We start from the raw sequence: 230686 nt of genomic DNA, 5'->3' as shown, positions 1-230686 counted from the left end.
TTTTGGTCGGCTTGAACGGCCTTCACGTTTTTGACTTGAACGGCCAAACGGCGCGGAGAAGCGTAGGCAGTGTATTCGGCCTCGCCGTCAATTAGTTGCGCTTTTTCCAAGCCTTCGGCAACGGAAGCGGCAAAATGGTTGCCCAGATTATTGAGGGCCTTTGGCGGGAGTTCTTCAGTGAGAAGTTCGATTAAGAGGGTTTGGGTTGTCATGTGCTTATCGTTAAATAGGAAATTGGTTTGGCATCTGAAAACGGCATCATGCGGTTTTCAGACGCAAGGTTGATTGAATTGACGGCGATTTTATCATTTTCAGACGGCCTGTGGCTGTCTTTCACAAACAATTTGCCCGATTTTCAAGCAACTTCGTCCGCAACGGCTTCAATTCGCAGCGCGGATATACGGCAAACCGCTGGTTTCGTCGCTTTCGGGAATGTCGCTTCCGGCAAACAGCGCACCGGCCAAACGCACGGCTGCGCCGGTCACGGCCGGGGAAATCATAAAGCCGTGGCGGAACAGGCCGTTGACTTCAATCAGGCGGCGTTCGCGGTTGAAGCGGATTTCAGGATTGTGGTGGTTTAACGTCGGGCGCAGGCCGGTGGCCAGTTCCAAAAGGTTTGCCTCGCCAAAGGCCGGATGCACGGCATACAGCGCGGACAAAAGTTCCAAACCGGAACGCACGCTGGCCGGCGCTTGGCTTTCGCTTTCGATTTGGGTCGCACCAATCACAAAAATATGGTTTTCCTTCGGCGCGATATACAAAGGATAGCGCGGATGCAGCAGGCGCACGGGGCGGGACAGCTCGACTTCTGGCGCGTAAACGCGCGCCACTTCGCCGCGTATGCCGCGCAATTGGCTTTCAGACGGCCTGTTCCACGCTGCTTTTGCACCATAACCGCGGCAGTCGATGACCCAATCGTATTGCGCCGCCAAATCTTCGACTTCGCGTTCGCACAACCAATGGCAAGGCACATTCATTGATTCCAAAGCATCGGCAAGCGCATTCAATACCTGCCGTCCGTCCAACTGTCCTTCCACCGGCAGATACAGGCCGTCTGAAAACCGCCCTGCCAGTTGCGGCTCGTTTGCCGCGATTTCATCTGCGTTCCAACGTATGGTTTCATGTTCCGCCACGCCGCCGCGCTTCAAATGACGGGCAAACTCGGCAGAAAGCGGCTTGTCCTGCGTATGCCAAACAATCAGGCTGCCTTTTTCCTGCATCATCACCGGCGTGTTCAGACGGCCTAAAATACCGCGCCACAGCGCGAAACTCTGCCTGCCCAAACGGATGACTTCGGGCGTTGCCTCCACCGCTTCGGCAGACGGCGCCAACATGGCCGCGGCAACATAAGCGGCGGCTTGCGCGCCTTTGCGTTCGCCTTTCTCAAACAACTCGACCGAAATGCCCTGCTCTGCCAGCTGGAACGCCATCAGACGGCCCGACAGACCGCCACCGAGTACCGCAACCTTAGACATCAGTTTCTCCTTGTTTTTAATATATAAATAAGCAGCATATTTTAGAACTTGTTTTGCTGTATCACAATATCGACAGAAAATGAGAAAAGTTTTTGCATATCATGATTGCCCAGATCAAGCCGATAACTTATAAACAAACAGACGGAATCCCTCCCTCTGCAAGCAGTTACCCATCGCCTCAGACTGCCAATCAGCTTTTATAAAAATATCTTCCTTACATAAAACCTACTATAATGCCATCTTTTGACATATTTACATTCACTCAACATCATTGCACCTGCTGATTGGCTTTGATGCACCCATTTGATTTTATAAGGAATAATGATGAAAAGCTTGGGCAGTACTTTATTTATCCTCGGCGTATTGGCATTCGGTTTGAATTATATGAACGCCGTCCCCAAAGTCTTGGCCTGGATTTACGAATGGGGCGAAGATACCGCCCTATGGATTAAAGCAGGCATTACAGGTAGTGGCGCTTTACTGTGGTTGGCAGGCAATTTCCTTGAAAAACCTGCAGAGGTAGAAGCAGAACAGGAAGAAGAATAAATACCATAAAAGGCCGTCTGAAAAGTTCAGACGGCCTTTTTTATATCTTCGGCAAAACAGTATCTACTTTATGTCCGAAAGTATGCTTTATCGGATAAATTGCTTGTTTATTACTCCACGCGTCGAAGTTGACTTTTATGGATATAACCCTGAATCGAAATATGATGACCATACTCGTCTTTTTCTGTGTGAGCTCCCTGATTGCTGTACCACAACCAGTCGCCTTTTCTGAAGGCTGGGGCGATCTGTACACGTGTTCCGTTTGGGAGTGTTTTGATGATTTCGCCTTGCCTGATCGGTTCTTCGGGGTAGCTGTTGTTACGGACGTTTGCCGATTCGTCAGGGCTGGCGACAACATAATTGTGCACGATAAAGCCTTGGCTCTGATGGACGTAGCCTGTACGGTGTCCGTCTAATTGAATATGAAACCATTTACCCTGTTTACTGAGTATTTTATGTTTTTTGCTTTCATAATCCAGTACGGTCATGATTTTGCTGCGTGTATCAGGAGCGGCACGAACGTTTGCAGAGCCATCGCATTCGGTATAAGGCAAAAAGTAATCAGCGGCTTGGGCTGCGGCCGACGACAGTAAAACCGTTAAAAACAGTGCTATTTTCTTCATGGTTGGTTTTCCTTATATGTTTAGAGTGAGTTTGTTGTAGCGGTAAATTATGTTGCCGTGCAGGCTTTGACGCTGAATACGCCCGCCTGCTTATCCGAATTTCACTTCTACCCCGAATACTTCCCGCCATAGTTTTCGCACGTTGTCGTAGTGGGTCAGCAATTCGTCCGTTACTTCGGTTTTTTTGGCATCTCGCAGTTTGGTGTTGTGTTGCTGCTGGCGGTAGAAGCGGTAGGCGGTGCGGCTTTGTTCGGCGAGAGTTTTGTCGATGAGGCCGCAGTCGGCAGCGATGTTCAACAAGGCAATGTTGCCGTAATTATCGAGGAGTTGCGGATACTGGCGGGCATGGGCAAGTATCAGATATTGGACGATAAATTCGACGTCGACCACGCCGCCGCGCGCGTATTTGACGTTGCTGTCAACCGGCGGATGGGTAGGGAACATTTTTTCACGCATTTCGATGATTTCGCCTGACAAGGCGGTTTGGTCGCGTTCGGCGGTGAGGATTTCGGTGCGGATGCGGTCGAAGGCTGTCTGAATTTCGGGTGTGCCACAGATGAAGCGGGCGCGGGTGAGGGACTGGTGTTCCCACGTCCAGGCGTTTTCGCGCTGGTATTTTTCGAAGGCGGCGATGCTGTGGGCGAGGAAGCCGGCGTCGCCGTTGGGGCGCAGGCGCAGGTCGGTTTCGTAGAGGCTGCCTGCTCCGGTGGCGGCGGAAAGCCAGTTGGTCAGGCGGCGGGCAAGGCGGCTGTAAACGTCGCCTGCATCGGAATGCGGGTCGTCGTAAAGATAGACCAAGTCGAGGTCGGAGGAATAGCTGAGCTCTTTACCGCCCAGTTTGCCGTAGCCGATGATGGCAAATTGCGGCGTGTCGCGGTGTTTTTTGGGCATATCCGCCCACGCGCATGGCACAGCGGCGGCGAGGATGGTGTCGGCAAGTGCGGAGAGTTGATCGGAAAGTGATTCTACCGTCCACAATTCGGCAAGGTCTTGAACGGCGAGGCGGAAGACTTGGGCGTGTTGGAAATGGCGCAATGTGTCCATTTGCGCTTCAGTATCGCCGCCGCAGGCTTTGAGGTCGTTTGAAAGTGCGGCGGCAAGGGCCGGCCAGTCAAACGTGGTATCCAAAAGCTGGGCGCTGATGAGTTCGTCCAGCAGAATCGGGTATTTGCTCAGATACGCCGCCACCCATGAGCTTTGGCTCATGATTTGTGCCAGATGCGCCAAGGTTTGCGGATGTTCGTTAAGGAAGGCGAGATAGGCGGAGCGGCGGCTGATGTTTTCGAGGAAATCAAACAGCCGCATCAGCGTATCGGTCGGATTGGGTTGCTCGGCCGCCGCCTGTACGAACAGCGGCACAATGGCGTCAAAACGCGGCTGGGCGTGTGCGGAGAGGTGGCGGTATTTATGACCGTGCCGGATTTGGTCTAGCCTTGCGGCGATGGTTTCGGCATCGAACCCGTGTTCTTTCAGACGGCCTTGCCGCTCTTCTTCGTCGGGCTTTTCCTGCCATACCCACTGCCATTCGCTATTGTCGGGGGTTTGTTCTTCGGGTTCGCTCAAAATTTCGTTGAACAACTGATTGACCTTGGTGCGGTGAATGTTGAGGTCGTCTGAAAAGGCGGCGTAGCTGTCGAAACCCATGCTTTCGGCGAGCAGTTGCTGCTGTTCGGGTGAGGCAGGCAGGGTTTGGGTTTGCTGGTCGTCCCAGTATTGCAGTCGGTGTTCGACGTCGCGCAGGAAGCGGTAGGCGGCAAGCAGGGTTTCGACGTTTTCAGACGGCATGATGCCCAGCTCGGCAAGTTTCTTCAGCGTTTCTTGCGTGCCTTTCAGTTGCAGCGCGCGCATTTGGCCGCCACGTATCATCTGGAAAATCTGGGCGATAAATTCAACTTCACGGATGCCGCCTGCGCCGAGTTTGATGTTGTCCGCCATGCCTTTTTTGCTAACTTCGCTGCGGATTTGGCGGTGCAAGTTGCGCATCGCTTCATACGCGCTGTAATCCAGATATTTGCGGAACACAAAGGGGCGTACCAGCGCTTTGATGTCGTTCGGATACGGCGTAACCACGCGGCCTTTGCACCACGCATAGCGTTCCCATTCGCGCCCTTGCGTAATCAAATATTGTTCCAGCGCGGTTTCACTCAACACCAGCGCGCCCGAATCGCCGTCCGGCCGCAGCCGCATATCGACGCGGAACACCTGCCCGTCGGCGGTGATGTCATTCAGCAGCGCAATCAATTTCTGCCCGACTTTGGTGAAAAACTCCTGATTGCCCCGTTCGCGCCTGCCGTCGGTGTCGCCCGATTCGGGATAGACGAAAATCAAGTCGATGTCGGAAGACACGTTCAACTCATAGCCGCCCGCCTTGCCCATCGCCACCACGCTCAAATACTGCGGCGATTTCGTATAACGCCCGATCGGCGTACCATACATATCCTGATAATAGGCGTAAGAAAAGTCTAACGCAGTATTCACGGCAAAATCGGCAAACAGCGTAATCGTACGGGTTACTTCGTTCAAATCGCTGATGCGGTTGATATCGCGCACGATAATCTGCGACACGACATAACGGCGCAACTCGCGCAACTGCCGCGCTAATTCTTCCTCGTTTTCTTCCGCGCGGATTTTGTCCCAATCGGCAAAAGCTTGAAAATCAGCTTCGGTCAACGCCTTGTCCAGCATAGGCAGGAAAATTTCGGGCTTGAGTTTGCCGGAATCAAGATTACGGGCGAGAAAAAGGGAATAACGGCGGGCAGTATCGAGGCGGTTCATAATCTTTGCCTGAATAAACAGAAAAGACCATCATAGCAAGGTTTCAGGCCGTCTGAAACCCACGCTTTCCCCTATCCGTGCAATCGGCTAAAATACCAACCTTTGCAACCCCCACATAAGGAAACCGCCATGACCCGTATGGTTCACTGCGTCAAACTCGGCAAAGAAGCCGAAGGCATGAAATTTCCGCCGCTGCCCAACGAATTGGGCAAACGCATTTTTGAAAACGTTTCCCAAGAAGCATGGATGGCTTGGACCCGTCACCAAACCATGCTCATTAACGAAAACCGCCTAAGCCTTGCCGATCCGCGCGCACGCGAATACCTCGCCCAGCAGATGGAACAATACTTCTTCGGCGACGGAGCAGATGCCGTACAAGGCTATGTTCCGCAAGAGCCTAAATAAGCATTGAAAAGCCAAGGCCGTCTGAAACCCGATTTTCAGACGGCCTTTAAAATTCCCGATTGCCCCGCATATTAGGCAAATAGAACAGATAAATCATACAAACCCATGATTCTCTGTTAGAATCCAAATTTCATTCATTCTCAATCTATATTGGAGCAAACGCCATGCAAAACGACGTTTACGACTATACCTCGCAAGGCTCGGTTGCCAAAAATACCGTCCTACAAAAAACCTACCGCCTGCTCGGCCTGTCTTTCATTCCTGCCGTTGCCGGCGCATTCTTTTCCGCCAAAACAGGCTTTAACATTTTCTCCATGTTCGGTTCATCTTGGATTGCCCTAGCTGCCTTCTTCGGCTTCTTCTACGGCATGACCTTCCTGATCGAGAAAAACCGTTACAGCAACGTCGGCGTAGCCCTGTTGATGATCTTCACTTTCGGCATGGGCCTTGCCATCAGCCCTATGTTGCAATACGCCCTGGCGATTAACAACGGCGCGCAAATCGTCGGTACGGCCGCCGCCATGACCGCTGGTGTCTTCTTCACCATGTCCGCCATGGCGCGCCGCACCACAATGAATATGAATAAACTCGGCAGCTTCCTCGGTGCCGGCGCCATCGTGCTCATGATTGCCGTTGTGGCCAACATCTTCCTCAACATCCCTGCCCTGAGCCTGACCATCGCGGCCGGCTTCGTTGTCTTCAGTTCCCTGATGATTATGTGGCAGGTGCGTGCCGTTATCGACGGTGGTGAAGACAGCCACATCAGCGCGGCGCTGACCATCTTCATCTCCATCTACAACATTTTCAGCAGCCTCTTGAGAATCCTCATCTCTATTAGCGGTGACGACTGATAAAGCCGCAAAGGCCGTCTGAAATTTCAGACGGCCTTTTTGATTTTTGACATCACCGGCAAACTCCCCTATCCTGAACGTACACAAACCCCATTCCCAACCCAAAATGACCACGACCACTCCGCGCCGTGCAGTGTACGCAGGCAGCTTCGACCCTCCCACCCTCGGCCACCTGTGGATGATACAGGAAGCCCAATCCCTCTTTGACGAACTCATTGTCGCCATCGGCACCAATCCCGAAAAGCGCAGCACCTACACCATAGAAGAACGCCGCGCCATGCTCGATGCCATTACCCACCCCTTCCCCAATGTCCGCATCAGCGTGTTTGAAAACCGCTTTTTGGTCGATTATGCCCGCGAAGCCAAAGCCAATTTTATCGTCCGCGGCATCCGTTCCGCCGCCGACTACGAATACGAACGCTCGATGCGCTACATCAACAGCGACATCGCCCCCGAAATCTCCACCGTCTTCCTGATGCCGCCGCGCGAAATAGCCGAAGTATCCTCCACCATGGTCAAAGGCCTGGTCGGCCCACAAGGCTGGCGCGACATGATAGGCCGCTACCTCCCCGACCCCGTCTATCAAAAAATCCTGCAAGACCACGAAACAAACACATAAAACAAAGGCCGTCCGAACATTTCAGACGGCCTTCCAATTTTCATTGATTATTTACGGGCAGACGTCAACGCCTGCAGGTTTTGATTCAACGTTTCCATGTCCAACCAACCGGCGGCAATAAACAGCATCAAAATCACCGTACCCACACACAGCACGCCGATACCATACAACAGATAGCCCACCAAAACACGGCCTACCGTCGCATTCCCCATCCACATCAAACCGCGTACCTGCACCACAAAAACCCAAGCCTGCCACAGCAGCGCAAACGCAGCCAACGCCGGCACATACAACACCAGCAACAGCGGCAGCAGCAAAGCCTCAGACACCAAAATAAAGCCCCACAAAGGCAACCGGGGCGCACCGTAATAATGCAGCACCTTGCGCATCGAGCGGCTCAACACCAACCATTTCACAATCACCAAAATCACCGACAGGCACACCGCCGCCGCGCCACTGCCAAACAAAGGCGACATGCTGGCCGCATTCACCACACCCAACAGCAGCAACACCGCCGCCATCACCAAAGGCGAATACAAATACGTCTCCGGCGAACGATAGCGCAAACGCAAAACATCCCACATATCACGAACAAACACATACAGCATGGCATAAATCCAAAGCAAAAAAGCCGATTGTATCTTAGGCCGTCTGAAAATCAAACCGGCAAACCTAAAAACCGCCAATTAAAACGAAAAATAATTCAATACAAAACAAAATCTTAATTTACCGCCTCAAAAATAAAGCCTACAACCGCTTGCACAAGGCAACGAAATTTGGTTTAATTCACATCTCGCAACGAAACACGCGAAGGCCAGATAGCTCAGTTGGTAGAGCAACGGATTGAAAATCCGTGTGTCGGCGGTTCGATTCCGCCTCTGGCCACCACCAACCGCCTTGAAGCGGTTATTTTTTTATCTATACGATTTGCACGCCATACTTAGCGCAAATCCCATTCCAGACCATGCGTCCCGATTTCCACACAAGGCCGTCTGAAAATTTTCAGACGGCCGTTGTTCATGTTGGCATGGCATAAAAATCCGCTTTACCGCCCCATTCCGACAGAATACGGCGCTTCCATCCAAATCGGCTGAAACCTTCGCGAACATACTGAATATGAATAAAGTTCAAGGCCGGTCGGTTTACTATATAATACCGTCCAAACCAACCATAACTTACTCATTGCAGGGAAGATAATGAAAAAAGTGCTGATTGTGCATTACTCGCAAACGGGGCAGCTCTCCAGCCTGGCGCGAAATTTTGCCACGCCGTTGCAAACAGCCGGCATACAGGTCGATTGCGTCAATATCGTACCGGAGCAGGCGTTTCCGTTTCCGTGGCCGTTTTGGCGTTTTTTCGATACCTTTCCTGAAACCGTCCATTTAAAACCCGCCCCGATTCTGCCGCCGCACATTCCGTCCGAAAATTACGATGTGGTGGCCATTGCCTACACCGTTTGGTTCCTCTCCCCTTCGCAACCGATGACCGCCTTTTTGCAACGCGAAGAAACGCACCGCCTGCTGGACGGCAAACCGGTCATCACGCTTATCGGCTGCCGCAATATGTGGCTGGGCGCGCAAGAGAAAATGAAATCTTTGCTGAAACAAAACGGCGCCAAACTCATCGGCAACATCGTAAAAATCGATGCCTGCAACAGCGCGGCCAGTTTCATTACCACGCCCGCCTGGATGCTGACCGGCGACAAACGCTATTTCCGCTCCCTGCCCTCCGCCGGCATTGCTGAAGAAGAATTGGCGGATGCGGCGCGGTTTGGTGCGAAATTGCGCGATGCACTGTTAAACCAACAGCCTTTGGACGAAACCCTGTTTCAAAACATGGGCGCGGTGACAGTGAATGAAAAACTGATTTTCAGCGAACGCGCCGCCGGCCGCAGCTTCTTCGTCTGGGGCAAGCTTTTGATGGCGGCAGGCCGTATTTCTCCACTTTTGCGCCGTGCGCTGCTGTGCTTCTACATCGTCTTTTTATTGGCGATGATTTTGGTAGTTTTACCCGTCAGCGTAATTTTGAAAAAACTGCTGCATCCACTGCTCAAAGGCCGTCTGAAAAAGCTGGCGGACTATTATGCGCAACCGTCAGGCAGATAATACTTTTCAGACGGCCTCAAACCAGGAATCCATCATGCCCGAAGTTATCCACTACCCCGAACGCCGTCGCTTTCAAATCGACATTGACGGTTTGGAAGCAGGCTATATCAGCTATACCGAACACAACGGCGGCTGGGACGTAAACCATACCGAGGTTTCGCCCAACTTCCGTCATCGCGGCATTGCCAAACTGCTGGTGGACGCGCTGATGGAATACGCCGAAACACAACACATCCCGTTGACTGCAAGCTGCGACTACGCGGCGCGGTTTATCGGTTGATTATTTTGACAAACACATCATGACATCGAATAACACACTCAAAGACGTTTATCTCAACCGCGTTTCTGCCTTTTTGCCCAACGCCCCTGTCGGCAATGACGAAATGGAAGCCGTCCTCGGCATGGCAGGCGATGTGCCTTCACGCGTGCGCCGTATGATTTTGCGCTCCAACGGCATTTTGTCGCGCCATTACGCCATCGACCCCGAAAGCCGCCGCACGACGCACACCAATGCCGAATTGGCCGCCGAAGCGGTCAACGGCCTGTTTGCCCAAGGCGTTGCGGCAGAAGCCATCGGCAGCCTGGCCTGCGCCACTTCCTATCCCGACCAAACCATGCCCGGACACGGCGTAATGGTGCATGGTTTGCTGGATATGCCGCCTTGCGAAGTGTTCAGCATGGCAGGCGTATGCGCGGCAGGTATGGCGGCGATGAAACACGCCTACAACGCCGTACGCACCGGCGAACACGCACATGCGGTTTCCGTTGCTTCCGAAAACGCTTCGGCGGTCATGCGCGGCGAAGTGTTCCAAAGTGAAACCGACCATAAAAAACTGGAAAACGCGTCCCCCGAAATCGGGTTTGAAAAAGACTTTTTGCGCTGGATGCTGTCTGACGGCGCAGGCGCGGTGTATCTGTCCGACCGCCCCAATTCAGACGGCCTCAGCCTGAAAATCCGCTGGATAGACCTGCTTTCCTACGCCAACGAAATGCCACCTTGTATGTATGCCGGCGCAGAATTCCGCGACGGCGTATTTGAAGGCTGGAAACACGCCGATGCCGATTACGGCCGCCGCCACAGCCTGATGGCGGTCAAACAGGACGTCAAACTGTTGAACGAAAACATCGTCCGCTATACGGTGGAAAAACCCCTCTCCCAAATCGCCGCCAAACACGGCATCCGCGCCGAAGAAATCGATTGGTTCCTGCCCCACTACTCTTCCGGCTTTTTCCGCGACCGCCTTTCAGACGGCCTGAAAAATATCGGCTTCGACATTCCGCAGGGAAAATGGTTTACCAATCTGCATAGCAAGGGCAACACGGGTTCGGCCTCGATTTACATCATCCTTGAAGAATTTATGCGCACTTTCCCCATCGAACACGGCCAAAAAATCCTGTGTTACGTTCCGGAAAGCGGACGCTTTTCAACATGTTTCATGCTTTTGGAAGCAGTAAAGGCCGTCTGAATGAAGATTGACGACATCCCTCAAGACAACAGCGCCAGCTACCACGGCCACCGCAAAGTCATCTACGGCACCCGCGACGGCCACTACGAAGCGGCCACCAGCAACGGTTGGCAGGATGAAGCCTACGCCACCGAAATGGCAGTGTGTGAACTCGATGCCCAAACACAGGCCGCGCGCGAAGCCGTCGAAAAAGGCGAGTATTCTCCGCTGTACTACCATATGTTCCGCTGCCGTTATGATGAAACCGGCTTGGCCATGGCGGCAGGTGTATGGAAATGGCAGCTTCGTCGGCATTTCCGCCCCGAAGTATTCGCCAAACTACCGGCCAAAACCCTGCAAAAATACGCCGATGCCTGCCAAATCAGCATAGACAACCTCAAACAAACCGATATTTAAAGTCCCTCATGATTACCCTACATTCTCTCGAGCAATCCCGCGCCCTGCGCATTGTTTGGCTGCTTGAAATCCTCGGTACGCCCTACCGCCTGCAAACCTACTGCCGTCATCCTGACACTTTGCTCGCCCCTGACGAACTCAAAGCCATCCATCCCTTGGGCAAATCGCCTTTATTGGATGATGACGGCTTTATCTTGGCGGAAAGCGGCGCGATTACTGACTACCTGATTCAAACCTACGGCAACGGTCGTCTGATGCCCGAACGCGGCAGCCGCGAATACTGGCAATATCAACGCTGGCTGCATTATGCCGAAGGTTCGCTGATGCCGTTATTGCTGCTCGGACTGGTGTTCCGCCGGATTGAAAGCGCGCCCATGCCGTTTTTCGTCAAACCGATTGCCCGCAAAATCAGCAGTAGCGTCAAAAGCAGCTTTATCCATCCGCAAGCCGCCCTGCATCTTGCCCACATCAACAGCGAGTTGGAAAACCGCGAATGGTTGGTCGGCAACAGCCTTAGCGGTGCCGACATCATGATGAGCTATCCGCTGCAAGCCGCGGCCGACCGCTTCGATTTTGCCGACTACCCCAATATCCGTGCCTATTTGCAGCGCATCGAAGCGCATGAAGCCTACCGCCGCGCCGTTGAAAAAGCAGGTTCGCCTTTATTGAAACTCGACAAATAAAACAAGGCCGTCTGAAACGTTTTCAAACGGCCTGAAACCTTGGTTCACTTATCGAATAGCTTTGCGGCAAACGGCGTTTTTACCCAAGCGCCGCCCGAATGCTTTGTTCCCCCTCGCCGTTCCACTATAATGGCAATCCATATCCTTCTAAAAAATAACATCATGCCAACCGACAACCGCCCGACTCTTGCTATCGACACCAGCACATCCTTTTTGTCCATCGCATTGGAACATCAAGGCGAAATCCGCCTGTTTCATGAAAACGTCGGCACCAAGCAATCCGAACAAATCCTGCCGCAAATCGAGCGCCTCTTTAAAGAAGCAGGCATCACGGCCGCCGATTTGGGCTGCATCGTTTATGCACAGGGCCCCGGCGCATTTACCGGCCTGCGTATCGGCGCGGCGGTTGCACAAGGTTTGGCCACGCCGTTTGACACGCCCATGATCGGCATTCCCTGCCTCGATGCCGCCGCTTCGCTGTTGCCACCATCAAGCTGTGTACTGGCAGCCACAGATGCGCGTATGGGCGAAGTGTTCTACGCATGGTTTGATACGCAAAACCACGTCCGCTTGAGCGATTACACGGTTGGCAAAGCCTCCGCCATTGCCGCGCCCGAAGGCCAAACGCCTAGCGGCGGCATCGGTAATGCCTTTGCCCTCGCCGACAAACCGCCTTTTGACGGTCAAGCCGATATGCCGACCGCCGCCGACTATCTTAAACTTGCCCGCAGCGGCCGCTATATTGCTACTGACGCGGCACACGCCGAGTTGCTCTACGTCCGCAACAAAATTGCCCTGACCGCGCAAGAGCAAGCCCAACAAAAGGCCAAACCGTGAACCTGCGCCCAGCCGTACTTGCCGACTGCCCCACCCTTGCCGCCATCGACGCACAAGGCAATCCCTCGTCGTGGACGGCGCAACAGTTTGAGTCGGCGGTTCAACACCATCCCGACAGCGTTTGGCTCAGCCAGACCAACCACCAAATTACCGGCTTTATCGTGTGGCAAACCGTGTTTGACGAATCCGAGCTGCACCTGATTGCCGTTGCGCCAGAATACCGCCGACAAGGCATTGCATCCGCCCTGCTACAACACTGGCAAAACGCAGTGCAACAGCAAGACGCAACCCGATTGCTGCTCGAAGTCCGCGCAAGCAATGAAACCGCGCAACAGCTCTACCGCAAACACGGCTTCCAAACCTGCGGTCGCCGCAAAAACTACTACGCCCTGCCCGACGGTGGCAGCGAAGATGCCGTATTGATGGAGAAATCATGTTAAGCAGCCGCTATCTGCACCTGCACGAAGCCTTGGGCTTGGGCCCGATGTGGCTGAACCGAAACGCCAAAATCATCCATGCCGCGCCTCAAACCGCAACATCAGCCGCACCCGTCCGCCCCAAAACCATTGCTGCCGATACCGCGCAAACCGTGCGCACTTTATCCGCAGGTGCCCATCAGGCACGCACTGCCGCCATCGCTACTGCGCAAGCGGCCAAACCGGCTGTCCGCGCTCCCGAAGCAGCACCCAAAGCCATTGCCGAAACACCGACAAAAACAGAAAAAGCCGCGCATTCAGACAATCTGCCCCGCCTTGACGTAACCATCAGGCCGTCTGAAATCATGGTGGTCAGCATTTGCCCGTCCACCGAAGACAGCCTGCACGGTACACTGTTTAGCGGCGATGTCGGCACGCTTCTCGACAACATCCTCGCCGCCATCGGCCTCAAGCCCGAGCAGGCGCACAAAACCGCATGGGTCAAAACCGCGCCCGTATTCACTGCCCTGCCCGATGCCGAACACATCCGCTCCGAGCTTGCCGAAATGCAAAACGAGCTGACCGCTTCGCAAGCGCGCGCAGTATTGTTCCTCGGCAAAATCTTCGACAGCCCCGACATGATCGGGCTGATGAACGAATTGTGCGCAGAGCGGCCGCATTTCGTCATTCCCCACCCCGCCCGCCTGCTGATGCAGCCGCAACTCAAAGCGCAGGCATGGCAAATCTTAAAGCCATTGAAACAGCTTTTGGCCAAGGCCGTCTGAACATTCTGTTCAACCTGAAATCAGGTTTTTCACCAACAAAAAAGGGCGTGTTCGACACGCCCTAATGTTTTTCAATATTCCGCCGAATGCCAGAAAGGCTGACCCACCGTCGGCGTACTGGCGCGCGCTTTCTCACGCGCCTCCACAGGTTCCGCCTCATAAGCCAGACGGCCCGACTCGACCGCAAGCGCAAAAGCGCGTGCCATATTGACCGGATCGCCACTTCGGGAAACGGCGGTATTCAATAACACGCCGTCAAAACCCCATTCCATCACTTGCGCCGCCTGCGAAGGCAAACCCAACCCCGCATCGATAATCAACGGCGTGTTGGGCAGACGTTCGCGCAGGACTTTCAGCGCATAAGCATGAACCGTGCCCAGTCCCGTGCCAATCGGCGCCGCCCACGGCATCAACGCCTGACAGCCTGCGTCGAGCAGTCGGCGGCAGGCAATCAGGTCTTCGGTGCAATAAGGCAGTACTTTGAAGCCGTCTTTAATCAGGATTTCCGCCGCCTCGACCAGTTGGAACACGTCGGGCTGCAACGTGTCATCATCGCCGATAAGTTCGAGCTTAATCCAATCGGTATCAAACACTTCGCGCGCCATTTGCGCAGTGGTCACAGCTTCCTGTACGCTTTGACAGCCTGCGGTATTGGGCAACACAGGCACACCCATTTCTTCCAACAACGACCAAAAACCCTGCCCGTGCGCTTCGCCGCCGCTGCCGGCGCGGCGCAATGAAACGGTAATCATCGCCGGTTGCGCGATTTGAACAGACTGCTTGAGGATTTCCGGCGTCGGATAAGCAGCCGTACCGAGTAGCAGCCGTGAAGGGAAAGTTTCTCCATATAGGGTAAACATGATGGATTCCTTTGTAATATTATTTTTGGGGCGATAGCCTTCTGAAAAATCGGTTCAGATAGTTTCCAAATAGTTTTCAAGTCCTTCCGCGACCTTAGTCGGAATAAACTCGGTAATTGTGTATTTCGCTACGCCTTCTCGGTGAAATGGGTCTTCTGCAATTAACTTTTCCACCTGTTCCCTGCCTGATGCTTTCATCAGGATAATGCCGCCTGTCCGCGGCTGTTTGCGTCCAGACATCACAAATACACCTGCTTGATAATACCGTTCAAGATACGCAATATGCTCGGACAGGTAGGTTTCAACCGCAGCCAAGTCTTTAATATATTCCAACGATACGATAAACATTTCTTTTCCTTTTCTCAGCATTAAACCAATAGCGCAGCTATACACGCAGTAAAACCGCTTATCCGCCGACTACGGGGCGCACAATGTCCACTTTGTCGTTTTCGTTTAAAACCGTTTCCGCATACGCGCCTTTGGCGACAAACTGGGTATTGACGGCAACGGCAAACGGTTTCTGCGGCGCGGTTTGGGCGATAAGGTCGGCAACGGTTGTGCCGTTTAATGTGATGGCTTCATTGTTTAATATAATCTTCATAATGCTGCTCCTCTTGTCAGACTTCTTATTTTCAGACGGCCTTATTCATCCCACAAAGCCTGAAACGCTTTAACCACGGCTTCGGGATTTTCCGCTTCGGTAACGGCGCGGACGACGGCGAGGGAGGAAACGCCGGTGGCAAGTACATCTTCAGCGTTGTTCAAATCGATGCCGCCGATGGCGACGACGGGTATGCCGCGAGCCTGTTTCACATATTCGCGCAGTTTCTCCAAGCCTTGCGGGGCGGTGGGCATTTGTTTGGTCGTGGTCGGAAAAATCGCGCCGCTGGCGACGTAGCTAGGTTGTACGGACAAGGCGCGATCGAGTTCGGCAACAGAGTGCGTACTCAAGCCCAAGCGCAAACCGGCAGCTTCAATCGCGGCTAGGTCGGCAGTGTCCATGTCTTCCTGCCCGAGATGCACGCCGTATGCACCTGCGGCAATCGCTTCGCGCCAGTGGTCGTTGATGAAAAGCTGGGTTGCACTGTTTTGACAGGCTACGACGCAACGTTCGATTTCGCGTTTCAACTCGTCGCCATGCAGGATTTTACAGCGCAGTTGCACCGTGTCGGCACCTGCTTTGACCATGCGCTCGACCCAGTCAGCAGTGGGAACAACGGCGTAAAATTTCAGGGGAGATTTGAGTGGCGGGAAGGTCATAACGGCTCCGAAAGGAATAATTCGTTGTTATATTATCAGAAAAGGCCGTCTGAATAATATTTGTTTTCAGACGGCCTGATTGAAAAAATGAATATTGCCCTATTCGGCTTTGGCTTTATAAAAATATGAACATACTGATGGGTTATCAAAATGAGTGCCATATTGGCGCCCCACATTCGGAGACCCAACCCATGAAAAAAATTTCTCTTGTTAGCCGCCCTTCCCTTACTGTTTACCACTTATTCAAATGCCGCCACGCCTAAAGCGGAAGCTTCAAAACCAGCTTCGGCACACAAACAAACCAAGCAGCGTTTTTCCGGCAAAATCACCGGCTATCAAACCGCCGAGCATTTGTTCTCCGTACGCAAGGGCGACCGCCTGCGCATCAGTAAAACCGGCAGCCCTAACGCCTATTTCAACGTATGGGCACCCAAAGACGATGAAGCCGTATTTAACGGTTCGGCACAAGGCGATAAATTTGACGGTATCGCTACCCAATCGGGCAAATATAAAGTGCAGGTCTATATGATGCGCGCCCAAGCCCGCCGTAACACTACTGCCCATTACGCCGTAAACGTCATCAAAAACTAAGGGGCTGACGTAGATTAGCCCTAAATTCCACACCAATCTCGCAGGATTTTAAGCTGTTGAGACGGTGTGCCGAAGTTAAATCGAAATTCGCATTCTTTCAAGAACAGCGGGAAAGATTTGCGATCGATTCCGTTGTATTTTCGCAAGAAACGTTTTGCCTGATTCCAAAAATTCTCAATGCCGTTAATGTGGTTCTGACGGTCGACAAATTCCTTGGAATGGTTGATGCGGTAATGGATAAAACCGCTCACGTCCAACTTATCATAGCTGCTCAGGCTATCCGTGTAAACAATGCTGTCCGGCATGATTTTCTTTTTGATGACAGGGAATAACGTTTCAGACTTGGCATTATCCACCACAACGGTATAGACCCGTCCGTTGCGTTTCAGAATGCCGAAGACAACCACTTTTCCTGCCGCACCTCGACCACGTCTGCCTTTACGCTGTCCGCCGAAATAGCTTTCGTCCAGCTCGACAGAGCCCTCGAAAACCTCATCGGCAGCCAAGGCCAAATGATGGATGATGACATACATATTTTGCGGTAGAATAGAGTTATTTATCCTGCGACTAGGTAGAAGGCGCGGAAAGTCCGGCAGAACTGGTCAGCCTGATTGAAAGCGGCGACTACGAAGCCCTGCTTGCCGAAGATTCGGACGAACATGGCCAAGGCCACGAACATCATTGCGGCTGCGGCTGTTCCCTCGGCTGAGTCAGCCTGCCCATATTATCTACCGCCTCGATTTTCATATTAAAAGGAGACTTACCAGCATGATAAGCAAAGCAAAATTCAATACCGTTGTCGGCAGCATAGGAGCGGCAATAGGTATTTTCGTATTTGTCGCCTATATCCCCCAAATTATCGCCAATATGCAAGGGGCAAAGGCGCAGCCGTGGCAACCCCTGTTTGCAGCAGTATCCTGTCTGATTTGGGTTTTGTACGGTTGGAGCAAAGAACCCCGGAAAGACTGGATTCTGATTATACCCAACGCAGTCGGCGTGATATTGGGATTTCTGACTTTTCTGACTTCGCTTTAAACAAGGGGCTAATCTACGTCAGCCCCAAAACTAAACGCCCTCATGATGTAAAGCTTTAAAAAACAGCAAAGGCCGTCTGAAAATTGAAATTTCAGACGGCCTTTTAAACGGTTTGAAAAGGACGTATCGAACACGTCTTTTTTTTCCTATTACAACAGGAACATGGTTGCTAATCCCAAGAAAATCAGGAAGCCGCCGGAGTCGGTAACCGCGGTAATCAGCACCGAGCTGCCCAATGCCGGGTCGCGTCCGGCTTTGTCCATCATGACGGGAATGAGGACGCCGACGGTCGCGGCTAGCAAAAGGTTCAAGGTCATCGCGGCCACCATGACCAAACCGATGCCGATGTTGCCGTAGAGCAGCCATGAAATCACGCCCATTACCGTGCCCCAAATAATGCCGTTGACGAGGGCGACGCCGACTTCTTTTTTCAGCAGGCGGCCTGCCTGCGTACTGGTCATTTGTCCCATTGCCATGGCGCGGACGATCATGGTGATGGTTTGGTTGCCGGAGTTGCCGCCGATGCCGGCGACGATGGGCATCAGCGCAGCCAGTGCGACGATTTTCTCGATACTGCCTTCAAATGCGCCAATTACGCGGCTGGCGATAAAGGCGGTACACAGGTTGATGGCAAGCCACATCCAGCGGTTTTTCACCGAGTCCCAAATCGGGGCGAACAAGTCCTCTTCTTCTTGCAAACCGGCCATGTTAAACATGTCGGCTTCGGATTCTTCACGGATCACGTCCACCATTTCGTCAATGGTGATCCTGCCGATCAGCTTTTTGTTTTCATCGACAACCGGCGCGGTGACCAAGTCATAACGTTCAAACGCCTGTGCCGCTTCTTCCACGTCGTCTTCGGGACGGAAGCGCACGACATCGGTGGCCATCACGTCCGCCACCATGTCTTCGGGGTCGGCGACCAAGAGTTTGCGGATGGGCAGCACGCCTTGCAACACGTCGTTTTCATCAACCACGAAAATCTTGTCGGTATGGTCGGGCAGGCTGTCGAAACGGCGCAAGTAGCGCAACACGACTTCACACGCCACATCGGCGCGGATGCTGACCAATTCAAAGTCCATAATCGCGCCGACTTGGTTATCTTCGTAAGACATCGCCGCTTTGACCTGCTCGCGTTCTTCTTCATCACGCGTTTGCAGCGCTTCGTACACCACTTGGTGCGGCAGGTCGTCTGCCAGTTCTGCCAATTCGTCTGCGTCCAAATCATCGACGGCGGCCAACAGCTCGTCTTTGTCCATGGACTCGATCAGCGTTTCGCGTACGGCGTCGGATACTTCCAGCAAGACTTCGCCGTCGTCTTCAGGGGCGACCAAAAGCCAGACGATGTTACGCTCGCGCGGCGGCAGGGATTCCAAGACGGCGGCCACGTCGGCAGGGTGCAACTCGGCCAAGAGGACGGTCAGCTCGGTGAACTTGTCACGCAGGCTTTCGTCTTCAATCGGCACGCCTGCTTCGATTTGTTCAAAGGACGGCTCGAGGATTTCGCATAAGGCGTGGATGCGGTCGATATCGTCAGAGATGCGATCGTCAGAAATGCGGTCTTCCACCGCTTCATTGTCGGGGGTATGGTCGAGATTCGGAGGGGTTTGTTCGATGCTCATAAATGCTCCGCCCGCCGGACGCGGGGAGGCATTTCGGCGGGATGATTATGGTTGTTGTGTGTCTGATGGGAAGTTCAAAGGCGAACTGGGAAGGTCCATAATTCGAGCCTGCTGAGAGGCGCAGAGTTGTAAACGGTGCATATTCTACTCTTTTTTAGGCCGTTTTACCATTTTTAACGGGAAAGGCCGTCTGAAAGCGGGTGATAACGACACCCTTTTTTTTCAGACGGCCTGATGATTTGATTTTATTTGTTTCGCCTGCCGAACGCTTCCCTGACCACGTCCAACCAAGCCCTTAAGGCCGGCGTCGGGCGTTGGTGTTTCTTCCATGCCATGGTGAGCTGCCAGCGGATTTCGGGTTCGACCAAAGGAATGGCGGCAAAGACATCGGGATTGATTTTTCGGGCATAGTATTCGGGTAACAAGGCAATGCCCATATTGTGCGCCACCATGTCGGCGACCAAATTCCATTGTCCGGTACGGCAGACAACGTTGGGCGTAAAACCTTGATTGCGGCAGGCCGTCTGAATGGTTTCGTTGAGGGAAAAGCCTGCACCAAAAAGGATGAAGGGCTCGTGTTGCAGGCTTTTGAGCGTCAGCGCATCGTGTCTCGCCCGATTTTTCGGCATCAAGACCACCAGCGGATAGTCGCACAACGTGATGCTGTCGAAGTCTTCGTGAACCGGCGCGAGCAGCTGCCCGGCATCGAGTTCGTTGTTGCGCAGGGATTGCTCGATGGCGAGCGAACCTTGTTCCAAAAACGACAATTCTATGTCCGGCCATTTTTGGTGGAAATCAAACAGCGCATGACTGAGCAAATCGCTGCCGAACAAGGCCAAACCCAAACGCAGCGTCCCGCTTTTGACATGGCGGTAATCGTCAACGCGGGCCAGCAGCAAATCGCGTTCGTGTAAAAGGTTTAACGCATGGCGATAGACTTCTTCGCCGATTGCGGTCGGCTGCACCTGCCGCTTTTTGCGTCCGTTTTCTCTGCACAAAAGCGGCACGCCCAATTCTTCTTCCAAAGACTGGATGATTTTGCTGACCGTCGGCTGCGTCAAATTCAACGCGGAAGCCGTGGCCGAAAAACTTTGCAGGCGGATGAGTTCGGCAAAACAATGCAGGCTTTTGAAATCCATTATTCCTCTAAGGCATGATTATTCGTTTAATAATTCATATTATGCAGAAATTAGGTTTCTATAATCAAGCCTTTCATTCAACACACACCCATATCATGGATTCCCTCACCAGATTTTTTCAGACGGCCTTGCAGCTTGCCATCATCGGCGCAGTATGGGGCGTCTCCGACCTTATCGTCCGCTTCACGCATCTGCCTGTTTCTTCAGGCGTATTGGGCTTGTTCCTCATGCTCGCCCTTTTAGGGCTCGGCATCATCCGCCCGGGCATGGTTGATCGCGGCGCAAAATGGGCATTGGGCGAACTCGTCTTTTTCTTCATCCCCATCATGGTTTCCGTCTTGCAATATCAAGACCTGCTGATGTCCGAAGGTTGGCAGCTGATTTTGACCATCGCCGTCGGCACCGCGCTCGTGATGATCAGCACCGCCCTGACTCTCGATTTCTGCTACCGCTGGAAACGCCGCCTCTACAAAAAACTCCACTCCTAAAAATAGAGAATAAAAATGGACTACACTGCCCTCGCCTGCTTCATCTGGACTTGCTTTGCCTATGTCGTTGCCAAAAAAATCCACCGCAAAAAACCCTTAATGATTTTCTCCCCCGTCGTTACCGTCTCCGTCAGCACCATCCTCCTGCTGCTGGCATTCGGCGTCAATTACGACACCTACCACAAATATACCCAAGGCATCGTCTTCCTGCTCACTCCGGTTACCGTTGCCTTTGCCGTCCCCATTTATGAAAACCGCGAAGTCATCCGCCGCCAGCTGCCCATCCTCTCCATCGCCATTATGGTGGGCATGTTTGTCGGCGTAGTCAGCGCATTCCTCATGAGCCATATGTTCCACTTCAACAACGAAGTAACCAACAGCCTAATGGCGCGCTCCATCTCCACGCCGTTTGCCGTCGTCCTCGCCAGCGAAATCCACGGTTCAGCCTCGCTCGTTTCCCTGTTCACCATCATCACTGGCTTTGTCGGCATGATATTCGGCGACCTGTTTTTAGCCTTCACCCGTATCCGCTTCCGTACCGCCAACGGCGTGGCATTCGGCAATGCCGCCCACGGCTTCGGCACATCGCGCGCCGGACAACGCCATGAAACTGAAGGCGTAATGGCCAGCCTGACCATGATTTTGGCCGGACTGTTTATGGTATTGTTTGGCCCAACCATGGTGCATTTGGTAATTTGGATGATGAGTTAGGCTTCGTCCCGATGACCATACACAAAAAGGCCGTCTGAAACACATATCGGTTTCAGACGGCCTTTTATATTATGGAACGATTACAGTTTGAAAATAGAAGCCTCTGCTAAATCATGAATGGTATCCAACGCAGATGAACCTGTACCATTGTTTGAATAGGTCGCATTGTCTGAGGAAAGACCAGCAGAAGAATCAAGAGGATCAGCCTCACCAAACTCACGGCTCAAAAGCTCATCTCCATCGAAAGCTTTGGATTCCAATATCGGCTTCGCGGCCGGCTGTGCAGGCTCAAAACCTTCCCACTCACGCGGATCAAGGCGGATGATATGATCATCGTCATAGCCATCATTAGGCCCTTTGCCTTCTCCTGAAAAAGTACCGTCCCACTCGCGCGGATCGAGGCGGATAACAAAATCTTCAGAATCACTTTCTTTACTTGGTTGATGTACTTTAGCCATGAAATTCTCCTTAACAAATAAACGGATACTGTACCTAATGCCTCATAAAAGGCATTGCGGACTCTATTCTAGAACAAAGAAAACAGCGGGCAAAGATTGAAGGGAACAACGGTTTATTAACACGATAATCGTATTTAAATCTTTTTAAAACAAATAGATATAATTTATACATCATACCCGGTCATCCATTATTAAAAATCTCGCACATGCCGTCCACCAAGATGATTCCCCCTCTTCCGTCCCTTGCTATGTAACAAAAAGGCCGTCTGAAAAATGACTTTCAGACGGCCTTTTCATTTGCTCAAACCTTATTCTTTAGGCAGGCGCAGGACGGAGACGATGAATCCGCCCCAAATGACGATCAATGCGACAAGCATCATAATAATGGCTGAAGTACTCATTATTCGTCTCCTTCACGTTCGTGTTCATGTTCGTCTTTGACGTTGAAGCCCTGACCGTGTTCCCACGGCAAGAATGACAGCAAGACCGACAATACGAGGATGGCGCCCACCATGCCCCAACCAAAGATATTGAGGAAGCTGTCAGGATAGCCGCTGTAATTCTCTTTTAGGAGGCCGGCAGTATCCTGATAAAGCATATAGCCGAGCATGGCGACGGTAACCACCACGCTGGCTGTCCACACTTTGCCGACACGGATGGAAGACAGCGCGTTCAAGTGGTTACGCAGTTCCGGCAGCTTGTTCAACAAGACAATCGCCAAAACGTAAACAAAACCGGAAGCCACAATGCCATAAGTATTGATGAATTTGTCCAATACGTCCAACACAGGCAGGCCGGTGGTCGTACCGAACAGCAAGGTGGAAATAATCGCCATGGGAACGCCAGCAATCAACGTTGCGCTGACACGTCCGATGTTCATTTTGTCTTGAATTGCAGCCACAATTACTTCAACGATGGAAATCATAGAAGTTACACCGGCAAACACCAGCGAGCCGAAGAACAACACGCCGATCAACGCGCCCATCGGCGCTTGGTTGATGATGGTCGGGAACGCGATAAACGCCAAGCCGATACCGTTGGATGCCACTTCGCTGACTTCTTTGCCTGCGGCTTGAGCCATAAAGCCCAATGCGGCAAATACGCCGATACCGGCGAGCAACTCAAAGCTGCTGTTGGCAAAGCCGACAACCAAGCCGGTGCCGCCCAAGTCGGTTTTTTTCTTCAGGTAAGAAGAATAAGTAATCATGATGCCGAAGCAGATGGAGAGCGAGAAGAAGATCTGACCATATGCGGCTACCCAGACTTTCGGATCCGCCAAGCGGCTCCAGTCAGGCGTAAACAAAGCGTCCAAACCTTTTGCCGCACCCGGCAGAGTCAGCGCAATGCCCACCATGATGACAAACATTACCACCAACAAAGGCATGAAGAATGTGGACGCACCGGCCACACCTTTTTGCACGCCCAAAGCCATAATCGCCAGCGTAAACACCCACACGGCAATCAACGGACCGGCAACTTTGCCGACAAAATCCAAGCCCAAGTCTTTGGCATCGGCCATTTGCAGGAAGTCTTTGAAGAAGAAGGTCTGCGGATCCGTACCCCATGCCGAAGTCAAAGAATAATAGGCATAGCTTGCCGCCCAGCCGACAATCACGGCGTAGTAGATACAGATGATGACGTTGGTCAGAAAGTTCCACCAACCCACCGGCTCAAACCAACGGCCGAGGCGGCGGAAGGCCAAAGGAGGCGAACCGCGGTAACGGTGGCCGATGGCATAGTCGAGCAGCAACAGTGGAATACCCGCCGTCAACAGCGCAACCAAATAAGGGAGGACGAAAGCACCGCCGCCGTTGTCGAAGGCGATGTAAGGGAAACGCCAAATGTTGCCTAAGCCCACGGCCGAGCCGATGGCGGCAAACATAAAGGCACGGCGACTGCTAAACGTCGCGCGTTCGCTGGATTGAGAATTTGACACGATGAACCTCTTAAAAATCGAGTGTCGTCAAGGCCTCCCGGCCTTGCGCGTATATATTTAGAAATCAGGTCGGACAAACCGGCCGGTTAAAATAGATATTCGGACAAGGATAATATCCGGTATTTAAAGAATGCACCGCTTATGGCCATGCAAACATAATCTGACCTTATCGTAAAAAAATTTAACACTGTTGGCAAGTCAGTATTGCATTAAAATCGCAAGGAAAATCTTCATGCACTACGACTAAAATCTTCATACACTTCTTTATATACAAGCCAAACGCAACACACAAGCCCCGTTTCCCCCTCCCCTTCCCATTGACAACCGCCCTCGTCGCAAACCGCCTTTCCCTTATCCCGTAAGGAAAAGCGGCAACCCAACGCATTCAAACCCCCCGTCATCAAAATGTTTCAGACGGCCTGTTTTCCTTCCGTCCAATCCGGGCCGTCTGAAAATTTCACTGTTGCATGTTGTAATCAAGAAACCACTCCAGAATTCCGTTTAATATAAACAAAAACAATCCGCCTTTTTCTGCGCCCTTCATCACCATCATTTAAAATAAGCATAAAATATCAAAAATAAAATGAATAAAAAATAAAATGACAAAAAATCAAAAATAAGATTAATTTTAAACCCGTATTTCTACTCTAATCATCCACAATCAAAAATAATCAAACCAAAAAATTTCAATAAAACATTAATTACACAGCACTACATTTTTGCTATAATTGCCGCCATTCAATCCACAACCCAAACCCAAAAGAAGAGGAAAAGCCATGGGTATCAAAGTTGCCATCAACGGTTACGGCCGCATCGGCCGCCAAGTAGTGCGCGCTATTTTCGACTACAAACTGCAAGACCAACTCGACATCGTTGCCATCAACGCCAGCGGCAGCATCGAGACCAACGCCCACCTGACCAAATTCGACACTGTTCACGGCCGCTTTGACGCCGATGTTTCCCATGATGAAAAACACCTCATCATCAACGGTAAAAAAATCCCTTACTTCTCCACCCGCAATCCTGCCGAATTGCCATGGGGTGAATTGGGCGTTGACCTGGTCATGGAATGTACCGGCGCGTTCACCAGCAAAGAGAAGGCCAAAATCCACTTGGAAAGCGGCGCGAAAAAAGTGCTAATTTCCGCTCCCGGCGGCGATGACGTTGACGCAACCATCGTTTACGGCGTAAACGACGACGTGATTACCGGCGACATGACCGTTATCTCCAATGCCTCCTGTACCACCAACTGCCTGGCACCCGTAGCCAAAGTGTTGAACGAAAACATCGGCATCGTAAACGGCGTGATGACCACCATCCACGCGCTGACCAACGACCAAACCGTCACCGACGTACGCCACAAAGACCTGCGCCGTGCGCGTAGCGGCGTGGAAAACATGATTCCGACCAAAACCGGCGCGGCAAAAGCCGTCGGCTTGGTATTGCCTGCCCTGAAAGGCAAACTCGACGGCCTCGCCATCCGCGTACCGACCGTCAACGTTTCCCTGGTTGACCTGAGCTTCCAAGCAAGCCGCGAGACTTCTGTCGAAGAAATCAACGCGCTGATGAAAGCCGCTTCCGAAGAAGGCCGTCTGAAAGGCGTTTTGGGTTACAACACCCTGCCGCTGGTCTCTATGGACTTCAACCACACCACCCAAGCCAGCACATTCGACTCTACGCTGACCAAAGTAACCGAAGGCAAAATGGTTAAAGTGTTCGCATGGTACGACAACGAGTGGGGCTTCAGCTGCCAAATGCTGAATACCGCGCGCCGTATGTTCGGTTTGGAAGTACGTCCGTTCTAATCGGCTTCCAACACAAAGGCCGTCTGAAACATCTTTTCAGACGGCCTTTTGTATTTCCTTTAAAATATCGCATTCCCATTTCTTTTCAGACGGCCTCTTCATGTTTCCCAACGAATCCGCCCCCAATCTCCTGCAAGGCTTAAACCCCGAACAACTCTCCGCCGTAACCTGGCCGCCGCAATCCGCCCTCGTTTTGGCAGGCGCAGGCAGCGGCAAAACGCGCGTACTGACCACGCGCATCGCATGGCTTTTGCAAAGCGGACAAGCCAGCGTGCACAGCATTATGGCGGTAACGTTTACCAACAAAGCCGCCAAAGAAATGCAGACCCGTTTGGGCGCGATGATTCCCGTCAACGTCCGCGCCATGTGGCTCGGCACGTTCCACGGCCTCTGCCACCGCTTTTTGCGCCTGCACCACCGCGACGCCGGCCTGCCCTCTTCCTTCCAAATCCTCGACAGCGGCGATCAGCTTTCCCTGATCAAACGCCTGCTCAAAAGCCTCAACATCGCCGAAGAAATCATCGCGCCGCGTTCGCTGCAAGGCTTTATCAACGCGCAAAAAGAATCCGGTTTGCGCGCTTCCGTGTTGAGCGCGCCCGATCCGCACACACGCCGCATGATTGAGTGCTACGCCGAATACGACAAAATCTGCCAACGCGAAGGCGTGGTCGATTTTGCCGAACTCATGCTCCGCAGCTACGAAATGCTGCAAAACAACGAAATCCTGCGCCAGCACTACCAAAACCGCTTCAATCACATTTTGGTCGACGAGTTCCAAGACACCAACAAGCTGCAATACGCGTGGCTGAAACTGATTGCCGGCAACCACGCCGCCGTCTTTGCCGTCGGCGACGACGACCAAAGCATTTACCGATTCCGCGGCGCAAACGTCGGCAACATGACCGCGCTGATGGAAGAATTCCACATCGACGCGCCCGTCAAACTCGAACAAAACTACCGCTCCGTCGGCAACATCCTCGCCGCCGCCAACGCCGTCATCGAAAACAACGACGAACGCCTCGGCAAAAACCTGCGCACCGACGCTGAAGCAGGCGACAAAATCCGCTACTACTCCGCCTTTACCGACCTCGAAGAAGCCCAATTCATTGTGGACGAAACCAAAGCCCTCGAACGCGAAGGCTGGGATTTGGACGAAATTGCTGTCCTCTACCGCAGCAACGCCCAATCGCGCGTCATCGAACAAAACCTGTTCCGCAGCGGCATTCCCTACAAAATCTACGGCGGCCTGCGCTTTTACGAACGCCAAGAAATCAAACACGCCCTCGCCTACCTGCGCCTTGCCGTCAATCCCGACGACGACAACGCCCTCTTGCGTGTGATTAACTTCCCACCGCGCGGCATCGGCGCACGCACCATCGAAAACCTTCAGACGGCCTCAAACGAACAAGGCATCACCCTCTGGCAGGCAGCCTGCAATGCCGGCGCAAAAGCCACCAAAATCGCCGCCTTCGTCCGCCTGATTGAAGCCCTGCGCAACCAAGTCGGACAAATGCCCCTGTCCGAAATCATCGTCGGCATCCTCAAAGACAGCGGCCTGACCGAACACTACCGAACCCAAAAAGGCGACAACCAAGACCGCCTCGACAACCTCGACGAACTCGTCAACGCCGCCATCGAGTTCAAACCCGAAGACAGCAACTTTGAAACCCTGCCCGAAAACATTTCAGACGACCCCGCCTTCCCTATCCTCGCTTTCTTGAGCAACGCCGCCCTCGAATCCGGCGAAAACCAAGCAGGCGCAGGTGAAAAAGCCGTCCAACTGATGACCGTCCACGCCTCCAAAGGCTTGGAATTCAACGCCGTCTTCCTCACCGGCATGGAAGAAGGCCGCTTCCCCAGCGAAATGAGCCTTGCCGAACGCGGCGGCCTCGAAGAAGAACGCCGCCTCATGTACGTCGCCATCACCCGCGCCCGCAAACGCCTCTACATCACCATGGCACAGCAACGCATGCTTCACGGACAAACCCAATTCGGCATCGTCTCCCGCTTTGTCGAAGAAATCCCGCCCGAAGTATTGCACTACCTGTCCGTCAAAAAACCCGCCTACGACAGCTACAGCAACACGCGCCAAACCTCCATGTTCAAAGACAAAATCATCGACGACTACAAACAGCCCCAAACCTACGCAGGCTTCCGCATCGGCCAAAACGTCCGCCACGCCAAATTCGGCACCGGCGTCATCATCGATGCCGTGGACAAAGGCGAATCTGCCCGACTGACCATCAACTTCGGCAAACAGGGCGTAAAAGAGCTGGACACCAAGTTTGCGAAATTGGAAGAGATGTAGAAGGGAGATGGCAGAGGCCGTCTGAAAACGGGAGGAGCAATTTTGCCGAAACCTCCGCCGTCATTCCCTCGCAGGCGGGAATCCAGAAGTAGAAATGTAGGTTGGATACTCGTATCCAACAAAAACATTGACGCGTCTATCGTTTCCGAAAAAAACGCTGTTGGAAAATGTCGGATTCGAGAATCCGACCTACGGCTGCTGCTTTTGGGGTGATGAAAAAGCAGCCTGCACTTTAAATTTCACTCGTTTCCCTGCTCATAAGATTTCAAACAATTGTGCCAACAGCACATCCTGCAGCACCACCCGCGTTTCGGCCTGCCGAAGCAGCCGTGCGAGTAGTGCATCGATTTCTACGCCCGAAACAGTTTGACGCAGGCTGGATAAAGCCTTCATGCGGTTTTTTTGTTCGAATGCATCTTCCATACCAGGTTTGACACAAAAATACCAAAACGGCTCGGTCCTCATGTGGTAGAGCGGCATGCCGAAATTTTCTTGGTGGTATGCGTTTGCCACCCACCGCTGCCATTGCTGTCTGAATATTGCCTGCCATTCTTCCAAAAGCGTATCCGAAAAATCAATTTTTTCTGTGTGCAGGCTGCCTGATTCATACAGCAGGCATAAACTGTATAGAAGGATGAATTTATGCGGGGCACGGTTGTTTGCTTGTGTAAAACTTGTATGCAGGCTGCGGAATTGTTCCGCATATTTTAATAATGCTGCCAAATCTTTCATACCGCTTCCTCCTGCAAACTTTGCAATACCTCCTCCGGTTGCCAATTCAATGCGCGGCAATAATCAATAAACTCAAAGATATCCAGCCGCCTGTCACCTGTTTCCACTTTTCCTACGAACGAATGCACCACATTCATCCGTTCCGCCAATGCACGCTGCGACAACCCCAAATCCAATCTTCTGCGGATAAGGAGTTGTCGCAAATAGGTGTGTTCGGCAGAGTGTACCGACAAACGAATATTTCTCATGCGCTCCGATTTTAGGTACAATCACGCATGCACCTGTTTTAGGTGCAAATAAGAAATATGTATAAAAATGACCGTAATACCCATACACCCTGCCAACCCGTTCGACGCTATACGCCAAAACATCACTGAAGAATATTTGAGCGAAACGCAGCACTACCCTTGGATTGTTACCTTTTCAGGCGGCAAGGACAGCACCCTTGTCGCCCATTTGGTGTTTGACATGCTGCTTTCGCTGCCGCCGATGCTGCGGACGCGGCAGGTGTTCTTCATTTCCAACGACACGCTGGTGGAAAGCCCGCTGGTGGTGAAACACATGCGCCAATCTTTGGCAGAAATCCTGCGCGCCGCCGAAATTTTCAGGCTGCCCGTCAGCGGCGAAATCACCGTGCCGAAATTGCAGGACACGTTTTGGACGCTGCTTATCGGCAAAGGCTACCCCACGCCCAACCGCTCGATGCGCTGGTGTACTGACCGCCTGAAAATCCAACCAACCAGCGGCTACATCCTGCAAAAAGTAAACGAAAACGGCAAAGCCATCATCGTGCTGGGTGTGCGCAAAGACGAATCCGCCACCCGCAAGGCCAGCATAGAAAACCACAAGAACCTGGAAAACAGCAACCTGACCCCGCACGGCGATTTGAAGAACGCGCTGGTGTACCGACCAATTGCCGATTTGAGTACCGACGATGTGTGGGAATTCCTTGCTGCCAACGACCCGCCCTGGGGAGGCACACACAGCGATTTAATCAAGCTCTATCGCGAAGCCGCCGGCGGCGAATGCCCGATTGTGCTGTCGCAGGAAGAAGCCCCCGGCTGCGGCACTAATTCCAGCCGTTTCGGCTGTTGGACGTGTACGGTGGTCAATAAAGATAGAAGCCTGCAAGGATTTGTGGATGCGGGGAAAACCGAATTTGCACCGTTAATTGAATACCGCAACTGGTTGGTGGATATCCGTAACAAACCCGAATACCGCCAGGCCGAACGGCGCAACGGAAAACTCACGTTCAAAGGCGGAAAACACATCCCCGGCCCGTTCACCATCACGGCGCGGCAGGAAATGCTGGCGAAGCTGCTAGACGTGCAGGCTGCTTTCGGCGAAGAACTGATTTCGCAGGACGAAATCGACCTAATCAAGCAGATTTGGACGGAAGATATTTTGAAACAAGGAGACAGACGATGAACCCGGAAACCGAAGCACAAATTGCCGACCTGCTGCTGTGGCGCGACCCTGACGCGCGCCATTTGCTGGAAGCGGCCGCCGAAAAACACAATGTCAAAATGGAAGCGGCGGCAGAACTTCTTGCTTGGGCGCGCCAGGTGCGGCGCAAGGGTGACAAATACGGCGGCATGAAGCAGAAGCTGGACAAAATCTTCGAACAACAGGATTTATGGGGGGAATAAGGTGTATATCAAACGGATAAAACTGAAAAATTTCAAATCCTACGCCGAAGCCGAATTTGAATTTCCCCCACCTGAAAAAGGGCGAAACCTGATTTTGGTCGGGGCGGAAAACGGGCACGGTAAAACCACGCTGCTGGAAGCGATATATCTGTGCCTGTATGACAAAGACGCGATTGACAATTTCCAGCGTGCCGGTTTGGTCGACAGCGGATTCAAATACCGCGATTTCATCAGTCAGTCCTTATATAAGGAAGCCACTGCCGCCTTTGCGCGCTCTTATGAAATAGTGCTGGAAATGGATTTGATGGAAAGCTATGCCTTTGGCGAACAGGGTATCCGTATTGTTCGTAAATGGTATTTCGACCATTTGGGCCTCTATCAGGAAGAAAGCAACCAGCTGCTTTTGTATTACATAGGCAAAGACGGCCTGAAAAAACCTATAGACGGTGAAGAAATCCAAGAATATTTGGAAGATTACGGCCTGCCGTCAGAATATTCTGCTTTTTTCTTTTTTGACGGCGAACAATTGGTCAATATCGCCAAGCAGTTTGGTGCGGGCGGCTGGATGAGCGGCGCGCTGAACAAACTTTTGGGCATCGACCTGCTTAAAGCCTTGCAGGCAGAGGTGAGGGAATACGGGCAGAAGCTATACAGCGAAAAGGCGGGTGGCAGGCAAAAAGAGCTGCTTTCTGAAGCCGAACGCCGTTTTCAGGCTGCCTCTGAAGAGTTGGCGCGTCATACCGAAACCCTGCAACAGTGGCAGCGGCAGAAGCAGGAAACCGAAGCTCGGCAGGACGACTTGCAGATGCGGTTGCGGGGCGCGGGCAGCACGCAGCATTCCAAAGAGCTGATTGCCCAAATCGAACAATGTGAAGCCGAAACCGCCCAACTGAACCAAAACATTCAGGCAGCCTTGTTAGCCTTGCCGCTTGCCCTACTGCCTGAAAGCGATATCACCGCCCTGAAAACACAACTTCACGGTGATTACCGCCGCCTGCTGCACGAGCAGGGCAAAGAGCAGAACGCGCACCGGTTGGAAGAATTCTGGCAAGCGTTTTCCACCAATCCCAACACGCTGGAACTACTGACGCCGAAAATCCTGAAAGACGAACTGCTCAAACGTGCTCTGAACGAATCATGGAACGTTCTGTTCGATAAACTGCCGCCAGATGCATCTGACCCCATGCAGCACAATTACTTGGACGATTCATGCTTTCAGGCTGCCTTCGAAAACATCGCCCGCATCACATCGCCTGACAACGACCTCGGCAGCCTAAACAAAGAGAAAAATCGCCAGGAAACCAAACTGGCCGAGCTGAAACGCTGCTACGAACAGCAGAAAGACAGGCTTGTCGATTCCGACCGCCTGCGCGAAGAATTGGAGCGTGTTCAGAAAGAGCTGGCCGAAGCCAACCAAAAACTCGGCGGCGTGCAAAACAGCATCGAGCGCAGCCAAACCGAAGTCAACCGCCTGAAAACCGAATGGGAAACCCTGCAACAGGAACTGATAGACAGCCTGCCCAAACAGCAAAAGGCCGAGCGTGCCGAGGCCGTGTGCCGCCTGATAGACGACTTGGCCGTGCAACTGCGCCGCAGCAAACTGGATGCATTCCGCAAAACCGTAAGCAGCCTGCACAAGAAAATCGCCCATGACAAACAAATCGGCGACATCGAAATCGGCGAAGACGGCAGCCTGTCTCTGTACAGCCAAAACGGCACGGCTATCGACTTCCAGCCGCTTTCGCACGGTGAAAAGAAAATACTGGTGCTGACCCTGATTGCCGCGCTGGCCGAAATTACCGACTACCAGGTCCCCTTCGTGGTCGATACCCCGCTCACATCTTTGGACACGCGCCATTGCGACAACCTAGTGCGATACTGGATGAATTTAAACCGCCAAGTGATTATTCTGGTGCAGAGTGCCGAAATCGGTTCCGAAACCTATCAAAAGCTCAACGCACAAGGATGCATCGGCAAGAGCTACCTTATCCGTTCTCAAATCCTGCAAGGCGGTGGAAAATGCGCCACCGTTACCCCGCACGCCTATTTTGAATAAAGGGAAACGCCATGTACGAATTGGACGACGACAAAATCTGCAACGACAAATACTGGGTAACGCTGACCGAAAACACCCACATCAAATCCAGCGGCGAAGCAGCCAAAATCCTAAAACAGCTCGAAAGCGACGGCGTGCTGCCTAAAATGCAGAACCATGAATGGGCGCGGCTGTGCATCGCCTTCTGCTTTGCCAAAACCAAAAATATCAAAGATTGGGAACAGAAACCCAGCATGGACGGTGGTTTGGAAATCGCATCGTTCAACACCTGCTTTAATCAAAACGGCAAAAAAGGCGAAGAAAAATTTTGGCTAGCCTACATCAGCCAGCGCATGTTTGACGAAGTGCCAGAACGGAAATTCACCAAAAAACACTTGTTTGCCTATATCCAACTGGCGTGGCACAACGGCGCGAAACTGCTGGAGGAACGTTACCGGAAAGCCTTGGACTACTGTGACAGCAGCATCGTGGAAGCCAAAAAAATATTCTTTGACGAACTGGCCGGCTTGGCGGCGCAACACAGAGACGGTGGTTCGGACGGTGCTACACAGGCCGTTTCAGGCAGCCTGCACCCGGCCGCTTCCGCTATGGAAGAACAAACCTGCATCAAACTCAAAACCGCACTGGACAAAACAGTCGGCAAGGGCGGCACGATACAACCAGAATACGGCGGCGTACGCTACGACTGCCTGCGCGTGCAGTTCGACCGCTATGTGGATTTGGAAAAATACCACAGCCAGATTTGCTCCGAATTAGGCATCGGCGATGATGAAATGCGCTGCGGACGCATACGCGGCGAAGCCAATACATGGCACATCAATATCCTGCGCCCGCAAGACACTTGGCGGCAATACGGGCAAAGTGAGTTTCAGACGGCCTTACAGCAATACCGCGCATCGGCACAGCAATTCAGATTGCCAGTGTGTATCGGTTTAGACGAACGCGGCGAACCCGTGTTTCAAGATTTTGCCACCGCGCCGCATGTGATGGTAGGCGGGGAAACGGGGGCTGGGAAATCGGTACTGGTGCGCTCAATGCTGGCTTCCCTGTTCGAACTCGCTCCTCAGAATGAAACGGAAATCGTCGTGTGTTATTGCAAAGTTTCTGCGGATTTCGCCGCCTTCAAAGACCGTCCGAATTTATGGCAGGGGCGCATAGTCAGCGATGCGGAAGAAGCTGCTGAAATATTGTCGTCTTTTGCTGACGAGATGGATAAACGATACCGCCTGATGGACGAATACGCTGCAAAGGATATTGCAGAAGTCCCACAGCACGCCCGTCCAAAATATGTTGTTATCGTGATTGACGAACTGGCCGACCTTATCGATGTCAGCAGTGACGCAGAAGGGCATTTAGTACGGCTGGCACAAAAAGCGCGCTCCGCAGGAATGTATCTGTTATTGGCAACGCAACGCCCCGATGCGAAAACACTCAGCGGCCGCCTACGTGACAACCTGCCGACCAAAATTGCGTTGAAAACAGGCAAACGCCAGTCTTCCGAGATTATCTTGGGCGAGCGCGGTGCTGAAAACCTGACGGCCAAAGGCGATCATTTGGTCAAATGGAACAATGAAGCAGCACGTTTTCTGCACGGGTATAATGTATAATTTGTTCAACCATCCTTTGCAAAGGTCTCAGGCCGTCTGAAACTTAAATGGGGTTTCAGACGGCCTTTTCCTTTGGGGATTAGTGATTAGGCTTTAGGTTCGCCATCATTCTCTGCTTTGGGCGGAACGGGTGCAAACCAGCCGACCAGAAGCAGCAGCAGGCCGACGATGATGAAGGAGGCGATGCGTTCGATACCGCCGCTGTTGGAAAGCTCGATCAGGAAGAGTTTGACAACTACGATGCCCATCAGCGTCGCGCCTGTCATCCAGTAGGAACGCTGTTTGCGGCGGTTGCCGAGTACCATCAAGATGATGGCGGTTACCGCCCAAACGACGGAGAGGCTAGCTTGCAGGCCGAAGGATTGCAGCATGATGTCGAGACGCCAAGTGATGCCGTCGTAGAAATGCCATACGCGCATCACGCCTGCGCTGATCAGCATAAATGCCAAGGCGGAAACTGTGGTTGCCGTGGTACGGCGAAGGTCGGGCGGTAAGGCTTCGGGCAGAGATTTCAGTGCAAACCAAAGCATGCCGGCGCTGGCGAGTTCCACCGGATTGAGCACGGGAATATACGGCAACGGTGAAGGTTGGAACGGCGTGGAGAAGTTGGTCCACAGCATCCAACAGGCAGCGGCAAGGGCGCACAACGGCATAGCAAAATGCTGATAAATGGCTTGATGCCGTCTGAAAAATTCGCGGTGGCGCTGCGTATGGAAAACAATCCACATCGCCAAAGGCACAACCAGCCATGAGAGCTGCGACCAAACGCCGGAGAGAAGACCACCGACATACAGCGCGGTCCAAAGCGTCCAAAGTACGCCGAGTATCGTGATATTGAGTTTGTGCAACCAAATCAGATCATGGCGCGGATAGTTGTTCAGAATAATGAAGTTCAACACGGTAGCGGCGGCAAGCGGCAAGGCTGCGGCGGCTGTCACCGCATGTTCGGTATGGTAGGAGAGGAAATGCAGGCCAAACAATGGCAAGAATGCCAAATTGGTTTGCAGAAGCTCTTCCCATTTCAGACGTTTGGCAAACAGCAGCAGGCCGGCAAATATCGGCCACAGCCACAACTGGGTAAACAGGGTTTCCTCGCCTGTCCATTGCATATAAAGGGCGTAGCTGCCTGTCGCCAACGCAGTAAGCAGGATGATCCAGCCTGCAACCTTCGCAAAGTAAACCTCGTTTCCTTCCGGCTTTTCGGTGTTAACCGGCACGCGTGGATATTGCAGCGCGTAGGCAGCCGCAAACAGCAAAGGCGTAGCGGCAATAAGGTACAGATGGCTCAGGAAACCTTGGGATTCATAAATAATACCGGCTTGCAGCAACAGGGCGAACAATACATTGCCCAAGGTAAATGTGATAAACACATTCGGCTCGTGTTTGCGCCGACAGAATGCCCACGCCGCCGCCAAAGCGGAAAGAGCGACAATGCAGCCGCGCTCGGCCAAGAAGAGCAAAGGCAAAATAGAGATGTACAGCAAGGCGGCAGACAACACGGCCGTCTGAACAGATTTTTCCCATTGCGCCGAACCTTCGCGACGCGAGAAATACCACAATAAATAAATCGCCGCTCCGCCAAGCAACACCACAACCGTCGTAAACCACTGCCCTTCCAAAACGGTATCGGTGCCGAAGTTCTGATAATTGCCCAACTGAATCAGTGCCGCCAAGAGATAAACCATCAGCGCACCCAAACGGATATGCGGACGCTGTTGACGCAAACCGAAGAAATAAACCAATGCGGATTCGGCACTCCACAAGATAACCGTATTGCTCGGTTCAAAATAAAGCGGAACGGCAATTGTGAGGAACAACACCGCCAACGCAAAAAACGCCTGACGCAAAATATACAAACCCTGCTGACGTTTCAGCAGCAGCGCGGCCAGTCCGTAAACAGCGGCAAAACCCAATGCGGAAAGCGCATCCGCAGACGGCCAATGCTCCACCATGCGGTATTGCAGGCCGAACGCTGCCGCCATCGTGCCAAACAATAAAGTATGGTCGAGGACATGCACGCGCAGGCCGTGTGTATAAATACTCTTGCCGATTTCTTCCAAAGTCGCATTGTCGGCAATCGGCGTAACGCCGTCTTCGCTGTTTTCCGTCAACTTACGGCGTGCGAACAGATACGCGATAAAGGTATAAAGCAGCCAGTGGTAAATCAAGAAAGGCTCGGTAGTGGCGAAATGTTGCGGCGTATAACTTCGCATGCCCCACAGCGCGGCAATGGCAAAAGTAGCGACAAAACCCGTCAGGTTCAGCGGACGCCATGCCTTAAACCACGCAATCGCGACCACACCGCCGTTGAGCAGGGCAAGATAAGAAAACAGCACCAAATAATTGCCGCTGCCGTCTGAAGTCAGCAAAGGCGCGGCCATACCGCCGATTAAAGCAACCTGCGCCATAATCTGCGCATTCTGCCTTACCGCCAGCCACGCCATCAGCACAACCATCGCCACCATCAGCCCGAACACGACCGACACAGGCAGCAGCGGATGTAGTTTCAACGCCGCCAAGGCCGTCAGATACATCACCGCCACGCCGAAACCCTGCAACACCAAGCCATATTCACGCTTACGGCTTTGCAGCTTCCAGCCGCCGACCACCGCCGCCAAACCCGCGCCTGCCACAGTCAGATAACGCAGCTCCACCGGCACATGAACCCGCTCGGAGGCATAGCGCAACAAAAACGCCAAGCCGAGGAACAGCACCACAATACCGGTTTTCAACAGCGGATTACCGCGCAAGAACCAAGCAACAATCGGATTGTCGGAAAACTTATACTCTCCTCCTTCCACCTTATCTTTATGGATAACGAATTGACGCGATGGAGCCTCTTCGTTTTCAGACGGCATCGAAGCAATAACAGCCTCTTCCTTAGGCAGCTCTTCTTGTTCAGCAGCAACCGGAGCAACCGCCTCGACAACTTCTTCCACAACAGGCTCAGACGAAGCAGCAGCCTTGGCAGAAACAGGATTAATAGGTATAGAAAAAGAAGGAGCAAACGCCTCTTCAATTTTCTGCTTAACAGGCGCAGCTTCCGCTTCAGACTCAACCCGAACCTGAAGCGGCTCAGAGGCCGTCTGAACATCTGCAACAGCCCGAGCCTCAAGCCCTTGCCCTACCTTCGCCTCATCACGGACAGCCTCATGCTCCAACACCGACAAACGCCGTTTCAGCAGCTCGATTTCCTGCTCCAGCTTTTGCATCCTATCACCTGCCGTAGCAGATTCAGCCAAACGCTCTTCTTGGCGTTGTTTGGCGATTGACCAAGCAACCAGCCAAAACAACGACCCAATAATGACGCCGGTGAACATCTCATCAGCAAAATAGCCGATAATAATAGGAATAAGCAGGCCAAAAAACTGCATGAAACACCTGTTTGATAACAATAAGAATATGCCGATTGTAACACCGGCAACATTATTCATGAAAAAAAGAGACAAACGGCCGAGAACAAAAGCATACGGCGAATAGAATGTAGAGAATCGGCATAGAAAAAAGGCCGTCTGAAAATGTTTAAGGATTTTCAGACGGCCTGAGATTGATTAATCCTTCTTAATCGGCGGATTAGCATTAATCGGCAACGACGAGCGGGAAACTTTAACGTTTGGATAATATTTCCGCATCAAATGCTGAAACACTTCCGCCTTGCGCTCTTTTCCGCTCTTTTCGTAATTCGTCCCCAAAATCACTTCATCCACAATATCGCGTATATCGGCATAAGGCAGATAGACGGATTTTGTGGTTTTGCAATATTCGATTTTGTCCGAACCGATTTGTTCGATTTTCAGCAGACGGAATTCTTCCTCATCGCGGAAAGCGAAATCTTTAAAAAGATAACGGATATATTCCAAAGCTTTTTTGTCTTCATCGCTGATATTATTAGATTTTTTCATTAACTCTATCAACGCTTCTTCAAGCTTGTTGATACGCAATTGATACAAACTTGGATTTTTTCCTACAGGCTTTAATCGAATGCCGAATTTTTGGTTGTTCTCATTCATCAACCATTTCTTACATTTCTCTTCAGCAACATATTCATCGTAATAAGCGATATAAGCCACCTGATAAAGTGGCAGGCTTTCATCTTCTAAACCCGCTACATCTACCTTCGCTAATTCTTTTAAACCTTCGTTCTGTTTGTTTGTAAAACCTCCGAACGAAGCAGAAATATCAGGCTCTTTCAACCAATCTCCGTTTTTATTAAATACCAAGCAGCAGCCCGATGCTTCTACTCCATTTTCTTTGCCATACAAACGGAACTGGTTCAAATCGTTGACGCGGCTGGAGAAACAGGTAAAGAAAGCATTATGGACAGGGCAGTCAGCCTTGTTTTCCAATTCCAAATCCTGCAGATTCAACAACTCCAACAGCCCTTCCCCTTCGGTCGGGTCGTTCATATAAGTGGAGCTGCCAATTCTCATCGGACTAACCTTATTACTATCAACAGGAACTTTATCATCGGCTTTATCACTAACAATGCCGAATAATCTTTCGCATACTGAGGGCGAAGTATAATGGGCAAGAGGAATTGACCCTAATTCCATAGGCGGGATATTTAAAACTGCCAGAATGGTAGTAATGTCGTCTATTACTGTTTTTTCTTTTTGAGTTCCAAATAAATCTCCCTGTATTTTCTGTTTTTTCCAGTCAAAATATCTTTCCCAGTTTTTTTGAATTATGGCTTGTTCGAAATAACAACGGCCTAACCAAGATTGTGCATTGTTTTGTTTTTGAAGGCTGTTTGGCTTGTCTGCCAGCTGTTTAGCAAATTCCAATGATTGTTGGAAATGCTCAACTGCCCGTCCAAATAACTGTTCTGCCTCCTTGCCTTTGGCTTTTAGTGCCTGCTCAAAATAGCAACGGCCAAGCCAAGATTGGGCATCGATTTGTTCTTGAAGGCTGTTCTGCTTATCTTCCAGCTGTTCGGCAAGACTCAATTGCTGTTGGTGGTGTTCAACTGCCTGCTCAAATAACTGTTCCGATTCCTTGCCTTTGGCTTTCTTCGCCTGCTCTAAATAGCAGCGCCCTAACCAAGATTGTGCATAGATTTGTTCTTGAAGGCTGTTTTGTTTATCTTCCAACTGCTCGGCAAGCCTCAATTGCTGCTGGTGGTGTTCAACTGCATTTCCAAACAACTGTTCCGATTCCTTGCCTTTGGCTTTTAGCGCCTGTTCAAAATAGCAGCTGCCTAACCCAAATTGTGCATTGTTTTGTTCTTGAAGGTTGTTTTGCTTGTCTGCCAGCTGTTTGGCAAATTCCAATGATTGTTGGAAATACTCAACTGCATTTCCAAACAACTGTTCTGACTCCTTGCCTTTGGCTTTCTTCGCCTGCTCTAAATAGCAACGACCAAGCCAATATTGGGCATTGATTTGTTCTTGAAGGCTGTTTTGCTTGTCTGCCAGCTGTTTGGCAAATTCCAATGATTGTTGGAAATGCTCAACTGCATTTCCAAACAACTGTTCTGACTCCTTGCCTTTGGCTTTCTTCGCCTGCTCTAAATAGCAGTGGCTAAGCCAAGATTCGGCATAGATTTGTTCTTGAAGGCTGTTTTGCTTATCTTCCAGCTGTTCGGCAAGCCTCAATTGCTGTTGGTGATGTTTAACTGCCTGCTCAAACAACTGTTCCGAATCCTTGCCTTTGGCTTTCTTCGCCTGCTCTAAATAACAACGGCCAAGCAAAAACTGAATATCGTTTTGCTCCTGAATTTGGCTATTTTTATCTTCAATTTTATCTAAAGCCTGATTCAGCTTCTCAATCGCTTCGTCAAATTTTTTCTTATTGAATAACTCTACACTGTCGTCAATTAAATCTTGAACACTCATTACTTTATTCCTTTCTCAAAACAATCTGTTAACCACCATACTATCTCAATGTGCCTCTTCCCAATTCATACCCACGCCCACTTCTGCCACCAGCGGCACGTTCAACATCCCTTCGTCCACTTTCGCCATAATCTGCGACAGTTTTTCTTTGACTAAATCCAGCTCTGCCTCAGGTACTTCCAACACCAATTCGTCATGCACCTGCATAATCAGTTTGCTTTGCAGGAGGTCGCCTGAAAGCCAGCGGGATACGTCTATCATGGCGCGTTTGATGAGGTCGGACGCGGTGCCTTGCATGGGGGCGTTGATGGCGGCGCGTTCGGCTCCGGCGCGGGCGTTGGCGTTTTTGTTGTGGATGTCGGGCAGGTAGAGGCGGCGGCCGAACAGGGTTTCGACGAAGCCTTGCGCGGCGGCTTGTTCTTTGGTGCGCTGCATGTATTCGGCGACGCCGGGATAGCGGGCGAAGTAGCGGTCGATAAAGTTTTTAGCGGAGATGTTGTCGATGCCCAATGATTTGGCGAGGCCGTATTGGCCCATGCCGTAAATGAGGCCGAAGTTGATGGTTTTGGCGTAGCGGCGTTGTTCGGACGAGACGTTTTCGGGGGCGATGCCGAATACTTCGGCGGCGGTGCGGCGGTGTACGTCTTCGCCGTTTTGGAACGCGGCGATGAGGGTTTTGTCGCCGGAGAGGTGCGCCATGATGCGTAGCTCGATTTGGGAATAGTCGGCGGAAACGATGACGCTGCCTTGCGGTGCGGTGAAGGCGCGGCGCACGCGGCGGCCTTCGGCGGTGCGGATGGGGATGTTTTGCAGGTTGGGGTTGTTGCTCGCGAGGCGGCCGGTAATGGCGACGGCTTGGGCGTAGGTGGTATGCACGCGGCCGTCTTTGGGGGAAATCATTTCGGGCAGTTTGTCGGTGTAGGTGGATTTGAGTTTCGCCAGGCTGCGGTTTTGCAGGATGATTTTGGGCAGGGGGTAGTCGGGCGCGAGCTGTTCGAGCACGGCTTCATTGGTGGAAATGCCGCCTTTGGCGGTTTTTTTCAGGCCTTTGGTGGGGATGCCCATTTTGTCGAACAGGATTTCTTGCAGCTGTTTGGGCGAGTTGAGGTTGAACGGCTGGCCTGCGGCGGCGTATGCTTCTTGTTCGAGCTTCATCAGCTCTGCGCCGAGTTCCGCGCTTTGGCGGGCGAGTTCGGCGCGGTCGATTTGCACGCCGTTGCGTTCCATTTCAAACAATACTTGCGCGACAGGCAGCTCCATTTTTTCATACATTTCAAGCTGTTTGGCGTCCATTTGCGCGCGCAGGTGCGCTTCGAGGCGCAGGGCAAAATCTGCGTCTTGGGCGGCGTATTCAGTTGCCTGTCCGATGGCAACGTCAGCAAAACTGATTTGCTTTGCGCCTTTGCCACACAACGATTCGTAGGTAATGGTTTCCAAGCCGAGCCAGCGTTCGGACAACTCGTCCAAGCCGTGTCCGAGATGGCTCTCAATGATGTAGGAAGCGAGCATGGAATCGCCGGCAATGCCGTTCAGGGCTATGCCGTAGTTGGCGAAAACGTGTTGGTCGTATTTGAGGTTTTGCCCGATTTTTTTCAGGGCAGGATTTTCCAAATGCGGTTTCAGACGGCCTAATACGTCTTGCAAATCAAGCTGTTCGGGCGCGGCAGTAAGGCTGTGTCCTACGGGGATGTAAACCGCTTCGCCTGCTTGGAACGCGATGCTGATGCCGACCAGCGCGGCATTCATCGCGTCTAATGACGTGGTTTCCGTATCGATGCCGATTTTGTCCGCCTGCGCCAGTTTGTCCAACAAGGCGGCAAACTGCGCTTCGGTGGTAATGGCTTGATAATCCAGTTTTTCGGGAGCTGGGGCAAGTTCGGGTTGTTTTTCAGGCTGTGTTTCCATCGCCAATGCGGCCTGTTCGCCAATATGCTCGCTGCCGAACAAATCTGTATTTTGTGCTTCGTGCATACGGCTTTCCGCCTCTTTCAGCCAAGTACGGAAACCCCAGCGTTTGAAATCGACAACCAGCTGCGACCATTTCGGCGAAGTGCGGCGCAGGCTTTCGAGGCCGTCTGAAAGCTCGGTATGCAAGTCCACATCGGTTTTAATCGTTACCAAATCATACGACAGCGGCAGTTGTTCCAAAGCGGCTTGCAGGTTTTCGCCCACCTTGCCTTTGACTTCGCCAGCGTGTTCCATCACACCAGCCAGCGAGCCATAGGCTTCTAGCCACTTCACCGCGGTTTTCGGGCCGCACTTTTCCACGCCCGGCACGTTGTCCACCTTATCGCCCATCAGTGCAAGATAATCGCGGATTTGGTCGGGGCGCACGCCGAATTTCTCCTTCACGCCTTCAATGTCCAGCGTTTCGCCGCTCATCGTGTTCACCAGCGTCACGCGCTCGTTCACCAACTGCGCCATGTCCTTATCGCCGGTAGATACCACTACGCTCCACCCTGCTTCGCTAGCCATCTTAGCCAAAGTGCCGATAACGTCGTCCGCTTCCACTTGCGGAATCACCAACACCGGCCAGCCCATCAGGCGCACCAAATCCGGCAAGGCTTCCGCCTGCGGGCGCAAATCATCCGGCATCGGCGGACGCGTCGCCTTATAGTCGGGGAACATCTCGTGGCGGAAATTCTTACCCTTCGCATCAAACACCACCGCGCAATAGTCATGCACATAATCTGCCCGCAGCCGGCGCAGCATGTTCAACACTCCATACATCGCCCCAGTCGGCGCACCGTCGGGCGCGGACAAATTCTGCCCCATAGCATGATAGGCGCGGTAAAGATAAGAAGAGCCGTCAACGAGAAGGAGTGTGGGTTTGTTGGACATGGGGAACCTGCTGTGTGTATGAAAATAATGTACGGATTATAAAGGAAAAGGCCGTCTGAAAACCGAAAATCAAGTTTCAGACGGCCTGATGTTTACATAAATATACGGTTTCTGGTATTGCGCCTCAGAATCCCATCTTGTATATTTGTATTCAAATGAATACAAACCAAATCAAAAGAATATGAATGCAACGAACCGTATCCCAATTAGTGTGCGCATCACTCAGGAAGATGCTGATTTTATTGCTGAACTAAAAATCGAAGGTGCAAATACGCCGTCTGAAAAAATCCGCGAATTGCTCAAGCTGGCACGCTTGGCGCATACGCAGACACGCGATTACGGCTCTGCACTGACGGCGCAGGAGCAGTTTTTCCAAGCAGCAAAACACGAAATCTTGCACGCTGAAAAACAGGCCGGAGTGCATTCGCATATCGTGGCGAGGTTGTTTGAACAACTGCCCGACTTGGGCGCAACACTCGCCGCCGACCTGCCCGAAGAAGCTGACCTCGACGATTTGAAAAAATACGAGCGCGAACTGATGTGGCGCATCGTCCGCCTCACCGACAGCATCCTGCAACTCGCCGTAACCGGCAAAGGCGCGGCATACGACGACAGCGTTCTGCAACAGCTTGAAAACACTTTGAAACTGGCGAAGATTGTACAACAGGCAAATGAAGTTTAAGACTGCTGCCATACCAAATGAAACAAACACATTTTAGTGAAAGGAAAATCCAAATGAGCGAAACCCTATCCCGCCGAGTAGGTCGTCTGGTAAGCGGCGGTTTTCATGCCCTAATTGATGCGGCGGAAAACCTTGCACCTGAAGCGGTCATGAACGAAAGCATCCGCGAAATTGAGCGCGCAGTAGATGAAGTGCGCGCTGAGTTGGGCAAAGTGTTGGCGCAGAAACATCTTGCCGCCAAGAAAATGGCCGATGAAAGCAACCGCCACGAGGCCATTGATGCCAATCTGCAAGCCGCCGTAGATGCCGGTCGCGATGATCTTGCCGAAGCGGGTATCGCCGAGCAGATGGACATCGAAGCGCGTCTGCCCATCTTAGAAAACACCATTGCCGACTGTGCTGCACAAGAAAAAGAGCTTGAAGGCTTTATCGCCGCCCTGCAGGCGAAAAAACGCGAGATGCAGCAGCAGTTGCAAGACTGGCGTGCCGCACAGCAAAGCATGGGCACAGGCAAAACAGCCGGTGGTAACGGCAGCGACCTCAACCGCATTGCCCGTGATGCCGAAAAAAGCGGCAATGCCTTCGACCGTGTGATGGGTCGCCAAAACTCGGTACACAGCAGCACCGATGCGGCGCAGTTGGCCAAGCTGAAAGAACTGGAAGACTTAAGCCGCAACAACCGCATTGCCGAAAGATTGGCGGCATTGAAAGCGAAATCATAAGCCATATTGAGAAAATCGCAGTTTCAGACGGCCTCTATCTTCACGGAGCCGTCTGAAAAAAGAAAACCATACACACCTCAATAACAAAAAGATGACGGATTGGGAAAAATCCTGTCAGTTACGACAAATTAATAAAAACCCATATCCAATCTGCTTAACTTTAAAATAAAATATATGCTGTCTGAAAATTAAAAAGAATAAGGAAATGCAATATGTGGAATCTAATCAACGCCCCCGAAACTGAAATCTTCGGCATTGCCATTGCGCTGATGGTTTTGCTCGGTGTGTTGGAAGTCATTTCCATGCTGGCAGGCGGTATCAGCGACTGGTTGGACAACCTGTTGCCAGACAGCCTGACCGAAACTGCACACGCCGAGGTAGGATTGGATGTGGCGGATGCAGGCATATTCGTGCGTTTCCTGAGCTGGCTGTATGTCGGACGTATCCCGGTATTGATGTTGATGGTGGTGTTTCTTGCCGTATACGGACTGACGGGTTATCTGTTTCAGACGGCCTTTGCCACTGTATTCGGCAGTTATCTGAATGGCACGCTGGCAGCAGTCATCGTTTGGTTTCTTTCCCTGCCCTTGGTGCGCGTAACAGCTAGCAGTTTGTACAAAATTATGCCGAAAGATGAAACCACGGCCGTTTCTCAGGAAAGTTTAATCGGGCGCGTCGGCACGGTGGTGTTGGGCGAAGCTCGGCTAGGCAATGCGGCGCAGGCGCGCGTAAAAGATGCTTACGGCCAACAGCATTATGTGATGGTAGAGCCTGACTCTGAAGATGTATTGAAACAAGGCGATGCGGTATTGCTGGTGTCGTTGGATGGAAATACATTTAAAGCGATTTTGAATCCGAGCGGCAGCTTGGTAGATTAAGGCCGTCTGAAACCGCTGATTTATCGATACGGTAAAAATAGATACTTTACCGCCCTATCCTCACCATCTAGAAATCCGAAATAACAATATAGAAAAACAACCACTCTATTATTTCAACCCATATTTTTAACCCTTTCAGACGGCTTCCTTCCCTCAAAGCTTTCTGAATCCACCGCCCCCAAAGGCATATTAACAAGAAGAAAGGAAAAACCATGAATTTGGTCTCCATCGGCACTATCGCCGGCGTCATACTCGTCGCGCTGTTTGTACTCGGCCTCATCCTGACCCGTCTGTATCGCCGTGCCAGCAAAGAAGTCTCATTTGTCCGCACCGGTTTTGGTGGCGAAAAAGTCATCATGAACGGCGGTGCGATGGTGCTGCCTGTATTGCACGAAATCATCCCCGTCAACATGAATACACTGCGCCTTGAAGTGCGCCGCGCAGCCCAACAAGCGCTGATTACCCGCGACCGGATGCGCGTTGACGTGATGGCGGAATTTTACGTCCGCGTTAAACCCAGCGCCGAGAGCATTGCGACCGCCGCACAAACACTGGGTATGAAAACCATGTCTCCCGATGAGTTGAAAGACCTCGTCGAAGGTAAATTTGTTGACGCCCTACGCGCCGTTGCCGCCGAAATGGCGATGGAAGAACTGCATGAAAAACGTGTTGATTTCGTTCAGAAAGTACAACAAGTCGTGAGTGAAGACTTGTTCAAAAACGGTCTCGAACTCGAAACCGTTTCCCTGACCGGCCTCGACCAAACCAGCTTCGAATTTTTCAACCCGCAAAACGCCTTTGACGCGGAAGGTTTGACCAAACTGACCGAAACCATCGAAGGCCGCCGCAAAAAACGTAACGAAATCGAACAAGACACCGATTTGGCAATCAAAACCAAAAACCTCGAAGCCGAGCAGCAACGCCTGAAAATCTCGCGCGAAGAAGAATACGCCAAACTCGAACAAGAGCGTGAGATTGCCGTCCGCCGTGCCGAACAAGAGGCCAGCATTGCCGAACAAGAATCTCAGAAAAAACGTGAAGCGGAAGAAGCCAAAATTGCGGCTGAACGCGAAGTGGATTTGAAACGCATTGCCGCCGAACGCGACATTAAAAACGAAGACATTAGAAAAGCCCAAGCCGTTGAGCAGGCCGAGGTTGAACGCCGCAAAGCCATCGAATTGGCCGAGCAAGACCGCGCCATCGCCGTTGCCGAAAAATCGCGTGCTGAATCCGAAGCCAAAGCCGAAGCCGACAAAGCCCGCGCCGCCGCCGTTCGCGAAGAAGAGAGCGTGATTACCGTACGCGAAACCGAACGCGCCGAGCGTGCCAAAGCGGTTGAATTGATTGCCGCAGAAGAAGCCGCGCAAAAAGATGCGATTTCGCTCACTGTTGCTGCCGAAGCCGAAAAACAAGCCGCACAAGACCGCGCAGAAGCCGTGCGTATTGCCGCCGAAGCCGAAGCCGAAAAACACCGCCTGCAAGCCAAAGGTGAGGCAGATGCCAAAATTCTGTTGGCGCAAGCGCAAGAGCAACAATACAAGGTTGATGCAGAAGGTACCCGCGCTGTAAACGAGGCTGCCAACGTCCTGAGCGTTGAACAGGTTGAAATGCAAGTCCGCCTTGCCCTCTTAAAACACCTGCCGGACATCATCCGCGAATCCGTCCGCCCGATGGAAAAAATCGAAGACATCAAAATCTTGCAAGTCAATGGTCTGGGTGGCTTTGCCGGTGGTGCAAACGGTGCGGAAGGTGTTTCAGACGGCCAAACCACACAAGCCAGCCTTGCCGATCAAATGGTCAACAGCGCCCTGCGCTACCGCAGCCAAGCTCCGTTGGTTGACGGTCTATTGAAAGAGTTGGGACTGAATGGTGGCGACATCAACGGTCTGACCCAAGGACTGGATAAAACCATCGACCAATCATAAATGAATACCGTAATAATGGTTTAAAGGCCGTCTGAAAAGTTTCAGACGGCCTTTTGTTTATACAAGGGCTTCCGCAAATTCTAATATTTTCAATACTGATCAATTCAGATCTGTTGCGGTTGCAATAAATTAGGAATTATCCACCCTGCTTTTTGTGGTTAAAAAAGATTGAGTAGGCTATTCTTAGCCAAATAACAAGACTAACTGCTTTGAAAATGATCCGCCAACAATTGAGTCATAAAAACCGGTTCTACCGTTCCGATTTCAAGTTTGCCATCTACTCATCTATCGACATTTCAATACCAAGCTGCTTATCTTCAGGCAAATAAAAAAGCACAACATTTCGTTGTGCTTTTTCTTGATGAACCCACATTACTTGTTTTTTTGCGAACGAAGGTAATCCAAAGTTTTCAGCTGGGCAATGGCTGCTGCCAATGCTTTGTGCGCTTCGGCCAGAGATTTATCATCTTTGGCTGCAGAAACACCTGCCTCGGCTGCTTTTTTAGCTGCTTCAGCACGCGCCTGATCCATTTCGGTACTGCGGACGGCAACGTCTGCCAATACGGTAATCTTATCAGGCTGTACTTCTAAAACGCCACCGGAAACGGCAACCAGCACTTCTTCAGCTTCACCCGGAACAGTCAAACGCAATGCGCCGGGGCGTACCAAACTCATAATCGGCTCGTGTCGTGGATAAATACCAAGCTCACCTTGAACGGTCGGAACCACCACAAAGCTGGCTTCGCCCGAATAGATGTTTTGCTCGCTACTGACCACTTCAACTTGCATGACGCTCATGCCGACCTCCTTAGTTTAAGGTTTTCGCTTTCTCAACTGCTTCTTCGATGCCGCCTACCATGTAGAACGCTTGTTCAGGCAGATGGTCGTATTCGCCGTTCAAGATGGCTTTAAAGCCGGCAATGGTATCGCGCAGGGCGACATATTTGCCTGGAGAACCTGTAAACACTTCTGCAACGTGGAACGGTTGAGACAGGAAGCGTTGAATTTTACGGGCACGCATCACAGTCAGTTTGTCTTCGTCAGACAATTCGTCCATACCCAGAATGGCAATAATGTCGCGCAATTCTTTGTATTTTTGCAGAGTAGACTGTACACCGCGCGCTACGTCGTAATGCTCTTGACCCAATACCATCGGATCCAATTGGCGCGAAGTAGAGTCAAGCGGGTCAACTGCCGGGTAAATACCCAAAGATGCAATGTCACGGCTCAATACGACGGTCGCGTCCAAGTGGGCGAAAGTTGTCGCTGGAGACGGGTCAGTCAAGTCATCCGCAGGTACATATACGGCTTGGATGGAAGTGATGGAACCTGTTTGGGTAGAGGTAATACGCTCTTGCAAACGACCCATTTCTTCAGCCAATGTCGGTTGGTAACCCACTGCAGAAGGCATACGGCCCAACAGTGCAGATACTTCGGTACCGGCCAGAGTGTAACGGTAGATGTTGTCGACGAAGAACAATACGTCGCGACCTTTACCGTTTTCGTCTTTTTCGTCACGGAAGTATTCGGCCATAGTCAAACCGGTCAAAGCAACGCGCAGACGGTTGCCTGGAGGTTCGTTCATTTGGCCATACACCATGGCTACTTTATCCAATACGTTGGAATCTTTCATCTCGTGGTAGAAGTCGTTACCTTCACGGGTACGTTCACCCACACCTGCGAACACGGACAGACCGCTGTGCGCTTTGGCGATGTTGTTGATCAATTCCATCATGTTCACGGTTTTGCCCACACCGGCACCACCGAACAGACCTACTTTACCGCCCTTAGCAAACGGACACAGCAAATCGATCACTTTAATACCGGTTTCCAACAATTCGGTAGTTGAAGACAACTCGTCGAATTTCGGAGCAGTTTGGTGAATAGCACGGCTCTTGTCGGTATCGATCGGACCTGCTTCATCAACAGGCGTACCCAATACGTCGACAATACGACCCAATGTACCTTTACCTACCGGTACAGTGATTGGCGCACCAGTATTGCTTACAGACATACCGCGTTTCAGGCCGTCTGAACTACCCATTGCAATAGTACGGACAACGCCGTCACCCAGAAGCTGTTGAACTTCCAGAGTCAGACCGTTCTCGTCCAATTTCAGGGCATCGTAAACATGCGGGATAGCGTCGCGTGGAAATTCCACGTCAACCACCGCACCAATAACTTGTACGATTTTGCCTTGGCTCATTATCGTATCCTAATTTCCTGTTCAGGCTTCAGACGGCATTAAACTGCCGCTGCACCTGCTACAATTTCTGACAATTCTGTGGTAATCGCGGCTTGACGCGATTTGTTGTACACCAAGCGCAATTCTTTAATGGCATTACCTGCGTTATCGGTTGCGGCTTTCATCGCTACCATACGCGCGGCTTGTTCAGATGCCATGTTGTCGCTCAATGCCTGATAAACCACAGACTCTAAATAGCGGCGAACCAAATATTCCAATACGGCGATAGGACTCGGCTCGTAGAGGTATTCCCAAGTAAATGAAGAATGACCTGTTCCGTCGTCAATAACGTTTTCACCGATAGGCAGCAAAACTTCCATACGCGGCTCTTGGCGCATTGTATTGACGAAACGTGAGTAAACCATATGGATACGGTCTAATTCATGCTTCTCATAACGTTGGAAGATTTCGGTCAGAGGGCCGAGCAGCAATTCCATTTTTGGGGTATCACCCAAATTGGTTGCGCTGGCAATAACATTCAAACCGATGCTTTGGCATGCAGCCAAACCTTTACTACCCAGGCACACGACTTCGACTTCGATGCCTTGTTCCTGATACTCTTGAACTTGCGCCAAAAACTTTTTCAGTACGTTTGCGTTCAAGCCACCGCACAAACCTTTGTCCGAGGTAATCAAAATGAAACCGGCACGACGCACTTCGCGGTGCGGCTCCAACAATTTGATACCATGATCGGCATTAGTTTGTGCAAGATGGCTCATCACTGTACGCACTTTTTCGGCGTACGGACGCGCTAAGCGCATCCGGTCTTGAGTCTTCCGCATTTTAGAGGTCGACACCATTTGCATCGCTTTAGTGATCTTTTGGGTATTTTGAACACTACGGATTTTGGTGAGAATCTCTTTTCCGACTGCCATTTCAGACTCCTTTCATCTCAATACTTATGCTTGGTAAGCGTAAGAAGATTTGAAAGATTTCATGGCTTCGGTCAATGCTTTTTCGCTTTCGTCAGACATTGCGCCTGATGCATTAATCGCTTCCAGAACCTCAGGATGTTGCGTACGTACGAAACTCAAGAATTCTGCTTCGAAAGCCAAGGCTTTGGATACCGGAACATCTGCGTAAGAACCGTTGTTGATCGCCCACAAAGTCAATGCCATTTCGGCAGTGTTCAATGTGCTGAATTGTTTTTGTTTCATCAATTCAGTAACTACTTCACCGTGTTGCAGCTGTTTGCGCGTTGCTTCGTCCAAATCGGAAGCAAATTGCGAGAACGCTGCCAATTCACGGTACTGTGCCAACGCCAAACGGATACCGCCACCCAGTTTTTTGATGACTTTGGTTTGTGCTGCACCACCTACGCGCGATACGGAAATACCGGCATTGATTGCAGGACGGATACCGGCGTTGAACAAGTCGGTCTCCAAGAAGATTTGGCCGTCTGTAATCGAGATTACGTTGGTTGGTACGAATGCTGATACGTCACCGGCTTGGGTTTCAATAATTGGCAACGCAGTCAGAGAACCGGTTTTGCCTTTTACTTCGCCATTGGTCAGTTTTTCAACTTCGTTTTCGCTGACACGGGCTGCACGTTCCAACAGACGGGAGTGCAGATAGAATACGTCGCCAGGATATGCTTCACGGCCAGGAGGACGGCGTAACAGCAGAGAAATTTGACGGTATGCAACGGCTTGTTTAGACAAGTCATCGTATACGATCAACGCATCTTCACCACGGTCACGGAAGAATTCACCCATGGTACAACCGGAGTAAGGAGCGATGTATTGCAGTGCAGCGGCTTCAGAAGCAGTTGCAGCAACCACGATGGTATGCTCCATCGCGCCATGCTCTTCCAATTTGCGTACTACGTTGGCAATAGAAGATGCTTTTTGACCGATAGCCACATAAATACAGATAACGCCTGTACCTTTTTGGTTAACGATGGCATCCAGTGCCACGGCAGTTTTACCGGTTTGACGGTCACCAATGATCAACTCACGTTGACCACGACCAACCGGAACCATAGAGTCAATGGCTTTCAGGCCGGTTTGCATTGGTTGGTCAACCGATTTACGCGCAATCACACCCGGTGCAATTTTCTCGATTGGAGCAGTCAATGTTGTGTTGATTGGACCTTTACCATCGATAGGACGACCCAATGCATCAACCACACGGCCAACCAGTTCGCGACCGATCGGCACTTCCAAAATACGGCCGGTACAGGTAACTGTATCGCCTTCTTTAATGTGTTCGTACTCACCCAACACTACGGCACCGACGGAGTCACGCTCCAAGTTCATGGCCAGACCGAAAGTGTTACCGGGGAATTCGAGCATCTCACCTTGCATCGCGTCTGACAAGCCATGAATGCGCACAATGCCGTCTGTAACAGAAACAACGGTACCACGGGTACGCACTTCTGCATTGACGGACAGATTTTCGATTTTAGCTTTAATCAAATCGCTAATTTCAGCAGGATTAAGCTGCATGAAAACTCTCCTAATTTGTCATAGTCGCATACAAAGCATTCAGTTTGCCTTGTACGGACAAATCCAAGACCTGATCACCCACTTCTACTTTGATGCCGCCGATTAATTCAGGGGCAACTTTAGCTACCACATCCAATTTGCTGTTGAAGCGTTTTGTCAGGATATCGGTAACATCGGCCAGCTGCTGAGAACTGAGCTCATACGCGCTGTAAATTACTGCCGATTTCGTATTGTTGTGTATCAAGGTCAAATCTTGATATTGGGCATAAATTTCCGGCAATACCAGCAAACGCTTTTGCTCGGCCAAAACGGTAATAAAATTTGCCAATTCGACATTTTTGATACCGACAAGACCTTTGAGCGTTTCTGCCTTTTCGGAAGCTCCCGTTTCCGGCTGCTCGATGAAAGCAATGACTTTCTCATCCTGAACAACCGCTGCGAGTTCTTTCAGTTCGCCCAACCAAGACTCGATTTGGTTTTTTTCCTGAGCCAGACTAAACAATGCTTTCGCATAAGGTCTGGCAATCGTTGCGAACTCTGCCATAAGATTACAGCTCCTGTTTTAAGGCACTGAGCAGATCTGCATGTTTGGAAGCATCGACTTCTTTACGCAGGATAGATTCCGCACCTTTAACAGCCAATGAAGCGACCTGTTCGCGCAACACTTCGCGTGCACGGTTAACTTCTTGCTCTACATCAGCTTTTGCTTGGGCTGCAATGCGTGCTGCTTCATGAGAAGCTTGCTCTTTGGCTTCTTCTACAATTTTTGCAGCACGTTTTTCGGCGTTGGCAACCATTTCGGTTACCTGATTACGCCCTTCGGCCATAAGTTCTGCAACTTTTTTCTCTGCCTGCTCAAAATCGCTCTTACCGCGCTCGGCAGCAGCCAAGCCTTCGGCGATTTTTGCGGCACGCTCATCCAATGCTTTGGCGATCGGAGGCCATACGAATTTCATCGTAAACCATACCAAGCCAAAGAAAACTAGGATTTGCGCAAATAAGGTTGCATTAATATTCACGTTACTTAACCTTCGTATCTGGGTTAATCAAACAGACGGCAAGCCTGTATCTGAACGGATCGCTCCGTCTTGATTACGCACCACTAAACGGGTTAACGAAGGCGAACAACAGGGCAATAGCCACACCGATCAAGAAAGCCGCGTCGATCAGACCAGCGATCAAGAACAGTTTGGTTTGCAGAGGACCGATCAGCTCAGGTTGGCGAGCAGAAGATTCCAAGTATTTAGAACCAACCATTGCAATACCGATAGAGGCACCCAATGCGCCCAAGGCAACGATCAAACCACATGCGATAGCAATCAAACCCATTTTTAAACTCCTTAAAATAGTAAAGGTTAAACTACAAAAAACAAACTACAAAAAAACTACTTGATTAGTGTGCATCATGCGCCTGTCCGATATATACGAACGCCAACGCCATGAAAATAAATGCCTGCAAGGTGATGACCAAAATGTGGAAAATCGCCCAAGCCAAACCGGCAATCAGGTGGAACACAAATAAAATCGGATCCAAAGTTTCGACACTGCCGGTTGACGCCCATGCACCGCCCAACAGAGCGATCAACAGGAACACCAGCTCGCCAGCATACATATTACCAAACAACCGCATACCGTGGGATACGGTTTTGGACAAGAACTCTACCAAGTTCAGCAGGAAGTTGGCCGGAGCAAGCCACGGACCGAAAGGTGCGCAGAACAACTCGTGAATCCAACCGCCAAGGCCTTTGATTTTGACATTGTAGTAAATACAGATCAGCAATACGCCAATCGCCAGAGCCAAAGTCGTATTCAAGTCAGCTGTCGGCACGACGCGCAACAGGGCATGATGATTACCGGTAATGCCTTGCCATGCCATCGGCAGCAAATCAACCGGCAGCATATCCATGGCGTTCATCAAGAGAATCCAGACAAATAAGGTCAGACCCAACGGGGCAACGGCTTTACGCGATTGTTCGTTATGGATAATGCTTTTACACATGTCATCCACGAATTCGAACAGAATTTCAACAGCCGCTTGGAAACGACCGGGAACACCGGCCGTCGCTTTTTTGGCACCGCGCCACAAAAGGAAGCTGCCGATTACGCCCAACAGAACGGCAAAAAAGATTGCATCAAGGTTAATGAACGAAAAATCAGCAATGTTTTTCAGTCCTTGACCCTGAGTAACATCCGACATACTGGTCAAGCTTTGCAAGTGGTGCTTGATGTAGTCGGCAGCGGTCATAGTTTCACCTGCCATAGTGTTTCACTCTCAACAATACTAAAAAAACCAAATGACTGACGCCAAGAAACGCCAATAAAAATGGGTAAAATACCAGTGATCGATGCCATATCGCAAAAACGACCAACATAGATACCAGCGACAGCACTACTTTTAAAACCTCTCCGCCGATAAACATCGAACTTTGCAGATCAGGATTTCGTCGGGAAAACTTTAAAAGTAAAACTGCAACTAGGGTAGGCAAAATGTACGAAAATCCTCCCGCAAAAGCAGAGAGGAAGCCGGGCAATCCGGAAAATAACGCACAAACAACTGAAATTATTAACAATACAATCACTTGCAATGGGACTATCTGATTCATTGTACTTCACACCCCAAAACGCAAGGTAAATTAATATAATCAAGAAGTTTATTAACGTCAAGCAATATGTTAATCTTTGTGAACCTTTCACAGATAAATGATTAACACATATAAAACAAATCTTTGCAGGAACGGAGTTTAACACAAATTACATGTTGCTACACAGATTTTACAGAAGATTTTGATTTGTATTGTAAACATTTATACGCTCTACGCTTTTTCAAAAATTGAGGCCGTCTGAAAAGCTTTTTTCAGACGGCCCGTTCTGTTTATAAAGCCGTTAGAACGCTTGATTGATGCCTAACTGCTTCAGCAAATATTCGAATGTTTCCGGCGTATCAAAATGCAGCACGATTTTGCCTTTTTTCTGATTACTGGTTTTGACTTCGGCATTAACGCCCAAATGCTCGGTCAATGCATCATTGATGCGGCGGATATCCGGGTTAATGGTTTTGGTTGCTTCCGGTTTGGCTTTTTGATGTGCCAACTGGCTGCGGCGCTCTACCTCGCGTACCGACCAACCGTTTTTGACGGCTTTTTGTGCCAACTCCAATTGGTCAACCACATGCAAGGTCAGCAACGCGCGGGCATGACCCATTTCCAGACGGCGTTGGTAAAGCATTTCCTGAACCGGCTCAGGCAGGCTCAACAGACGCAGGCTGTTGGAGATGGCACTACGGCTTTTACCGACGGCTTTTGCGATGGTTTCATGAGTCAGGCCGAATTCATCGGCAAGGCGTTTCAAACCTTGCGCTTCTTCAATCGGATTCAGGTTTTCACGTTGTAAGTTTTCAATCAAACCCATGGCCAACGCAGTTTCGTCGCTGATGGTTTTAATGACGACGGGAATTTCGGTCAAACCGGCCAACTGGGAAGCGCGCCAACGGCGTTCTCCGGCAATCAATTCATATTGAGACAAACCACGTTCGCGTACGATAACCGGCTGGATAATGCCTTGCGCTTTAATGGAATCGGCCAATTCCTGCAAAGCTTCGTCATCAATTTGCACACGCGCCTGATAACGGCCGGGCTGAATATCGGCGATGGCAACCGTTGTCAGGCGGTCGCTACTGCTGCTGTCCACTGCATTGGAAATCAGCGAATCCAAACCGCGTCCCAATCCACCTTTTGCTTTTGCCATATTGTTTTCCCTTTCAGACGACCTCATTGTTGAAATGACGTATTCTATCGGATATTGCCGCTTTACGACAATTTGAATCACGATGATTTGACTATTGCCATTTATTTACGGAGCGAAACCGCAAACACGCCCCTTAAAGCGTTACTCAAACGGATTTCTTCCGCATTTTCCAATATAGCGCGCGTGATGTGGGCTTCCTTGATTGTATCTGCACCTAAATATAGCTGAGACTGCTTCAATACCGCTTGGCGCATTACCCCGTTCAAAATATCCAAATCCAAAGACGGCGTGAGCCATTGTCCTTGATATTTGACGAACACATTGCTTCTTCCACCCTCTAACAAAAGGCCGTCTGAATTGAAAAACAGACTGTCAAATGCACCCTGCCCTTCTGCCGTTTTCCATGCTTGGTCAAAAATTTCACGGCGTGTGGTTTTGAAACGGCGTAGATAATCGCGTTGGTTTAATGTGTGTTCACTCAGGATGACGTATTGCTGCCCATCCAATTCAGAAACAGCCCCATGGCTCAATGAAAGGCCGTCTGAAAACAAAGCTGCTTTGACTCTAAATAACCCACTTGGCAACTCATCTATATAATGTTGAATTTGCTCTATTGCATTTTGAGGCCAAGACAGGTTGAGCGCTTGTGCCGATCTGTTCAGACGGCCTAAGTGCAAATCGAGCAAACGGCATTGTTTGTATTCCACGCGCATGGTTTCAAAAATACCGAAATCAGGCCGCAAGTCATTCAGAAAACGCGCCTTCCAACCGCACTCGCGATATTCGGCTTCAGGGTCGCTATCAATCACAATCCCCGAACCCACGCCATAAACACCTTGATAAAGGCCGTCTGAAACGGGCTTCAGGGATAAGGTGCGGATCACAACATTAAACACACCTTCAAACCCCAAACCTGTATCGCACGGATGCAAAAAGCCAATGCTGCCTGTGTACAAACCACGCGGTTCGGACTCAAGAGACTCAATAATGTGCATACTCATGCGTTTGGGCGCACCAGTAATACTGCCGCACGGGAAGGCTGCGCGGAGAATATCGGCAACCGAAACATCAGGCAGCGCCTGCGCTTCGATGGCACTGGTCATCTGCCAAACACTGCCGAAACGGGAAACTTTAAACGGTTCAGGCACGCGTACTTTGCCTGTTTGCGCGATTTTGCCGAGGTCATTGCGCAACAAATCGACAATCATCACATTTTCGGCGCGGTTTTTCGGGTCGTTTTGCAATTCAACGGCGCGGCGTTCATCTTGCCCATCGTGAAGAATCGGCGCAGTGCCCTTCATCGGCTCGGTTGTAATCAGGCCGTTTGAATCGATTTTGAGGAAAAGTTCGGGAGAAAAACACAAAGTCCACGCTTCCTGCCCTGCCCCGTCGGGCAGACAAGACAAAACAGCATACGGCACAGGCTGGCGCAAACGGCGGTAAAGCTGAATCGGATTGCCGTAAGTTTGCAGGTGCAGGCGTGCGGTGTAATTGATTTGATAGGTATCGCCACGGCGGATGGCCTCGTGGATTTGGCGGATATGCTCGAGATAATCGGCTTCGGATATGGAGAATCGGGGAGTGGAGATGCCTGCCGCCAGGCCGTCTAAATGATTGGCCAGCCAGCTTTCGGCATCGATTTCGGAACAATCGGCAAACCAGTGCAAACGCAAATTGCCACTGTGCGCGGATGAAATATCCATCAGTGGCAATCCGAATTCGTAGTCTGCAAACAACACTGCATGCAAACCCTTTTTCCAGCCGGCTTGCAAAATACTTGTTAACGAATCCAGTTCGTTATGATAAAACCGATGGCTTTCTACATGATTTTGATAGAGTTTTGCTCGGCCGCTCACGGCATCGTCAAACAGGGCGAAATAAGGCATGATTGCTGTACAAATAGGCTGATTATACGCTGCTTTTACATAAGTTAGCAGACAAATTCAAAAAAAGCACTCGAATGTAATTTTATGTAGTCGAACGAAGTATAAAAGGGTAGAATCAAACCATACCACACCATATCATTTAAAACTTAATCGATAAGGAGACTTTATGGCAGACCACCAATTAGAACCGTTCGAGAATGTTGAACTGGGCGAGAAACAAGACCAGCTGCAAGTATTCGAAAAGGCTGTTTTGGAACACGAAGGACGCGGCACTGACGAAGATTCCAGCAGCGCACCGCTTCCTGCCAACTACCCATACAAACAACGTATGCGCCGCTCTGTTTACGAAAAAGAAAAACAGAAGCTGCAAATCGAATTGTTGAAAGTACAAAGCTGGGTTAAAGATTCCGGTCAGCGTATTGTCAGCCTGTTTGAAGGCCGCGACGCAGCCGGTAAAGGCGGTACCATCAAACGCTTCATGGAACACCTGAATCCGCGTGGCGCGCGCGTGGTTGCTTTGGAAAAACCAACCACTACCGAACGCGGCCAATGGTATTTCCAACGCTACATCCAAAACCTGCCGACCGCAGGCGAAATGGTATTCTTCGACCGCTCATGGTACAACCGTGCAGGCGTAGAACGCGTAATGGGCTTCTGCGAACCTAACGAATACCTGCTCTTCATGCGTCAAACTCCTGAATTGGAACGTATGCTTGTTGCCAGCGGTATCCATCTGTTCAAATTCTGGTTCTCCGTATCCCGTGAAGAACAACTCCGCCGCTTCATCTCCCGTCGTGACGACCCACTGAAACACTGGAAACTGTCCCCTGTGGATATCCAGTCGCTCGACCGCTGGGACGACTACACCGAAGCCAAAAACGCCATGTTCTTCCACACCCATACCGGCGACGCGCCTTGGGTCATCATCCGCTCCGACGACAAAAAACGTGCACGTTTGAACTGTATCCGCTACTTCCTGCACCAGCTGGACTATCCGGGCAAAGACGTGAAAGCCATCGGCAAAGTGGACGAGAAAATCGTTTTGGTTCCTGATACACGTTACAAAGACAAAACTGTCGAGCTCGGACACGATTAATTTGTAACCTTACCAAAGGCCGTCTGAAATTTCATCTTTCAGACGGCCTTTTCTTAATCCTCGCGATTCCAGTACGTTTTTTGTGCGAATACCAATTTATTGTCAGTGAATTTTACATTATCCAAATTCAACGCCCAGACATCACTTTTCATCACTCGAGCAGCAGGATGCGCTTTGTAAAATAAAGACTGCGCCGCTTTCAAATCCGCTTCATTCTCAATCAAAGCGGCAGTCGCCGCAAACTGAATGCCGCTGATTTTTGTGATACTGTCAGGCTGACCGGCAATGGTACCGGCTACTTTGGCAGAACGGCTCATCATTCCGCCATGTTTCGTTTTCAAAGAAGTCAACACAATCAATCGGGCATTCGCCTCATCAAACACATAAAAACAACAAGCCGCCCAAACTTCGCCGTCTGCCGCAGCGGCAATACTGACGACATGATGATTGCTCAAAAATTTAACGATATTGGTAGGAATCGCTTGCATGATTTTATCCTCTTTCTCAGTGTATTCAATTTATTTTCAGGCCGTCTGAAACATCAGCCCTGCCAGCGCGGCGCATCGGTTTGAAAAATACCGAACAAGTCCAAAGCATGAGAGACACTGTGTGTAATCATATCTTCGATGGATTCTGGCTTCTGATACAGAGCCGGAACGGGAGGAAACACAATGCCGCCCATCTCTGTTACACGGCGCATATTGTCGATGTGTGCCAAGTTTAACGGCGCTTCACGCACCATCAACACCAGCCTGCGCCGCTCTTTCAATGTTACATCCGCCGCACGGCTGAGCAAATTATCGGCAAACCCGTGAGCAACCGAAGCCAAGGTTTTCATTGAACACGGCGCAATCAACATTCCATCCGTCAAAAACGATCCGCTGGCAATACTTGCCCCGACATTACGGACGGAATGCACGACATCCGCCAAAGCATAAACGTCTTCTTTAGTGTAATCCGTTTCCAAAGCACGGGTCATCTCCGCCCCTTGCGAAACCACCAAATGCGTTTCTACCTGATGCTCACGCAAAAGCTGCAAAGCCTTCACGCCATACTGAAAACCGCTGGCACCGCTGATGCCGACAACCAAACGCTTCATTGTATTTCCCTGTCTTGGCCTAAAGATAAATGAAAGGCAGATTCTCAAGACGAAAAAATAACCGCTAAAAAGCGGTTAGATTTCCTAATGTGGTGCCGACAGCGAGATTTGAACTCGCACAGCCTATGGCCACTACCCCCTCAAGATAGCGTGTCTACCAATTCCACCATGTCGGCATAAATTAAATTGTCTTACTGCTGCTGAGGATTCGGAGCAACAGGAGTTGTATTGTTTTGTGCAGGCGTTGCAGGCTTAGGAGCTTGCTGGGTCTGCTTCACATCGCTGAAGTCTAAACCATGCTTACTGGAGTGAGTGTGAATATACACCATCGCCATGCAAGTCGCAAAGAAAAATGTTGCAGCAACGGCAGTCGAGCGGCTGAGGAAGTTGGCATTACCGGCAGAACCGAATACGCCTTGCGCGCTACCGCTGCCGGAACCGAATGTTGCGCCGGCATCCGCGCCTTTACCGTGTTGCAGCAATACTAACACGATTACGAATAGAGCGGAAATAATATTAATAATCCAGATAAGGGTTTTAAAGGCTTCCATATGTTTTCTACGAGGCTTGTGCTGCGTTGATGATGGCGGTAAAGGAGTCATATGATAATGACGCGCCACCAACCAATGCGCCGTCTACATGAGGTACTGCGAAGATGTCGGCCGCGTTATCCGCTTTCACACTTCCGCCGTAAAGAACGCGGATTTTAACATCGCTTCCGCACAAAGACAAGATTTCTTTGTAGATAAATGCGTGCATGTCGGCGATTTGTTCGACGGTGGCGACTTTGCCTGTACCGATCGCCCAAACCGGCTCGTAGGCAACGGCGATGTTTTTGGTGTTCAAACCTTGCAGGATGGAAAGCTGGTGGGCAATGACTTCGTGTTCTTTACCGGCTTCGCGTTCTTCCAAACTTTCGCCGACGCACAACAATGGAATCAGGCCGACGTTGAGGACGTTTTCCATTTTGCGGCGTTGGATTTCGTTTTTCTCGCCAAAATAAAGGCTGCGCTCGGAGTGGCCGATGAGGACGATATCTGTACCGATGTCGGCAAGCATTTCAGCGGACACTTCGCCAGTGTACGCGCCATTATTTGGGAAACGGCTCACGTCTTGCGCACAGGTCAAGATGCGGTTGTTCAAAACAATCTGCATGGCGTTGTGCAGTTGCAACAGATAAACGGTCGGAGCAGCCAGGCCGATTAACACGCGTTCTGCGGTTGGCATGACACGGAAGCGGTGCATAAGTGCATTGTTGTTTTGGAGTCGGCCGTTCATTTTCCAGTTGCCGATAACCCATTTTTGGTCCCACATTCCGATTTGGTGATACATCTTTATTGCTCCGTGTGTTGGTTGTTGCTTGCTGTAGCGTCGTGTAATGTGAAAGTTTAGTGGATATATGTGCGCTTGGCAATTATTAACGGGCCTCCGGGGCCGTCTGAAAGATGGCACACTCTCCGACAAGGATTTATAATGTATGCTTCGATAAAATTAAGAATTGAACGGAGCACAAATATGGACTTTGAAAAAGCGCGTTTCAATATGGTTGAACAGCAGATTCGTCCGTGGGATGTCTTGGACTTCGACATTTTGGATGCTTTAGAGGAGATCGAGCGCGAACATTTTGTCGGCGAGGCTTTTCAAGGTTTGGCCTATGCAGATATGGAGCTGCCGCTGACCAACGGCCATAAGATGTTGGAACCCAAAGTCGTTGCCCGCCTGGCTCAAGGCTTGAAACTGAAAAAAGACGAAACTGTCTTAGAAATCGGTACAGGCTCAGGCTATGCAACCGCCCTGCTGTCCAAACTGGCCGGCAAAGTCGTGACCGACGACATCGACGCCGAGCAGCAGCAACGCGCCAAAAAAGTTTTGGACGAATTGGGCTTTACCAACGTCGATTATGTGCAAAACAACGGCCTGACCGAAGCATCGCAAGGCGCTCCTTTTGATGCGATTTATGTGGGCGGCGCAGTAGACAGCGTACCTGAAATCTTAAAAGAGCAATTGAAAGATGGCGGCCGCATGGTGGTCATTGTCGGTCGCAAACCGGTACAACGCGTGCTTTTGCTGACGCGTAACGGCAATGAGTTTTCCGAAAAAGTATTATTTGACACCGTCGTGGCACACTTGGAAGACAAATCGGCCAATCCGTTTGGCGATTTCGATTTTTAAACAACAGGCCGTCTGAAAATTCAGACGGCCTCATGCTTTTACCCAACCCTATGACCGACATCATCCAACTCTCGCCCACCGAATTGAAACAATGGCAGGACGAAGGCCGCGCATTTCATCTGCTCGACGTCCGCACCGATGAAGAACGCGCCATCTGCACCATGCCCGCCGCCATTCATATCCCGATGAACCTCATCCCCCTGCGCCAAAACGAGCTGCCCGACGATGATTTACCCATTGTTGTCTATTGCCACCACGGCATCCGCAGCCTGCACACGGCAATGTATTTGGAAGACGCCGGATTTGAAAACCTCTACAACCTGCAAGGCGGTATTGATGCTTGGGCAATGCAGGTAGACAGCAAAATGATGCGATATTGAATCGGTTTTATCAATAAAAGGCCGTCTGAAACTGGATTTCAGACGGCCTTTTTCAAACCTTTCTGCTTACACTTGTAAGCTAGCGACAAACTGCTGTACGGCCGGCACAGCCAAAATCAACAGCAATACCAATACGGCTTTTTCCATACGGTTGAACTGACAATTTCCGTAGTGTTTCTTTTGCGAATAGAAAAACAGTAATACGCCGGGCAAATAGAGCAAGACTGAAAGCAGCAAATATTCCGTGCCTGCCGCATAGACAATCCAAGCCGCATAAAGCGTTGCTGCCGCGCCGATAAGACGGTATTTCGCCGCGGCCTTTTGTGTCAGCGATAATTTGAGCAGATATGCACCAATTAACAAATATGGTATCAAAATCATGGAAGTCGATACCATCAGCAAGGCAGAATAATCCTCGCCTTTTAACCACACCAGCAATAGGCAAAACTGCACGGTCAAGGTGGTAAACATCAATGAACCCTGCGGCACTTCGTTTTTATTCAACGGGATAAACGATTTTGGAAATGCGCCGTTTCTCGCACCCATGTGCGGAATCTCGGTCGCATACAGCGTCCAGCTTAAATAAGACGACAGCACAGACACAATCAGGCAGGAAGAAATCAACACTTTACCCCAAGAGCCGACCATGTGCGCCAACACGCCCGCCATAGACGGATTAGCCATTGCTGCAATATCCGCACGAGGCAAAATGCCTTGAGCCAAGACGGTAATTGCCACATACATGGCCAGCGTCAAGCTGACGCCGATAATGGTTGCTCGACCGACATCAGCACGACTTCGCGCATGCTTGGACAAAACCGCCGCACCCTCAATACCGGTAAACACCCACAGCGTAATCAGCATTGTGTTTTTCACCTGCGTCATCAGGCTGACATCAGGATTTTCAGGCGTAGCAAGGCTCGCCCCTGTCCAATCGGACATAAACACTTCGGTTTGAAAGAAATAGGCTGCCATACCAATAAATAAAATCAGCGGAAATACTTTGACTGCCATCGCAATCAGGTTCACTCCTGCCGCTTCTTTAATACCGCGCACCACCAACCAGTAAATCAGCCACACAATTACTGATTCTCCAACAAAAGCAGCAAATGTGTTGCCTTTGCCGAAAATCACGTTGTCCGGCGTATCGACAAATCCGCCTACTGCTTCAAACGCAACCACCAAATAGCCGACAATACCGACCGTGGTGCAAAGCCAATAGCCCCACGCCGAGAAAAAACCCATCAAATCGCCGAAGCCGTCGCGGGCGTACGTATAAATACCGCCATCCAATTCGGGCTTAAGTTTGGACAAGGCCGAAAATGACAGGCCGAGGAAGATAATGCCCACACCGGTAATCAGCCAACCCAACAGCAAAGCCTGCGAACCTGCAACGGCAGCCATATTCTGCGGCAGGCTGAAAATACCCGAACCAATCATGGAACTGATAACCAAGGCCGTCAGCGCGGCCAAGCCGATTTGAGATTTTTGCGACATGTTTATTCCTGATTTTTATCATTATGTGTTTGTGAAGCGACGGCATTACCGGCTTTTTTAGCCTGTTCTAACCGTATCAAAATATTATGCAGCTGCTTTCAGACGGCCTTAAATCCTTGCGCCAACGCACGGATATGTTCAGGTGCGATACCGCAGCACCCGCCGATGATTTCAGCACCCAAATCCGCCCATTGTCTCGCCCATGCCAAATAATTTTTCGGCGTGGCATCGGAGCGAATCGGATCCAAACCGTCGTTGGCCTCGTTCATCTGACCTTGTACCGGTTCAAATGCATTGGCGTACACACCCAGTTTCAGACGGCCTTGGGCTTCATGTGCCACTTTCAAAGCTTCTGCCATTACTTCAGGCTGACTGCAATTGAACAACATTGCCGCCGCACCTATTTCTACCGCGAAATCCGCCGCCTCGTGCACGGTTTCTCCCGAACGCAACACCGGTACATCATGCGGCATCGTATCTTCCAAAGTAAACGATACCCAAAACGGCTTACCGTCATCAGGCAGACTGCTGCGCCAGAAACGCGCTTCTTCCAAGCTGGATACGGTTTCTGCCAACCAAATATCAGCAAACGGCATCAAACCCGATATTAAAGGGCGCGCCAAAGCAGGTGCGACTTGTTTGTCAAACAAGTCAGGGCGGTAAGAACCGAATAACGGCGGCAGGCTTGCGGCTACTTTTGCAGTAGTCCCGCTTTGTTCCACCGCTTCACGCGCTAAACGGCCGGAAAGCCTTGCCCATTCGGCAGCTTGAGCATCAAAGCGCTCCTGCCCGATATGAAACGGAACAAGCGCATAACTGTTGGTCGTAATCACCTGTGCGCCTGCGCGAAGAAAGTCCAAATGCGTTTCGCGTACAATCTCCGGTGTTTCCATCAAAGCCAAAGCAGACCATTCCGGCTGACGAAACGGTGCGCCACGCCGATGCAGTTCACGCCCCATTCCGCCGTCTAAAATCGTTACCGTCATGATCGACCTCCAATGATGAATTTTTAAAATCGCCATTCTACGCTTTTTTAACTCCTTACCTTTAATCTATGAAAAACTAAACTTATGCAGTTTCGTTATATAAAAGGCCGTCTGAAGCAGGATTTCAGACGGCCTTTACGATTATTTCACAAACCGTGCATCTGCCATAAACGGCCGTGTAGCGGCTGGTTTAGCGGAATAGAAGCGGGAGAACGTGCTGTCGATTTTGGTCTGTATCGGCTTACCGTCCAATGTTGCCGATGCTTCCAATTTCACACCACCGCCACTGGTTTCGCCTAATTTCATATTTGGCAACGTCAGTTTGGCAATATTGAGTTTCACATTTCCCACTTTGGTATCGGGGGACATCAGCTGCTTACCGACCGGACGGATTTTTTCACCCTCATCATGAGGCGCGGCACCACCGTTGTCGTCAACCACGCCGATATTAATCAATCTGGCAGACGCCAAATCCATCTTGCCGTTTTTGACCGGAATACCGACAAACAGTTTTACGCCGCGATGAATGAACGTATTGTCCCGCCACTGAGTTTGGCCCTCTTTCGGCGGTTTGGTTTCTGCCGCCACCGAATAAGTGCGGCCCATAATCATCAATTTATAACCTGGAATTTTTTTCGAACCGAATCCATCAGTGATATCTTCGACCAGTTGCGGCGCAGTCAGGGTTTCGTTTGCCAAAATACGGGCTGAAGTTTCTGCCAAATGGGCAGGCTTACCGTCTATAGTCAATGCCTGTTCATGGCCAAAATCAGATGCAAATGCAGGCACGGCGGCTAGCGCGGCGGCCAATGCCAGAATACGGATGGTTTTCATTGCAGACTCCTGATAAAAATGTAATTGGGTTGATTACCCGATAAAATCCGGGCGATATTGATAGGAATCAGTATTTTTATACAAATGATACAGATTATCAAGAGTATTTAGTTTTCAAAATAAAAAAAGGCCGTCTGAAATCCAGTTTCAGACGGCCTTTTCAATCTACTTAAACCTTCTATCAGCCTGTAAAGCGTTTGAATACCAATGTGCCGTTGGTACCGCCAAAGCCGAAGGAATTGGAGATGGCAACGTCGATTTTCGCATCGCGTGCTTCGTTGGCGCAGTAGTCCAAATCGCAACCGGCTTCAACGTCTTGTTCAAAGATGTTGATGGTCGGTGGAGATTTCTGCTCGTGTACCGCCAACACGCTATACAACGCTTCCACGCCGCCGGCCGCGCCGAGCAAGTGGCCGGTCATGGATTTGGTGGAGTTAACGATGACTTTGCGCGCATGATCGCCCAAAGCGCGTTTAATGGCTTTGGTTTCGTTGGCATCGCCCAAAGGAGTCGATGTACCGTGTGCGTTGACGTAATCAACGTCTTCAGGATTCAGGCCGGCATCTTTCAGGGCGCGGGTAACGGCCAATGCAGGGCCTTCTTCGTTAGGCGCGGTAATGTGGTAAGCATCGGAGCTCATACCGAAGCCGACGATTTCGGCGTAAATTTTCGCACCGCGTTTTTTCGCGTGTTCCAATTCTTCCAACACCAGCACGCCAGCGCCTTCGCCAATAACGAAACCGTCACGGCCTTTGTCCCACGGACGGGAAGCGGTAGCAGGGTCGTCGTTGCGGGTGGAAAGTGCCTTCATGGCGGCAAAACCGCCGACGCCCAAAGTGCTGATCGCGCCTTCTGCGCCACCGGCAATCATAACGTCTGCGTCGCCGTATTTAATCAATCGTGCAGAGTCGCCGATGGAGTGTGCGCCGGTTGTACAGGCAGAAACCATGCCGTAACTCGGGCCGCGGTAGCCTTTGAGAATGGTGACATGGCCGGAAATCAGGTTAATCAGCGAGCCTGGGATAAAGAAAGGATTGATTTTGCGCGCGCCGCCTTCGATGACGGCTTTACCGGTCGCTTCAATGCTCGGTAGGCCGCCGATACCGGAGCCGATATTGACACCGACGCGGTCTTTGTCGAGGGTTTCCAAATCGTCCAAGCCTGAATCATTAATGGCCTGCAGGGCGGCGGCAATACCGTAGTGGATGAACACGTCCATACGGCGCGCTTCTTTCGCGCTGATGTATTGGCCGATGTCGAAATCGCGCACTTCGCCGGCGATTTGGCTGTTGATGTCGGATGCGTCAAAGCGGGTAATCCGTCCGATGCCGCTTTTGCCTGCGAGCAGATTGCTCCATGCGGTGGCGACGTCGTTGCCGACCGGTGATACTTGGCCAAGACCTGTGATGACTACTCTTCTCTGACTCATGATAATCTCGCTGTTGGTTGTCGGGATTTTCGCGGCAGCCTTGCTCTTTTTCTTCGTGAAAACGGGCAAAACTCATGCCGTCTGAAATTTCAGGGGTTTAATAATAAGGTAAAAGCCTCTATTGCGATGGCGCAGCAGAGGCTGGATGTTTGGTGCGACCGATTAGCCTTGGTGGGCGTTGATGTAGTCGATAGCCAATTGTACGGTAGTGATTTTTTCAGCGTCTTCGTCAGGGATTTCGCAGCCGAAAGCTTCTTCCAAAGCCATCACCAGTTCTACGGTGTCCAGAGAGTCAGCACCCAAATCGTCTTGGAAAGAAGATTCGTTTTTCACTTCGGCTTCGTTTACGCCCAGTTGTTCAGCAACAATTTTTTTAACTTGTTGTTCGATGTTTGACATGTCAGTCGTTCCTTTTCGCCTTGCGGCAGGTTGTTTAAGGGAAATAATTCGTCGGTATTGTACCGAATTTGGATAGAGTTTTCCATCTAATCCTGCATTTTAGCACAGATTATTCTGGAAAAACCTGTTGTTGCGCATATTAGCATATGCTGATTTTAACCTACAAGCAGGAATTTGTTTTTGTTACGTATCAACATTAACATTATTAAAAACAAGGGGCTGTACTAGATTAGCAGATATGTTACCCTCGAAATATGAAGATAACTCACTGCAAATTAAAGAAAAAAAGTACAGAAAGAACTGCTTCGTTTTTTTGTACTCGAAGTTACCGCCCGTTCTGCCGCCGATATTTTGGGTATCCATCCCAATTCGGCAGCACTGTTCTACCGTAAAATCCGCATGGTTATCAACTATCATTTGGCCTTGGCTGCCGATGAGGTTTTTGAGGGCTCTGTCGAACTGGACGAAAGCTATTTCGGCGGACGGCGTAAAGGCAGACGTGGTCGCGGTGCGGCAGGAAAAGTGGTTGTCTTCGGCATTCTGAAACGCAACGGACGGGTCTATACCGTTGTGGTGGATAATGCCAAGTCTGAAACGTTACTCCCTGTCATCAAAAAGAAAATCATGCCGGACAGTATTGTTTATACCGATAGTCTGAGTAGCTACGACAAGTTGGACGTGAGCGGTTTCATCCATTACCGCATCAACCATTCCAAGGAATTTGCCGACCGTCAGAACCACATTAACGGCATTGAGAATTTTTGGAATCAGGCAAAACGTGTCTTGCGAAAATACAACGGAATCGATCGCAAATCTTTCCCGTTGTTCTTGAAAGAATGCGAATTTCGATTTAACTTCGGCACACCGTCCCGGCAGCTAAAAATCCTGCAAAAATGGTGTGAAATTTAGGGCTAATCTACTAGTACAGCCCCTTAAAAAATTTTGATGGCGGTTGCTGCTGAAAAAGTAGAAATTGGATTTGAGAGAAGGTTTTTGCATATGCTGGTTTCGTGAAGGCCTACGCAGGATCAGCGTTGTCAGCGTTTTCATGTGTATGCTAACCTTCTGCAAGGTATCTGCTTAATCATATTTGAAATCAGTATTAAAGCATAATTATCAGTATCCGAAATTCCAGTTAATTAAATATTCAGAGACAATCGTTAAGATTGATTTAAGGATGAAAATGCAAGACCAAGAAAACATTAAAAACCAAGAAGAACAAGAAAATCAGCCAAAAGAAGACAATGGTGCCATGACCAAGTTGCAAGATGTGTTCAATCTTGCGCATGACCAGGCCCATCCCGATAAAATTGATGCCGTCATCCGCGCCAATACTCGGGTGTCCGGAACCAATATGTGGGTATTGATGTTTGCCATTGCCGTGGCGAGTATCGGTCTAAATGTAAACAGCACGGCGGTAGTGATCGGCGCGATGTTGATTTCGCCGTTGATGGGGCCGATTGTAGGTATGGGTTACGGTTTGGCGGTAGGGGATACTGCGCTGATCCGTCAAGCCGTGCGCAATATTATTATATTCGTCGTCATCAGCTTGATTACCGCTACGTTGTATTTCCTGTTAACCCCGCTTAAAGAGGCGCAAAGCGAGCTTTTGGCGCGTACTCAGCCGACCCTTTGGGATGTGTTGATTGCCTTCTTCGGCGGTAGTGCGGGTATTGTGGCGCTGACTCGAAAAGAAGGAGGCAATGCCATACCGGGTGTGGCGATTGCTACCGCATTGATGCCGCCCCTGTGTACTGCGGGCTACGGACTGGCACATGGCAACTGGCACTACTTTCTCGGTGCTTCATATCTTTTTGCCATCAACTGCGTGTTCATCGCTTTTTCGACCTTGTTGTTTTCCAAGCTGCTCAAGCTGCCGCGCAGGGGGTTGGTAACGGAATCCAAACGCCGGTTGCAAAGCATCATTATTACTGCCGTCGTGTTGGCTGTGATGATTCCGAGCGGCTATATGGCATCAGGACTGGTGCGTCAGGAGATCTTCAACACCAGAGCCAATGCTGCCATTGCCACTGCGAAGCAACAGGAAGGTTTTTTCGTGCTGCGTAAGATGTTGAACCATAGAGAAAATAAAGTCAGTCTGGTTGTCAATGGAACGGGCAATGCCGAGAAAATTTCCGCCTTGCTCGTGAAAAGCCTTGAAGCGTCAGGTGTGAAAGAGCCGAAGGTCAACGTGGTCTATGCGGGAGGGGACAATGCCAAAATCGAAGAATTGCTGGCAAGCCAAAACAACCCGGTTCAGCAGCAAAATGAGCTGAAAGAGCAACAGGCCTATATCGATACCGTACTGGCAGGCAAAGCCTCCGATATCGACGATGCAGCGGTACTTAAGGAATTAAAAGCCCAATATCCGGAAGCGGAAAAAATCGTTGTCGGACGCGGCTTGGCTTGGGATAAAGCGCAAACAACGCCTGTTTCCGAACAGTCTGAAAGCCAAAAAAACGCAGAACCGAAGACAGATACATATGACGATATCGTCGTTGTCTCTCTCGAATTGGAGCAGCCACTACCTGCCAAAGATTACGAGCGGATACAGGCGTGGTTACGCCAGCGTTATGAGGGTAAGGTAGTGAGCATATTGCAAACGCACAAGTCTCAGACAGATAAACCGTCTCAGACAGATAAACCGTCTAACGAATAATCGCCTTCAGGCTTTATCCATTTCCGAGAAATCATTGATTGTTCCTAGTACACCAAATCCGCCTCAAACACGCCTCTCAAGGCGTTGGAGAGGCGGATTTTTTCTGCGCGTTCGAGCATATCGCGGGTGATGTGTGTTTCGATGATGGTGTCCGCGCCCAAGTAGGTTTGCAGCTGCTGCAACACGGCTTGGCGCATGATGCCGTTGAGGATATCCAAATCCAGAGACGGGGTGAGACGGGTGTTTTTGTGCATGTTCATGTTTCAGTATTCTCCTAGAAATACTGTAAACAACGCTACTAGTTTCTACAGCATCGAGTTGATAACGTTCGCCCACACCGGCAAGGTTTTCTGCGCCAAGGACAAGTTTGAGTTTCTCAAAGTCGATTTGGTCTTCGCAAAAGACTTCGGGAAAGATTTGTTTAAGTTTTAATATATTGTTTTGTTTGAAATTATTTTCTAAATCGTGTATAATTTTTCGGTTCGGTTGCCATAATTGCGTCTTCCATCAATGATCACTTACAAAGTGTCCATTTTATCGGGATATGTTGAAAGTTAAAAGAAAAGAAGGCCGTCTGAAAAACTTTAATATTCGTTTTTCAGACGGCCTTCTTTTCACTTGCCGAAACAAGAGTATTTTGTTTCTCAACTTTACAAAACAGTCAATCCTGCTGCTTGCTTCTACCCTAAAAACTCTTTCAAAAACAGCAAGACACAGGCAAGTTCGTCGGCGGATTCGCGTTGGGTGCCGTTGCCGGTATGGCCGCCGCCGTCAGGCGAGTAGAGCCAAGATTGCGGCGAGGTTTCGCGCAGTTTGGCGTAGAACTTGAGCGCGTGGGCGGGATGGACGCGGTCGTCGCTGAGGCTGGTAGTGATGAGTGCGGGCGGATAATCGATGCTGTCTGAAAGATTGTGATACGGAGACAATTCGCCCAGCCAGCGTTTGCAGACTTCATATTTCTGCGGATTGCCGTATTCGTCCGTCCAGCTTGAACCGGCGGACAGCAGCGGATAACGGATCATGTCGGTCAGCGGCACTTCGCACACCAGCGCGCCGATACTTTGCGGCTCGCGCACGAAGGCGGCAGCGGTAATCAGGCCGCCGTTGCTGCCGCCCTGCAAACCGATGTGTTTGGGCGAACTCATGCCGCGTTCGGACAAATCGCGCACGACTGCCAATAAATCATCAACGCTTTTGTGTTTGCTGATTCCCTGCGCCGCCTGATGCCAGCGCGGGCCAAATTCGCCGCCGCCGCGGATGTTCGCCAACACAAAGGCATTGCCCTCTTCCAGCCAATATTTGCCAACGCTGCCGAGATAATGCGGCAATTCGGGAATGCCAAAACCGCCGTAGGCATAAACCAAAGTCGGCGTGTCGGGCGTGGCGTTTTTACCGACGTGGAAATAAGGAATGCGCTCGCCGTCGGCCGAAGTCGTCCAAAACTGCTGCACGTTGATGCCGTCTGAATCGAACTGCTGCGGCTGACGGCGCATGACGGTCAGTTCCATCACGTTCAAATCCAGCGCAAACAGCGTCAGCGGCGTGGTGAAATCGCTGGCGGCAAGGTAAACCACGTCTCCGCCCCACGGTTGGTCGGTCATTTCCAATGCACCCGAAGGCAGGCGCGGCAGTTCGACTTCCTGCCATTTGCCGTCGCTAAAGCGCCATGCTTTCAGACGGCCTTGTACGTTTTCCAGCAGGCTCACCACGACAAAACGCTTGGTCGTTTCCACGCTTTCCAATGCCTGCGTTTCATCGGGCGCAAACAAAAGCTGCGTCGCCCCGAGTTCGCCCCGATTCAGCTTCACCGCTACCAATGCGCCGCTCGGATAGCTTTGGTTCGCGCGGTTCCAGTCTTTGCGCAGCGTCAGCAAAAGATGACCCGCCAAATAGCCGACTACGTCGCAATCGTTGGGCAGGTTTAACGGTTTCGCCTCACCTTCGGCCGACACCTGCAAATAAGTTTTGGTGTAAAAACCGTCCGACGCTTCAATCAAATCAATCGGCGAACCCTGCGGATCGAGGTAACGCCACGCGTTTACCATCATGCCGTCTTTGGCAATTTGATACACCGGCAGGCTTTCCTCGAAACTCTTGCCGCGTTCCACTAGCCATACTTCGCGCGGATAGCCCGATTCGGTCAACTGGCGTTCATCCCAAGCCGGACACACCCACACGCTGTTTTCATCGCGCCACGACACATGGTTTTTGCCTGCCGGAAAGTGAAAACCACCTTCTACCAACTCCCCTGCTTCCAAATCCACTTCCAGCGTGTACGCCGTATCGCCGCCCGATTTGCTCAGTGTTAACAACGCGCGGTTGGGCTTTTCCACCAAGTGCGACACGCCGCCCAAATATACATCGTCGCCGAGCAATTCATCGAAATCCGCCACTGAAAACAGGATTTTCCACTCGGGATAGCCGGAACGGTACGTCGCCGCGGTACATACGCGGTACACGCCCTTCGGATATTCTGCGTCCTGATGGAAATGGTACATCCGCGCGCGGTGTTCCTGACAAAACGGAATCTGCCGCGTGTCCTGCAACTGCGCCAAAATGCCGTCGGACAATGCGCGCGCTTTGTCGTTTTCTAAAAAACGCGCACGCGTTTCGGCATGGGCCGCGGCGGCAAAATCTTGCGTTTCGGGAGATTCGAGGTTTTCAAAATGGAGATAGGAATCGGGGTAAGATTTCATAGGAAAAGGCCGTCTGAAAGATTGGGAAACGGAATTATAACGGCAAAATCAAAAAAGGCCGTCTGAAACCTGCGTTTCAGACGGCCTGAGACATTATTCAACTCAACGTCCGTATATTTTCCACAAACCTTCCTGCAAACCAAACGCAGGCTCGCCGTCTTGCGGCTGGGTGCGGACATAACTGCCGTCAGGCTGCATCAGCCAAGCCTGGGTATTGTCTTCCAAGGCCATTTCCAAACCTTCGCGGATCACGCGTTCTTTGAGTTCGGGCGTGGTAATCGGCGTGGCGACTTCAATGCGGCGAAAGAAGTTGCGACCCATCCAGTCGGCGCTGGAGATAAAGGTATCGTCTGCGCCGTTGTTATGGAAGCAATACACGCGCGAGTGTTCGAGTTGGCGGCCGATAATGGAGCGGACGCGGATGTTTTCGGACAAGCCTTTTACCCCCGGGCGCAAAGTACACATACCGCGCACAATCAGGTCGATTTGCACGCCTGCCGCGCTGGCCTGATACAGCGCATCAATTACGCTCGGCTCGATGAGGGAGTTCATCTTGGCGGTAATCCGTGCCGGTTTGCCTGCTTTGGCGTGTTCGGTTTCCTGCTTGATGCGGTCGATGACCATTTTGTGTAGGGTAAACGGGCTTTGATAGAGCTTGTTCAGACGGCCCGGCTTGCCCAAGCCTGTGATTTCCATAAACAACGTGTTCACATCAGCAGTAATTTGTTCGTCAGCGGTGATGATGCCGAAGTCGGTGTAAATGCGCGATGTGCCTTGGTGGTAGTTGCCGGTACCGAGGTGGGCATAACGCTTGAGCACGCCGTCTTCACGGCGGATAACCAAAGCCATTTTGGCGTGGACTTTGTAGCCGAATACGCCGTACACGACGTGCGCACCCGCCTCTTCGAGCTGTTTCGCCCAGTTGACGTTGTTGGCTTCGTCAAAACGCGCCATCAGTTCAACCACGACGGTAACTTGCTTGCCCGCCAGTGCAGCCTTCATCAATGCGCGCACAAGCTCGGAATTGCTGCCGGTACGATAAATGGTCATTTTGACGGCCAACACATCCGGATCGGCAGCAGCCTCGCGTATCATTTGGACAACCGGATCGAAAGACTGATACGGGTGGTGCAGCAAAATCGGCGACTGTTTGACCAGTTTGAACACTGAGCCGTTTTTGCGTAAGGCTTTCAGACGGCCTGCGTTGCGCGGCGGAAACTTCAAATCCGGCCTGTCCACCAAATCCGGGACGGCATTGAGGCGCACCAAATTAACCGGACCTTTGACCTGATACAGCTCGGCAGAAGTCAGCTTGAACTGGGCAAGCAGGAAGTCGTGAATATGCGCCGGACAAGTGTCCGCCACTTCCAAGCGCACGCCGTCGCCGTATTCGCGGTCGTGCAACTCGTTTTGAATCGCGGCACGCAGGTTTTTCAAATCTTCTTCATCAACCGTCAAATCGCTGTCACGCGTGAGGCGGAACTGATGGCAGTCTTTCACCTTCATGCCGGGAAAGAGTTTGCCGACATGGGCGTGCAAAATCGAAGACAAGAACACAAAGCCTGCATCGCCGCCGCAAATTTCAGACGGCATGGGGACGACGCGCGGCAAAATGCGCGGAGCCTGCACAATCGCCATACCAGACGGCCGGCCGAACGCATCCGTGCCTTCGAGTTCGACGGCGAAGTTGAGCGATTTATTTAACGGGCGAGGAAACGGGTGTGACGGATCAAGGCCGATGGGCGTGAGAATGGGCAACAGCTCATTGTCGAAATAGTTTTCGATCCATTTTTTCTGCGCGGCCATCCATTTGTGGCGGCGATAGAAATGAATGCCGGCGCGGCCGAGTGCAGGCTGCAATACTTTGTTAAACAGATCGTACTGCTCGCGAATCAAGGCCTGCGCCTCTTTCGCCACCGCTTCGATGGTTTCGGCCGCGGTTTTTCCGTTGTCGAGCAGCTGATGCGGGCGCAATTTGTTTTCGCGTTTCAACCACGCCATGCGCACTTCAAAAAATTCGTCCAAATTGGAAGACACGATACACAGGAAACGCAAACGTTCCAACAAGGGAACTTTCGTATCCTGCGCCTGAGCCAATACACGACGGTTAAACGCCAACAGGCTGAGTTCTCGGCAGAGAATGCGGTTTTGCTCGGGCATGGTTCACTCCTGAAACATCGGTCATTAAGACTATCAAGTATAACGTTTTGCCGCCGTTCCGTCAGGTTTCAGACGGCCTTGGCAGACAACCTTATCCCTATTTGAGGCAAGACAAAGGGTTATCCGTTTTTTTCTATGCCGAAACAGCGGTTTTTGCTATAATGCGCAGTTTAATGCAACCGCAATACCACTGCTAAAGGATAAGAAAATGGGCTTTTTGCAAGGCAAAAAAATTCTGATTACCGGCATGATCTCCGAGCGTTCCATCGCTTACGGCATCGCCAAAGCCTGCCGCGAACAAGGCGCGGAATTGGCATTCACTTATGTTGTCGACAAACTGGAAGAGCGCGTCCGTAAAATGGCGGCCGAACTCGGCTCCGAACTCGTGTTCCGCTGCGACGTTGCCAGCGACGACGAAATCAACCAAGTTTTCGTTGACTTGGGCAAACACTGGGACGGCCTCGACGGTTTGGTGCACGCCATCGCGTTTGCCCCGAAAGAAGCTTTGAGCGGCGACTTCCTCGACAGCATCAGCCGCGAAGCGTTCAACACTGCTCACGAAATCTCCGCATACAGCCTGCCTGCGCTGGCAAAAGCCGCCCGTCCGATGATGCAGGGCCGCAACGCCGCAATCGTTGCCCTGAGCTACTTAGGCGCCGTTCGTGCCATTCCTAACTACAACGTTATGGGCATGGCCAAAGCCAGCCTCGAAGCCGGCATCCGCTTCACTGCCGCCTGCCTGGGCAAAGAAGGCATCCGCTGCAACGGCATCTCCGCAGGCCCGATCAAAACCCTGGCTGCTTCCGGCATCGCCGATTTAAGCAAACTCTTAGGCCACGTCGCTTCCCACAACCCATTGGGCCGCAACGTGACCACCGAAGAAGTCGGCAACACCGCCGCCTTCCTCTTGTCCAACCTCGCTTCCGGCATTACCGGCGAGATTACCTACGTTGACGGCGGTTACAGCATCAATGCGCTGAACGACGAAGAGAACTAAACAGTTTTCACGCCAAACGCACTTTCATGCTGAAAGTGCGTTTTTTATGGCCGTTACATTATGGTTTGAATAACTGCATGACAAAAAAGGCCGTCTGAAAGTCAAATACGAATTCGAAACATTATCTTTACAGGCTTTCAATGATTATGTTTTCAGCATTATTATATTATCATTCTACCTCAATTTGAAATTCCGATAGAGCATTGATTCTAAAGATAACATTCATGTTATCTGATACTTAGCTACTGATAAAAAGTGGTGTAAAAAAGTAACAGAAAAAATTCAGACGGCCTGTTTTTCATACAGAAGGCATAGAAGCAGGGCATTTTTGGCATAAAATACAAAATTTAACATTATTGAATTTTTCTTAACTAATAAAGCGTTAAGATGCCTGCCGATTAATTGAATCACATCTGATTTTGACTCAAACACATACAGGAGATTAATTATGTCAATCGCTTCAGAATTTAAAGAATTTATTATGCGTGGCAACGTTGTCGACCTCGCAGTCGGTATGGTTGTCGGTACAGCATTCAGCGGCATCGTCAAATCATTGGTTGACGATGTAATCATGCCTCCTATCGGTCTACTAATCGGCGGCGTTGATTTCTCCAACCTGTTCATCACCCTGAAAAACGGCGCACAAGCCGCTCCTGCTGAAGGTTACGCCAACCTGGCAGCCGCTCAAGCAGCCGGTGCCGTTACCCTGAACATCGGTCTGTTCATCAACACTGTGATCAGCTTCCTGATCGTTGCCGCTGCCATCTTCTGCGTGGTTAAAGCCATCAACTCCTTGAAAAAAACCGACGCTCCTGCTGAAGAAGCACCGGCAGAGCCTAGCGAAGAAGTTCTGTTGTTGCGCGAAATCCGTGACTCTCTGAACAAAAAATAATCACAATACCTAAACATACACACACAAACCAAGGCCGTCTGAAACCATTTCAGACGGCCTTTTCTAACTCCATCGCTCTGACATAGTTGGCTGTTTAAGAAAAACTACAAGCAGCTATCCTTCATTTATTTATAGAAACCTTGCTTACGACCTCATTATTTTTACCCAATAGATAAAGGAAATTATCATTTACCTCTAATTTACCAAGGTAAACGCCATAATCCATTTCATGAGCAGGACAGGTTTTAATCAAATGACGAATACTCTTGTCTTTATTTTCAATATTCCAAAACAAGTCAACTTTATCGATCTGATGTTCCACTTGAATGGAAAAAGTGGTGGATTGAATCTTCTTCTTTTTCCATACCCAACTATTTTCATAATGGTTTCTCTCTATTTCATTCACTACATCCCCAAGTAAGCAGAATGGAATAGAAAGCTTATGAAATACACGGTTTGCCCCTTCGACTAAGGCAGCCAAGAGCATCTTTTTCTTATCAACAGGATCTAAAGCTTCATAGGTACAAAAATCAAATGGAACCTGAACAGTATAGACACCAAGTAAGTTTATGATACAAGGATTGCAGACCTTATCCATGCATTCTATGATGATTTTCCAACAATCCTTAGTTGGAACAGGCTTGAAGAGTCGCTCCAACATAGATGTCATACACTTCGATTCATATACAAACGCTTTTCTACGGCATTTCCAATTTTGATTGTAGTCCTCTATCCTGGCCTCCTCGTATCTTAATGAAGCTGAGTCCATCAACTCCTCGATCCTTTGGCGATTTTCCACATAAGGTCTATCTAATTCAAAATATCTTAACTTCATATTCATACTTCCATGATCTTATTTTTTATACAGGACCAACCCTATGTAAAGGCTAAGTCTTTCAAGGTAGCAATGATTCTGACCTTTAAATATCGATAACTCCAACTTCTTGATGCTTCATACTTCTCACTCTCCTCAAAAGAAATTTCCTTTTCTTAACTATTCCCTATAGTCGTAGCACTTCTCCTGTAAAAAAGCCCGATGCGTTCAACATCGGGCTTTTAACTGGAAAACCAATCTTAGTCTTTGCGTGTTTCCACCAAAATCATTTCGACTGCTGTGTCTTCCACTTCTACTTTAGGCACATCCGAACGGCGTGTTTTAGCAACCGGTTCAGGTTGTGGCTGCGCGGCAAAAGCGGCAACGGCTTGCGGATCGGTTTCAACGAAGATCAAATCGCCCAAGCTCTCAGGCACAACGATTGCGACAGGCGCTGCTTCAGCTACGGCTTCAGTTTGTGTGACAACAGTTTCGGCTGGTGCTTCAACCGATGCAACAGTAGCCGTTGCATTTGGAGACAATACCGCAGCAATGGCTTCTTTGACATTGCTGACTGCAGAAGCAAGCAGGGCTTGTTCGGCATCAGCGCCTTCAGTTTGCGCTACGGCAGGCTCGTCTTCGCTTTCAATCGCAAATACGAATGGCTCTGCGCTGGTCACTTCAGGCTCGGATACTACAATCACCAGCGGCTCGGCTTGATCGCTTTCAGAAGACAATGTCGCATTTGCAGCTTCAACCGTTTCGTTCAAACCCAAAACATGCGCCACAGCAAAGAGAACTTTGTCGGCGGTATCGGTAATGTTCAGGTATTGCTCGATTTTTGCTGAAGACGGAATATTGCGTTTTTTGCTGTTAGAACGGCGGTCGTTGCGGTTGTTGCGCTGACGGTTGTTGCGCTGACGGTTGTTGCAGTCGCGTCCTTGACGGCCGTTGTTTTTCACACCCTCTTCGCTGCGGGCGTTGTCGTCCGCTTCGACTTGCGCCTGTTCGCCATCGGCTTGAACGTTCACGTCCTCAACACGGTTTTCCGCAGGTTGATGACGGTTGCGCTCGTTGCGACTGTTGTTGCGGCGGCGTTTATTGCCGTTTTGTTCCGCTTGGTTTTCAGACGGCATCTCAGCCAGTGCAGCCACTTCCTGAACGTTTACGTCTTCAACCACTTCCTCAACACGATTGCGCTCGTTGTTGCGATCATCGCGGCGGTTGTTACGGTTGCGGTTGCGGCGGGTGTCTTTACGCTCGTCGTTGCGGCTTTCGTTTGATTTGTTTTCTTCAAACTTACTGTCGACAGCTTCGGCATTCACTTCGCGCACTTCGACTTTGCTGCCGTCGTTTTTGTTGTTGCGGCGTGGATTTTGACGGCGGCTGTTTGAACGGCGGTTACTGTTTTGGCTGCGGTTGTTTGTAGTGCGTTTTTCGGCAGGCTCTTGAGCAACTGCGACAGGTGCAGGCTCGCCGCCGAAAATGCGTTTCAACCAAGCTTTGAAGCTGTCCCACCAAGAGGCTTTTTTCTCAGGGGCGACAGTCGGTGCAGGCTGGGTATGGCGTACGCCTTTGACAGCTGGCTCAGGACGGGAAGCTTTGGCTTTTTCGCTGCCGAAAGGTTTGGCGGATTCGTCTTCTTCCGGCTCGGCAACGCGTTTGTAGCTCGGTTCGCCGTCTTCTTCTACGTCATCAATGCGGATGCGGTTGATTTCGTAGTGCGGATTTTCCAAGTGGATGTTTGGAATCAGGACGACGTTCACATCCAAGCGCTCTTCCATCGCAAACAGCTCGGCGCGTTTTTCGTTCAACAGGAAGGTGGCAACATCGACAGGCACTTGTGCGTGTACTTCGCCGGTGTTGTCTTTCATTGCTTCTTCTTGAATGATGCGCAAAACGTGCAGGGCGGTGGATTCGATGCCGCGGATGACGCCTGTACCGGCACAGCGCGGACACGCAACATGGCTGCTTTCTCCCAGAGCCGGTTTCAAACGTTGGCGGCTCAACTCCAAAAGGCCGAAACGCGAAAGTTTGCCCATTTGCACGCGTGCGCGGTCTTTTTTGAGCGCGTCGCGCAGGACGTTTTCAACATCGCGTTGGTGTTTCGGATTTTCCATATCGATGAAGTCGATGACGACCAAACCGCCCAAGTCGCGCAGGCGCATTTGACGGGCGACCTCTTCGGCGGCTTCCATATTGGTTTTGAACGCGGTGTCTTCAATATCCGAGCCGCGTGTGGCACGCGCAGAGTTGACGTCGATGGAAACCAGGGCTTCGGTATGGTCGATCACAATCGCGCCGCCGGAAGGCAGGCTGACGCTGCGTGAGAACGCACTTTCGATTTGGTGTTCGATTTGGAAACGGGAGAACAGCGGCGTGTGGTCTTGATAGAGTTTCAGACGGCCTACATTGCTCGGCATGACGTAGCTCATGAATTCGGCAACTTGGTCGTAAACTTCTTGATTGTCCACCAAAATCTCGCCGATATCGGGACGGAAATAGTCGCGAATCGCACGAATCAGCAGCGAGCTTTCCATAAAGAGCAGGTAAGGGTCATGGTGTGCTTTGCCTGCTTCTTCAATGGCTTGCCAGAGCTGTTTGAGGTAGTTCAAGTCCCATTCCAACTCTTCCGCGCTGCGGCCGATGCCGGCGGTGCGGGCGATGATGCTCATACCGTTCGGAATGTCGAGTTCGGCCATGGCGGCTTTCAACTCTTGGCGCTCTTCGCCTTCAATACGGCGGGATACGCCGCCGCCGCGCGGGTTGTTCGGCATCAATACCAAATAGCGGCCGGCCAGGCTGATGAAGGTGGTCAGTGCCGCGCCTTTGTTGCCGCGCTCATCTTTTTCGACTTGGACGATAACTTCCATGCCCTCTTTGAGCACGTCCTGAATACGCGCCCTGCCGCCTTCGTAGTCGCGGAAATATGAACGCGATACTTCCTTAAACGGCAAAAAGCCGTGGCGGTCGGTTCCGTAATCGACGAAACACGCTTCCAGCGACGGCTCGATGCGGGTAATGATACCTTTGTAGATATTGCCTTTACGCTGTTCTTTGCCCAGCGTTTCGATGTCCAAGTCCAAAAGGTTTTGGCCATCGACAATGGCAACGCGCAGCTCTTCGGCCTGCGTTGCGTTGAATAACATTCTTTTCATAGTCACCTCGTGAACAGCGGCCGTTTGATTTGTGAATATCTTTTTCAGACGGCCTGTCTGTCCGGTTGGCACTCTTCAAAGGCAAGATGGGAAAATCCCCGTGTAACCAGTATTTGATTTGAAATCCGCAAGGTTGCATGCTTGAACTCAAGCCATGTGCGGACGGATTCGGATAAAGAAGGAAATAAAGAACAATGCGGCGGAAAGGTTGATGGTTCCGCTGCCGTCCGAATGCTGATGCTTCGGACAAAATTAAGGCAGCCTACATCTTCTTATTATCGTAGCGCCGGTAATTTCGGACGGTGCTGCGCGGACTGCGTCTTACGCCCGGCCGGACGGCAGGTTCAATTCAAACTTAATTACGGGATTGCGTTTGCCGGCTTTGAACAAACACAAGGAAATGCTTTGCGGAGTGCGTTTTTAATATAAAATCTCGTTTTAACAATAAATCCGTTTCAGACGGCCTGCGACGGCAGGTTCGAGTCCCGAAACGGACGTTTGGGATTATAGAGAAAATGCACGCAATACGCAAAGATTCAGTCAGCCTGATTGCCGTTGCCGAACACGAGGAAGGCCAACGCCTTGATAACTATCTGATAAAAATCCTCAAAGGCGTCCCGAAAAGCCATATCCACCGCATTATCCGCGCCGGCGAAGTGCGGCTGAACAAAAAACGCTGCAAACCCGACAACCGCATTCAGGCAGGCGATACTATTCGCATTCCGCCGATACGCATCGCAGAAAAACAAAGGCCGGCTGAAAACCAGGCCGCGCCAGCACGCGAGTTTGACATCGTTTACGAAGACGATGCGCTTTTGGTCATCAACAAACCGTCCGGCGTTGCCGTCCACGGCGGCAGCGGCGTGAGCTTCGGCGTCATCGAACAAATCCGCCGCGCCCGTCCCGAAGCGCGTTATCTCGAACTCGTCCACCGCCTCGACAAAGACACCAGCGGCCTTTTGATGATAGCCAAAAAACGCAGCGCCTTGGTGAAACTGCACGAAGCCATCCGCAACGACCATCCGAAAAAAATCTATCTCGCGCTGGGTGTCGGCAGGCTGCCGAACGACCGCTTCCACGTCAAGCTTCCCCTGTTCAAATACACCGGCGCACAAGGTGAAAAAATGGTGCGCGTCAGCGAAGACGGCCAATCCGCCCACACCATCTTCCGCGTGTTAAACCGTTTTTCAGACGGCCTTTTGCACCAAGTCGGCCTGTCCGACCTGACCTTTGTCGAAGCCACCCTGAAAACCGGCCGCACCCACCAAATCCGCGTCCACCTACAATCGCAAGACTGCCCCATTGCCGGCGACGAACGCTACGGCGACTATCAGGCCAACAAACGCCTGCAGAAACTCGGTTTGAAAAGAATGTTCCTGCACGCTTCCGAGCTGCACCTCGCCCATCCGCTGACCGGCGAAAAACTAATCCTGAAAGCCCACCTGCCGCAAGAATTAGCGCAATTTGTTTTAATGCTGGAAAATCAGGAAAAGGCCGTCTGAAAGGAAACCCATGAAACCCAAACTCATTATTTTCGACTGGGACGGCACGCTTGCCGACACCACCAACCCCATCATCCACACCTTTCAACAAAGCTTTGCCGATTGTGGCCTGCCCGTTCCCGAAGCCGACCAAATCCGTCCGCTCATCGGATACAGCCTGTCCGGCATCATCCGCCGCCTTGCCCACAACGTCAGCGAACACGTTCAGGAAACCCTGATTGAGACCTATGCCGCGCACTACCTCAATCCCAACAACCGCAACATGACCCTGTTCACCGAAGCCCTGCCCTGCCTGCAACGCTTGAAACAACAAGGCTATTGGCTTGCAGTAGCGACCGGCAAAGGCCGGAGCGGCTTGGACAAAGCCATTGCACAAACCGACACCCAAGCCTTTTGGCTGGAAACCGCCTGCGCCAGCGAATATCCGTCCAAACCCGCGCCCGACATGGTACTCGCCCTCTGCGACCGACTGGGTGTTGAGCCGGAAGAGGCCGTCGTCGTCGGCGACACCACCCACGACCTAGAAATGGCTGCCAATGCCAAAATCCGCGCCATCGCTGTCACCACCGGCGCACACACTGCCCAACAACTTTCCGCCCTGCCCCATATCGCCATGCTCAAAAGCTTGGCCGAATTGCCCGATGTATTGGAAACCTTATAAAAGACTATGCAACATCTATATTAAAGGCCGTCTGAAACCTATTTTCAGACGGCCTTTAATTTGTTTTATCGATCCGAGCGCACCCTGACAAATGTTGCAAATTTCGGCGTTCCCTTTTGCGTAAAACCACGATAACGGTAAGTAATCAGCGCACCGATTTTCGGCGGATGGTCGCGGTCTTTATCCTTAAAACCGCTGCCGATACGAAACTCGCCATATTGGTTTTTGCATCCTACCGCACCCAAACGCCCGACATTTCGCCCTTTGCCCTCATAATGACGCGTCACTGTACATTCATCATCATATTCACTTTTCAGCTTCAACAGCTGCCCATTTCTACCGCTTGCATAACGGGCTTCAGGTTGACGCAGCATCACACCTTCCCCACCCAGCGCTTCGACTTGTTTCAAAAAATCCAAAGCATGCTGTTTGTCGCGCACCTTGACTTGCGGAATAACCGTAAACCGTGCCGACGGGTGTGATTTCAGCCATTTCGAAGCCGTTTCCAGCCGCTGATACAGATTGCCCTGCGCCTGCGGCACATCAAAAACATGCAAACGGATGCCGTCCCAATTTCCCGAGGCAGAACGCACCGTCGCGGAAATTTGCTCAAACCGCCCTCGTCCGCTGTACAACTCGCCATCCATCGGAAACGGCGGAAAACCTGCTGTAAAACCTTTGGGCGGTGTAAACGCATAGCCCTGACGACTGACCAGCTGCCTGCCGTCCCAATACGCGCGTACGCCATCCAACTTTTCACTCATGGCCCAACCGGCAATATCTTGATTTTTATATTCCTGCGCCAACAACAAATCTGCACCAAACGCCGCAGAGATGAAAGAAGCCGCAAAAATCGGTATCATGGTTCGCATTACATTATTCATATTCATAAGACACTTTTCCATACTTGCTTTTGTTATTATATATGCATAATAACAAAAGACCGTCTGAAACGTAAACAACATTAAATAAGCATTTCCTAGGAACACCCATGGCACTCCAATTTGAAATCAACGCCGTTACCCCCTTCCGTCAAAACTGCACGCTGATTTGGGACGATGAAACCAAAGAAGCCGTGTTGGCCGATGTCGGCGGCGACGTCCCTTATTTATTGCAACAAGTCCAAAGCAAAGGCCTCAAGCTGACCGCCATTTGGCTGACCCACGGCCATCTTGACCACGCAGGCGGCGTGGTTGAACTTTTGAAAACCTGCGACGTACCCGTTCTCGGTCCGCACAAAGACGACGAATTCCTGCTCCAAGCCCTTCCGCAAACAACGGCGCAATACGGCTTCCCTGTTTCTCCGTCATTCACGCCGACACGCTGGCTGGAAGAAGGGGAAACGCTCAAAGTCGGCAACCATAGCTTCCAAGTCCTCCACATTCCCGGCCACACTCCCGGCCAAGTCGTTTTTTACAACGCCGAAAACAGTCTTTTAGTCGCAGGCGATGTTTTATTTTATGAGACCGTTGGTCGCACAGATTTTCCGCGCGGCAATCATGATGACCTCATAAACAATATCCGCGCTAAACTATTAACCCTGCCCGAAACCACGCAAGTTATAGCCGGGCACGGTCGCATGACCAGTATCGAGCATGAGAAAAGGTACAATCCGTTTCTGGTTCGTTAATATGAATGTTGTATAAAGCCAACATTCTGGCATACACAGATTATGCGTATAAAGGAAAACTGGCATACAATTTGCAGGGATAACATCCGAAAGATTAAGTACCTAATCTCCGGCAAATGCCAAAATGAACTAAAGCACAAAGATAACAAGGTATTACGCAATACAACCTGATTTATCGAAAACTGGACATCTCTAAACCCCAAGCCTTACTCGCAGTGAAATTGTTACAAAGTGACAATAAATGTCAGTCAGGCCGTCTGAACGGTTCTGCCGATTCAGGCGGATACAACGGAGATGAGGCGCAATGCCCTGCCGGAATGTGCCGATGTTCTGTTTGTCAAACCGTCGGGTACATCTTTAAGAAGCACAACATTATTTGGGTAAACCGGCAAACTCGCTGCCGGCACTAACAGGCCGTCTGAAAAGTTCGGCTGGTAAAATCAATAAAAGGATTATCAAATGAAAAAAATCGCAAAAGTGGGCTTCGTCCTGCTGGCTACCGGCCTGCTGGCCGCCTGTGCTACTAAGAGCAAAATCACTCCTGAAGGCACTACCGACGAGCCACGCTTCCCTAAACCTTACTCTCTGACCTTCAACAAAGACCGTGGTACATTCCCGACTTTTGACGAGTTGGATCAAATGCGTCCTGGTCTGACCAAAGACGACATCTACAAAATCCTCGGCCGTCCTCACTACGACGAAGGCATGGTTGGCGTGCGTGAATGGGACTACCTGTTCCACTTCTACACCCCAGGCGTAGGAGTTGACCCTGAAAACACTTCCGGCGTTGAAGGCATCACTACTTGTCAATACAAAGTGATCTTCGACAAAGACAAATTTGCACGCAGCTTCTTCTGGAATCCAGTATTCCCTAAAGATGCTGTATGTCCTCCTCCAGCACCTACACCTAAACAAGAGCCTCAAGTGATCATCCGCGAGATCATTAAAGAAGCTCCTAAACGCATCCGTCAATAAGGACAAATTTGAAACGGATCCTATTGGGTATAGCCTTGGCAGCAGGTCTGAATTCTTTGGCTGCTGCCGATGCTGTCAGTGACTATATCCAGCGTAAAAAAGTTGTGGTCAATACAGCTAAGGCGGAGCTTTGCTTTGCCGATGACGGTCAGTGCCATCCGGTACTGATTGGCAAGACCACGCCGAAAGGCAAATTCAATATGACGCCGATGATGACCAGCAAACCGGGTTACGGTGGCGAGGTTATCGGCTTCAAAGAAGAAAATGACTTTCTGTTTGCGTTACACAGGGTATGGACGCTCAAGCCGCAGGAAAGACGCATGGAACGCATCGCTTCTCCTCATGTGGCCGACCGCATCATAACCAATGGTTGTATCAACGTACAAAATAATGTGTACGAAAAACTGCGTCAGTATTTCATTCTGGAAATCATCTGATGTAAGTCAGTCAAACAAAGGCCGTCTGAAACTTTTCAGACGGCCTTTCTTCTCAAACGAAAATTCAACGGCAATTTGCTTGCTCCGTCAGTACCAAACGAAGAATATTTGACCGCTTCATCCTCAATTCATCCTCAAACCATATCACTTTTTACCATATCCAAAGAACCAACGGTTATTTATGCCGTTTCCCGCCCAATGCTAGAATCGCGCGTTTATATATCGGCTCGCCGAGAAATCAAATAAATAATATAGTGGCAGGAATAGCTTTTATTCCCTGCCCCTTACATACACAAACATCATGACCGATTCTTCTGCCAAATTACCCAATTTGTGGCTGCTGATCGCCGCTGCCGCCTCCATCCTGCTGATTACCATCGGCATGAGGATGACTTTAGGGCTTTTTGTCCTGCCCGTCGTCAACTCGACCGAATTGAGCATGACCCAGTTCAGCCTGATTATTGCCGTTTTCCAATTGATGTGGGGCATATCGCAACCCTTGTCCGGCGCGTTGGCCGACCGTTTCGGCGCGTTTAAGGTTTTAGCCGGCGGGACGGTTCTATTGATTGCCGCCTGTCTGATGGTGCCGCAAATGCCGACTTATTGGGGGCTGATGCTGGGTATCGGTTTATTGTTGGCATTCGGTACGGGTTCGGGCGGATTTTCCATCATTATGGGACAGGTCGCCGCCAAAACGCCGCCTCATCGGCGCGGCTTGGCTTCCGGCCTGGTCAATGCAGGCGGGTCCGCAGGGCAATTTTTGTTCGCGCCGCTGGTTCAAGGTTTGATTGCCCTCCCCCACGTCGGCTGGACGGGGACATTTTACGTTTGGGCAGTCATTGCCATCTTGATTTTGCCGATTTCTTGGTGGCTGGCCGGCGGCAAACATGCTGCTCATACCGTCCATACCGACGACGGCCAAACCCTGAAGCAGGCCGTCTGCAAGGCTTTCGCCAACCGCAGCTATATCTTGCTGCATTTGGGTTTCTTTACCTGCGGTTTCCACATCGCCTTTTTGGTTACCCACCTGCCAACCGAAATTTCACTTTGCGGCCTCCCTGCTACGGTCGCTTCGACCTCCATTGCCATTATTGGTTTGGCAAACATCGCTGGCTGTATTTTTTCAGGCTGGTGTACCGGCAGATTTTTGGGCAAATACGTCCTCTTCGGTTTATATGCTTCGCGTGTCGCCATGATATTGATTTATCTGGCCGCCCCTAAAACCGATTTGAACTTCTATCTTTTCGCCGCCGGACTCGGTTTCACTTGGCTGGCAACCGTCGCCCCCACCGCCGCCATTACCGGCAAACTTTTCGGTACGCGCTACTTGGCCACCCTCTTCGGGTTGACCATGTTGAGCCACCAAATCGGCGGCTTTTTGGGTTCGTACATCGGCGGCATCGTCATCACGCGCTTCAACGATTACGGCTGGATGTGGTACGCCGACGCAGTCTTGGCAGGCACGGCCGCCCTGTTGAATTTACTGATTCATGAACGGAAAGCGGCTGCCGCCTGACGCGGAAACCTTGACATTCTAAGGCCGTCTGAAACGTTTCAGACGGCCTTTGCCTTATTCCATTTTTTATGTTTTATCCACAATCGATATTCCTATCCATTATTTAACACTCTCTTACAAACCCGTTAAAATACTGCCTTTATCATGCTGATTGTCTGACTCTGATGAACTGGTCTTATCTGATCGATGCCATCCCTAAATTTGTCGATGCGGCAAAGCTGACGCTGGAATTGTCGGTATATGGCGTCGTTTTGTCGTTGCTGTTCGGCCTGCCCGTTGCCGTGGTTACGGCATACCGCATCCGCCCCTTCTACGCATTGGCACGCGCCTATATCGAGCTGTCGCGCAATACGCCCCTGCTGATCCAATTGTTTTTCCTGTATTACGGCCTGCCGAAAATGGGCATTAAATGGGACGGTTTCACCTGCGGCGTGATCGCACTGGTTTTCTTGGGCGCAAGCTATATGGCGGAAGCCATCCGCGCCGGTATTTTGGCCGTCCCCAAAGGACAGATCGAAGCGGGCAAGGCCATCGGTTTGAGCCGCTTTCAAGTGTTCCGCTATGTCGAATTGCCTCAGGCATGGGCGGTCGCCGTTCCCGCCATCGGCGCAAACGTATTGTTTTTGATGAAAGAAACATCTATCGTCAGCGCGGTCGGCATTGCAGAATTGTTGTTCGTTACCAAAGACATCATCGGCATGGACTACAAAACCAACGAAGCCTTGTTCCTGCTGTTTGCCAGCTACCTGATCATCCTTCTGCCCGTTTCGCTTCTGGCGCGCTGGGCCGAAAACCGCGTACGGAGTGCAAAATATGGTGTTTGACTGGCTGTTTGAAGGACAAAACGCGGCACGCTTGGGCGAAGGCCTGTTGTTAACGGCGCAGATTTCCCTGGCCTCCGTTGCCGCTTCCTGCGTATTGGGTACGCTGTTCGGCTTGGTTTTGCGTTCGCGCAACCGGCTCATCCGCTTTATCGGACGGTTTTATCTCGAAACCATCCGAATCGTGCCGATTTTGGTGTGGCTGTTCGGCCTGTATTTCGGCCTATCCGTCTGGACAGGCATCCACATCGACGGATTTTGGGTCTGTGTCTGGGTATTTACCATGTGGGGTATCGCCGAAATGGGCGATTTGGTCCGCGGCGCATTGGAATCGATTGAAAAACACCAGGTCGAATCAGGCCTGGCACTCGGCTTGAGCCGCGGGCAGGTATTCCGCTACATCGAGCTGCCGCAAAGCATCCGCCGCGTATTGCCCGGCGCCGTCAATCTGTTTACGCGCATGATCAAAACCAGCTCGCTCGCCTCCCTTATCGGCGTCATCGAAGTCGTCAAAGTCGGCCAGCAAATCATCGAAAACTCGCTGCTGACGCAACCCAATGCTTCATTTTGGGTTTACGGCCTGATTTTTATGCTGTATTTCTTCTGTTGCTGGCCGCTGTCGCTGCTGGCGGCAAAACTTGAACAAAAATGGGAACACTGACATGGCTTTACTGAGCATCCGCAACCTGCACAAACAATACGGCAACGTAACCGCCATTCAATCCTTAGACTTGGACTTGGAAAAAGGCGAAGTCATCGTACTGCTGGGCCCGTCCGGCTGCGGCAAATCCACCCTCCTGCGCTGCGTCAACGGTTTGGAGCCGCACCAAGGCGGCAGCATCGTGATGGACGGGGTCGGCGAATTCGGCAAAGACGTTTCCTGGCAAACCGCCCGGCAAAAAGTCGGCATGGTCTTTCAAAGCTATGAACTGTTTGCCCACATGACCGTCATCGAAAACATCCTCTTAGGCCCGGTGAAAGTACAAAACCGCAACCGCGCCGAAGCAGAGGCACAAGCCGACAAACTGTTGGAACGCGTCGGCCTGATCGACCGCAAAAACGCCTATCCGCGCGAACTCTCCGGCGGCCAGAAACAACGCATCGCCATTGTCCGCGCCCTGTGCCTGAATCCGGAAGTCATCCTGCTGGACGAAATCACCGCCGCACTCGACCCCGAAATGGTGCGCGAGGTTTTGGAAGTGGTTTTAGAACTCGCCCGCGAAGGCATGAGCATGCTCATCGTAACCCATGAAATGGGGTTTGCCCGCAAAGTTGCCGACCGCATCGTCTTCATGGACAAAGGCGGCATCGTCGAATCGACCGACCCCGAAACCTTCTTCTCCGCCCCGAAAAGCGAACGCGCCCGCCAATTCTTGGCAGGCATGGACTACTGATTTTATTTTCAGGCCGTCCAACCCTTTTTCAGACGGCCTCCACTTTCAACCAAACATTTGAAAAGGAAACACTCATGCAATTGAACGCCAAATTCAAAGCCCTCCTCGCCTCCGCCGCCATCGCCGTCGGCCTGACTGCTTGCGGAGGCGGCTCCGGCGATGCCCAATCTTCACAAAGCAGCGGCGCAGCAACCGTTGCCGCCATCAAAGAAAAAGGCGTCATCCGTATCGGCGTATTCGGCGACAAGCCTCCGTTCGGCTATGTTGACGCCAACGGCAAAAACCAAGGCTTTGACGTTGAAATCGCCAAAGACCTGGCCAAAGACCTGCTCGGCAGCCCCGACAAAGTCGAATTCGTCCTGACCGAGGCCGCAAACCGCGTCGAATACGTCCGTTCCGGCAAAGTCGACCTCATCCTCGCCAACTTCACCAAAACACCCGAACGCGCCGAAGCCGTCGATTTCGCCGATCCTTACATGAAAGTGGCCTTGGGCGTAGTTTCCCCCAAAGACAAACCGATTACCGACGTTGCACAATTGAAAGACCAAACCCTTCTGGTCAACAAAGGCACCACCGCCGACGCCTTCTTCACCAAAAGCCATCCTGAAGTCAAACTGCTGAAATTCGACCAAAATACCGAAACCTTCGACGCGCTGAAAGACGGCCGCGGCGTAGCACTCGCCCACGACAACGCCCTGCTGTGGGCATGGGCAAAAGAAAACCCGAATTTTGAAGTCGCCATCGGCAACCTCGGCCCTGCCGAATTCATCGCCCCGGCTGTTCAAAAAGGCAACACCGACCTCCTGAACTGGGTCAACGGCGAAATCGCCGCCATGAAAAAAGACGGCCGTCTGAAAGCCGCCTATGAAAAAACCCTCTTACCCGTGTATGGCGAGAAAGTCAAACCGGAAGAATTGTTGGCGGAATAAACCGACTATTTTCTCGGCAAAAAGTCACTTGGCCGTATTTCAGCTATCCGATTTGTGATTAATTTAAACAAATATCATATCCAACAACAGGCCGTCTGAACGTGTTATCGATACCTTCAGACGGCCCATTGTTTAAAAACGAATAACATGATAACCTTTTAATAACGGATGAAATAATTCGTCCGATATTTCTACAAAGCAAAAAGGAAACTATGATGAACCGTCGTCAATTTATCGGCAGCGCCGCTGCTGTCTCTCTCACCGCCGCCGCTTCTTTTGCCCGTGCTCACGACCATGCACACCACGCCGGTCATGCTGGTCACGCGCACTCTGCACCGCGCGCCTACGAAGCTGCGCGCAAAGCGGCCGCACATTGCGTTGAAGCCGGTCAAATCTGTTTGGCGCACTGCATTGCCCTGTTGAGCGAAGGCGATACCTCCATGAAAGACTGCGCAGCCGGCGTTAACCAAATGCTGGCACTGTGCGGCACCTTGCAAAACCTCGCCGCCCAAAATTCACGCCTGACTCCGTCTTTGGCAAAAGTGTGCATCGAAGCCTGCAAACAATGTTCTGCCGCCTGCAAAGAACACGCCGGCCACCACGCTGAATGCAAAGCCTGCTACGAATCTTGCTTGGCTTGCATTAAAGAATGCGAAAAAATTGCTGCTTAATCAATATTAAAAAAGGCCGGCTGAATTTCAGACGGCCTTTTATTTTGCTATTTTGTTTACGCTATTCGGCTGCAAGCTCTTGCTCATCAAGCAGATTTTTCCGAACAATCGCAGGATTGCCCGCTGCCACGCAATAAGGCGGCACATCTTTAGTAACCACCGAACCTGCGCCGATTACCGCACCCTTACCGATGGTAACGCCGCCCATGATAATCGCACGTCTACCAATCCAAACATCGTCTTCAATCACAATCGGGCGAATGTCCGTATAGCCTTCAAAGCGGCGGGTTTCAGGGTTGAATTTGTGGTTGGTTGAATAAAACAGGCATTCCGGTCCCATCATCACGTTCTTGCCGAGGGTCAGGCCGTGGCAGATTTCGCAATTGACGCCGATACCCGAATTGTCGCCGATTACCGTATCCGGAAAAACATATCCGCCTTTTTCAATATTGACGTTTCTTCCGATGTTTGGGGAAATGCACGCAGCCAAAGCGGCGCGGAATTTTTGCGCAATTCTGCCGAATGGTTTGCAATAAGACGGAGGCAACATTCCTCCCCAGACACGCAAAATACGCGTCAATATCCTTTTTTGCATGGATTCCGTCTCCTGTTCGTAAAAGCGTAAATATTAATCAGACTATTATTTTTCTTAAAGTTTCACATCTAAAAGAGGTTTTACATCCTCTTTTCAGTTGAATTACAGCCCGATTACACAATATTTGGTTTGAAACTCTATTCTAAACTGTTCTCGCCTGTTGCGAAACTGCCCGCTACGCAAAATATCCGCTTGACGAAACAGCCAAAAATAGCGAAAATCCCACGCTTAACTGAAGTACAGGCAAAACCCCTGTGCCCGCTTAATCGAAAGGAAATCAAATGAAACAAGGTATTCACCCGAACTACCACGAAATCAACGTTACCTGCTCTTGCGGCAACAAATTCGTGACCAAATCCGCAATGGAAAAAGACAGCTTCAACGTTGAGGTTTGCTCCCTGTGCCACCCTTTCTACACCGGTACTCAAAAAATCGTCGACACTACCGGTCGTGTGGACAAATTCAACAACAAATTCGGCAACCTGTTCAAACGCTAATTGCCGCTTTGTCAAAAAGACTGCTTCGTGCAGTCTTTTTTGCATTCAGGCCGTCTGAAATATTTCTTTCAGACGGCCTGAGCTTTTTGTCGTCAACCGAATACCATATCATTCCAAACACCCGATAAAAACGAGCCATAAGCATTATTTTACAAAGCTCTCCGGTCCGGCATATCGCGCAAACCTGTCAAACCCTGTACCATTACTATTCAAACTAACCGTTTTTTGACCTTCCATGCTGACTTACACACCGCCCGATCCGCGCCGCCCCCAAAAAACCCATGAAAAACCATGGCTTCTGCTGCTGATGGCCTTTGCCTGGCTGTGGCCGGGCGTGTTCTCGCATGACTTGTGGAACCCTGCCGAACCCTCCCTCTTTACCGCCTCCGAATCCATGAAAAACGGCGGCAGCCTGTTGGTTGCACAAATCTTCGGCCAACCCGACTTCACCATCTCCCCTGCTTTTTTGTGGGTGGCAACCGCATTCCAAACCCTGTTTTCGCCTTGGGCGGCCGATGCCTATGATGCCGCGCGTTTTGCCGGCGTGGTATTCACCACCATCGGACTGACGGCCTGCGGATTTGCTGGTTTCAACTTTCTCGGCAGACATCACGGCCGCAGCGTTGTCTTAATCCTTATCGGCAGCATCGGTTTGCTGCCCATCGCCCACTTCCTCAATCCCATGTCGGCCGCTTTTGCCGCGTTTGGATTGATTCTGTGCGGCTTTTCACTGGCACACCGCCGCGTCATTATCGCCATTTTGTTGTTGTGCGGCGGTTGGGTTTTACTCTCCCTTTCCTCAGGCTATCTGCTGACCGCGGCCATGATGTTTTTGGCACTTGCCCTATCGTTCCATTCTACTTGGCAAAGCAAACGCTATCTGCTGACCCTGATTGGCGCCATCGTCGTTTCCCTGCCCCTACTGATTCTGTATCCGCTGGTTTTATCAAAAACCAATCCCGAATGGTTTGATATTTGGTTCAACCATTATTCCTTAGGCGTATTCGGCGGCTTCCATCAGATTCAGACGGCCTTCAACCTGCCCTATTATCTGAAAAACCTGCTGTGGTTTGCCCTGCCTGCCTGGCCGCTGGCAGCATGGACGCTCAGCCGCACGCGTATCCACGATAAAAATTGGGGCATTCTGAGCCTGTCGTGGCTGGTTATCATGACAGCCCTGCTCGCCATCAATCCTCAACGCCTGCAAGACAACCTCGTTTGGCTGTTGCCGCCGCTTGCCCTGCTCGGCGCGGCACAACTGGACGGCCTGCGTCGCGGTGCAGTGGCATTTATCAACTGGTTCGGCATCATGGCATTTGGTCTGATTGCCGTCTTCCTGTGGCTGGGCTTCTTCGCCATGAACTACGGCTGGCCTACCAAACTGGCCGAACGCGCCGCCTATTTTAGCCCGTATTACATCCCCGACATCGACCCGATTCCGATGGCAGTCGCCCTGCTGTTTACCCCATTGTGGCTTTGGGCGATTACGCGTAAAAACATCCGCGGCCGCCAAGCCGTCACCAACTGGGCGGCCGGCGTGACCTTGGCTTGGGCTTTGCTGATGACCCTGTTTTTACCGTGGCTCAACGCCGCCAAAAGCCATGCGCCGGTGGTACACCAAATGGAAGCCGCGCTTTCTTTCGAATTGAAACAGAAACTTTCAGACGGCCTCGAATGTATCAGCATCGACGGCCAAGACCAGCGCACACGCATCGCGTGGACACAATACAGCCATATTAAAACCACGACCGACAACGCCTCCTGCCGCTACCGCCTCATCCGTCAAGCCGCCAACATCGGCGCACCTTCGGGTTGGCAGACCTTGTGGCAAGGCGCAAGACCGCGCAACAAAGCCGAGACTTTCCTATTCTTAGAGAAAACTTCAGCGCAATAAATCCGTGACACTAGCCATAAAGCTGAATATTCCTGCTACATTCAAATAAAAGGCCGTCTGAAAGAACTTTTATCCTTTCAGACGGTCTTTGACTTACTTTAACACCGCTTCCCGTACAATGGCCCTTTTCCCTTATCTGCCTAAAAATATGAAACCCAACCGCCTTTTGCCCTTCGTCCTCTTATTGACTGCCCTCTCCGCCCATGCCAAAGATTTCATTATCTACGACCGCATGGACTATGTCGGCAAACCCGACCTTACTGCCGACAAACTCTCCAAAGTGTTCTTGGTTTACGAAAGCGAGCTGGTCAAACCCGATCCGACGGGCAAACTCAAACACGGCGTACTCAACGAAGCGCGCATCCGTGAATTGGCCAAACAATCGCGCCGCGAAGGCTACCGCACCATTTCCACCGACATCGAAAGCTGGTTTGCCGAAAAAGACGGCCAACTGCTGACCCCCGACGAATTGAAAACCGACTTCGCGCGAATGTACCAAATCTTCAGAGAAGAAAACCCGCGCGCCGTCATCAGCAACTACGGCATGCCTTCCGAACACCTGCACGGCATCCGCCACTACCGCCCCAACGTTGACAACGAAACCATCTTGGCCAAATGGCGGCAAGTCAGTAAACGCCGTGCACCCACCGCCGCCATCAGCGACTATGCCAATCCCGTGTTCTACATCACTTCCCCCGATTTGGTGCAATGGGAAAAAGACGTGAAAACCGCCGTTGACGACATCCACCAACGCTTTCCCAACAAAAAAATCATCGGCTACATTTGGCCGCAATATTATTCGGCCACCAACAGCCCTTATTTCAAGCAATTCATCGACCCCGCCCGCTGGCGCAAAATGCTCGAAATCAGCAAAAAATACACCGACGGCGTGATTATTTGGTCGGACAAGCGCGATGAAAACAACCAAATCGTGCGCTGGAACGATCCGCGCATCCAAGCCACGATGAAGGCGACCCAAGCCTTCATAAATGCCAATGCCAAAGAAATCAAGGTAGAAGGTTTGCAAAAATATTAAAAACAAGGCGGGCATGTTTGCCCGCCTCTTTATATACCTACACAGCTGTCTGTATGTTTGACACAACACGCTGCAAAACGACCGTACCACCAACGCTTCTGCATTCTTTCACACGTTTTTACCCGTTATTCTTAAGCACAGGCCGTCTGAAAATTGCCCGAATATCCAATACCCTTTACAATACCCGTAATTAAAATACATTTTTCGACACCCCTCTCCTGCATGAGTTCCACACCCTTCATCGAAATGAAAGACGTTGCCTTCGCATATGGCGACCGTCCTATTCTGAACAACATCAACTTCAGCATTCCACAAGGCAATTTCGCCGCCGTAATGGGTGGTTCGGGCAGCGGTAAAACCACGCTGATGCGCCTGATTACGGGTCAAATTCACCCACAATCGGGAAAAGTGCTGATTGAAGGGCGAGATTTGGCCGCATTTTCGGCGCAGGAGCTGTACGAACACCGCCGCCGCATGGGCGTTTTGTTCCAACACGGCGCATTGTTCACCGACTTATCCGTCTTCGACAACATCGCCTTCCCCATGCGCGAGCTGACGGATTTGCCCGAAGCAGTCATCCGCGATTTGGTGGTGTTGAAACTGAATGCAGTCGGTTTGCGCGGTGTTGAAAACCTGATGCCTTCCGAGCTTTCCGGCGGTATGTCGCGCCGCGTCGCCCTTGCGCGTACGATTGCGCTCGACCCTGAAATCATGTTGTATGACGAGCCTTTCACCGGCCTCGATCCGATTTCGCTGGGCGTTATCGCCCACCTCATCAGCCGTGCCAACAAAGCCCTGCGCTCGACCAGCGTCATGGTAACACATGATATTGAAAGGTCACTGGAAATTGTCGATCAAGTCATTTTCTTGGCACACGGCGAAATCATGTTCTCCGGCTCGCCCGAAGAAATGCGCGAACTCGACTCGCCTTGGGTACGCCAGTTTGTCGGCGGTTTGGCAGACGGCCCCGTCGCCTACCGCTATCCGGCGCAAACGACTTTAAAACAAGACTTGCTGGGCTGATGTTCAGACGGCCTGAAACTTAAACAAGGCCGTCTGAAACCATTTAACCAATCAACTGAAACCTATGAATTTTATCCGTTTCGTCGGGGCAAAAACCCTCGGCTTCATCCAATCGCTGGGCAGCATTACGCTGTTTTTCCTGCACATCCTGGCCAAATCAGGTACGGCATTTACCCGCCCACGCCTGAGCATCCGCCAGGTTTACTTTGCAGGCGTGTTGTCTGTCCTGATTGTTGCTGTGTCCGGCCTGTTTGTCGGCATGGTATTGGGCTTGCAGGGCTATACGCAGCTGGCAAAATTCAAATCCGCCGATATTTTGGGCTATATGGTTGCCGCTTCCCTGTTGCGCGAATTAGGTCCCGTATTGGCGGCCATCCTGTTTGCCAGCAGCGCGGGCGGTGCCATGACCAGCGAAATCGGCTTGATGAAAACCACCGAACAGCTTGAAGCAATGAACGTGATGGCGGTCGATCCTGTGGCACGCGTGGTTGCGCCACGCTTTTGGGCGGGGGTGTTTTCCATGCCTTTGCTGGCATCAATTTTCAATGTTGCCGGCATTTACGGCGCGTATTTGGTTGGCGTCGAATGGCTGGGTTTGGACGGCGGTATTTTCTGGTCGCAAATGCAAAACAACATTACCTTTCATTACGACGTCCTCAACGGCTTAATCAAATCCGCCGCCTTCGGCGTAGCCGTTACGCTGATCGCCGTACATCAGGGTTTCCACTGCGTACCGACTTCCGAAGGTATTTTGCGCGCTAGTACACGCACCGTAGTGTCTTCCGCCCTGACCATCCTCGCCGTCGACTTCATGTTGACTGCATGGATGTTTACCGACTAAAGGCCGTCTGAAACGACACTTAAAAAGAATGAAACAAGGACAATAGCACATGAAAAAAAATGCTTTGGAATTTTGGGTAGGACTGTTTGTCTTATTGGGCGCGGCCGCCATCGGCTTTCTCGCCTTCCGCGCCGCCGGTGGACAATCGTTCGGCAAATCATCACAAACCTACACCGTCTATGCCGATTTCAGCGACATCGGCGGCTTAAAAACCAACGCTCCGGTCAAATCCGCAGGCGTACTAGTGGGCCGCGTTGCCTCTATTCAGCTCGACCCTAAATCCTATCAGGCAAAAGTCGCCCTCAATCTGGACAGCCAATATCAGTTCAGCAGCGACGTTTCCGCACAAATCCTGACTTCAGGCTTGTTGGGCGAACAATACATCGGCCTGCAACAAGGCGGTGATACCGATTCTTTGGCAGCAGGCGACACCATTACCGTCACCAGCTCCGCCATGGTTTTGGAAAATCTTATCGGCAAATTCATGACCAGCTTTGCCGAGAAAAACGCAGATGGTGAATCTGCCGGTCAAAACAAACAATAAACACATATCCACTCAATATTCAGGACACTATCATGAAAAAAACTTCTTTCATCAGCGCATTGAGCATCGGCGTATTGAGCATCAGCATGGCATTTGCCTCTCCTGCCGACGCAGTCAACCAAGTCCGTGAAAACTCCGTTCAAGTGCTGAAAATCCTCAACAGCGGCGACGCCAACACTGCACGCCAAAAAGCCGAAGCCTACGCCATCCCTTACTTCGACTTCCAACGCATGACCGCTTTGGCCGTCGGCAACCCATGGCGTACTGCGACTGACGCACAAAAACAAGCGTTGACTAAAGAGTTCCAAACCCTGCTGATCCGCACCTACTCCGGCACCATGCTGAAATTCAAAAACGCCAAGGTCAACATCAAAGACAACCCGGTCGTAAACAAAGGCGGTAAAGAAATCGTCGTCCGCGCCGAAATCAACGTTTCCGGCCAAAAACCGGTCAACATGGACTTCACCACCTACCAAAGCGGCAGCAAATACCGCGCATATAATGTCGCAGTAGAAGGCGCAAGCTTGGTTACCGTATACCGCAACCAATTCGGCGAAACCATCAAAGCCAAAGGCATCGACGGCCTGATTGCCGACTTGAAAGCCAAAAACGGCGGTAAATAATCCACCCCCGCACCATGCCGCCTGATGTTCAGACGGCATGGTGCCTTACATCATAAAGACACCATGCAAACAGAAATCCGCAACGGCACGCTCTACATCAGCGGCGACGTTACCGTCAAAACCCTGACTGCCTCCGCCTTTGCGCGCTACGAACAACAATGCCGTCTGAAAGAAACAGACAGTATAGACTTCAGCCAAGTAGGCAAAGCAGATTCAGCCTGCGTTTCCCTGCTGCTCAACGCTCTGCGCCGGACAGACAAAAAACCGACCATTCAAAACATTCCCGATTCCGTCCGCGCACTGGCCGAACTTTACGAAATCAAAGACTGGTTGCAATCATGAAAAAAACCACCGCTTCACTCTGCCTCCTCATCAGCATAGCCTCCGCTCCCGCACTTGCCGAACGCAATCCAGCCGACCCTTACGAAGGCTACAACCGTACCGTTTCCAAGTTCAACGACAAAGCAGACAAATACGTCCTTTCCCCTGTCGCACGCGGTTATCGCAAAATAACGCCCAAACCGGTGCGTACCGGCGTGATCAACTTCTTCAACAACCTGCGCGATGTCGTCAGCTTCGGCAGCAATGTACTGCGCCTTGACGTCAAACGCGCCAGCGAAGACCTCGTCCGCGTCGGCATCAACACCACCTTCGGCCTTGGCGGTTTAATCGACGTAGCCGGTGCAGGCGGTGTGCCCAGCAATAAAAACACCCTCGGCGATACCTTCGCCTCATGGGGCTGGAAAAACAGCAACTACTTCGTTGTCCCCCTACTCGGCCCGTCTACCGTACGCGATACCGTCGGCAACGCCGTCACCACCGTCTATCCGGTTAAAAATGCCGTCTTCCACACCAGAGCAGGACGCTGGGGCACAATCGGCCTGCAAGCCATCAACACCCGTGAAGAACTGCTCGACCTGACCGACAGCCTCGAAGGTGCAGCCATCGACAAATACAGCTACACACGCGACCTTTACATGAAAGTCCGCACCCAACAAACCGGCGGCACGCTCCCTCAAAGCGAAGACGACAACATCGACATTGATGACTTAGTGGACAGCAATGCCACTTCCGAACCGGTAACAGCCCCTCAAACCGCTCCGGCAGAAATTCCCGATACAGCCAATCCCCAAACCCTGTATCAAACACCATCAGAAAACCTCTGATTGTTCCCAAAAATAAAGGCCGTCTGAAATTCAGACGGCCTTTATCCCCCAAAAGATAGCCAGTCCACCACCTTTGCTATATCATTCAACTATACAGAAACCAAGGAAAACACCATGTACGAAGTCAACCGCAGCGTCTTCCTGCTTATCCCCCTCGATCCATTTTGGAACTGGCTGAAATCCCTGCCCGGCAATCACCTAGACGGCCTGACACTGGAAGACATTCAAGCCGATGCCAATTCCTACCTCGTTCGCCCATGCGAAACTGCCGACGAAGTATGGGACGAAATCGAAGCGCGTTTTGAAGATATTTTTGCTGCCGAATTGGCCGACTGGTGCGAAGACGAAAGCGAATGGCCGGATTTGGATGCCGACATTTTCAACGAATGGTTCGATATCCAACTCTCCACCGTGATTACCGACCTCGAACACGAACCAATCGCACGCGAAGAGTTCCAACCCATCAATCTCAACTGATGAAACTGACCGTCCGCAACTACCATCTCGACGGCTACGGCCACGTCAACAATGCGCGCTATCTCGAATTTCTCGAAGAAGCGCGCTGGACGTTTTTTCAAGAGCATGACCTTCTGTCCGAACTCGAAGGCATCATGCTCGTTGTTGCACGCGTCGATATCCGCTATCGCCGCCCGTCGCTTGAAGGCGATGTTTTAACCTTCACAGGCCGTCTGAAAGACATCGGCACACGCCACATCATCCTCAGCCAAACCGCAACCCTGCCCAACGGCAAAGCTGCCATCGAAGCCGAAGTTACCCTTATGCCCGTCAGCAGCGAAAGCGGCCACAGCATCAGCGTTCCCCAAACCTTAGCACACGCAATTCAAAACCTCGAATCATGAAAAAAATACTCACACTCCTTGTCATTGCCACGATTGGCGCGCTTCTTACCTTCGTCCTTATCCCCAGCAACAAAGCCGCCCCTGATTTCGCCCTGCCCGACCTGCAAGGCAAAACCATTACCAACGCCGATTTGAAAGACAAAGTTACCCTCATTAACTTCTGGTTTCCCTCCTGCCCCGGCTGCGTGAGCGAGATGCCTAAAATCATCAAAACCGCCCAAGACTATCAAGGCAAAAATTTCCAAGTCCTCGGCATTGCCCAGCCCATCGATCCTATCGAAAGCGTCCATCAGTACGTCAAAGAATACGGCCTTCCCTTCACCGTCATGTACGATGCCGACAAAACTGCCGCAAAAGCCTTTGGTACACAGGTTTACCCGACTTCCGTCCTGATCGACAAAAACGGCAACATCCTTAAAACCTACGTTGGCGAACCCAATTTCACCCAACTCTACCAAGAAATCGACCAAGCCCTCGCCCAATAAATCCAAGGCCGTCTGAAACCATATTTCAGACGGCCTAAAACCGAAATATCCTTTATAATAAGCAACATTTTATCCGTTCAGACACCAAGCTCCTCTATTAACAAAGGCCGTCTGAAACAACCGAATACCCATAAGAGAACATCATGAAATTTATCGACGAAGCAAAAATCGAAGTCGCCGCAGGCAAAGGCGGTAATGGCGCAACCAGTTTCCGCCGCGAAAAATTCGTACCCCGCGGCGGCCCTGACGGCGGCGACGGCGGCAAAGGCGGCAGCGTTTGGGCAGAAGCCGACGAAAACACCAACACCCTCGTCGAATACCGCTTCGTCAAACGCTACCAAGCCAAAAACGGCGAAAAAGGCCACGGCTCCGACCGCTATGGCGCAGGTGCGGACGACATCGTCCTCAAAATGCCCGTCGGCACCCTTATCCGCGACCTCGATACAGACGAAATCGTTGCCGACCTCACTCACCACGGCCAGCGCGTCTGCCTCGCCAAAGGCGGCAAAGGCGGCTTGGGCAACATCCACTTCAAATCCTCCGTCAACCGCGCGCCCAAACAATCCACGCCCGGCGAAGAAGGCGAAACCCGTTCCCTGCAACTCGAGCTTAAAGTCCTCGCCGACGTCGGCTTGTTAGGCATGCCCAACGCCGGTAAATCCACCCTGATTACCGCCGTATCCGCCGCACGCCCCAAAATCGCCAACTACCCCTTTACCACCCTGCATCCGAATTTAGGCGTCGTGCGCATCGACGAAAACCACAGCTTTGTCATGGCCGATATCCCCGGCCTGATTGAAGGCGCGGCAGAAGGTGCAGGCCTCGGCCACCGCTTTCTCAAACACCTATCGCGCACCGGCCTGCTGTTGCACGTCGTCGATTTGGCGCCCTTCGACGAAACCGTCAACCCTGCTGAAGAAGCCCTAGCCATCATCAACGAATTGCGCAAATACGATGAAGAACTTTACGGCAAACCGCGCTGGCTGGTGCTGAACAAACTCGACATGCTCGACGAAGAAGAAGCCCAAGCACGCACCGCCTCCTTCCTCGAAGCCATCGGCTGGGATTACCCCAAACCAGACGACCGCTTCCAATTCGACATGGAAACCCCGCGCCTCTTCCAAATCAGCGCCCTGACCCATCAAGGCACACAGGAATTGGTACACCAAATCAACCAATACCTAACCGAGAAAAAACGCATCGAAACTGAAAAAGCCGAAGCGGAGCAGGCTGCGGCAAAAGCCGAAATTGCCGAGCAGCAGCCTAAAACGGATACAGGCGTATTTAAGCCGGAGTAAAAAATTTCAGACGGCCTTTTTAATAAAATGGAGAGTCGCATGTCTTCCAACTCTTTTTCTTTACAAGAAAACGATATTATTAAACGTTCAGAATTACATGACCAATACGGTGGCAATAGACAAAGTGGCATTGCTGCTTCGGCAAAAACGCCCAATATCTTCCTCTTTACTCACCCAGAAAAAGGCGAAGACCACGGCTATTATGATCGCTGGGATGAGAAGGGAACCACCCTGTTTTATTGTGGCGAAGGACAACGTGGTGATCAGCGTATGATCAATGGGAATAAAGCTCTCTTGGAACATAAACAGACAGGAAAAGCCATCCGTGTTTTTGCTAATGACACACTAAATGCTCATGTCCGATACATCGGTGAATTTACATTAGATGAGCATCAGCCTTATATAGTTAAAAAAGCACATGCAACTAATAATGGCCCAGAACGAAACGTATTTGAATTTTGCTTGCACAAAAAATCCAAATAATTTACCCCAGTTTATACAAATTTTGAAAATTCCATGACCACCATCTACAACACCCTTACCCGTCAAAAAGAACCCTTTGCCCCCATCGACCCTAAAAACGTGCGTATGTACGTTTGCGGCATGACCGTTTACGACTATTGCCACTTAGGCCATGCCCGTGTGATGGTTGTGTTCGACATGATTGCCCGCTGGCTGCGCAAGTGCGGTTATCCGCTCACTTATGTGCGCAATATTACCGACATCGACGACAAAATCATTGCCCGTGCGGCTGAAAACGGCGAAACCATCGGCGAGCTGACCGCGCGTTTCATTCAGGCCATGCATGAAGATGCAGATGCTTTGGGTGTGTTGCGTCCCGACATCGAGCCAAAGGCAACGGAAAATATCCCGCAAATGATTGCCATGATTGAAACCTTGATTCAAAACGGCAAGGCATATCCTGCCGCAAATGGCGACGTTTATTACGCCGTGCGAGAGTTTTCCGCTTACGGCCAATTATCGGGCAAATCGCTGGATGACCTGCGCGCAGGCGAACGTGTGGAAGTGGACGGTTTCAAACGCGATCCGCTTGATTTTGTATTGTGGAAAGCGGCCAAAGCAGGCGAACCTGCATGGGAAAGCCCTTGGGGTAACGGCCGTCCGGGTTGGCATATTGAATGCTCTGCCATGAGTGAAAACCTGTTCGGCGATACTTTCGATATCCACGGCGGCGGTGCGGACTTGCAGTTCCCGCACCACGAAAACGAAATCGCCCAAAGTGTCGGCGCGACAGGACATACCTGCGGCCACGACCACGCGCAAACCCACCACGGTCGAAGCATCTCCAGCCACGTCAAATACTGGCTGCACAACGGCTTTATCCGCGTGGACGGCGAAAAAATGTCCAAATCGCTGGGCAACTTCTTCACCATCCGCGAAGTGTTGAAACAATACGATCCCGAAGTCGTGCGTTTCTTCATCCTGCGCGCCCACTACCGCAGCCCGTTGAACTACTCCGACGCGCATTTAGACGACGCAAAAGGCGCGCTGACCCGTCTGTACACCACGTTGAAAAACACACCAGCGGCTGAGTTTGATTTATCTGAAAACGCCAATGACTACACCCGCCGCTTCTACGCCGCCATGAACGACGATTTCGGTACGGTCGAAGCGGTTGCCGTGTTGTTTGAGCTGGCAGGCGAAGTGAACAAAACCAATGATGCGCACCTCGCCGGCTGCCTGAAAGCTTTGGGTGGCATCATCGGCCTGCTGCAACGTGATCCGACCGAGTTTCTGCAAGGCGGCGCGGTTTCAGACGGCCTGTCCAACGAGGAAATCGACGATTTGATCGCCCGCCGCAAACAGGCACGTGCGGATAAAAACTGGGCGGAATCCGACCGTATCCGCGACCTTCTGAACGAACACAAAATCATTCTGGAAGACAACGCCGGCGGTACGACTTGGCGCCGCGGTTGATTTTATGGCATAGATAAAAGGCCGTCTGAAACTGTTTTCAGACGGCCTTTTTAATTTTGTTATTTCAAAAAGGGCGCAAACATCGCGCCCTTTGTTTAACACATCATTTCACTTATGCGCCAAATACTTTCAGACGGCCTTCGATTGGTTGGAAGGCTTTTTCACCGGCTGAAGCCGCGATACCGCCAATCACCATTTGCGCACGCAACAACCAGCTTTCCGGCAAGTTCCATTCTTTGGCAATGGCCGCATCAGGCAGTGGATTGTAGTGTTGTAGATTGGCGCCGATACCGGCAGCCGCCAATGTTGTCCACACAGCATATTGAACCATGGCATTTGCCTGATCCGCCCAGATCGGGAAGTTGGCCGCATAAGATGGGAACTGCTCTTGCAAGCCTTTGACAACATCTTGATCTTCAAAGAACAAAACTGTCGCCGCGCCTGCTTTAAACAAGTTCAGTTTTTGCGCAGTGGCTTCAAACTGCTCGGCAGGAACAATTGCACGCAAAGCTTCTTCAACAAAATGCCACACTTTGGCATGTTCTTCGCCAAACAATACGACCACTCGGGCAGATTGCGAATTGAAAGAAGACGGCGTATGCAAAACGGCGTGTTCGATGATTTTGGTTACTTCCTCATTGGACAGAGGCAGGGTGTTGCTCAATGCATAGATAGAACGACGGGTTTCAGCAGCTTGTTGCAAAACAGAATAAGTCATGATCTTTTCCTTAAATTAATCTTTATCTTTACCAAAAGCGTTATCCAAAGCCCACGCTCCGCCACCGACTACTGCCAGATACAGGAACACGAAGCAGAACAAAACGGCAGATTCGCCATGGTTGGCCAATGGGAACAAAACATTACCAGAAGACGCGTGGGCCATAAAGTAGGCGGCTGCCATCTGACCGGACAAAACAAACGCGGCCGGACGCGTAAACAGGCCCAATATCAATAAGATACCACCGACAATTTCCAAAACACCGGCCACCAGCATCAAGCCTTCGGGCGCACCGCCCATAGACATCGGAAAACTGAAAAACTTGGCCGTACCATGCAGCAAAAACAGATACGCCGCAACAATACGCAAGACAGACAATACAACAGGTTGGAATGATTTGAGGGCTGACATCTTAATAATCCTTATTTTAATGGCTACCTGAAGAGGTATGGAGCAATTTCAATAAGTGCAGTATAGATAATTCCCAGTAAGAGATATATACTCGAATTATTGATACAACGTTTCCTAATAAGAAATAATGGATACCCTATTTAGCCTAAAAGTTTTCCGCCAAGTTGTTCAAAGCGGCAGCTTTACCCGTGCCGCCGATCAGCTCGATATCTCCACCGCCATGGCCAGCAAACACGTCAGCCATCTGGAAAACACCATTCAAGCCAAGCTCTTACACCGCAACAGCCGCAACCTTCATCTGACCGAAGCAGGCGAAGAATACTACCGCCAGTGCAGCTACGCGCTGGATACCTTGGACACCGCTGCCCAAAAAGCGGCAGGCGGTACCGACACGCCGCAAGGTATGTTGCGCGTTACCATGCCCCTATGGTTTGCAGGTGGCAATATGAGCGCATGGCTAGCAGAATACCGCCAGCGTTATCCCAAAGTCACGCTTGACCTCGTCCTCGACAACCGCCATATCGACCTCATTGCCGAAGGTTTCGACCTCGCCTTACGCGTTTCCAAAACCCCCTCCCCTTCGCTGATCGTCAAACCGCTGGCCAAAATCGAGTTCGTCCTGCTTGCCGCTCCCGACTATCTGGCCCGACACGGCACACCCGATACGCCCGAAGCCGTCATGCAGCATCAAGCCATCCTGCCTTCCTATACCAGTCAACAAAACTGGGAGATTACCCACCGCATTACCGGAGAAAAAGCCATTCTCCATCTCTCCCCGGTTATCCGCAGCGACAACACACTGATGATACGCGAGCTGATTAAAGCAGGCGCAGGCATAGGCTATCAGCCCCTTTGGGCAGTTCAGCAGGAATTGAAGGATGGTACATTGATCCAACTTCTGCCCGATTACACCATCTGGACAGACCAACTGAACGCCACCTATGTCGACAGGGCATTTCTCAGTGCGAAAGTACGCAGCTTTATCGACTTTCTCAATGAAAAAATATCGGAAAGATAAACATCAAGGCCGTCTGAAACACTTTTCAGACGGCCTTTAATCAAAGCAACAATCCAATCAATAATTGGTCGAGCAGAACTGTTCGCGTTTGTCCGCATCGGCGGCATAGCATGTCAAACCCATGCCTGACGCATTACTGTTGTTCGCTTTCGCACCCGGTTTCTTGTTCACCAAAACCTTACCGTTTTTTCCGATTTCCACGGTTACGCCTTTGCCGTTTTTCAGCTTCCATTTCAACACTTGCGCATCGGCACTTTGGCACTTACTGACCGTACAGCCGCCTTCTGTCGCAACATTGCCGTTTTTATAAATCACGCACTGCTGCTGGCTGTCGGTACAGGCTGCATACGCAGCAACGGAGAAACAGGAAATCAGCACGGCAAACAAAACAGGTTTCATGGTTTGAACTCCTAAGGTTGTGATGATGGGTTTGTGATATTTGGAACTATACGCTTGTTTGCATGTGCCTACTACAAAATGTATCGTTAACATTCAATGGGCGCATCAGTATATCCATTCCACTAATTATCTAATTCGCCTCATACGATAAAGGCCGTCTGAACATCACTTTTCAGACGGCCTTCAATTGGTTTTCTACCTTACCGCTTCAACTTCGCAAACGCATCCGCCATTGCCGAATTGGTTGGGGCGCGGTCGTTGCGTTGGGGTTTGCGGTCGCGGCGTTCTTGATGTCGGGTTTCAGACGGCCTGTTGCCTTTGACTGTGCCGCCCGGTTCGTCATCCAAACGCATGGTGAGTGCAATGCGTTTACGCGCAGCATCGACTTCCAGCACTTTCACTTTCACCACATCTCCGGCTTTCACGACTTCGCGCGGGTCTTGAACAAATTTATTGGACAGGGCGGAGATGTGCACCAAACCGTCTTGATGGACGCCGATATCCACGAACGCGCCGAAGTTGGCGACGTTGGAGACCACGCCTTCAAGTATCATGCCGACTTGCAAGTCGCTGATTTCGTGGATGCCTTCGGCGAATGAGGCCGTCTGAAACTCGCCGCGCGGGTCGCGACCGGGTTTTTCAAGCTCGGACAGGATGTCCAGAATGGTCGGCAGGCCGAAGCGTTCGTCGGTGAAGTCGGAGGCTTTGATTTGCTTCACGCGCTCGCGGTTGCCGATGAGTTCGGCGGCGGTAATGCCTTGTTGCGCCAGCATTTTGGCGACAACAGGATAGGCTTCGGGGTGGACGGCGCTCGCGTCCAACGGCTCTTTGCCACCGTTAATCCGCAAAAAGCCTGCCGCCTGCTCGAAGGTTTTTTCGCCCAAACGCGGTACTTTCAGCAATTTTTTGCGGCTGTCGAACGCGCCGTTTTCATCGCGGTAGGCGACGATGTTTTGGGCAAGGGTTTGATTTAAGCCGGAAATTCGCGCCAAGAGCGGGGCGGAGGCGGTGTTCACGTCCACGCCGACGGCGTTCACGCAGTCTTCGACCACCGCGTCCAGCGATTTGGCGAGCTGGCTTTGGTTCACGTCGTGCTGATACTGCCCCACGCCGATGGATTTGGGGTCGATTTTGACCAACTCGGCGAGCGGGTCTTGCAGCCTGCGGGCGATGGACACCGCGCCGCGCAGGGAAACGTCCAAGTCGGGGAACTCGCGCGCCGCCAGTTCGGACGCGGAATAAATCGACGCGCCGGCTTCGGAAACGACGATTTTGTGCAGCCCCATTTCCGGCATTCCGCCCACCAGTTCGCCCGCGATTTTGTCGGTTTCGCGGCTGGCGGTGCCGTTGCCGATGGCGATAAGTTTCACGCCGTGTTGTTTAATCAGGCGCGACAACGTTGCCAACATATTGTTTTCTTGATGCAAATAGACGATGACGGTATCCAACAGCTTGCCCGTGTCGTCCACTACGGCGCATTTCACGCCGTTGCGGTAGCCGGGGTCGAGACCCAGCGTGGTCAGCCGTCCGGCGGGCGCGGCGAGCAGCAAGTCTTTGAGATTGCGGGCGAACACGGTAATCGCGTCGGTGTCGGCGGCTTCTTTCAGACGGCCTAGGGCTTCAAGTTCCAACGACAAAAAGATTTTTGCGCGCCAAGTCAGGCGCACGGTATCACGCAGCCATTTGTGGCCGTCTGAAACCTTGAAACGGCGGGCGATGATTTGCTCGTATTCGCTTCGCTGCGTAATCGGCGTGTCGTCGGGCTGGTATTTGAGCGCGATGTTCAAAATGCCTTCGTTGCGGCCGCGCAAAACCGCCAGCGCGCGGTGGCTGGGCATGGTGCGGACGGGTTCGCGGTGGTTGAAATAATCACTGAATTTTTCGCCTTCGGTTTCTTTGCCTTCAACGACTTGCGCGTGGATTTCGGCTTCGTTCCACAACTTATCGCGCAGCGTGCCGATGAGTTCTGCGTCTTCGGCAAACTGCTCCATCAGAATCGCGCGCGCGCCGTCCAACGCGGCTTTTACGTCAGGGACGTTTTCGTTCAGGTAGTCCTGTGCGGCGGCTTCAACATCCTGCGGCTGCTCAGCAAGCAACACGTCCGCCAGCGGCTGCAAACCGTGTTCGCGTGCGATTTGCGCTTTGGTGCGGCGTTTGGGTTTGTAGGGCAGATACAGGTCTTCCAGCGCGGTTTTGTTGTCGACGGCTTCAATTTGCGCCCTGAGGTCGTCTGAAAGCTTGCCTTGCTCTTCAATGCTTTTTAAAACAACGGTTTTGCGCTCTTCCAATTCGCGCAGATATTGCAACCGCTCGGCAAGCTGGCGCAGCTGCGTATCATCTAGCCCGCCTGTAGCTTCTTTACGGTAACGCGCGATAAAAGGTACGGTTGCGCCATCATCTAAAAGCTCAATCGCAGCATTGATTTGCGCGGCAGTGGCGGAGAGTTCTTGGGAGAGGATTTGAGTAATGTTCATCAATAGAATTCCAACGGACAGGCCGTCTGAAATTTCAGACGGCCTGATTTAAAAAACAATCGCTTTAAGGCAGCGAATTATAATATTCGTAGGCTTTGTCCATATCTTCAAACTGGTGCATATGCCCTTTTTCCAGCACCATCGCATTATCGCAATATTGCTTCATGGCGCTGTGGCTGTGCGACACCAAAATGATGGAACGGTCTTTGCGCTTTTCAAACAACTCGTACTTACATTTATCGGCAAAGCGCGAGTCGCCAACCGCAATCACTTCGTCAATCAGATAGCAATCAAACTCTACCGCCAACGACAAAGCAAATGCCAAACGCGCCTTCATACCTGAAGAATAACGCTTAACCGGCTCGTAAAGATATTGCCCTAGCTCGGAAAACTCTTCGGTAAAGTTCTTCACATAATCGATATCGACATTGTAAATCCGGCAGATGAAACGCAAATTGTCCATACCGGTCAGGCTGCCTTGAAACGCACCGGAGAATGCCAAAGGCCAAGAAATACTCATCGTCCGCTTGATTTCACCCGTGGTCGGCGGCTCAACGCCACTGATCAAACGGATGAGCGTCGATTTACCTGCACCGTTGCGGCCGAGAATACCGATTTTCTCGCCCTTCTCCATTTTGAAGTTGATATCGTGCAAGACTGTCCGCCAACCTTGGCGGGTCAGATAGCGTTTGGAAACGTGTTCAACTGAAATCATTGCGGCTCAACCCCTTTGCTGAATCTCGCCACCATCGCCAAACCAAGCAGCAGCAAAACTAAATTACACAACAAAATATACCAAGGATTTTCGTAAGTCGTAACGCTGTTACCAAAATATCCGGCACGGAACATTTCTGTACCATGCACCATCGGAAGCATCAGCACATAGTGTTGCAACTGCTGAGGCAGGTTGTGTACGAAGAAAAACACGCCGGACAAAGGCATCATCACAAAACTGATGGTACTCCAAACTTTGCCAAACGGCTCAAAGTGAAACGCCACCGAACAGATGACCAGCCCCAATCCAACGGCAAACATTGCCATCAAAAGCCAAGCCAACAACATATAGAAAATATCTGCCGGTACATCAATCCAGCCGATGACGACCAATGCAGCCATAATCACAACCTGCGCAATGGTGGCACCGGCAATCTCCAACAACATACGCGCAAAAATGGTATCTAAAACACGTACATTTCGGTGATACAGCAGGCTTGTGTTGGCCGCAATCGAACCGATGGCGCGATTAGAGGCATTACGCCACATCATCATCATCGGATAGCCTGTCAGCGTGAAAGCCACGATATTCAAAGCCGACACGTTGTGCATGCGGAAAAACTTCCACATCAACACCATAACCAAAGTCAGCAGCAAAGGTTCGACAAATAACCACAAAAAACCAATGTTATTACGACCGTAGCGAGTAATAATTTCACGCATTAAGAGCGCGCCGATTACCCTTTTTTGGATAAGCAGCGACTCCAAAAACGATGTTTTATGTAGCTCTTTCATCAGTTTTTATGCTCACGGATACTTGCAGACAGCAACACGGCAATGCCATAGACAATCAAACCGATGACAAACGTTGCCACAATGTTGTACAGACGGTTTGGTTCATGCGCCAAGTCAGGTTTGTTCGGCTGGGAAATCACTTCCAAATACAATTGCTGACGATCTGCTTCCGCTTTCGCACTTTCCAAAGAAGTCATCGCTGCAGCCAATTGTTTCTCAGCCAATTCGTTTTCCAAATACACGCGCTGATATTCCGCCGCCTGATTGGACAACGAACCCTCGCCACCGCCGGAAATCGCTTTCATTTGTTGCGAGATTTCTTTACGCAAGCTCTTTTCACGCGCAATCAAACCTGGAATTTGCGGGTTTTCAGGCGTAACGGCTTTTACCTGGTCAAGCTGAGTTTGAATGACAATCAACTCGTCCTGCAATTTGGATACCAAACCCATTTGCACATCGGATTGCGCCTTCAAGTCAAAAATACCGTTGGACACACGGAATTTTGTCAATTGAGCCGAAGCTTCTTTAACTTTCTCTTCAGCCGAATTGACCACTTCCTGAGCATAACGAATCGTATCCTGACGCGCACGTTCGTTCAGCTGGTTGATCAATACCTCACCCTGTTTGAGCAAAGCATCATTGATCTTTTGAGATTCACCGGCATTGAAAGATGTAACGCTCAAATTAGAAATGCCTGAGACAGAGTCAAAATGGATGGATACCTTATCGCGGTAGTATTGATAAAACGCTTCATCCTCGCCACGCAGGCCAAAACCATTAAAACGGCTGAAAATGTCGCCTTCTTTTTCATAAAAATCACGAACGGGCATTTTCTTACGCAACGCGTCCAAAGCCGAACGCGACTGCATATATTCCTGCACGGTATAAATATCGTCTTGCGCACGAGAGAAACCAGACCCCTGCAAAATAGCGCCCAAGCCGTTCAAAGACGATTGGCTTTTAGGAGAACGCACCACAAAGCTGGACTGGGATGTGAACTGATCAGAAGCAAATAGTCCGTAATACACACCGGAACACAAAGTCGGCACGATAACCGTTACCCAAAGCAACGGATTAATCTTACGCAACCAAGACTTTTTGGCCTTTTTCTTTTCGGGAGCCGGTTGTTCCGGTTTCACATCCACATTTGCAGAAACTTGCTCAGACATTATTTTCCCCATCAGTTCACTAAATTATTAATACTGTTCGCACCGCTAACCACAGGCGAGAACACAAATGACAAGAACTTGCGTACTTCGGCCATCGGTGCATTCGATACGTACACCACGTCCTTATCCTTCACAGGGAAACGCTGCATCCAAAACATAGAATTCGCATCTGCCAGGTTCAAACGGTAGACCACAGGAATCTCCGCACGATCGCCATAACCCTTTTCAACCCATTTAGATTGTTTCTCAGGAGGCAGCTCGGACAAAGGCGCATAACGGAATACAAATACGCCGCGCGCATCTGCACTATAATCCTGCAGACCGCCCATACGTCCCACAGCCTCAGCCAAAGATAAGCCCTTCACAGAGAAACCAATCTGCTGCGTATGACCGACCGCACCCATAGACGTAAACGTGCTTGGATTAGTAATCATTGTGACTACATCACCGCGGCGCAACAAAATATTTTGACGCGGATGCGCCACCAAGTCTTCCAAAGCAATCGTTCTGACAACATTGCCACGTGTCAGCTGTACGTTCGTATCCTGAACATTCGCAGTCGAACCGCCCACGGCAGCCACCGCATCCAACACACGCTCGCCTGCAGCCGTCAAAGGCATACGCACACTGTTACCCGCGCGGATAACCGATACATTCGCCGCATTGTTTTGCACCATGCGCACCATTACCTGCGGCTGGTTTGCCATTTTTTTCAGACGGCCTTTAATAATGTTTTGCACCTGAACCGGTGTTTTACCAAGGACAGACACATCGCCAATAAACGGCACAGAAATCGTACCTGCAGAGCTGACCATCTGTTCAGGCAGCTTCGTTTGCTGCGCATTACCCGAACCGGTAGACGACAAAGCTCCGCCGAACAACACAGCCGGAGGAGCTTCCCAAATCGTAATGTCCAGCACATCACCTATATTGATAGCCCCTATTGATGATGTACCATCGCCCAACTGAGCAAATGACTGATTAACTTGCGCTTGATATAGCGACTGAGCTACCGCACCATTCACATCAATCAACTCCACCTCTGGCACTTCGGCTGTAGCCGACTGTTGCCCCAAAGCAACAACATTTCGTGTACTTGGGCCGGAAGTAGGAAGAGAAGAGCATGCAGCCAACAGACTGACACACAACAATAACATGCCCCTGCGGGTAAGACATTCTGCTTTCAACATTGATTAAATCTCACTATACTTTTAATTACGCACAGCCATTATAACACCTGATGAAATATTAGGCCGTCTGAAAACCTGACATAAGCATCAAAAGACATCACATTACAGCGAATACCGTCATGAGAAAACTTAAAAAACTGATTCGACAACCAGGTGTATTCTTCCGCGACTATCTCAACAAAAGATACCCTGTCCGAAACGCCGAACAGCGTACAACAGAGTCTGACGAACCGGTCATTATCGACAACAGCCTGTATTTAGCCGAAATTGAAAATAGTATCGACCTTCCCCCTATTAAAGTTGATGTCGTTTTCACATGGGTAAATAACCAAGATCCCAAATGGCAGAAACGTCGGCGCCAACATAGCCCTACTGCCGAACAAAACGCACTCCACAATAATGACGAAGCCCGTTTCAGCAACCACAACGAACTTTACTATTCACTTCACAGCGTGCGCACCTTCCTGTCGTGGGTCAACCATATCTACATCATTACCGACAACCAACGCCCCGACTGGCTCAATCCTGCCGACTATCCCAATGTCAGCATAATAGATCACAGTCAAATCATTGACCCGCAATACCTGCCCACCTTCAATTCGCATGTAATCGAAGCACACTTGCACAACATTCCTAATCTAAATGAACACTTCATCTATTTTAACGATGATGTATTTGTTGCCCGACCATTACCGAAGGAACATTTTTTTCACGCCAACGGGATTGCTTCACTTTTTATTGCAGACAAAAGCCTAAAACAAATGTCCGAAAGAGGAACCGACACACCCACTCTTTCCGCCTCAAAAAACTGCATCACACTATTACAACAGCACTACGACTGCCACATCGACCGTCCGTTAGTACACACCTATATTCCACTGCATAAAAGCAGCTTTCAATTTGCTTGGCAACACTACCGTACTGAGATTGAAGCCTTTTTATCCAACCGTTTCCGTTCTAACCACGATCTCAACCTTGCCACCTTCCTCGTACCTTGGCTGATGTTTTTAAACAGGAAATCTACAGTAGGTAATGAAATATGTTATTATTTTAATATCCGCTCCAACAAAGCGCCTGCCCAATATATCAAGCTCTTGGAAAATAAAAAAAATGGGCGGCAGCCACACTCTTTTTGTGCCAACGATTTTCACAGCCAGCAACAGATTGAAAACTACCAGGACAAACTGATTCAAATGCTGGAAAATTACTTCAAAACCAAATAAAAATAAAAGGTTAAAAAAAATGAACAATAAAAAATTTCGGAAGCTCTTACGAGACCCTAAACTCTTTTTCCGCGACATGTACGCCAAACGCGTAATGAAACTCAAAAAATACCTTCCCTTAAAATACGAAGGTAATAATCAATTTACAATCGTTTCAGCCGTTTATAACGTCGAAAAATACCTTGATGAATACTTTGACAGCATCGTCAAACAAAGCTTGAATTTCAAAAAATACATTCAAATCATTCTAGTAGATGATGGGTCAACCGACCATTCGGCAGAAATCATCAAACGATGGCAAGCCAAGTTTCCCCAAAATATCCATTATTTTTACAAAGAAAATGGCGGCCAGGCCTCGGCACGCAATCTGGGTTTACAACATGTTGAAACCGAATGGGTAACATTCATAGATCCAGATGACTTTGTTTCTTCTGATTACTTCTACAAGACAGATAACTTCTTAAGTAATAATGCCAACATTAGCATAGTAGGTTGCCCATTAGTATTCTACTTTGAAGATAAAGACATGGTGAAAGATACACACCCCTTAAAATATCGTTTTGCTAAAGGGGATATTATCCTTCCATTATCTAATCTAAAAGATCACCTACAATTATCTGCAAGTACTGCTTTTTTCAAAATTGATAATATCCGTAATGCACATATTTATTTTGATGAGGCAATGAAACCTAGCTTTGAAGATGCAAAATTTGTTACCGATTATATTCTAAATACTGATGCCTCAACTAATGCTGCTTTTCTGTCAAAAATCAGTTATTTTTATCGAAAACGTTCTGATGGTTCGTCCACGTTAGATGGAGCATGGAACAATCCATTACTATTTTCTAGGGTAATTGAAAAAGGCTGTATTGAAATTTTGAAAACAGCCAAAATGAAATTTGGAAAAGTCCCTGAGCATATTCAAAGAATCGTCCTATACCATATCATCTGGTATTTTGGTCGTATCGTAAATAAACCTGCAGCATTGTCACACCTAAGTGAAGAGCAAAAAAAACATTTCGTTGCCTTATTACATGAAATGTTTTCATATATTGATGAAGCAACGATTCTTCGCTTTAATTTAGCAGGGACATGGTTTTTCCAAAAAGTAGCTCTGCTCGGTTTATTTAAAAATACAGCACCTAAAAGCCAAATTGCTTATATTGAAGATTTTGATTTGAAAAAGAAACAGATTTTGGTGAAATATTTTTCAAATTTTCCAATTGTTGAACAATGGGTAATCAATGGTAAGGAAATATTCCCTAAATACCAAAAAGAAGTTGTCTATGACTTTCTAGGCAGTTTATACACTAAAGAATACCGCACATGGCTTCCTTGTCACGACATGGGCGATTTAGAACTTTTTTTAGCCGGTAAAAGAGCCAAATTAACATTCTCAGGAAAACAATTTGACAAACTACCAATCGAAGCAGTATTCACTTCATTCAAACAAAAATCCACGGTTAAATCGAATGACTGGATTTTAATGGATAGGGACAATCAGGCCGATGATAATGCAGAACACTTATATCGTTATATTAGTGAAAATCATCCAGAACAAGATATTTATTTTGCCCTGAAAAAAACCTCCTCTGATTGGAAAAGGCTCGAACAAGATGGGTTTAATTTGCTTGAATTTGGCTCATCTGCATTTGAGAGTAAATTAAAAGACTGCGCAAAAATCATCAGTAGTCATGTTGATGGATATATCACACATTATTTCAAAGATAATTCCCTATTAGATAAAGACTACGTCTTTTTACAACATGGCATTACGAAAGATGATTTATCAGGTTGGTTAAATACCAAAAAAATTGCTTGTTTCGTTACAGCGACAAATCCAGAATACCATTCTATTGTGGACAATACGACTGCTTATAAATTTGGTAAAAAAGAAGTTAAACTGACAGGCTTCCCTCGTTATGACCGTTTACTTATCAATAACAATACCGAATCTAAGCAGATTTTAATTATGCCAACATGGCGTAGCTCCATTGTAGGCACATATATTTCAGGTACAGAACGAACAAGAAACCCTGATTTCATGAAAACTAACTATGCCAGACATTGGCATGGTTTCATGAATCATGCCATATTAAAAGAACTGAATGATCAAGGTTATCAAATCGTCTTTGCACCACATCCAAGTATTCAGGAATACATGGATGAGTTCACTGTACCTGACTTTATTAAGATCTATAGCTATTCAGAAGGTAACATCCAATCCGTCTTCCAAAATACTAGCATCTTGATTACAGACTATTCATCTGTTGCATTTGATGTAGCCTACTTAAATAAAGCTATTTTGTATTATCAATTCGATTATGATGAAGTATTCTCCAGTGGAAATCACACCTATCAAAAAGGTTATTTTGACTATAACCGAGATGGTTTTGGTGCAGTTGCTTATAATGAAACAGAACTTCTGGCAGCATTAAAAGATCTAGTAAACAATCAAGCTAAAGTACCTGATTTATATCAAAAACGTATCGACAAAACATTCCAATTTAGGGATTCGAATAATTGTGAGCGTGTCTATCAGTCTATTACAGCACTTGACCAACCTGACACTACAGATAATCTGCCTATTATTCAGAATATGATTACCCAAGCTGAGAAACTTCATGCATGGGACTTGGCAGCAACCCGTATCCAAACTCTGCTTGATACAGGCCGTCTGAATGCGGAAGAAACAGCTGATTATCGCCATCGCTATCTGAACGCTTTATTTGAAAGCAACCAGTTTGACACTTTGCAAAACCTGTTACCTGATTATCCCGATACCGCAGGTTACTGGCATGCGAAAATGGACTTATATATTGGTAATGCCGTTAAAGGGGCGGAATTTTTTGCTGAAAACAAGCATATAGGAACGCAAAATGATTTACTTGTCGCATTGCTTGCAGCCTCGTTTCATCAAGCAAAAAGGCCGTCTGAAAAACTGTTTGCCCGGATAGGTACAGACTTATCCGACTCATATCAACCTTTGTTAGCCGTAGCACAAAAGCTATCGGAGCAGAATTATTTTGTAGCATTGGCTTTACTGAAAACGTATATTGATGGCTTGGATGATCGCGAAAAAGGCTATCTCAAACCCGAGCTATTGGCTTCTTACCTCTGCATGAAACTTGGTAACTTACAAGGCGCGCATCAGTTTTTGGTTGCTTTTGAAAACCATACTCAGAATGATCCAAGTTGCCGTATCGCGATTGCAAGACTGGCAAAATTACGCGGTGATTCTGAAAAACTATTTACCCAGCTTAACCGTGCCTTTGAAGAAAATCTGCTCTTAATTCCTGAAGATTTAACAATCGATTATCTGAAAAAAATGTACGCTACCGGCAACACTGACGGCGAAGGATATCTATTGGCCCAACTGCGCCAAAAATATCCTGAGAATCCGTCTTTGGCCTTGTATGAAGCTGAAAAACTTGCCCAAAACCAAGATTGGGAGTCTGTCACCAAAATATTGGCTGATTTTGCACAAACCTCACCGGAAACGATGTATCTTTATACAACTGCTTTATGCCGTCTGAAAAACCATCAGGCAGCACAACGTTATTTTGACAGTCTCTCTCTACAAGACACAGCAGCATATTGGAAACTGGCAGCTGAAATAGCCGAAGCTAAAGGTGACAAGGCATTACAGGCTGAGTGTCTGAAAAAACAATTGGCTTGTTTAGAGTAATTTCTGTCTTATCTTAAAAAAGGCCGTCTGAAAACTTTTATGTTTTCAGACGGCCTTTACTGTTAATACACTAATCAAGCTACCATATATCTACTTCATATTTTAATTCAGATTAATGTCCGAATCAGTAATATGGATGTCCAACAGCAAATTATTGATAATGGTATTGGACAAGAATACTGTGTTGCCTGAAAAATCTATGTGCTTTTGAATTTTTTCAAAGTCGAATTCACATAATACAACTGTAGGCAATGCTTCTTTCAGCTCTTTAATATCCGGATAAAACTCTGATACTTTAGCCGATGAAATGACCACTTGATTTTCAAGGTTATGATCAATTACATCCGGTAGCTTTTTGAAAGTCTCCAAAATCGGCGTACGGATAGAGTGCAGATACAATGGATCTTTGCCACCATAGTATTTATGGTTGCCCAAAAATGGGTCGATTGCAAAGGTTTTGTACCCACCAATTAAGCCGTGATATACCGCCCCTGTACCGCCTGATGATGCGCCGCAAATGACTACGTTTTTCTTATCTACGCCATAAATATTCATCAGGCTCTTAATGAAACGCTGGATATTGTCTTCGATATTTTCATCAAACTTTGTATTCAAACCGTGACTGCCAAACGCGTCTGATACATCAGCCATACGGATGATATAAGTATTTGGCATGATGCTGTTGCTGATAAATGGAAATGGGTGGCTATAATAACGGTCAACCATATTCTCATTGCTCTTATTGGTATAAGAGAACAACACCAATAGGTTTTTCTTGTTGGCACTCAATACTTTCGGTGCTTCAACAGTATAAATGACATTTTCCAACTCATGGAAAGAGTCTGGGAAATAAGCCAAAAGATCTTTATAACTGTGCTTGTTCACGCGACGGAACACACTTACACCCATTTTGTGTTCGACAGCTAAAAAGCCTCTATTATTTAGCTCATAAACATAATCACTTAGACCATGATTCCGAGCATAGCTTAGGAAAAACTCATTACTGTCGCCTTTAACACCAATGTATTCAACTTCCGGCTTATCCAAGTACTCAGCTAAATTAATGCCTTTATTTTTTTCAACATTCAGGATGTAGCACAGTTCGCTGCCAAGATAAATGGAAGTAACTTCTAAAATCTCACTAAATTTATCCTCGATTTTTGCCCAATCGGCTTCAGCAAATTTAAAAGACAATACTGTCTTTTCTTGATTAACCGATTGTGGGTAACTTCCATAAATTTCTGAAATATATTTCAGAAATTTATGGAAGCCGGAAATCTTAGAAATTTTGCTCTTATTACGCTCAATAAAGTTAAAGGTTTGTCCTACTGCCGTATAACTGACGCTGACAAAATAGTCGTTCAACAGAAAATCAAACACTATACTTTGATTGTTATAAATCCAAGCGTTAACCTTTTGAGGATCAATCTTGGCTTTTCGTAAGATGTTTTGCTGAATTTGATATAAATCCATTTTATAAACCCTGCTGATATTTTTCCAACAATGCTTTTTTGTCGGTTTTGTGGTTGGTGCTGACTGGAATTTCATCAATGTGAATAAATTCAGACGGCATCATGTAAGACGGTAAATTTTGTACTAATGCGTCTTTGATCGCCTGAGTATCTGCACTTTGCTTGGCTGTATAGAAACACACCAAACGCAATACTGCGCCTGTGTTGCGCTTCAAAGCTACTACTGCCACAGTATCAAAGGCAAATTCTTTAAGGTTAAGAATTTTTTCTTCAATTTCTGAAAGTTCGATACGGTAGCCATTGAGCTTAATCTGCTCGTCTTTACGGCCTTGTACATAGAACAATCCATTTTTTTCAAAACCGTAGTCACCTGTTTTATAAGTACGGTTATCTGCACTGTGTACTACCAAGCGTTTGGCATTTTCAGTTTCGTTGTTCAGATAGCCACGCATCACATGGTTACCGCTAATCCAAATCTCTTCGTCAACAATCTCTAATTTGGAATTAAGCACGGCAACGCCTACAGGCAACTCTTCTTCTGCCGCCAGCATATCAGGTGTAATATCAACGTAAGTTGTTGCTACAGTAGCTTCAGTCGGACCATAGGTATTGATAACACGGACACCGGGAAATTTTTGAAAAATCATATTTACTACTGGTTTGCCAAGTTTTTCGCCGCAGAACAAAAATTCTTTCAAACTCGGTAAAGTAGCTTGACTACATTTAGGGTTAAGCAGCTGCTGCATGGCAAAAGAAGGCGTGGAAACCCAGGTAGTAATTTGTTGTTTGGCCAAAAAATCAATCCAGGTGGCAGGATTAGAAATAGCATCACGACTGTTCATGACAATGCAACCGCCGTAAGCCAAGTTGCCAAAGATTTCGTACATTGACAAATCAAACGCAAACGGAGCCTGATTCATGAATACATTAGGTGCGGCTAAATTAAGCTGCTCTTTCATCCATTTCATCAGGTTAAACACGGCTTCACGACCGATTTGCACACCCTTAGGTGCGCCGGTTGTTCCTGAAGTAAACATGATGTAAGCCAAATCTTTTTCAGCCAGCTCTACTTCTTCGTCAGTCTGCTTTTCAAAAGTTTGCGTTGCCGAACGGTATACAAAGCGTGCTTTCGACAGTTGGCAGATATTGTTCAGACGGCTTTCAGGATAAATACTATCCACCGGAATAAAAGGGATTTTGTTTAATAAGCAGGCATAAATTGCCACTGCAAAATCAATTTCTTTATGGCCGTGCAACACCAGAGGAATGTTTTTGGTAATATCTGCTATGCTTTTGTAAGCCTCGATAAATGCGGCTATTTTTACGCGCAACTCTTCCCAAGAACATTCTTGAGTATCATTAACTAACGCTTTTCCCGAAGTTTGGCTGAAACGGTATTCCAAAAAATCATCAAGATTTTGGAATTCATTTAATTGTTTCATGATTTAGCCTTTGTAATTATTTTCAACATATTGAATGATATTGGCTGAGTTTGCCAAAATATCAACCAGTTGCTCAAACGGCAAATCAACATCAAATTTTTGTTTGATGGCCATAACCAAATCCATTGCGCTCACAGAATCAATAAGTCCTGTAGACAACAATTCTTCATTTGCTGACACTTGTTTTTGTGCAACTTGTGAAATCAACGCCAAAACTTCGTTAGATACTGACATGGTAAGATCCTTTTATTAAAATTGAAATGATAACGCTTTGCACTCTGTGCATAACACTGTGATTATCCCATATTTTTTTACTTTTCAGGTAACTAAATATACAATATCCAAATAAAGCAATCCCTCTTTGACAACACTTACACCAGGCCATCTGAAAGCGTGTTTGTATTTTCAGCCAACCGATTTCACGACTTCCAAACACAATTTTAATTAAGGAAAACCAATGACTATTCTTATCACCGGCGGTACCGGTTTTATCGGTTCTCATACCGTTGTTTCCCTGTTGAAATCAGGCTTTAATGCCGTGATTTTGGACAATTTGTGCAATTCGTCTGCCAACATCCTCCCGCGCTTGGAAAAGATTACCGGCAAGTCTGTGCCTTTTTACCAAGGGGATATCCGTAATCGTGAAGTGTTGCGTCAAATCTTTGCGGAACACGATATTGATGCTGTCATCCATTTTGCCGGCTTGAAGGCAGTCGGTGAAAGCGTGGCCAAACCAATGAAATACTATGACAACAATGTGTCGGGCAGTTTGGTTTTGGCTGAAGAAATGGCGCGTGCCGGCGTATTTAAGATTGCGTTCAGCTCATCTGCTACGGTTTACGGCGATCCGGGTAAAGTACCTTATACGGAAGATATGCAACCGGGGGATACGACCAGCCCTTACGGCACGTCTAAGTCTATGGTGGAGCGCATTTTGACGGATATCCAAAAGGCCGATCCGCGTTGGAGCGTGATTTTGTTGCGCTATTTCAACCCTATCGGTGCACATGAAAGCGGTTTGATCGGCGAGCAGCCAAACGGTATCCCAAACAATCTGCTGCCTTATATCTGCCAAGTGGCTTCAGGCAAGCTGCCGCAATTGTCGGTTTTCGGCGATGACTATCCTACCCCAGACGGTACGGGTATGCGCGACTATATCCATGTGATGGATTTGGCGGAAGGCCATGTGGCGGCAATGCAGGCGAAAAGCGATGTTTCGGGTGTACACCTGTTTAATTTGGGTTCGGGACGTGCTTATTCGGTATTGGAAATCATCCGTGCCTTTGAGGCAGCCTCCGGTTTGACCATTCCGTTCCAAATCAAACCGCGTCGTGATGGCGATTTGGCCTGTTTCTACGCCGATCCCGCCTACACCAAAGCGCAGACCGGTTGGGAAACCAAACGCGATTTGGCGCAGATGATGGAAGACTCATGGCGTTGGGTCAGCAACAATCCAAATGGCTACGACGATTAAGTTGACCTGATACAGGCCGTCTGAAAGAGATGTTTTCAGACGGCCTCTTTATCTGAAAAACACACTTTCTGTCTGCTATAATCCGTTTATATTATTTTGACTATCCTCTGAAACTTATGAAAAAAATCCTTGTTACCGGCGGCGCGGGCTTTATCGGTTCTGCCGTTGTCCGTCATATTATCCAAAACACCCAAGACTCTGTCGTCAATGTCGATAAGCTGACTTATGCCGGCAATTTGGAATCTTTGACTGAGGTAGCCAATAATCCTCGCTATGCTTTTGAACAAGTGGATATTTGCGACCGCGCCGAACTCGACCGCGTATTCGCACAACACCAGCCTGATGCCGTGATGCACTTGGCTGCGGAAAGCCATGTCGACCGCTCTATCGATTCGGCAGGCGAATTTATCCAAACCAATATCGTCGGTACATTCAATCTGCTTGAAGCAGCCCGCGCCTACTGGCAACAAATGCCGTCTGAAAAGCGCGAAGCCTTCCGTTTTCACCATATTTCTACCGATGAAGTCTATGGCGATTTGCACGGCACAGACGATTTGTTTACCGAGACCACGCCATACGCGCCGTCCAGCCCCTACTCTGCTTCTAAAGCGTCCAGCGACCACCTCGTCCGTGCATGGCTGCGTACTTACGGTTTGCCGACCATCGTAACCAACTGTTCCAACAACTACGGCCCTTACCATTTTCCGGAAAAACTCATTCCTTTGATGATTCTGAACGCGCTTGACGGCAAACCGCTGCCCGTTTACGGCGACGGTATGCAAATCCGCGACTGGCTGTTTGTCGAAGACCACGCGCGCGCGCTGTATCAGGTTGTTACCGAAGGTGTTGTCGGCGAGACCTACAATATCGGCGGCCACAATGAAAAAGCCAATATTGAAGTCGTCAAAACCATCTGTACCCTGCTGGAAGAGCTTGTTCCTGAAAAACCGGCCGGCGTGGCACGTTATGAAGATTTGATTACTTTCGTACAAGACCGTCCCGGCCATGACGTACGCTATGCCATCGACGCTGCCAAAATCGGCAGGGAGCTGGGCTGGAAACCTCAAGAAACATTCGAATCCGGCATCCGCAAAACAGTGCAATGGTATTTGGACAACAAAACCTGGTGGCAAAACGTATTGAACGGCAGCTACCGTTTAGAGCGTTTAGGCACCGGAAAATAAGTTTTCAGACGGCCTGTTCCCATATTAGGCCGTCTGAAAATCACGCAAACACACACTACTCAGGAGAAAACCCATGAAAGGCATTATCCTTGCCGGCGGCAGCGGCACTCGCCTCTACCCCATCACGCGCGGGGTATCCAAACAGCTGCTGCCCGTGTACGACAAGCCCATGATTTACTATCCCCTGTCCGTATTGATGCTGACAGGAATCCGCGATATTTTGGTCATTACCACGCCTGAAGACAACGCCTCTTTCAAACGCCTGCTCGGCGACGGCAGCGATTTCGGCATTTCCATCAGTTATGCCGTGCAACCCAGTCCGGACGGCTTGGCACAGGCATTTATCATCGGCGAAGAATTTATCGGCAACGACAATGTTTGCTTGGTTTTGGGCGATAATATTTTCTACGGCCAATCATTTACGCAAACATTGAAACAGGCCGCCGCCAAGACCCACGGCGCAACCGTATTCGGCTATCAAGTCAAAGACCCCGAGCGTTTCGGCGTGGTTGAATTTGACGAAAACTTCAACGCCCTGTCTATCGAAGAGAAACCGCAACAGCCCAAATCCGATTGGGCGGTAACCGGCTTGTACTTCTACGACCAACGCGTCGTCGAGTTCGCCAAACAAATCAAACCGTCCGCCCGCGGCGAATTGGAAATTTCCGACCTCAACCAAATGTATTTGGAAGACGGTTCATTGTCGGTTCAACTTTTAGGACGCGGTTTCGCATGGTTGGACACCGGCACCCACGAGAGCCTGCACGAAGCCGCTTCATTCGTCCAAACCGTACAAAACATCCAAGACCTGCAAATCGCCTGCCTGGAAGAAATTGCTTGGCGCAACGGTTGGCTTTCCGATGAAAAACTGGAAGAGCTGGCGCGCCCGATGGCGAAAAACCAATACGGCCAATATTTGCTGCGCCTGTTGAAAAAATAATGTTTGAGGCCGTCTGAAACTTTTCAGACGGCCTTTAGATGAAAGATAAAACAATGAACATCATTGATACCGCCATTCCTGACGTAAAACTGCTTGAGCCGCAAGTCTTCGGCGATGCGCGCGGCTTTTTTATGGAAACTTTCCGCGACGAGTGGTTCAAGACCCAAGTCTGCGACCGCACCTTCGTGCAGGAAAACCACTCCAAATCCAGCAAAGGCGTATTGCGCGGCCTGCACTATCAAACTGAAAACACACAAGGCAAACTCGTGCGCGTGGTTGTCGGCGAAGTATTCGACGTGGCCGTCGATATGCGTAAAGACTCCCCTACTTTCGGCAAATGGGTAGGCGAGATCTTGTCTGCAGAAAACAAACGCCAACTGTGGGTACCCGAAGGTTTCGCTCACGGCTTCTATGTACTGAGCGATGAAGCCGAGTTCGTCTATAAATGCACAGACTATTACAACCCCAAAGCCGAACACTCGCTGATTTGGAATGATCCGACCGTCGGTATCGACTGGCCGCTGCAAGGCGAGCCGAATCTGTCGCCTAAAGACTTGGCCGGCAAAGTATTGGCTGAAGCAGTCACGTTTTAAAAAGTTTTAAAAATAATTCAGGCCGTCTGAAAGAATGCTCCTCTTTTCAGACGGCCTACAATCTATTAATAACAATAATCGACGAAAACGCATTGTGAAAAACGCCTACATTCCCTCTCGCGGCATCCGCAAAATTCCCCATCTCTCCACCCTATTGCCTGAGTTTCATATCTGCAAAGATGGAAAAGGTACAGAGACTGTCGTCGGCTGGGGTTTGCGCCCGACGACACACAAAGCGCGTACTTTCGCCGCTGAACACCGGCTTCCCTTTATTGCATTGGAAGACGGTTTTTTACGCTCGCTCGGACTGGGCGTCTCCGGTTATCCGCCCTATTCCATCGTCTATGACGATATCGGCATCTACTACGACACCACCCGTCCTTCACGTTTGGAACAACTGATTCTCGCCGCCGATACCATGCTGTCTGAAACCTTGGCTCAAGCGCAACAGGCGATGGATTTCATCCTGCAACACCACCTGTCCAAATACAACCACGCGCCCGAACTTTCAGAAGATCATCCTTTACGTTCCCCATCCAAACCCGAAACCGTCCTCATCATCGACCAAACCTTCGGCGATATGGCCATCCAATATGGCGGCGCAGACGCCTCTACGTTTGAACTGATGTTTCAGACGGCCTTGAATGAAAACCCGCAAGCCGATATCTGGGTAAAAACCCATCCCGATGTTTTGTGCGGCAAAAAACAAGGCTATCTGACCCAACTGGCGCAGCAACACCGCGTCCATCTTTTGGCAGAAGACATCAATCCGATTTCTTTGTTGCAAAACGTCGATAAGGTTTATTGCGTTACCTCGCAAATGGGTTTTGAGGCGCTTTTGTGCGGCAAACCACTGACCACCTTCGGCCTGCCGTGGTACGCCGGATGGGGCGTAAGCAACGACCGCCATCCCAAAATCGGCAGCCTTGTTCAAACCCAACGCCGCGCCCGCCGCAACTTGCTGCAACTCTTCGCAGCAGCCTATCTGCAATACAGCCGCTACCTCAACCCCAATACCGGCGAAGCAGGCAGCCTCTTTGATGTTATCGACTATCTGGCAACGGTCAAACGCAAAAACGACAAATTGCGTGGAGAGTTGTATTGCGTCGGCATGTCTTTGTGGAAACGCGCGGTTGCCAAACCGTTCTTTAACGTACCCTCATGCCGTCTGAAATTTATCTCCTCCACCCAAAAACTGGCAGGGGTCAAACTGTCCGACGATGCACGCATCCTAGCTTGGGGCAACGGCAAAGAGGCCATCGTCCGTTTTGCCGAACAACATAATATCCCCCTGCTGCGCATGGAAGACGGCTTTATCCGCTCGGTCGGACTCGGTTCTAATTTAGTGCCACCGCTGTCGCTCGTTACCGACGATATGGGCATTTATTTCAATGCCGAAACCCCGTCACGTCTTGAACACATCCTCCAAAACCAAAACTTCGACGACCAGGACTTTCAGACGGCCTTGAAGCTGCAAAAAATGCTGACCGAAAACCACATCAGTAAATACAACGTCGGCAGCTCAGACTTCACGGTCCCGTCAACCAACAAAACCGTAATCCTCGTTCCCGGCCAGGTTGAAGATGATGCGTCTATCCGCTACGGTTCGCCCCAAATCTATCGCAATCTGGATCTGCTCCGTACCGTACGCGAACGCAATCCCGATGCCTATATCATCTACAAACCGCATCCAGATGTAGTCAGCGGTAACCGCATCGGCCATATTTCCCCTGAAGATACGGCACGATATGCCGACCAAACCGTCGAACAAGCCGATATCCTGACCTGTCTCCAATACGCAGACGAAATACATACCATGACTTCGCTGACTGGTTTTGAATCCTTGTTGCGCGGCAAAAAAGTCAGCTGCTACGGTCTGCCTTTTTACGCAGGTTGGGGACTTACCCAAGATCTGCTCCCCATTCCGCGCCGCAGCCGCAGGCTTGAGCTTTGGCAGCTGATTGCCGGCACGCTCATCCACTACCCCGACTATATCCATCCCGAAACCCATCAGGCCATTAATGCGGAAACCGCTGCCCAAATCCTGATACGACAAAAAAATATGCAAAAAAACAACAACGGATTACATCGCGGGTACTTTGCTAAAAAATTAGGTAAAATCAAACAACTATATCGATCTTTCAAATAAACACCATCAAAGTTAACAATGCGTCATAAACCAGCTTCAATTGCGGCATCATTGCCTTTGCATCGTTAATACGCTTGGCGTATGCTTGAAAGTTCAACTCAAAACTATTACATAAAAAACAAAACCACATTGCGACATGAAACAGACCGTCCTCAAAAACAACCTGCAAAACCTGCTTGAAAGCGCAGAAAATATCCTGCTGCTTCAAAGTCCTGTCGGCGATTTTTTTCTGCGCCTTGCCAATTGGCTGACTGAAAACGGCAAAACCGTACATAAATTCAACTTTAATGCAGGCGACGACTATTTTTATCCGCCCACTCAAGCTCATACCGTTGTTTTTAACGACAACTACGATGCCTTTCCTGAATTTTTGCAAGAATACATCGTTCAACATCACATCCAGGCGGTTGTCTGCTTTGGCGACACACGCCCTTATCACGTCATTGCAAAACGCATTGCAAACGAAAACCAAGTCGGTTTCTGGGCGTTTGAAGAAGGTTATTTCCGCCCCTACTACATCACCTTAGAAAAAGACGGCGTCAACGCATTTTCCCCGTTACCGCGCCGTGCCGACTTTTTTTTGGAACAATTCCCCAAGCTGGCACAGCAAGAATACAAAGCGCCGACGCCGGTACGCGGCGGGTTTATGCCCATGGCCAAAAACGCCGTCCGTTACTATATCGAATTGTTCCGCAACCCGAACAAGTACCCGAACTACATCCACCACCGCGCATCCAATGCCGGCCATTACCTCAAACTGTGGTCAATCTCCATCCTCAAGCGTTTGAACTACTATATTGAAGACATCCAAATCGCCAAACGCGTGGAGGCGGGCAAATACGGCAAATTTTTTATTGTTCCCTTGCAGGTATTCAACGACAGCCAAGTCCGCATCCATTGTGACTTTTCCAGCGTCCGCAGCTTCCTGCTCCATATTTTGGCCTCCTTTGCCGCGCACGCGCCTGCCGATACCAACCTCATCATCAAGCATCATCCGATGGACCGCGGCTTTATCGACTACTCGCGCGACATCAAACGCTTTATCAAAAAACACCCCAAACTCAAAGGCCGTATCACTTACGTCCATGATGTCCCCCTGCCCGTTTTCCTGCGCCACGGCCTCGGCATGGTTACCATCAACAGCACCAGCGGCCTGTCCGGCCTGATTCACAATATGCCAGTTAAGGTTCTCGGCCGTGCCTATTATGATATTCCCGGCATAACCGACCAAAATACCTTGGCAGAATTTTGGAATCATCCGACACCGCCTGACAGCGACCTGTTCCATGCCTACCGTATGTACCACCTCAACGTGACCCAAATTAACGGCAACTTCTACAGTCAGGTGTTTTTCCCCAACAAAGACACATCCGACTCTTCCATACCGACAACCTGACTTAGCGAAGGAAAGTTCAGGCCGTCTGAAAATATTTCAGACGGCCTGAAGCAATCAATACCTTGGCTACTTCCATGTAAATCAAACACAAAAACCTGCATTTATCATTAACAATAAATTACAAAGACAGTATAATGACCGAGCTGTCATGAGCGCATACCGACTCAAGCTGAGCCTTTTGTAACACACAAAATATGGATGCCCCTAGGCAAAACAATATAACAAGCTAAGCATCCTAAAGATAAGCCAGCAAAACTATGCCGAGCAATATTTTTACAAAGCCCTCAACCGGTATCGCCGCCCATATGCCACAGCATCCGTCTTCCACTTTATATCCGCCCGCAAACCATGACCGCCGCTCCTGATATCCTCTACCGGCAAGCCGCCGCCCTTTTGGAACAATCCCATACCGCCCAAGCCCTGCCCCTGTTGCAACAGGCGGCAGAGCAGGGTTATGCGGAAGCTGCTTTCGCATTGGGCAACCATCTGCTGCAAAACGGCCAATTGGAGCAGGCACTTTCATGGTTGGAAGCCGCCGCTGCCCAACGCCACCCCATGGCACTCTTCACCCTGCTGCAACAACGCGAATACAACGGCACCCCGACCGGACAGCTTCTTAACGAATACGCCTGGCTGGGTGAGCAAGGTCACCTCGAAGCCCAATTAATCCTCATGCGTTACCACGCACAGCGCAATGATCCACAATCCCTCTACTGGGCGGAGCTTGCCGCTGCCCGATATGCTGCGCCTGCGTATTACCATCTGGCACGCCATCATCAACGCCAAGGCGACGTTGAAACAGCCATCGAACAATACGAAAAAGCGGCCACGCTCGGTGTGACTGCTGCCTGCTGGCAACTCGGTCAAATCTACTTCTACGGCACAGGCGTCAGCCACAACCACGCACAAGCCGAACAATATCTCGAACAAGCCGCGCAAGCCGGCCACATCGCCGCACAAACCCTGCTGGCCGACCTTCTTGCCGCCCAACGCAAACCCGAAGCCTTAGAATGGTATCGTCGTGCCGCCGATAAGGAACAAGCGGAAGCACAGGCCAAGCTGGCCCAATACGCCCTGACCGGCGAACTTTCCGAACGAGACCCGTTCCAAGCGGCACGCTACGCCAAAGCCGCTGCCGAAAAAAACCATCCCGAAGCCCTGAAAATCATGGGCGACCTCTACCGCTACGGCCTCGGCATCAAAGCCGACAACCATATCGCGCACGATTACTACCACCGTGCCGCCACGTTAGGTTCTGCCTCCGCGGCACAAAAACTCATCAGCGACGCCGCACTGTACCATCCGCAACAATACGAACAAATCAAAACAGCCGCCCTGCAACAGCAACAAATCGGAACCATCTACCGTTTGGCGGAAGCACAAGCCCACGCCATCGGTCGCTACGCAGACTACAATGCCGCGCGCAAGAATTACATGGAAGCAGCCGAATTCCACCATAAAAACGCGGCGGCAGCCTTAGGCCGCATCTACCATTACGGCCTCGGTACGGCGCAAGACCCTCGGGCGGCCGCCCACTGGTACGCAATCGCAGCCGAACAAAACCACCCTTCCGCCCAATACCACCTCGCCTGTTTTTACTATCACGGGCAAGGTGTCGGCTGTCATGTTCCGACCGCCTGCTACTGGCTGCAGGCCGCCATCAGCAACGGCCACACTTCGGCCGAATCATTAACATCCCTATTAGAACAATGGCGCCGCGAAGTGCACCATGCCATCGGTCAAAAGGCCGTCTGAAAATATTTACACTCGCATTTTTTGACAATCTTTAACTATTCCCCTAATATTTGCCAGTTATTTTTCACGGACACGTCATTGTTTTCATTTCTTTCTGAAAACACCTTGCCCGCGCATCAATACCATGACACTCGGCGGATAACGCCAAGCGTTGAAACACACTACATCCGGAACAAAAACGGATGCTCGGAAAAACATTTCTAGGAGGTGAAACAACATGGAATGGGAATTCAACAGTTATTACACACTGATTGCCGCCACACTCGTGTTGCTGGTTGGTAAATTTCTGGTTCAAAAAATCAAATTCTTACGAGACTTCAATATTCCCGAGCCGGTCGCCGGCGGTTTGGTTGCCGCTATCGTCCTGTTCGCCCTGCACGAAGCCTACGGCGTCAGCTTCAAATTTGAAAAACCGCTGCAAGATGCGTTCATGCTCATCTTCTTTACATCCATCGGTTTGAGCGCCGACTTCTCCCGTTTGAAAGCGGGCGGTTTGCCTTTGGTTATCTTTACCGCCGTGGTGGGCGCATTTATCATCGTCCAAAACTTTGTCGGTGTCGGCTTGGCGAGCGCATTGGGCTTGGATCCGCTGATTGGCCTGATTACCGGTTCGATTACCCTGACCGGTGGTCACGGTACCGCCGGTGCATGGGGTCCTGACTTTGAAAGCAAATTCGGCCTGACCGGCGCAACCGGCTTAGGTATGGCTTCTGCAACATTCGGCCTGGTATTCGGCGGTTTGATCGGTGGTCCTGTTGCACGCCGTCTGATCAACAAAATGGGCCGTAAACCTATCGTCAAAACTGCCAAATCCGACGACAACGATGCTACTGATGACATCTTCGAACAAGCACAGCGCACTCGCCTGATTACGGCTGACTCCGCTGTCGAAACGCTCGCGATGTTTGCCGCATGTTTGGCTTTTGCCGAAATCGTGGACAGCTACGACAAAGCCTTCTTCGACTTGCCTAAATTCGTATGGTGTCTGTTTGCAGGCGTGGTCATCCGCAACGTCCTGACTGCCGCCTTCAAAGTCAATATGTTTGACCGTGCCATCGACGTATTCGGTAACGCCTCCCTGTCACTCTTCCTGTCTATGGCTCTTCTGAACCTGAAACTGTGGGAATTGACCGGTCTGGCAGGCCCTGTAACCATCATCTTGGCCGTACAAACCGTCGTGATGATTCTGTACGCCACTTTCGTTACCTACGTCTTCATGGGTCGCGATTACGACTCTGCCGTATTGGCAGCCGGTCACTGCGGCTTCGGTTTGGGTGCCACCCCGACTGCCGTTGCCAATATGCAGTCCATTACCCAAACTTTTGGCCCGTCTCACAAAGCCTTCTTGATTGTACCTATGGTGGGTGCGTTCTTCGTTGACTTGCTCAACGCCGCCATCCTCTCCGGCTTCATCAGCGTCATCAAAGGCTGATACGTCTGACATAGAAAAGCACTTGCCGCATTTACTTGCTGCAAGTGCTTTTGTTATGATAAGCACGTCAGGCCGTCTGAAAGGCCGTCATCTTCAGGAGTACCCATGTACAAAAAAACCGCTTCCGTATTGATTTTAAGCACGATTCTTCTTGCCGCATGCAGCAAAGAAGAGCCCAAAGCCGCACTTGATTGCGCCCAACCGGCCACACTGCAAAACATCCGTACCACCATCGAAGACACCCTCAAACAACAAGCGCGCTCCTTTGCCCGCAATGACAACCGCCAATTTGTCGATGCCGACAAAATCATCGCCGCCGGCCTCGAATTAGAAACCCTGCTTGAAGACCCCAAAGAAACCGGAGACGACGGCAAAGCCATCTGCCGCGCCAACCTCAAAATCCGCATTCCCGACACCATCCTCAAGACGGCCATAGACAACAGCCCGCTGATTTACGGCAACACCCCGTTGTCCGACATGCTCGAACAAAAACTGATGGGCAGCAACCTGACTTTTGAAAACAACACGTTCAGCACCACCCTGCTCTACACCCCCGATAAAGACGGCAAACCGGTTTTCGAAGACAATACCCTGAGTTCCACCGCCCAAACCCTTTCCGCCACCCTGCTGCCCTACGGCGTGAAAAGCATCGTCATGATAGACGGCAAACCCGTGTCCAAAGAGCAGGCCATCAAACTGCTGCAAAACCAAAACACGGAAGAACCACCCACCCTCAATCCGCAAGACATCCTTGAAAACAACGCCGCCAGCCAAGCCGTCGGTTTGACCGATAATGACGACGATTCAGACTACGAAGTCCTGCACCCTGACCGTGAAACTCCGCGCAACGAGCCGCCCGGCCTCAGCCAAAGCGAACTCGACAACGCGCGCGCGCAAAACCGTCAGACAGACGGCGAGATCAACGACCTCTGGGGCGGCTTAGACAGCGATGTCAAACAACAAATCCTCGGCGAACAACGCGCCTGGATTCAAAGCAAAAAACTCAACTGCCAACAAGCCGCCGCGTCCGCAGACAACGCCGCACAAGCAGAATACCTGCGCCTGCAGTGTGAAACCCGTATGACCCGCGAACGTACGCAATACCTGCGCGGCTATTCCATCAACTAAAACCGATAAGGCCGTCTGAACATTCAGACGGCCTACAAGAAAGCACATCACATCATGCAATACCGAATCCACCGTGAAGGCGATGCCCAAAACACACCCTCTTCAGCCTCCACCCCCGTCGACAACTGGGAGCGCAACACCCTGCGCGAAGTCCTCCTCGCCGCCTACCAAGAACAGCGCCGCGCCCGCATTTGGCGCAATATCTGGCGCGGCGTCGCCGTCCTCATCTTCCTCAGCCTAATCTTCGGCCTTGCGGAAGAAGAAGGAAAAACCACGAGCATCCAAGCCCGCAGCGAACACACCGCCGTTATCGACCTGACCGGCGAAATCGGCAACGACATCGACGACCAAGTCCAAATCCTGCGCGACAGCATGGAAGCCGCCTACGAAAACGGTAACGCCAAAGCCATCATCATTCGTGCCAACAGCCCCGGCGGTTCGCCTGTCGTGTCCAACACGGCCTTTAACGAAGTCCGCCGCCTCAAAGCCGAACACAAAGACATCCCGGTCTACCTCGTTGCCGAAGACATGTGCGCTTCCGGCTGCTACTACATTGCCGCCGCAGCCGACAAAATATACGCCGACCCTTCCAGTATTGTCGGCAGCATCGGCGTGATCGGCGGCGGTTTCGACTTTACCGGCCTGATGGACAAAGCCGGTGTCAAACGCCGTCTGAAAACCGCCGGCAGCAACAAAGGCATGGGTGACCCTTTCACGCCTGAAACGCCGGCACAAACCCAAATTTGGGAAACCATGTTGGGCGATATTCACCAAGAATTTATCAAAGCCGTCAAACTCGGCCGCGGCGCAAGGTTGAAAGACAAACAGTATCCCGATATTTTCAGCGGCCGCATCTACACCGGCAAAGAAGCCAAACAGGTCGGCCTGATTGACGACTTCGGTAGCATTTACAGCGTTGCCCGCGATGTTGTCAAAGCCCCCGAGCTGGTCAACTACACGCCGCAAGACGATTTCAGCAAAATGCTCAGCCGTCGCTTCGGTGCGGAAGTGAAGGCCAAAGTCAAAGAAACTTTGTCTGAAATTTGGTAAACCAAAAAACCAAAAGGCCGTCTGAAACCCAAAACATGGGTCTTCAGACGGCCTTTTTTATATGGTTTTTAAAATAAAACGCTGATTATTGTCCAAACATCCATCGACTTCATCAAATCAGCATGCAGATGCTCCCTGATGATGCTTTTACGGGAACACATTACGCCTACAAACGATTAAACCTCTACGTTTCAGACGGCCTGTTTCTGCATATTGTGCGACATATCAAACGCGGCGCGGACGGCGGTAATCAGGCTGCCAGAATCAGCTTTGCCCGTACCTGCCAAGTTCAAGGCCGTGCCATGGTCGACGGAAGTGCGGATAAAGGGCAGGCCGAGGGTGATATTCACGCCTTCGCCGAAACCGGCGTATTTGAGTACCGGCAGCCCTTGGTCGTGATACATGGCGAGGACGGCATCGGCATCTTTGAGTAAAAAAGGTTGGAACACAGTATCAGCCGGATAAGGGCCGCGTGCGTCTATGCCTTCGGCCTGCAGGGCATGAAGCGCCGGAATAATGGTGTCGATTTCTTCGTGTCCCAAATGGCCGCCTTCGCCGGCATGGGGATTGAGGCCGGTAACGAGGATGACCGGTTTGGCTATGCCGAACTTATGGCGCAGGTCGTGTTCAAGAATGCGGACAACCGACTCGATTAAAGGCTTCGTGATGGCGGCGGAAATGTCTTTCAGCGGCAGATGGGTGGTAACCAACGCCACGCGCAGGCCGCCGCCGGTCAGCATCATGACAACTTGTTCGGTATGGCTTTTTTCGGCGAGGTATTCGGTATGGCCGCTGAAAAAGCCGTTGTCTGCGTGGGCATCGTTGATGATGCCTTTATGCAGCGGCGCGGTAACCATACCGGCAAACAGGCCGTCTGAAATGCCCTGATACGCCGTATCCAGCAGTCGGAGCACATACGCGGCATTGGCAGGATTGAGTTCGCCCGCCCGACACTCGGCATCTAAGGGAATATGCAGAACTTCGAGTTCACCCTTGGGCAACGGTTCAGCCGCTTGAGCTTGAAAATCGCGCAAAATGACGGATTTGCCGAGCTGTTCGGCCCTGTTTACCAACAGGTTTTTGTCGCACAAAACAACGGGGCGACAAGGAAGGTCGGCGAAAGCCAAATCAAGGCAGATGTCGGGGCCGATGCCGGCCGGTTCGCCGGATGTAATGGCGAGAATAGGAGCAGTCATGGTGTTTCTCGGTACGGTTTACAGTATTTAGACAACAGTCAGGCAAAATGCCTGCCCTACTTTTGCAGATTAACACAAATACAAAAAGGCCGTCTGAAAACAGTTTTTGCTTGATCAAACTGTTTTCAGACGGCCTTGGCTGTTTACCGTTTTACACTTAAGAACGACGACCGATCATGCGGTATAAAACGTCGTGGCCTTGAATGCGGTGGACAACAACCATGGCGATGTGGCCGGCGACCAGCGCGAAGAGCAGCCAGCCGAGTTTGCCGTGCGCCATATTGCCGAGGTTGGACATCCATTCGATTTTTTCAGGCGAACCCTGCATCACTTCGACACCGAATACTTTCAACGGGCCACGGCCGCCGCCATATTGGCGGATCATGCCGATAACGGGAACGGCGAGCATGAAGACGTAAAGGGCAAGGTGGCCTGCTTTGGCGGCAAAGCTGTCGGCGGCAGGACGTTTGGACGCATTGAGCAAGGCCCAAACAATGCGCACGATAATCACCAGCAACGTGATGAAACCGATGGATTTATGCACGCCAAAGAGCGATTTGACCCATTCTTCGCCATCATAGATGGTCCAAACGGTAATGGTGGAGAGGATGCCGATGAAACCGAGTACGGTCAGCCAATGCAACGCGCGCGCGACGGCATCATAGGTTTGTGGACGTGTAGCGGTCATAATGTTTCCTTGTTTTTGATTTATTTGATTTTTTGAAGCGGCGGATTGTATCAAAAATACCCAACCAATTATGTTGCCTTTTTGAAGAGATTTCGTAAATGTTTGGAAAATTTGAAGAAACGGCGGTTTTATCCGTAAAGCTACACAGGCCGTCTGAAAACAAGGGCAGGAATACCACCTTCTATGCCGAACTCGGGCTAAAATAGGCATTTTTATTCTCGGGTACGCATCGATGCAGGTTTGGATTCGGCGGTTTGCGCTGTTGCTTCTGCCTTTAGGTTTCTTAGCGATTATGGTGGCCGCGCCTTTGCTGTCGTTGGCGTTTTACGACGGCGAAGGCGCTTGGGCGGAAGTGGTGGCTGATGACTATATGCGCCTGCGCTTGGGCTGGACGGTGGCGCAGGCGGTTTTGACCTGCGTCTTGGTCACGGCTTTGGGCGTGCCTGCGGCGTGGGTGCTGGCGCGGATGGACTTTGCCGGACGGCGCACGGTTTTGCGCCTGCTGATGCTGCCTTTCGTGATGCCGACTTTGGTGGCAGGCATGGGCGTGCTCGCCTTGTTTGGTGCACACGGTATGCTGGCGGCAGGTTGGCAGGACACGCCGTGGCTGCTGATTTACGGCAACGTGTTTTTCAACCTGCCGGTTTTGGTGCGCTCGGCGTATCAGGGATTTGTGCGTGTGCCGCAGGCGCGGTTGCTGTCGGCACAATCTTTGGGCGCGGACGCGTGGAGGCGGTTTGTCTGGGTCGAATGGCCGGTGGTGCGCGCGTGGGTTGCCGGCGGCGCGTGCCTGGTGTTTTTATATTGTTTTTCAGGCTTCGGGCTGGCCTTGCTGCTCGGCGGCGAACGTTTTGCGACGGTGGAAGTGGAAATCTACCGGCTGGTGGCGTATGAGTTGGACATGGCGCGTGCGTCGGTGTTGGTGTGGCTGGTGCTGGCGGTTACGGCGGCGGCAGGCGGTTTGTATGCGTATTGGAGCAGGCGCGTGACTGTGGATAAGTCAGTCTCGCCTTTGCCTCCGCGTGCGCCGATATGGGCTTGGGAAAAATGGCTGACGGCAACGGTATTGACCATGTTGGCAGTGTGCTGCCTGCTGCCTTTGGCGGCGGTGTGGCTCAAGGCGGTATCGGCAGGCTCTTCGTGGTCGGTTTTGTTTGAAGCGCAGACTTGGACGGCTGTGTGGAACACCGTCCGTTTCTCTGCGGCAGCAGTGGCGGCGGCGACGGTATTGGGCGTACTGTATGCGGCGGCGGCACGGCAAATGGCGTGGTTGCGCGCGCTGATGTTTTTGCCGTTTATGGTGTCGCCCGTGTGCATTGCGTTCGGCGTATTGCTGCTCTATCCGCAGTGGACGGCTTCGCTGTGGCTGCTGACGGCGACTTACGCGCTGTTGGCGTATCCGTTTGTGGCCAAAGATGTATTGGCCGCGTGGGACGGTTTGCCCAAAGATTACGCGGCGGCGGCGCGTACTATGGGCGCAAACGGTTTTCAGACGGCCTGTTATGTAACCGCGCCTTTATTGAAACCGGCTTTGCGGCGCGGTCTGACTTTGGCTTCGGCAACGTGTATCGGCGAATTTGCGGCCACATTGTTCCTGTCGCGCCCCGAATGGCAGACGCTGACCACTTTGATTTACGATTATCTCGGGCGCGCCGGTGCGGACAATTACGGACGGGCGATGGTGTTGACGGCAGTATTGACCGCTTTGGCTTTGACGGCATTTTTGCTGGTGGACGAAGCGGAAGGACAAAAGGCCGTCTGAACGTGGTCGGCTCAAATCCCTTCGCTTTCACTACACTATTGCCGCGCCTTGTATCGAAAATTGATTGAATCCGCTATATAATTTGTTTTTAACCGCACTCAACACGACCTATCATGACCGACTTAGAAACCAAACGCCTTGAAACCCAAGCCATGCTGGACAATGCCGACTTGCTGTTTGACCAAGAACAATGCCGCGCGGCCTTGCAAAAAGTTGCCGACGACATTACCCGCGACTTGGGCGACAAATACCCCCTGCTCTTGCCTGTCATGGGTGGTGCGGTGGTGTTTACAGGACAGTTATTGCCGCTGTTGCGCTTTCCTTTGGACTTTGACTACGTCCACGTTTCCCGCTACGGCGACAAACTCGCAGGCGGCGCGTTCAACTGGAAACGCATGCCCGACCCCGAGCAAATCAAAGGCCGTCATGTAGTCGTTTTGGACGACATCTTGGACGAAGGCCACACCATGGCCGCCATTCAGGAAAAACTGTTGGAAATGGGCGCGGCAAGCTGCCGTGCGGCCGTGTTTGCCAACAAGCTGATCGACAAAGAAAAACCGACCAAAGCCGATTATGTCGGTTTGGACGTGCCCAACCGCTACGTCTTCGGTTACGGCATGGATGCCGCCGGCTGCTGGCGCAACCTCGGCGAAATCTACGCCTTAAACAATAAATAAAACAAAGGTCGTCTGAAAAATCTTCAGACGGCCTCAACCCCCATGCTAGGAACACATCATGATAGGTTTGTTAATCATTACACATGAAACCATAGGTGAAGCCTATCGCGGTTTGGCCGACCATTTCTTTCCCAACGGCTTCCCCGAAAATCTCCACATCCTCGGCGTACAGCCCGACGAGGATCAAAACGACATCATCAACAACGCCATCGCCGCATTGCAGGAATTTCCCAACAACCGCGGCGTGCTGATCATGACCGACATCTTCGGCGCAACCCCATGCAACGCCGCACGCCGGCTGGTGCGCGAAAACAAATCCGCCATCCTGACCGGCCTCAACGCCCCGATGATGATTAAAGCCATCCAATACTCATCACAAGCCGAAAACCTCTCCGACTTCACTGAAACCGTCAAAGAAGCCGCCATCCGGGGCATTTTCGCCATTACATCCGCACCTGAAGACCTGGTGTGCAAAGAACACGGCTAAGGCCGTCTGAAAACATTCACTTTACGAACATTACATTTAGGGGACATCCATGCTCAAACAAGAAATCGAAATCATCAACAAACTCGGCCTGCACGCGCGCGCTTCCAGCAAATTCACCCAAACCGCCTCCCAATTCCAAAGCGAAGTCTGGGTCACCAAAAACGGCAATCGCGTCAACGGCAAAAGCATCATGGGCCTGATGATGCTGGCCGCCGCCAAAGGCACCGTGATTGAGCTGGAAACAGAAGGCGCAGACGAAGCCGCCGCCATGCAGGCGTTGACCGACCTCATCAACGACTACTTCGGCGAGGGCGAATAATGAGCATCGTCCTACACGGTGTAGCCGCGGGCAAAGGCATTGCCATCGGCCACGCCCACCTCATCACGCGCGGCACAACGGAAGTCCCCCAATACGACATTGATCTCGACAAACTCGATGCCGAAGTCGCCCGTTTCGACAACGCCATCAAAGCCACGCGCAAAGAACTGGAACAGCTGCGCGGCGCGATTCCCGAAAATGCTCCGACCGAATTGGGCGCGTTCATCTCCCTGCACCTGATGCTGCTGACCGACGTCACCCTCTCACGCGAACCCATCGACATTTTGTGCGAGCAGAAAATCAACGCCGAATGGGCATTGAAACTGCAAAGCGACAAGCTTGCCGCCCAGTTCGATAGCATTGACGACGACTACCTGCGCGAACGCAAACAGGACATGCTCCAAGTCGTCCGCCGCATCCACAACAACCTTGTCGGCCAAAGCAACGAAATCAACCTCGCCGGCAACCTGCTTGACGACACCGTCCTCATCGCGCACGACCTCTCGCCTGCCGATACCGTACTATTCAAAGAGCAGCACATTACCGCCTTCGTAACCGATGCCGGCGGCCCGACCAGCCACACCGCCATCTTAGGCCGCAGCCTCGACATCCCGTCCGTCATCGGCCTGCACAACGCCCGCAAACTCATTACCGAAAACGAAATCGTCATCGTCGACGGCATCAACGGCGTCCTCATCATCGATCCCGACGAAGTCGTCCTCAACGAATACCGCCGCCTCGCCCGCGAATACCGCAGCCACAAGCGCGAACTCAACAAAATCAAAAAAACCGCCGCCACCACGGCCGACGGCATCAACATCGAACTTTTAGCCAACATCGAATCCGCAGAAGACATCAAAGCCCTACACAACTTCGGCGCAGACGGCGTCGGCCTGTTCCGCAGCGAATTTCTTTATCTCAACCGCGACAACATGCCGACCGAAGACGAACAATACGAAGTCTATGCCGGCATCGTCAAAAAACTCAAAGGCAAAAACATCACCATCCGCACCGTCGATTTGGGCGTCGATAAAAATCCGCGCTGGTTCGGCCAAAACAGCACACCCAACGGCAGCCTCAACCCCGCACTCGGCCTGACCGGCATCCGCCTGTGCCTTGCAGAGCCGGTCATGTTCCGCACCCAAATGCGTGCCATCCTCCGTGCCGCCACCCACGGCCCCGTGCGCATGATGTGGCCGATGATTACGTCTATTTCCGAAGTGCGCCAATGCCTTATCCATCTGGACACGGCCCAACGCCAACTGACCGAACGCGGCGAAACCTTCGGCCCGGTCAGCATCGGCTGCATGATCGAAATCCCGTCCGCCGCCATGACCGTCGGCAGCATCCTCAAGCTCGTCGACTTCGTTTCCATCGGCACCAACGACCTGATTCAATACCTCCTGTCGGTCGACCGCGGCGACGACAGCGTCAGCCACCTCTACCAACCCGGCCACCCTGCCGTCCTCAAAACGCTGCAACACATCATCCGCACCGCAAACCGCATGGAAAAAGGCGTGTCCATCTGCGGCGAAATGGCCGGCGATACCGTCTTCACCCGACTGTTGCTCGGCATGGGCCTGCGCCGCTTCTCCATGAACCCCAACAACCTGCTTTCGGTTAAAAACATCATCCTGCACAGCAACACCGGCCATCTCGAAAACGATGCCGCCAAAATCCTGCGCTGCGAAGACCCGGAAAAAGCCGAAAAACTGATTAAAATCCTTAACCAAAGCGAACAGGCGGAATCACAGGCCGTCTGAATCTCTAAAAAGGGCGTGTTTCGATACACGCCCTTTTATTCGTCCCCATTTTGGGTTTACGCCCAACTCTCCCTCAAGCCCTCTTCTTCCCTATTTCGCCATTTCAAAAACCAACCTTTTTCACTTTTCCCAAACACTGCTTACAGGCCGTCTGAAAAATATAGGGCGCAAGTGAAATAAAACTTTTATGCCGACACCAAAGGCCGTCTGAACCCTGATTGCAAGGTTTCAGACGGCCTTGTTTTCAACCGAATACCTTTTATTTTTTTGCAATAAAAAACCCTTTACCGATCCATTCCAGCTACTGCCCACTATGGCTTTAGGTACCCCATATCATTCCTTTTTACTAGGTCTTCAGTACACCAAAGCCCTATATAAACACTATCCCTTCGTTTTAATGATGAAACTTTTTATTTCGAAATATGTCTATCCCTACATTCACTTGAAAAAAGATTCAATACCTTATAAATTTATAAAAAGATAGTAATTATCATCATATTTTAAAGGAATGATTCATGAGATTTACGCAACTTTCTGCTTTGATTGCCGCCGCAGCTTTATCAGTCGGCTCCGTATCCGCTTTTGCCAAACCCGTTCAGCTGACCGATACCGTTGGCCGTAAGGTAACTGTCGACCTGCCTGCCAAACGTGTGGTGTTGGGCTTCTATTACCAAGACTACATGGCCATCGGCGGTAAAACCGCGCTGGACAACGTCGTTGGTTTTTCCAAAGCAGTTTGGGCCGACTGGGCGCCGCCGAGCTGGGCGGCATTCAGCAAAGCCGTGCCTAAACTGAATCAGCTGACCGACGTGGGCGAAGTGGAAGTCGGCACTTTCTCGATTGAGAAAGTATTGGCGCTGAAACCCGATTTGCTGGTTTTGGCCGAATGGCAATACAAGGCTTTGGGTTCCGATCTCGACCGCATCAACAAGGCCGGCATCCCCATCGTCGTGTTGGACTACAACGCGCAAACGGTGGCCAAACACGTCCAATCGACCAAGCTTATCGGCACGCTGACCGGCCAGCAGCAAAAAGCCGACAAACTGGCGGCAGACTACAAACGCGTTGCCGACACCATCCAGGCGCGCGTGAAAAAAGCCAACCTGCCCAAGCCTAAAGTCTATGTCGAGTTCGGCAATAAAGGCCCTGCCGAACACAGCGTAACCTTCGGCAAGAGCATGTGGGGTTCGATGGCGACGCTGGTCGGCGGCAACAATATCGCCGCTTCTTCGGTCGAATTCTACGGCCCGATCAATCCTGAAAAAGTCCTCGCCGCCAAACCCGACGTGATCGTGATTACCGGCCGCGAAACCGAATTGAAGAAAAACCCTGCCGCCATGGTGATGGGCTGGGGCATTCCGAAAGCCGAAGCGGAAAAACGCTTGGCAGGCTTTGCCAAACGCGCCGGCTGGGCGAACCTGCCTGCGATTAAAAACAACCGCCTCTACGCCGCCTACCATGCCAACTCGCGCACGCTGTCCGACAGCGCGTCGATTCAGTTTATGGCCAAAGCGATTTATCCGCAGTTGTTTAAAGATTTCAACCCTGAGAAAACCTATCTGGACTTCTACCGCCAAAACCTGCCCGTCGTTCCGAGCGGCACGTTCTACCTCTATCCGAAAGGACAATAAGGTAGTTTAGATTTTCAGACGGCCTTTTAAATCGGAAGGCCGTCTGAAATTTTTGCGGAAGAAAAAGGCAAACCCGTTCTCCCCTTTATCAACATTCTTTTTTAAAGGTTTGAAACATGAATGATTCGGTTGTCGCCGAGATTGTGAAAAACCAGCGCAAGTTGGAAGGCAAGCGTTGGTTGATTGTGTTGATGTTTTTAATCATCGCGGCGGTCAGTTTTTTATTCGACATCGCCACCGGCCCGGCGATGACGGACACGCTTCCTGTCGGCGAAGTGGTCAATGTTTTGCTGGGCAAACCCGAAGTTGATGAAATGAACCGCCTGATTGTGATGGATTTGCGCCTGCCGATTGCGGTAATGGCGCTGGTGGTCGGTGCGGCTTTGGGTGTCGGCGGGGCGGAGATTCAAACGCTCTTGAACAACCCGATGGCCAGCCCTTATACGCTGGGCTTGGCGGCGGCGGCAGGTTTGGGCGCGTCGGTGGTGATTGCGTTCGGCGGTTTCGGGCTGCCTGAAACGGTCGCCGTCCCCATCGGCGCGTTTGTGATGACCATGCTGGCTTCGGGCATCTTGTTCCTGTTTGCCTCGGCGCGCCGCTTCAATTCGGCGATGCTGGTGCTGGTGGGGATTGCGCTTTTGTTTCTGTTTCAGTCGATTTTGTCGCTGATTCAGTTTATCGCCGCGCCTGAGATTTCGCAGCAGATTCTGTTCTGGCTGTTCGGCAGTTTGACCAAGGCAACTTGGGAGACGGTCATCGTTACGGCGGCGGTTACGGCGGTATGCGTGTTTCTGCTTTCGCGCGATGTGTGGAAGCTGACCGCGCTGCGTTTGGGTGAAGAACGCGCCGTCGGGCTGGGCATCAATCTGCAATTTTTGCGCCTGAAAACGCTGGTGTTGGTGGCGGTGATGACGGCGACGGCAATCAGTTTTGTCGGCGTGATCGGCTTTATCGGCTTGGTTGCCCCGCATGTGGCGCGGATTCTTTTGGGCGAAGACCAACGTTTCTTCCTACCCGGCGCGATGCTGGCAGGGGCGGCGTTTTTATCGGTGGCAAGCGTGTTGTCCAAGGTGATTATCCCCGGCGCGCTGTTTCCGGTGGGGATTGTTACGTCGTTTGTCGGCGTGCCGTTCTTCTTCTGGATTGTATTAACGAAACGATAGGCCGTCTGAAATGTTGAAACTTGAAAACGTACACATCCGGCGCGGCGATTATGTGGTCGCCGACAGTATCGATTTGACGCTGGAACAAGGCAAAGTCTATTCCGTGCTCGGCCCGAACGGCACGGGCAAATCCTCGCTGATGAAAACGATTTTCGGCGAAGTGGCGCACAAAGGCACCATCCGCTACGGTGACGAAGCGTTGAGCAAAATCCACCTGCAAAGCTGGCGCAAACGCATAGGCTATATGCCGCAGGACACCGCCGCCGAAGCCTCGCTGACCGCGTTGGAAGTCGTGTTGCTCGGCCGCATGGACGCGCTGCACATGCACGTCGGCGACGAACTGCTGCACGAAGCCGCAAGTATCATGGCGGAGCTGGGCATCGGCCACTTGGCGCACCGCGACGTCATGCGGCTTTCCGGCGGACAGCGGCAGCTCGTGATGTTTGCCCAAGTCATGCTGCGCCGCCCTGAAATCCTGATGCTGGACGAACCGGTCAGCGCGCTGGATATGCACCACCAGTTGAACCTCTTGGAACGCGTGGTGCAATACACGCACGAACACAATCTGGTTACGCTGATGGTCTTGCATGATTTGAGCCTCGCCGCGCAGTTTTCAGACGGCGTGATTCTGCTCGGCGAAGGCAAAGTACAGGCGCAGGGCGCACCGCAGGACGTGTTGCAGGCGGACATGATAGGCAGACTGTATAAAGTGGACATCGAACTTTTGTACGACAGCAAAGGCCTGCCCGTTATCCGCCCGATGCGGCAATCCTAGCTGAGAAATCTGCCACCAAGAAACCAGCCCCGCAACCATTTTATACTCTTCACAAAAAGGACTCCCCCATGAAAAAATCCCTCTTCCTCCTGATGCTGACCGCGTCCCTTAGCGCACACGCCGCCAACCACGAAATCAAAATGCTCGACAACGGCAAAGACGGCAGTATGGTGTTCGAACCCGGCTACGTCAACGCCAAAGTCGGCGACACCGTAACCTTCAAAGCCACCAACAGCGGCCACTGGGTACAAAGCAAAGCCCTGCCCGAGGGCGTTGCCGACTTCCTCTCTGAAGACGGTAAAGACTTCACCCTCAAACTCGACAAAGAAGGCGTATACGTCTATACCTGCCCGCCGCACCGCATGATGAACATGAGCGGCGTGATTCAGGTCGGCAAACCGGTGAACAAAGCCAAAGCGCAAGCCGTTGTCGATGAAATGGAAAACCGCGCCATGCAAAGCAAAGGCCGTCTGAAAAAATATATGGCGCAAGTGAAGTAAAAGCGTTTATGCCTGCATTAAAGGCCGTCTGAAACCTTTCAGACGGCCTGTTTCCTTTGCGTAAAACCCGCATCAAAGCTATATCTTCCGTTTCAGTTTCCGATAAAATAGGCCTATTCCGACACAAGATCCGTAAGCATGATACGCCGCCTTTACGCCACGCTGTGGCACCTCGCCCCCTTCCTGATCCGCCGCCACCTGCGCCGCCGCGCCCTCAAATCCCCAGCCTATCTCGAGCATTGGGACGAGCGTTTCGGGCAGGCGTATCCCAATCCCGTACAACGCCCGATTTGGATACACGCCGTATCCGTCGGCGAAACGCGTGCGGCCGAACCTTTGGTGCAGGCATTACGCCGCCATTTTCCCGACTCGCCGTTTCTGATTACCCAAATGACGCCGACTGGCCGCGCCACCGCGCAATCCCTGTTCCCCGATGCGCAATGCCGTTACCTGCCCTACGACAAATCCGAATGGGTCGCCCGATTTTTAGCCGAACACCGCCCCATCTGCGGCATTTTGATGGAAACCGAAATCTGGCCCAACCTGATGCACGGCTGCAAAAAAGCAGGTATTCCCCTCTTTCTGGCCAACGCGCGCCTCTCCGAAAAATCCCAACGCGGCTATCTTAAAATCCGCAAGTTGGTCGAGCCTGCCATGCAGACCCTCTCCGGCTGCTTTGCCCAAACCGCCGCCGATGCCGAACGCCTGCACCTCATCGGCGCATCCAACGTCCACGTCTGCGGCAACACCAAATACGACATCGCGCCCCCCAACGACTCGCGCCCGCTTGCCGCCGCCTTTAAAGAACGCATCGGCGCACGAGCCGTCGTCGTCTGCGCCAGCACGCGCGTGTATAAAGGCACAGACGAAGCCGAGCTGCTCCTCAAAGCATGGCAGGGCTACCGCGGCAATGCCTTGCTGGTCATCGTCCCGCGCCACCCTGAAAACTTTCAGACGGCCTACGATATCGCCAAATCGCTTGGTTATACCGTGCAAAAACGCAGCGACGGACAACCCGTTTCCCCCAACACACAGGTTTGGATAGGCGACAGCATGGGCGAACTTGCCGCCTACTATCTCAGCGCAGACATTGCCTTCGTCGGCGGCAGCCTCGTCGATGCCGGCTGCCAAAACATCATCGAACCCATCGCCTGCCGCGTCCCCACCCTCTTCGGCTACTCCAACTACAACTTCGCCCAAGCCTGCAAAGGCGCAGTCGAAGCCAAAGCCGCCGTCCGCGTCGAAACCGCCGAAGCCTGGTACAGAACCACGCGCCAATATCTCGACGATGAAACGCTGCGCCAACAGCTGATCAGCCACACCGAGCAATTCATTTCGCAACACCAAGGCGCCAGTGCCAAAATTGCCAAAGCGATTGCCGATTGTTTGAACCAGCGTTAAGAGACAAAAAGGCCGTCTGAAACCAAAGTTTTCAGACGGCCTTTTCTCAACCTACAAACTTAACATCCTGCTTTCAACACGCGGCGTGCAAACACGAACATACCGAAAACAAAAAACGCCAAGCCCAGCCATTTGGCGGCCGTATCCCAGTTTTCCAGATTCAGGGCCAAAGGTGCATCCGAACCGCCGTTGGTTACGGAGAAGGCGATGATAAACGCCATAATCACACCGATCAGGCTCTCGCCGACAATCAAACCGGCGGAGAACAGCGTACCGATACGTTCCGCATTTTTCAGACGGCCTTCACGGTTTTCCTGACGGCGGGCGATGACGGATTTCAACACCGCCGCCAATACCGCGCCGATCACAATCGGCATATTCACAGACGGCGGCAGGTAAATGCCCATGCCCACGGCCAATACCGGCAAGGCGCGCTTGCCGCCGGAGGATTTGCGCAATGTGAAATCGACCGCAATCAACGCCACGCCAATGGCCACGCCGGTGAAAATATAATCCCATTGCAGATTGTGCGAGAAAATACCTTGGGCGATGGTGGTCATCAAAGTTGCCTGAGGCGCGGCAAGGGCTTGTGCCGCATCCATGCCTTCACGCGGCATCGCGCCGGTAAAGCCGTAGGCTTCATACAAAAGCTCCAACACAGGTGAAATCACCAATGCACCGACAACGCAACCGACAATCAACGCAACCTGCTGTTTCCAAGGCGTTGCCTTTACCAGATAACCCGTTTTTAAATCCTGCAGGTTGTCATTGGAAATCGAAGCCACACAAATCACAGACGCGCCGCAAAACAGCGTCAACGCCAGCAGGAATTTGCGGTTTGCCTCGTCCGTCATCAAGCCGCCGGATTCGCCAACCAGCAGCAACACCAGCGAAATGATAACGATAGAGACGATGCCCACACCCGAAATCGGGCTGGAAGACGAACCGACCAAACCGGCCATATAACCGCAAGCCGCGGCCACCAAAAAGCCGATAATCGAAGCCAGCAGCGTACACACGACCACCAACAGCCAAGCCAAACCGCCGGAAATATGCGAGTCGCCGATAAAGTGGAAGAAAGACACGCCCAACACCAGCATCATCGCCAACACCCAGGCAATCATCGCCTTAGGCGACAAATCCTGTTCCGTACGCTCAGTCATCTGCACGCCGCCGAAATTGCGGAAAGACAGGCGCATACCCTCGACCATCGGTTTCATCAAAGTCAACAGCGTCCAAATAGCGGCAATACCGATCGTACCCGCGCCGATAAAACGGACTTTTTCCTTCCACAAAGACATTGCAAAAGGAATCATCTCCATATCGGCAGGTTGCGGAATATGCGCCGACAGATAAGGCACGGCCACACCCCAGGCAATCGAAATACCCAGCAAAATCGCGATACCGCCGGTCAGGCCGACCAAATAGCCCGCGCCCAGCAAAGCCAAAGAAAAGCCCATCGGCACTTGGAACACCGACGCGCCGCCTTTAAACCAAAAGCTCGCGCTGTCCGCCACCACGCGCAAACCGCTTGCGCAGAAGCTCATCAAACCGGCCAGAGCGCCGCCCGACACCAATTCCTTGATACCGCTGCCGCCTTCCTGTTGGTCCGCATCATGGTCGCCAACCTTCAAAATCTCAGCCGCCGCCACGCCTTCCGGATAAGGCAAATCGCTCTTCACCACCATCGCATAACGCAAAGGCACAGTGAAAATCACGCCCAAAATACCACCGGACATACACAGCAGCGTAGTCTGCCAAAACGGAAAGCCCGCCCAATAACCGGCCATCAGCAAACCCGGCAAGATAAAAATAATACTGGAGAGCGTACCCGCGGCTGAAGCCTGAGTCTGCACCATATTATTTTCCAGAATATTGCTGCCTTTAAAAAACTTCAAAACCGCCATCGAAATTACCGCAGCCGGAATCGAAGACGCAAAAGTCAAGCCCACCTTCAAGCCCAAATACACATTGGATGCCGTAAAAATCACCGTAATCAACGCGCCGAGTATCATCCCCCGCAGCGTCAGTTCACGGAAACTCGCATAAGGATCAACCGCCTGTTTCATAAAAATCTTCCTGTATCAGGTAAACAATCAAATCAAAACTTTTCAGACGGCCTTTTGATACATCCATCAGGCCGTCTGAAAAGCCTCTCTCTTACCATTTTAATGAACTATCCGACTACACGCAAAAGCCCTATTTATTTTCATTTGACGCCAAACAATAAAATCATATCGATACAGACGTTTGGGGCAGTTTGACGGTTTCAGGTAAAATAACGCCAAATTCATCAACCGTTCAGAAAGCCGCCGCCATGTATTCACTCGTCCGCCCCATACTGTTCCGTTTCGATGCAGAAAAGGCCCATCATTTCACGCTCAACAGTTTGCGTTCTATCGAAAAACTCGGCCTGCTGCCCAAGGTGGACAGCCACACCCGGCCAACCGAGCTGATGGGTTTGCAGCTGCCCAATCCGGTCGGCTTGGCGGCAGGTTTAGACAAAAACGGCGAGTGTATCGATGCGTTTGCCGCTTTAGGTTTCGGCTTTGTCGAAATCGGCACGGTAACGCCCAAGCCGCAGCCGGGCAATCCGCAGCCGCGCCTTTTCCGTGTTCCCGAACACCAAGGCATCATCAACCGCATGGGTTTCAACAACCACGGCATCGACGCGATGATCCGCAACATTGAAAACAGCCGCTTTAAAGGCATTTTGGGCATCAACATCGGTAAAAATGCCGTTACGCCGATTGAAAACGCGGCCGACGATTATCTGATTTGCTTGGAAAAAGCCTACGCCCATGCGAGCTACATCACGGTCAATATTTCCTCCCCCAATACAAAAAACCTGCGTGCCTTGCAGGGCGGCGACGAGTTGAGCGCATTGTTGGAAGCCTTGAAAAACAAACAGGCGCAACTGGCGGCTGCGCATGGCAAATATGTGCCACTGGCGGTTAAAATCGCGCCGGATTTGGACGAAGCACAAATCGACGACATCGCCCATGTGGTCAAATCCGTGGAAATGGACGGCATCATCGCCACCAACACGACCATCGACAAATCCAGCTTGGGCAGCCATCCGCTCGCAGGCGAACAAGGCGGCTTGAGCGGCTTGCCCGTACGCGAGAAAAGCAATCAAGTGTTGAAACTTTTGGCGGAACGCATTGACGGCAAGCTGCCGATTATCGGCGTCGGCGGCATCATGAACGGCACGGACGCGGCAGAAAAAATCCGCTTGGGCGCCAGTGCGGTTCAAGTGTACAGCGGTTTGATTTATCGCGGCCCTGAGTTGATTAAAGAGTGTTTGGCTGCGTTGAAATAATACTTTTCCAAAAATAAGGCCGTCTGAAATCTTTCAGACGGCCTTTTGATATGCTTTCATTCTTCAAACAGATTGCCTTGTGCCAATAAGGTTTTGACCGGTGCGAAATTGCGGCGGTGTTCCGGCAAGACGCCGTATTGTTTCAACGCGGCCAAATGTTGCGCCGTACCGTAGCCTTTGTGGCGGTCAAACCCGTATTGCGGATAGCGTTTCGCCAATTCATACATTTCCGCATCACGCGCGGTTTTGGCCAAAACCGAAGCGGCGGAGATTTCAATAATTTTGCTGTCGCCTTTGACCACGGCTTCGGCAGGAACATTCAAATCTTTCGGCACGCGGTTGCCGTCTATCCACACTTTGTCGGGAGTGACCGACAGCCCCTCGACTGCGCGCTTCATCGCGGCCATGGTTGCGTGCAGGATGTTCAGTTGCAGGATTTCGTCAGGATCGGCAAAGGCAATGCTCCACGCAACCGCCTGTTCCTTAATCATCTGCGCCAACATATCGCGCTTTTTTTCGCTCAGTTTTTTTGAGTCGGTCAAACCCGGCAAGTCAAAATGTTCCGGCAAAATCACTGCCGCCGCAAATACGCTGCCGACCAAAGGGCCGCGTCCCGCTTCGTCCACGCCTGCGCTTAAAACCGTCGCCATTTCTTCACCACCTGTCTGATTCAAAGCCGCCATTATATCCGCTTGCGGCAGATAAAATCCGCAATAGGACAAGCCGTTGGGGAGCAGTTAAAATTTCATCTGCTTTACCAATCAGTTATAATTTACATCCCCACATACTGATACGTCTTACAACATGCCTGCCCAATCCGAACGCCTCCATTTTTCCGAACGCTGGCTCAACGCCTACGAACGCTACCGCTATCGCCGCCATATCCACGCCTTCCGCCTCGGCTTGGCAATCGTGTTCTCCACCCTGTTGGCGAAAGTCTTCCACCTGCAACACGGCGAGTGGATCGGCATGACCGTCTTTGTCGTCCTCGGCATGCTGCAATTCCAAGGCGCGATTTACTCCAAAGCGGTCGAACGCATGCTCGGCACGGCCATCGGTTTGGGTGTTGGGTTGACCGTTTTATGGTTGAACCAACATTATTTGCAAGACGACGTTTTCTTCTATCTGATTATCGGTGCCGCCAGCGCAGTGGCCGGTTGGTCTGCGGTCGGCAAAAACGGCTATGTCGCCATGCTTGCCGGTTTGACCATGTGCATGCTCATCGGCGACAGCAGCCACCACTGGCTCGACAGCGGCCTGATGCGCGCCATGAACGTTTTGATTGGTGCCGCCATCGCCATTGCCGCCGCCAAACTCCTGCCCCTGCGCTCCACCCTGATGTGGCGCTTCATGCTTGCCGACAACCTCACCGACTGCGCCAAAATGATTGCCGAAATCAGCAACGGCAAGCGCATGACGCGCGAGCGCTTGGAGCAAAACATGATTAAAATGCGCAAAATCAACGCCCGCATGGTCAAAAGCCGCAGCCATCTGGCCGCAACATCCGGCGAAAGCCACATCAGCAACAATATGATGGAAGCCATGCAACATGCCCACCGCAAAATCGTCACCACCACCGAGCTGCTCCTGACCACCGCCGCCAAACTGCGCGCGCCCACGCTCAACGAAAGCGAAATCCGCCTGCTCGACCGCCATTTCAACCAACTCCAACGCGAACTGCGCCTGACCGTACGTCTCATCAAAGGCCACTACGCCCGCCGCATCCGCATCGATACTTCGCTCAATACCGAACTAAGCAAACCGGCCGCCCGCCTGCATTACGACTGGCAAGGCTTCCTCTGGCTCAGTACCAATATGCGTAACGAAATCGCCGCATTGGTGATCCTGTTGCAACGTTCGCGCAATAAATGGTTGGACAAAAAAGAATTGCAACGCCTGAAAGAATACCTGCGTAACGATACCGATCCGGAGTAACAATAGGCCGTCTGAAAAACGCAAACCCAAAATAAAAGACAAAAACGAATTAGCCGCCGATAACATCGGCCAATAAAAAAGGCCGTCTGAAACCCAATGGTTCAGACGGCCTTTCAATCAATCCAAGCAACAATAAATACCGCATAAAGCAAAATCCCCTGCGATTGCAGGGGATTTTTATATTTGGTTGCGGGAGCAGGATTCGAACCTACGACCTTCGGGTTATGAGCCCGACGAGCTACCATGCTGCTCCATCCCGCGTCAGAAGTTGTAACTATACGGAAAGACGGAATCGCTGTCAAGCGTTTTTGACAGAAAATGCGAAAAACGCCGCTTTACAAAAAACCGTCCGCATGGTTTAATTTTTCGTTAATAAAGAAACAGGGGTGCTGCTTTCAAACCGAGCGGCTGAGAAATACCCTTTACACCCGAACAGGATAATACCTGCGTGGGGAGTTTCGGCAAATGTGTTTTTAGACGGTTGATTGAAGATATCCACAAGGCCGTCTGAAAAAAAGCAATGCTCCTGTTTCCATTTCATAACCGAAAAACAGGAGCAATTTTTTATGACTACCGCTAAAAAAACCGGCGATGAGGCGCGCCGTCTTTCCGACTTGAGCGAAGACATCGGCATCCGCTTCCAATATCCCAATTCCAACCGCGTCTATATCCCGGGCAGCCGCGCCGACATCCGCGTGCCTTTACGCGAAATCCGTCAAGACGACACCTACACAGCACAAGGTACGGAAACCAATCCACCGATTCCGGTGTACGACACCAGCGGCGCATACGGCGATCCGGCGGCACACATCGACTTGAAACAAGGTTTGCCGCACGTCCGCACTGCATGGCTGGACGAACGCGGCGATACCGAAATCCTGCCCAAGCTTTCCAGCGAATACGGCACTGAACGCGCGCACGATCCGAAAACCGCCCATCTGCGTTTCAACCAAATTACCCACCCGCGCCGCGCCAAAGCAGGCCGCAACGTAACCCAGCTTCACTACGCCCGCCAAGGCATCATTACGCCGGAAATGGAGTTTGTCGCCATACGCGAACGCATGAAGCTGGACGAGCTTTTCAGACGGCCTGAATACGCCAAGCTCTTGAAACAACACGCAGGGCAAAGTTTCGGCGCGAATATCCCGACCCATCCCGACCAAATCACGCCCGAATTCGTGTGTCAAGAAATCGCCGCCGGACGCGCGATCATCCCTGCCAACATCAACCATCCCGAACTCGAACCGATGATTATCGGCCGCAACTTCCGCGTCAAAATCAACGGCAACTTGGGCAACTCCGCCGTAACCTCCAGCCTGACCGAAGAAGTCGAAAAAATGGTGTGGTCGCTGCGTTGGGGCGCGGACACGATTATGGATTTGTCTACCGGCGCACATATCCACGAAACACGCGAATGGATTATCCGCAACGCGCCCGTCCCCATCGGTACTGTGCCTATTTACCAAGCTTTGGAAAAAACCGGCGGCATCGCCGAAGACCTGACTTGGGATTTGGTGCGCGACACCTTAATCGAGCAGGCAGAACAAGGCGTGGACTATTTCACCCTGCACGCAGGCGTATTGCTACGCTATGTGCCAATGACGGCCGATCGCCTCACAGGCATCGTATCGCGCGGCGGCTCTATCATGGCGAAATGGTGCCTCGCCCATCATCAGGAAAACTTCCTCTACACACATTTCGACGAAATCTGCGAAATCATGAAAGCCTACGACGTATCATTCAGCCTCGGCGACGGTCTGCGCCCCGGCTGCATTGCCGATGCCAACGACGAATCCCAATTCGCCGAGCTGCACACTTTGGGCGAATTGACTGCCAAAGCGTGGAAACACGACGTACAAGTCATGATCGAAGGCCCGGGCCATGTACCGTTGCAACGCGTGAAAGAAAACATGACCGAAGAGTTGCAACACTGCTTTGAAGCGCCTTTCTACACACTCGGCCCGCTCGTTACCGACATCGCCCCCGGCTACGACCACATCACCTCGGGCATAGGCGCGACCAATATCGGCTGGTACGGCACAGCCATGCTCTGCTACGTTACCCCGAAAGAGCATCTCGGCCTGCCCGACAAAGAAGACGTGCGCACCGGCATCATCACCTACAAGCTCGCCGCCCATGCCGCCGACCTCGCCAAAGGCTGGCCGGGCGCACAGTTGCGCGACAACGCCTTAAGCAAAGCGCGTTTCGAGTTCCGCTGGCGCGACCAATTCCGCCTCAGCCTCGACCCCGAACGCGCCGAGAGCTTCCACGACGAAACCCTGCCTGCCGAAGGCGCGAAAATCGCCCACTTCTGCTCAATGTGCGGTCCCAAATTCTGCTCGATGAAAATCACGCAGGAAGTGCGCGACTACGCCGACAAGCAAAAAGCCCAACGGCAGGGCATGGAAGAAAAAGCGATTGAGTTCGTCAAAAAAGGAGCGAAGCTTTACAGTTAAAACGTAAAGCAAGAAAAGGCCGTCTGAAAATGTTTCAGACGGCCTTTTTAGTGAATAGCCTTTAAGCCAAAGCAATACGCACTACGGCCGCTTATTTTTCCACCCTGCGGAAATGGTGCGGACGGAAGCCGAGCGCGACGAGGGAAACGAAGTAGAGGCCGCCGCCCAAGGCAATCAGGACGCAGAGTTGGCCTGCTTTTTTAAAGCCGCCGACGTGTACCCATTCAAACGGCAGATAATATTGCGCCAGCCACAAACCGCCGCCCATGACGACCAAAGAGATGACCATTTTAACCAAAAACGCTGCCCAACATTTACCGGGGCGGTAGATGCCGTGTTTGCGCAAAAGGAAAAACAGCAAACCTGCATTCAGACACGCGCCCAAACCGATAGCAAGGGACAGACCGACGTGTTTGAGCGGCGAAATGAAAGCGAGGTTCATCAACTGTGTGCAAATCAGCGTGAAAATAGCGACCTTAACGGGGGTTTTGATGTTTTGGCGCGCGTAGAAGCCGGGTGCCAATACTTTAATCATAATCAGCCCGATCAAGCCAAAGGAATAAGCAATGAGCGCGTGTTGGGTCATTTGCGCGTCGTGCAGCGTAAATTCACGGTACATGAACAAGGTCGTAACCAACGGGAAAGACAACACGGCAAGGCCGACGGCGGCAGGTAGGGTCAGCAGCATGCACAGGCGCAAACCCCAGTCGAGCAGACCGGAAAATTGCTCGGTATCCTGACTGGCAGCGTGTTTGGACAAGGTAGGCAATAAGATTGTACCGAGTGCCACGCCCAAAACACCGGTTGGCAATTCCATCAGTCGGTCGGCGTAATACATCCATGACACGCTGCCGGACTGCAAAAACGAGGCAAAAATGGTGTTGATAACCAAGGAAATCTGCGCCACGCTCACGCCCAAAATAGCCGGCGCCATCTGTTTCATTACGCGGTTGACCGCTGCGTCTTTAAAGCTGAGTTTGGGCATTTTCAAGAAACCCAGTTTCGCCAACCAAGGCAGTTGGAACACCAGCTGCAACACGCCGCCGACAAATACCGCCCACGCCAAAGCCATAACAGGCGGATCAAAATACGGCACGAAGAACAGGGAAAAGACGATAAAGGAGATGTTCAAAAAAGTCGGCGTAAAGGCGGGAATGCCGAATTTATGATAGGAATTGAGTATTGAGCCGACAAAAGACGACAAAGAAATCAAAAAAATATAAGGAAACGTCACCCGCAGCAAGTCGATGGAGAGCTGAAACTTATCGGCTTCTTTGGCAAAACCGGGCGCAGAAACATAAATCACCCACGGCGCGGCAAGTATGCCCAGCGCAGTAACGATGACCAGCACAAACGACAGCATGCCGGCCACATGACGCACAAACGCCTGCGTGGCTTCGGGCGAGCGGGTTTCTTTGTATTCCGCCAAAATCGGTACGAAGGCTTGGGCAAATGCGCCCTCTGCAAACACTCGCCGCAGCAGGTTGGGCAGTTTAAACGCGACAAAAAACGCATCCGTCGCCATGCCTGCACCAAACGCACGGGCGATAATCGTATCGCGCACAAAGCCTAAAATGCGCGACACCATCGTCAGGCTGCCAACCTTGGCCAATGCTCCCAATAAATTCATGTATTTTCCTTACTTGTCTTTCAGGCCGTCTGAAAATCCGGCTTCTTCCAATACTGCCGCCGCAGCCAATGCCGCCGTATCTTTTTTCAACAGCAGATGCAAGGCGTGAAAATCCTGTTCCAACGCGGCCACGGCTTCAGGGCGGTCATACCAGTCTGCCACGGCCTGTGCCAGTTTTTCAGGGACGGCATCGTGTTGCAGCAGCTCGGGAACGGCGGCTTTACCCAACAGAATATTGGGCAAACCGACATGCGGCACTTTGATTTTGTTTTTCACATACGCATAAGTTAGCGGCGAAATTTTGTAGCTGATAACCATAGGCCGCTTGCACAAGGCCACTTCCAAAGTCGCCGTACCACTGGTGACCAATACCACGTCGGCAGCGGCGCAAACCGTATCCGACTGCTTGTCGGTCAGCGTGATGGGAAGGGCTGCGAACTCAGGCTGCGCCAAAATTTCACTAATGCGTTTGCGCGTTGCGGCCGTCGCCACAGGCAGCAAAAACTGTGCCTTCGGATAACGTTTCAGCAGCAATAAGGCCGTCTGAAAAAACACCGCCGCCATGTAATCGATTTCGCTCACGCGGCTGCCGGGCAAGATGGCAAACACGGGCACGTCCGCAGGCACGCCCAGCTTCTGCCGTGCCGCCGCCCTATCCGCTTCCACCGGCATGGTTTGCGCCATCGGATGGCCGACAAACTCGGCCTTGCCTCCGGCATCGATATAAAGCTGCGGCTCCATCGGAAACAGGCACAACACGCGGTTGACCTGATGCACGATTTTATTGACCCGTTCGCGCCGCCACGCCCAAACCGACGGGCTGACATAATGAATGGTATGAATGCCTGCCTGCTTAAGTTTTTCCGCCACGCCGAGATTGAAGTCCGGCGCATCGATGCCGATAAACACATCCGGCTTGAGGCGGATTAAATCGCTCACCAGCCCTTTGCGGATTTTCAAAATCTGCGGCAGGCGTTTGATGACCTCAACAAAACCGCGCACCGCCAGCTTTTCCTGATCGTACAAACTCTCAAAACCCTCCGCCTTCATGCGCTCGCCGCCGATGCCGGTAAACCGCGCATTCGGACAACGCGCCTTAATGGCACGGATTAAATGTGCACCGAGCAAGTCGCCGGAGGCTTCGCCGACGCTGATGGCGATAAGGGGGGAGGAATTGGAATTCATGTGTTGAGGTTTAAAAGCTAAAAGATTTTGGGGCAGACATTTGCCCGCCTGTTTTCAGACGGCATCGGCAGCAAACAGACAGGAAACCTGCCCCTGCACGGATTTTTGCAATCCAAAGGCCGTCTGAAAAAGTTTCAGACGGCCTTCAATCCATCCATCAACGGATAATGCCGCGTGTGGATTGTGCAAAAAAGTCTTTAAATACCGCCAATTCGCTTTGGGTTTCTGCGCGTTTCAGAATCTCTGCCTTGGCTTCTTCAAACGGAATGCCGCGATGGTAAATGGTTTTATACGCATCTTTGACGGAGGCAATCTGTTCGGCGGTGAAACCGTTGCGGCGCATACCTTCGCTGTTGAGGCCGGCCGGTTCGGCGCGGTAGCCTGCAGCCATGAAGTACGGCGGTACGTCTTTGTGTACGCCGGCGGCAAACGCGGTCATGGCGTAGTCACCGATTTGGCAGAATTGGAACACCAGCGTGTAGCCACCCAAGACGACGTAGTCGCCGATGGTAACGTGACCTGCGAGTGAGGCGTTGTTGGCGAAGATGGTATGGTTGCCGACCACGCAGTCATGGGCGAGGTGGCAGTAGGCCATAATCCAGTTGTCGTCGCCGATACGGGTTTCGCCGATGCCGGTGACCGTGCCGAGGTTGAACGTCGTAAATTCGCGGATGGTGTTGCCGTTGCCGATAATCAGCTTGGTCGGCTCGTCGCGGTATTTTTTGTCCTGCGGAATCTCGCCGAGGCTGGCAAATTGGAAAATGCGGTTGTTCTCACCGATGGTCGTATGGCCGTTGATGACGACGTGCGGACCGATTTCGGTATTCGCACCGATTTGCACATTGGGGCCGATGATGCTGTATGGGCCGACTTTAACGCTGGAGTCGAGTTCGGCTTTAGGGTCGATGACGGCGGTCGGATGGATAAGGGTCATACTGTCTCCTTGCTGTCTGATACAGGTTGCCGTCTGAACGTTTAGACGGCCTGTCCCATTTTTACACCACGCGTTTGGCGCACATAATCACGGCTTCAACGGCAACTTGGCCGTCGACTTTGGCAACGGCGTTGAATTTGCCGATACCGCGTTTGTTGGTCAACAGCTCGACTTCAAAAACCAGTTGGTCGCCGGGGATGACTTGGCGTTTGAAACGGGCGTCGTCGATACCGGCGAAGAAGAAGAATTCGTTTTCTTTGCGGCCTCCTTCGCTGAGGATGGCGAGTGTGCCGCACGCTTGCGCCATGGCTTCGATGATCAGCACGCCGGGCATCACGGGCAGGTCAGGAAAGTGGCCTTGGAACTGCGGCTCGTTCATGGTGACGTTTTTAATCGCAGTCAGGGTTTTCATCGGTTCGAACGCAGTAATGCGGTCGAGTTGCAAAAACGGATAACGGTGTGGGATAAGTTTTTGAATGTCTTTGGCTTCGATCGGGAGTTGTACGTCCATGATGTTCGTCTTTCCTTGTTTGTATTGGGTTTAAACGTATTCGGATGCGGGGCGCGGACTGTTTGCGCCGCCTTTAGGCTTCGTCGCTGTCGGCAAGCTGTTTTTCCAGCGTTTTGAGGCGTTTGTTCATTTCGCTCAAACGGTGGATATAAACGGCATTGCGTGCCCAGTCTTTGTAGCCCGACATCGGGAAAATACCGGCCAGATGCTGGCCGCTTTCGGTAATGCTGTGGGTAACGGATGTACCGCCGCCGATGGTGGTTTTATCGGCGATTTCGATGTGTCCGACCGTGCCGACGCCGCCGCCGATAATGCAATAATTGCCGATGGTGACGCTGCCGGAAATACCGGTCTTGGCGGCGATAACGGTGTGCGAACCGATTTTGCAGTTGTGGCCGATTTGGACTTGGTTGTCGATTTTGGTGCCGTTGCCGACGGTCGTGTCGCTCATTGCGCCGCGGTCGATATTGGTGTTCGAACCGATTTCCACATCATCGCCCAGCGTGACTGCGCCGGTTTGCGGAATTTTAAACCATGAATCGCCGGCAAAGGCCAAGCCGAAACCGTCTGCACCGATGACTGCGCCGCTGTGAATTTCGACACGGTTGCCCAAAGTGCAGCCGTAATAGATGACGGCGTTGGAATGCAGCACGACTTCATCGCCCAACGTGCAATCGTGTTGGACAACGGCATTGGCCAAAATACGGCAGCCTTCGCCTAATACGGAATTCACGCCGATATAGGCATTCGCGCCGATTTCGCAGCTTGCCGGTACTTTGGCGCTTGCCTCGACAACGGCAGTCGGATGTACGCCGCCCTGTGCTTTGACAATCGGCGAGAACAATCGTGCCACTTTGGCAAAATAAAGATAAGGGTCGGCAGCCACAATCAGGTTGCGGCCTGCAAATTCGTCTGCGGCTTTCGGCGACACAATCACTGCGCCTGCCTGGCTGTCGTGTACTTCGGCTTTGTATTTCGGATTGGCCAAAAAGCTGATGTGTTCCGCCTGAGCCTGGTCCAACGGGCGGACGGCGGTAATGGCGATGTCTTCGCCTTTCCATTCGCCGCCGAGTTGGGAAACGATTTGGGACAGGGTGTATGCTTGTGAAGTCATGATAATCTGCCGTCAAGATGTCAGGCCGTCTGAAAGATGCCGGTTTGGGTTTCAGACGGCCTTAGGTTTGTCTGTATGGTTACATTCGCTGCCGAGCAGGGTCAGTGAGCATTTAGGGCTTTAATAACGCTGTCGGTAATGTCGTAGCGGCCGTTGACGTAAATCACGTCCTGCAAGATGAAGTCATAACCTTCGCGTTTGGCTAAATCGACGATAACGCGGTTGGCATTTTGCTGGAGCGCGGCGAATTCTTCATTGCGGCGCAAGTTGTAGTCTTCAGCCAACTCGGTCTGCTGTTTGCGGAATTTTTGTACCAGATTGCGCCATTTTTGGGTCTCCGCTTCCCTTTGGCTGTCGCTGAGTTTGTCGCTACTCAGTTTTTGCTCCAAAGTCTCGCCTTCCTGCTGCAGCTTTTGCAAGGCGGTTTGACGGCTTTTGAACTCTTTTTCCAAAGTCATCTGAATGCTTTGCGCCTGCTTGGATTCCTGATAAACGCGCTCGGTATTGATAAAACCGATTTTCTGCACGCCATCCGCCGCCGCTTGCGGCAACAGCACGAAACCCGGCAGGGCTACGGCGAGGACACGGAGGGTGTCGGCTATTTTACTCATGATAAAAATCCTTGCTTGAAAACAAACGGGCGGTTTGCAATAAGCTTGCCGCCAATCTGCCATGAGGCCGTCTGAAACGGACAAACCCGGTTTCAGACGGCCTAAACATCATCAGAATGTCGTACCGAGTTGAAATTGGAAGCGTTGGATTTCGTCGCCTTCTTTTTTCTTAATCGGATAAGCATAACTGAACTTCATCGGACCCAGCGGAGAGAGCCAGGTCACGGCAGCACCGGCAGAGTAACGCAATTCGTTTTTGAATGTCGATTTGTGCGTTGTGCCTACGCCATACACGTTTTGGAGCGCGCCATTGGTGTAATAAGAATTGCTGCTGCTGTCGTTGTAGGTTTTGTCATCCCACACGCTGCCAGCATCGGCAAACAGGCTCAGACGGACGGTACGAGAGTCTTTAATGCCCGGCATCGGGAAGAGCAACTCTGCGGAAACGTTGGCTTTTTTGTTACCGCCGTAGCTGATTTTCTCGCCGTATTCGTCATAGACTTTCGGGCCCAGCGTACCGCTTTCAAAGCCGCGGACAGAACCTAAGCCGCCACCGTAGAAGTTTTCAAAGAACGGCATGGTTTTGGTTTTACCGTAGCCGTTGCCATAACCGACTTCGCCACCCAGCATCAGCGTGAAATCTTTGCTCAATGGGAAGAACCAGGTTTGGTTGTGGGTCAGGGTGTAGTATTGCAGGTCGCTGCCCGGCAAAGCGATTTCGCCGTTCACGCCGGTCAGGTAACCGCGGGTCGGCCACAAGGCATTGTCGGTTTTGTTGCGACCCCAGCCGATGGTACCTTTGTACAACCAGCCTTTGAAGCTACCCACGCCGCTACCGTCGCCCTTACCGTATTGATTGATAAAGTCGGCATAGCGTTTAGGCGCGCCTTTGTAGGTATTCACGGTCAGACGCTCTGCGGCCAAACCGAAGTTCACACGGTCATATTCGGTAACCGGAATACCGATACGCAAACCGCCGCCGAAAGTTGTGGTTTTATATTGTTTCGCGCTGGAAGAAGCTTTACGCGGGTCGTAAGTCTTACCATAAAGGTCGTAGCCCAAGCTTACGCCGTCAGGTGTGAAGTATGGGTCGGTAAACGACAACGAGCCGTTTACTGTGGTTTTACTGCGGGAAGCGCGCAGTGCAACGGATTTACCCGTACCGAACAGGTTGTCTTGAGCCACACCGGCAGACATCACCAAACCGGTATCCTGAACCCAACCTGCGCTCAAGTCGAGCGATCCGGTAGAACGTTCGGTCAGGCTCATGTTCAGGTCAACTTGGTCGGGCGTATTGGCCACAGGAACCGCATCAAATTGAACGTTGTCGAAGTAGCCCAACAACTCAACGCGCTCTTTAGAACGTTGCAGTTTGGCAGAGTCGTAAGGCGCCGATTCCATTTGACGCAACTCGCGGCGGATGACTTCGTCACGGGTTTTGTTGTTGCCGGTAATGTTGATTTCGTTTACATAGATTTTGCGGCCCGGTTGAACGGTCAGAACAAAATCAACGGTATGCGTTTCGGCATTTGGAATCGGTTGGACATTGATTTCGCTAAATGCGTAACCTGCCTGACCCATGCGGTTTTGGATGGCCTCGAGCGAATTGGACATTTGCGCGCGCTCATACCATTTGCCCGGCTTCATGGTCAGCAGTTTTTCCAAATCTTCTTTCGGCACTTCCAACGTATCGCCTTCGATGCGTACATTGCCCCAACGGAAGCGGTCGCCTTCGCTGACGATTACTTTAATGGTCTGCTTGGTTTTGTCTTCGTTGGTTTGGATGTCGGTATCCAAAATGCGGAAGTTGAAGTAGCCGTTGTTTTGATAGAAATTGGTAACTTTTTCCATGTCCTGAGCAAATTTTTGCTCATTGAACTGGTTGCTCTTGGTAATCCAAGTCCACATGCCGCCTTCGCTCAGGGACATTTGTTTCATCAGACGGCGGTCGGAATAAACTTCGTTGCCTTCAAATGAAATATCGGTAATCTTGGTAGATTTGCCCTCTTCGATGGCAATATCGATAGACACGCGGTTGCGGGCGAGTTTGGTTACGGTCGGAGTGATTTGGACAGACTGTTTGCCACGGCTCAAATACTCTTCTTTCAAACCGGCAACGGCTTGATTCAGCGTTGCTTGGTTGAAGTATTGGGATTGCGCCAAACCAAATGCTTCAAGGTTTTTCTTGATGGCATCGTTTTGCAGCATTTTCGCGCCGGTAATATTGAGCGAGCTGATGGTCGGACGCTCAATCACGGTCAGCAGGACTTGATTGTCCATGGTTTCGACGCGTACATCGTCAAAGAAACCGGTTGCGTAGAGTTTTTTGATGATTTCTTCACTGCGCGCATCATTGAAATTATCACCGACTTTAACGGGCAGGTAGTTGAAGACGGTACTCGGCTCGGTGCGTTGCAGGCCTTCGACGCGGATGTCCTGAATGGTAAAGTCAGCCAATGCCAACGGAGACAGGCTCAATACCATTAAAGCGGAAGCAATCTGGTTCAGTTTCATAAATTATCCAAACAAACGGTTGATGTCATTAAAGAAAGCCACAGCCATCATCAAAAGCATGGCTGCCAGTCCGAAGCGCAGGCCGACTGCCTGTATGCGCTCGCTCAAAGGCTTTCCGCGTATCCATTCGGCGGTATAGAAAACCAGATGTCCGCCGTCTAAAACGGGCACGGGCAAAAGGTTCAACACGCCTAAGCTGATGCTGACCAAGGCCAGAAATTCGAGGTAGCTCTGCAATCCGAGTTTGGCGGACTGTCCGGCGACATCGGCAATGGTCAGGGGGCCGGAAATATGGTTCAAAGAGGCATTGCCCGTAACCAGTTTTCCGAAAAATTTGAGGGTTGTCCACGAATAGTTGACGGTTTTGTTCCAACCCAATTCAAAGGCTTGGGCAACGGAAGGCGTATAACGGTAGCGGATGGTTTTATCCCACTCTTTATCCGCCTGGGCGGCAAGCCCTGCTCTACCCACCAGCACGCCTGCCGACTGCTCGACGCTGTCCGGCCGGATAGCGGTCGCCAGTATTTTACCGTCACGCTCGTAAGTCAGCTCAATTCGTTTACCGGGGCTGGCGCGGAAGAGTTCCGTCCATGCCTGCCAGCTTTCGATGGGCTTCCCATCGGCGGTCAGCAGTTTGTCGTTTTCCTTCAAGCCTGCTTTTTCGGCCGGACTATCAGCCAAGACTTTGCCGATGCGGTTAGTAATTCTAAAAGGCAAAAGGCCGATGTTGCCTTGGCTTTTCGCAACTTTACCTGCTTCAGGCGTGCCGGCGGCATCAATTATGCGGATGGCTTGGGTATTTGAGGCCGTCTGAACAGCAACTTTTACAGGGCCGGCTTCAAGGTTCAACACCATCTCGGTTTGCGCATCGCTCCAGTCTTTAACGGCGATTCCGTTAACCGATACAATTTTATCGCCTGCCTGAAAACCTGCTTTGGCGGCAATACTGCTAGGCTCGACCATGCCGACATAGGGGCGCAACTCGGTCACGCCGAAGGAAAAGCTCAAACCGTAAAGCAAAACGGCCAAAATCAAATTGGTCAAAGGGCCGGCGGCGACAATGGCGATGCGCTTGGCCGGATGCTGCTTGTCAAAGGCGTACGGCAAATCTGCCTCTGCCACCTCGCCTTCGCGCGTATCGACCATTTTAACGTAACCGCCCAGCGGAATCGGGGCAAGACACCACTCGGTATCGCCGCGTTTTCGGGTAAAAAAGGGCTTACCGAAGCCAACGGAAAAGCGCACGACTTTAACGCCGCACCAGCGGGCAACAATATAGTGTCCGAACTCATGCAGGCTGACCAGAATCAGAATGGCGACGATAAAGGCTAAAAAGGTTTGCAAAAAAATCCCCTGAATGGAATGTGATCATCAACGGATAAGGCCGTCTGAAAACCGATTATAAAGGCAGTTGTTCCATTTTGTCTGCCTAAATGCCAAGCGGTTGACGTTTCAGACGGCCTGTCATTGAAGCTTTATTGTTTGCCGATAAAGGCTTCTGCCTGTCTGCGTGTTTGCGCGTCTTGCGCCAACAGGCCTTCGATATCATGATGGCCGTCTGAAAAATTTTGGGCAAGACAGTGGGCAACGACTTTGGCAATATCGGTAAACTTGATGCGTTTATCTAAAAAAGCGGCCACGGCAACTTCGTTGGCAGCGTTCAACACGCAAGGCGCGGCGCCGCCTGCATTCATGGCCTGATAGGCAAGTTTCAGGCATGGGAAACGGTCAAAGTCAGGCTTTTGGAAGGTCAACGCGGACAATGCGCCGAAATCCAGCTCGTCCACGCCGGAATCGATGCGTTCGGGCAGGCCCAAACAATAAGCAATCGGCGTACGCATATCGGGATTACCCAACTGCGCCAATACCGAACCATCGCGATAACGCACCATACTGTGAATCACGGATTGCGGATGAATGACGACTTCCAGTTTTTCCGGCGGACAGTTAAACAGCCAATGCGCCTCAATCAACTCCAAGCCCTTATTCATCATTGACGCGGAATCGACGGAAATTTTTCGCCCCATACTCCAATTCGGATGCTTGACCGCCTGCTCGGGCGTAATGCTGTCAAATGTACTTAAATCGGTGTTAAGGAATGGTCCGCCCGATGCGGTCAGAATAATCGAATTGATACCGTGCTCATTCAGACGGCCTGTGTAATCCCTTGGCAATACTTGGAAGATGGCGTTGTGTTCGCTGTCAATCGGCAAGACGGTAGCGCCGTTTTGGCGGGCGGTTTCCATAAACAATGCGCCGGAAACCACCAGCGTTTCTTTGTTGGCCAGATAAATGGTTTTGCCTTTTTTAGCGGCGGCCAAAGCCGACGGCAAACCGGCCGCGCCGACAATGGCACACATCACGCCGCTGACTTCATCGGCAGAGGCGACATCAATCAGGGCTTGAGCGCCATATAAAACCTGCGTACTGATGCTTTCTTGTTTGAGTTTCTTTTCCAGCTCGGCAGCATGGCCGGCATCGCCGACAACGGCATATTCCGGGCGGAACTGTTTGCATTGCGCTGCCAGCTTGTCCACCTGCCTATGCCCTGCCAGCGCGAACACGCGGAATTTTTCAGGATGGCGGGAGACAACGTCTAAAGTGTTTTCGCCTATGCTGCCGGTACTGCCTAATATGGTCAGAACTTGTTGTGTCATGGTGTGTTCTTTATGTGCTGTGCAAACGGTATTCATCGTGTTTGAAATAAATTTCTTTGCCGTTTCCAATTTTCAGACGGCCTTTTGCCTCCCAGCTGAAAAGGCCGTCTGAAAGAATTACTCAATGCCGTATTCGATGGTAACAACCAGTCGGACTTGCTTGCCGACGGTGCTTTTATCGTAAGAACCGCCGTACTCGTCGTCCTCGCTACTGCCGGTGTCGGCATAGATGTTGAACGAACCTTGCGAAGCAGAACGCATGGCGCCCACTTTGCCGCCGCCGGTTTTGGCAAATTCGGCCGCGCGTTTCTGCGCGTCCTCAGTCGCCTGCGTGATCAAATCACGTTTGATGGTTTCTAAATTGCCCAGCAAATATTGCGGATTGTCGAAGCGGATGAATTCGTTTTGCGCACGGAAATTCAAAATGGCGCGCTGGGCGGCTTGGATTTTGTCCAGTTTTTTGGTGTTGACCACAATATTGAGGTCGCCATCGTAGCCGTTGGGCGTGCGGGTTACGTTGCCCAGTTCGTCGCGGGTTTCATTGAAAACGCGCGACACTTCAGGCAGGCCTACTTTCATTTCAGCCGCCGTAAAGCCTTGCTCACCCAAAAATTTAGACAGCTTCTTGCGTCTTGCCGTCAGTAAATCCAAAACTTCCTGATAGCTCTCGCCGTGCGCATTTACGCCCGTATTCCACGTCGCGCTGTCGGATTGGAAGTTTTTCTCCGCCAAACCTTTTACGGTAATCGTCCCGGGTTGGCGCAGATTCTTAAACTGCACGCCCAAAATAAACGCCGCAGCCATCAATCCCAGTGCCAACAATACGCCCAAGATCGATAAAGATGAAATCTGTTTTTGTTCGGACATAATCAGCTCCCCCAACCATGTGAGACAGACGGTTTAAAACAAATATACAAAGGCGGCATAAATGCTGATAACGGCGATCAGACTGTCCACACGGTCGAACACGCCGCCGTGCCCCGGCAGCAGATTGCTGCTGTCTTTGATACCTGCCGCACGTTTGAGCCAGCTTTCCAGCAAATCGCCGCACACGCTGACAACGGTCAGAATCAAGCCGATCAAAATCGTTTTGAACCACCCGGCTTCAAAAGCCAGCCAACCGGCTTTCCATACAACGGTCATGTACACGGCAACGCACAATGCGCCGCCGATTGCACCTTCCCAGCTTTTACCCGGGCTGATGGTCGGCGCAATTTTGCGCTTACCAAACGACTTGCCGCAGAAATACGCGCCAATATCGGCCACCCATACCAAGCCCATAATCGCCAATAAAGACAGCGCGTCTTCAGGCTGAGGGCGCAGGTAAACCAGTGCGAACCAAAACGGCATCACCAACAACCAACCGACCGTGTAAGCCTGCCAGCCGCCGTTTAGCTTCCATTTCGCTTTCAGCCACCAAGGCATGACAATCAGCCAAAACGCCAATACGACACACCAAACCAAATTGGGCAGCTGCCAACCGCCGGCATAGGCAATCACGCCGAACACCAGCGTTGACGCCAAATAATGATTGATTTTCAGCTTGTCCAAGCCGCTCATGCGGGCATATTCCCACAAAACCAACATAGCAATCAGGCCGCAAAACGCCGCCCACAGCCACATAGGTGCATAAAACAGCATACCCAGCATCAGCGGCAAGAGCCACAGCGCCGTTAAAATCCGTTGTTTCAACATAATTCTCAACCCCGTTGCTGCTCAAGCGGCAGCTGTTCGGAAGTCCGCCCGAAGCGGCGTTCCCGTTTTTGAAACGAAGCAATCGCCTCGTTCAGCGATTTCTCATTAAAATCAGGCCACAGCGTATCCGTAAAATACAATTCCGCGTACGCCATCTGCCACAGCAGGAAATTACTGATGCGCGTCTCGCCGCCGGTGCGGATAAACAAATCCGGCTCGGGTGCATCGCCCAACATCAAATAGCGCGACAACGCCTCTTCCGTAATCTCTGTTGCACCCTCGGCAATCAACTGATTTGCCGCCTGCAAAATATCCCAGCGGCCGCCATAATCGGCGGCGATGCTCAAAGTCAAACCGGTATTGTTTGCCGTCAACGCCTCTGCCGCCTCAATCCCCTTCAGGATTTCAGCGTTAAACCGCTCGCGGCTGCCGATGACTTTCAAGCGCATATTGTTATCGTGCAAACGGCGCACCTGCTTTTGCAAAGCCTGCAAAAACAGCCCCATCAGAAAAGAAACCTCTTCCTCGGGGCGTCGCCAGTTTTCAGTCGAAAAAGCAAACACGGTCAAATACCGCACACCCAGCTCAGCACAATGCTTCACCATGTTCTCCAGCGCATCCAAGCCGCGCTTATGCCCCATCACACGGGGAAGAAAACGCTTCTTTGCCCAACGTCCGTTGCCGTCCATAATCACGGCAATATGTCGGGGGATGGCAGAGTGTTCCAAAATCGTCTGCGTACTGCTTTTCATGTCTGCCTTTCAGGGAGCAAACCGTCCAAAGGCCGTCTGAACGGTTTGCACACAGGATTAAATCGCCATCAAATCTTCTTCTTTGGCCGCCAAGAGCTTGTCTGCCTCAGCAATGTATTTGTCGGTCAATTTCTGAACCGCTTCCTCGCCGCGGCGGGCTTCGTCTTCAGAAATTTCTTTGTCTTTCAACAATTTTTTGATGTGGTCGTTTGCATCACGGCGCACATTGCGGATAGACACACGGCCCTCTTCCGCCTCGCCGCGCACTACTTTGATCAAATCTTTACGGCGTTCCTCAGTCAGCATAGGCATAGGGACACGGATCAAATCGCCGACAGAAGCAGGGTTCAGGCCCAAGTTGGAATCACGGATCGCTTTCTCGACTTTTGAAGCCATATTGCTCTCGAAAGGTTTCACACCAATCGTACGCGCATCCAAAAGCGTCACGTTCGCCACTTGGCTCACAGGTACCATGCTGCCCCAGTATTCCACTTCCACTTGGTCGAGCAGGCCGGTATGCGCACGGCCGGTACGTACTTTAGCCAAATTGTCTTTCAATACTTCCAGAGAACGCTGCATTTTGCCTTCAGCTGTCTTTTGAATATCATTAATCATCTTAATACTTTCAATTTCATAGGAATAAAACAGAATTAACCGAGAATAGTACCGTTAAACCGCCCCCACGACAAGGCTTTACGCCCCAACAGCCTTGTTTTCTAACCGATATTTAACATCAAACAAAATAAAGGCCGTCTGAAAATCTTTCAGACGACCTTTATTGTTTCAAGCAACTACATCAACTCGGCCTTTTGGCTTAATTTATTTACCAACTGACCCAAACTGAAATCTCCCTATCATTTTCAATCGAAATCTAATCTTAATAACTCAAAAGCTCACAGTTGTACTCTTGGTAATTAAAGTTAACTTGCCCTCGACATCTACCATCACTATCGGAAACCTTCTCTCTAAAGTAATGAAGTTCGCAAGGTAGATCCAATATAACAACCTGCCTTCCCATGCAAATTTTCACATTTAGTTTGCAAAATTTGTATAAAAACTGTATTACGTTATAATTGGTTTTATTCGAATACGTTATTTAATTCACCTGAAAACAAACAGATAAATGCAAATTAACTGGAGAATATCTATGAACAAATTACTCATCCTATGCTCAGCATTAGCGCTTTCTGCCTGTGTTGTACCACATCCCTATACTTCAACCGAATATCAAAAATATAAACAAAGTGATTTGAAAGTACCAAATCAACCTTATCCTATACGTTTAGAGGGAGAGTTCGAGCGTAATGGTAAATCTTTCCCTAAAGTAAATCCGGCTCTAACAAAAGCTGCCAAAATTGCACTAAACGGAACAAAGATTGTAACAGTAGACCCGCAAGCCCAAAACAGCCTGAAAATCCATGCCAACAATATCGCCAATATTGGTGGTGCAGTAGGTAACGGTATAAAAACAGGTCTGACTTTCGGATTAGCAGGCAGTACAGTTCAGGATTACTATCAATTCTACTGTAGCTACTCAGATGGCAAAAAAGAATTAAACCGTTCCGAATTTAATCACGCTATTGTGACTACTATTGGTTTAACCTCCACACCCAAAGAGCTGACTCCCCATAGTAATCTGGATCAGGCATTTATCTCTGTAACTAAAGATATTGTTGTTAATTGCTTAGGTGACTTGCAAAACAAAGGTTTCTTGTTACCAGAAACAGCCAATACCCATACCGGCAGTAACTGAAATTTCTGAAGATGTTGCCAAAGCTGCCATTATGAAACTGAATATGGCAACTCCAGGTCAATGTTCCAAAGCTCATCCCTAAAACAATCCTTACTTGATATAAAAAGGCCGTCTGAAAATCTTTCAGACGGCCTTTTCCTAATTCAAATCCTACTCTCTATTTCTCTCATTCCAAAAGTAACGCCATACAAAGCATGGGAAAGCAAAAATCAGGTAGAGGCAGACAACGGTCGCGTAAAACTCCCAATCTTGGGCATGTACGGCACCAGCTCGCGATTCGAGGATATAGGCGAGGATCGCGGTAAGAAGGAAACCTGCCAGCAATTCGATCAAGTGATGGCCGATATGTTTGCGTTTCAGGGCGACGATGCCGAAGAATTTGGTGGTAATAAATGGTGCGTTGGCAAAGATAAGTGCCAACAACAAAAGAATGTACATGGATGCGGTCATGATGGTCTTTCTGTTTTCAGACGGCCTGTGTGTGATTTTAACATGTTAAATGGGCATTCTTGCCCATTATTATCCGTGGAATATTCAATATCTTGATGATGCCCGCTTGATGATTGCTCAAAGGCTTGAGGCCGTCTGAACTTTGGGTATATTTCATCCGAATGCGAATCCTAACAAAAACGGCGGCTTTGGAACAGCCGCCGTTGGTTTTGTTTGAAGCTTACAGGGTATTTATCAATGCTTTGGCACACCAGTCGATAACGGTTTGCGGCATGATACCCCACAGGAGCAGTAGGAAGGCATTGACCGTCAGGACAAATTTGGCGGCATAGTTGCTGCCGACCGGCTGGTCATGATCAGGTGCATCGAAGTAGATGACTTTGACCACGCGCAGGTAGTAGAACGCACCAATCAGCGACATGATGACGGCAAATACGGACAACCAAACATGGCCTTGTTTCAAGAGAGCCATAATCACGCCGAATTTGGCGTAGAAGCCCATCAGCGGCGGAATACCCGCCATGGAGAACATAGACAGCAACATCAGGAAGGCAAACCATGCATGGCGTTGGTTAAGGCCTGCGAGGTCTTTGATGTTTTCACATTCAATGTCTTTGGTGGACAATACCATCAAAACACCGAAGCTGACTGCCGCCATCAAAGCATAGGTAATGGCGTAATACAAACCTGCAGTAAAGCCGACTGCGCCTGCCATAAACGCCAACAGGATAAAGCCCATGTGCGATACGGTAGAATAGGCAAGCATACGTTTGATATTGGTTTGCATGATGGCGGCAAGGTTACCGACCACCAAAGAAGCAACGGCAAGAATGGCCAACATCGGCGCCCAGTCTGAATGTATGGTACCCATACCGGTAACAAGGATACGGAACGCAAAGACAACGGCGGCGATTTTCGGAGCCGTACCCACAAAGGCGGTAACAGAGGTCGGCGCACCATCGTACACATCGGGTACCCACATATGGAATGGAACCGCACCCAATTTAAATGCAATGGCGACTACGATAAATACCATACCCAATTTCAACAACCATTCATTGGCCTGCTCATTGAAAGCAGAAGCCAAGACGGAAGCAAAATCAAGGGAACCGGTGGCGCCGTAAACCATAGAAATACCATAGAGCAGCAAACCGGAGGCCAACGCGCCCAATACGAAGTATTTCAGCGCGGCCTCGGCAGAGCGGCCGGAGTCGCGGCGCAGGGCAATCATGGCGTACAGCGACAAAGACAACAATTCCAAACCGATATACGCAGTCAAGAAATGTGCCGAGCTGACCATGACGCTCATACCCAACAGGGCAAACAATGACAGGGTGTAAAACTCGCCTTTAAAGATTTGGCGGTCTTGGTTGTACGGTTTACTGTAAATAAACAGACCAAACGTCAGCGCATACAGCACCAGTTTTGCCAAACGGGACATGCCATCTGCAATATACATACCGTGAAAGGCATCGACACTACCCTGCTCCCATACCGCCAATTGGGTGACGGCCACGATGATGACCGTTCCCAAACTCATCAGATGGGTCAGATAGCGGCTTTTATCGCAAATCCACAAGTCTGCCAGCAATACGACACCCAATAGCGCAAGCAGCACGATTTCGGGCATGGCGGGCATTAAATTCAAATCAGACCAGTTCATTTACACACCTCAAATCTTGCTTTGTGCCACATGGGCAATCAAATCGTTTGCCGCTTGATGCACCACTTCGATAAACGCTTGCGGATACAGACCCATGCCCAAAACAGCAACCGCCAAAATCGCCAAAATCGCAAATTCACGGCAATTGATGTCTTTCATTTCGGCAACGTGCGGATTGTGGATTGCACCAAAAATAACGCGTTTGTACATCCACAGGGTATAAGACGCACCGTAAATCAGGGTCATGGCAGCCAACGCACCTACCCAGAAATTCACTTTAACCGCGCCCATAATCACCATAAACTCGCCCACGAAGCCGGAAGTCGCAGGCAGACCGGCATTGGCCATACCGAACAACATCATAAACGCCGCAAACTTAGGCATCACATTGACCACGCCGCCATAATCGGCAATATTGCGGGTATGCAGGCGGTCGTACATCACGCCGATACACATAAACATCGCGGCGGACACAAAACCGTGGGAAATCATTTGAATGATTGCGCCTTTCAATGCCCAGTCATTCAATTGGCCGTTCACAAACAGGAACATGCCCAAAGTGACAAAACCCATATGGCTGATGGAAGAGTATGCCACCAGTTTTTTCATATCGGTTTGCACCAAAGCCACCATACCGATGTAAATCACGGCAATCAGGCTCAATACGATGATTACAGGGGCAAAATAGCGTGCCGCATCCGGCATAATCGGCAGGATAAAGCGCAAGAAACCATACGCACCCAGTTTCAGCGTAATTGCCGCCAACACCATCGAACCGCCGGTCGGCGCTTCAACGTGGGCATCCGGCAACCAAGTGTGCACAGGGAACATCGGCACTTTTACAGCAAATGACAGGAAGAACGCCACAAACAAAAGCTGTTGTACGCCCAACGGAATCTGTTTGATGTTTTGGAAATCGACAATAGAGAAGCTGCCTGTTTGATAGTGCAGGTAAACCATGGCAACCAGCATCAAAAGCGAACCCATCAGCGTATAGAGGAACAGCTTGACCGACGCATAGACGCGGCGCGGACCGCCCCATACACCGATAATCAGGTACAGCGGAATCAGCATACCCTCGAAGAACACATAAAACAGAATCGCATCCTGCGCGGCAAACGCGCCGTTAATCAAACCCGACATCATCAGGAATGCCGCCATATACTGCGCCGGACGTTTCTGAATGACTTCCCAACCGGCCAATACCACCAACAGCGTAATAAACGCATTCAAGATGATAAAGAGCACTGAAATACCATCCACGCCCAATGCGTAGTTGATTTTCAGAAGCGGAATCCACTCGTGGAACTCGGTAAACTGATAGCCGCCGCTCAAACGGTCGAAACCGGTAAACAGGGGCAGCGTTACCAAGAAACCGGCAAGCGCACCCATGAAGGCAAGCACACGCGCCAGCGGCGCACGGCTGTCTTTACCGGTCGCCAAAACCAGCACACCTGCGGCGATGGGTATCCATATTGCCAAGCTGAGTAGGTAGTTGGAAAACATAGTGGTTAACCTGTGGTTAAAATAAAAAATATAGTTGTATGGGTTGGTTTTCAGACACCATTTCAGGAGGCCGTCTGAAAAAGATTGTGTATTTTGTATATGGCAAAATCAAGAAAACGTATATCTACCGTCATTCTTTTATTCCATAACCGCCTAAAACCTTCTTTTCAGACGGCCTCTTCCATATTTTTCTTGCCAAAACCATTATCCGAAGATTTTGACTACGCTCCATCGGTACGGTTGGTGTCCATCTCAAGTTTAATGAACGCATCAATCATGCTGCGCCAAACTGCTTCTGCTACTTCGGGCGACAAACCGGCCTTTTCGGCATAAGCGCGGCACGAGGTAATCACTTGAGCCACCCGTTCAGGCGCGGAAACCGCCCGCACATCGTTTTTAGGTTTCAGACGACCAGCCTGCCGTACCAATTTCTGCCGGCGGGCGAGTAATTCGATTAATCCCTTGTCCAAACCATCAATGGCTTCGCGGACTTCGTCCAGGGTTTGCGGTAATTTGTCTTCAATCATTATTGTTGCTCAAATTTTCTTTTTTAGACGGCCCCTATACACACAAACTATAGACAGGCCGTCTGAAATCCCGCTTTTATCGGAACAATCCCCAGAAGGTCATGCCGAGCAGTACCAATACGCCGAATACCATAGCAGCGGCATAGGTATAGATGAAGCCGGTTTGGACTTTGCGTACCTGCGCGGCAATCGCGCCGACCAGTTTGGCAGAGCCGTTGACGATACCGTTGTCGATAATGGCGGTATCGCCGACTTTCCAGAAGAAAGTACCCAATGCGCGCGTGCCTTTGGCGAAAACATTGAAATACAGGGCGTCGAGGTAGTATTTGTTTTCAAACAAAACGTAAATCGGACGGAACACCTGTGCAATTTTCGCAGGCAGGTGCGGCAGTTTGACGTACAGGAGCCATGCGCTCAAGACACCTGCGATAGCGAGGTAGAGTACAGGCGAATGCAGGCTGTGCGACACCATTGCCAATGCGCCGTGGAACTCTTCCTTCATGATATGCATGGTCGGATGCGCGTCGGCATTAACAAAAATCACGTCTTTGAAGAAATCGCCGTAAAGCATAGGCTCGATGGCAACGTAGCCGATGATGACGGACGGAATGGCAAGCAAAATCAAAGGCAGGGTAACAACCAGCGGGCTTTCGTGCGGATTGTCGTTTTTGCCTAAGCCGTGATGTTCTTCTCCATGATGATCGTCATGATGTTCAGGCAGTCTGCGCCATTTCTCTTCGCCGTGGAACACCATAAAGTATTGGCGGAATGCGTAGAACGCAGTAACAAACACGCTGGCGAGGACGGCAAAATAGGCAAAGCCGCTGCCCGGCAGGGTGCTGTATTTCGCCGCTTCGATAATCGAATCTTTGGAATAGAAGCCGGAGAAGAACGGCGTACCAATCAGCGACAAGTTACCGATCAGCATGGTCAGCCAAGTAATCGGCATGTATTTTTTCAGGTTACCCATGTGGCGCATGTCTTGGTCATGGTGCATACCGATAATCGCGCTACCTGCGGCCAAGAACAATAAGGCTTTAAAGAAAGCGTGAGTCATCACATGGAACATCGCTACGGAATAGGCAGACGCGCCCAGAGCCACGGTCATGTAGCCCAGTTGCGACAGGGTGGAATACGCAACCACACGTTTGATGTCGTTTTGAATCACGCCCAAGAAACCCATAAACAGAGCAGTAATCGCACCGATTACCATGATGACAGACAGCGCAGTGCTGCTCATCTCATAAATAGGCGACATACGCGATACCATGAACAGACCGGCGGTAACCATGGTTGCGGCGTGAATCAATGCAGAAATCGGAGTCGGGCCTTCCATCGAATCAGGCAGCCAGACGTGCAGCGGGAATTGTGCCGATTTACCCATCGCACCGACAAACAACAGTAAACAGGTTACGGTAATCAAAGACCATTCCACACCGGGGAACAGTTGGATAGTGGCCGTCTGAACATTAGGCAGATAAGCGAATACATCTTGATAGCGCAGGCTGCCGCCGAAATAGGCAAGCACCAAGCCGATACCGAGCAAAAAGCCGAAGTCGCCGACACGGTTGATCAAAAAGGCTTTCAGGTTGGCAAATGTTGCGCTTGGACGTTTGAAATAGAAACCGATCAAGAGATACGACACCAAGCCCACAGACTCCCAGCCGAAGAAGAGCTGGATGAAGTTGTTGCTCATAATCAGCATCAACATGCTGAAAGTAAACAAAGAAATATAGCTGAAGAAGCGTTGGTAGCCGACTTTTTCGTCGTGCATATAACCGATGGTGTAGATATGCACCATCAACGACACGCCGGTTACTACGACCATCATCATCGCCGTCATCGTATCGACCAAGAAGCCGACGGAGAAATCCAAACCGCCCATTGTCAGCCAGGTATAGACGTTCTCGTCAAACTTGGCACGGCTACCATTGAGGAATCCCCACAGCACATAAGCCGACAGCACGGCAGACACCGCCACGCCGAGTATCGTAACCGTATGCGCGCCGGCACGTCCGATTTTGTTGCCGAACAAACCCGCAATCAGCGAGCCTGCCAACGGAACAAGGGCAATTATCAAATATAAAGTCATATCGTTCATGATTACCCTTTCAACTCATCCAAATCGGCAACGTTGATTGTTTGTCGGTTGCGGTACACCAATACCATAATCGCCAAACCGATGGCAGATTCGGCAGCGGCAACGGTCAGTACGAAGAATACGAAAATCTGTCCGGCAGTATCGCCCAAATATTGCGAGAAGGCGATAAAGTTGAAGTTCACCGCCAAAAGCATCAGCTCGATGGACATCAGCAATACCAGCACGTTTTTGCGGTTCATGAAGATACCCATTGCGCTGATACCGAACAGGAGCGCACCCAATACCAGATAATGCGTCAAGGTAATCATGCTTTGCCCTCCCCTTCCGGCTTAAGGCCGTCTGAAACTTCGCTTTCTTCGGCAGATTCGACTTGCGGTTTGACCGCTTCCATTTTCACCAGACGCATACGGCCTTGGTCGGCGCGTACTTTAACTTGGTCGGCAGGATCCATACGTTTCGGATTGGTGGTTTTACGGTGAACCAGCGCAATCGCGGCCACCATACCCAACAGCAGCAATACCGCCGCCAATTCAAACGGCAACAGGTAGTCAGTATAAATACGGCTGCCCAAATCACGGATATTGTTGTAATCGGCCGGAATGTCTTTCATTAGACCAAATGCGTCAAGGTCGGTTTTCGGGTTGACCAGAATCAGAATCAGCGCAACCGCCAACAATGTGCCGACCACACCGGCAACAGGCGCATGACGCCAGAAACCGGCGCGCATTTCTTCAATGTCGATGTTCAACATCATCACGACGAACAGGAACAACACCATCACGGCGCCGACGTAAACCACCACCAGCGTAACGCCCAAAAACTCAGCCTGCATCAGCATCCAAATCATCGCGCTCACGCAGAAGGTCAGCACCAGATGCAAAGCGGCGTGAACAGGGTTTTTAGCGGTAACGGTACGAACCGCACCGTACAAAACGATGGCGGCAAGAATATAGAACAGAATCGCGGAAAAAGTCATTCGTCTGCTCCTTAACGATACGGCGCGTCAGCGGCTTTGCGTTTGGCGATTTCAGCTTCGTATTTGTCGCCAATGGCCAAAAGAATCGGCTTGGTCATGTGCAAGTCGCCTTTTTTCTCGCCGTGGTATTCAAAAATATGGGTTTCCACAATCGCATCGGTCGGGCAAGCCTCTTCGCAGAAACCGCAGAAGATGCACTTGGTCAGGTCGATGTCGTAACGCTTGGTGCGGCGGGTGCCGTCTTCGCGTTCTTCCGATTCGATGTTAATCGCCATTGCCGGACAAACTGCCTCGCACAATTTACACGCAATACAGCGCTCTTCGCCGTTCGGATAACGGCGTTGCGCGTGCAGGCCGCGGAAACGCACGGATTGCGGCGTTTTCTCTTCTGGGAAATAAATTGTGTCTTTGCGGGCAAAAAAGTTTTTGAGCGTTACGCCCAAGCCTTTTACCAATTCGCCAAGCAGAAAGGTTTTTACTAAGTTAGCCATATTATGTTCCCTCAAAACAGGGATTTCGTTAGGTATTCAAAATCGCTTTGTTCAGACGGCCTCAAGATGCCGTCTGAAACTTATTTCCACAAATTCAGCGGTGAAATCATCCACACGCCCAAAATCACGATGTAGGCGAAGCCGATCGGAATCAGCACTTTCCAGCCCAAACGCATGATTTGGTCGTAACGGTAGCGTGGGAAAGTTGCACGGATCCACAGGTACCAGTACAGCACCGCCGCCATTTTCACGAACATCCAAAATGCGGAAGGCGTACCGATAAAGCCCCAGCTTTGCGGGAACGGAGACAACCAGCCGCCGAGGAACATCAGCGATGTCAGCGCGGCAATCAGAATCATGAAAATGTATTCGGCAAGGAAGAACAGCGCGAATGCGAAGCCGGAATATTCAACGTGGTGACCGGCAACGATTTCGGATTCGCCCTCTGCTACGTCAAACGGTGCGCGGTTGGTTTCGGCAACGGCGGAAATCAGATAGACGATGAAGATGGGGAAGAGCGGCAGCCAGTTCCAAGAGAATACCGAACCGCCGGCAATACCTTTGGCTTGCGCGGCAACGATATCGGAGAAGTTCATGCTGCCCGATACCATCACGACGCACACCAACGCGGCACTCATGGCAATCTCGTAGGAAATGCTTTGCGCGGAAGCACGCATTGCGCCCAAGAACGAATATTTGGAGTTGGAAGCCCAGCCCGCGATGATCACGCCGTAAACCGACAGCGAGGTAATCATCAGGATATACAAAAGGCCGATATTGATGTTGGTCAGCACCCATTCTTCGTTGAACGGAATCACTGCCCATGCCGCAAAAGACGGGGCTAGCGACATAATCGGACCAATATAGAACAGGGCTTTATTTGACAGCTTCGGACGGGTTACCTCTTTAAACAAGAGTTTGAACACGTCGGCAAACGGCTGAATCAGACCCCACGGGCCGGTTACGTTTGGGCCAACGCGAAGCTGCATAAAGCCGATGACTTTACGTTCGAAATACGTCAGGTAGGCAACGGTCAGAATCAGCGGAATCAGGATAATCACGATTTTGACGATGACGGATACCACCAAGCCTACGGTAATACCCAAATCGCCCAGACCGAGCGTTGCGGCAAAGAGGTTTTGGAACCATTCTTGCATGATCAAGCTCCCGCCAGTTCAATAGTGTCCATCAACGCACCCAGCGCGGCATTTTCGGTATGCAGCGGCAGATGCACCACGTTTTCAGGCAAACCGGCATCAGCTTTGACGGCAACCGATACGCTTGCGCCGTTTTGTTTGGCAACAACAGTTTGTCCGTCTTGCAGGCCCAAGCGTGCCAATGTGTTTGGATTTACACGCGCGGCAGGCACGGCGGCATGGCTGGTTTCTTGCAACGGTGCGGAACGGCGCACGATAGGATCAGTGTGATAAATACCGACGCCGCCGACACGGACGAGACGGTCTGAGGCCGTCTGAACGCCCTCCCCTGTCCATGTGCTGCAGTTATCCAGTTTGGACGGCAGACTTTCTGCATCCAGCGCATCTTTCAGAATCGCAGCGGTATCGTGATATTCAAAACCTTTCAGGTCAAACAGGTTGCCCAATACGCGCAACACTTTCCACATCGGACGCGAATCGCCGAAGCCTTGTACCACGCCGTGGAAAGATTGCAGACGGCCTTCCATATTGATGAAGCTGCCTGATGTTTCGGTAAACGGCGCAATCGGCAACAATACGTCGCACACGTCCAACAGCATTTCGCTGACAAACGGTGTAAACGCCATCACACTTTTCGCCTGTTTCAACGCGGCTACGGCTTTTGCGCCGTCCGCCGTATCGATTTCAGGCTCGACGTTGAGCAACAAGACTGCCTGTTTCGGCGCATTTGCCATTTCGGCAACGCTCTCGCCGGAGTTCACGCCCAAAACATCCGCACCAACGCTGTTGGCAGCTTGCGGCAAAATACCCAGCACTGCGCCGGTCGCGTCTGCCAGCTCTTGCGCGGCAGCATAAATGGCGGCGTAATCGGGATGGTTTTGCACTTCCGCACCCAAAATCACCGCTGCTTTTTCAGCATTTTTCAGGCTGGCGGTAACGGCGTGTTCCGCATTGGCAGACAGGTTTTTCAGACGGCCTGCCCACTCATCGGGATGTGCAGCTTCTTGAGACAGAAGCGGCATAAACAATTCTTCTTTACTGCTGGCCAATACGCTCAAGGCCATACGGTCTTTGGCGGCGCGGCGCAGGCGGGCGGTCAGGAGCGGCTGTTCTTTGCGCAAGTTCGCGCCGACTACCAATACGGCATCGTTGTCAGCCAAAGATTCAATGCTTTGTCCCAACCATTGCGCACCTTTAAGGCCGTCTGAAAGACGTTTGTCTTGTTGGCGCAAACGGGTGGCAAAGTTTTTAACACCCAAGCCGTCGGCAAGTTTTTTGGCCAGATACAGCTCTTCAACCGTATTCATCGGGTTCGCCCAAATGCCGACTTGGTTTTGGTTGCCGTCTTTGGCGATACATTCAATCGCGCTGCGGACATATTCCAACGCGGTTTTCCAATCCACGTCCATCCACTCGCCGCCCTGTTTGATTTTCGGGTTTTTCAGACGGCTTTCGTGATACAGGCCTTCGTAGGCGAAACGGTCGCGGTCAGACAGCCAGCATTCGTTGATGGCTTCGTTTTCCAGCGGCAACACGCGGCGGACGGTATGGTCTTTGGTTTGTACAATCAGATTGCTGCCCAAAGCGTCATGGGCGGAAACGGATTTGCGGCGGTTCAATTCCCAAGTACGCGCGTTGAAGCGGAACGGTTTGCTGGTCAATGCGCCGACAGGACACAAATCGATGACGTTGCCTGACAATTCGGTTTCCACTGCTTTGCCGATAAAAGGCATAATTTCGGAGTATTCGCCGCGGTTGGCCATAGCGATTTCTTGCACGCCGGCGATTTCTTCAGTGAAACGAACGCAACGGGTACAGTGGATACAACGGCTCATTTCCTCGGCGGAAACCAAAGGACCCATATCCTTGCCGACGACGGAACGTTTTTCTTCGGTATAACGGCTGGTGGTTTTGCCGTAGCCCATCGCCAAATCCTGCAACTGGCATTCGCCGCCTTGGTCGCAGGTCGGACAATCAAGCGGATGGTTGATGAGCAGGAACTCCATCACGCCTTCTTGCGCCTCTCGGGCTTTTGCCGAATGCGTACGCACAATCATGCCGTCTGTAACCGGCGTGGCACAGGCGGGCAGGGGTTTGGGGGCTTTTTCCACGTCCACCAAACACATACGGCAGTTGGCGGCGATGGAAAGTTTTTTGTGGTAACAGAAATGCGGGATATAAGTACCGAGCTTGTGCGCGGCTTCAATCACCGTCGCGCCCTGCTCCACAGATACCTGTTTGCCGTCGATTTCGATTTGTAACATGGTTCGTTCCTAGTTACGGGTATTTAATAAATAATTCTTTTAGAGGCCGTCTGAAAACTTAGCACCACTTATTCGGTTTCATCGGTCCGCCGTGTTCGATGTAATGCACAAACTCATCACGGAAATGCTTGGTAAAGCTGCGGACAGGGAAGACGGCGGCATCGGCAAGGGCGCAGATAGTGCGGCCTGCCATTTGGTTGCCGACGGAATCCAGCAAATCCAAGTCTTCCATGCGGCCTTTGCCTTCTACGATGCGGTGGACGATGCGGTAAAGCCAGCCAGTACCTTCACGACAAGGCGTACATTGGCCGCAAGACTCGTCGTAGTAGAAGTAGCTCAGGCGTTCAAGGGCTTTCACCATGCACACGTCTTCGTCCATGACGATAATCGCGCCGGAACCCAACATCGAGCCTGCTTTGGAAATCGAGTCATAGTCCATATTGGTCTGCATCATGATATCGGCAGGCAACACGGGCGCGGACGAACCGCCGGGAATGACGGCTTTAAGTTTTTTACCGCCGCGCATACCGCCCGCCATTTTCAGGACTTCGGCAAACGGCGTGCCCAACGGCACTTCATAGTTGCCTGGACGCTCGACATGACCGGAAATACAGAACAATTTGGTACCGCCTGCATTCGGAATACCTTTATCGGCAAATGCCTGTCCGCCGTCACGGATAATGAAGGGGACGGAGGAGAACGTTTCGGTATTGTTGATGGTAGTCGGTTTGCCGTACAGGCCGAACGAAGCAGGGAATGGTGGTTTAAAGCGAGGCTGGCCTTTTTTGCCTTCCAGCGATTCGAGCAATGCGGTTTCTTCGCCGCAAATATATGCGCCGTAGCCGTGGTGGGCGAAGAGTTCAAATTCAAAATCCGAACCCAAAATATTTTTACCCAAAAAGCCTGCGGCACGCGCCTGCTCCAAAGCGGCTTCAAAACGTTGGTAGCCTTCGAAAATTTCGCCGTGGATGTAGTTGTAGCCGGCTTTCGCACCCATCGCGTAACCGGCGATAATCATGCCTTCAATCAGGGCATGAGGATTGAACATGATGATGTCGCGGTCTTTAAATGTACCCGGCTCGCCTTCGTCGGTGTTACAAACCACATATTTTTCGCCCGGGAAGGAACGGGGCATAAAGCTCCATTTTAAACCGGTCGGGAAGCCCGCACCGCCACGACCGCGCAAGCCAGAGGTTTTGACTTCGTCAATCACATCGGTTTGCGAGATGTTTTCGGACAGGATTTTACGCAGGGCGGTATAACCGCCACGTTTGACGTATTCGTCCAATGTCCAGCAATCGGGATTGGCGGTATCCACTTGGTCAAAAATCACGCCTGATTGGTAAATAGCCATTTTTGGTGTGCCTGTTCGTTTTCGTATCGGTTGCAGCCGTTGTTTTCAGACGGCCTTTTATTTCAGTTCGGCAAGTTTCTTGTCAATCGCTTCTGCGGTCATAAAGCTGCACATGCTGTGGTTGTTGACCAGCATGACCGGAGCGTCGCCACATGCGCCCATGCATTCGCCTTCGACAAGGGTAAATTTGCCGTCGGGCGTGGTTTCGCCGTAGCCGATACCGAGTTTTTGTTTGAGGTATTCGCCGGTTGCCATACCGCCGCGCAGGGCGCAGGGCAGGTTGGTACAAACGGTCAGTTTGTATTTGCCGACAGGCTCAAGGTCGTACATATTGTAGAAAGTAGCGACTTCGTAGGCTTGTGCAGGCGAGATGCCGATATAGTCTGCGACAAAAGCGATGGTCTCAGGAGCAAGCCAGCCTTTTTCGGTTTGGGCAATACGCAATGCGCCCATGATGGCGGAGCGACGTTGGTCGGCAGGATATTTTGCCAACTCGATGTCAATTTGTTTTAAAGATTCTGCGGATAACATTATCGGTCAACCTCCCCGAATACGATGTCCTGCGTACCGATGATGGCAACAACGTCGGCCAGCATGTGGCCTTTTGCCATTTCGTCCATGCCTTGCAGGTGGGCGAAGCCGGGTGCGCGGATTTTCAGGCGGTAGGGTTTGTTTGCGCCGTCTGAAATGATGTAAACGCCGAACTCGCCTTTCGGATGTTCGACAGCGGTGTAGGTCTCGCCCTCGGGAACGTGCATACCCTCGGTAAAGAGTTTGAAATGGTGAATCAGGTCTTCTATACCTGTTTTCATTTCGGTACGTTTGGGCGGAGCGAATTTGTGGTTTGTGGTAATGACCGGACCCGGATTGACACGCAACCACTCGGAACATTGTTTGATGATGCGTACGGATTGACGCATTTCTTCCATACGGCAGAGGTAACGGTCGTAGCAGTCGCCGTTGACGCCGACGGGGATGTCGAAATCCATTTTGTCGTACACTTCGTAAGGTTGTGTCTTACGCACGTCCCATTCCACGCCGGAACCGCGCAACATAACGCCGGTAAAGCCTTTTTGCATGGCGCGCTCAGGAGTGACAACACCGATGCCGACGGTACGCTGTTTCCAAATACGGTTGTCGGTCAGGAGGGTTTCGAGTGTGTCGATGTTTTTCGGGAAACGCTCGCAGAAGGCGTCGATAAAGTCGAGCATGGTACCTTCGCGGGATTCGTTGAGCTGCTTCAATACTTTGGCGTTGCGGAATTTGCTGCTCTCGTATTTAGGCATGAAGTCGGGCAGGTCGCGGTAAACGCCGCCGGGACGGAAGTAGGCCGCGTGCATACGCGCGCCGGAAACGGCTTCGTACAAGTCCATCAGCTCTTCGCGGTCGCGGAAGGCGTAAAGAATGGCGGTCATCGCGCCGATGTCGAAAGCGTGCGAACCGATGCCCATTAAGTGATTGAGGATGCGCGTTACTTCGGCAAACATCACGCGAATATACTGGGCGCGGATAGGTACATCGATACCGGCAAGTTTTTCTACCGCCAAGCAATACGCCTGCTCGTTGACCATCATGGAAACGTAGTCCAAACGGTCCATATAGGGCAGGGCTTGCAGATAGGTTTTGGTTTCAGCCAGTTTTTCAGTACCGCGGTGCAGGAGGCCGATGTGCGGATCGGCACGGACGATGGTTTCGCCCTCCAACTCCAAAATCATACGCAATACGCCGTGCGCCGCAGGGTGTTGCGGGCCGAAGTTGATGGTGTAGTTTCTTAATTTATTGGCCACCGTAGTTCTCCTCACGGACGATACGCGGCGTGATCTCGCGCGGCTCAATGGTAACAGGTTGGTAAATCACGCGTTTTTGCTCTTCATCGTAACGCATTTCCACATAGCCGGAAATCGGGAAGTCTTTGCGGAACGGATGTCCGACAAAACCGTAATCGGTCAGGATGCGGCGCAAGTCCGGGTGGTTGTTGAACATGATGCCGTACATATCGAAGGCTTCGCGTTCGTACCAATCCGCGCTGTTGTAAATATCGACGACGGATTCGACTACTGGGAAGTCGTCGTCTGAAACCCAGACGCGTACGCGGATGCGTTGATTGTTTTTAACGGAAAGCAGCTGACTGACGACGGCAAAGCGTTTGCCCTGCCATACTTCGTTTTTGTAAGTGCTGTAATCGACACCGCACAAGTCAACCAGAAGCTCGAAATGCAGCTCTTCATGGTCGCGCAATGCGGTCATGACTGAAATATAGTGTTCGGGCAGACACTCGACGGTAATCTCGCCCAAAGCTGAAATGACTTTGCTTGCCTGATCGCCAAGCACGCCGACGACGGTCTCGTATAAGTTTTGAATGCTTGCCATATCGTCCTCTCCTTACTCGTCACGCGCAATGGTGGAAGTGCGCTTGATTTTTTGTTGGAGCTGAATCAGGCCGTAAATCAGGGCTTCCGCAGTCGGCGGACAACCCGGCACATAAACGTCTACCGGCACGACGCGGTCGGCACCGCGCACAACGGAATAAGAATAGTGGTAATAGCCGCCGCCGTTGGCACACGAGCCCATAGACAATACCCAGCGCGGCTCGGCGAGCTGGTCATACACGCGGCGCAGTGCAGGTGCCATTTTGTTGGTCAACGTACCTGCCACAATCATCAGGTCGGCCTGACGTGGGGACGGACGGAAAATGATGCCGAAACGGTCAAGGTCATAACGCGCCATACCCGCATGCATCATTTCCACGGCGCAGCAGGCCAAGCCGAAAGTAACCGGCCACAATGAACCGGTACGCATATAGTTCAACACCGTATCCGCGCTGGTGGTGATGAAACCTTTTTTCAAAACGCCTTCTATTCCCATTCCAGCGCACCTTTTTTCCATTCGTAAATAAAGCCTACCGTCAGAACGACGATAAACACTAGCATAGACCAAAAGCCGTACGCGCCCAAATCTTTGAACACAACTGCCCATGGCAACATGAACGCGACCTCCAAATCAAACAGGATGAAGAGGATGGCGACGAGGTAATAGCGCACGTCGAACTTCATCCTTGCGTTCTCAAAGGCTTCAAAACCGCATTCGTAAGCCGCGTCTTTTTCGGCATAGTGACGTTTCGGGCCTAAAATTGTGCCGAGCAAAATAAACAGCACGCCGGCCGCAAGGCCGACGAGGATGAATACGAGGACGGGAAAGTAACTGGCCAACATGGTCGTACCTAACTGGTTGACAGACAAATCTTAAAAATAGATTACCATTTTATCGAATTTCAAAAGCCATTTAAAGGTAAATATCAGCAAATCAGCAAAAAAACCTCAATAAATTCAATAAAGTTATGAGAACAATTCTTATTTGTATTTAATATTTCCAAATTTTAATTTCGGTTTAATTATGTATCATTTAATTTAAATTTTCCGCCTATTCAATTTATGCCCCGAATCCTCCCTCTTTCCGATTCCCAATAAAACATGAGGCCGTCTGAAATAGATTATTTTCAGACGGCCTGCGTACATCACATCCATTTAAATGGAAAAATCAATCGACACCTTTGAGCATGCGGTTCAATACCGGGGCGAGTACCAACAGGATACCGCAGGTTACCGCGCCGATGGTGGCCAGCATCCAGTAGAAATCCAATGGCGACTGAGCATTGTAGTAGTCTTTAAACAACACTCCGCCCAAGGTAAAGCCGATGGACAATGCCAAGAAATTCAAAGCAACCATTTGTGTTTTGAACATGCTCGGTGCGATTTTGGTAGAAAACGACAGCGAAATCGGCGACAGCATCAGCTCGCCTATCGTAATCGCCAGCAACACCAGCATAAACACGATAATCGGCATCGGGGTTCCGGATGAAATATACGGAATAAAACTCAAATAAGAGACGCCGGTTACCAACATGGCCAGTGCAAACTTCAACGGCGTTTTAGGTTGGCGTTTGCCCATTTTCGTCCACACCGCCGCCATCACGCCGGAAAAGAGGACCACCCACATGGCCTGTATCGAATCTTTCCATGAAACAGGCACGGTAAAGCCGAAGAAAGTACGGTCCACCGTTTCGTCAAAATAAACCGTTGCAACGGTGTACACCTGAAACCAAACCGCCCAGAACATACAAATGGTCAAAAACAGCGGAATATAGGCCACAATATAGCGTTTATTGGCCGCTTCAACCTGGCTGCTGCCCAGCAGGCGTGCAAAATAAGCGATAACGGTAATAATGACCACGCCTAAAAGCCAGCGTGAAAAGTTCTCAAGATTGAGCGCGCCGGAAGCAATCACGCTGCTCAACACCAAAACCAGCAACACACCGACAGCTATTGCAGTCTGTACCTTTTCAGGGCGCAACGGATTGGGAGCCGGCGTATGCGGCAGGTTTTTACGGCCGCGCGAATACCACAGCAGGCCAAATGCCATACCGACGGCCGCCGCGGCGAAACCGTAATGGAATCCCATTCTGTCTTGCAAAATACCGGTCAACAAAGGGCCTAAGAAACCGCCGATATTGATGGAAATATAGAAAATAGAGAAACCGGCATCGCGCAATTCGCGCAGGTCGTCCCGTTCATACAAAGAGCCGACCATCGAACCGGCAGACGATTTCACGCCGCCGCTGCCCAGCGCGATAAACACCAAGCCCAGCAGCAATCCCATCAAACCCGGCACAATCGCCAATAAAATATGGCCGGTCATCACGACGATGCCGGCGATAAACAGGGTACGCTCCGCGCCCCAAATGCGGTCGGCCAACCATGCGCCGAGAATCGTGGACAGGTAAACGCTGCCGCCGTACGCGCCGACAATGCCACCGGCCAAGGCTTTATCCATACCCAAACCGCCTTGATTCGCGGCGTAATATAGATAAATCAGCAGGATGCCCTGCATACCGTAGAAGGAAAAACGCTCCCACAGCTCAATATGGAATAGGGTGGATAATTGCAAAGGATGGCCGAAGAAAGTTTTCTCGGCAGAAGACAGCTTTTGACCGGACATTTAATAAGTTCTCCTAATATATCGGACAGGATCAGGCTTCAGACGGCCTATTGCACCTACCAATCATTTTTATAGAAACTATATATTACCGCCAATCTTTGCATTTGCAAAACATGTTTTAATATTTGCAAAATAATGTTTCTTTCAAACTGAAAAATGCCGTCTGAAATCTTTCAGACGGCATTTTATGTTTTACGGTTTATACGCCTTGTTTCAGGCTGGCTTCGATGAAGCCGTCCAAGTCGCCGTCCAATACGGCTTTGGTGTTGCCGACTTCGTAGCCTGTACGCAAGTCTTTGATGCGTGAGGAGTCCAAAACGTATGATCGGATTTGGCTGCCCCAACCCACATCGGATTTGCCTTCTTCCAACGCCTGTTTCTCTTCGTTGCGTTTGCGCATTTCCAATTCGTACAGTTTGGATTTCAACATTTCCATCGCAGCAGCTTTGTTGGCGTGTTGCGAGCGGTCGTTTTGACATTGCACTACAATCCCTGTCGGCTCGTGGGTAATACGCACGGCGGAGTCGGTTTTGTTAATGTGCTGACCGCCGGCACCCGATGCGCGGTAAGTGTCGATGCGCAAATCGGCAGGGTTGATTTCGATTTCGATGGAATCGTCGATTTCGGGGTAAACAAACACGGATGAAAAAGACGTATGGCGTTTGTTGTTGGAGTCAAACGGTGAGTAACGAACCAAGCGGTGAACGCCGGTTTCGGTACGCAGTAGGCCGTAGGCGTATTCGCCTTCCACGCGGATGGTGGCGCGGTTGATGCCTGCGATTTCGCCGTCGTCTTCTTCAAGGATTTCGATTTTGAAGCCTTTGCGCTCGGCGTAGCGGCTGTACATGCGGAACAGCATGCCCGCCCAGTCTTCGGCTTCAGTACCGCCTGCGCCTGCGGTGATGTCGATAAAGCAGTTGTTCGGGTCGGCAGGCTGGTTGAACATTCGTTTGAATTCGAGGTCGGCCATTTGTTTTTCCAAACCGGCCACATCTTCCTGTACGGCGGCGAAACCTTCTTCGTCATTTTCTTCGACGGCCATTTCAATCAGCATGCGGTTGTCTTCGATGCCTGTGGCGATGTTGTCGAGGGTTACCACGATGCCTTCGAGGATCTTGCGCTCTTTGCCGATTTCTTGGGCGCGTTTGGGGTCGTTCCAAAGTTCCGGATCTTCGGAGAGGCCGACGACTTCTTCAAGGCGGTCTTTTTTGCCTTGATAGTCCATATAGACGCGGATGTCTTCGCTGCGCTTCTCCAAGTCGTTTAGGGTGTTGTTAAGCTGGTTGATTACTTCGGCTTCCATGATTCTTGTGTTCTTTCAAAATTTTAGGGGCGTATTGTAAGGGATTTGCCTGTTTTTTTCCATGACCGGGCCGTCTGAAAATGTACGGTTCGGGTTTTCAGACGGCCTCGGTTTTAAATTTTTCCATCCAAAGCTGCCAGTCGTTGTCTATCGGCGCTTGTACGGTCATCCGACTACCGTCTTCTATGCTTTGAAAACTGAGGCTCTGCGCGTGCAACATTAAGCGTTGCGTGCCGATATGTTCGGCAACGGCATGGTTTTGGCGCAAATCGCCGTAGTTGGTGTCGCCGACGATGGGGTGGAAAATGTGTTTCATATGGCGGCGGAGTTGGTGTTTGCGGCCGGTGTGCGGCGTGAGTTCGGCCCACGAATAACGCGAAGTCGGATAACGCAGGGCGGATTGGAACGGCAACTCGGTTTGTGCCAGACAACGGTAGGTGGTTTGCGCTTCCTGCAATGTGGCTTCGGTCTGCGCTTCGGCGATTTTGTCGGGCATATATTTGAGGGCGTAATCAATCAGGCCGTCTGAAGGTAGATGACCGCGAACAATCGCCCAATAGGTTTTTTCGATGGTTTTGTTTTCAAACTGCTGCGTCAGTAACCGTGCGGCTTCCGTATCGAGGGCAAACAGCAAGACGCCGGAAGTCGGGCGGTCGAGGCGGTGGACGGGATAGACGTGCTGCCCGATTTGGTCGCGCAGGGTTTGCACGGCAAAACGGGTTTCGTGTTTGTCTAACCAGCTTCGGTGCACCAGCATTCCGGCAGGTTTGTTGACGGCAACGGTGCGGCTGTCGCGGTGGATAATATCGAGCATGGCGGAGCAGTTGAATAAAAGCAGATATTGTAACGGGCTTTTGAAGATGTGGCAGGCACACTTGCCGCCGAAACCCAACTTTCAGACGGCCCGCCTCTTTCGGGTTACAATACTGCACATAAAAACACGAAGGAAAAGCTGTGAGCCTGCTCAAAAAACTGCCCAAACCCATGCTGCCCGACGAAACACGCCGCGATATTCAGGCGCGCGAGTCGTATCATGTATTGAAGATTATTTCCGAATTTGTCGAAGCCGGCGAAGAATTGCGCGCCATTCAGCCAGCCGTCAGCATTTACGGCAGCGCGCGCACGCCCGAAAACCATCCCGACTACGCGTTCACATTGCGCTTGGCGCGCAAACTGTCGGATGCCGGATTCTCCGTCATTTCCGGCGGCGGTCCGGGCATTATGGAAGCGGCCAACAAAGGCGCGTTTGCAGGCGCAAGTCCGGCGGTGGGGCTGAATATCGTGTTGCCGCACGAACAAAAAGCCAATCCGTATCAGGATTTGTCTATTAAATTCCAACACTTCTTCCCGCGCAAAGTCATGTTCGTCAAACACGCCGTGGCGTATGTCGTCATGCCCGGCGGTTTCGGCACATTGGACGAATTGTTTGAAAGCCTGACTTTGGTGCAAACCGGCAAAACGCCCGACCGCCCGATTATCTTAGTGGGCAAAGCATTTTGGGCAGGGCTGTTGGACTGGATACGCGAGCAGTTGCTGGGCAGAAACCTGATTTTGGAAGAGGATTTGAACTTGATCCGCACCATCGACGACGAAGACGAAATCATCGAAGAAATCTTCGCCCATTACGAAAACCGCTTGGAAGACTTGTTCGAACACCAAAATGCTTGGTCGCTGGGACTGTAAACAACTAAGGTTTCAACTGAAAAAAGGCGGTTATCCCACCTGCCCTTTGCTTCATTAATAAAGGCCGTCTGAAAATGTTTTCAGACGGCCTTTTATCTTCTTTCAAAGCGTTTAATTGTTTTCCCACTCGACATGCTCACTCAAGAAGCCGCCGCTTTGGTGCGCCCAAAGTTTGGCATACAGGCCTTGTTTCTCGAGCAACTCGGTGTGGCTGCCTTCTTCGATGATGCGGCCTTTGTCCAAGACGATGAGGCGGTCCATCGCGGCGATGGTGGAGAGGCGGTGGGCGATGGCAATCACGGTTTTGCCTTCCATCATTTTGTCGAGGCTTTCTTGGATGGCGGCTTCGACTTCGGAGTCAAGCGCGCTGGTGGCTTCGTCAAGCAATAGAATCGGCGCGTCTTTAAGCATAACGCGGGCGATGGCGATGCGTTGGCGTTGGCCGCCGGAAAGTTTCACGCCGCGTTCGCCAACGTGCGCATCATAGCCGCGTCGGCCTTTGGCATCGCTTAAGTTAGGAATAAAACCGGTGGCCTCGGCGCGTTCGGCGGCAGAAATCATTTCGGCTTCGGTCGCATCGGGACGACCGTAGATAATGTTGTCGCGCACGGAGCGGTGCAGCAGGGAGGTATCTTGCGTCACCAAACCGATTTGGGCGCGCAGACTTTCTTGGGTAACGCTGTCCACGTTTTGGCCGTCGATCGAAATCGTGCCGCTTTGCGGTTCGTAAAAGCGCAGGAGCAGGTTGACGATGGTGGATTTGCCCGCGCCGCTGCGGCCGATCAAGCCGACTTTTTCGCCGGGTTTGATGTTCAGATTAAAGCCGTTGAGGAGCGGTTTGCCTGCTTCGTAGGAGAAATCGACGTGATCAAACTTGATTTCGCCTCGGGTGACTTTAAGCGGCAGGGCTTGCGGTTTGTCGAGGATGGTGTGGGGTTTGGACAGGGTAGCCATGCCGTCGTTGACGGTACCGATGTTTTCAAACAATCGGGCGGATTCCCACATGATGTATTGCGACAAACCGTTCACACGCAATGCCATGGCCGTGGCGGTGGCTACCGCGCCTACGCCGACTTGGCCGTGATACCAAAGCCAAATACCCAAGGCGGTCGTACCGACGGTCAGCGAGCTGTTGACGATAAAACTGCAGGTATGCAGCAGCGTTGCCAAACGCATTTGGGCATGGACGGTTACCATAAACTCTTCCATCGACTGCTTGGCATAAGCGGCCTCGCGTGCGCCGTGGGAGAAGAGTTTGACAGTAGCGATATTGGAATAGGCGTCTGTAATGCGGCCGGTCATCAACGAGCGCGCATCGGCCTGACGCGCAGCGGTTTTGCCGAGTTTGGGAATCAGGAAGCGCATAATCATCGCGAATCCAATCATCCAGCAGATAAACGGCACGATAAGCCAGGCATCGAATGAGGACAGAATCACGCCGGAAGTGATGAAGTACACCAGCACATACACAACCATATCGGCGACGGTCATCACGACATCGCGCAGCGCCAGCGCGGTTTGCATCACTTTGGCGGACACGCGTCCTGCAAATTCGTCCTGATAAAAGCCCAGGCTTTGACCCAGCATCAGGCGGTGGAAATTCCAGCGCAGGCGCATGGGGAACACGCCTTGCAGGGTTTGCAGGCGCACACTGGACGCGAAAAAGGTCCAAACGGCAAAAAATGCCACCATGGCCATCATGCCGATTAAAGCATGGCCTTTTTCAACAAAAAGCGTTTGCGGCGTATAAGTGCCGAGCCAGTCGACCACCTTGCCCATAAATTGGAACATCAAGGCTTCCATGATGCCGACACCGACCGTAAATACGGCCAACACGGCAATCCATTTGCGCACGCCTTCAATGTTGCTCCAAATAAACCGCCACAACCCTTTTTCTGGCGTTTTCGGCGCGGCTTCTGGATAAGGGTCGATGCGGGACTCGAACCATGAGAATATTTTTTTAATCATTGTTTTTACAAATGTGATAAGACGGTCAGGCCGTCTGAAAAGAGGTGTTCAAATACATTCAAGACTGTATTTTACGGGAAAAATCCGACTGATGACAGCGGATACCGTCAGTCCGATCAAACCAATCTATCGGCTTGACCATCTAAAAATCCATTTTCTTTGCATAAAACAAAGGCCGTCTGAAAGTTTTCAGACGGCCTTTGCTGAATTTAGGTTGCCCTTAAAAATCACTCTTTACGTTGACGGCCCAAATCGGCAGCGGCAGTAAACAAAACGTCGGTGGAAGAGTTCAACGCAGTTTCTGCAGAGTCTTGAATCACGCCGATGATGAAGCCGACGGCAACCACCTGCATGGCCACATCGTTATCGATACCGAACAGGCTGCACGCCAAAGGAATCAGCAGCAACGAGCCACCGGCCACACCGGATGCACCGCACGCGCTGACAGTTGCCACCAGGCTCAGCAGCAGGGCAGTGGCGAAGTCAACCGTAATGCCTTGCGTGTACGCCGCAGCCATCGCCAAAACGGTAATGGTGATTGCCGCACCGGCCATATTGATGGTCGCACCCAATGGAATGGAGATGGAGTAAGTGTCTTCGTGCAAACCCAGTTTTTTCGCCAATGCCATATTCACAGGGATATTGGCGGCGGAAGAACGGGTAAAGAAGGCATACACGCCACTTTCACGCAGGCAGGTAAACACCAGCGGGAAAGGGTTGCGGCGGATTTGCGTCCACACAATAATCGGGTTGACCACCAAAGCGATAAACAGCATACAGCCGAGCAATACGGCCAACAGCTGCATATAACCGGCAAGCGCTTCAAAACCGGTTTCCGCAATGGTAGAAGACACCAAGCCGAAAATACCCAGCGGCGCAAAACGGATAATCCATTTCACAACGGTCGAAACGGTATCGGCCAAATCGGCCGCCACTTGGCGGGTCGTATCCGAACCGTGATGGCGCAAAGCCGCGCCCAATACCAAAGCCCAAGCCAAAATGCCGATATAGTTGGCATTGGCCAGCGCGTTAATCGGGTTGGCCACCAAATTCATCAGCAGCGTTTTCAACACTTCGATAATGCCGGAAGGCGGCGCAACGGACACATCGCCGGCCGTACGCAGAATCAGCGTGGTCGGGAATGCCATGCTGGCGACAACCGCCACCACAGCGGCTGCAAACGTACCAAAAATATACAAAATCAAAATCGGTTTGATGTGGGCCTGATTGCCTTTTTGGTGTTGCGCAATGGCGGCAGTCACCAAAACGAATACCAAAATCGGCGCGATAGCCTTAAGCGCACCGACAAACAGGCTGCCCAGCAGTCCTGCGCTGATACCGACTTGCGGCGCAACTGCGCCCACAAGAATACCTAAAACCAAGCCGATGGCGATTTGTACCACCAGGCTGACGCTGTTGATCGCGTTTAAAAGCGGATTGCCACTTGCCATATCCGTTCCTTCAATTTAAAGATATGTTAAAAAAGTCTTACATTCTAAAATAAAAAATCATTTGTCGGCGAGGTTTTCATGCACACCTCACAAAAACAGCATTAAAGTTTAGCATTTATGACACAGTTGGCACTTTATGCCAAAAATATGGTCAAACCCGCTCAAACCCTACTTTCAAAGTATGCCCATACCGTTGCCTTATCCCTCTGTATCTTGATTTCAGACGGCCTGAAATCTGCGCCATAAGGCCGAATATAAAGGCAACTTCATCAGTCAAAACACAAAAACATAAATATTACAATCAGATAGAAACAAACCAAAATCCGCCCTTAAGCCGCATTTTGCAACGTTATCGCGCTAAATTTCCGTTTATATCCATAGCCTGAAAGCTTGCAGAAATAATGTTAAAATCCCCAAACTGAAGAATTGTCGCTGTCGAACACACATCATGACCAAACTGACCTACCCTGTTTTATTTGCATCATTGGCGCTCGCCTACGGACACGCGTTGGCAGTAGATACTTCCGTTCCCAAAGCGGAAGACTACGAGGCCGTTCCCGAATCCGAAATGCCCAAGCAGCCCAAAGACGACCAAACAGGCAAACTCAAGCCCAAATTCCCCGTCAAAATCGACACCCAAGACAGCGAAGTCAAAGAAATGCTTGAAGAATACCTGCCGCTGATTACCCAGCAGCAGGAAGAAGAGCTGGACAAAGAGCAGGTCGGCTTCCTCGCCGAAGAGGCACCCGACAACGTCAAAACCATGCTCCGAACCAAAGGCTACTTCAACAGCAACGTCAATATTCAAGACCATGGCGAGAGCTATACCGTCAACGTCACCCCCGGCCCGCGCACCAAAGTCGACAACGTCAGCGTGGCCATCCTCGGCGACGTATTGAATGACGACAACTTGGCCGAATACTACCAAAATGCAATGGAAAACTGGCAACAGCCCGTTGGCGAAAACTTCGACCAAGACGGCTGGAGTGCGAGTAAAACCTCCGTCCTCAGCGCGGTAACACGCAAAAAATATCCTTTGGCGAAACTCACCACCACCCAAGCCACCATCAATCCCAATACCCAAAAAGCCGACTTGAACGTCATCGTGGAGAGCAACCGCCCCATTTACTTCGGCGATTTCCAAATCACCGGCACACGCCGCTACCCTGAGAGCGTGGTTTCCGGCATGGCGCGTTTCCAACCCGGTTCGCCTTACGACTTGGACAAAATCCTCGATCTGCAACAGGCGCTCGAGCAAAACGGCCACTACTCCGGCGCGTCCGTACAGGCTGACTTCGATCAACTGCAAGGCGACCGCGTTCCCGTCAAAATCAACGTGACCGAAGTCAAACGCCACAAACTGGAAACCGGTATCCGCTACGACTCCGAATACGGAATCGGCGGCCGCATCGCCTACGACTATTACAACCTCTTTAACAAGGGCTACATCGGCTCGGTCGTTTGGGACATGGACAAATACGAGACCACGCTGGCCGCCGGTATCAGCCAACCGCGCAACAACCGCGGCAACTACTGGACAAGCAACGTTTCCTACAACCGCTCGACCACGCAAAACCTTGAAAAACGCGCCCTGACCAGCGGCATTTGGTATGTCCGCGACCGCAACAATATCGATGCCCGCTTCGGCCTAGAATTTATTACCGAAGACCGCAAAGTCCCCGACACCAGCTACGATTTGGGCCGAAGCCATGCCACCATGCTGACCGCCTCATGGAAACGGCAAAGCATCGAAACCGAGCTGCATCCTCAAAACGGCTACTACCTCGACGGCAAAATCGGTACAACTTTGGGCAAACTCCTCTCCTCCACCCAAATGGCACGCGCCACGGCACGGGCAGGCTATTTCTTCACGCCTGAAAACAAAAAACTCGGTACGTTCATCGTACGCGGACAGGCAGGCTACGTTTATGCCCGCGAAGGCGAAGAAGTGCCGTCCAGCCTGATGTTCCGCACCGGCGGCGCGACTTCTGTACGTGGTTACGAACTCGACAGCATCGGCTTGGCCGGCCCCAACGGCTCCGTCCTGCCGCAACGCGCCTTGGTGGTCGGCAGCCTCGAATATCAATTCCCGGTTACCAAAAGCTTCTCCGGCGCCATCTTCCACGATGTCGGCGATGCAGCAAGCAACTTCAAACACATGACCTTAAAACACGGTACCGGCTTGGGCGTGCGCTGGTTCAGCCCGGTTGCGCCGTTCTCCTTCGATATTGCCTACGGCCATCACGACAAAAAAATCCGCTGGCACATCAGCTTAGGCACAAGGTTTTAAAAAAACATACTCACCATCCATTCTTTCAGACGGCCTCAGCCATTTCAGGCCGTCTGAACAACAGACAAACAGAAAAATATCATGACCGATACTGCAAACACTTCCACGCCGTCTGAACAACAGCCCGCCCCGCCAAAGCGCAAAAAACGCCTGTTGCGCGGCTTTGTCCTGTCCGCCTTGGGCGTATTGACCGTTTCCGCCGGCGCGATCGGCTGGCTGGTCGGTACGGAATCGGGTTTGCGTTTCGGTTTGTACAAAATCCCGTCATGGTTCGGCGTCAAAATCTCGTCGGATACGCTGAAAGGCACGCTGATTGAAGGCTTTGAAGGCGACAAATGGTTGATTGAAACAGAAGGTGCGGACATTAAAATCAGCAGCTTCCGCTTTGATTGGAAACCGTCCGAGCTGACCCGTCCTTCCTTGCACATCACCGAAGTCGTGGCCGGCGACATCGCCATCGTGACCAAACGCACGCCGCCTAAAGAAGAAGAGCCATCAAAAGGCCTGCCCGACAGCATAGACCTGCCCGTTACCGCCTATCTCGACCGTTTGGAAACCGGCAAAATCAGCGTGGGCAAGCGTTTTGACAAGCAGACCGTCTATCTCGACCATCTGCACGCGGCCTATCATTACGACAAAAAAGAACACCGCCTCTACATCAAAACCGCCGATACGCCATGGAGCAGCTCGACAGGTGCGGTGGTGATCGGTTTGGACAAACCCTACGTTCTCAATACCGCCATCTACACCAAAGGCCAGCTTGAGGGCGAAACCCTACATGGTACGGTGCGCCTGTGGGGCAGCCTGCAAGACGTATCCACCGACCTGCTGCTCGATAGCGACAACGTTCATTTGTCGGCAAAATCCACCATTCACCCATTCGCCGACAGCCTCAATGAAACCATCGGCGAAATCCTGATTAAAGGTTCCAACATCAATCCGCAGGCCTTCCTGCCCAGCCTGCCCAAAGCGCGCCTGAATTTCGACGCTACCACCATTCCGTCGTTTACCGACGGCGTTGCGTTGGAAGGCTCGATTGACTTGGAAAACGACCAAGCCGGTTTTGCCGATGAAAATCATATCCCCGTCAAACGCATCCTCGGCGAATTCATCGTCGACGACAAAGGTACGGTCAAAATCGAAGACATCGGCGTCGGCCTGCTCAAAGACGGCAGCATCGATGTATCCGGTTCTATCGATACCGCCCAAGACCAGCTCAAACTCGCACTGGGCATCAACAATACCGGCGCAGACGACTTTGTCCGTCAAAACATCGCAGGCCGTCTGAACGGCAGTATCGATGTCAAAGGCGAAACCTCCTCCCCCGTCGTCAACTGGAATCTCGACAGCGGATTTGCACGTACAGACGGCATGCTGTTTTTCCAAACCGACAAACAGCTCGGCCAGCGCACGCTCAAGCTCGACAAAGTCCGTCTGGTTCCGCAAAACGGCGGCGAACTCAACGCCAAAGGCTCGCTCGAACTCTTCAAAGACCGCAAACTACAACTGGACATCGTCAGCAAAGCCTTCAACCCTGCGCGTATCGATCCGCAGCTTCCGCAAGGCAGCGTCAACGGCAACATCAACTTGACCGGCATACTGGCGCAAGAAAAATTCGCCGGCAAAATGCAGTTTGCACCGAGTACGCTCAACGGCGTTCCGCTCAGCGGCAAAGCCGACGTCGCCTATGAAAACAAACACCTCGCGCGCGCCCTGACCGACCTGACCCTCGGCAGCAACATCGTCAAAACCAACGGCAGCTTTGGTAAAAAAGGCGACCGCCTCAGCCTCAACATTACCGCCCCCGATTTGTCGCGTTTCGGCTTCGGCTTGGGCGGCCTGCTCAACGCGCGCGGCTACATCTCCGGCAGTTTTTCAGACGGCCTCAAAACCCTTGAAGCCGATTTGAACGGCGAAGCACGCAACTTCAAAGTCGCCGATGCCGTCAATATCCGCACCCTCGACTTCAAGCTTAAGGGTTCGCCCGACACCAACCGTCCGTTGAGTGCCGATATTAAAGGCGAACACATCGCCATATCCGGCGGCGCGGCCCTGATCGACAACGTCAACCTGCTCATCAGCGGCACAGGCTCGCGCCACCACATCCGCGGCAACAGCAGCATGGCGGTGGACAGCAAACGCTACAAGCTCGACCTCGATGCCACCGGCGGCCTCAACAAAGACCAAACCCAATGGAAAGGCACGGTTGATACGCTCGACATCAACGGTGCGTTCAACCTCAAACTGCAAAACCGCCTCAACCTCGAAGCCGGCAGCGAACGCGTTTCCCTCAGCAGCGCGCGTTGGGCGGCTATGGGCGGCAGCCTCAACCTGCAAAATTTCGTTTGGGACAAGAAAGCCGGCATTACCAGTAAAGGCAGCGCACAAAATCTGCACATTACCGAATTGCACAACTTCTACACTCCGCCTATCGAACACAACCTCGTCTTGGGTGGCGACTGGGATTTGGCGTACAGTCAAAACGCGCGCGGCTTCCTCAACATCAGCCGTCAAAGCGGCGACATCATCCTGCCGGGCAAAGACCCGAAAAACAAACAGCCTTTGGGACTTTCCGCGCTTGCCCTGCGCACCCGTTTCCAAAACGGCCGCATCGACAGCACGCTGGACGGCAACACCCGCTTCGGCAAAGTTAACGGCACGCTCGGCATCGCGCAACAGTTCGGCAACAACATCAACAACGCCCCTGTTAGCGGCAAGGTCAATATCAGCGTTCCCGATTTGGGCTCGCTCAAATCCTTTATGCCGGCGACAGCCCAAGGCATTGCAGGCCGTCTGAACGCGACCGCCACCATCGGCGGCCGACTCGGTTCGCCTACTATCAACAGCAACCTCGACCTCCAAACCAATTACGGCCGTGCCGACGGTACCGTCAACATCGGTCAAGGCACCAGCTTCGATACCGCCCCTCTGAGCGGCAAGCTTAACCTGAACGTTGCCAACCTCGAAGTCTTCCGCAACTTCCTGCCCGTCGGCCAAACCCTCAAAGGCCGTCTGAACGCCGCCGTCAACTTGGCAGGCCGTCTGAACGATCCGCAACTGAGCGGCCTGATTAATGGCGACAACCTCTATTACCGCCATCAAACCCAAGGCCTGATTCTCGACAACGGCGTATTGCGTTCGCGCCTGCAGGGTCAAAAATGGGTCATCGACAGCCTTAAATTCCACCGTGGCGGCACGATTGAGCTCAAAGGTGCGGTCAACCTTGCCAACGCCAACCCCGATGTCGACGTGGACATCGTCTTCGACAAATACCGCACCCTCTCGCGTCCAAACCGCCAACTGCAGCTCTCCGGCGCGGCCAAAGTCCTCTACAATCCGGAAAAAGGCGTATCGCTCAACGGCACGCTCAACACCGACTACGGCAGGTTTGGTTCGCAAAAATCCTCCATGCCGACCCTCGACGACGACGTGGTCGTACTGGGCGAAACCAAAAAAGAAGCAACGGCCACCACGCCGATTAATATGAACCTTGTCTTGAACATCAACGACAATGTCCGTTTTGTCGGCTACGGCGCAGACGTTACCATCGGCGGCAAACTGTCCATCACATCACGTCCGGGCGAAGCCGTCCAAGGCGTCGGCACCGTGCGCGTTGTCAAAGGCCGCTACAAAGCCTACGGCCAAGACCTCGACATCACCAAAGGATCGGTTTCCTTTGTCGGCCCGCTGACCAATCCAAATCTTAACATCCGTGCCGAACGCCGCCTCTCCCCGGTCGGCGCTGGCGTCGAAGTCCTCGGCAGCCTCAACAATCCGCGCGTGACCTTGGTTGCCAAGGAAGCCATGAGCGAAAAAGACAAACTCTCCTGGCTCATCCTCAACCGTGCCAGCAGCGGCAGCGACGGCGATAACGCCACGCTCTCCGCGGCCGCCAGCGCACTGCTTGCCGGCCAAGTCAACGACCGCATCGGCCTTGTGGATGATTTGGGCTTTACCAGCAAACGCAGCCGCAACGCCCAAACAGGCGAGCTCAACCCTGCCGAACAAGTCCTGACCGTCGGCAAACAGCTCACCAACAACCTCTACGCAGGTTACGAATATGGCATTTCCAGCGCCGAACAATCCGTCAAACTCGTGTACCAACTGACCCGCGCCATCCAAGCCGTTGCCCGCATCGGCACGCGCTCCTCCGGCGGCGAGTTGAAATACACCATCCGCTTTGACAACTGGTTCGGCAAAGACGAACCCGAGCCGGAAGAACAACACTAAAAGCCGTGAAAAAGGCCGTCTGAAATTCATCTTTCAGACGGCCTTTATCTTGTTCTACCGTATTAGAATCTTCAGCCATGCCTCAAAAAACAAAGGCCAACGGCGCAAGTTTAAAAATAAATGCAGCTAAAAAAGTGAACGGCAAACCATGGCTTATTCCAAGTTAGCAATAAATAAAGCAGATGCAAAAAGGCCGTCTGAAACTGACAGGGGTAGGTTTCAGACGGCTTTTTTTGAATCATCGAAACAACTTATGCATGGCATTGCTAATTAATTCGAGCTGTTTCTTATATTCGCGGCAACGGGGGCAGAGCGACAGGTGGACGGCAAGGGCAATGCGGTTAAAAAGACTGAGATGCACTTGGTCTTGCTGTTTGGAAATCAGATCGGTTATTTTGCGGCATTTTTTCATGGCGTTTTCCTGTCAGGCATGGGAGAACCATTTGATTTGCAGGCACTGGCGCAAGGTTTCGCGCGCACGGTGCATGATGGTGTAATAGTTGGCATGGCTGATGCCGCATTGTTCGCGGATTTCATCGCTTGAAAAGCCGAGAATCTCTTTCATGGTAAACACGCGGGCGGTGTTTTCCGGCAGATGGTAGAGGCAGGTCTGCAAAACTTGGTAGAACTCTTTATTGTTCAAACTGGCTTCGGGCGAGTCCCAACCCTGAGGCTGTCCTTCGTCCGTCCAATGCCCGTCGGCGGCAAAATGTCCTTCAAAGGCTTCATCCAAGGCTTCCTCGTCGCGCGTGATGAAAACTTGGCGTTGCCGTCCGATTTGGCGCAGGCAGTCGGTAATTTTGTTTTTTAAGATTGCAAACAGCCAGCTGCTCACTTGGGCGTCGCCTTTGAAACCCTCGGCCGCACGGTAGGCAGAAAGCATGGTTTCCTGTACGAGGTCTTCCGCCAAATCGGGGCGGTCGGGCAGCTGGATATGGGCAAAGCGCAGCAGCAGTTTGCGGGATTCGGCAAGCTCGGCATCGGTCAGTTCGGGTAGGGCCATAATGTATCAGTATGAAATGAATGATCAATATACTTTTGATTTTACGCTGATACGGCAAGAGCATGCGATTGAATCTATAAACGATTTCAGTAGTATTTTTGTTTCGCCGAAACCGACTGCACCCGTTTCAGACGGCCTTGATTTATGCCGCAACCAAAATGCCCTGTTCCAACCATTCCGTCCATTTTTGCCTTAATGCGTCCTGCCAAGCGTTTTCAGACGGCATGAACTCTGCCAGCATGGTCTGCAGGCCGTTTAGGGAAGTGGGCGTTTCTGCCAGCGTTTCCAGCAATAAGGCATCGAAATCGTCGAGCGTTTGGTACATCACGTCATCTTCCTTATCGCGCCACACCAAAACAGCAGTTTCCGCCTCCTGCAATTCGTCCGTCACGTCATACTGATAACGGCGCACAAAGGCGGCGGGAGAAAGGGTGTAAGCCAAATCGTCTGAATCGGCATGGGTTGTTTGGCTATCGGTCTGAGCGGTTTCGGCGAGCAGCTGGGTGTGTTCAAAGTCCATCAATGCCAAGAGGTCATCTGAAAGCGGCAGGCTTTGGCAATATTGGAGGAACTCGCCGGGGATTTCTTGAAAATAGGGCGTTTGAGCGCGCGCGTTGCGGACGAAACCTTCTTTCAGACGGCCCCATTCTTCGCTGTCAAAGTATTGCAGCGTTTCGGTATAGCAGCGGTCGATAAAGCTGTGAATATTGTTGCGTATCAGGCGGATATAGACATTCAACCGCTCTTGCGGCAATCCGTCTGCGGCTTTGCCTTCGCGTATGGCTTGGGCAAAGCGGTGTTGGTATTGGGCGGAGGTTTCAGGCTGCATGACGGTATTCCTTTCCGGCACGCATTTGATAGTCGGCGATTTTAGCGACTTCGGCTTCGAGTTCGGCAAAAGGCGGAAAATTGAAATCGCGTTCCAACAGGGTGGGCGGAATCGTCGGCAGTTTGGCATAGGCCAGTTCGAGCAAATCCCAAACAGTCGGCAATACTGCGGCGCCGTGGGTATCAATCAACAATTCGGGCGTTTCCACGTCATGTCCGGCAATATGGATATAGCACACGCGCTCTGCGTCCACATTTTCTAAAAAGGCTTCAGGCGACAACAGGCCGTGATTGACGGCGTTAACGTAAATATTGTTCACGTCCAAATGAATGCCGCAGTCGGCTTCACGGGCAACCGCGTTGAGGAACTCGACTTCGTTCATCTCGGCAAGCGGAGAATGCAGGTAGTAGGAGGTGTTTTCCACGGCAATACGGCAGCCCAACCGATCCTGCACTTCGCGGATACGGCGCGCGGTATGTTGTACCATTTCTTCAGTGAAAGGCAGCGGCAACAAATCGTAAAGATGACCGCCGTCGTGGCAGTAGCTCAAATGGTCGGAGAAAAACGTGCAATCGTAACGGCGCATCATTTCTTTGATTCCGTCTATCAAATCGGTATCCAACGGGGCTTGTCCGCCCAACGACATGGATAATCCGTGCAACGCCAGCGGCAGCCGTTCCGCCACGCGGTCAAACTGTTTGCGCGCCCTGCCACCCATTTTCAGCCAGTTTTCGGGAGCGGCTTCGATAAAGCGTATCGGGCTGTCGTCTGAAAGCGAGAGGAAGTCTTCCGCCAAGTCGCGGCGGTAGCCCAAGCCTGCGTGTTGAATCATGGTGATGTCCTGTTATGGTGCCGTATGAACGACAAAGTCGCATTTTCGTTTATAAAATGCGACTTTGTTAAAGGTATGTTGCAGGATTATTTAGAACCGCATTTACCTTCGCCGCATTTGCCTTCTACTACTTTGGCAGCTTTGGCTTTAGATGCTTTGCCTTTTTTAGCGTGAGTTTTTTCCACGGTTGAACCGCATTTGCCTTCGCCACATTTGCCTTCGCTTGCTTTAGAAACAGCGCTTGCACCGCATGAACCTTCACCGGCTTTAACCGCACCGCAAGAGCCTTGAGCAGATTTCTGAACACCTGCTTTGCTGCTTAACGGTTTATCAGCGGCAACAACGCCGGCAGCCAGAGACAGGGACAGCGCACCGGCCAAAGCAGCAGCTACATTTTTTTTCATTTTAACTTCCTTTTTAGAATACGAGTTTAAATAAATCAAGGGATAATATCGGGCATTTAAAGTCGGCCCGCGACCGTTAATCCTTAAAGAAAATGCTTGATACGACAACAGCGTTTCTTCAGCAGGGCATCCAAAGACAGACGGCCTGCGCCCTGCAATAGGACAGGAAATAAAACCACCAAATAAATCAGTGCTATTTTATAACCGTTGTCGCACACATTGTAACCCAAGCCGGCATGTACCGCAGACCATGCGACAGCCGTTACGACCATCAATCCCAGCGCGGACAGCCGCGTTGCCAAGCCGACGATGAGCAGCGCAGGCAAAACCAGTTCCGCCCACATGGCCAAATTCCAGTTGACCGTATCCGACAACAAATTGAACGGAAAGGGAAATTGACTGTTTATTTCTGCAAACCAGTTTTCCCCGTTCCATTTTTCCAAACCGGACTCAAGAAATTCATACGCGGCAAAAAGCCTGAGCGTCAACAAACCGAAAGCAGCCTGCCAAGAGGGGTTGGATGAGGTGTTCATTTATTTTCCTAATCAATGTGTGTTGAATGGGATGGGACGAAAAATCAATCGGCACCATCCCATATTTCATGCCTGTTTAGACGCGGCAGCTTTAAAAAACTGACGAAATAAATAAAGTTATTTTCTTATTCATTGTTTTATAAAGATTAAAAATTCAAAAGGCCGTCTGAAACACCATGCTTGATTGGGTTTCAGACGGCCTTTAATGATGAACGCGGTCAATCAATCCGCTTGTTTACACAATTCGACAATTTCTGCGCCGTATTTGTCGATTTTCTCCTCATTCATGCCGTGGATTTCCGCCAACTCCGCCAAATCTTGCGGCCGTCGGGCGGCAATCGCGCGCAGGGTAACTTTGCTGCATATCTGATAGGCTTCGAGGCCTTCATGGCGGGCAGTATCGATGTTCCACTGAAGCAGACGGCGCATCAAACGGCGTTTGCGTTTATCCTCTTCGCTCAGGCCGTCTGAAAACGGGCGGCAGATGTTTAAAATGCCCTCGCCGTATTGCTCGATACGTTTTTCGCCGAGTTTATACACGCCTAAAAGGTCGATGGGTTCGGCAGGCGTATTGGTCAGCAAATCGTCCATGCTTTCGTTGGAGAATACCGTTCCCAGCGTCACTTGATCGGCACTTGCCTGCTGCTCGCGCCAAGTTTCCAAAACCTGTTTTAAGGCCTGTTCGCGCTCGCCCAAGCTGTGGATAACTTGTATATTATCTGTGGAAACTGTACCGGCTTCGGCCGTTTCGCAAACGTCGAGTATCTCCAAACCGAATTTATTGATTTTCGCCTCACCCAGGCCGTAGATTTGATGTAAATCTTCCAAACTTCGGGGCATTTTTTCGACAATATCGCGCAGGGTTTTGTCGCCGCAAACCACATAGGCCGGTACTTCCTCCGCCTGGGCGCGTTGTTGACGCCATTGGCGCAATGCCTGCCACAAACGCTCTTCGCGCTCGGTGCGCAACCAATCGTCTTTCGGCTTTTGGGTGGCCGTTTTTTCGCGGCGCAGGGGACGCAACATGACTTCGGTTTCGCCCTTGAGGACTTTTTTGGCCGCTTCGGTCAGCTGCAAGGCTTGATGCTGCTCGACGTTGACGGTGAGATAGCCCAAGCTGATGCACTGGCGGATGACACTGCGCCATTCCTTGTCAGTCTGTTCGCTGCCGATGCCGAATGTGGATAACTTGTCATGGCCGTTGCGCAGTATCCAATCGTCGCTTTTACCGCGTAAAAGGTTGGTGATGTAACCGGCGGCAAAGCGTTGTCCGGCGCGGTACACGCAGCTGAGTAATTTTTGCACCAACACCGTGCCGTCAAACCGCACGGGCGGATGCAGGCAGTTGTCGCAATGGCCGCAGGGTTCGGATTCTTCGCCGAAATGTTTGAGCAGCAGTACGCGGCGGCAGGCGGCGGTTTCGCAGACGGAAAGCATGGCATCGAGTTTTTGCATTTCGATTTGCTTTTGCACCTCGTCGCTGTTGCCTTCGGCAATCCGTTCGCGCAGCAACACCCAATCGTTCAAGCCGTAACACAGCCAGCTCACGGCAGGCAGACCGTCCCGGCCGGCGCGCCCCGATTCCTGATAGAAATGTTCGACACTTTGGGGCATATCGAGATGGGCGACAAAGCGCACGTCGGGTTTGTCTATGCCCATGCCGAACGCCACGGTCGCCACCACGATAATATTGTCTTCATGCGTAAAGCGGCGTTGGTTTTCCTCGCGCACGTCCATGCTCAAACCGGCATGATACGGAATCGCCTCCAAGCCATTTTCACACAAAAACTGCGCCACATCCTCGACTTTTTTGCGACTTAAACAATACACAATGCCGCTTTGCCCATGCATCTGCTTGCGGATGAAATCCAGTAATTGTTTTTTACCATTATTTTTTTCGATAACCTGATAATAAATATTCGGGCGGTCAAAGCTGGAAATAAATTCGGGCGCATTGTCCAAGTGTAGATAATGCTTGATGTCGGCGCGCGTGGCCGCATCGGCGGTAGCGGTCAGGGCGATGCGCGGGACGTTCGGATAGCGTTCGGCAAGCATGCCGAGCTGTTGATATTCGGGGCGGAAATCGTGTCCCCATTGGCTGACGCAATGCGCCTCATCAATGGCAAACAGGCTGACGGTTTGTTGGTCGAGAAAACGCAAAAAGCGGTCGGTAACCAAGCGTTCTGGTGCGACATAAAGCAGTTTCAGACGGCCTTGGGCAAGCTTGTCGGCAATCTCGCGCGCCTCATCTGCCGATGTGCTGCTGTTGACTGCCGCCGCTTCAATCCCGGCCACATGCAGGCTGGCTACTTGGTCGTTCATCAGCGCAATCAGCGGCGATACGACAACCGCCACGCCTTCGCGCATCAGCGCCGGAATCTGGTAACACAAAGACTTGCCCCCGCCCGTCGGCATCAGCACCATCAAACTCTCGCCGCCGGCCAAAGCATTGACGATAGCCTCCTGCTTGCCACGAAATTCGGGATAACCGAATACTTCGTGCAAAATCTGTTTGGAGGTCGGCTGAAGCATAATGGTTCCGTAGAATAGGGGAAAGCGTTATTTTAACGGTTTTACACCCGCGTATGTGCGGAACATTTTGCCGCCGCTTTTTCAGACGGCCTGAAATTCAACTCTATTAAAGTTATTTAATTTTAAATAAAGATTTATTTTGTTTTAAATGAAATGCACAAAGGCCGTCTGAATCCTAATCTTCGGATTTCAGACGGCCTTTCAAAAATAAAATCTTTAGGCTTTTTTGACGAACTCAGATTTCAAGTTCATCGCGCTGCCATCGATTTTGCAACCGATATTGTGGTCGCCCTCTTGCAGGCGGATGCCTTTGACTTTGGTGCCTTGCTTGATGACCATAGAGCTGCCTTTGACTTTCAGATCTTTAATCAAGACAACCGTATCACCATCTTGCAATACCGCGCCGTTGGCATCTTTGACTTCCAAGGCATCATCGCTTGCAGCCGCAGCATCGGCCTCGTTCCACTCATGGGCGCACTCAGGGCAAACGTATTGGGCACCGTCTTCGTAAGTGTATTCGGAGTGGCATTTCGGGCAGGAAGGTAGGGACATGAGGTTTCCTTATAAATATGATAAAAGAAGCGTAAAACGCAAATAATACAATGTCTAAATTATTGATTCGCCTTGCTGCCGCCTACGCCGTAAACGGCATTCCAAGCCGCGTCCAACATTTGGCCGGCTTGTTGCAGCTTGGCATTTTGCTGCTCTTTCTGAGCCAAAGCCGTCTGAATTTCGCCTTTCAAACGGTCAATATCGGATTGTGCGGCCTGCAAACGGCGCTGCGCGCTTTCCAAATCACTTTGCAGGGAAATGATTTTGCTGTCGTTGCTGTTTTGCTCATGCAAAGCGGCACGGTAAACCGATTGGACGGACAGCAAACGGTCTTCCGCCTCACCGGCATACGCGGCAGCGGCGGATAACATCATCAGGGCAAGTAAGGTTTTTTTCATGGGTTTTCCTTTAAAGTTGTTTGATTTGTAAAGTAAAGCGCAGAGCCGATTTTTCCGCCGCCAAGTTTACATAATATGCTTGTTGGTCTTTGTTCTTGATGGCTTATTTTATCCAATCCGGACATTCAGGCTGCCGATAAAAGTTAATTCAATCGGCAGTTGTAACAGGCAGGCGGCTATTATTTTCTCATATTCTCCGCCTTATTCCATTATTTTCTGGTTTTATTATAAAAGGCCGTCTGAAAAATTTTCAGACGGCCTTTTTGAGTTTCACAATGATGGCTCTGCCTCTCGTCAAAAAGCTTTCCTGTATTTTTAAATTACAGTCATATTTAAATATGTAAATATGATTTATTTATTGTAAAATTTATCCTTTAGTCATGCCGGAGCATATGGTGTTGCGGCTGTCTGCATCTTTTTTAATTCTTCTTCCATGAGAACCCTATGATGAAAAGCAACCATCTCGCCTATGCCGTTTTGGCAGCCCTACTATCTATCCAAACCCTGCCGGCTTCTGCAGCCAAATCTGATACTGCTTCTGCCGTCGAGGCATCCGGGCAAGAAGCGCAACAAGCCTCAGACTCTATCGCAAACTACGTTGACGACCAGATCGTCCAAGGCCCAGCAACCGTTGATTTGGGCAATCAGGCCAAACTGAAACTACCTGCAAAAATGGTCTTTGTGAAAAAAAATCGCGCCAATGCCATGATGAGAGAAGCAGGCAACGCTACAGATCCCAACCGCTACGGCCTGATTCTCCCCGAGTCGGAAAACGAGGACGGTGATACTAATTGGATGGTAGACCTAACCTTTACCGATTCCGGCTATATCAAAGACGATGATGCCAAAGAATGGGATGTTGAGGCCATGCTCGAGCAGCTGAAAGAAGGTACCGAGGAACAAAATAAAGAGCGTGCCTCCCGCAACCTGCCGGAATTGGAAACACGCGGCTGGGTAGAAAAACCGCAATATGATGCAAAGACCCATCGTCTGATTTGGTCGATTGACGTTCTGAATAAAAACGAACCCGATCCCAATCCTGCCATCAACTACAATACTTTCCAGCTGGGACGCGAAGGCTATATTGAATTGACTATGATCACCGATTTGAAAAGCATAGATCAATACAAACCTATTGTGCAAGAATTGTTGGGCAATATCGAATTCAATGAAGGCAAGCGCTACAGCGATTTCAATGCGGCAACCGACAAAGTGGCCGAATACGGACTGGCTGCCTTGGTTGGCGGTATCGCTGCAAAAAAACTGGGATTATTAGCTTTGGCCGGCGCATTACTGGCTAAATTCGGCAAACTGATTATTTTTGGTGCTGTTGCAGCAGGTGCATTGTTTAAAGGCCTATGGCGCAAAAAAGATAAAAACAAACCGAGCGAAGAAGAATAAATAAATCCTGTTCAAAATAAAAAGGCCGTCTGAAAACTTGGCATTCCCAGTTTTCAGACGGCCTTTTATCATTCATGCCTTACGAACGGATCCGTTTCAACACTTCTTCTTTGCCGATCAAAGCCAATACGGCATCGACGCTTGGGGTTTTCGCCGTACCACAGACTGCGAGGCGCAAAGGCATACCGAGTTTGCCCATTTTGATGCCTTCTTCGTCGCAGAAAGGTTTGAAGAGGTCGTGGATGGCTTCGGCGGTCCAGTCTTCCAGCCCTTCGAGGCGTTCAGCAAAGCGCAGCATACGGGCGGCGGCTTCGTCGTCCCAGTGTTTCTGCATGTCTGCTTCGGCCGGCGTTTGTTTGACGTAGAAGTAGAGGCACTCGTCGGCAAGCGTGTTCAGGTCTTGGGCACGGTCTTTGACCAATGCCAACACGTCTTCCAAAGCAGGCTTGCTTGTTTCATGGATATCGCGCAGGGCGAGGCGCGGTTTCACCATTTCGGCCAGTTTTTCGTTGGCGGTGATTTTGATGTGTTCGCCGTTGATCCAGTAGAGTTTTTTCAAGTCCATACGGCTTGGAGACGGGGAAACGTCTTTCAAATCAAACCATTCGATGAATTGTTCCATTGTGAAGAATTCATCGTCGCCATGCGCCCAGCCTAAACGTGCCAGATAGTTGAGCATGGCTTCGGGCAGGATACCCATCGCGCCGAAATCGGTAATGGCAACGGTATCGCCGCTGCGTTTGGAGATTTTTTTGCCTTGTTCGTTAAGAATCATGGGCAGGTGGCCGTATTCGGGCAGATTTGCACCGATGGCTTTTAAGATGTTGATTTGTTTCGGGGTGTTGTTCACATGGTCGTCACCACGGATAACGTGGGTAATGCCCATGTCGTAGTCGTCCACGACAACGCAGAAATTGTAGGTCGGCGTGCCGTCGGCGCGGGCGATAATCAGGTCGTCGAGTGCTTCGTTGGGGATGGAGATTTCGCCTTTGACCAAATCCGTCCATTTCGTAACGCCGTCCAAAGGCGTTTTGAAGCGGACGACGGGTTGAACGTCGGCAGGGATTTCGGGCAGAGTTTTGCCTTCTTCCGGACGCCAACGGCGATCGTACGTCGCCGTGCCTTCTTTTTCTGCTTTCTCGCGCATGGCTTCCAGCTCTTCTTTGCTGCAATAGCAGTAGTAGGCATGGCCTTTTTCTAAAAGTTCGGCGATGACTTCTTTATAGCGGTCGAAACGGCGGGTTTGGTACACGACGTTGTCGGCGTTGTCGTAGTTCAGGCCGACCCATTTCATGCCGTCGAGGATGATGTTGACGGATTCGGCAGTAGAGCGCGCCAAGTCGGTATCTTCGATACGCAATAGGAACTCGCCTTTATGATGGCGGGCAAACGCCCATGAAAACAAGGCGGTGCGTACGCCGCCGATGTGCAGGTAGCCGGTGGGGCTGGGGGCGAAACGGGTTTTGACGGTCATGATGGCTCCAAAGTCTTTTAAAACAGGTATTTTACTTTTTCGGCAAAGTTTAAACAATGTACGGCCGTCTGAAAATAATGTCAGCGCAGAAGGACCGTCTGGGAACTTTTCTACTGAAAACAAGACAAATGATAATTATTTCTTTGAAAGTATCCGCTCATGAACAAACGCGCTTTATTTACCGCCCTCGCCCTCCTGCCCCTTTTTGCCCAAGCCGAAATCAAAACTATCAAAGACGTATTGGGACGCGAAGTCAAAGTCGATGTCCCTGTCAAACGCGCGGTTTTGGCGTTTTACTATCCCGACTATATCGCGGTAACGGGCGCGGACAAATTTAAAAACGTCATCGGCATTTCGCGTGAGTTTTGGGAGAAATTCAATCCCGGCAGCTGGGCGATGTTCAAACAGAAGCTGCCTACGCTGCAAAACATTGCGGACATCGGCAACATCAGCACCGGCACGTTTTCACTGGAGAAAACGCTCGCGCTCAAGCCGGACGTATTGATTCTGGCCGACTGGCAGTATAAGGCCATCGCCACCCATCTGCCGCGCATTAAAGCGGCAGGCATACCCGTCGTCGTGGTCGATTTCAACGCCGAAACCGTCGCGCGGCACACGCGCAGTGCGGAAATTTTCGGCGAACTCAACGGTACGCAGGCGCGCGCCCAAAAAATTGCCGCCGAATACGCCCGAGGCATTGCCGATATCCAAAAACGCGTCGCGCGCGCCAAGCAGTCCAAACCGAAAATCTATATCGAGTTCGGCGACAAAGGCCCGTCCGAATACAGCTACACCTTCGGCAAAGATATGTGGGGCGCGATTGCCGACACAGCAGGCGGCAACAATATCGCCGCGCCTTACGTTAAAAACTGGGGACCGGTAAACCCTGAAAAATTCCTGACGGCCAAACCCGACGTCATCGTCATTTCGGGGACGGAAAACGGCCATAAAGACAAGCCTGACATTATGGCGATGGGCATAGGCATCAGCCAGGCCGATGCGCAACGCCGACTGGCCGGATTTGTCAAACGCAAAGGCTGGGCAGACATTCCTGCCGTCAAAAACAAACGCGTTTACGGCATCTACCACACCGCCTCCCGCTCGCTCACCGATTTGGCCAGCGCGCAATTTATCGCCAAAACCCTGTATCCGCAGCAGTTTGCCGACATAGACCCAAACAAGACCTATCTGGACTTCTACCGCAAATACCTGCCCGTCGTGCCGGACGGTACGTTTTACATCCGATTGAAATAGCGGCTGCAAAAATCATAGGCTCAGGCCGTCTGAAGATTCAGACGGCCTGAGCATGCTATGCCGATAAAGATTTAATGAGTATAATTACTGTTCTTTCAACAAAATTACTGAGTACATAATGAACGGACAAAACCAAATCGGCCATCAACAGGCTCCAATTGTAAGCGTCAAAGAATGGTTGATAACAAACTTGATTATGATGATTCCGCTGGTCAATATAGTTATGATGCTTGTATGGGCATTCGGCTCAAACACCAATCCAAATAAAGCTAATTATTTCAAGGCTACCTTGATTCTGTTTGCCATCGTAATGGTAATTTATCTGGTACTGGCTGTAGTCTTTTTTGGCAGTGTAGCTGCAAATCAATATCAATAAGTAAGAATACATTTAGGCCGTCTGAAACCTAAAAGGCTTCAGACGGCCTTTTACATGGATTACCGAAAGCTCAAGCACCTATCCAATTCCAAACTGCATCGCTCCATTTGCCGATACGGTAGAGAAACAAAGAATAGCTCTCCTGCATCAGGAACTTGGCTTTCTTGTTGCGCTCGTCAAAGCGCGTGGTCGGGGTGGCGGAGAACTGTGCGTCTGACAAGCCCAAATCGGCGGCCATTTCTTCGGCGCGCGCCAAATGATACGGGTCGCTGACAACGATAATGCTACCGATGCCGTTGGCGTGCATGATGGGGACGATATTGCGCAGGTTTTCGTAAGTGTTGCGCGATGTGTTTTCAAACAGGATATTGTGCGCCGGTATGCCCTGCTTGAGCGCGTATCGGCGCCCCACTTCGGCTTCGGTCATAAATCCTTTTTTGGGCGTGCCGCCGGTGAAAATGATTTTGCCGACACGATGGCTTTGGTAGAGCGTGATGGCGTGGTTGATGCGCTCACGGAATACCGGCGACGGGCGTTTGTCCCACGCTGCCGCACCCAATACCACCGCCGCATCGGCATGAACGTCCTTCGGCAAGGTGTGCGAACCTGTCCGGTAAATCTGCCATGTGCCGCTCAAAAAAATACCGCACACCAGCAAAACGCTCAAAGCAAGGCCGCGAAACAGGTAATATCGCAGGCCATTGCGGCTTTTAAGCAGGGAAATCATCTTCAGACGGCCTTATCCAACCCTATCAGCCGAGTAGGGCGGCAATGTTTTCCAACGGACGGCCGATGGCTGCACGCGTAGGCGTTACCAAAACGGGGCGCTCAAGCAGGGCAGGGTGTTCGGCGATTGCCTGAAGCAGGGCGGCATTGTCCAAATCGGGATTGTCCAAACCCAATTCTTTGTACAAATCGTCTTTCGTGCGCATCATGCCGCGCACCGATTCGATGCCGAGTTTGGCAAACATATCCTGCAAAGTCGCCAAATCAGGCGCGGTATCCAGATATTTGACCACGTCGGCGGCAACGCCTTTTTCTTCGAGCAAAGCCAGCGCGGCACGCGATTTGCTGCAACGCGGGTTGTGATAAAGTGTGAATTCAGACGGCATGAAAGTCTCCGTATTATTGCAAAATCATTCAATGATGGCGGTTATTATCGTCTGCAACTGATTTTTACTCAAACTTTTTACTTGATATCTTGATACGAATCGGTAGGCATACCCACCAAACCGTTTTACAATAAACACAATTTCGATTGGCAACCTCAAGGATACAACCATGAAAGCCTTAACCGCCCTTCTCTTGTCCGCCACCGTTTTTACCGCTGTACCGGCCTTTGCCGCCGATGAAACAGCTGGTTGGCAGGACAACAAACCGCAAAGCCTGGAATCGCTCAAAGCCCCCGTGCGCGTGGTCAACCTGTGGGCAACCTGGTGCGGCCCCTGCCGTAAAGAAATGCCCGCCATGTCCGCATGGTACAAAGCGCAGAAAAAAGGCAGCGTCGATATGGTCGGCATCGCGCTGGATACCACTGACAACATTGGCAAGTTCCTGAAACAAACACCGGTCAGTTATCCGATTTGGCGTTACACCGGCGCCAACAGCCGCAACTTCATGAAAGCCCACGGCAACAACGTCGGCGTATTGCCTTTCACTGTCGTCGAAGCGCCGAAATGCGGTTACAAACAAACCATCACCGGCGAAGTCAACGAAAAAAGCCTGACCGCCGCCGTGAATTTGGCCAAAACCAAATGTAAATAAAACAGCGGATAGGGTGCTTAACCTACGCTGATACCGAGGCCGTCTGAAACCCAATCGTTCAGACGGCCTTTTTTTCAAATCATACTGCTTTGTGTTGCAAACCGGCAGTGTATCCGCCTGCAGAACCGGGGTTTCACTATCAAAAAGCAGCCGAAATATTTATAATCTGTGAATATCCCCATTTTTTCAGACGGCATGTTGCCCTATCGATGACGCCTGCCGTCTGAATCCCTATTTTCAGGAAAACCCATGATCCGTTTCGAACAAGTTTCCAAAACCTATCCCGGCGGTTTCGAAGCCCTGAAAAATGTCAGTTTCCAGATTAACAAAGGTGAGATGATTTTTATCGCCGGCCATTCGGGCTCGGGCAAATCTACCATTTTGAAGCTGATTTCAGGCATTACCAAGCCTACCAAAGGTAAGGTTTGGTTCAACAATCAAGACCTCGGCACCTTGAGCGACAATCAGATCGGCTTTATGCGCCAACATATCGGCATTGTCTTCCAAGACCACAAAATCCTCTACGACCGCAATGTCTTGCAAAACGTTATCCTGCCTTTGCGGATTGGCGGCTACCAGCCGCGCAAAGCGGAAGAGCGCGCGCGTATTGCGATTGAGAAAGTCGGCTTGAAAGGCCGCGAAAACGATATGCCCATCACTTTGTCCGGCGGCGAACAGCAGCGTTTGTGCATTGCACGCGCAGTGGTTCACCAACCCAGCCTGCTGATTGCCGACGAGCCGTCCGCCAGCCTCGACCGCGCCTACGCGCTGGATATTATGGAATTGTTTAAAACCTTCCATGAAGCAGGCACGACCGTGATCGTTGCGGCGCACGATGAAACGCTGATGGCGGATTACGGCCACCGCGTCTTGCGCCTGCAGAAAGGACGCCTCGCATGAGCATGATTCACTACATCTCGTTACACGTCGAATCGGCACGCGCCGCGCTCAAAGAGCTTCTGCGCCAACCCATCGGCACACTGCTGACCCTGCTCATGCTTGCCGTTGCCATGACCTTGCCGCTGTTTATGTATTTGGGTATCCAAAGCGGACAAAGCGTGTTGGGCAAACTCAACGAGTCGCCGCAGATTACGGTTTATATGGACACCGATGCGGCAAGTTCTGATGCCGATACGGTGAAAAACCTGCTCCAACGCGACAGCCGTATCGATAAAGTCCGCTTTATCAGCAAGCAGGAAGGTTTGGAAGAATTGCAGACCAATCTCGACCAAAACCTTGTTTCCATGCTCGATGGCAACCCGTTGCCCGACGTCTTTATCGTTACGCCCGACCCTGCCACTTCTCCGGATCAGATGCAGGCCATCTATAAAGACATTACCAAACTGCCGCGCGTCGAATCGGCAACCATGGATACCGAATGGGTACAAACTCTTTATCGTATTAACGAATTTATCCGCAAGATTTTGTGGTTCCTCTCGCTGACATTGGGCATGGCCTTTGTCTTGGTGGCACACAACACCATCCGCCTGCAAATCCTCAGCCGTAAGGAAGAGCTGGAAATCACCAAGCTATTGGGGGCGCCTGCTTCCTTCATCCGCCGCCCTTTCCTTTATCAGGCAATGTGGCAGAGTATTTTCTCCGCCGCCGTCAGCTTGGGCTTGTCGGCTTGGCTGCTGGCAGAAGTACGGCCGCTGGTGGACGCGATTTTCAAACCCTACGGCCTGAACATCGGCTGGCGTTTCTTCACATTTAGCGAAGTGTCGCTGGTATTCGGCTTCGTCATCGCGCTGGGCGTATTCGGCGCATGGCTGGCCACCACACAACACCTCTTGGGCTTCAAAGCCAAAAAATAAGCCTTGGCAAACAGGCCGTCTGAACCATTCAGACGGCCTGAAATCTTATCCTTTCGCAACGTAAACAAACCTTGTGAAAATTTAATACTGCCAAATCTAACAGCAAGGGCATAATCCCTTATAATTGATGGTTTATTATCCATCTCATTTCATTTGTGCGGCATAAGCCGTGCGGACAAATAACGAAAGACATCCTGTGGACAAACTCAAAATCTCTGCCAACGGCCCCCTCAACGGCGAAATCATCGTATCCGGCGCGAAAAATGCCGCCCTGCCGCTGATGTGTGCCGGTCTGCTGACTTCCGGCACTTTACGCTTGAAAAACGTACCCATGCTCGCCGACGTCAAAACCACCCAAAAACTGCTGCAAGGCATGGGCGCACGTGTTTTGACCGACAACATCTCCGAATTTGAAATCAACGGCGGCACCGTCAACAACACCTGCGCACCTTACGAACTGGTGAAAACCATGCGCGCATCCATCTTGGTTTTGGGCCCGACCCTCGCCCGCTTCGGCGAAGCCCAAGTCAGCCTGCCCGGCGGCTGCGCCATCGGTTCGCGCCCGGTTGACCAACACCTCAAAGGCCTAGAAACCATGGGTGCGGAAATTACCATCGAACACGGTTACGTCAAAGCCAAAGGCCGTCTGAAAGGCACGCGCGTCACCATGGACGTCGTGACCGTAGGCGGTACCGAAAACCTGCTGATGGCGGCCACGCTTGCCGAAGGCACCACCATCCTCGAAAACTGCGCCATCGAGCCCGAAGTCGTCGATTTGGCCGAATGCCTCGTCAAAATGGGCGCAAAAATCAGCGGCATCGGTACAGCAACCATGACCATCGAAGGCGTAAAAGAGCTGCACGGCTGCGAACACAGCGTCGTTCCCGACCGCATCGAAGCCGGCACCTTCCTCTGCGCCGTCGCCATGACCGGCGGCAAAGTCGTCCTGCGCAATGCCGCTCCCAAAACCATGGAAGTCGTGTTAAACAAATTGACCGAAGCCGGCGCCATCATCGAAGCCGGCGACAACTGGATTTCCATCGACATGCAACAACGTCCGAAAGCCGTGGACATCCGTACCGTCGTCCACCCGGGCTTCCCAACCGACATGCAGGCGCAGTTTATGGCCATGAACGCCATTGCCGAAGGCAGCAGCCGCGTGGTGGAAACCATTTTTGAAAACCGCTTCATGCACGTTCCTGAACTCAACCGCATGGGCGCAGACATCACCACCGAAGGCAACACCGCCTACATCAAAGGAGTAGAAAAACTCTCCGGCGCCGTCGTGATGGCAACCGACCTGCGCGCCTCTGCCAGCCTCGTCATGGCAGGCTTGGTCGCAGAAGGCGAAACCATCGTCGAACGCATCTACCACCTCGACCGCGGCTATGAATACATCGAGAAAAAACTTGGCGGCGTAGGCGCAAAAATCGAACGCGTACACGGTTGATCCCATACGCAGCCGATAAATAAAAGGCCGTCTGAAACACCGGCAATCGGGTTTCAGACGGCCTTTGCGTATTGTTTTGCGGTATAATTCCCGACATCTTTATCCATTGTTTTTAAAAGCACAAACCATGACACGCAAAATCCTTGTCACTTCCGCGCTGCCGTATGCCAACGGCAGCATCCACCTCGGCCACATGGTCGAACACATCCAAACCGACGTTTGGGTACGTTTCCAAAAACTGCGCGGCCACGAATGCTACTACTGCTGCGCCGACGACACCCACGGCACGCCCGTGATGCTTGCCGCGCAAAAACAAGGCATTGCGCCTGAAGATATGATCGCCAAAGTGCGCGAAGAGCACCTCGCCGACTTTACCGGCTTCAACATCGGCTACGACAATTATTACAGCACCCATTCCCCTGAAAACAAACAGTTTTCCCAAGACATTTACCGCGCGCTGAAAGCCAACGGCAAGATTGAGAGCCGCGTCATCGAGCAGCTTTTCGACCCCGAAAAACAAATGTTCCTGCCCGACCGCTTTGTCAAAGGCGAATGCCCGAAATGCCACGCCCAAGACCAATACGGCGACAACTGCGAAGTCTGCGGCACGACCTATTCCCCGACCGAACTGATCAACCCGTATTCCGCCGTATCCGGTGCCAAACCCGAATTGCGCGAATCCGAACACTTCTTCTTCAAACTGGGCGAATGCGCCGACTTCCTCAAAGCATGGACTTCCGGCAACAACCCGCACGACGGCAAGCCCCATCTGCAAGCCGAAGCCCTCAACAAAATGAAAGAATGGCTGGGCGAAGGCGAAGAAACCACCCTGTCCGACTGGGACATCTCCCGCGACGCGCCGTATTTCGGTTTCGAAATCCCCGACGCGCCGGGCAAATATTTCTACGTCTGGCTGGACGCGCCCGTCGGCTACATGGCGTCGTTTAAAAACCTGTGCGACCGCATCGGCGTCGATTTCGACGAATACTTCAAAGCCGACAGCCAAACCGAGATGTACCACTTCATCGGCAAAGACATCCTCTATTTCCACGCCCTGTTCTGGCCTGCCATGCTGCATTTCTCCGGCCACCGCGCCCCGACCGGAGTGTACGCACACGGCTTTTTGACTGTGGACGGACAAAAAATGTCCAAATCGCGCGGCACCTTCATCACCGCCAAATCCTATCTGGAACAAGGCCTGAACCCTGAGTGGATGCGCTACTACATCGCCGCCAAGCTCAACAGCAAAATCGAAGACATCGATTTGAACCTACAAGACTTTATCAGCCGCGTCAACAGCGACCTCGTCGGCAAATACGTCAACATCGCCGCCCGCGCTTCAGGTTTCATCGCCAAACGCTTTGAAGGCCGTCTGAAAGACGTTGCCGACAGCGAATTGCTGGCAAAACTGACTGCGCAAAGCGAAGCCATTGCCGAATGCTACGAAAGCCGCGAATACGCCAAAGCCCTGCGCGATATCATGGCCTTGGCAGACATTGTCAACGAATACGTTGATGCCAACAAACCTTGGGAACTGGCGAAACAAGAAGACCAAGACGCACGCCTGCACGAAGTATGCAGCGAGCTCATCAACGCCTTTACCATGTTGACCGCCTACCTCGCCCCCGTATTGCCGAAAGTGGCCGAAAACGCCGCCAAATTCCTGAATTTGGAAGCCATCACCTGGGCAAATACATGCGAAACCTTGGGCGAACATGCCATCAACAAATACGAACATTTAATGCAACGAGTGGAGCAAAAACAAGTGGACGATTTAATCGAAGCCAACAAACAAAGCATCGCCGCAGCAGCCGCGCCTGCCACCGAAGAGAGCAAATACGAAAAAGTCGCCGAACAGGCCAGCTTTGACGACTTCATGAAAATCGATATGCGCGTCGCCAAAGTATTGAACTGCGAAGCCGTCGAAGGCAGCACCAAACTCCTGAAATTCGACCTCGATTTCGGTTTTGAAAAACGCATCATCTTCTCCGGCATCGCCGCGTCTTACCCAAATCCTGCTGAATTGAACGGCCGCATGGTCATCGCCGTCGCCAACTTCGCCCCGCGCAAAATGGCAAAATTCGGCGTATCCGAAGGCATGATCCTCTCCGCCGCCACAGCCGAGGGCAAACTGAAGCTCCTCGACGTTGACGCAGGCGCACAGCCCGGGGATAAAGTGGGCTAAGGCTTATCCAAACCATAAGGAGAAACCATGTTAAACCTTTCCGCACCGATACTTAAAGAAATTGAGTTGCTTCATGATGCAGGCTTATCGGTTGGCGCTATTGTTACAGTGTTGCGTCTGAAGTTTCCGGTAGAGCTCCATGATCGGGAGGACAAACAAATTGAAGAAGCCGTGCTTCTCATGATCAATCCGCCACGAAAAGCACCTTCTCTTTCCCGCTAAGGTAGCGATACCGGTTGAAAGGTAAATTTGGTTATGCTTCAACAAAAGGCCGTCTGAAAATTTCAGACGGCCTTTTTATTTATCCAAACGCTTATTTCCGTTAAAACTTTATCTCAACAATTCATCGGTAACGCGTTGCAGAAATTCGATGCGCTCGGGTTTGGCTTCGCCTGATTCGGCAGCGGCTTTGACGGCGCAGCCGGGTTCGGCTCGGTGGGTGCAGTTGTGGAAACGGCACTGGCCGATAAGGTGGCGCAGGTCGGGGAAGTATTGCAATAAATCGGCGGCTTGGAGATGGTGCAGGCCGAATTCTTGTAGGCCGGGGGAATCGATGAGTCGGGTTTCTGCGTTTAAATCATAGAGTTGGGCGTGGGTGGTGGTGTGTTTGCCGGAGTCGAGCGCGGTGGAAATGTCGCCGGTTCGGGCGGCTTGGTTGCCGAGTAGGGCGTTGGTCAGGGTGGACTTGCCCATGCCACTTTGTCCGAGCAGGATGTTGGTTTGCCCTTCTAAAATGGGACGCAGGATGTCGGCGTTTTCCAATGCGTTGGTTTCGACCACGGAGTAGCCGAGGGTTTCGTAGAATTTAAGTTTCTCGCGCCATTGGGCGGTTTCGGGGAGGTCGGCTTTGTTGAGGATGATGACGGCGTTAATGCCGGCCGCTTCGGCTGCGAGGAGGGCGCGTTGCAACAGGGCTTCGCTGGGTGAGGGGCTGGCGGCGGTTACGATAAGGAGTTGGGTAACGTTGGCGGCAATCAGTTTGGTTTTCCACGCGTCTTGGCGGTAGAGCAGGCTTTCGCGCGGGAGGTAGTCTTCAATCACGACTTGTTCGCCGTTGATGGGGCTGATACGGACTTGGTCGCCGCAGGCGAAATCGACGCGTTTTTTGCGGGTGGTGGCGTCATATGTTTGGCCGTCGGGAGTGCGGACAATATAGCGGCGGCCATAGCTGGTAATGATTTGGGCGGTATCGGTCATGATGGGGTTTATTGTTTGGAATGGTGTGATTGTACCGAAAGTCGGCTATGGCCGTCTGAAAACTTGTTTGCACCTTTTAACTTTCTTTGGCTTGGTTTTTAGGTGTTTCTGCCCTATATTTGCAATGTATTTGTTTTCAGGAGATTTTTTTATGGATTTCAGTCAGTTGCTCAATCAGGTTTTGGGTGCGGCTCAAAAAGGCGGCAAAGCGGTAGCGGACAGCCCGCTCAATTCTTTCGGCGGCGGCGCGCTGACGGGTGCTTTGGCATCGATGCTGTTGAAAAAGAAAAACACGAAGAAGCTGGTAAAGGCCGGCTCGGTCGCTGCTTTGGGTTTTCTGGCTTATAAAGGCTATCAAAACTGGAAACAAAACCGCCAGCAGGACGAATTGCCGCAAAGTGCGTTCCAACCTGCCGGTCTGATTGGTGAAAACCACAGCCGTGTGATTTTGCAAACGATGATTGCGGCGGCGGCTTCAGACGGCCTGATTGACGATGCGGAACGCGCGGCCATCGAGCGTGAAAGCGGCAGCGATGCGGAAACTGCGGCATGGTTGCAGGCGGAATATGCGCAACCGGCCTCCATCGAGCAAATTGCCGCTTCGGTCGGCAGCGACGAGGCTTTGGCAGCCGAAACTTATCTGGCGGCCCGATTGGTCTGCGCGGACTTGTCGCGCAAGGAAATCGTGTTCCTGAGCCGTTTGTCCCAAGCTTTGAATTTGGACGACCAGCTGGTCGAAAGTTTGGAAAAACAGCTCGAATTGGCTTAAGCCGGATTTACAAGGCCGTCTGAAACCTGATTTCAGACGGCCTTTCGACTTAATTTCAGAGTAAAATAACCCTTTCGACATATTAAAGGCTGTCTGAACATGAATAAACTTTTTTCCACATTCAAAACGTTTTTAGCCGCTTCGTCCGTCTTGGTATTGGCTGCCTGTCCGAGCGGCAACGCGCCGCAATCCAAACCTTCTACGCAGGGTCAAAATACGGTTTCGCATACTGCACCCAAACCGAAAGCCACGGTTGCGCTGGCTTTGGGCGGCGGCGCGTCCAAAGGTTTTGCCCATATCGGGATTATTAAGGTTTTGAAAGAAAACAATATTCCGGTCAAAATCGTTACCGGCACATCCGCAGGCTCGATTGTCGGCAGTATGTACGCTTCGGGAATGTCGCCCGACCGCCTCGAATTGGAAGCGGAAATTTTGGGTAAAACCGATTTAGTGGATTTAACCTTGTCCACCAGCGGCTTCATCAAAGGCGAAAAACTGCAAAACTACATCAACCGCAAAGTCGGCAACCGCCCGATGCAGCAGTTTCCCATCAAATTTGCCGCCGTTGCGACCGATTTTGAAAGCGGCAAACCGGTGGTGTTCAACGTAGGCAATGCCGGACAGGCCGTCCGCGCTTCTGCTTCGATTCCGAACGTGTTCCAACCTGTCGTTATCGGCAGCCGCAAATATGTGGACGGCGGCCTGTCTCAGCCCGTACCGGTCAGCGCGGCGAAAAAAATGGGCGCAAACTTCATCATTGCCGTCGATATTTCCGCCCGTCCGGCCAAAAACGTCAGCCAAGGCATGTTCTCCTATCTTGACCAAACCTTCAACGTGATGAGCCAAACCGCCTTACACCAAGAATTGGGCCAAGCCAATGTGGTCATCAAACCGCAGGTTTTGGAGCTGGGTTCGGTTGGCGGTTTCGACCAAAAACAACGCGCCATCCAATTGGGCGAACAAGCCGCACGCGCCGCCCTGCCTGAAATCAAACGCAAACTGGCGGCATATCAGTATTAATCATCCGCCGTTTGAACAGGCCGTCTGAAAGTATGTTTTTCAGACGGCCTTTCTTGTGCAAATCTGCTAAAATCACGCGTTTCCTACAAATCATAAAATCCTAAAAAAATGAATATCTTTTACGAAGAGTCCGGCCAATTCAAAGTCGCCACCATCGTCCAAAAAAACGACGCCACCTACCAAGTCGATACCCAACACGGCAAACGCACCAAAGTGAAGGCAAACAATGTCTTTGCCGAGTTTGACGGCGATATGGCGGCATTTTTGGAGAACGCGCAGGCACAGGCAGCGGACATCGACACCGATTTATTGTGGGAAGTATGCGGCGAAGAGGAGTTTACCGCCGAAGCCATCGCCGAAGAATATTACGGCCACGCGCCGACCAAAACCGAGCTGGCGGCAACTTTGATTGCGCTGTACGCCGCGCCGATGTATTTCTACAAAAAAGCCAAAGGCGTGTTCAAAGCCGCGCCTGAAGAAACTTTGAAACAAGCGCTTGCCGCCATCGAACGCAAAAAACAGCAAGACGCGCAAATCGACGCTTGGGCGGAAGCCTTGAAACGCGGCGAGATGCCGTCTGAAATCGCGGCGGATTTGAAAACCATCTTACACGCGCCCGACAAGCAGTCACTGACCTACAAAGCCTTTACCAAAGCCGCCGATGCATTGAAAACCTCGGCCTACGAACTGGCGAAAAAAACGGGCGGTATTACGTCCATTCCCCAATACCTGCAAGACGGGTTTGAAATCAAATATTTCCCAAAAGGAACAGGCTTCCCCGACCTTCCGCTTCCTGAAATGCCTGACTTGCCTAAGGCTGACGTTACCGCCTTTTCCATTGATGACGAATCGACCACCGAAGTCGATGACGCCTTGAGCCTGACCGACTTGGGCAATGGCATGAAACACGTCGGTATCCACATCGCTGCGCCGTCGCTTGCCATTAAACAAGGCGACAAAATGGAAAAAAACATCATGGAACGCTTAAGCACGGTTTATTTCCCCGGCGGCAAAATCACTATGTTGCCCGAAAACTGGATTGCCGCGTTCAGCCTTGATGCAGGCGCATACCGCCCTTCCATCAGCATTTATTTCGATGTAGATAGCGAGTTCAACGTCGGCGAGCCGACCTGCAAAATCGAAGCGGTCAACATCGCCGAAAACCTGCGCATTCAAACCATCGAGCCGCATTTCAACGCCGAAACTGGCTTGGACGAAGCAGGCGAAATGATGTTTGCCCACCATCAAGACCTGATTTGGTTCTATCAATTTGCCATCGCCTTACAAAAAGCGCGCGGCAAATACGAGCCCGACCGTGCGCCGCAATACGATTACAGCATCGAATTGGATGAGGAAGGCAACGTATCCGTTGTCCGCCGCGAACGCGGTTCGCCCATTGATACGCTGGTCAGCGAGATGATGATTCTTGCCAACAGCACTTGGGCACAAATGCTGGATGAAAACGAGCTGCCCGGCCTTTTCCGCGTCCAACCGGCAGGCAAAGTGCGCATGAGCACCAAATCCGAGCCGCACATCGGCATGGGCGTGCAGCATTACGGCTGGTTTACCTCGCCTCTGCGCCGCGCCGCCGACTACATCAACCAAAAGCAGCTGATCAGCCTGATCGACGACTCTGCCGAGCCACTGTATCAAAACAGCGATGCCGAGCTTTTCGCCGCGCTGCGCGACTTTGATGCCGCCTATACAGCCTACGCCGACTTCCAACGCCAAATGGAAGCCTACTGGAGCCTCGTCTATCTGCAGCAGCAAGGCACGAGCGAGCTGACGGCCACCATCCTCAAAGAAGACCTCGTCCGCATTGAAGGCCTGCCGCTGGTAACGCGCGCGACCGGTATTCCGTTTGACGCGCTGCCCAAATCGCAGGCATTGTTCAAAATCACTGAATTGGATGCCGAGAAGCAGTTTATCGCGCTCAACTATCAAAAAGCCGTTTTACCGGGTTGATAACGTTATTTCGTTTGAAAAAAGGCCGTCTGAACAAAGAAACAGAAATCTTTGATTTCGTTTTCATCCCTGTTCAGACGGCCTTCATCATCTAAAAATGCTACAATTCCCCCTTTCTGCCCATCATTTCAAACCATGAAAAAAAACGCCCCCCAATCCTTTGAAGAAGCCTTATCCCGCCTCGAAACCCTGACCCAGGCCATGCAAAGCAGCGAAATGCCGCTGGAAGACGCCCTGGCTGCCTATCAGGAAGGCAACGAATTGGTCAGATACTGCCAAACCAAATTGGCGGAAGTCGAGCAGAAACTGCAAGTCTTGGATGCCGGCGAACTGAAGGAGTTGAACCTTGAACCCGGCGAATGAACTCAAAACATGGCAACAAAAAGCCCAAGCGCAAACCGAATTGCTGCTGGCGCATTTCTTGCCGTCTGAAAGCCAAGTTCCGCACACGCTGCACGAAGCCATGCGTTACGTTACCCTCGGCGGCGGCAAACGGCTGCGTCCACTCTTGGTGCTTGCCGCGTCCGAATTGGGCGAAGCAAACCAAAATGCCGTCGAGCAGGCGATGGCGGCCATCGAAATGGTACACGTCTATTCGTTGGTTCACGACGATATGCCGGCGATGGACAACGACAGTCTGCGCCGCGGCAAACCGACCTGCCATGTGCAATACGATGAAGCAACCGCCCTTTTGGTCGGCGATGCGTTGCAAACCCAAGCCTTTGATGTACTGAGCCGTCCGACAGGCCTGCCTGCCGAACGTCAGCTTGCCATGTTGTCCACGCTGGCCCAGGCATCCGGCAGCCTCGGCATGGCGGGCGGACAAGCTATCGACCTTGCCAATGTCGGCAAAGCCATGAATCAGGCCGAATTGGAACAGATGCACAGCCTCAAAACCGGCGCACTCATCCGCGCGGCCGTGGCCTTAGGCGCACTTTCCTGCCCAGACTTAACACCGGCTCAAATCCAAACCTTAGACCGCTACGCCGCCAAATTAGGTTTGGCTTTCCAAGTGATCGACGATGTATTGGACTGCGAAGCCGATACCGCCACCTTGGGCAAAACCGCCGGCAAAGACTCGGACAACGACAAACCGACCTACGTCAAACTGATGGGCCTGCAGGCCGCGCGCACTTACGCAGAAACGCTGATTGCAGAAGCCGTTGCCCTGATCGAGCCATTCGGCGACAAAGCCCTGCGCCTGCGCCAACTGGCAAAGTTTGTTACCGCACGGAAAAACTAAACCCGTAAATAAATAAAGGCCGTCTGAAACCTGATTTTAGGTTTCAGACGGCCTTTTTAACAGCCTGTTTGGCTTTTGTACCAACCGAATGCGAAGCCTTTCAAAATACGGCTCAGAAATCCCCCGCAAACTGCGTTTACAAACCTCAACCTGTCTGTTTAATCCAATAGGGCATCTACGAACGCTTTGGCATTAAACGGACGCAAATCGTCGATGCCTTCGCCTACGCCGATGTAGCGGACAGGAACTGGGCGGTCTGAGGCAAGGGCGGCAAGGATGCCGCCTTTGGCCGTACCGTCGAGCTTGGTCACGATAAGGCCGGTCAGACCCAGAGCTTCGTCAAAGGCTTTTACTTGGTTGACGGCGTTTTGACCGATGTTCGCATCCAAAACAACGATGATTTCATGTGGCGCATCAGGCATGGCTTTTTGCAGCACGCGTTTCACTTTTTTGATTTCTTCCATCAAATGAAGCTGCGTTGGCAGGCGTCCGGCGGTGTCGGCCAGCACGATGTCAATCCCGCGCGCTTTCGCAGCTTGGACGGCATCGAAGCAAACTGCTGCGGAATCGCCCGTAGTTTGCGAAATCACAGTCACATTATTGCGCTCGCCCCAAGCTTGAAGCTGCTCACGCGCGGCGGCACGGAAAGTATCGCCTGCCGCCAGCAATACAGATTTGCCCTGCGCTTGGAAGTATTTGGCCAATTTGCCGATAGATGTGGTTTTACCTGCGCCGTTGATACCGGCAAGCATAATCACGAAAGGCTCCTTGGTTTCCGGCAAGACCAAAGGTTTTTCCAAAGGCTTAATCAAGTCGTACAGCGCATCTTTCAGCGCGCCGCGCAATTCGTTGCCGTCTTTGAGGCCTTTGAGGCTGACACGGTCGCGCACGTCTTTCATCAAGTATTCGGTGGCTTCCATGCCCATATCGCTGGTAATCAGCACGGTTTCCAGCTCTTCGTACAAATCCTCGTCAATTTGTCCGCCGCCGAATACGCCGGCCAGCGATTTCGCCATTTTATCGCGTGATTTGGTCAAGCCTTGTTTCAAACGCGCAGCCCAACTGAGCTTGGGTTCTTCTACCGGAGCAGGGGCTTCAGCCGGTGTTTCCGTAACGGCTTCTTGAGCTTGCTCGACAGTCTCGCTAACTGCTTCAACAGCTTCTTCTTTGACTGCTTCGGCCTGTCCTGCTGCTTCTTCAGCAGCCTCAGCTACTTCAGACGGCATCTCGGCAACGGTTTCTTGAACCTGTTCAACAGCCTCGCTGACGGTTTCAACGGCTGCTTCTTTTGCCGCCTCAGCCTGTTCCGCTGCTTCTTCAGTAGCCTCGGCCACTTCAGACGGCATCTCGGCAACGGTTTCCTTTACCTGTTCAACAGTCTCGCTGACGGTTTCAACGGCTGCTTCTTTTGCCGCTTCAAGGTGTTCTTCTACTTTTTCGACTGTTTCAGACGGCGTTTCGGTCAAAGCTTCCCGAACCTGCTCGACAGTTTCGCTGACAGTTTCAACAGCCGATTCGACAACTGATTCAACATGCCCTTTGATGCTTTCTGCTAAAGATTCGGCATTTTCTTTAATATTTTCAACTACTTGAGTAACTTCAGATTCTACTTTTGCTGCGGTTTCCTGAACTTGAGCCTCCTCGGGAGCCGGAGTTTCCTGTTTTTTCTTGCGACGGAAGAAGCTGAACATTAAATTTTCCTTTTAATTTTAGAAACTTGAAATAGGGAGTATTGTAGCGTATTTTACGTGGCAAGGTCGTCTGAAAATCAAGTTGTCAGGTTTTGGCATTTCCAACGTCTAACGAGACAAACCATCCACACAGGAAACATAGAGATGAATCCCCGCACATTATTTTCACTTTGCACCAAGTTCGGCTGCCTGCTTGCGCTTGGCGCTTGCTCATCCAAAATAATGGATACCGAAGCCGCAACCGTACCGCAGGCATTGTCCTCATTGAAAACCCCTGACAACCGCCCTGCCAGTGTTTTCCTGAAAAAAGACAAACCCACCCTGATTAAATTTTGGGCAAGTTGGTGTCCTTTATGTTTGTCCGAATTGGGACAAACCGAAAAATGGGCGCAAGATGCAAAATTCGGTTCTGCCAACCTGATTACCGTTGCCTCGCCCGGTTTTCTGCACGAGAAAAAAGACGGCGACTTCCAAAAATGGTATGCCGGTTTAAACTATCCTAAGCTGCCCGTTGTGACCGACAACGGCGGCTCCATCGCCCAAAGCCTGAATATCAGTGTTTACCCTTCATGGGCATTAATCGGCAAAGACGGCGGCGTGCAGCGCATCGTCAAGGGCAGTATCAACGAAGCGCAGGCATTGGCTTTAATCCGCGACCCGAATGCCGATATAGGCCGTCTGAAAAACACATTTTACAAACCCGACACACAGAAAAAGGATTCAGCAATCATGAATACGCGCACCATCTACCTCGCCGGTGGCTGCTTTTGGGGCTTGGAAGCCTATTTCCAACGCATAGACGGCGTGATTGACGCCGTATCCGGCTACGCCAACGGCAAAACGGAAAACCCAAGCTACGAAGACGTGTCCTACCGCGATACGGGCCATGCCGAGACCGTCAAAGTCACCTACGATGCCGACAAACTCAGCCTAGACGACATCCTGCAATACTATTTCCGCGTCGTTGACCCGACCAGCCTCAACAAACAAGGCAACGACACCGGCACGCAATACCGCAGTGGCGTGTACTACACCGACCCCGCCGAAAAAGCCGTCATCGCCGCCGCACTCAAACGCGAGCAGCAAAAATACAAACTTCCCCTCGTCGTCGAAAACGAGCCGCTGAAAAACTTCTACGACGCCGAGGAATACCATCAGGACTATCTGATTAAAAACCCCAACGGCTACTGCCACATCGATATCCGCAAAGCCGACGAACCGCTGCCGGGCAAAACCAAAGCCGCTCCGCAAGGCAAAGGCTTTGACGCGGCAACGTATAAAAAACCCAGCGCTGCCGAACTCAAACGCCTCCTGACCGAAGAGCAATACCAAGTTACCCAAAAAAGCGCGACCGAATACGCCTTCAGCCACGAATACGACCATCTGTTCAAACCCGGCATTTATGTGGACGTCGTCAGCGGCGAACCCCTGTTCAGCTCTGCCGACAAATTTGATTCCGGCTGCGGCTGGCCGAGTTTTACCCATCCAATTAATGCCTCCGCCGTTACCGAACACGACGATTTCAGCTATAACATGCGCCGCACCGAAGTGCGCAGCCACGCCGCCGACTCACACTTGGGACACGTCTTCCCCGACGGCCCGAAAGACAAAGGCGGCCTGCGCTATTGCATCAACGGCGCAAGTTTGAAATTCATTCCTTTGGAAGAAATGGACGCAGCCGGCTACGGTGCATTGAAAGACAAAGTGAAATAACGGATTGAATCGAAAAAGGCCGTCTGAAAAAGATTTCAGACGGCCTTAAATTTATAATTTATTTGGTCATGTCATAAAATGATGCAACAGAAAGTATTAAATACATTACTGATATCAAAATATATTTAATTTTTTTATCTCTAATTTCTTTCCATAAATGCAAGCATATAGGAAGCATCGTAAACACTAGAACCGCAATATTAAAACATAAAAGAAAGAGATATCCTTTAGAACTTTCTTTCCAAAAGGGTATAAAAAAACTTGTACATATCGAAAATCCAATTAGAAAAGAGACAATACTATTTAAAACATCAATAATTCTTGCCTCTATTTGAATAGAAACAAGATACGGAAAATTACATAATTGTAGAAACCTAAGAAAATGAAGATATGCCAATAATACATATATTGGAGTCAAACCCATAAAAGTATCAAATATATTTTTAAAAGGAATTTTTCCATGAAAATGTAATATACTGACTAACAAGCCGATTGGTAACCATATAATCAAATTTTCCTTACTTGGAAAATATTTAAACATCTAAAACTTTCTTCATTATTTTCATACTATATATTTAATTCAAAAAAAGCCATTTGAAGATTCAAATGGCTTTTTTATAAATCAAATTCGTTTTGCCAACTCTTCGGCCTTACCCACATACAACGCAGGGGTCAGCTCAAGCAATTTGGCTTTGGCTTCTGCCGGAATTTCCAACGATTCGATAAAGAGTTTCAACACTTCAGGCGTAATGCCGTCTTTACCGCGTGTCAGGTCTTTCAGCTTCTCGTAAGGATTGGCTACGCCGTAACGACGCATTACGGTTTGAATCGGCTCGGCCAGCAGCTCCCAAGTAGCGTCCAAATCGGCAGCAAGGGCGGCAGGATTCGGCTCAAGCTTGTTCAGACCGCGCAGATGGGAGGCAAAGCCCAATATGGTATAGCCCACGCCTACGCCCATATTGCGCAATACGGTGCTGTCGGTCAGGTCGCGCTGCCAACGGGAAATCGGCAGTTTTTCAGACAAAAAGCCCAATACGGCATTGGCCATACCGAGGTTGCCTTCGGAGTTTTCAAAGTCAATCGGATTGACTTTGTGCGGCATGGTGGAAGAACCGACTTCGCCTGCTTTAACTTTTTGTTTGAAGTAACCCAAAGAAATATAGCCCCAAACATCGCGGTTGAAGTCGATCAGAATCGTGTTGACACGGCTGATGGCTTGGAAGAATTCCGCCATATAGTCATGCGGCTCGATTTGAATGGTGTAGGGGTTGAAGGTCAGGCCGAGGCTGATTTCAACGAAGTTGCGGCAATGGGTTTCCCAATCCACATCGGGATAAGCGACCATATGGGCATTGTAGTTGCCGACTGCGCCGTTGATTTTGCCGAGGAACTCTTGCGCTTGCAGGTTTTTGAACTGGCGTTGCAGGCGGTACACGACATTGGCGATTTCTTTACCCAATGTGCTTGGTGTCGCAGGCTGGCCATGCGTGCGGCTCATCATAGGGACGGCAGCCAACTCATGCGCCATGCCGGTCAGTTTTTTGATGATTTCGGCCAGTTTCGGCAGCAAAACAGTCTCACGCGCTTCTTGCAGCATTAAAGCGTGGGACAGGTTATTGATGTCTTCGCTGGTGCAGGCAAAGTGGATGAACTCGCTGGCAGCAGCCACTTCAGGCACGCCGGAGAAGCGTTCTTTAAGCCAATATTCGATGGCTTTGACATCATGATTGGTGGTCGCCTCAATAGCTTTGACGGCGGCAGCATCTTCAAGCGAGAAGTTTTCGATCACTTTGTCGATTTCGGCAAGCGTAAAATCGCTGAAAGCAGGAACTTCTACAATCTTAGGTTCGGCGGCAAGGACTTTGAGCCAGTTTAATTCAACTTTGACACGCGCACGCATCAGGCCGTATTCGGAGAAAATCGGACGCAATGCTTCAACGGATTTGGCGTAGCGGCCATCTAATGGGGAAAGTGCAGCGATAGGGTTAATCATGTCGGATCTTCCTATGGGATGAAAACCAAATTGTTTGCAATTATACATGATTTTACACTCCAAGGCCGTCTGAAAGACAGGTTTCAGACGGCCTTTTCAGCGTATTTTTCATAAAATTCTTTTCAGAGGTTCAACTTTGCAAAATCGATTTACGATATATGCCATCTTCACGGATAATATCGGCTGACTTTCTGTAAATAATGAGGTTTTATGAATATCAAACGTTTTTCCCTAGCTGCAACCGTATTTGCGGCTTTGATGTTGAGTGCCTGTGAAACAACCACCACATCGAGCGGCGGCGGCAGCTGGACCAACATCGGCACCATCTCTGAAGGCAATATCAAAGTGGCTATTGATAGAAGCAGCATTAAAAGAAATGGCGCACTGGTTACTTTCCGCGATAAAAAAACCGTTTCCAAACTGAAAGAGGAACGTTTCGTCAACACGCCGGCCTATAAAACAGCCATCGGCAGCTGGGAAATTCATTGCTCAAACAAAACCTATCGCCTGGCAGCGCTGCAACTGATGGACGAACACGGCCGGGTAATTTCCAACCAAAGCTATACTCCGACCAGCATCCGCCCAATGAGCGT

Annotated in this window: 214 protein-coding genes, 3 tRNA genes, 3 pseudogenes and 1 riboswitch (2 of these 221 running past the window's edge); of the genes and pseudogenes, 107 read left to right on the top strand and 113 right to left on the bottom strand. The window is 51.1% G+C overall.

The window, feature by feature from the left end:
* Together glyS and ACTHUR_RS04390 are read right to left on the bottom strand one after the other, a co-directional pair.
* On the bottom strand, window positions 1–212 hold the 5' end (the start) of the coding sequence (gene glyS, locus ACTHUR_RS04395; RefSeq protein ID WP_049336666.1) for a glycine--tRNA ligase subunit beta. 1852 nt of this gene lie to the left of the window's left edge; 212 of the gene's 2064 nt are visible here — the first part of the coding sequence; the start codon lies at window positions 210–212; its stop codon lies off the left edge, out of view.
* 168 nt (window positions 213–380) lie between these two features.
* The gene (locus ACTHUR_RS04390; protein ID WP_049336665.1) at window positions 381–1475 is read right to left on the bottom strand and encodes an FAD-dependent oxidoreductase; all 1095 of its coding nucleotides are present in this window, start codon (window positions 1473–1475) and stop codon (window positions 381–383) included.
* 324 nt (window positions 1476–1799) lie between these two features.
* Here ACTHUR_RS04390 and ACTHUR_RS04385 point away from each other — a divergent pair, with 324 nt between their 5' ends.
* A complete protein-coding gene (locus ACTHUR_RS04385) occupies window positions 1800–2021 on the top strand; it encodes a hypothetical protein (RefSeq protein ID WP_049336663.1) in 222 nt (73 codons plus the stop codon).
* A 110-nt stretch (window positions 2022–2131) separates the two neighbouring features.
* On the opposite strand, the gene ACTHUR_RS04380 is transcribed toward ACTHUR_RS04385, so the two are convergent.
* Complete coding sequence (locus ACTHUR_RS04380; protein ID WP_049336662.1) at window positions 2132–2644, bottom strand: SH3 domain-containing protein; 513 nt, start codon at window positions 2642–2644, stop codon at window positions 2132–2134.
* Window positions 2645–2734: 90 nt separating this feature from the next.
* On the bottom strand, window positions 2735–5419 hold the full coding sequence (gene glnE, locus ACTHUR_RS04375) for a bifunctional [glutamate--ammonia ligase]-adenylyl-L-tyrosine phosphorylase/[glutamate--ammonia-ligase] adenylyltransferase (protein WP_440361227.1): 2685 nt from the start codon (window positions 5417–5419) through the stop codon (window positions 2735–2737).
* A gap of 129 nt (window positions 5420–5548) precedes the next feature.
* On the opposite strand from glnE, the gene ACTHUR_RS04370 reads away from it, so the two are divergent.
* From ACTHUR_RS04370 to coaD, 3 genes are all read left to right on the top strand, one after another.
* Window positions 5549–5824 (top strand): oxidative damage protection protein, encoded by a 276-nt coding sequence (locus tag ACTHUR_RS04370; RefSeq protein WP_003682648.1) that lies wholly within the window; start codon window positions 5549–5551, stop codon window positions 5822–5824.
* 164 nt (window positions 5825–5988) lie between these two features.
* A complete protein-coding gene (locus ACTHUR_RS04365; protein ID WP_049336659.1) occupies window positions 5989–6675 on the top strand; it encodes a Bax inhibitor-1 family protein in 687 nt (228 codons plus the stop codon).
* A 106-nt stretch (window positions 6676–6781) separates the two neighbouring features.
* Window positions 6782–7294: a pantetheine-phosphate adenylyltransferase gene (coaD, locus tag ACTHUR_RS04360; RefSeq protein ID WP_049345008.1), complete on the top strand. Its 513-nt coding sequence runs from the start codon at window positions 6782–6784 to the stop codon at window positions 7292–7294.
* A 47-nt stretch (window positions 7295–7341) separates the two neighbouring features.
* Here coaD and ACTHUR_RS04355 read toward each other — a convergent pair whose 3' ends face one another.
* Window positions 7342–7902, bottom strand: coding sequence for a hypothetical protein (locus tag ACTHUR_RS04355; RefSeq protein ID WP_049336656.1), 561 nt, complete (start codon window positions 7900–7902; stop codon window positions 7342–7344).
* A 204-nt stretch (window positions 7903–8106) separates the two neighbouring features.
* Here ACTHUR_RS04355 and ACTHUR_RS04350 point away from each other — a divergent pair.
* The 9 genes from ACTHUR_RS04350 (at window position 8107) to ACTHUR_RS04310 (ending at window position 13982) form a co-directional block, all read left to right on the top strand.
* Window positions 8107–8182 (top strand) — tRNA-Phe (locus ACTHUR_RS04350).
* Between the two features lie 308 nt (window positions 8183–8490).
* A complete protein-coding gene (locus ACTHUR_RS04345; RefSeq protein WP_004518954.1) occupies window positions 8491–9399 on the top strand; it encodes a hypothetical protein in 909 nt (302 codons plus the stop codon).
* A 34-nt stretch (window positions 9400–9433) separates the two neighbouring features.
* Window positions 9434–9679 carry a GNAT family N-acetyltransferase gene (locus ACTHUR_RS04340; protein WP_049336668.1) on the top strand — a complete coding sequence of 82 codons (246 nt, stop codon included), beginning with the start codon at window positions 9434–9436 and terminating at the stop codon, window positions 9677–9679.
* A gap of 19 nt (window positions 9680–9698) precedes the next feature.
* A complete protein-coding gene (locus ACTHUR_RS04335; RefSeq protein ID WP_049336655.1) occupies window positions 9699–10865 on the top strand; it encodes a beta-ketoacyl-ACP synthase III in 1167 nt (388 codons plus the stop codon).
* On the top strand, window positions 10866–11261 hold the full coding sequence (locus ACTHUR_RS04330) for a hypothetical protein (protein ID WP_004518957.1): 396 nt from the start codon (window positions 10866–10868) through the stop codon (window positions 11259–11261). It begins immediately after the preceding gene.
* Between the two features lie 8 nt (window positions 11262–11269).
* Window positions 11270–11944, top strand: coding sequence for a glutathione S-transferase family protein (locus ACTHUR_RS04325; protein ID WP_004518958.1), 675 nt, complete (start codon window positions 11270–11272; stop codon window positions 11942–11944).
* Window positions 11945–12106: 162 nt separating this feature from the next.
* Window positions 12107–12781 carry a tRNA (adenosine(37)-N6)-threonylcarbamoyltransferase complex dimerization subunit type 1 TsaB gene (gene tsaB / locus ACTHUR_RS04320; protein WP_039861921.1) on the top strand — a complete coding sequence of 225 codons (675 nt, stop codon included), beginning with the start codon at window positions 12107–12109 and terminating at the stop codon, window positions 12779–12781.
* The gene (rimI, locus tag ACTHUR_RS04315) at window positions 12778–13221 is read left to right on the top strand and encodes a ribosomal protein S18-alanine N-acetyltransferase (RefSeq protein WP_004518961.1); all 444 of its coding nucleotides are present in this window, start codon (window positions 12778–12780) and stop codon (window positions 13219–13221) included. The genes tsaB and rimI overlap by 4 nt, the downstream gene beginning before the upstream one ends.
* The gene (locus ACTHUR_RS04310; RefSeq protein WP_004518962.1) at window positions 13215–13982 is read left to right on the top strand and encodes a uracil-DNA glycosylase family protein; all 768 of its coding nucleotides are present in this window, start codon (window positions 13215–13217) and stop codon (window positions 13980–13982) included. The genes rimI and ACTHUR_RS04310 overlap by 7 nt, the downstream gene beginning before the upstream one ends.
* 71 nt (window positions 13983–14053) lie before the next feature.
* Here the strand turns inward: ACTHUR_RS04310 and ACTHUR_RS04305 are convergent, their stop codons facing one another.
* From ACTHUR_RS04305 to thiE, 4 genes are read right to left on the bottom strand one after another with little or no spacing between them, the layout of a single operon-like run.
* Window positions 14054–14842: a thiazole synthase gene (locus ACTHUR_RS04305; protein WP_004518963.1), complete on the bottom strand. Its 789-nt coding sequence runs from the start codon at window positions 14840–14842 to the stop codon at window positions 14054–14056.
* 54 nt (window positions 14843–14896) lie between these two features.
* On the bottom strand, window positions 14897–15190 hold the full coding sequence (locus ACTHUR_RS04300) for a YciI family protein (protein WP_039861865.1): 294 nt from the start codon (window positions 15188–15190) through the stop codon (window positions 14897–14899).
* A gap of 58 nt (window positions 15191–15248) precedes the next feature.
* A complete protein-coding gene (gene thiS, locus ACTHUR_RS04295; protein WP_004518965.1) occupies window positions 15249–15443 on the bottom strand; it encodes a sulfur carrier protein ThiS in 195 nt (64 codons plus the stop codon).
* Window positions 15444–15484: 41 nt separating this feature from the next.
* Window positions 15485–16102: a thiamine phosphate synthase gene (gene thiE, locus ACTHUR_RS04290; protein WP_004518966.1), complete on the bottom strand. Its 618-nt coding sequence runs from the start codon at window positions 16100–16102 to the stop codon at window positions 15485–15487.
* 207 nt (window positions 16103–16309) lie between these two features.
* Between thiE and ACTHUR_RS04285 the strand changes: the two genes are divergently transcribed.
* Complete coding sequence (locus ACTHUR_RS04285; RefSeq protein WP_004518967.1) at window positions 16310–16693, top strand: hypothetical protein; 384 nt, start codon at window positions 16310–16312, stop codon at window positions 16691–16693.
* Between the two features lie 20 nt (window positions 16694–16713).
* On the opposite strand, the pseudogene ACTHUR_RS04280 reads toward ACTHUR_RS04285, so the two are convergent.
* A pseudogene (locus ACTHUR_RS04280) lies at window positions 16714–17243 on the bottom strand (IS1595 family transposase); the annotation flags it as partial.
* A gap of 218 nt (window positions 17244–17461) precedes the next feature.
* Between ACTHUR_RS04280 and ACTHUR_RS04275 the strand changes: the two are divergent.
* A complete protein-coding gene (locus ACTHUR_RS04275) occupies window positions 17462–17728 on the top strand; it encodes a SemiSWEET family transporter (RefSeq protein WP_004518970.1) in 267 nt (88 codons plus the stop codon).
* 149 nt (window positions 17729–17877) lie between these two features.
* On the opposite strand, the gene mgtE is transcribed toward ACTHUR_RS04275, so the two are convergent.
* On the bottom strand, window positions 17878–19350 hold the full coding sequence (mgtE, locus tag ACTHUR_RS04270; RefSeq protein ID WP_004518972.1) for a magnesium transporter: 1473 nt from the start codon (window positions 19348–19350) through the stop codon (window positions 17878–17880).
* Between the two features lie 245 nt (window positions 19351–19595).
* Window positions 19596–20489: a LysR family transcriptional regulator gene (locus ACTHUR_RS04265; protein WP_004518973.1), complete on the bottom strand. Its 894-nt coding sequence runs from the start codon at window positions 20487–20489 to the stop codon at window positions 19596–19598.
* Window positions 20490–20503: 14 nt separating this feature from the next.
* On the opposite strand from ACTHUR_RS04265, the gene ACTHUR_RS04260 reads away from it, so the two are divergent.
* Together ACTHUR_RS04260 and ACTHUR_RS04255 are read left to right on the top strand one after the other, a co-directional pair.
* Window positions 20504–20977, top strand: coding sequence for a CidA/LrgA family protein (locus ACTHUR_RS04260; protein WP_004518974.1), 474 nt, complete (start codon window positions 20504–20506; stop codon window positions 20975–20977).
* A gap of 15 nt (window positions 20978–20992) precedes the next feature.
* The gene (locus ACTHUR_RS04255) at window positions 20993–21688 is read left to right on the top strand and encodes an LrgB family protein (protein WP_039861867.1); all 696 of its coding nucleotides are present in this window, start codon (window positions 20993–20995) and stop codon (window positions 21686–21688) included.
* An 80-nt stretch (window positions 21689–21768) separates the two neighbouring features.
* Here ACTHUR_RS04255 and ACTHUR_RS04250 read toward each other — a convergent pair whose 3' ends face one another.
* The 3 genes from ACTHUR_RS04250 to ACTHUR_RS04240 all read right to left on the bottom strand — a co-directional run bounded on the left by ACTHUR_RS04250 (window position 21769) and on the right by ACTHUR_RS04240 (window position 24082).
* Window positions 21769–22146 (bottom strand): hypothetical protein, encoded by a 378-nt coding sequence (locus tag ACTHUR_RS04250; protein ID WP_004518977.1) that lies wholly within the window; start codon window positions 22144–22146, stop codon window positions 21769–21771.
* A gap of 308 nt (window positions 22147–22454) precedes the next feature.
* Complete coding sequence (locus ACTHUR_RS04245; RefSeq protein ID WP_036472778.1) at window positions 22455–22547, bottom strand: methionine/alanine import family NSS transporter small subunit; 93 nt, start codon at window positions 22545–22547, stop codon at window positions 22455–22457.
* Window positions 22547–24082, bottom strand: a complete 1536-nt coding sequence (locus tag ACTHUR_RS04240; RefSeq protein ID WP_083296577.1) for a sodium-dependent transporter — start codon at window positions 24080–24082, stop codon at window positions 22547–22549. Before ACTHUR_RS04240 ends, ACTHUR_RS04245 begins: the two co-directional genes overlap by 1 nt.
* Window positions 24083–24858: 776 nt before the next feature.
* Between ACTHUR_RS04240 and gap the strand changes: the two genes are divergently transcribed.
* Window positions 24859–25887, top strand: coding sequence for a type I glyceraldehyde-3-phosphate dehydrogenase (gene gap / locus ACTHUR_RS04235; RefSeq protein ID WP_003748138.1), 1029 nt, complete (start codon window positions 24859–24861; stop codon window positions 25885–25887).
* A gap of 100 nt (window positions 25888–25987) precedes the next feature.
* Complete coding sequence (gene uvrD, locus ACTHUR_RS04230; protein ID WP_440361226.1) at window positions 25988–28195, top strand: DNA helicase II; 2208 nt, start codon at window positions 25988–25990, stop codon at window positions 28193–28195.
* A gap of 255 nt (window positions 28196–28450) precedes the next feature.
* Here uvrD and ACTHUR_RS04225 read toward each other — a convergent pair whose 3' ends face one another.
* Both ACTHUR_RS04225 and ACTHUR_RS04220 read right to left on the bottom strand, forming a co-directional pair.
* A complete protein-coding gene (locus tag ACTHUR_RS04225) occupies window positions 28451–28927 on the bottom strand; it encodes a hypothetical protein (RefSeq protein ID WP_063068390.1) in 477 nt (158 codons plus the stop codon).
* The gene (locus tag ACTHUR_RS04220; RefSeq protein WP_049331660.1) at window positions 28924–29175 is read right to left on the bottom strand and encodes a helix-turn-helix domain-containing protein; all 252 of its coding nucleotides are present in this window, start codon (window positions 29173–29175) and stop codon (window positions 28924–28926) included. The genes ACTHUR_RS04225 and ACTHUR_RS04220 overlap by 4 nt, the downstream gene beginning before the upstream one ends.
* A 67-nt stretch (window positions 29176–29242) precedes the next feature.
* Between ACTHUR_RS04220 and dndC the strand changes: the two genes are divergently transcribed.
* From dndC to ACTHUR_RS04200, 4 genes are read left to right on the top strand one after another with little or no spacing between them, the layout of a single operon-like run.
* Window positions 29243–30355 (top strand): DNA phosphorothioation system sulfurtransferase DndC, encoded by a 1113-nt coding sequence (gene dndC, locus ACTHUR_RS04215; RefSeq protein ID WP_049331662.1) that lies wholly within the window; start codon window positions 29243–29245, stop codon window positions 30353–30355.
* A complete protein-coding gene (locus tag ACTHUR_RS04210; protein ID WP_004518986.1) occupies window positions 30352–30576 on the top strand; it encodes a DNA modification system-associated small protein in 225 nt (74 codons plus the stop codon). The genes dndC and ACTHUR_RS04210 overlap by 4 nt, the downstream gene beginning before the upstream one ends.
* 1 nt (window position 30577) lies before the next feature.
* Window positions 30578–32632 (top strand): AAA family ATPase, encoded by a 2055-nt coding sequence (locus tag ACTHUR_RS04205; protein ID WP_440361225.1) that lies wholly within the window; start codon window positions 30578–30580, stop codon window positions 32630–32632.
* An 11-nt stretch (window positions 32633–32643) separates the two neighbouring features.
* The gene (locus ACTHUR_RS04200) at window positions 32644–34239 is read left to right on the top strand and encodes an FtsK/SpoIIIE domain-containing protein (protein WP_049331668.1); all 1596 of its coding nucleotides are present in this window, start codon (window positions 32644–32646) and stop codon (window positions 34237–34239) included.
* Between the two features lie 86 nt (window positions 34240–34325).
* Here ACTHUR_RS04200 and ACTHUR_RS04195 read toward each other — a convergent pair whose 3' ends face one another.
* From ACTHUR_RS04195 to polA, 3 genes are all read right to left on the bottom strand, one after another.
* On the bottom strand, window positions 34326–37613 hold the full coding sequence (locus ACTHUR_RS04195; RefSeq protein ID WP_440361224.1) for a DUF2339 domain-containing protein: 3288 nt from the start codon (window positions 37611–37613) through the stop codon (window positions 34326–34328).
* A 177-nt stretch (window positions 37614–37790) separates the two neighbouring features.
* A complete protein-coding gene (locus tag ACTHUR_RS04190) occupies window positions 37791–40073 on the bottom strand; it encodes a sel1 repeat family protein (protein WP_440361223.1) in 2283 nt (760 codons plus the stop codon).
* Between the two features lie 45 nt (window positions 40074–40118).
* Complete coding sequence (gene polA, locus ACTHUR_RS04185; RefSeq protein WP_440361222.1) at window positions 40119–42914, bottom strand: DNA polymerase I; 2796 nt, start codon at window positions 42912–42914, stop codon at window positions 40119–40121.
* A 181-nt stretch (window positions 42915–43095) separates the two neighbouring features.
* On the opposite strand from polA, the gene ACTHUR_RS04180 reads away from it, so the two are divergent.
* From ACTHUR_RS04180 to ACTHUR_RS04165, 4 genes are all read left to right on the top strand, one after another.
* Window positions 43096–43596: a hypothetical protein gene (locus tag ACTHUR_RS04180; protein WP_049331682.1), complete on the top strand. Its 501-nt coding sequence runs from the start codon at window positions 43096–43098 to the stop codon at window positions 43594–43596.
* 53 nt (window positions 43597–43649) lie between these two features.
* Window positions 43650–44318, top strand: coding sequence for a PspA/IM30 family protein (locus tag ACTHUR_RS04175; protein WP_063076784.1), 669 nt, complete (start codon window positions 43650–43652; stop codon window positions 44316–44318).
* Window positions 44319–44530: 212 nt separating this feature from the next.
* Window positions 44531–45196: a YqiJ family protein gene (locus tag ACTHUR_RS04170; RefSeq protein WP_440361221.1), complete on the top strand. Its 666-nt coding sequence runs from the start codon at window positions 44531–44533 to the stop codon at window positions 45194–45196.
* A 212-nt stretch (window positions 45197–45408) separates the two neighbouring features.
* Window positions 45409–47121, top strand: a complete 1713-nt coding sequence (locus ACTHUR_RS04165) for a flotillin family protein (protein WP_004519001.1) — start codon at window positions 45409–45411, stop codon at window positions 47119–47121.
* A 372-nt stretch (window positions 47122–47493) separates the two neighbouring features.
* Here the strand turns inward: ACTHUR_RS04165 and ACTHUR_RS04160 are convergent, their stop codons facing one another.
* From ACTHUR_RS04160 to ACTHUR_RS04110, 11 genes are all read right to left on the bottom strand, one after another.
* Entirely contained in the window at window positions 47494–47919 is a 426-nt protein-coding gene (locus ACTHUR_RS04160; RefSeq protein WP_004519002.1) for a F0F1 ATP synthase subunit epsilon, read from the bottom strand.
* 10 nt (window positions 47920–47929) lie between these two features.
* On the bottom strand, window positions 47930–49327 hold the full coding sequence (gene atpD, locus ACTHUR_RS04155; RefSeq protein WP_003748111.1) for a F0F1 ATP synthase subunit beta: 1398 nt from the start codon (window positions 49325–49327) through the stop codon (window positions 47930–47932).
* Window positions 49328–49365: 38 nt separating this feature from the next.
* Entirely contained in the window at window positions 49366–50241 is an 876-nt protein-coding gene (gene atpG, locus ACTHUR_RS04150; RefSeq protein WP_004519003.1) for a F0F1 ATP synthase subunit gamma, read from the bottom strand.
* A gap of 24 nt (window positions 50242–50265) precedes the next feature.
* On the bottom strand, window positions 50266–51813 hold the full coding sequence (atpA, locus tag ACTHUR_RS04145) for a F0F1 ATP synthase subunit alpha (protein ID WP_003676111.1): 1548 nt from the start codon (window positions 51811–51813) through the stop codon (window positions 50266–50268).
* Between the two features lie 10 nt (window positions 51814–51823).
* Window positions 51824–52357: a F0F1 ATP synthase subunit delta gene (locus ACTHUR_RS04140; protein WP_004519004.1), complete on the bottom strand. Its 534-nt coding sequence runs from the start codon at window positions 52355–52357 to the stop codon at window positions 51824–51826.
* A gap of 4 nt (window positions 52358–52361) precedes the next feature.
* Entirely contained in the window at window positions 52362–52832 is a 471-nt protein-coding gene (locus ACTHUR_RS04135; RefSeq protein WP_003708446.1) for a F0F1 ATP synthase subunit B, read from the bottom strand.
* 73 nt (window positions 52833–52905) lie between these two features.
* Window positions 52906–53142 carry a F0F1 ATP synthase subunit C gene (atpE, locus tag ACTHUR_RS04130; RefSeq protein ID WP_004519005.1) on the bottom strand — a complete coding sequence of 79 codons (237 nt, stop codon included), beginning with the start codon at window positions 53140–53142 and terminating at the stop codon, window positions 52906–52908.
* Between the two features lie 64 nt (window positions 53143–53206).
* Window positions 53207–54073: a F0F1 ATP synthase subunit A gene (gene atpB / locus ACTHUR_RS04125; RefSeq protein WP_003748099.1), complete on the bottom strand. Its 867-nt coding sequence runs from the start codon at window positions 54071–54073 to the stop codon at window positions 53207–53209.
* On the bottom strand, window positions 54063–54416 hold the full coding sequence (locus ACTHUR_RS04120; protein WP_049336018.1) for an ATP synthase subunit I: 354 nt from the start codon (window positions 54414–54416) through the stop codon (window positions 54063–54065). The genes atpB and ACTHUR_RS04120 overlap by 11 nt, the downstream gene beginning before the upstream one ends.
* Before the next feature lie 280 nt (window positions 54417–54696).
* Window positions 54697–55557, bottom strand: a complete 861-nt coding sequence (locus tag ACTHUR_RS04115; RefSeq protein WP_039861871.1) for a ParB/RepB/Spo0J family partition protein — start codon at window positions 55555–55557, stop codon at window positions 54697–54699.
* 101 nt (window positions 55558–55658) lie between these two features.
* Entirely contained in the window at window positions 55659–57443 is a 1785-nt protein-coding gene (locus ACTHUR_RS04110) for a bifunctional chorismate-binding protein/class IV aminotransferase (RefSeq protein ID WP_004519009.1), read from the bottom strand.
* A gap of 166 nt (window positions 57444–57609) precedes the next feature.
* Here ACTHUR_RS04110 and ppk2 point away from each other — a divergent pair, with 166 nt between their 5' ends.
* Window positions 57610–58539: a polyphosphate kinase 2 gene (ppk2, locus tag ACTHUR_RS04105; protein ID WP_004519010.1), complete on the top strand. Its 930-nt coding sequence runs from the start codon at window positions 57610–57612 to the stop codon at window positions 58537–58539.
* A gap of 53 nt (window positions 58540–58592) precedes the next feature.
* Here ppk2 and ACTHUR_RS04100 read toward each other — a convergent pair whose 3' ends face one another.
* The 5 genes from ACTHUR_RS04100 to tpiA form a co-directional block, all read right to left on the bottom strand.
* Window positions 58593–59027: a pyridoxamine 5'-phosphate oxidase family protein gene (locus ACTHUR_RS04100; RefSeq protein ID WP_004519011.1), complete on the bottom strand. Its 435-nt coding sequence runs from the start codon at window positions 59025–59027 to the stop codon at window positions 58593–58595.
* A gap of 53 nt (window positions 59028–59080) precedes the next feature.
* Window positions 59081–59638, bottom strand: a complete 558-nt coding sequence (locus ACTHUR_RS04095; protein WP_004519012.1) for a UbiX family flavin prenyltransferase — start codon at window positions 59636–59638, stop codon at window positions 59081–59083.
* A 90-nt stretch (window positions 59639–59728) separates the two neighbouring features.
* A tRNA-Leu gene (locus tag ACTHUR_RS04090) sits at window positions 59729–59814 on the bottom strand.
* Between the two features lie 15 nt (window positions 59815–59829).
* Entirely contained in the window at window positions 59830–60189 is a 360-nt protein-coding gene (gene secG, locus ACTHUR_RS04085) for a preprotein translocase subunit SecG (RefSeq protein WP_004519013.1), read from the bottom strand.
* A gap of 7 nt (window positions 60190–60196) precedes the next feature.
* Window positions 60197–60970, bottom strand: a complete 774-nt coding sequence (gene tpiA / locus ACTHUR_RS04080) for a triose-phosphate isomerase (protein WP_004519014.1) — start codon at window positions 60968–60970, stop codon at window positions 60197–60199.
* A 183-nt stretch (window positions 60971–61153) separates the two neighbouring features.
* On the opposite strand from tpiA, the gene ACTHUR_RS04075 reads away from it, so the two are divergent.
* Together ACTHUR_RS04075 and ACTHUR_RS04070 are read left to right on the top strand one after the other, a co-directional pair.
* The gene (locus ACTHUR_RS04075; protein ID WP_039861872.1) at window positions 61154–61810 is read left to right on the top strand and encodes a protein-L-isoaspartate O-methyltransferase family protein; all 657 of its coding nucleotides are present in this window, start codon (window positions 61154–61156) and stop codon (window positions 61808–61810) included.
* Between the two features lie 50 nt (window positions 61811–61860).
* The gene (locus ACTHUR_RS04070; RefSeq protein ID WP_440361236.1) at window positions 61861–62190 is read left to right on the top strand and encodes a rhodanese-like domain-containing protein; all 330 of its coding nucleotides are present in this window, start codon (window positions 61861–61863) and stop codon (window positions 62188–62190) included.
* Between the two features lie 66 nt (window positions 62191–62256).
* On the opposite strand, the gene ACTHUR_RS04065 is transcribed toward ACTHUR_RS04070, so the two are convergent.
* The 5 genes from ACTHUR_RS04065 to acpP all read right to left on the bottom strand — a co-directional run bounded on the left by ACTHUR_RS04065 (window position 62257) and on the right by acpP (window position 67335).
* Window positions 62257–63687, bottom strand: coding sequence for a basic amino acid/polyamine antiporter (locus tag ACTHUR_RS04065; protein WP_049336020.1), 1431 nt, complete (start codon window positions 63685–63687; stop codon window positions 62257–62259).
* 98 nt (window positions 63688–63785) lie between these two features.
* A complete protein-coding gene (locus ACTHUR_RS04060) occupies window positions 63786–64673 on the bottom strand; it encodes a homocysteine S-methyltransferase family protein (protein WP_039861922.1) in 888 nt (295 codons plus the stop codon).
* A gap of 141 nt (window positions 64674–64814) precedes the next feature.
* Window positions 64815–65507 carry a hypothetical protein gene (locus ACTHUR_RS04055; RefSeq protein WP_039861873.1) on the bottom strand — a complete coding sequence of 231 codons (693 nt, stop codon included), beginning with the start codon at window positions 65505–65507 and terminating at the stop codon, window positions 64815–64817.
* 181 nt (window positions 65508–65688) lie between these two features.
* Entirely contained in the window at window positions 65689–66936 is a 1248-nt protein-coding gene (gene fabF, locus ACTHUR_RS04050; RefSeq protein ID WP_049336023.1) for a beta-ketoacyl-ACP synthase II, read from the bottom strand.
* A gap of 162 nt (window positions 66937–67098) precedes the next feature.
* Entirely contained in the window at window positions 67099–67335 is a 237-nt protein-coding gene (acpP, locus tag ACTHUR_RS04045) for an acyl carrier protein (RefSeq protein WP_003679644.1), read from the bottom strand.
* A 254-nt stretch (window positions 67336–67589) separates the two neighbouring features.
* Between acpP and ACTHUR_RS04040 the strand changes: the two are divergent.
* Both ACTHUR_RS04040 and ACTHUR_RS04035 read left to right on the top strand, forming a co-directional pair.
* Window positions 67590–68244: pseudogene (locus ACTHUR_RS04040) on the top strand (IS1595 family transposase).
* 274 nt (window positions 68245–68518) lie between these two features.
* Complete coding sequence (locus tag ACTHUR_RS04035; RefSeq protein WP_049344980.1) at window positions 68519–69994, top strand: DUF389 domain-containing protein; 1476 nt, start codon at window positions 68519–68521, stop codon at window positions 69992–69994.
* A 44-nt stretch (window positions 69995–70038) separates the two neighbouring features.
* On the opposite strand, the pseudogene ACTHUR_RS04030 reads toward ACTHUR_RS04035, so the two are convergent.
* The 3 genes and pseudogenes from ACTHUR_RS04030 to ppk1 form a co-directional block, all read right to left on the bottom strand.
* Window positions 70039–70230: pseudogene (locus ACTHUR_RS04030) on the bottom strand (aminotransferase class IV); the annotation flags it as partial.
* A 444-nt stretch (window positions 70231–70674) separates the two neighbouring features.
* Window positions 70675–72690, bottom strand: a complete 2016-nt coding sequence (locus ACTHUR_RS04025; protein ID WP_440361264.1) for a prolyl oligopeptidase family serine peptidase — start codon at window positions 72688–72690, stop codon at window positions 70675–70677.
* A 102-nt stretch (window positions 72691–72792) separates the two neighbouring features.
* Entirely contained in the window at window positions 72793–74850 is a 2058-nt protein-coding gene (gene ppk1 / locus ACTHUR_RS04020; protein WP_440361263.1) for a polyphosphate kinase 1, read from the bottom strand.
* Window positions 74851–75058: 208 nt separating this feature from the next.
* On the opposite strand from ppk1, the gene fabI reads away from it, so the two are divergent.
* Both fabI and mscL read left to right on the top strand, forming a co-directional pair.
* A complete protein-coding gene (gene fabI / locus ACTHUR_RS04015; protein WP_049344977.1) occupies window positions 75059–75847 on the top strand; it encodes an enoyl-ACP reductase FabI in 789 nt (262 codons plus the stop codon).
* A 448-nt stretch (window positions 75848–76295) separates the two neighbouring features.
* Window positions 76296–76739 (top strand): large conductance mechanosensitive channel protein MscL, encoded by a 444-nt coding sequence (mscL, locus tag ACTHUR_RS04010; RefSeq protein ID WP_004519029.1) that lies wholly within the window; start codon window positions 76296–76298, stop codon window positions 76737–76739.
* Window positions 76740–76860: 121 nt separating this feature from the next.
* On the opposite strand, the gene ACTHUR_RS04005 is transcribed toward mscL, so the two are convergent.
* Window positions 76861–77580, bottom strand: coding sequence for a hypothetical protein (locus ACTHUR_RS04005; RefSeq protein ID WP_199900426.1), 720 nt, complete (start codon window positions 77578–77580; stop codon window positions 76861–76863).
* A gap of 233 nt (window positions 77581–77813) precedes the next feature.
* Entirely contained in the window at window positions 77814–80711 is a 2898-nt protein-coding gene (locus tag ACTHUR_RS04000) for an Rne/Rng family ribonuclease (RefSeq protein WP_039861875.1), read from the bottom strand.
* 515 nt (window positions 80712–81226) lie between these two features.
* Here ACTHUR_RS04000 and ACTHUR_RS03995 point away from each other — a divergent pair.
* Window positions 81227–82213: an RluA family pseudouridine synthase gene (locus ACTHUR_RS03995; RefSeq protein WP_039861877.1), complete on the top strand. Its 987-nt coding sequence runs from the start codon at window positions 81227–81229 to the stop codon at window positions 82211–82213.
* A gap of 10 nt (window positions 82214–82223) precedes the next feature.
* Window positions 82224–82874, top strand: coding sequence for an HAD-IA family hydrolase (locus ACTHUR_RS03990; RefSeq protein WP_070646253.1), 651 nt, complete (start codon window positions 82224–82226; stop codon window positions 82872–82874).
* 65 nt (window positions 82875–82939) lie between these two features.
* Here ACTHUR_RS03990 and ACTHUR_RS03985 read toward each other — a convergent pair whose 3' ends face one another.
* Complete coding sequence (locus ACTHUR_RS03985) at window positions 82940–83746, bottom strand: DNA ligase (protein ID WP_070695298.1); 807 nt, start codon at window positions 83744–83746, stop codon at window positions 82940–82942.
* A 119-nt stretch (window positions 83747–83865) separates the two neighbouring features.
* On the opposite strand from ACTHUR_RS03985, the gene ACTHUR_RS03980 reads away from it, so the two are divergent.
* The 9 genes from ACTHUR_RS03980 to ACTHUR_RS03940 all read left to right on the top strand — a co-directional run bounded on the left by ACTHUR_RS03980 (window position 83866) and on the right by ACTHUR_RS03940 (window position 91247).
* Entirely contained in the window at window positions 83866–84504 is a 639-nt protein-coding gene (locus tag ACTHUR_RS03980; RefSeq protein WP_070695256.1) for an MBL fold metallo-hydrolase, read from the top strand.
* Between the two features lie 459 nt (window positions 84505–84963).
* Complete coding sequence (locus ACTHUR_RS03975) at window positions 84964–85479, top strand: outer membrane protein assembly factor BamE (RefSeq protein ID WP_049332857.1); 516 nt, start codon at window positions 84964–84966, stop codon at window positions 85477–85479.
* An 8-nt stretch (window positions 85480–85487) separates the two neighbouring features.
* Window positions 85488–85916, top strand: a complete 429-nt coding sequence (locus tag ACTHUR_RS03970) for a hypothetical protein (protein ID WP_049332858.1) — start codon at window positions 85488–85490, stop codon at window positions 85914–85916.
* A 301-nt stretch (window positions 85917–86217) separates the two neighbouring features.
* The gene (locus ACTHUR_RS03965; protein ID WP_049344972.1) at window positions 86218–87432 is read left to right on the top strand and encodes an MFS transporter; all 1215 of its coding nucleotides are present in this window, start codon (window positions 86218–86220) and stop codon (window positions 87430–87432) included.
* 164 nt (window positions 87433–87596) lie between these two features.
* Window positions 87597–88256, top strand: coding sequence for an amino acid ABC transporter permease (locus ACTHUR_RS03960; RefSeq protein ID WP_003748035.1), 660 nt, complete (start codon window positions 87597–87599; stop codon window positions 88254–88256).
* Window positions 88246–88914: an amino acid ABC transporter permease gene (locus ACTHUR_RS03955; RefSeq protein WP_049344971.1), complete on the top strand. Its 669-nt coding sequence runs from the start codon at window positions 88246–88248 to the stop codon at window positions 88912–88914. Before ACTHUR_RS03960 ends, ACTHUR_RS03955 begins: the two co-directional genes overlap by 11 nt.
* Window position 88915: 1 nt before the next feature.
* Window positions 88916–89647 (top strand): amino acid ABC transporter ATP-binding protein, encoded by a 732-nt coding sequence (locus ACTHUR_RS03950; protein ID WP_049344970.1) that lies wholly within the window; start codon window positions 88916–88918, stop codon window positions 89645–89647.
* 74 nt (window positions 89648–89721) lie between these two features.
* Window positions 89722–90576: an amino acid ABC transporter substrate-binding protein gene (locus ACTHUR_RS03945; protein ID WP_036492138.1), complete on the top strand. Its 855-nt coding sequence runs from the start codon at window positions 89722–89724 to the stop codon at window positions 90574–90576.
* 215 nt (window positions 90577–90791) lie between these two features.
* Window positions 90792–91247: a four-helix bundle copper-binding protein gene (locus ACTHUR_RS03940; RefSeq protein ID WP_049335818.1), complete on the top strand. Its 456-nt coding sequence runs from the start codon at window positions 90792–90794 to the stop codon at window positions 91245–91247.
* Window positions 91248–91308: 61 nt separating this feature from the next.
* Here ACTHUR_RS03940 and ACTHUR_RS03935 read toward each other — a convergent pair whose 3' ends face one another.
* Window positions 91309–91842, bottom strand: a complete 534-nt coding sequence (locus tag ACTHUR_RS03935) for an acyltransferase (RefSeq protein WP_049335816.1) — start codon at window positions 91840–91842, stop codon at window positions 91309–91311.
* Window positions 91843–92123: 281 nt separating this feature from the next.
* On the opposite strand from ACTHUR_RS03935, the gene rpmE reads away from it, so the two are divergent.
* The 15 genes from rpmE (at window position 92124) to cysS (ending at window position 104047) form a co-directional block, all read left to right on the top strand.
* Entirely contained in the window at window positions 92124–92339 is a 216-nt protein-coding gene (rpmE, locus tag ACTHUR_RS03930) for a 50S ribosomal protein L31 (protein ID WP_003681847.1), read from the top strand.
* Window positions 92340–92574: 235 nt separating this feature from the next.
* Window positions 92575–94233, top strand: coding sequence for an ArnT family glycosyltransferase (locus ACTHUR_RS03925; protein ID WP_049335814.1), 1659 nt, complete (start codon window positions 92575–92577; stop codon window positions 94231–94233).
* Between the two features lie 148 nt (window positions 94234–94381).
* Window positions 94382–95269, top strand: coding sequence for a hypothetical protein (locus ACTHUR_RS03920; RefSeq protein WP_224783382.1), 888 nt, complete (start codon window positions 94382–94384; stop codon window positions 95267–95269).
* A 222-nt stretch (window positions 95270–95491) separates the two neighbouring features.
* Window positions 95492–96292 (top strand): ABC transporter ATP-binding protein, encoded by an 801-nt coding sequence (locus tag ACTHUR_RS03915; protein WP_049344969.1) that lies wholly within the window; start codon window positions 95492–95494, stop codon window positions 96290–96292.
* A 64-nt stretch (window positions 96293–96356) separates the two neighbouring features.
* Window positions 96357–97133: a lipid asymmetry maintenance ABC transporter permease subunit MlaE gene (gene mlaE, locus ACTHUR_RS03910; RefSeq protein ID WP_070695255.1), complete on the top strand. Its 777-nt coding sequence runs from the start codon at window positions 96357–96359 to the stop codon at window positions 97131–97133.
* A gap of 49 nt (window positions 97134–97182) precedes the next feature.
* Window positions 97183–97677: an outer membrane lipid asymmetry maintenance protein MlaD gene (gene mlaD / locus ACTHUR_RS03905; RefSeq protein ID WP_003748012.1), complete on the top strand. Its 495-nt coding sequence runs from the start codon at window positions 97183–97185 to the stop codon at window positions 97675–97677.
* Between the two features lie 32 nt (window positions 97678–97709).
* A complete protein-coding gene (locus ACTHUR_RS03900) occupies window positions 97710–98300 on the top strand; it encodes an MlaC/ttg2D family ABC transporter substrate-binding protein (RefSeq protein WP_003681817.1) in 591 nt (196 codons plus the stop codon).
* A gap of 63 nt (window positions 98301–98363) precedes the next feature.
* The gene (locus ACTHUR_RS03895; protein ID WP_036493932.1) at window positions 98364–98642 is read left to right on the top strand and encodes an STAS domain-containing protein; all 279 of its coding nucleotides are present in this window, start codon (window positions 98364–98366) and stop codon (window positions 98640–98642) included.
* Window positions 98639–99466 (top strand): MlaA family lipoprotein, encoded by an 828-nt coding sequence (locus ACTHUR_RS03890; protein ID WP_049335811.1) that lies wholly within the window; start codon window positions 98639–98641, stop codon window positions 99464–99466. Before ACTHUR_RS03895 ends, ACTHUR_RS03890 begins: the two co-directional genes overlap by 4 nt.
* A gap of 114 nt (window positions 99467–99580) precedes the next feature.
* Complete coding sequence (locus ACTHUR_RS03885) at window positions 99581–99943, top strand: hypothetical protein (protein ID WP_003681812.1); 363 nt, start codon at window positions 99581–99583, stop codon at window positions 99941–99943.
* Complete coding sequence (locus ACTHUR_RS03880; protein ID WP_107848611.1) at window positions 99943–100326, top strand: acyl-CoA thioesterase; 384 nt, start codon at window positions 99943–99945, stop codon at window positions 100324–100326. The genes ACTHUR_RS03885 and ACTHUR_RS03880 overlap by 1 nt, the downstream gene beginning before the upstream one ends.
* The gene (locus ACTHUR_RS03875) at window positions 100323–100811 is read left to right on the top strand and encodes a peroxiredoxin family protein (protein ID WP_101755758.1); all 489 of its coding nucleotides are present in this window, start codon (window positions 100323–100325) and stop codon (window positions 100809–100811) included. The genes ACTHUR_RS03880 and ACTHUR_RS03875 overlap by 4 nt, the downstream gene beginning before the upstream one ends.
* A 143-nt stretch (window positions 100812–100954) precedes the next feature.
* Window positions 100955–102109 (top strand): GTPase ObgE, encoded by a 1155-nt coding sequence (obgE, locus tag ACTHUR_RS03870; RefSeq protein ID WP_108699895.1) that lies wholly within the window; start codon window positions 100955–100957, stop codon window positions 102107–102109.
* Window positions 102110–102148: 39 nt separating this feature from the next.
* Window positions 102149–102592, top strand: a complete 444-nt coding sequence (locus ACTHUR_RS03865) for a YDG/SRA domain-containing protein (RefSeq protein WP_070624954.1) — start codon at window positions 102149–102151, stop codon at window positions 102590–102592.
* A 33-nt stretch (window positions 102593–102625) separates the two neighbouring features.
* A complete protein-coding gene (cysS, locus tag ACTHUR_RS03860) occupies window positions 102626–104047 on the top strand; it encodes a cysteine--tRNA ligase (RefSeq protein WP_070624952.1) in 1422 nt (473 codons plus the stop codon).
* 112 nt (window positions 104048–104159) lie between these two features.
* On the opposite strand, the gene ACTHUR_RS03855 is transcribed toward cysS, so the two are convergent.
* Together ACTHUR_RS03855 and ACTHUR_RS03850 are read right to left on the bottom strand one after the other, a co-directional pair.
* Window positions 104160–104765, bottom strand: a complete 606-nt coding sequence (locus tag ACTHUR_RS03855) for a nitroreductase family protein (RefSeq protein WP_049335801.1) — start codon at window positions 104763–104765, stop codon at window positions 104160–104162.
* Between the two features lie 15 nt (window positions 104766–104780).
* Complete coding sequence (locus ACTHUR_RS03850) at window positions 104781–105176, bottom strand: DoxX family protein (RefSeq protein WP_049335799.1); 396 nt, start codon at window positions 105174–105176, stop codon at window positions 104781–104783.
* A gap of 127 nt (window positions 105177–105303) precedes the next feature.
* Here ACTHUR_RS03850 and ACTHUR_RS03845 point away from each other — a divergent pair, with 127 nt between their 5' ends.
* Window positions 105304–106194 (top strand): LysR family transcriptional regulator, encoded by an 891-nt coding sequence (locus ACTHUR_RS03845; protein WP_049335797.1) that lies wholly within the window; start codon window positions 105304–105306, stop codon window positions 106192–106194.
* 57 nt (window positions 106195–106251) lie between these two features.
* Here ACTHUR_RS03845 and ACTHUR_RS03840 read toward each other — a convergent pair whose 3' ends face one another.
* The 6 genes from ACTHUR_RS03840 to ACTHUR_RS03815 form a co-directional block, all read right to left on the bottom strand.
* The gene (locus ACTHUR_RS03840; RefSeq protein WP_049335795.1) at window positions 106252–106593 is read right to left on the bottom strand and encodes a hypothetical protein; all 342 of its coding nucleotides are present in this window, start codon (window positions 106591–106593) and stop codon (window positions 106252–106254) included.
* Between the two features lie 200 nt (window positions 106594–106793).
* Window positions 106794–109067, bottom strand: a complete 2274-nt coding sequence (locus ACTHUR_RS03835) for a Tex family protein (RefSeq protein WP_049335794.1) — start codon at window positions 109065–109067, stop codon at window positions 106794–106796.
* A 64-nt stretch (window positions 109068–109131) separates the two neighbouring features.
* On the bottom strand, window positions 109132–109782 hold the full coding sequence (locus ACTHUR_RS03830) for an ABC transporter ATP-binding protein (RefSeq protein ID WP_036492188.1): 651 nt from the start codon (window positions 109780–109782) through the stop codon (window positions 109132–109134).
* Window positions 109779–110576 carry an ABC transporter permease gene (locus ACTHUR_RS03825; protein WP_004519071.1) on the bottom strand — a complete coding sequence of 266 codons (798 nt, stop codon included), beginning with the start codon at window positions 110574–110576 and terminating at the stop codon, window positions 109779–109781. Before ACTHUR_RS03825 ends, ACTHUR_RS03830 begins: the two co-directional genes overlap by 4 nt.
* Entirely contained in the window at window positions 110576–111745 is a 1170-nt protein-coding gene (locus ACTHUR_RS03820) for a capsule biosynthesis protein (protein ID WP_036492193.1), read from the bottom strand. The genes ACTHUR_RS03825 and ACTHUR_RS03820 overlap by 1 nt, the downstream gene beginning before the upstream one ends.
* Before the next feature lie 11 nt (window positions 111746–111756).
* On the bottom strand, window positions 111757–112935 hold the full coding sequence (locus ACTHUR_RS03815; protein ID WP_049335793.1) for a polysaccharide biosynthesis/export family protein: 1179 nt from the start codon (window positions 112933–112935) through the stop codon (window positions 111757–111759).
* Window positions 112936–113054: 119 nt separating this feature from the next.
* On the opposite strand from ACTHUR_RS03815, the gene ACTHUR_RS03810 reads away from it, so the two are divergent.
* Both ACTHUR_RS03810 and ACTHUR_RS03805 read left to right on the top strand, forming a co-directional pair.
* The gene (locus tag ACTHUR_RS03810; RefSeq protein WP_049335791.1) at window positions 113055–114158 is read left to right on the top strand and encodes a stealth family protein; all 1104 of its coding nucleotides are present in this window, start codon (window positions 113055–113057) and stop codon (window positions 114156–114158) included.
* Window positions 114159–114252: 94 nt separating this feature from the next.
* Window positions 114253–117846, top strand: coding sequence for a CDP-glycerol glycerophosphotransferase family protein (locus ACTHUR_RS03805; RefSeq protein WP_224783381.1), 3594 nt, complete (start codon window positions 114253–114255; stop codon window positions 117844–117846).
* A 102-nt stretch (window positions 117847–117948) separates the two neighbouring features.
* Here ACTHUR_RS03805 and ACTHUR_RS03800 read toward each other — a convergent pair whose 3' ends face one another.
* The 3 genes from ACTHUR_RS03800 to ACTHUR_RS03790 are packed head-to-tail and all read right to left on the bottom strand — an operon-like array spanning window position 117949 to window position 120994.
* Window positions 117949–119394, bottom strand: coding sequence for an XcbB/CpsF family capsular polysaccharide biosynthesis protein (locus tag ACTHUR_RS03800; RefSeq protein ID WP_440398540.1), 1446 nt, complete (start codon window positions 119392–119394; stop codon window positions 117949–117951).
* Entirely contained in the window at window positions 119321–120760 is a 1440-nt protein-coding gene (locus ACTHUR_RS03795; RefSeq protein ID WP_150540576.1) for an AMP-binding protein, read from the bottom strand. The genes ACTHUR_RS03800 and ACTHUR_RS03795 overlap by 74 nt, the downstream gene beginning before the upstream one ends.
* Before the next feature lie 3 nt (window positions 120761–120763).
* A complete protein-coding gene (locus ACTHUR_RS03790; RefSeq protein WP_003747973.1) occupies window positions 120764–120994 on the bottom strand; it encodes an acyl carrier protein in 231 nt (76 codons plus the stop codon).
* Between the two features lie 223 nt (window positions 120995–121217).
* Here ACTHUR_RS03790 and galE point away from each other — a divergent pair, with 223 nt between their 5' ends.
* The 10 genes from galE to ACTHUR_RS03740 all read left to right on the top strand — a co-directional run bounded on the left by galE (window position 121218) and on the right by ACTHUR_RS03740 (window position 133861).
* Window positions 121218–122234, top strand: a complete 1017-nt coding sequence (gene galE, locus ACTHUR_RS03785; RefSeq protein WP_004519079.1) for a UDP-glucose 4-epimerase GalE — start codon at window positions 121218–121220, stop codon at window positions 122232–122234.
* A gap of 116 nt (window positions 122235–122350) precedes the next feature.
* Window positions 122351–123418 (top strand): dTDP-glucose 4,6-dehydratase, encoded by a 1068-nt coding sequence (gene rffG, locus ACTHUR_RS03780; RefSeq protein ID WP_049335785.1) that lies wholly within the window; start codon window positions 122351–122353, stop codon window positions 123416–123418.
* Window positions 123419–123491: 73 nt separating this feature from the next.
* Window positions 123492–124358, top strand: coding sequence for a glucose-1-phosphate thymidylyltransferase RfbA (gene rfbA / locus ACTHUR_RS03775; RefSeq protein WP_004519082.1), 867 nt, complete (start codon window positions 123492–123494; stop codon window positions 124356–124358).
* Between the two features lie 53 nt (window positions 124359–124411).
* The gene (gene rfbC, locus ACTHUR_RS03770; RefSeq protein ID WP_036492531.1) at window positions 124412–124951 is read left to right on the top strand and encodes a dTDP-4-dehydrorhamnose 3,5-epimerase; all 540 of its coding nucleotides are present in this window, start codon (window positions 124412–124414) and stop codon (window positions 124949–124951) included.
* Window positions 124952–124985: 34 nt separating this feature from the next.
* Window positions 124986–127100, top strand: coding sequence for a capsular polysaccharide biosynthesis protein (locus ACTHUR_RS03765; RefSeq protein ID WP_440361262.1), 2115 nt, complete (start codon window positions 124986–124988; stop codon window positions 127098–127100).
* 136 nt (window positions 127101–127236) lie between these two features.
* A complete protein-coding gene (locus ACTHUR_RS03760) occupies window positions 127237–128496 on the top strand; it encodes a capsule biosynthesis protein (RefSeq protein WP_049335783.1) in 1260 nt (419 codons plus the stop codon).
* 348 nt (window positions 128497–128844) lie between these two features.
* Entirely contained in the window at window positions 128845–130251 is a 1407-nt protein-coding gene (locus ACTHUR_RS03755) for an SEL1-like repeat protein (protein ID WP_004519087.1), read from the top strand.
* 217 nt (window positions 130252–130468) lie between these two features.
* On the top strand, window positions 130469–131683 hold the full coding sequence (gene gltS, locus ACTHUR_RS03750) for a sodium/glutamate symporter (RefSeq protein WP_004519089.1): 1215 nt from the start codon (window positions 130469–130471) through the stop codon (window positions 131681–131683).
* A gap of 105 nt (window positions 131684–131788) precedes the next feature.
* A complete protein-coding gene (locus tag ACTHUR_RS03745; protein ID WP_440361261.1) occupies window positions 131789–132811 on the top strand; it encodes a lysozyme inhibitor LprI family protein in 1023 nt (340 codons plus the stop codon).
* Between the two features lie 54 nt (window positions 132812–132865).
* Window positions 132866–133861 (top strand): S49 family peptidase, encoded by a 996-nt coding sequence (locus ACTHUR_RS03740; RefSeq protein WP_004519091.1) that lies wholly within the window; start codon window positions 132866–132868, stop codon window positions 133859–133861.
* A 191-nt stretch (window positions 133862–134052) separates the two neighbouring features.
* On the opposite strand, the gene pdxA is transcribed toward ACTHUR_RS03740, so the two are convergent.
* Window positions 134053–135057, bottom strand: coding sequence for a 4-hydroxythreonine-4-phosphate dehydrogenase PdxA (gene pdxA, locus ACTHUR_RS03735; RefSeq protein WP_440361260.1), 1005 nt, complete (start codon window positions 135055–135057; stop codon window positions 134053–134055).
* Between the two features lie 157 nt (window positions 135058–135214).
* Entirely contained in the window at window positions 135215–135745 is a 531-nt protein-coding gene (locus tag ACTHUR_RS03730; protein WP_079453682.1) for a cytochrome b, read from the bottom strand.
* Window positions 135746–135977: 232 nt separating this feature from the next.
* On the opposite strand from ACTHUR_RS03730, the gene ACTHUR_RS03725 reads away from it, so the two are divergent.
* The 10 genes from ACTHUR_RS03725 to waaA all read left to right on the top strand — a co-directional run bounded on the left by ACTHUR_RS03725 (window position 135978) and on the right by waaA (window position 146223).
* Entirely contained in the window at window positions 135978–137507 is a 1530-nt protein-coding gene (locus ACTHUR_RS03725; RefSeq protein WP_049335779.1) for an ABC transporter permease, read from the top strand.
* Window positions 137508–137620: 113 nt separating this feature from the next.
* Window positions 137621–138184 carry a hypoxanthine-guanine phosphoribosyltransferase gene (locus tag ACTHUR_RS03720; protein WP_003681752.1) on the top strand — a complete coding sequence of 188 codons (564 nt, stop codon included), beginning with the start codon at window positions 137621–137623 and terminating at the stop codon, window positions 138182–138184.
* Window positions 138185–138242: 58 nt separating this feature from the next.
* Window positions 138243–138671, top strand: coding sequence for a PTS sugar transporter subunit IIA (locus tag ACTHUR_RS03715; protein WP_049335776.1), 429 nt, complete (start codon window positions 138243–138245; stop codon window positions 138669–138671).
* A gap of 49 nt (window positions 138672–138720) precedes the next feature.
* Window positions 138721–138990, top strand: a complete 270-nt coding sequence (locus ACTHUR_RS03710) for an HPr family phosphocarrier protein (protein WP_003683718.1) — start codon at window positions 138721–138723, stop codon at window positions 138988–138990.
* The gene (ptsP, locus tag ACTHUR_RS03705; protein WP_049335774.1) at window positions 138990–140753 is read left to right on the top strand and encodes a phosphoenolpyruvate--protein phosphotransferase; all 1764 of its coding nucleotides are present in this window, start codon (window positions 138990–138992) and stop codon (window positions 140751–140753) included. The genes ACTHUR_RS03710 and ptsP overlap by 1 nt, the downstream gene beginning before the upstream one ends.
* A 515-nt stretch (window positions 140754–141268) precedes the next feature.
* Window positions 141269–142384, top strand: a complete 1116-nt coding sequence (locus tag ACTHUR_RS03700) for an ABC transporter substrate-binding protein (protein WP_440361259.1) — start codon at window positions 141269–141271, stop codon at window positions 142382–142384.
* A 116-nt stretch (window positions 142385–142500) separates the two neighbouring features.
* On the top strand, window positions 142501–143547 hold the full coding sequence (locus tag ACTHUR_RS03695) for a FecCD family ABC transporter permease (protein WP_293190685.1): 1047 nt from the start codon (window positions 142501–142503) through the stop codon (window positions 143545–143547).
* Window positions 143548–143557: 10 nt separating this feature from the next.
* Window positions 143558–144322 (top strand): ABC transporter ATP-binding protein, encoded by a 765-nt coding sequence (locus ACTHUR_RS03690; RefSeq protein ID WP_315116836.1) that lies wholly within the window; start codon window positions 143558–143560, stop codon window positions 144320–144322.
* Between the two features lie 68 nt (window positions 144323–144390).
* Window positions 144391–144822: a plastocyanin/azurin family copper-binding protein gene (locus ACTHUR_RS03685; RefSeq protein ID WP_440361258.1), complete on the top strand. Its 432-nt coding sequence runs from the start codon at window positions 144391–144393 to the stop codon at window positions 144820–144822.
* A 138-nt stretch (window positions 144823–144960) separates the two neighbouring features.
* The gene (waaA, locus tag ACTHUR_RS03680) at window positions 144961–146223 is read left to right on the top strand and encodes a lipid IV(A) 3-deoxy-D-manno-octulosonic acid transferase (protein ID WP_440361257.1); all 1263 of its coding nucleotides are present in this window, start codon (window positions 144961–144963) and stop codon (window positions 146221–146223) included.
* Between the two features lie 59 nt (window positions 146224–146282).
* Here the strand turns inward: waaA and ACTHUR_RS03675 are convergent, their stop codons facing one another.
* Entirely contained in the window at window positions 146283–148292 is a 2010-nt protein-coding gene (locus ACTHUR_RS03675; RefSeq protein WP_440361256.1) for an OPT family oligopeptide transporter, read from the bottom strand.
* A gap of 248 nt (window positions 148293–148540) precedes the next feature.
* On the opposite strand from ACTHUR_RS03675, the gene ACTHUR_RS03670 reads away from it, so the two are divergent.
* Window positions 148541–149545, top strand: coding sequence for a quinone-dependent dihydroorotate dehydrogenase (locus tag ACTHUR_RS03670; protein WP_070504155.1), 1005 nt, complete (start codon window positions 148541–148543; stop codon window positions 149543–149545).
* A 56-nt stretch (window positions 149546–149601) separates the two neighbouring features.
* Here ACTHUR_RS03670 and rnhB read toward each other — a convergent pair whose 3' ends face one another.
* Window positions 149602–150195, bottom strand: a complete 594-nt coding sequence (rnhB, locus tag ACTHUR_RS03665; RefSeq protein ID WP_039861927.1) for a ribonuclease HII — start codon at window positions 150193–150195, stop codon at window positions 149602–149604.
* Between the two features lie 154 nt (window positions 150196–150349).
* Here rnhB and ACTHUR_RS03660 point away from each other — a divergent pair, with 154 nt between their 5' ends.
* A complete protein-coding gene (locus ACTHUR_RS03660; protein WP_039861887.1) occupies window positions 150350–151480 on the top strand; it encodes an FUSC family protein in 1131 nt (376 codons plus the stop codon).
* Between the two features lie 184 nt (window positions 151481–151664).
* Here ACTHUR_RS03660 and ACTHUR_RS03655 read toward each other — a convergent pair.
* Window positions 151665–151741, bottom strand: a tRNA-Met gene (locus ACTHUR_RS03655).
* A gap of 111 nt (window positions 151742–151852) precedes the next feature.
* Window positions 151853–151952, top strand: a riboswitch (TPP riboswitch).
* A 94-nt stretch (window positions 151953–152046) separates the two neighbouring features.
* Between ACTHUR_RS03655 and thiC the strand changes: the two genes are divergently transcribed.
* The gene (gene thiC, locus ACTHUR_RS03650; RefSeq protein WP_049344950.1) at window positions 152047–153936 is read left to right on the top strand and encodes a phosphomethylpyrimidine synthase ThiC; all 1890 of its coding nucleotides are present in this window, start codon (window positions 152047–152049) and stop codon (window positions 153934–153936) included.
* Between the two features lie 91 nt (window positions 153937–154027).
* On the opposite strand, the gene murJ is transcribed toward thiC, so the two are convergent.
* A complete protein-coding gene (gene murJ, locus ACTHUR_RS03645) occupies window positions 154028–155566 on the bottom strand; it encodes a murein biosynthesis integral membrane protein MurJ (RefSeq protein ID WP_004519114.1) in 1539 nt (512 codons plus the stop codon).
* Between the two features lie 9 nt (window positions 155567–155575).
* Window positions 155576–156751, bottom strand: coding sequence for a lipid-A-disaccharide synthase (gene lpxB, locus ACTHUR_RS03640; protein ID WP_440361255.1), 1176 nt, complete (start codon window positions 156749–156751; stop codon window positions 155576–155578).
* Between the two features lie 27 nt (window positions 156752–156778).
* Between lpxB and ACTHUR_RS03635 the strand changes: the two genes are divergently transcribed.
* Complete coding sequence (locus ACTHUR_RS03635; protein WP_440361254.1) at window positions 156779–156919, top strand: hypothetical protein; 141 nt, start codon at window positions 156779–156781, stop codon at window positions 156917–156919.
* On the opposite strand, the gene lpxA is transcribed toward ACTHUR_RS03635, so the two are convergent.
* The 11 genes from lpxA to frr all read right to left on the bottom strand — a co-directional run bounded on the left by lpxA (window position 156909) and on the right by frr (window position 168154).
* Complete coding sequence (gene lpxA, locus ACTHUR_RS03630) at window positions 156909–157685, bottom strand: acyl-ACP--UDP-N-acetylglucosamine O-acyltransferase (protein WP_070606394.1); 777 nt, start codon at window positions 157683–157685, stop codon at window positions 156909–156911. The genes ACTHUR_RS03635 and lpxA overlap by 11 nt on opposite strands.
* A gap of 61 nt (window positions 157686–157746) precedes the next feature.
* Window positions 157747–158196 carry a 3-hydroxyacyl-ACP dehydratase FabZ gene (gene fabZ / locus ACTHUR_RS03625; protein WP_003681704.1) on the bottom strand — a complete coding sequence of 150 codons (450 nt, stop codon included), beginning with the start codon at window positions 158194–158196 and terminating at the stop codon, window positions 157747–157749.
* A 73-nt stretch (window positions 158197–158269) separates the two neighbouring features.
* Entirely contained in the window at window positions 158270–159310 is a 1041-nt protein-coding gene (lpxD, locus tag ACTHUR_RS03620; protein ID WP_440361253.1) for a UDP-3-O-(3-hydroxymyristoyl)glucosamine N-acyltransferase, read from the bottom strand.
* 101 nt (window positions 159311–159411) lie between these two features.
* Window positions 159412–159921: an OmpH family outer membrane protein gene (locus ACTHUR_RS03615; protein WP_440361252.1), complete on the bottom strand. Its 510-nt coding sequence runs from the start codon at window positions 159919–159921 to the stop codon at window positions 159412–159414.
* Between the two features lie 111 nt (window positions 159922–160032).
* The gene (bamA, locus tag ACTHUR_RS03610) at window positions 160033–162435 is read right to left on the bottom strand and encodes an outer membrane protein assembly factor BamA (protein ID WP_440361251.1); all 2403 of its coding nucleotides are present in this window, start codon (window positions 162433–162435) and stop codon (window positions 160033–160035) included.
* A gap of 3 nt (window positions 162436–162438) precedes the next feature.
* The gene (gene rseP, locus ACTHUR_RS03605; RefSeq protein ID WP_296184567.1) at window positions 162439–163779 is read right to left on the bottom strand and encodes an RIP metalloprotease RseP; all 1341 of its coding nucleotides are present in this window, start codon (window positions 163777–163779) and stop codon (window positions 162439–162441) included.
* A gap of 131 nt (window positions 163780–163910) precedes the next feature.
* Window positions 163911–165092: a 1-deoxy-D-xylulose-5-phosphate reductoisomerase gene (gene ispC / locus ACTHUR_RS03600; protein WP_440361250.1), complete on the bottom strand. Its 1182-nt coding sequence runs from the start codon at window positions 165090–165092 to the stop codon at window positions 163911–163913.
* Window positions 165093–165209: 117 nt separating this feature from the next.
* Window positions 165210–165959, bottom strand: coding sequence for an SIMPL domain-containing protein (locus ACTHUR_RS03595; RefSeq protein WP_003747899.1), 750 nt, complete (start codon window positions 165957–165959; stop codon window positions 165210–165212).
* 33 nt (window positions 165960–165992) lie between these two features.
* A complete protein-coding gene (locus ACTHUR_RS03590) occupies window positions 165993–166787 on the bottom strand; it encodes a phosphatidate cytidylyltransferase (protein WP_440361249.1) in 795 nt (264 codons plus the stop codon).
* 5 nt (window positions 166788–166792) lie between these two features.
* Window positions 166793–167539 carry an isoprenyl transferase gene (locus ACTHUR_RS03585; protein WP_036492295.1) on the bottom strand — a complete coding sequence of 249 codons (747 nt, stop codon included), beginning with the start codon at window positions 167537–167539 and terminating at the stop codon, window positions 166793–166795.
* A gap of 57 nt (window positions 167540–167596) precedes the next feature.
* On the bottom strand, window positions 167597–168154 hold the full coding sequence (gene frr, locus ACTHUR_RS03580; RefSeq protein WP_049332978.1) for a ribosome recycling factor: 558 nt from the start codon (window positions 168152–168154) through the stop codon (window positions 167597–167599).
* Window positions 168155–168686: 532 nt separating this feature from the next.
* On the opposite strand from frr, the gene ACTHUR_RS03575 reads away from it, so the two are divergent.
* Window positions 168687–169292 (top strand): hypothetical protein, encoded by a 606-nt coding sequence (locus ACTHUR_RS03575; protein WP_224783379.1) that lies wholly within the window; start codon window positions 168687–168689, stop codon window positions 169290–169292.
* Window positions 169293–169442: 150 nt separating this feature from the next.
* Here ACTHUR_RS03575 and ACTHUR_RS03570 read toward each other — a convergent pair whose 3' ends face one another.
* The 19 genes from ACTHUR_RS03570 to truC form a co-directional block, all read right to left on the bottom strand.
* Window positions 169443–169742, bottom strand: coding sequence for a DUF2818 family protein (locus ACTHUR_RS03570; protein WP_039861891.1), 300 nt, complete (start codon window positions 169740–169742; stop codon window positions 169443–169445).
* Between the two features lie 220 nt (window positions 169743–169962).
* Complete coding sequence (nuoN, locus tag ACTHUR_RS03565; protein ID WP_004519130.1) at window positions 169963–171405, bottom strand: NADH-quinone oxidoreductase subunit NuoN; 1443 nt, start codon at window positions 171403–171405, stop codon at window positions 169963–169965.
* A 9-nt stretch (window positions 171406–171414) separates the two neighbouring features.
* Entirely contained in the window at window positions 171415–172911 is a 1497-nt protein-coding gene (locus ACTHUR_RS03560) for an NADH-quinone oxidoreductase subunit M (RefSeq protein WP_004519131.1), read from the bottom strand.
* A 221-nt stretch (window positions 172912–173132) separates the two neighbouring features.
* Complete coding sequence (locus ACTHUR_RS03555) at window positions 173133–173438, bottom strand: chorismate mutase (RefSeq protein WP_004519132.1); 306 nt, start codon at window positions 173436–173438, stop codon at window positions 173133–173135.
* 76 nt (window positions 173439–173514) lie between these two features.
* Window positions 173515–175539 (bottom strand): NADH-quinone oxidoreductase subunit L, encoded by a 2025-nt coding sequence (gene nuoL, locus ACTHUR_RS03550; protein WP_070504145.1) that lies wholly within the window; start codon window positions 175537–175539, stop codon window positions 173515–173517.
* 2 nt (window positions 175540–175541) lie between these two features.
* Complete coding sequence (gene nuoK / locus ACTHUR_RS03545) at window positions 175542–175847, bottom strand: NADH-quinone oxidoreductase subunit NuoK (RefSeq protein WP_004519135.1); 306 nt, start codon at window positions 175845–175847, stop codon at window positions 175542–175544.
* A complete protein-coding gene (locus ACTHUR_RS03540) occupies window positions 175844–176515 on the bottom strand; it encodes an NADH-quinone oxidoreductase subunit J (RefSeq protein ID WP_004519136.1) in 672 nt (223 codons plus the stop codon). Before ACTHUR_RS03540 ends, nuoK begins: the two co-directional genes overlap by 4 nt.
* Window positions 176516–176526: 11 nt before the next feature.
* Window positions 176527–177006 (bottom strand): NADH-quinone oxidoreductase subunit NuoI, encoded by a 480-nt coding sequence (nuoI, locus tag ACTHUR_RS03535; protein WP_002218650.1) that lies wholly within the window; start codon window positions 177004–177006, stop codon window positions 176527–176529.
* Between the two features lie 80 nt (window positions 177007–177086).
* Entirely contained in the window at window positions 177087–178163 is a 1077-nt protein-coding gene (nuoH, locus tag ACTHUR_RS03530; protein WP_002216340.1) for an NADH-quinone oxidoreductase subunit NuoH, read from the bottom strand.
* A gap of 2 nt (window positions 178164–178165) precedes the next feature.
* Complete coding sequence (gene nuoG / locus ACTHUR_RS03525) at window positions 178166–180427, bottom strand: NADH-quinone oxidoreductase subunit NuoG (protein ID WP_150540565.1); 2262 nt, start codon at window positions 180425–180427, stop codon at window positions 178166–178168.
* 58 nt (window positions 180428–180485) lie between these two features.
* Window positions 180486–181781: an NADH-quinone oxidoreductase subunit NuoF gene (gene nuoF / locus ACTHUR_RS03520; protein WP_003686543.1), complete on the bottom strand. Its 1296-nt coding sequence runs from the start codon at window positions 181779–181781 to the stop codon at window positions 180486–180488.
* 57 nt (window positions 181782–181838) lie between these two features.
* Window positions 181839–182312, bottom strand: coding sequence for an NADH-quinone oxidoreductase subunit NuoE (gene nuoE / locus ACTHUR_RS03515; protein ID WP_004519138.1), 474 nt, complete (start codon window positions 182310–182312; stop codon window positions 181839–181841).
* Window positions 182312–183568, bottom strand: a complete 1257-nt coding sequence (nuoD, locus tag ACTHUR_RS03510) for an NADH dehydrogenase (quinone) subunit D (RefSeq protein ID WP_004519139.1) — start codon at window positions 183566–183568, stop codon at window positions 182312–182314. Before nuoD ends, nuoE begins: the two co-directional genes overlap by 1 nt.
* Entirely contained in the window at window positions 183558–184151 is a 594-nt protein-coding gene (locus ACTHUR_RS03505; protein ID WP_002216335.1) for an NADH-quinone oxidoreductase subunit C, read from the bottom strand. The genes nuoD and ACTHUR_RS03505 overlap by 11 nt, the downstream gene beginning before the upstream one ends.
* A 12-nt stretch (window positions 184152–184163) precedes the next feature.
* Window positions 184164–184646, bottom strand: coding sequence for a NuoB/complex I 20 kDa subunit family protein (locus ACTHUR_RS03500; RefSeq protein ID WP_002215610.1), 483 nt, complete (start codon window positions 184644–184646; stop codon window positions 184164–184166).
* A complete protein-coding gene (locus ACTHUR_RS03495) occupies window positions 184637–184993 on the bottom strand; it encodes an NADH-quinone oxidoreductase subunit A (protein ID WP_003686600.1) in 357 nt (118 codons plus the stop codon). The genes ACTHUR_RS03500 and ACTHUR_RS03495 overlap by 10 nt, the downstream gene beginning before the upstream one ends.
* Before the next feature lie 325 nt (window positions 184994–185318).
* On the bottom strand, window positions 185319–186776 hold the full coding sequence (locus ACTHUR_RS03490; RefSeq protein WP_004519140.1) for an oligopeptide:H+ symporter: 1458 nt from the start codon (window positions 186774–186776) through the stop codon (window positions 185319–185321).
* A gap of 199 nt (window positions 186777–186975) precedes the next feature.
* Window positions 186976–188079 carry a peptide chain release factor 2 gene (gene prfB, locus ACTHUR_RS03485; RefSeq protein ID WP_003681666.1) on the bottom strand — a complete coding sequence of 368 codons (1104 nt, stop codon included), beginning with the start codon at window positions 188077–188079 and terminating at the stop codon, window positions 186976–186978.
* A 97-nt stretch (window positions 188080–188176) separates the two neighbouring features.
* Window positions 188177–188893 (bottom strand): tRNA pseudouridine(65) synthase TruC, encoded by a 717-nt coding sequence (gene truC / locus ACTHUR_RS03480; protein ID WP_004519141.1) that lies wholly within the window; start codon window positions 188891–188893, stop codon window positions 188177–188179.
* A gap of 140 nt (window positions 188894–189033) precedes the next feature.
* Between truC and ACTHUR_RS03475 the strand changes: the two genes are divergently transcribed.
* Window positions 189034–189762: a TIGR00730 family Rossman fold protein gene (locus ACTHUR_RS03475; RefSeq protein ID WP_039861893.1), complete on the top strand. Its 729-nt coding sequence runs from the start codon at window positions 189034–189036 to the stop codon at window positions 189760–189762.
* Window positions 189763–189873: 111 nt separating this feature from the next.
* Here ACTHUR_RS03475 and ACTHUR_RS03470 read toward each other — a convergent pair whose 3' ends face one another.
* Complete coding sequence (locus ACTHUR_RS03470) at window positions 189874–191730, bottom strand: ABC transporter ATP-binding protein (protein ID WP_004519144.1); 1857 nt, start codon at window positions 191728–191730, stop codon at window positions 189874–189876.
* Between the two features lie 227 nt (window positions 191731–191957).
* Window positions 191958–193181 (bottom strand): serine/threonine transporter SstT, encoded by a 1224-nt coding sequence (gene sstT / locus ACTHUR_RS03465; protein WP_004519145.1) that lies wholly within the window; start codon window positions 193179–193181, stop codon window positions 191958–191960.
* Between the two features lie 448 nt (window positions 193182–193629).
* On the opposite strand from sstT, the gene ACTHUR_RS03460 reads away from it, so the two are divergent.
* On the top strand, window positions 193630–195471 hold the full coding sequence (locus ACTHUR_RS03460) for an autotransporter assembly complex protein TamA (protein WP_108699912.1): 1842 nt from the start codon (window positions 193630–193632) through the stop codon (window positions 195469–195471).
* 81 nt (window positions 195472–195552) lie between these two features.
* A complete protein-coding gene (locus ACTHUR_RS03455) occupies window positions 195553–199701 on the top strand; it encodes a translocation/assembly module TamB domain-containing protein (RefSeq protein ID WP_108699913.1) in 4149 nt (1382 codons plus the stop codon).
* Window positions 199702–199939: 238 nt separating this feature from the next.
* Here the strand turns inward: ACTHUR_RS03455 and ACTHUR_RS03450 are convergent, their stop codons facing one another.
* The 9 genes from ACTHUR_RS03450 to ACTHUR_RS03410 form a co-directional block, all read right to left on the bottom strand.
* The gene (locus ACTHUR_RS03450) at window positions 199940–200113 is read right to left on the bottom strand and encodes a hypothetical protein (RefSeq protein WP_004519151.1); all 174 of its coding nucleotides are present in this window, start codon (window positions 200111–200113) and stop codon (window positions 199940–199942) included.
* A 12-nt stretch (window positions 200114–200125) separates the two neighbouring features.
* The gene (locus ACTHUR_RS03445; RefSeq protein ID WP_004519152.1) at window positions 200126–200704 is read right to left on the bottom strand and encodes a sigma-70 family RNA polymerase sigma factor; all 579 of its coding nucleotides are present in this window, start codon (window positions 200702–200704) and stop codon (window positions 200126–200128) included.
* A 142-nt stretch (window positions 200705–200846) separates the two neighbouring features.
* On the bottom strand, window positions 200847–201533 hold the full coding sequence (locus ACTHUR_RS03440) for an HvfC family RiPP maturation protein (protein ID WP_004519153.1): 687 nt from the start codon (window positions 201531–201533) through the stop codon (window positions 200847–200849).
* Window positions 201523–202365 (bottom strand): HvfB family MNIO-type RiPP peptide maturase, encoded by an 843-nt coding sequence (locus ACTHUR_RS03435; protein ID WP_004519154.1) that lies wholly within the window; start codon window positions 202363–202365, stop codon window positions 201523–201525. Before ACTHUR_RS03435 ends, ACTHUR_RS03440 begins: the two co-directional genes overlap by 11 nt.
* A gap of 86 nt (window positions 202366–202451) precedes the next feature.
* Window positions 202452–202769: an HvfA family oxazolone/thioamide-modified RiPP metallophore gene (locus ACTHUR_RS03430; RefSeq protein WP_003686668.1), complete on the bottom strand. Its 318-nt coding sequence runs from the start codon at window positions 202767–202769 to the stop codon at window positions 202452–202454.
* A gap of 83 nt (window positions 202770–202852) precedes the next feature.
* Window positions 202853–203302, bottom strand: coding sequence for an HvfX family Cu-binding RiPP maturation protein (locus ACTHUR_RS03425; RefSeq protein ID WP_004519155.1), 450 nt, complete (start codon window positions 203300–203302; stop codon window positions 202853–202855).
* Between the two features lie 222 nt (window positions 203303–203524).
* The gene (gene recQ, locus ACTHUR_RS03420; RefSeq protein ID WP_004519156.1) at window positions 203525–205834 is read right to left on the bottom strand and encodes a DNA helicase RecQ; all 2310 of its coding nucleotides are present in this window, start codon (window positions 205832–205834) and stop codon (window positions 203525–203527) included.
* Between the two features lie 216 nt (window positions 205835–206050).
* The gene (locus ACTHUR_RS03415; protein WP_004519157.1) at window positions 206051–206386 is read right to left on the bottom strand and encodes a zinc ribbon domain-containing protein YjdM; all 336 of its coding nucleotides are present in this window, start codon (window positions 206384–206386) and stop codon (window positions 206051–206053) included.
* Between the two features lie 59 nt (window positions 206387–206445).
* Complete coding sequence (locus ACTHUR_RS03410) at window positions 206446–206784, bottom strand: hypothetical protein (RefSeq protein ID WP_004519158.1); 339 nt, start codon at window positions 206782–206784, stop codon at window positions 206446–206448.
* 444 nt (window positions 206785–207228) lie between these two features.
* On the opposite strand from ACTHUR_RS03410, the gene ACTHUR_RS03405 reads away from it, so the two are divergent.
* Window positions 207229–208185, top strand: a complete 957-nt coding sequence (locus tag ACTHUR_RS03405; protein WP_004519160.1) for a DUF2167 domain-containing protein — start codon at window positions 207229–207231, stop codon at window positions 208183–208185.
* Between the two features lie 79 nt (window positions 208186–208264).
* On the opposite strand, the gene gltX is transcribed toward ACTHUR_RS03405, so the two are convergent.
* Complete coding sequence (gltX, locus tag ACTHUR_RS03400) at window positions 208265–209659, bottom strand: glutamate--tRNA ligase (RefSeq protein ID WP_004519161.1); 1395 nt, start codon at window positions 209657–209659, stop codon at window positions 208265–208267.
* 159 nt (window positions 209660–209818) lie between these two features.
* Between gltX and ACTHUR_RS03395 the strand changes: the two genes are divergently transcribed.
* Window positions 209819–210913, top strand: coding sequence for an ABC transporter substrate-binding protein (locus tag ACTHUR_RS03395; RefSeq protein ID WP_070461002.1), 1095 nt, complete (start codon window positions 209819–209821; stop codon window positions 210911–210913).
* Window positions 210914–211031: 118 nt separating this feature from the next.
* Window positions 211032–211289 (top strand): hypothetical protein, encoded by a 258-nt coding sequence (locus ACTHUR_RS03390; protein WP_070837238.1) that lies wholly within the window; start codon window positions 211032–211034, stop codon window positions 211287–211289.
* A 70-nt stretch (window positions 211290–211359) separates the two neighbouring features.
* On the opposite strand, the gene ACTHUR_RS03385 is transcribed toward ACTHUR_RS03390, so the two are convergent.
* Together ACTHUR_RS03385 and arsC are read right to left on the bottom strand one after the other, a co-directional pair.
* Window positions 211360–212016 (bottom strand): YdcF family protein, encoded by a 657-nt coding sequence (locus ACTHUR_RS03385; protein ID WP_070837240.1) that lies wholly within the window; start codon window positions 212014–212016, stop codon window positions 211360–211362.
* 25 nt (window positions 212017–212041) lie between these two features.
* On the bottom strand, window positions 212042–212401 hold the full coding sequence (gene arsC / locus ACTHUR_RS03380; protein WP_004519164.1) for an arsenate reductase (glutaredoxin): 360 nt from the start codon (window positions 212399–212401) through the stop codon (window positions 212042–212044).
* Window positions 212402–212570: 169 nt separating this feature from the next.
* Between arsC and ACTHUR_RS03375 the strand changes: the two genes are divergently transcribed.
* The 6 genes from ACTHUR_RS03375 (at window position 212571) to ACTHUR_RS03350 (ending at window position 218724) form a co-directional block, all read left to right on the top strand.
* Window positions 212571–213053: a TlpA disulfide reductase family protein gene (locus ACTHUR_RS03375; protein WP_070837242.1), complete on the top strand. Its 483-nt coding sequence runs from the start codon at window positions 212571–212573 to the stop codon at window positions 213051–213053.
* A gap of 249 nt (window positions 213054–213302) precedes the next feature.
* On the top strand, window positions 213303–213953 hold the full coding sequence (ftsE, locus tag ACTHUR_RS03370; RefSeq protein WP_004519169.1) for a cell division ATP-binding protein FtsE: 651 nt from the start codon (window positions 213303–213305) through the stop codon (window positions 213951–213953).
* On the top strand, window positions 213950–214867 hold the full coding sequence (ftsX, locus tag ACTHUR_RS03365; protein WP_003747810.1) for a permease-like cell division protein FtsX: 918 nt from the start codon (window positions 213950–213952) through the stop codon (window positions 214865–214867). The genes ftsE and ftsX overlap by 4 nt, the downstream gene beginning before the upstream one ends.
* Before the next feature lie 196 nt (window positions 214868–215063).
* Window positions 215064–216317 (top strand): UDP-N-acetylglucosamine 1-carboxyvinyltransferase, encoded by a 1254-nt coding sequence (gene murA, locus ACTHUR_RS03360; protein WP_049335701.1) that lies wholly within the window; start codon window positions 215064–215066, stop codon window positions 216315–216317.
* A gap of 127 nt (window positions 216318–216444) precedes the next feature.
* Complete coding sequence (gene metG, locus ACTHUR_RS03355) at window positions 216445–218502, top strand: methionine--tRNA ligase (RefSeq protein ID WP_440361248.1); 2058 nt, start codon at window positions 216445–216447, stop codon at window positions 218500–218502.
* 27 nt (window positions 218503–218529) lie between these two features.
* A complete protein-coding gene (locus tag ACTHUR_RS03350) occupies window positions 218530–218724 on the top strand; it encodes a virulence regulator (protein WP_371508841.1) in 195 nt (64 codons plus the stop codon).
* Window positions 218725–218832: 108 nt separating this feature from the next.
* Here the strand turns inward: ACTHUR_RS03350 and rsgA are convergent, their stop codons facing one another.
* Window positions 218833–219699 carry a ribosome small subunit-dependent GTPase A gene (rsgA, locus tag ACTHUR_RS03345; protein WP_440361247.1) on the bottom strand — a complete coding sequence of 289 codons (867 nt, stop codon included), beginning with the start codon at window positions 219697–219699 and terminating at the stop codon, window positions 218833–218835.
* 151 nt (window positions 219700–219850) lie between these two features.
* Here rsgA and ACTHUR_RS03340 point away from each other — a divergent pair, with 151 nt between their 5' ends.
* The 5 genes from ACTHUR_RS03340 to ACTHUR_RS03320 all read left to right on the top strand — a co-directional run bounded on the left by ACTHUR_RS03340 (window position 219851) and on the right by ACTHUR_RS03320 (window position 224696).
* On the top strand, window positions 219851–220468 hold the full coding sequence (locus ACTHUR_RS03340) for a tellurite resistance TerB family protein (RefSeq protein ID WP_049349212.1): 618 nt from the start codon (window positions 219851–219853) through the stop codon (window positions 220466–220468).
* A gap of 99 nt (window positions 220469–220567) precedes the next feature.
* Complete coding sequence (locus ACTHUR_RS03335) at window positions 220568–221488, top strand: patatin-like phospholipase family protein (RefSeq protein WP_440361246.1); 921 nt, start codon at window positions 220568–220570, stop codon at window positions 221486–221488.
* Window positions 221489–221596: 108 nt separating this feature from the next.
* The gene (locus ACTHUR_RS03330; RefSeq protein ID WP_440361245.1) at window positions 221597–223453 is read left to right on the top strand and encodes a ribonuclease catalytic domain-containing protein; all 1857 of its coding nucleotides are present in this window, start codon (window positions 221597–221599) and stop codon (window positions 223451–223453) included.
* 135 nt (window positions 223454–223588) lie between these two features.
* Entirely contained in the window at window positions 223589–223816 is a 228-nt protein-coding gene (locus tag ACTHUR_RS03325; protein WP_003681131.1) for an exodeoxyribonuclease VII small subunit, read from the top strand.
* The gene (locus tag ACTHUR_RS03320) at window positions 223800–224696 is read left to right on the top strand and encodes a polyprenyl synthetase family protein (RefSeq protein WP_004519176.1); all 897 of its coding nucleotides are present in this window, start codon (window positions 223800–223802) and stop codon (window positions 224694–224696) included. The genes ACTHUR_RS03325 and ACTHUR_RS03320 overlap by 17 nt, the downstream gene beginning before the upstream one ends.
* A gap of 158 nt (window positions 224697–224854) precedes the next feature.
* On the opposite strand, the gene ftsY is transcribed toward ACTHUR_RS03320, so the two are convergent.
* Window positions 224855–226387 (bottom strand): signal recognition particle-docking protein FtsY, encoded by a 1533-nt coding sequence (gene ftsY / locus ACTHUR_RS03315; RefSeq protein ID WP_191620588.1) that lies wholly within the window; start codon window positions 226385–226387, stop codon window positions 224855–224857.
* Window positions 226388–226531: 144 nt separating this feature from the next.
* On the opposite strand from ftsY, the gene msrAB reads away from it, so the two are divergent.
* Complete coding sequence (gene msrAB, locus ACTHUR_RS03310) at window positions 226532–228100, top strand: bifunctional peptide-methionine (S)-S-oxide reductase MsrA/peptide-methionine (R)-S-oxide reductase MsrB (protein ID WP_150540556.1); 1569 nt, start codon at window positions 226532–226534, stop codon at window positions 228098–228100.
* A 622-nt stretch (window positions 228101–228722) separates the two neighbouring features.
* Here msrAB and purB read toward each other — a convergent pair.
* Window positions 228723–230093 (bottom strand): adenylosuccinate lyase, encoded by a 1371-nt coding sequence (gene purB, locus ACTHUR_RS03305; protein WP_150540555.1) that lies wholly within the window; start codon window positions 230091–230093, stop codon window positions 228723–228725.
* A 210-nt stretch (window positions 230094–230303) separates the two neighbouring features.
* On the opposite strand from purB, the gene ACTHUR_RS03300 reads away from it, so the two are divergent.
* Window positions 230304–230686: the 5' portion of a surface-adhesin E family protein gene (locus ACTHUR_RS03300; protein WP_004519182.1), read on the top strand. The gene runs 58 nt beyond the window's last position; 383 of the gene's 441 nt are visible here — the first part of the coding sequence; it begins with the start codon at window positions 230304–230306; its stop codon lies beyond the right edge, outside the window.

The organism is Neisseria sp. P0021.S007, assembly GCF_051956855.1.
This window is presented reverse-complemented; position numbering and strand designations above follow the sequence as displayed.

Coding starts and splice junctions, on each gene's coding strand:
- ACTHUR_RS03410 (WP_004519158.1), bottom strand. CDS start 206,784: ATGAAAAAAACCTTACTTGCCCTGATGATGTTATCCGCCGCTGCCGCG.
- ACTHUR_RS03350 (WP_371508841.1), top strand. CDS start 218,530: ATGTTAAACCTTTCCGCACCGATACTTAAAGAAATTGAGTTGCTTCAT.
- acpP (WP_003679644.1), bottom strand. CDS start 67,335: ATGTCAAACATCGAACAACAAGTTAAAAAAATTGTTGCTGAACAACTG.
- ACTHUR_RS03935 (WP_049335816.1), bottom strand. CDS start 91,842: ATGCAAAAAAGGATATTGACGCGTATTTTGCGTGTCTGGGGAGGAATG.
- ACTHUR_RS04115 (WP_039861871.1), bottom strand. CDS start 55,557: ATGGCAAAAGCAAAAGGTGGATTGGGACGCGGTTTGGATTCGCTGATT.
- ispC (WP_440361250.1), bottom strand. CDS start 165,092: ATGACACAACAAGTTCTGACCATATTAGGCAGTACCGGCAGCATAGGC.
- nuoK (WP_004519135.1), bottom strand. CDS start 175,847: ATGATTACCTTGACGCATTATCTGGTATTGGGTGCGCTCCTGTTCGGT.
- dndC (WP_049331662.1), top strand. CDS start 29,243: ATGACCGTAATACCCATACACCCTGCCAACCCGTTCGACGCTATACGC.
- rfbA (WP_004519082.1), top strand. CDS start 123,492: ATGAAAGGCATTATCCTTGCCGGCGGCAGCGGCACTCGCCTCTACCCC.
- pdxA (WP_440361260.1), bottom strand. CDS start 135,057: ATGACTGCTCCTATTCTCGCCATTACATCCGGCGAACCGGCCGGCATC.
- ftsE (WP_004519169.1), top strand. CDS start 213,303: ATGATCCGTTTCGAACAAGTTTCCAAAACCTATCCCGGCGGTTTCGAA.
- nuoN (WP_004519130.1), bottom strand. CDS start 171,405: ATGAACTGGTCTGATTTGAATTTAATGCCCGCCATGCCCGAAATCGTG.
- ACTHUR_RS03405 (WP_004519160.1), top strand. CDS start 207,229: ATGATGAAAAGCAACCATCTCGCCTATGCCGTTTTGGCAGCCCTACTA.
- ACTHUR_RS03830 (WP_036492188.1), bottom strand. CDS start 109,782: ATGATTTCAGTTGAACACGTTTCCAAACGCTATCTGACCCGCCAAGGT.
- atpB (WP_003748099.1), bottom strand. CDS start 54,073: ATGGCAGGTGAAACTATGACCGCTGCCGACTACATCAAGCACCACTTG.
- ACTHUR_RS04190 (WP_440361223.1), bottom strand. CDS start 40,073: ATGAGTGTTCAAGATTTAATTGACGACAGTGTAGAGTTATTCAATAAG.
- ACTHUR_RS04065 (WP_049336020.1), bottom strand. CDS start 63,687: ATGTCGCAAAAATCTCAAATCGGCTTGGCCGCGCTGACGGCCTTGGTT.
- gltX (WP_004519161.1), bottom strand. CDS start 209,659: ATGACCGTCAAAACCCGTTTCGCCCCCAGCCCCACCGGCTACCTGCAC.
- ACTHUR_RS03460 (WP_108699912.1), top strand. CDS start 193,630: ATGACCAAACTGACCTACCCTGTTTTATTTGCATCATTGGCGCTCGCC.
- ACTHUR_RS03915 (WP_049344969.1), top strand. CDS start 95,492: ATGAGTTCCACACCCTTCATCGAAATGAAAGACGTTGCCTTCGCATAT.
- atpG (WP_004519003.1), bottom strand. CDS start 50,241: ATGGCAGTCGGAAAAGAGATTCTCACCAAAATCCGTAGTGTTCAAAAT.
- ACTHUR_RS03325 (WP_003681131.1), top strand. CDS start 223,589: ATGAAAAAAAACGCCCCCCAATCCTTTGAAGAAGCCTTATCCCGCCTC.
- rffG (WP_049335785.1), top strand. CDS start 122,351: ATGAAAAAAATCCTTGTTACCGGCGGCGCGGGCTTTATCGGTTCTGCC.
- sstT (WP_004519145.1), bottom strand. CDS start 193,181: ATGGCAAGTGGCAATCCGCTTTTAAACGCGATCAACAGCGTCAGCCTG.
- galE (WP_004519079.1), top strand. CDS start 121,218: ATGACTATTCTTATCACCGGCGGTACCGGTTTTATCGGTTCTCATACC.
- thiE (WP_004518966.1), bottom strand. CDS start 16,102: ATGACCTTCCCGCCACTCAAATCTCCCCTGAAATTTTACGCCGTTGTT.
- ACTHUR_RS04110 (WP_004519009.1), bottom strand. CDS start 57,443: ATGCCTTATTTCGCCCTGTTTGACGATGCCGTGAGCGGCCGAGCAAAA.
- ACTHUR_RS04070 (WP_440361236.1), top strand. CDS start 61,861: ATGACCGACATCATCCAACTCTCGCCCACCGAATTGAAACAATGGCAG.
- ftsY (WP_191620588.1), bottom strand. CDS start 226,387: ATGTTCAGCTTCTTCCGTCGCAAGAAAAAACAGGAAACTCCGGCTCCC.
- nuoI (WP_002218650.1), bottom strand. CDS start 177,006: ATGGCTAACTTAGTAAAAACCTTTCTGCTTGGCGAATTGGTAAAAGGC.
- thiC (WP_049344950.1), top strand. CDS start 152,047: ATGACTACCGCTAAAAAAACCGGCGATGAGGCGCGCCGTCTTTCCGAC.
- ACTHUR_RS03500 (WP_002215610.1), bottom strand. CDS start 184,646: ATGGGAATAGAAGGCGTTTTGAAAAAAGGTTTCATCACCACCAGCGCG.
- cysS (WP_070624952.1), top strand. CDS start 102,626: ATGACCACCATCTACAACACCCTTACCCGTCAAAAAGAACCCTTTGCC.
- ACTHUR_RS03795 (WP_150540576.1), bottom strand. CDS start 120,760: ATGAAACAATTAAATGAATTCCAAAATCTTGATGATTTTTTGGAATAC.
- recQ (WP_004519156.1), bottom strand. CDS start 205,834: ATGCTTCAGCCGACCTCCAAACAGATTTTGCACGAAGTATTCGGTTAT.
- ACTHUR_RS03570 (WP_039861891.1), bottom strand. CDS start 169,742: ATGACCGCATCCATGTACATTCTTTTGTTGTTGGCACTTATCTTTGCC.
- fabI (WP_049344977.1), top strand. CDS start 75,059: ATGGGCTTTTTGCAAGGCAAAAAAATTCTGATTACCGGCATGATCTCC.
- ACTHUR_RS03765 (WP_440361262.1), top strand. CDS start 124,986: ATGCTCCTCTTTTCAGACGGCCTACAATCTATTAATAACAATAATCGA.
- ACTHUR_RS03790 (WP_003747973.1), bottom strand. CDS start 120,994: ATGTCAGTATCTAACGAAGTTTTGGCGTTGATTTCACAAGTTGCACAA.
- ACTHUR_RS04220 (WP_049331660.1), bottom strand. CDS start 29,175: ATGAGAAATATTCGTTTGTCGGTACACTCTGCCGAACACACCTATTTG.
- ACTHUR_RS03375 (WP_070837242.1), top strand. CDS start 212,571: ATGAAAGCCTTAACCGCCCTTCTCTTGTCCGCCACCGTTTTTACCGCT.
- ACTHUR_RS03925 (WP_049335814.1), top strand. CDS start 92,575: ATGCTGACTTACACACCGCCCGATCCGCGCCGCCCCCAAAAAACCCAT.
- lpxA (WP_070606394.1), bottom strand. CDS start 157,685: ATGACCCTTATCCATCCGACCGCCGTCATCGACCCTAAAGCCGAACTC.
- metG (WP_440361248.1), top strand. CDS start 216,445: ATGACACGCAAAATCCTTGTCACTTCCGCGCTGCCGTATGCCAACGGC.
- ACTHUR_RS03455 (WP_108699913.1), top strand. CDS start 195,553: ATGACCGATACTGCAAACACTTCCACGCCGTCTGAACAACAGCCCGCC.
- ACTHUR_RS04365 (WP_049336659.1), top strand. CDS start 5,989: ATGCAAAACGACGTTTACGACTATACCTCGCAAGGCTCGGTTGCCAAA.
- ACTHUR_RS03920 (WP_224783382.1), top strand. CDS start 94,382: ATGAAACCCAACCGCCTTTTGCCCTTCGTCCTCTTATTGACTGCCCTC.
- ACTHUR_RS03670 (WP_070504155.1), top strand. CDS start 148,541: ATGTATTCACTCGTCCGCCCCATACTGTTCCGTTTCGATGCAGAAAAG.
- ACTHUR_RS03740 (WP_004519091.1), top strand. CDS start 132,866: ATGCAATACCGAATCCACCGTGAAGGCGATGCCCAAAACACACCCTCT.
- ACTHUR_RS04075 (WP_039861872.1), top strand. CDS start 61,154: ATGGACTTTGAAAAAGCGCGTTTCAATATGGTTGAACAGCAGATTCGT.
- ACTHUR_RS03840 (WP_049335795.1), bottom strand. CDS start 106,593: ATGAAACCTGTTTTGTTTGCCGTGCTGATTTCCTGTTTCTCCGTTGCT.
- ACTHUR_RS03890 (WP_049335811.1), top strand. CDS start 98,639: ATGAAAAAAACCACCGCTTCACTCTGCCTCCTCATCAGCATAGCCTCC.
- fabF (WP_049336023.1), bottom strand. CDS start 66,936: ATGAGTCAGAGAAGAGTAGTCATCACAGGTCTTGGCCAAGTATCACCG.
- ACTHUR_RS03340 (WP_049349212.1), top strand. CDS start 219,851: ATGGATTTCAGTCAGTTGCTCAATCAGGTTTTGGGTGCGGCTCAAAAA.
- lpxB (WP_440361255.1), bottom strand. CDS start 156,751: ATGAATTCCAATTCCTCCCCCCTTATCGCCATCAGCGTCGGCGAAGCC.
- ACTHUR_RS03885 (WP_003681812.1), top strand. CDS start 99,581: ATGTACGAAGTCAACCGCAGCGTCTTCCTGCTTATCCCCCTCGATCCA.
- ACTHUR_RS03985 (WP_070695298.1), bottom strand. CDS start 83,746: ATGCGAACCATGATACCGATTTTTGCGGCTTCTTTCATCTCTGCGGCG.
- ACTHUR_RS04385 (WP_049336663.1), top strand. CDS start 1,800: ATGAAAAGCTTGGGCAGTACTTTATTTATCCTCGGCGTATTGGCATTC.
- uvrD (WP_440361226.1), top strand. CDS start 25,988: ATGTTTCCCAACGAATCCGCCCCCAATCTCCTGCAAGGCTTAAACCCC.
- ACTHUR_RS03590 (WP_440361249.1), bottom strand. CDS start 166,787: ATGTTGAAACAACGGATTTTAACGGCGCTGTGGCTCTTGCCGCTGATG.
- ACTHUR_RS04260 (WP_004518974.1), top strand. CDS start 20,504: ATGATTATTCGTTTAATAATTCATATTATGCAGAAATTAGGTTTCTAT.
- ACTHUR_RS03800 (WP_440398540.1), bottom strand. CDS start 119,394: ATGAAATTCCAGTCAGCACCAACCACAAAACCGACAAAAAAGCATTGT.
- ACTHUR_RS04035 (WP_049344980.1), top strand. CDS start 68,519: ATGCAAGACCAAGAAAACATTAAAAACCAAGAAGAACAAGAAAATCAG.
- ACTHUR_RS03560 (WP_004519131.1), bottom strand. CDS start 172,911: ATGTTTTCCAACTACCTACTCAGCTTGGCAATATGGATACCCATCGCC.
- ACTHUR_RS03395 (WP_070461002.1), top strand. CDS start 209,819: ATGAACAAACGCGCTTTATTTACCGCCCTCGCCCTCCTGCCCCTTTTT.
- ACTHUR_RS03725 (WP_049335779.1), top strand. CDS start 135,978: ATGCAGGTTTGGATTCGGCGGTTTGCGCTGTTGCTTCTGCCTTTAGGT.
- ACTHUR_RS03555 (WP_004519132.1), bottom strand. CDS start 173,438: ATGATTGAAGACAAATTACCGCAAACCCTGGACGAAGTCCGCGAAGCC.
- ACTHUR_RS03990 (WP_070646253.1), top strand. CDS start 82,224: ATGAAACCCAAACTCATTATTTTCGACTGGGACGGCACGCTTGCCGAC.
- ACTHUR_RS04245 (WP_036472778.1), bottom strand. CDS start 22,547: ATGAGTACTTCAGCCATTATTATGATGCTTGTCGCATTGATCGTCATT.
- lpxD (WP_440361253.1), bottom strand. CDS start 159,310: ATGACTTCACAAGCATACACCCTGTCCCAAATCGTTTCCCAACTCGGC.
- ACTHUR_RS04305 (WP_004518963.1), bottom strand. CDS start 14,842: ATGTTTACCCTATATGGAGAAACTTTCCCTTCACGGCTGCTACTCGGT.
- mscL (WP_004519029.1), top strand. CDS start 76,296: ATGTCAATCGCTTCAGAATTTAAAGAATTTATTATGCGTGGCAACGTT.
- arsC (WP_004519164.1), bottom strand. CDS start 212,401: ATGCCGTCTGAATTCACACTTTATCACAACCCGCGTTGCAGCAAATCG.
- ftsX (WP_003747810.1), top strand. CDS start 213,950: ATGAGCATGATTCACTACATCTCGTTACACGTCGAATCGGCACGCGCC.
- ACTHUR_RS03960 (WP_003748035.1), top strand. CDS start 87,597: ATGAACTGGTCTTATCTGATCGATGCCATCCCTAAATTTGTCGATGCG.
- ACTHUR_RS03895 (WP_036493932.1), top strand. CDS start 98,364: ATGCAAACAGAAATCCGCAACGGCACGCTCTACATCAGCGGCGACGTT.
- ACTHUR_RS04210 (WP_004518986.1), top strand. CDS start 30,352: ATGAACCCGGAAACCGAAGCACAAATTGCCGACCTGCTGCTGTGGCGC.
- nuoG (WP_150540565.1), bottom strand. CDS start 180,427: ATGTTACAAATCGAAATCGACGGCAAACAGGTATCTGTGGAGCAGGGC.
- thiS (WP_004518965.1), bottom strand. CDS start 15,443: ATGAAGATTATATTAAACAATGAAGCCATCACATTAAACGGCACAACC.
- ACTHUR_RS03615 (WP_440361252.1), bottom strand. CDS start 159,921: ATGAGTAAAATAGCCGACACCCTCCGTGTCCTCGCCGTAGCCCTGCCG.
- ACTHUR_RS03955 (WP_049344971.1), top strand. CDS start 88,246: ATGGTGTTTGACTGGCTGTTTGAAGGACAAAACGCGGCACGCTTGGGC.
- glnE (WP_440361227.1), bottom strand. CDS start 5,419: ATGAACCGCCTCGATACTGCCCGCCGTTATTCCCTTTTTCTCGCCCGT.
- ACTHUR_RS03470 (WP_004519144.1), bottom strand. CDS start 191,730: ATGATTAAAAAAATATTCTCATGGTTCGAGTCCCGCATCGACCCTTAT.
- ACTHUR_RS03585 (WP_036492295.1), bottom strand. CDS start 167,539: ATGAAAAGCAGTACGCAGACGATTTTGGAACACTCTGCCATCCCCCGA.
- ACTHUR_RS04195 (WP_440361224.1), bottom strand. CDS start 37,613: ATGCAGTTTTTTGGCCTGCTTATTCCTATTATTATCGGCTATTTTGCT.
- ACTHUR_RS03390 (WP_070837238.1), top strand. CDS start 211,032: ATGAACGGACAAAACCAAATCGGCCATCAACAGGCTCCAATTGTAAGC.
- ACTHUR_RS03495 (WP_003686600.1), bottom strand. CDS start 184,993: ATGTTGGCCAGTTACTTTCCCGTCCTCGTATTCATCCTCGTCGGCCTT.
- ACTHUR_RS03450 (WP_004519151.1), bottom strand. CDS start 200,113: ATGAAAAAATGCCGCAAAATAACCGATCTGATTTCCAAACAGCAAGAC.
- ACTHUR_RS03660 (WP_039861887.1), top strand. CDS start 150,350: ATGCCTGCCCAATCCGAACGCCTCCATTTTTCCGAACGCTGGCTCAAC.
- ACTHUR_RS03440 (WP_004519153.1), bottom strand. CDS start 201,533: ATGCAGCCTGAAACCTCCGCCCAATACCAACACCGCTTTGCCCAAGCC.
- ACTHUR_RS03815 (WP_049335793.1), bottom strand. CDS start 112,935: ATGTTGAAAGCAGAATGTCTTACCCGCAGGGGCATGTTATTGTTGTGT.
- obgE (WP_108699895.1), top strand. CDS start 100,955: ATGAAATTTATCGACGAAGCAAAAATCGAAGTCGCCGCAGGCAAAGGC.
- ACTHUR_RS03690 (WP_315116836.1), top strand. CDS start 143,558: ATGTTGAAACTTGAAAACGTACACATCCGGCGCGGCGATTATGTGGTC.
- ACTHUR_RS04180 (WP_049331682.1), top strand. CDS start 43,096: ATGAATGCAACGAACCGTATCCCAATTAGTGTGCGCATCACTCAGGAA.
- ACTHUR_RS04250 (WP_004518977.1), bottom strand. CDS start 22,146: ATGGCTAAAGTACATCAACCAAGTAAAGAAAGTGATTCTGAAGATTTT.
- ACTHUR_RS03855 (WP_049335801.1), bottom strand. CDS start 104,765: ATGACTTATTCTGTTTTGCAACAAGCTGCTGAAACCCGTCGTTCTATC.
- ACTHUR_RS03385 (WP_070837240.1), bottom strand. CDS start 212,016: ATGATTTCCCTGCTTAAAAGCCGCAATGGCCTGCGATATTACCTGTTT.
- ACTHUR_RS03940 (WP_049335818.1), top strand. CDS start 90,792: ATGAACCGTCGTCAATTTATCGGCAGCGCCGCTGCTGTCTCTCTCACC.
- ACTHUR_RS03760 (WP_049335783.1), top strand. CDS start 127,237: ATGAAACAGACCGTCCTCAAAAACAACCTGCAAAACCTGCTTGAAAGC.
- ACTHUR_RS04025 (WP_440361264.1), bottom strand. CDS start 72,690: ATGAAATCTTACCCCGATTCCTATCTCCATTTTGAAAACCTCGAATCT.
- ACTHUR_RS04200 (WP_049331668.1), top strand. CDS start 32,644: ATGTACGAATTGGACGACGACAAAATCTGCAACGACAAATACTGGGTA.
- ACTHUR_RS03945 (WP_036492138.1), top strand. CDS start 89,722: ATGCAATTGAACGCCAAATTCAAAGCCCTCCTCGCCTCCGCCGCCATC.
- ACTHUR_RS04380 (WP_049336662.1), bottom strand. CDS start 2,644: ATGAAGAAAATAGCACTGTTTTTAACGGTTTTACTGTCGTCGGCCGCA.
- ACTHUR_RS04345 (WP_004518954.1), top strand. CDS start 8,491: ATGAAAAAAGTGCTGATTGTGCATTACTCGCAAACGGGGCAGCTCTCC.
- ACTHUR_RS03715 (WP_049335776.1), top strand. CDS start 138,243: ATGATAGGTTTGTTAATCATTACACATGAAACCATAGGTGAAGCCTAT.
- ACTHUR_RS04310 (WP_004518962.1), top strand. CDS start 13,215: ATGTTAAGCAGCCGCTATCTGCACCTGCACGAAGCCTTGGGCTTGGGC.
- bamA (WP_440361251.1), bottom strand. CDS start 162,435: ATGAAACTGAACCAGATTGCTTCCGCTTTAATGGTATTGAGCCTGTCT.
- nuoF (WP_003686543.1), bottom strand. CDS start 181,781: ATGGCTATTTACCAATCAGGCGTGATTTTTGACCAAGTGGATACCGCC.
- ACTHUR_RS04340 (WP_049336668.1), top strand. CDS start 9,434: ATGCCCGAAGTTATCCACTACCCCGAACGCCGTCGCTTTCAAATCGAC.
- ACTHUR_RS04170 (WP_440361221.1), top strand. CDS start 44,531: ATGTGGAATCTAATCAACGCCCCCGAAACTGAAATCTTCGGCATTGCC.
- ACTHUR_RS03845 (WP_049335797.1), top strand. CDS start 105,304: ATGGATACCCTATTTAGCCTAAAAGTTTTCCGCCAAGTTGTTCAAAGC.
- ACTHUR_RS03415 (WP_004519157.1), bottom strand. CDS start 206,386: ATGTCCCTACCTTCCTGCCCGAAATGCCACTCCGAATACACTTACGAA.
- tpiA (WP_004519014.1), bottom strand. CDS start 60,970: ATGTATCACCAAATCGGAATGTGGGACCAAAAATGGGTTATCGGCAAC.
- ACTHUR_RS03700 (WP_440361259.1), top strand. CDS start 141,269: ATGAGATTTACGCAACTTTCTGCTTTGATTGCCGCCGCAGCTTTATCA.
- ACTHUR_RS04300 (WP_039861865.1), bottom strand. CDS start 15,190: ATGTTTATCGTATCGTTGGAATATATTAAAGACTTGGCTGCGGTTGAA.
- ACTHUR_RS04265 (WP_004518973.1), bottom strand. CDS start 20,489: ATGGATTTCAAAAGCCTGCATTGTTTTGCCGAACTCATCCGCCTGCAA.
- ACTHUR_RS03430 (WP_003686668.1), bottom strand. CDS start 202,769: ATGAAAAAAAATGTAGCTGCTGCTTTGGCCGGTGCGCTGTCCCTGTCT.
- ACTHUR_RS03685 (WP_440361258.1), top strand. CDS start 144,391: ATGAAAAAATCCCTCTTCCTCCTGATGCTGACCGCGTCCCTTAGCGCA.
- ACTHUR_RS03720 (WP_003681752.1), top strand. CDS start 137,621: ATGACCGACTTAGAAACCAAACGCCTTGAAACCCAAGCCATGCTGGAC.
- ACTHUR_RS03755 (WP_004519087.1), top strand. CDS start 128,845: ATGACCGCCGCTCCTGATATCCTCTACCGGCAAGCCGCCGCCCTTTTG.
- ACTHUR_RS04335 (WP_049336655.1), top strand. CDS start 9,699: ATGACATCGAATAACACACTCAAAGACGTTTATCTCAACCGCGTTTCT.
- ACTHUR_RS03880 (WP_107848611.1), top strand. CDS start 99,943: ATGAAACTGACCGTCCGCAACTACCATCTCGACGGCTACGGCCACGTC.
- atpA (WP_003676111.1), bottom strand. CDS start 51,813: ATGCAGCTTAATCCTGCTGAAATTAGCGATTTGATTAAAGCTAAAATC.
- ACTHUR_RS04255 (WP_039861867.1), top strand. CDS start 20,993: ATGGACTACACTGCCCTCGCCTGCTTCATCTGGACTTGCTTTGCCTAT.
- ACTHUR_RS04370 (WP_003682648.1), top strand. CDS start 5,549: ATGACCCGTATGGTTCACTGCGTCAAACTCGGCAAAGAAGCCGAAGGC.
- ACTHUR_RS03805 (WP_224783381.1), top strand. CDS start 114,253: ATGAAACTCAAAAAATACCTTCCCTTAAAATACGAAGGTAATAATCAA.
- ACTHUR_RS03540 (WP_004519136.1), bottom strand. CDS start 176,515: ATGACTTTTTCCGCGATTCTGTTCTATATTCTTGCCGCCATCGTTTTG.
- coaD (WP_049345008.1), top strand. CDS start 6,782: ATGACCACGACCACTCCGCGCCGTGCAGTGTACGCAGGCAGCTTCGAC.
- fabZ (WP_003681704.1), bottom strand. CDS start 158,196: ATGGACGTACAACTCCCGATCGAAGCCAAAGACATTCAAAAACTTATC.
- rfbC (WP_036492531.1), top strand. CDS start 124,412: ATGAACATCATTGATACCGCCATTCCTGACGTAAAACTGCTTGAGCCG.
- ppk1 (WP_440361263.1), bottom strand. CDS start 74,850: ATGCCCGAGCAAAACCGCATTCTCTGCCGAGAACTCAGCCTGTTGGCG.
- ACTHUR_RS03745 (WP_440361261.1), top strand. CDS start 131,789: ATGTACAAAAAAACCGCTTCCGTATTGATTTTAAGCACGATTCTTCTT.
- ACTHUR_RS03820 (WP_036492193.1), bottom strand. CDS start 111,745: ATGTCTGAGCAAGTTTCTGCAAATGTGGATGTGAAACCGGAACAACCG.
- ACTHUR_RS03825 (WP_004519071.1), bottom strand. CDS start 110,576: ATGAAAGAGCTACATAAAACATCGTTTTTGGAGTCGCTGCTTATCCAA.
- ACTHUR_RS03900 (WP_003681817.1), top strand. CDS start 97,710: ATGAAAAAAACTTCTTTCATCAGCGCATTGAGCATCGGCGTATTGAGC.
- ACTHUR_RS03435 (WP_004519154.1), bottom strand. CDS start 202,365: ATGATTCAACACGCAGGCTTGGGCTACCGCCGCGACTTGGCGGAAGAC.
- ACTHUR_RS03980 (WP_070695256.1), top strand. CDS start 83,866: ATGGCACTCCAATTTGAAATCAACGCCGTTACCCCCTTCCGTCAAAAC.
- gltS (WP_004519089.1), top strand. CDS start 130,469: ATGGAATGGGAATTCAACAGTTATTACACACTGATTGCCGCCACACTC.
- secG (WP_004519013.1), bottom strand. CDS start 60,189: ATGGAAGCCTTTAAAACCCTTATCTGGATTATTAATATTATTTCCGCT.
- ACTHUR_RS04225 (WP_063068390.1), bottom strand. CDS start 28,927: ATGAAAGATTTGGCAGCATTATTAAAATATGCGGAACAATTCCGCAGC.
- nuoH (WP_002216340.1), bottom strand. CDS start 178,163: ATGCAAGAATGGTTCCAAAACCTCTTTGCCGCAACGCTCGGTCTGGGC.
- nuoE (WP_004519138.1), bottom strand. CDS start 182,312: ATGTTATCCGCAGAATCTTTAAAACAAATTGACATCGAGTTGGCAAAA.
- mlaE (WP_070695255.1), top strand. CDS start 96,357: ATGAATTTTATCCGTTTCGTCGGGGCAAAAACCCTCGGCTTCATCCAA.
- mlaD (WP_003748012.1), top strand. CDS start 97,183: ATGAAAAAAAATGCTTTGGAATTTTGGGTAGGACTGTTTGTCTTATTG.
- ACTHUR_RS04390 (WP_049336665.1), bottom strand. CDS start 1,475: ATGTCTAAGGTTGCGGTACTCGGTGGCGGTCTGTCGGGCCGTCTGATG.
- ACTHUR_RS04120 (WP_049336018.1), bottom strand. CDS start 54,416: ATGAATCAGATAGTCCCATTGCAAGTGATTGTATTGTTAATAATTTCA.
- frr (WP_049332978.1), bottom strand. CDS start 168,154: ATGATTAATGATATTCAAAAGACAGCTGAAGGCAAAATGCAGCGTTCT.
- ACTHUR_RS03425 (WP_004519155.1), bottom strand. CDS start 203,302: ATGAACACCTCATCCAACCCCTCTTGGCAGGCTGCTTTCGGTTTGTTG.
- ACTHUR_RS04175 (WP_063076784.1), top strand. CDS start 43,650: ATGAGCGAAACCCTATCCCGCCGAGTAGGTCGTCTGGTAAGCGGCGGT.
- ppk2 (WP_004519010.1), top strand. CDS start 57,610: ATGGCAGACCACCAATTAGAACCGTTCGAGAATGTTGAACTGGGCGAG.
- ACTHUR_RS03730 (WP_079453682.1), bottom strand. CDS start 135,745: ATGACCGCTACACGTCCACAAACCTATGATGCCGTCGCGCGCGCGTTG.
- atpE (WP_004519005.1), bottom strand. CDS start 53,142: ATGGGTTTGATTGCTATCGCATGTGGTTTGATCGTTGCCTTGGGCGCA.
- ACTHUR_RS04000 (WP_039861875.1), bottom strand. CDS start 80,711: ATGAAAAGAATGTTATTCAACGCAACGCAGGCCGAAGAGCTGCGCGTT.
- ACTHUR_RS03575 (WP_224783379.1), top strand. CDS start 168,687: ATGAACAAATTACTCATCCTATGCTCAGCATTAGCGCTTTCTGCCTGT.
- ACTHUR_RS03675 (WP_440361256.1), bottom strand. CDS start 148,292: ATGAAACAGGCGGTTGATCCTTATGCGAGTTTCCGTGAACTGACGCTG.
- atpD (WP_003748111.1), bottom strand. CDS start 49,327: ATGAGCCAAGGCAAAATCGTACAAGTTATTGGTGCGGTGGTTGACGTG.
- ACTHUR_RS03850 (WP_049335799.1), bottom strand. CDS start 105,176: ATGTCAGCCCTCAAATCATTCCAACCTGTTGTATTGTCTGTCTTGCGT.
- ACTHUR_RS04055 (WP_039861873.1), bottom strand. CDS start 65,507: ATGAAAACCATCCGTATTCTGGCATTGGCCGCCGCGCTAGCCGCCGTG.
- polA (WP_440361222.1), bottom strand. CDS start 42,914: ATGTCCAACAAACCCACACTCCTTCTCGTTGACGGCTCTTCTTATCTT.
- ACTHUR_RS04330 (WP_004518957.1), top strand. CDS start 10,866: ATGAAGATTGACGACATCCCTCAAGACAACAGCGCCAGCTACCACGGC.
- murJ (WP_004519114.1), bottom strand. CDS start 155,566: ATGAATTTATTGGGAGCATTGGCCAAGGTTGGCAGCCTGACGATGGTG.
- ACTHUR_RS04100 (WP_004519011.1), bottom strand. CDS start 59,027: ATGCAAGCGATTCCTACCAATATCGTTAAATTTTTGAGCAATCATCAT.
- ACTHUR_RS03505 (WP_002216335.1), bottom strand. CDS start 184,151: ATGGCAAGCATTCAAAACTTATACGAGACCGTCGTCGGCGTGCTTGGC.
- ACTHUR_RS03965 (WP_049344972.1), top strand. CDS start 86,218: ATGACCGATTCTTCTGCCAAATTACCCAATTTGTGGCTGCTGATCGCC.
- ACTHUR_RS03695 (WP_293190685.1), top strand. CDS start 142,501: ATGAATGATTCGGTTGTCGCCGAGATTGTGAAAAACCAGCGCAAGTTG.
- mgtE (WP_004518972.1), bottom strand. CDS start 19,350: ATGAGCATCGAACAAACCCCTCCGAATCTCGACCATACCCCCGACAAT.
- ACTHUR_RS03875 (WP_101755758.1), top strand. CDS start 100,323: ATGAAAAAAATACTCACACTCCTTGTCATTGCCACGATTGGCGCGCTT.
- ACTHUR_RS03995 (WP_039861877.1), top strand. CDS start 81,227: ATGCACGCAATACGCAAAGATTCAGTCAGCCTGATTGCCGTTGCCGAA.
- ACTHUR_RS03710 (WP_003683718.1), top strand. CDS start 138,721: ATGCTCAAACAAGAAATCGAAATCATCAACAAACTCGGCCTGCACGCG.
- ACTHUR_RS04165 (WP_004519001.1), top strand. CDS start 45,409: ATGAATTTGGTCTCCATCGGCACTATCGCCGGCGTCATACTCGTCGCG.
- ACTHUR_RS04140 (WP_004519004.1), bottom strand. CDS start 52,357: ATGGCAGAGTTCGCAACGATTGCCAGACCTTATGCGAAAGCATTGTTT.
- ACTHUR_RS04005 (WP_199900426.1), bottom strand. CDS start 77,580: ATGAATATGAAGTTAAGATATTTTGAATTAGATAGACCTTATGTGGAA.
- gap (WP_003748138.1), top strand. CDS start 24,859: ATGGGTATCAAAGTTGCCATCAACGGTTACGGCCGCATCGGCCGCCAA.
- nuoL (WP_070504145.1), bottom strand. CDS start 175,539: ATGAACGATATGACTTTATATTTGATAATTGCCCTTGTTCCGTTGGCA.
- ACTHUR_RS04160 (WP_004519002.1), bottom strand. CDS start 47,919: ATGAGCGTCATGCAAGTTGAAGTGGTCAGTAGCGAGCAAAACATCTAT.
- prfB (WP_003681666.1), bottom strand. CDS start 188,079: ATGGAAGCCGAAGTAATCAACCAGCTTAACAACACCCTAAACGACTTG.
- ACTHUR_RS04060 (WP_039861922.1), bottom strand. CDS start 64,673: ATGACGGTAACGATTTTAGACGGCGGAATGGGGCGTGAACTGCATCGG.
- ACTHUR_RS03445 (WP_004519152.1), bottom strand. CDS start 200,704: ATGGCCCTACCCGAACTGACCGATGCCGAGCTTGCCGAATCCCGCAAA.
- ACTHUR_RS03335 (WP_440361246.1), top strand. CDS start 220,568: ATGAATAAACTTTTTTCCACATTCAAAACGTTTTTAGCCGCTTCGTCC.
- ACTHUR_RS04325 (WP_004518958.1), top strand. CDS start 11,270: ATGATTACCCTACATTCTCTCGAGCAATCCCGCGCCCTGCGCATTGTT.
- ACTHUR_RS03330 (WP_440361245.1), top strand. CDS start 221,597: ATGAATATCTTTTACGAAGAGTCCGGCCAATTCAAAGTCGCCACCATC.
- msrAB (WP_150540556.1), top strand. CDS start 226,532: ATGAATCCCCGCACATTATTTTCACTTTGCACCAAGTTCGGCTGCCTG.
- rsgA (WP_440361247.1), bottom strand. CDS start 219,699: ATGACCGATACCGCCCAAATCATTACCAGCTATGGCCGCCGCTATATT.
- waaA (WP_440361257.1), top strand. CDS start 144,961: ATGATACGCCGCCTTTACGCCACGCTGTGGCACCTCGCCCCCTTCCTG.
- ACTHUR_RS03595 (WP_003747899.1), bottom strand. CDS start 165,959: ATGTCCGAACAAAAACAGATTTCATCTTTATCGATCTTGGGCGTATTG.
- ACTHUR_RS03835 (WP_049335794.1), bottom strand. CDS start 109,067: ATGAACATTACTCAAATCCTCTCCCAAGAACTCTCCGCCACTGCCGCG.
- ptsP (WP_049335774.1), top strand. CDS start 138,990: ATGAGCATCGTCCTACACGGTGTAGCCGCGGGCAAAGGCATTGCCATC.
- ACTHUR_RS04275 (WP_004518970.1), top strand. CDS start 17,462: ATGATAAGCAAAGCAAAATTCAATACCGTTGTCGGCAGCATAGGAGCG.
- rpmE (WP_003681847.1), top strand. CDS start 92,124: ATGAAACAAGGTATTCACCCGAACTACCACGAAATCAACGTTACCTGC.
- tsaB (WP_039861921.1), top strand. CDS start 12,107: ATGCCAACCGACAACCGCCCGACTCTTGCTATCGACACCAGCACATCC.
- rnhB (WP_039861927.1), bottom strand. CDS start 150,195: ATGGCGACGGTTTTAAGCGCAGGCGTGGACGAAGCGGGACGCGGCCCT.
- ACTHUR_RS03975 (WP_049332857.1), top strand. CDS start 84,964: ATGAAAAAAATCGCAAAAGTGGGCTTCGTCCTGCTGGCTACCGGCCTG.
- ACTHUR_RS03865 (WP_070624954.1), top strand. CDS start 102,149: ATGTCTTCCAACTCTTTTTCTTTACAAGAAAACGATATTATTAAACGT.
- ACTHUR_RS04095 (WP_004519012.1), bottom strand. CDS start 59,638: ATGAAGCGTTTGGTTGTCGGCATCAGCGGTGCCAGCGGTTTTCAGTAT.
- truC (WP_004519141.1), bottom strand. CDS start 188,893: ATGCTCGATATTATCCACCGCGACAGCCGCACCGTTGCCGTCAACAAA.
- ACTHUR_RS03810 (WP_049335791.1), top strand. CDS start 113,055: ATGAGAAAACTTAAAAAACTGATTCGACAACCAGGTGTATTCTTCCGC.
- ACTHUR_RS04355 (WP_049336656.1), bottom strand. CDS start 7,902: ATGCTGTATGTGTTTGTTCGTGATATGTGGGATGTTTTGCGTTTGCGC.
- purB (WP_150540555.1), bottom strand. CDS start 230,093: ATGATTAACCCTATCGCTGCACTTTCCCCATTAGATGGCCGCTACGCC.
- ACTHUR_RS03950 (WP_049344970.1), top strand. CDS start 88,916: ATGGCTTTACTGAGCATCCGCAACCTGCACAAACAATACGGCAACGTA.
- ACTHUR_RS03490 (WP_004519140.1), bottom strand. CDS start 186,776: ATGTCCGGTCAAAAGCTGTCTTCTGCCGAGAAAACTTTCTTCGGCCAT.